At 58.4% G+C, this 230,686-nt stretch carries 201 protein-coding genes and 4 tRNA genes; 136 read left to right on the top strand and 69 right to left on the bottom strand.

The features are described 5' to 3' along the window. Window positions 1-57: 57 nt before the first annotated feature. The 3 genes from gltX to KSP9073_RS06890 all read left to right on the top strand — a co-directional run bounded on the left by gltX (window position 58) and on the right by KSP9073_RS06890 (window position 1,790). On the top strand, window positions 58-1,551 hold the full coding sequence (gltX, locus tag KSP9073_RS06900; protein ID WP_108842247.1) for a glutamate--tRNA ligase: 1,494 nt from the start codon (window positions 58-60) through the stop codon (window positions 1,549-1,551). A gap of 79 nt (window positions 1,552-1,630) precedes the next feature. Further along, window positions 1,631-1,706, top strand: a tRNA-Ala gene (locus KSP9073_RS06895). 8 nt (window positions 1,707-1,714) lie between these two features. Beyond that, window positions 1,715-1,790 (top strand) — tRNA-Glu (locus tag KSP9073_RS06890). A 463-nt stretch (window positions 1,791-2,253) separates the two neighbouring features. Here KSP9073_RS06890 and KSP9073_RS06880 read toward each other — a convergent pair. After that, entirely contained in the window at window positions 2,254-3,543 is a 1,290-nt protein-coding gene (locus KSP9073_RS06880) for a citrate synthase (RefSeq protein ID WP_108842245.1), read from the bottom strand. A 270-nt stretch (window positions 3,544-3,813) separates the two neighbouring features. Between KSP9073_RS06880 and sdhC the strand changes: the two genes are divergently transcribed. From sdhC to sucD, 9 genes are all read left to right on the top strand, one after another. Then, on the top strand, window positions 3,814-4,326 hold the full coding sequence (sdhC, locus tag KSP9073_RS06875; RefSeq protein WP_341476549.1) for a succinate dehydrogenase, cytochrome b556 subunit: 513 nt from the start codon (window positions 3,814-3,816) through the stop codon (window positions 4,324-4,326). Beyond that, window positions 4,320-4,667 (top strand): succinate dehydrogenase, hydrophobic membrane anchor protein, encoded by a 348-nt coding sequence (gene sdhD, locus KSP9073_RS06870; RefSeq protein WP_108842243.1) that lies wholly within the window; start codon window positions 4,320-4,322, stop codon window positions 4,665-4,667. The genes sdhC and sdhD overlap by 7 nt, the downstream gene beginning before the upstream one ends. A 1-nt stretch (window position 4,668) precedes the next feature. Continuing rightward, window positions 4,669-6,441: a succinate dehydrogenase flavoprotein subunit gene (gene sdhA, locus KSP9073_RS06865; RefSeq protein WP_108842242.1), complete on the top strand. Its 1,773-nt coding sequence runs from the start codon at window positions 4,669-4,671 to the stop codon at window positions 6,439-6,441. A 16-nt stretch (window positions 6,442-6,457) separates the two neighbouring features. Next, window positions 6,458-7,168: a succinate dehydrogenase iron-sulfur subunit gene (locus tag KSP9073_RS06860; protein ID WP_108842786.1), complete on the top strand. Its 711-nt coding sequence runs from the start codon at window positions 6,458-6,460 to the stop codon at window positions 7,166-7,168. 212 nt (window positions 7,169-7,380) lie between these two features. After that, window positions 7,381-10,224, top strand: coding sequence for a 2-oxoglutarate dehydrogenase E1 component (locus KSP9073_RS06855; protein WP_108842241.1), 2,844 nt, complete (start codon window positions 7,381-7,383; stop codon window positions 10,222-10,224). A 70-nt stretch (window positions 10,225-10,294) separates the two neighbouring features. Beyond that, on the top strand, window positions 10,295-11,923 hold the full coding sequence (gene odhB, locus KSP9073_RS06850) for a 2-oxoglutarate dehydrogenase complex dihydrolipoyllysine-residue succinyltransferase (RefSeq protein WP_108842240.1): 1,629 nt from the start codon (window positions 10,295-10,297) through the stop codon (window positions 11,921-11,923). 98 nt (window positions 11,924-12,021) lie between these two features. Continuing rightward, window positions 12,022-13,458 carry a dihydrolipoyl dehydrogenase gene (gene lpdA, locus KSP9073_RS06845; RefSeq protein WP_108842239.1) on the top strand — a complete coding sequence of 479 codons (1,437 nt, stop codon included), beginning with the start codon at window positions 12,022-12,024 and terminating at the stop codon, window positions 13,456-13,458. Window positions 13,459-13,577: 119 nt separating this feature from the next. Beyond that, a complete protein-coding gene (gene sucC / locus KSP9073_RS06840; protein ID WP_108842238.1) occupies window positions 13,578-14,744 on the top strand; it encodes an ADP-forming succinate--CoA ligase subunit beta in 1,167 nt (388 codons plus the stop codon). After that, a complete protein-coding gene (gene sucD, locus KSP9073_RS06835; RefSeq protein ID WP_108842237.1) occupies window positions 14,744-15,616 on the top strand; it encodes a succinate--CoA ligase subunit alpha in 873 nt (290 codons plus the stop codon). The genes sucC and sucD overlap by 1 nt, the downstream gene beginning before the upstream one ends. A 74-nt stretch (window positions 15,617-15,690) precedes the next feature. On the opposite strand, the gene gpgF is transcribed toward sucD, so the two are convergent. The 5 genes from gpgF to KSP9073_RS06810 all read right to left on the bottom strand — a co-directional run bounded on the left by gpgF (window position 15,691) and on the right by KSP9073_RS06810 (window position 21,548). After that, window positions 15,691-16,707 (bottom strand): glucosaminyl phosphatidylglycerol flippase, encoded by a 1,017-nt coding sequence (gene gpgF, locus KSP9073_RS06830; RefSeq protein WP_108842236.1) that lies wholly within the window; start codon window positions 16,705-16,707, stop codon window positions 15,691-15,693. 64 nt (window positions 16,708-16,771) lie between these two features. Continuing rightward, a complete protein-coding gene (gene gpgD, locus KSP9073_RS06825; protein ID WP_108842235.1) occupies window positions 16,772-17,551 on the bottom strand; it encodes an N-acetylglucosaminyl phosphatidylglycerol deacetylase in 780 nt (259 codons plus the stop codon). Beyond that, window positions 17,544-18,683 carry an N-acetylglucosaminyl phosphatidylglycerol synthase gene (gene gpgS, locus KSP9073_RS06820; RefSeq protein ID WP_108842234.1) on the bottom strand — a complete coding sequence of 380 codons (1,140 nt, stop codon included), beginning with the start codon at window positions 18,681-18,683 and terminating at the stop codon, window positions 17,544-17,546. Before gpgS ends, gpgD begins: the two co-directional genes overlap by 8 nt. A gap of 179 nt (window positions 18,684-18,862) precedes the next feature. After that, on the bottom strand, window positions 18,863-20,821 hold the full coding sequence (locus KSP9073_RS06815) for an exoribonuclease II (protein WP_108842233.1): 1,959 nt from the start codon (window positions 20,819-20,821) through the stop codon (window positions 18,863-18,865). A gap of 100 nt (window positions 20,822-20,921) precedes the next feature. Next, window positions 20,922-21,548, bottom strand: coding sequence for an SDR family oxidoreductase (locus tag KSP9073_RS06810; RefSeq protein ID WP_108842232.1), 627 nt, complete (start codon window positions 21,546-21,548; stop codon window positions 20,922-20,924). Window positions 21,549-21,732: 184 nt separating this feature from the next. Here KSP9073_RS06810 and nagA point away from each other — a divergent pair, with 184 nt between their 5' ends. The 6 genes from nagA (at window position 21,733) to KSP9073_RS06780 (ending at window position 30,024) form a co-directional block, all read left to right on the top strand. Further along, complete coding sequence (gene nagA, locus KSP9073_RS06805; RefSeq protein ID WP_108842231.1) at window positions 21,733-22,833, top strand: N-acetylglucosamine-6-phosphate deacetylase; 1,101 nt, start codon at window positions 21,733-21,735, stop codon at window positions 22,831-22,833. 49 nt (window positions 22,834-22,882) lie between these two features. Then, complete coding sequence (locus KSP9073_RS06800) at window positions 22,883-23,902, top strand: SIS domain-containing protein (protein ID WP_207771436.1); 1,020 nt, start codon at window positions 22,883-22,885, stop codon at window positions 23,900-23,902. 68 nt (window positions 23,903-23,970) lie between these two features. Beyond that, complete coding sequence (gene ptsP / locus KSP9073_RS06795) at window positions 23,971-26,589, top strand: phosphoenolpyruvate--protein phosphotransferase (RefSeq protein ID WP_108842230.1); 2,619 nt, start codon at window positions 23,971-23,973, stop codon at window positions 26,587-26,589. Beyond that, on the top strand, window positions 26,579-28,285 hold the full coding sequence (gene nagE, locus KSP9073_RS06790; protein WP_108842229.1) for an N-acetylglucosamine-specific PTS transporter subunit IIBC: 1,707 nt from the start codon (window positions 26,579-26,581) through the stop codon (window positions 28,283-28,285). The genes ptsP and nagE overlap by 11 nt, the downstream gene beginning before the upstream one ends. Then, window positions 28,275-29,186 carry a glucosamine kinase nucleotide-binding domain-containing protein gene (locus KSP9073_RS06785; RefSeq protein WP_108842228.1) on the top strand — a complete coding sequence of 304 codons (912 nt, stop codon included), beginning with the start codon at window positions 28,275-28,277 and terminating at the stop codon, window positions 29,184-29,186. The genes nagE and KSP9073_RS06785 overlap by 11 nt, the downstream gene beginning before the upstream one ends. Window positions 29,187-29,226: 40 nt before the next feature. Further along, on the top strand, window positions 29,227-30,024 hold the full coding sequence (locus KSP9073_RS06780; protein WP_108842227.1) for an HAD family hydrolase: 798 nt from the start codon (window positions 29,227-29,229) through the stop codon (window positions 30,022-30,024). A 92-nt stretch (window positions 30,025-30,116) separates the two neighbouring features. Here KSP9073_RS06780 and KSP9073_RS06775 read toward each other — a convergent pair whose 3' ends face one another. Next, window positions 30,117-31,214: a YcjF family protein gene (locus KSP9073_RS06775; protein WP_108842226.1), complete on the bottom strand. Its 1,098-nt coding sequence runs from the start codon at window positions 31,212-31,214 to the stop codon at window positions 30,117-30,119. Beyond that, window positions 31,211-32,611, bottom strand: coding sequence for a YcjX family GTP-binding protein (locus tag KSP9073_RS06770; RefSeq protein WP_108842225.1), 1,401 nt, complete (start codon window positions 32,609-32,611; stop codon window positions 31,211-31,213). Before KSP9073_RS06770 ends, KSP9073_RS06775 begins: the two co-directional genes overlap by 4 nt. Before the next feature lie 198 nt (window positions 32,612-32,809). Between KSP9073_RS06770 and KSP9073_RS06765 the strand changes: the two genes are divergently transcribed. From KSP9073_RS06765 to KSP9073_RS06730, 8 genes are all read left to right on the top strand, one after another. Beyond that, complete coding sequence (locus tag KSP9073_RS06765; RefSeq protein ID WP_090130525.1) at window positions 32,810-33,067, top strand: GlsB/YeaQ/YmgE family stress response membrane protein; 258 nt, start codon at window positions 32,810-32,812, stop codon at window positions 33,065-33,067. Window positions 33,068-33,259: 192 nt separating this feature from the next. Then, window positions 33,260-34,735: a catalase gene (locus KSP9073_RS06760; RefSeq protein ID WP_108842224.1), complete on the top strand. Its 1,476-nt coding sequence runs from the start codon at window positions 33,260-33,262 to the stop codon at window positions 34,733-34,735. A 357-nt stretch (window positions 34,736-35,092) separates the two neighbouring features. Continuing rightward, entirely contained in the window at window positions 35,093-37,237 is a 2,145-nt protein-coding gene (gene katE / locus KSP9073_RS06755; protein WP_108842223.1) for a catalase HPII, read from the top strand. Between the two features lie 210 nt (window positions 37,238-37,447). After that, a complete protein-coding gene (locus KSP9073_RS06750; RefSeq protein ID WP_108842222.1) occupies window positions 37,448-38,740 on the top strand; it encodes an acyltransferase family protein in 1,293 nt (430 codons plus the stop codon). 79 nt (window positions 38,741-38,819) lie between these two features. Continuing rightward, a complete protein-coding gene (locus KSP9073_RS06745) occupies window positions 38,820-41,090 on the top strand; it encodes a YbeU/YbeR family protein (RefSeq protein ID WP_165814187.1) in 2,271 nt (756 codons plus the stop codon). 396 nt (window positions 41,091-41,486) lie between these two features. Beyond that, a complete protein-coding gene (locus KSP9073_RS06740; RefSeq protein ID WP_243409150.1) occupies window positions 41,487-41,909 on the top strand; it encodes an NlpC/P60 family protein in 423 nt (140 codons plus the stop codon). A gap of 410 nt (window positions 41,910-42,319) precedes the next feature. Then, a complete protein-coding gene (locus tag KSP9073_RS06735; RefSeq protein ID WP_165814186.1) occupies window positions 42,320-42,889 on the top strand; it encodes a class I SAM-dependent methyltransferase in 570 nt (189 codons plus the stop codon). A gap of 85 nt (window positions 42,890-42,974) precedes the next feature. After that, the gene (locus KSP9073_RS06730; RefSeq protein ID WP_108842218.1) at window positions 42,975-43,667 is read left to right on the top strand and encodes a hypothetical protein; all 693 of its coding nucleotides are present in this window, start codon (window positions 42,975-42,977) and stop codon (window positions 43,665-43,667) included. 46 nt (window positions 43,668-43,713) lie between these two features. Here KSP9073_RS06730 and KSP9073_RS06725 read toward each other — a convergent pair whose 3' ends face one another. Continuing rightward, a complete protein-coding gene (locus KSP9073_RS06725) occupies window positions 43,714-44,196 on the bottom strand; it encodes an FKBP-type peptidyl-prolyl cis-trans isomerase (RefSeq protein WP_108842217.1) in 483 nt (160 codons plus the stop codon). 288 nt (window positions 44,197-44,484) lie between these two features. On the opposite strand from KSP9073_RS06725, the gene KSP9073_RS06720 reads away from it, so the two are divergent. Then, window positions 44,485-44,769 carry a hypothetical protein gene (locus tag KSP9073_RS06720; protein ID WP_108842216.1) on the top strand — a complete coding sequence of 95 codons (285 nt, stop codon included), beginning with the start codon at window positions 44,485-44,487 and terminating at the stop codon, window positions 44,767-44,769. 136 nt (window positions 44,770-44,905) lie between these two features. On the opposite strand, the gene putP is transcribed toward KSP9073_RS06720, so the two are convergent. The 5 genes from putP to KSP9073_RS06695 all read right to left on the bottom strand — a co-directional run bounded on the left by putP (window position 44,906) and on the right by KSP9073_RS06695 (window position 52,314). Continuing rightward, window positions 44,906-46,396, bottom strand: coding sequence for a sodium/proline symporter PutP (gene putP, locus KSP9073_RS06715; RefSeq protein ID WP_108842215.1), 1,491 nt, complete (start codon window positions 46,394-46,396; stop codon window positions 44,906-44,908). A 144-nt stretch (window positions 46,397-46,540) separates the two neighbouring features. Further along, window positions 46,541-49,732 (bottom strand): bifunctional proline dehydrogenase/L-glutamate gamma-semialdehyde dehydrogenase PutA, encoded by a 3,192-nt coding sequence (gene putA, locus KSP9073_RS06710; protein ID WP_108842214.1) that lies wholly within the window; start codon window positions 49,730-49,732, stop codon window positions 46,541-46,543. 282 nt (window positions 49,733-50,014) lie between these two features. Continuing rightward, a complete protein-coding gene (locus KSP9073_RS06705; RefSeq protein ID WP_108842213.1) occupies window positions 50,015-50,788 on the bottom strand; it encodes an AraC family transcriptional regulator in 774 nt (257 codons plus the stop codon). A 41-nt stretch (window positions 50,789-50,829) separates the two neighbouring features. After that, window positions 50,830-51,198: a hypothetical protein gene (locus tag KSP9073_RS06700; protein ID WP_108842784.1), complete on the bottom strand. Its 369-nt coding sequence runs from the start codon at window positions 51,196-51,198 to the stop codon at window positions 50,830-50,832. 63 nt (window positions 51,199-51,261) lie between these two features. Further along, complete coding sequence (locus KSP9073_RS06695) at window positions 51,262-52,314, bottom strand: CNNM domain-containing protein (RefSeq protein WP_108842212.1); 1,053 nt, start codon at window positions 52,312-52,314, stop codon at window positions 51,262-51,264. Window positions 52,315-52,649: 335 nt separating this feature from the next. Between KSP9073_RS06695 and KSP9073_RS06690 the strand changes: the two genes are divergently transcribed. Next, entirely contained in the window at window positions 52,650-52,925 is a 276-nt protein-coding gene (locus KSP9073_RS06690) for a hypothetical protein (protein ID WP_108842211.1), read from the top strand. A 364-nt stretch (window positions 52,926-53,289) separates the two neighbouring features. Beyond that, a tRNA-Gly gene (locus KSP9073_RS06685) sits at window positions 53,290-53,365 on the top strand. A gap of 153 nt (window positions 53,366-53,518) precedes the next feature. Here KSP9073_RS06685 and KSP9073_RS06680 read toward each other — a convergent pair. From KSP9073_RS06680 to KSP9073_RS06665, 4 genes are all read right to left on the bottom strand, one after another. Further along, entirely contained in the window at window positions 53,519-53,791 is a 273-nt protein-coding gene (locus KSP9073_RS06680) for a hypothetical protein (RefSeq protein ID WP_108842210.1), read from the bottom strand. 124 nt (window positions 53,792-53,915) lie between these two features. Further along, window positions 53,916-55,376 (bottom strand): dihydrolipoyl dehydrogenase, encoded by a 1,461-nt coding sequence (locus KSP9073_RS06675; protein WP_108842209.1) that lies wholly within the window; start codon window positions 55,374-55,376, stop codon window positions 53,916-53,918. Between the two features lie 96 nt (window positions 55,377-55,472). Continuing rightward, complete coding sequence (locus KSP9073_RS06670; protein WP_108842208.1) at window positions 55,473-56,219, bottom strand: glutathione peroxidase; 747 nt, start codon at window positions 56,217-56,219, stop codon at window positions 55,473-55,475. A gap of 212 nt (window positions 56,220-56,431) precedes the next feature. Continuing rightward, complete coding sequence (locus tag KSP9073_RS06665) at window positions 56,432-56,824, bottom strand: DUF6314 family protein (protein WP_133240996.1); 393 nt, start codon at window positions 56,822-56,824, stop codon at window positions 56,432-56,434. 87 nt (window positions 56,825-56,911) lie between these two features. On the opposite strand from KSP9073_RS06665, the gene KSP9073_RS06660 reads away from it, so the two are divergent. From KSP9073_RS06660 to KSP9073_RS06635, 6 genes are all read left to right on the top strand, one after another. Next, window positions 56,912-57,799, top strand: a complete 888-nt coding sequence (locus KSP9073_RS06660) for a carboxylate/amino acid/amine transporter (protein ID WP_108842206.1) — start codon at window positions 56,912-56,914, stop codon at window positions 57,797-57,799. 68 nt (window positions 57,800-57,867) lie between these two features. Beyond that, complete coding sequence (locus tag KSP9073_RS06655) at window positions 57,868-58,749, top strand: NAD(+) kinase (RefSeq protein WP_108842205.1); 882 nt, start codon at window positions 57,868-57,870, stop codon at window positions 58,747-58,749. Beyond that, the gene (locus KSP9073_RS06650) at window positions 58,739-59,713 is read left to right on the top strand and encodes a metallophosphoesterase (RefSeq protein ID WP_243409149.1); all 975 of its coding nucleotides are present in this window, start codon (window positions 58,739-58,741) and stop codon (window positions 59,711-59,713) included. Before KSP9073_RS06655 ends, KSP9073_RS06650 begins: the two co-directional genes overlap by 11 nt. 212 nt (window positions 59,714-59,925) lie before the next feature. Beyond that, window positions 59,926-60,810: a rhomboid family intramembrane serine protease gene (locus KSP9073_RS06645; protein ID WP_108842204.1), complete on the top strand. Its 885-nt coding sequence runs from the start codon at window positions 59,926-59,928 to the stop codon at window positions 60,808-60,810. 3 nt (window positions 60,811-60,813) lie between these two features. Next, complete coding sequence (locus KSP9073_RS06640; protein ID WP_108842203.1) at window positions 60,814-61,080, top strand: YeaC family protein; 267 nt, start codon at window positions 60,814-60,816, stop codon at window positions 61,078-61,080. 71 nt (window positions 61,081-61,151) lie between these two features. Beyond that, window positions 61,152-61,964, top strand: a complete 813-nt coding sequence (locus KSP9073_RS06635) for a DUF2797 domain-containing protein (RefSeq protein ID WP_108842202.1) — start codon at window positions 61,152-61,154, stop codon at window positions 61,962-61,964. Here KSP9073_RS06635 and KSP9073_RS06630 read toward each other — a convergent pair. Continuing rightward, a complete protein-coding gene (locus KSP9073_RS06630; protein WP_108842201.1) occupies window positions 61,959-63,470 on the bottom strand; it encodes a RimK family ATP-grasp domain-containing protein in 1,512 nt (503 codons plus the stop codon). The genes KSP9073_RS06635 and KSP9073_RS06630 overlap by 6 nt on opposite strands. Window positions 63,471-63,731: 261 nt before the next feature. On the opposite strand from KSP9073_RS06630, the gene KSP9073_RS06625 reads away from it, so the two are divergent. The 4 genes from KSP9073_RS06625 (at window position 63,732) to pepN (ending at window position 67,955) form a co-directional block, all read left to right on the top strand. Continuing rightward, the gene (locus KSP9073_RS06625; RefSeq protein ID WP_108842200.1) at window positions 63,732-64,211 is read left to right on the top strand and encodes a GNAT family N-acetyltransferase; all 480 of its coding nucleotides are present in this window, start codon (window positions 63,732-63,734) and stop codon (window positions 64,209-64,211) included. 92 nt (window positions 64,212-64,303) lie between these two features. After that, entirely contained in the window at window positions 64,304-64,738 is a 435-nt protein-coding gene (locus KSP9073_RS06620; protein ID WP_108842199.1) for a YbaN family protein, read from the top strand. A 126-nt stretch (window positions 64,739-64,864) separates the two neighbouring features. Beyond that, window positions 64,865-65,236 carry a YbaN family protein gene (locus tag KSP9073_RS06615; protein WP_108842198.1) on the top strand — a complete coding sequence of 124 codons (372 nt, stop codon included), beginning with the start codon at window positions 64,865-64,867 and terminating at the stop codon, window positions 65,234-65,236. Window positions 65,237-65,324: 88 nt separating this feature from the next. Next, the gene (gene pepN / locus KSP9073_RS06610) at window positions 65,325-67,955 is read left to right on the top strand and encodes an aminopeptidase N (RefSeq protein WP_108842197.1); all 2,631 of its coding nucleotides are present in this window, start codon (window positions 65,325-65,327) and stop codon (window positions 67,953-67,955) included. A 101-nt stretch (window positions 67,956-68,056) separates the two neighbouring features. Here pepN and KSP9073_RS06605 read toward each other — a convergent pair whose 3' ends face one another. Further along, complete coding sequence (locus KSP9073_RS06605) at window positions 68,057-68,587, bottom strand: invasion associated locus B family protein (RefSeq protein WP_108842196.1); 531 nt, start codon at window positions 68,585-68,587, stop codon at window positions 68,057-68,059. A gap of 162 nt (window positions 68,588-68,749) precedes the next feature. After that, window positions 68,750-69,247, bottom strand: coding sequence for an Lrp/AsnC family transcriptional regulator (locus tag KSP9073_RS06600; protein WP_108842195.1), 498 nt, complete (start codon window positions 69,245-69,247; stop codon window positions 68,750-68,752). Between the two features lie 227 nt (window positions 69,248-69,474). On the opposite strand from KSP9073_RS06600, the gene KSP9073_RS06595 reads away from it, so the two are divergent. Further along, on the top strand, window positions 69,475-71,172 hold the full coding sequence (locus tag KSP9073_RS06595; RefSeq protein WP_108842194.1) for a 2-isopropylmalate synthase: 1,698 nt from the start codon (window positions 69,475-69,477) through the stop codon (window positions 71,170-71,172). A gap of 122 nt (window positions 71,173-71,294) precedes the next feature. On the opposite strand, the gene KSP9073_RS06590 is transcribed toward KSP9073_RS06595, so the two are convergent. From KSP9073_RS06590 to KSP9073_RS06570, 5 genes are all read right to left on the bottom strand, one after another. Further along, on the bottom strand, window positions 71,295-71,849 hold the full coding sequence (locus tag KSP9073_RS06590; protein WP_108842193.1) for a FlgO family outer membrane protein: 555 nt from the start codon (window positions 71,847-71,849) through the stop codon (window positions 71,295-71,297). Then, complete coding sequence (locus KSP9073_RS06585; RefSeq protein WP_108842192.1) at window positions 71,843-72,499, bottom strand: hypothetical protein; 657 nt, start codon at window positions 72,497-72,499, stop codon at window positions 71,843-71,845. The genes KSP9073_RS06590 and KSP9073_RS06585 overlap by 7 nt, the downstream gene beginning before the upstream one ends. A 167-nt stretch (window positions 72,500-72,666) precedes the next feature. Further along, a complete protein-coding gene (locus KSP9073_RS06580; RefSeq protein ID WP_108842191.1) occupies window positions 72,667-72,960 on the bottom strand; it encodes a hypothetical protein in 294 nt (97 codons plus the stop codon). A 31-nt stretch (window positions 72,961-72,991) separates the two neighbouring features. After that, window positions 72,992-73,846 (bottom strand): deoxyribonuclease IV, encoded by an 855-nt coding sequence (gene nfo, locus KSP9073_RS06575; protein ID WP_108842190.1) that lies wholly within the window; start codon window positions 73,844-73,846, stop codon window positions 72,992-72,994. Between the two features lie 168 nt (window positions 73,847-74,014). After that, window positions 74,015-74,995: a formate/nitrite transporter family protein gene (locus KSP9073_RS06570; RefSeq protein ID WP_108842189.1), complete on the bottom strand. Its 981-nt coding sequence runs from the start codon at window positions 74,993-74,995 to the stop codon at window positions 74,015-74,017. 132 nt (window positions 74,996-75,127) lie between these two features. On the opposite strand from KSP9073_RS06570, the gene KSP9073_RS06565 reads away from it, so the two are divergent. The 3 genes from KSP9073_RS06565 to mdoH all read left to right on the top strand — a co-directional run bounded on the left by KSP9073_RS06565 (window position 75,128) and on the right by mdoH (window position 80,753). Continuing rightward, window positions 75,128-76,321, top strand: coding sequence for a multidrug effflux MFS transporter (locus KSP9073_RS06565; RefSeq protein WP_165814185.1), 1,194 nt, complete (start codon window positions 75,128-75,130; stop codon window positions 76,319-76,321). A 363-nt stretch (window positions 76,322-76,684) separates the two neighbouring features. After that, the gene (locus KSP9073_RS06560; protein WP_243409148.1) at window positions 76,685-78,265 is read left to right on the top strand and encodes a glucan biosynthesis protein G; all 1,581 of its coding nucleotides are present in this window, start codon (window positions 76,685-76,687) and stop codon (window positions 78,263-78,265) included. Then, window positions 78,258-80,753, top strand: a complete 2,496-nt coding sequence (gene mdoH / locus KSP9073_RS06555; RefSeq protein ID WP_108842186.1) for a glucans biosynthesis glucosyltransferase MdoH — start codon at window positions 78,258-78,260, stop codon at window positions 80,751-80,753. The genes KSP9073_RS06560 and mdoH overlap by 8 nt, the downstream gene beginning before the upstream one ends. Window positions 80,754-80,969: 216 nt before the next feature. On the opposite strand, the gene KSP9073_RS06550 is transcribed toward mdoH, so the two are convergent. Beyond that, window positions 80,970-82,712, bottom strand: a complete 1,743-nt coding sequence (locus KSP9073_RS06550; protein ID WP_108842185.1) for an NADPH-dependent assimilatory sulfite reductase hemoprotein subunit — start codon at window positions 82,710-82,712, stop codon at window positions 80,970-80,972. Window positions 82,713-82,714: 2 nt separating this feature from the next. Further along, window positions 82,715-84,523, bottom strand: a complete 1,809-nt coding sequence (locus tag KSP9073_RS06545) for an assimilatory sulfite reductase (NADPH) flavoprotein subunit (RefSeq protein WP_108842184.1) — start codon at window positions 84,521-84,523, stop codon at window positions 82,715-82,717. A 629-nt stretch (window positions 84,524-85,152) separates the two neighbouring features. On the opposite strand from KSP9073_RS06545, the gene yegS reads away from it, so the two are divergent. Next, window positions 85,153-86,082 carry a lipid kinase YegS gene (gene yegS, locus KSP9073_RS06540; RefSeq protein WP_165814184.1) on the top strand — a complete coding sequence of 310 codons (930 nt, stop codon included), beginning with the start codon at window positions 85,153-85,155 and terminating at the stop codon, window positions 86,080-86,082. Between the two features lie 276 nt (window positions 86,083-86,358). Further along, window positions 86,359-86,790, top strand: coding sequence for a hypothetical protein (locus KSP9073_RS06535; protein ID WP_108842182.1), 432 nt, complete (start codon window positions 86,359-86,361; stop codon window positions 86,788-86,790). Window positions 86,791-86,926: 136 nt separating this feature from the next. Here KSP9073_RS06535 and KSP9073_RS06530 read toward each other — a convergent pair whose 3' ends face one another. Further along, entirely contained in the window at window positions 86,927-87,133 is a 207-nt protein-coding gene (locus KSP9073_RS06530) for a cold-shock protein (protein WP_108842782.1), read from the bottom strand. Window positions 87,134-87,352: 219 nt separating this feature from the next. On the opposite strand from KSP9073_RS06530, the gene KSP9073_RS06525 reads away from it, so the two are divergent. From KSP9073_RS06525 to KSP9073_RS06500, 6 genes are all read left to right on the top strand, one after another. Continuing rightward, on the top strand, window positions 87,353-88,192 hold the full coding sequence (locus KSP9073_RS06525) for an isopenicillin N synthase family dioxygenase (protein WP_108842181.1): 840 nt from the start codon (window positions 87,353-87,355) through the stop codon (window positions 88,190-88,192). Beyond that, window positions 88,189-88,656 carry a GNAT family N-acetyltransferase gene (locus tag KSP9073_RS06520; RefSeq protein ID WP_108842180.1) on the top strand — a complete coding sequence of 156 codons (468 nt, stop codon included), beginning with the start codon at window positions 88,189-88,191 and terminating at the stop codon, window positions 88,654-88,656. Before KSP9073_RS06525 ends, KSP9073_RS06520 begins: the two co-directional genes overlap by 4 nt. 87 nt (window positions 88,657-88,743) lie before the next feature. Further along, on the top strand, window positions 88,744-89,175 hold the full coding sequence (locus KSP9073_RS06515) for an NINE protein (RefSeq protein ID WP_108842179.1): 432 nt from the start codon (window positions 88,744-88,746) through the stop codon (window positions 89,173-89,175). Window positions 89,176-89,198: 23 nt separating this feature from the next. Beyond that, window positions 89,199-90,137 (top strand): cation diffusion facilitator family transporter, encoded by a 939-nt coding sequence (locus KSP9073_RS06510; protein WP_108842178.1) that lies wholly within the window; start codon window positions 89,199-89,201, stop codon window positions 90,135-90,137. A gap of 38 nt (window positions 90,138-90,175) precedes the next feature. Then, window positions 90,176-90,745 carry an exopolysaccharide biosynthesis protein gene (locus KSP9073_RS06505; RefSeq protein WP_108842177.1) on the top strand — a complete coding sequence of 190 codons (570 nt, stop codon included), beginning with the start codon at window positions 90,176-90,178 and terminating at the stop codon, window positions 90,743-90,745. 101 nt (window positions 90,746-90,846) lie between these two features. Continuing rightward, complete coding sequence (locus KSP9073_RS06500) at window positions 90,847-91,416, top strand: exopolysaccharide biosynthesis protein (RefSeq protein ID WP_165814183.1); 570 nt, start codon at window positions 90,847-90,849, stop codon at window positions 91,414-91,416. 126 nt (window positions 91,417-91,542) lie between these two features. On the opposite strand, the gene KSP9073_RS06495 is transcribed toward KSP9073_RS06500, so the two are convergent. Continuing rightward, on the bottom strand, window positions 91,543-93,477 hold the full coding sequence (locus tag KSP9073_RS06495; RefSeq protein ID WP_243409147.1) for a transglycosylase SLT domain-containing protein: 1,935 nt from the start codon (window positions 93,475-93,477) through the stop codon (window positions 91,543-91,545). 191 nt (window positions 93,478-93,668) lie between these two features. Between KSP9073_RS06495 and KSP9073_RS06490 the strand changes: the two genes are divergently transcribed. The 3 genes from KSP9073_RS06490 to KSP9073_RS06480 all read left to right on the top strand — a co-directional run bounded on the left by KSP9073_RS06490 (window position 93,669) and on the right by KSP9073_RS06480 (window position 97,010). Further along, window positions 93,669-93,995, top strand: coding sequence for a YkvA family protein (locus KSP9073_RS06490; RefSeq protein WP_108842174.1), 327 nt, complete (start codon window positions 93,669-93,671; stop codon window positions 93,993-93,995). 174 nt (window positions 93,996-94,169) lie between these two features. Further along, entirely contained in the window at window positions 94,170-96,053 is a 1,884-nt protein-coding gene (gene htpG, locus KSP9073_RS06485) for a molecular chaperone HtpG (RefSeq protein WP_108842173.1), read from the top strand. Between the two features lie 189 nt (window positions 96,054-96,242). Then, window positions 96,243-97,010, top strand: coding sequence for a protein bax (locus KSP9073_RS06480; protein ID WP_108842172.1), 768 nt, complete (start codon window positions 96,243-96,245; stop codon window positions 97,008-97,010). A gap of 86 nt (window positions 97,011-97,096) precedes the next feature. Here the strand turns inward: KSP9073_RS06480 and KSP9073_RS06475 are convergent, their stop codons facing one another. Continuing rightward, window positions 97,097-98,524, bottom strand: coding sequence for a sensor histidine kinase (locus tag KSP9073_RS06475; RefSeq protein ID WP_108842171.1), 1,428 nt, complete (start codon window positions 98,522-98,524; stop codon window positions 97,097-97,099). After that, window positions 98,521-99,183, bottom strand: a complete 663-nt coding sequence (locus KSP9073_RS06470) for a response regulator transcription factor (RefSeq protein WP_108842170.1) — start codon at window positions 99,181-99,183, stop codon at window positions 98,521-98,523. Before KSP9073_RS06470 ends, KSP9073_RS06475 begins: the two co-directional genes overlap by 4 nt. A 315-nt stretch (window positions 99,184-99,498) precedes the next feature. Between KSP9073_RS06470 and KSP9073_RS06465 the strand changes: the two genes are divergently transcribed. Further along, a complete protein-coding gene (locus tag KSP9073_RS06465) occupies window positions 99,499-100,605 on the top strand; it encodes an NAD(P)H-dependent glycerol-3-phosphate dehydrogenase (protein ID WP_108842169.1) in 1,107 nt (368 codons plus the stop codon). Beyond that, on the top strand, window positions 100,602-101,099 hold the full coding sequence (gene sixA, locus KSP9073_RS06460; RefSeq protein WP_108842168.1) for a phosphohistidine phosphatase SixA: 498 nt from the start codon (window positions 100,602-100,604) through the stop codon (window positions 101,097-101,099). Before KSP9073_RS06465 ends, sixA begins: the two co-directional genes overlap by 4 nt. A gap of 28 nt (window positions 101,100-101,127) precedes the next feature. On the opposite strand, the gene KSP9073_RS06455 is transcribed toward sixA, so the two are convergent. After that, window positions 101,128-102,078, bottom strand: coding sequence for an AEC family transporter (locus KSP9073_RS06455; RefSeq protein ID WP_108842167.1), 951 nt, complete (start codon window positions 102,076-102,078; stop codon window positions 101,128-101,130). Window positions 102,079-102,522: 444 nt separating this feature from the next. Here KSP9073_RS06455 and KSP9073_RS06450 point away from each other — a divergent pair, with 444 nt between their 5' ends. Beyond that, the gene (locus KSP9073_RS06450; protein WP_108842166.1) at window positions 102,523-103,401 is read left to right on the top strand and encodes an alpha/beta hydrolase; all 879 of its coding nucleotides are present in this window, start codon (window positions 102,523-102,525) and stop codon (window positions 103,399-103,401) included. On the opposite strand, the gene KSP9073_RS06445 is transcribed toward KSP9073_RS06450, so the two are convergent. Beyond that, complete coding sequence (locus KSP9073_RS06445) at window positions 103,386-103,970, bottom strand: Smr/MutS family protein (RefSeq protein WP_108842165.1); 585 nt, start codon at window positions 103,968-103,970, stop codon at window positions 103,386-103,388. The genes KSP9073_RS06450 and KSP9073_RS06445 overlap by 16 nt on opposite strands. Before the next feature lie 185 nt (window positions 103,971-104,155). Between KSP9073_RS06445 and prmB the strand changes: the two genes are divergently transcribed. The 3 genes from prmB to cysE all read left to right on the top strand — a co-directional run bounded on the left by prmB (window position 104,156) and on the right by cysE (window position 107,389). Continuing rightward, window positions 104,156-105,124 carry a 50S ribosomal protein L3 N(5)-glutamine methyltransferase gene (gene prmB / locus KSP9073_RS06440; RefSeq protein ID WP_108842164.1) on the top strand — a complete coding sequence of 323 codons (969 nt, stop codon included), beginning with the start codon at window positions 104,156-104,158 and terminating at the stop codon, window positions 105,122-105,124. 88 nt (window positions 105,125-105,212) lie between these two features. Next, window positions 105,213-106,304 (top strand): chorismate synthase, encoded by a 1,092-nt coding sequence (aroC, locus tag KSP9073_RS06435; RefSeq protein ID WP_108842163.1) that lies wholly within the window; start codon window positions 105,213-105,215, stop codon window positions 106,302-106,304. Window positions 106,305-106,546: 242 nt separating this feature from the next. Further along, entirely contained in the window at window positions 106,547-107,389 is an 843-nt protein-coding gene (cysE, locus tag KSP9073_RS06430) for a serine O-acetyltransferase (protein WP_243409146.1), read from the top strand. A gap of 77 nt (window positions 107,390-107,466) precedes the next feature. Here cysE and KSP9073_RS06425 read toward each other — a convergent pair whose 3' ends face one another. Together KSP9073_RS06425 and KSP9073_RS06420 are read right to left on the bottom strand one after the other, a co-directional pair. Next, window positions 107,467-108,444, bottom strand: coding sequence for a nucleoside-specific channel-forming protein Tsx (locus KSP9073_RS06425; protein WP_207771435.1), 978 nt, complete (start codon window positions 108,442-108,444; stop codon window positions 107,467-107,469). A gap of 131 nt (window positions 108,445-108,575) precedes the next feature. After that, on the bottom strand, window positions 108,576-109,463 hold the full coding sequence (locus tag KSP9073_RS06420; protein WP_108842160.1) for a LysR family transcriptional regulator: 888 nt from the start codon (window positions 109,461-109,463) through the stop codon (window positions 108,576-108,578). 176 nt (window positions 109,464-109,639) lie between these two features. On the opposite strand from KSP9073_RS06420, the gene leuC reads away from it, so the two are divergent. The 15 genes from leuC (at window position 109,640) to KSP9073_RS06345 (ending at window position 125,577) form a co-directional block, all read left to right on the top strand. Next, window positions 109,640-111,097, top strand: coding sequence for a 3-isopropylmalate dehydratase large subunit (leuC, locus tag KSP9073_RS06415; protein WP_108842159.1), 1,458 nt, complete (start codon window positions 109,640-109,642; stop codon window positions 111,095-111,097). A gap of 33 nt (window positions 111,098-111,130) precedes the next feature. Next, entirely contained in the window at window positions 111,131-111,778 is a 648-nt protein-coding gene (gene leuD, locus KSP9073_RS06410) for a 3-isopropylmalate dehydratase small subunit (RefSeq protein WP_108842158.1), read from the top strand. Then, window positions 111,771-112,556 (top strand): class I SAM-dependent methyltransferase, encoded by a 786-nt coding sequence (locus tag KSP9073_RS06405; protein ID WP_108842157.1) that lies wholly within the window; start codon window positions 111,771-111,773, stop codon window positions 112,554-112,556. Before leuD ends, KSP9073_RS06405 begins: the two co-directional genes overlap by 8 nt. Before the next feature lie 9 nt (window positions 112,557-112,565). Further along, the gene (leuB, locus tag KSP9073_RS06400) at window positions 112,566-113,651 is read left to right on the top strand and encodes a 3-isopropylmalate dehydrogenase (protein ID WP_108842156.1); all 1,086 of its coding nucleotides are present in this window, start codon (window positions 112,566-112,568) and stop codon (window positions 113,649-113,651) included. A gap of 214 nt (window positions 113,652-113,865) precedes the next feature. Then, the gene (locus KSP9073_RS06395; protein WP_108842155.1) at window positions 113,866-114,474 is read left to right on the top strand and encodes a GNAT family N-acetyltransferase; all 609 of its coding nucleotides are present in this window, start codon (window positions 113,866-113,868) and stop codon (window positions 114,472-114,474) included. Then, entirely contained in the window at window positions 114,468-115,583 is a 1,116-nt protein-coding gene (asd, locus tag KSP9073_RS06390; protein ID WP_108842154.1) for an aspartate-semialdehyde dehydrogenase, read from the top strand. The genes KSP9073_RS06395 and asd overlap by 7 nt, the downstream gene beginning before the upstream one ends. 87 nt (window positions 115,584-115,670) lie before the next feature. Next, window positions 115,671-117,245, top strand: coding sequence for a type IV pilus assembly protein FimV (locus tag KSP9073_RS06385; protein WP_108842153.1), 1,575 nt, complete (start codon window positions 115,671-115,673; stop codon window positions 117,243-117,245). Between the two features lie 101 nt (window positions 117,246-117,346). Continuing rightward, a complete protein-coding gene (gene truA / locus KSP9073_RS06380; RefSeq protein WP_108842781.1) occupies window positions 117,347-118,276 on the top strand; it encodes a tRNA pseudouridine(38-40) synthase TruA in 930 nt (309 codons plus the stop codon). An 18-nt stretch (window positions 118,277-118,294) separates the two neighbouring features. Then, a complete protein-coding gene (locus KSP9073_RS06375; protein ID WP_108842152.1) occupies window positions 118,295-118,927 on the top strand; it encodes a phosphoribosylanthranilate isomerase in 633 nt (210 codons plus the stop codon). Window positions 118,928-119,083: 156 nt separating this feature from the next. Next, window positions 119,084-120,016 (top strand): acetyl-CoA carboxylase, carboxyltransferase subunit beta, encoded by a 933-nt coding sequence (accD, locus tag KSP9073_RS06370; RefSeq protein WP_243409145.1) that lies wholly within the window; start codon window positions 119,084-119,086, stop codon window positions 120,014-120,016. 5 nt (window positions 120,017-120,021) lie between these two features. After that, window positions 120,022-121,287 carry a bifunctional tetrahydrofolate synthase/dihydrofolate synthase gene (gene folC / locus KSP9073_RS06365; RefSeq protein ID WP_108842151.1) on the top strand — a complete coding sequence of 422 codons (1,266 nt, stop codon included), beginning with the start codon at window positions 120,022-120,024 and terminating at the stop codon, window positions 121,285-121,287. Between the two features lie 15 nt (window positions 121,288-121,302). Next, window positions 121,303-122,100 (top strand): SPOR domain-containing protein, encoded by a 798-nt coding sequence (locus tag KSP9073_RS06360; protein ID WP_108842150.1) that lies wholly within the window; start codon window positions 121,303-121,305, stop codon window positions 122,098-122,100. Further along, complete coding sequence (locus tag KSP9073_RS06355; RefSeq protein ID WP_108842149.1) at window positions 122,097-122,651, top strand: CvpA family protein; 555 nt, start codon at window positions 122,097-122,099, stop codon at window positions 122,649-122,651. Before KSP9073_RS06360 ends, KSP9073_RS06355 begins: the two co-directional genes overlap by 4 nt. 59 nt (window positions 122,652-122,710) lie before the next feature. After that, window positions 122,711-124,228: an amidophosphoribosyltransferase gene (gene purF, locus KSP9073_RS06350; protein ID WP_108842148.1), complete on the top strand. Its 1,518-nt coding sequence runs from the start codon at window positions 122,711-122,713 to the stop codon at window positions 124,226-124,228. A gap of 155 nt (window positions 124,229-124,383) precedes the next feature. Next, window positions 124,384-125,577 carry an O-succinylhomoserine sulfhydrylase gene (locus tag KSP9073_RS06345; protein WP_108842147.1) on the top strand — a complete coding sequence of 398 codons (1,194 nt, stop codon included), beginning with the start codon at window positions 124,384-124,386 and terminating at the stop codon, window positions 125,575-125,577. 61 nt (window positions 125,578-125,638) lie between these two features. Here the strand turns inward: KSP9073_RS06345 and KSP9073_RS06340 are convergent, their stop codons facing one another. Continuing rightward, entirely contained in the window at window positions 125,639-126,595 is a 957-nt protein-coding gene (locus tag KSP9073_RS06340) for a LysR family transcriptional regulator (RefSeq protein ID WP_108842146.1), read from the bottom strand. 159 nt (window positions 126,596-126,754) lie between these two features. Between KSP9073_RS06340 and KSP9073_RS06335 the strand changes: the two genes are divergently transcribed. The 3 genes from KSP9073_RS06335 to KSP9073_RS06325 all read left to right on the top strand — a co-directional run bounded on the left by KSP9073_RS06335 (window position 126,755) and on the right by KSP9073_RS06325 (window position 129,358). Further along, on the top strand, window positions 126,755-127,225 hold the full coding sequence (locus tag KSP9073_RS06335) for a hypothetical protein (protein WP_108842145.1): 471 nt from the start codon (window positions 126,755-126,757) through the stop codon (window positions 127,223-127,225). 158 nt (window positions 127,226-127,383) lie between these two features. After that, on the top strand, window positions 127,384-128,730 hold the full coding sequence (locus KSP9073_RS06330; RefSeq protein WP_108842144.1) for an MATE family efflux transporter: 1,347 nt from the start codon (window positions 127,384-127,386) through the stop codon (window positions 128,728-128,730). A 115-nt stretch (window positions 128,731-128,845) separates the two neighbouring features. Then, a complete protein-coding gene (locus KSP9073_RS06325; RefSeq protein WP_165814182.1) occupies window positions 128,846-129,358 on the top strand; it encodes an EF-hand domain-containing protein in 513 nt (170 codons plus the stop codon). Between the two features lie 59 nt (window positions 129,359-129,417). On the opposite strand, the gene KSP9073_RS06320 is transcribed toward KSP9073_RS06325, so the two are convergent. Then, window positions 129,418-130,608: an amino acid aminotransferase gene (locus KSP9073_RS06320; RefSeq protein ID WP_108842142.1), complete on the bottom strand. Its 1,191-nt coding sequence runs from the start codon at window positions 130,606-130,608 to the stop codon at window positions 129,418-129,420. A 423-nt stretch (window positions 130,609-131,031) separates the two neighbouring features. Here KSP9073_RS06320 and KSP9073_RS06315 point away from each other — a divergent pair, with 423 nt between their 5' ends. Beyond that, window positions 131,032-131,370, top strand: coding sequence for an MTH1187 family thiamine-binding protein (locus KSP9073_RS06315; RefSeq protein WP_108842141.1), 339 nt, complete (start codon window positions 131,032-131,034; stop codon window positions 131,368-131,370). Here the strand turns inward: KSP9073_RS06315 and KSP9073_RS06310 are convergent. The 3 genes from KSP9073_RS06310 to KSP9073_RS06300 all read right to left on the bottom strand — a co-directional run bounded on the left by KSP9073_RS06310 (window position 131,345) and on the right by KSP9073_RS06300 (window position 133,634). Further along, entirely contained in the window at window positions 131,345-131,704 is a 360-nt protein-coding gene (locus KSP9073_RS06310) for a hypothetical protein (RefSeq protein ID WP_108842140.1), read from the bottom strand. The genes KSP9073_RS06315 and KSP9073_RS06310 overlap by 26 nt on opposite strands. 2 nt (window positions 131,705-131,706) lie before the next feature. Then, window positions 131,707-132,621, bottom strand: coding sequence for a LysR family transcriptional regulator ArgP (locus tag KSP9073_RS06305; protein ID WP_108842139.1), 915 nt, complete (start codon window positions 132,619-132,621; stop codon window positions 131,707-131,709). Between the two features lie 242 nt (window positions 132,622-132,863). Further along, window positions 132,864-133,634 (bottom strand): SIMPL domain-containing protein, encoded by a 771-nt coding sequence (locus KSP9073_RS06300; protein WP_108842138.1) that lies wholly within the window; start codon window positions 133,632-133,634, stop codon window positions 132,864-132,866. A gap of 292 nt (window positions 133,635-133,926) precedes the next feature. Here KSP9073_RS06300 and KSP9073_RS06295 point away from each other — a divergent pair, with 292 nt between their 5' ends. Further along, the gene (locus KSP9073_RS06295) at window positions 133,927-135,027 is read left to right on the top strand and encodes an ABC transporter substrate-binding protein (RefSeq protein ID WP_165814181.1); all 1,101 of its coding nucleotides are present in this window, start codon (window positions 133,927-133,929) and stop codon (window positions 135,025-135,027) included. 27 nt (window positions 135,028-135,054) lie between these two features. On the opposite strand, the gene cobO is transcribed toward KSP9073_RS06295, so the two are convergent. After that, window positions 135,055-135,663, bottom strand: coding sequence for a cob(I)yrinic acid a,c-diamide adenosyltransferase (cobO, locus tag KSP9073_RS06290; protein ID WP_108842136.1), 609 nt, complete (start codon window positions 135,661-135,663; stop codon window positions 135,055-135,057). Between the two features lie 48 nt (window positions 135,664-135,711). Next, window positions 135,712-136,932 carry a NupC/NupG family nucleoside CNT transporter gene (locus KSP9073_RS06285; RefSeq protein ID WP_108842135.1) on the bottom strand — a complete coding sequence of 407 codons (1,221 nt, stop codon included), beginning with the start codon at window positions 136,930-136,932 and terminating at the stop codon, window positions 135,712-135,714. Between the two features lie 239 nt (window positions 136,933-137,171). On the opposite strand from KSP9073_RS06285, the gene KSP9073_RS06280 reads away from it, so the two are divergent. Further along, on the top strand, window positions 137,172-138,731 hold the full coding sequence (locus tag KSP9073_RS06280) for a BCCT family transporter (protein ID WP_108842134.1): 1,560 nt from the start codon (window positions 137,172-137,174) through the stop codon (window positions 138,729-138,731). Between the two features lie 123 nt (window positions 138,732-138,854). Here the strand turns inward: KSP9073_RS06280 and KSP9073_RS06275 are convergent, their stop codons facing one another. Both KSP9073_RS06275 and ydiJ read right to left on the bottom strand, forming a co-directional pair. Next, window positions 138,855-140,744: a cation:proton antiporter gene (locus tag KSP9073_RS06275; RefSeq protein ID WP_108842133.1), complete on the bottom strand. Its 1,890-nt coding sequence runs from the start codon at window positions 140,742-140,744 to the stop codon at window positions 138,855-138,857. Between the two features lie 109 nt (window positions 140,745-140,853). Then, entirely contained in the window at window positions 140,854-143,946 is a 3,093-nt protein-coding gene (gene ydiJ / locus KSP9073_RS06270; protein ID WP_108842132.1) for a D-2-hydroxyglutarate dehydrogenase YdiJ, read from the bottom strand. Between the two features lie 299 nt (window positions 143,947-144,245). On the opposite strand from ydiJ, the gene serS reads away from it, so the two are divergent. Both serS and cobA read left to right on the top strand, forming a co-directional pair. Beyond that, window positions 144,246-145,526 carry a serine--tRNA ligase gene (serS, locus tag KSP9073_RS06265; RefSeq protein ID WP_108842131.1) on the top strand — a complete coding sequence of 427 codons (1,281 nt, stop codon included), beginning with the start codon at window positions 144,246-144,248 and terminating at the stop codon, window positions 145,524-145,526. Between the two features lie 78 nt (window positions 145,527-145,604). Beyond that, window positions 145,605-146,780 (top strand): uroporphyrinogen-III C-methyltransferase, encoded by a 1,176-nt coding sequence (cobA, locus tag KSP9073_RS06260; RefSeq protein WP_108842130.1) that lies wholly within the window; start codon window positions 145,605-145,607, stop codon window positions 146,778-146,780. A gap of 37 nt (window positions 146,781-146,817) precedes the next feature. Here cobA and KSP9073_RS06255 read toward each other — a convergent pair whose 3' ends face one another. Genes KSP9073_RS06255 through KSP9073_RS06245 form a run of 3 tightly spaced genes read right to left on the bottom strand, consistent with a single transcriptional unit; the run spans window position 146,818 to window position 147,681 of the window. After that, window positions 146,818-147,069, bottom strand: a complete 252-nt coding sequence (locus tag KSP9073_RS06255; protein WP_133240995.1) for a hypothetical protein — start codon at window positions 147,067-147,069, stop codon at window positions 146,818-146,820. Next, a complete protein-coding gene (locus KSP9073_RS06250) occupies window positions 147,069-147,278 on the bottom strand; it encodes a hypothetical protein (RefSeq protein WP_133240994.1) in 210 nt (69 codons plus the stop codon). The genes KSP9073_RS06255 and KSP9073_RS06250 overlap by 1 nt, the downstream gene beginning before the upstream one ends. Window positions 147,279-147,321: 43 nt before the next feature. Continuing rightward, window positions 147,322-147,681: a hypothetical protein gene (locus tag KSP9073_RS06245; RefSeq protein WP_108842127.1), complete on the bottom strand. Its 360-nt coding sequence runs from the start codon at window positions 147,679-147,681 to the stop codon at window positions 147,322-147,324. 666 nt (window positions 147,682-148,347) lie between these two features. Between KSP9073_RS06245 and KSP9073_RS06240 the strand changes: the two genes are divergently transcribed. The 6 genes from KSP9073_RS06240 (at window position 148,348) to KSP9073_RS06215 (ending at window position 153,897) form a co-directional block, all read left to right on the top strand. Next, window positions 148,348-148,432: transfer RNA gene (locus tag KSP9073_RS06240), tRNA-Leu, on the top strand. 780 nt (window positions 148,433-149,212) lie between these two features. Continuing rightward, window positions 149,213-149,668 carry a hypothetical protein gene (locus KSP9073_RS06235; RefSeq protein ID WP_108842126.1) on the top strand — a complete coding sequence of 152 codons (456 nt, stop codon included), beginning with the start codon at window positions 149,213-149,215 and terminating at the stop codon, window positions 149,666-149,668. A 501-nt stretch (window positions 149,669-150,169) separates the two neighbouring features. Then, a complete protein-coding gene (locus tag KSP9073_RS06230) occupies window positions 150,170-150,655 on the top strand; it encodes a ComF family protein (protein WP_243409144.1) in 486 nt (161 codons plus the stop codon). Window positions 150,656-150,673: 18 nt separating this feature from the next. Next, window positions 150,674-151,666: a serine/threonine protein kinase gene (locus KSP9073_RS06225; protein WP_243409143.1), complete on the top strand. Its 993-nt coding sequence runs from the start codon at window positions 150,674-150,676 to the stop codon at window positions 151,664-151,666. Window positions 151,667-151,761: 95 nt separating this feature from the next. Beyond that, window positions 151,762-152,316: a GTP cyclohydrolase I FolE gene (gene folE, locus KSP9073_RS06220; RefSeq protein WP_207771434.1), complete on the top strand. Its 555-nt coding sequence runs from the start codon at window positions 151,762-151,764 to the stop codon at window positions 152,314-152,316. Window positions 152,317-152,439: 123 nt separating this feature from the next. Then, complete coding sequence (locus KSP9073_RS06215; RefSeq protein WP_108842124.1) at window positions 152,440-153,897, top strand: NAD-dependent succinate-semialdehyde dehydrogenase; 1,458 nt, start codon at window positions 152,440-152,442, stop codon at window positions 153,895-153,897. A 71-nt stretch (window positions 153,898-153,968) separates the two neighbouring features. Here KSP9073_RS06215 and KSP9073_RS17610 read toward each other — a convergent pair whose 3' ends face one another. From KSP9073_RS17610 to ppa, 9 genes are all read right to left on the bottom strand, one after another. After that, window positions 153,969-154,118 carry a hypothetical protein gene (locus KSP9073_RS17610; protein WP_165814180.1) on the bottom strand — a complete coding sequence of 50 codons (150 nt, stop codon included), beginning with the start codon at window positions 154,116-154,118 and terminating at the stop codon, window positions 153,969-153,971. 246 nt (window positions 154,119-154,364) lie between these two features. Next, window positions 154,365-155,978 (bottom strand): bifunctional phosphoribosylaminoimidazolecarboxamide formyltransferase/IMP cyclohydrolase, encoded by a 1,614-nt coding sequence (gene purH, locus KSP9073_RS06210; protein WP_439330943.1) that lies wholly within the window; start codon window positions 155,976-155,978, stop codon window positions 154,365-154,367. A gap of 53 nt (window positions 155,979-156,031) precedes the next feature. Beyond that, the gene (gene fis, locus KSP9073_RS06205; RefSeq protein WP_243409142.1) at window positions 156,032-156,328 is read right to left on the bottom strand and encodes a DNA-binding transcriptional regulator Fis; all 297 of its coding nucleotides are present in this window, start codon (window positions 156,326-156,328) and stop codon (window positions 156,032-156,034) included. After that, window positions 156,325-157,338, bottom strand: a complete 1,014-nt coding sequence (gene dusB / locus KSP9073_RS06200; RefSeq protein WP_108842122.1) for a tRNA dihydrouridine synthase DusB — start codon at window positions 157,336-157,338, stop codon at window positions 156,325-156,327. The genes fis and dusB overlap by 4 nt, the downstream gene beginning before the upstream one ends. Before the next feature lie 94 nt (window positions 157,339-157,432). Further along, the gene (gene prmA, locus KSP9073_RS06195) at window positions 157,433-158,353 is read right to left on the bottom strand and encodes a 50S ribosomal protein L11 methyltransferase (RefSeq protein WP_108842121.1); all 921 of its coding nucleotides are present in this window, start codon (window positions 158,351-158,353) and stop codon (window positions 157,433-157,435) included. 101 nt (window positions 158,354-158,454) lie between these two features. Next, window positions 158,455-159,798 carry an acetyl-CoA carboxylase biotin carboxylase subunit gene (gene accC / locus KSP9073_RS06190; protein WP_108842120.1) on the bottom strand — a complete coding sequence of 448 codons (1,344 nt, stop codon included), beginning with the start codon at window positions 159,796-159,798 and terminating at the stop codon, window positions 158,455-158,457. Between the two features lie 13 nt (window positions 159,799-159,811). Continuing rightward, a complete protein-coding gene (accB, locus tag KSP9073_RS06185) occupies window positions 159,812-160,279 on the bottom strand; it encodes an acetyl-CoA carboxylase biotin carboxyl carrier protein (protein ID WP_108842119.1) in 468 nt (155 codons plus the stop codon). 229 nt (window positions 160,280-160,508) lie between these two features. Then, window positions 160,509-162,440, bottom strand: a complete 1,932-nt coding sequence (dsbD, locus tag KSP9073_RS06180; RefSeq protein WP_108842118.1) for a protein-disulfide reductase DsbD — start codon at window positions 162,438-162,440, stop codon at window positions 160,509-160,511. A gap of 166 nt (window positions 162,441-162,606) precedes the next feature. Then, window positions 162,607-163,143, bottom strand: coding sequence for an inorganic diphosphatase (gene ppa / locus KSP9073_RS06175; protein ID WP_108842117.1), 537 nt, complete (start codon window positions 163,141-163,143; stop codon window positions 162,607-162,609). 228 nt (window positions 163,144-163,371) lie between these two features. Here ppa and KSP9073_RS06170 point away from each other — a divergent pair, with 228 nt between their 5' ends. Further along, window positions 163,372-165,057 (top strand): bifunctional protein-serine/threonine kinase/phosphatase, encoded by a 1,686-nt coding sequence (locus KSP9073_RS06170; RefSeq protein WP_108842116.1) that lies wholly within the window; start codon window positions 163,372-163,374, stop codon window positions 165,055-165,057. Window positions 165,058-165,158: 101 nt separating this feature from the next. Here the strand turns inward: KSP9073_RS06170 and KSP9073_RS06165 are convergent, their stop codons facing one another. Beyond that, on the bottom strand, window positions 165,159-166,418 hold the full coding sequence (locus tag KSP9073_RS06165; RefSeq protein ID WP_108842115.1) for a 6-phosphofructokinase: 1,260 nt from the start codon (window positions 166,416-166,418) through the stop codon (window positions 165,159-165,161). Window positions 166,419-166,694: 276 nt separating this feature from the next. Here KSP9073_RS06165 and mpl point away from each other — a divergent pair, with 276 nt between their 5' ends. Further along, window positions 166,695-168,080 carry a UDP-N-acetylmuramate:L-alanyl-gamma-D-glutamyl-meso-diaminopimelate ligase gene (mpl, locus tag KSP9073_RS06160; RefSeq protein WP_108842114.1) on the top strand — a complete coding sequence of 462 codons (1,386 nt, stop codon included), beginning with the start codon at window positions 166,695-166,697 and terminating at the stop codon, window positions 168,078-168,080. A 75-nt stretch (window positions 168,081-168,155) separates the two neighbouring features. Here the strand turns inward: mpl and KSP9073_RS06155 are convergent, their stop codons facing one another. Beyond that, on the bottom strand, window positions 168,156-169,574 hold the full coding sequence (locus KSP9073_RS06155) for a bifunctional DedA family/phosphatase PAP2 family protein (RefSeq protein WP_108842777.1): 1,419 nt from the start codon (window positions 169,572-169,574) through the stop codon (window positions 168,156-168,158). Between the two features lie 207 nt (window positions 169,575-169,781). Here KSP9073_RS06155 and KSP9073_RS06150 point away from each other — a divergent pair, with 207 nt between their 5' ends. The 14 genes from KSP9073_RS06150 (at window position 169,782) to msrQ (ending at window position 182,962) form a co-directional block, all read left to right on the top strand. Further along, window positions 169,782-171,062, top strand: a complete 1,281-nt coding sequence (locus tag KSP9073_RS06150; RefSeq protein WP_108842113.1) for a glutamate-5-semialdehyde dehydrogenase — start codon at window positions 169,782-169,784, stop codon at window positions 171,060-171,062. After that, complete coding sequence (gene nadD, locus KSP9073_RS06145) at window positions 171,049-171,711, top strand: nicotinate-nucleotide adenylyltransferase (RefSeq protein ID WP_341476548.1); 663 nt, start codon at window positions 171,049-171,051, stop codon at window positions 171,709-171,711. Before KSP9073_RS06150 ends, nadD begins: the two co-directional genes overlap by 14 nt. Before the next feature lie 90 nt (window positions 171,712-171,801). Beyond that, window positions 171,802-172,167 (top strand): ribosome silencing factor, encoded by a 366-nt coding sequence (rsfS, locus tag KSP9073_RS06140; protein WP_108842111.1) that lies wholly within the window; start codon window positions 171,802-171,804, stop codon window positions 172,165-172,167. Continuing rightward, a complete protein-coding gene (gene rlmH / locus KSP9073_RS06135) occupies window positions 172,164-172,631 on the top strand; it encodes a 23S rRNA (pseudouridine(1915)-N(3))-methyltransferase RlmH (RefSeq protein ID WP_108842110.1) in 468 nt (155 codons plus the stop codon). The genes rsfS and rlmH overlap by 4 nt, the downstream gene beginning before the upstream one ends. A 73-nt stretch (window positions 172,632-172,704) precedes the next feature. After that, window positions 172,705-174,621: a penicillin-binding protein 2 gene (gene mrdA, locus KSP9073_RS06130; protein ID WP_108842109.1), complete on the top strand. Its 1,917-nt coding sequence runs from the start codon at window positions 172,705-172,707 to the stop codon at window positions 174,619-174,621. 5 nt (window positions 174,622-174,626) lie between these two features. After that, window positions 174,627-175,763 carry a rod shape-determining protein RodA gene (gene rodA / locus KSP9073_RS06125; protein WP_108842776.1) on the top strand — a complete coding sequence of 379 codons (1,137 nt, stop codon included), beginning with the start codon at window positions 174,627-174,629 and terminating at the stop codon, window positions 175,761-175,763. A gap of 56 nt (window positions 175,764-175,819) precedes the next feature. Continuing rightward, complete coding sequence (mltB, locus tag KSP9073_RS06120) at window positions 175,820-176,800, top strand: lytic murein transglycosylase B (RefSeq protein ID WP_243409141.1); 981 nt, start codon at window positions 175,820-175,822, stop codon at window positions 176,798-176,800. A gap of 1 nt (window position 176,801) precedes the next feature. Beyond that, a complete protein-coding gene (locus tag KSP9073_RS06115) occupies window positions 176,802-177,746 on the top strand; it encodes a septal ring lytic transglycosylase RlpA family protein (RefSeq protein WP_243409140.1) in 945 nt (314 codons plus the stop codon). 25 nt (window positions 177,747-177,771) lie between these two features. Next, window positions 177,772-178,965: a D-alanyl-D-alanine carboxypeptidase family protein gene (locus tag KSP9073_RS06110; protein WP_108842106.1), complete on the top strand. Its 1,194-nt coding sequence runs from the start codon at window positions 177,772-177,774 to the stop codon at window positions 178,963-178,965. A gap of 122 nt (window positions 178,966-179,087) precedes the next feature. Beyond that, the gene (locus KSP9073_RS06105) at window positions 179,088-179,414 is read left to right on the top strand and encodes an HP0495 family protein (RefSeq protein ID WP_108842105.1); all 327 of its coding nucleotides are present in this window, start codon (window positions 179,088-179,090) and stop codon (window positions 179,412-179,414) included. 50 nt (window positions 179,415-179,464) lie between these two features. After that, on the top strand, window positions 179,465-180,169 hold the full coding sequence (gene lipB / locus KSP9073_RS06100) for a lipoyl(octanoyl) transferase LipB (RefSeq protein WP_108842104.1): 705 nt from the start codon (window positions 179,465-179,467) through the stop codon (window positions 180,167-180,169). Then, entirely contained in the window at window positions 180,169-181,143 is a 975-nt protein-coding gene (gene lipA / locus KSP9073_RS06095) for a lipoyl synthase (RefSeq protein ID WP_108842103.1), read from the top strand. The genes lipB and lipA overlap by 1 nt, the downstream gene beginning before the upstream one ends. A gap of 185 nt (window positions 181,144-181,328) precedes the next feature. Continuing rightward, window positions 181,329-182,339, top strand: a complete 1,011-nt coding sequence (gene msrP / locus KSP9073_RS06090; protein WP_108842102.1) for a protein-methionine-sulfoxide reductase catalytic subunit MsrP — start codon at window positions 181,329-181,331, stop codon at window positions 182,337-182,339. Continuing rightward, the gene (gene msrQ / locus KSP9073_RS06085; protein WP_108842101.1) at window positions 182,339-182,962 is read left to right on the top strand and encodes a protein-methionine-sulfoxide reductase heme-binding subunit MsrQ; all 624 of its coding nucleotides are present in this window, start codon (window positions 182,339-182,341) and stop codon (window positions 182,960-182,962) included. Before msrP ends, msrQ begins: the two co-directional genes overlap by 1 nt. 54 nt (window positions 182,963-183,016) lie before the next feature. Here msrQ and KSP9073_RS06080 read toward each other — a convergent pair whose 3' ends face one another. After that, on the bottom strand, window positions 183,017-184,033 hold the full coding sequence (locus KSP9073_RS06080; protein ID WP_108842100.1) for a zinc-binding alcohol dehydrogenase family protein: 1,017 nt from the start codon (window positions 184,031-184,033) through the stop codon (window positions 183,017-183,019). Between the two features lie 141 nt (window positions 184,034-184,174). Between KSP9073_RS06080 and KSP9073_RS06075 the strand changes: the two genes are divergently transcribed. Further along, window positions 184,175-184,798, top strand: coding sequence for an NUDIX hydrolase (locus KSP9073_RS06075; protein WP_108842099.1), 624 nt, complete (start codon window positions 184,175-184,177; stop codon window positions 184,796-184,798). Continuing rightward, a complete protein-coding gene (locus tag KSP9073_RS06070; protein WP_108842098.1) occupies window positions 184,798-185,721 on the top strand; it encodes a DUF429 domain-containing protein in 924 nt (307 codons plus the stop codon). The genes KSP9073_RS06075 and KSP9073_RS06070 overlap by 1 nt, the downstream gene beginning before the upstream one ends. A gap of 108 nt (window positions 185,722-185,829) precedes the next feature. Here the strand turns inward: KSP9073_RS06070 and pyk are convergent, their stop codons facing one another. Beyond that, on the bottom strand, window positions 185,830-187,299 hold the full coding sequence (gene pyk, locus KSP9073_RS06065) for a pyruvate kinase (protein WP_108842097.1): 1,470 nt from the start codon (window positions 187,297-187,299) through the stop codon (window positions 185,830-185,832). Between the two features lie 376 nt (window positions 187,300-187,675). Between pyk and topA the strand changes: the two genes are divergently transcribed. The 4 genes from topA (at window position 187,676) to KSP9073_RS06045 (ending at window position 191,931) form a co-directional block, all read left to right on the top strand. Then, on the top strand, window positions 187,676-190,345 hold the full coding sequence (topA, locus tag KSP9073_RS06060; RefSeq protein WP_108842096.1) for a type I DNA topoisomerase: 2,670 nt from the start codon (window positions 187,676-187,678) through the stop codon (window positions 190,343-190,345). Next, window positions 190,342-190,800: a DUF6586 family protein gene (locus KSP9073_RS06055; protein WP_108842095.1), complete on the top strand. Its 459-nt coding sequence runs from the start codon at window positions 190,342-190,344 to the stop codon at window positions 190,798-190,800. The genes topA and KSP9073_RS06055 overlap by 4 nt, the downstream gene beginning before the upstream one ends. Before the next feature lie 89 nt (window positions 190,801-190,889). Next, complete coding sequence (locus KSP9073_RS06050) at window positions 190,890-191,135, top strand: hypothetical protein (protein WP_108842094.1); 246 nt, start codon at window positions 190,890-190,892, stop codon at window positions 191,133-191,135. A 94-nt stretch (window positions 191,136-191,229) separates the two neighbouring features. Continuing rightward, the gene (locus tag KSP9073_RS06045) at window positions 191,230-191,931 is read left to right on the top strand and encodes a lipopolysaccharide kinase InaA family protein (protein ID WP_165814178.1); all 702 of its coding nucleotides are present in this window, start codon (window positions 191,230-191,232) and stop codon (window positions 191,929-191,931) included. Window positions 191,932-191,971: 40 nt separating this feature from the next. On the opposite strand, the gene lexA is transcribed toward KSP9073_RS06045, so the two are convergent. Next, window positions 191,972-192,616: a transcriptional repressor LexA gene (gene lexA, locus KSP9073_RS06040; RefSeq protein WP_108842092.1), complete on the bottom strand. Its 645-nt coding sequence runs from the start codon at window positions 192,614-192,616 to the stop codon at window positions 191,972-191,974. A 165-nt stretch (window positions 192,617-192,781) separates the two neighbouring features. On the opposite strand from lexA, the gene KSP9073_RS06035 reads away from it, so the two are divergent. From KSP9073_RS06035 to KSP9073_RS06020, 4 genes are read left to right on the top strand one after another with little or no spacing between them, the layout of a single operon-like run. Beyond that, window positions 192,782-193,510, top strand: coding sequence for a TetR/AcrR family transcriptional regulator (locus tag KSP9073_RS06035; protein ID WP_108842091.1), 729 nt, complete (start codon window positions 192,782-192,784; stop codon window positions 193,508-193,510). Continuing rightward, window positions 193,507-194,556, top strand: coding sequence for a beta-N-acetylhexosaminidase (gene nagZ / locus KSP9073_RS06030; RefSeq protein ID WP_108842090.1), 1,050 nt, complete (start codon window positions 193,507-193,509; stop codon window positions 194,554-194,556). Before KSP9073_RS06035 ends, nagZ begins: the two co-directional genes overlap by 4 nt. Before the next feature lie 37 nt (window positions 194,557-194,593). Further along, window positions 194,594-195,877, top strand: coding sequence for a mechanosensitive ion channel family protein (locus KSP9073_RS06025; RefSeq protein WP_108842089.1), 1,284 nt, complete (start codon window positions 194,594-194,596; stop codon window positions 195,875-195,877). Continuing rightward, complete coding sequence (locus KSP9073_RS06020) at window positions 195,870-196,457, top strand: hypoxanthine-guanine phosphoribosyltransferase (RefSeq protein ID WP_108842775.1); 588 nt, start codon at window positions 195,870-195,872, stop codon at window positions 196,455-196,457. Before KSP9073_RS06025 ends, KSP9073_RS06020 begins: the two co-directional genes overlap by 8 nt. A gap of 162 nt (window positions 196,458-196,619) precedes the next feature. Here KSP9073_RS06020 and mfd read toward each other — a convergent pair whose 3' ends face one another. Then, on the bottom strand, window positions 196,620-200,069 hold the full coding sequence (gene mfd, locus KSP9073_RS06015) for a transcription-repair coupling factor (protein WP_108842088.1): 3,450 nt from the start codon (window positions 200,067-200,069) through the stop codon (window positions 196,620-196,622). Between the two features lie 396 nt (window positions 200,070-200,465). Here mfd and KSP9073_RS06010 point away from each other — a divergent pair, with 396 nt between their 5' ends. From KSP9073_RS06010 to KSP9073_RS05965, 10 genes are all read left to right on the top strand, one after another. Then, the gene (locus tag KSP9073_RS06010) at window positions 200,466-201,914 is read left to right on the top strand and encodes a glyceraldehyde-3-phosphate dehydrogenase (protein ID WP_439330942.1); all 1,449 of its coding nucleotides are present in this window, start codon (window positions 200,466-200,468) and stop codon (window positions 201,912-201,914) included. Between the two features lie 278 nt (window positions 201,915-202,192). Continuing rightward, a complete protein-coding gene (locus KSP9073_RS06005) occupies window positions 202,193-203,548 on the top strand; it encodes a Na(+)-translocating NADH-quinone reductase subunit A (protein WP_108842086.1) in 1,356 nt (451 codons plus the stop codon). Continuing rightward, window positions 203,548-204,777, top strand: a complete 1,230-nt coding sequence (locus tag KSP9073_RS06000) for an NADH:ubiquinone reductase (Na(+)-transporting) subunit B (protein WP_108842085.1) — start codon at window positions 203,548-203,550, stop codon at window positions 204,775-204,777. Before KSP9073_RS06005 ends, KSP9073_RS06000 begins: the two co-directional genes overlap by 1 nt. Further along, window positions 204,777-205,562 (top strand): Na(+)-translocating NADH-quinone reductase subunit C, encoded by a 786-nt coding sequence (locus KSP9073_RS05995; RefSeq protein ID WP_439330941.1) that lies wholly within the window; start codon window positions 204,777-204,779, stop codon window positions 205,560-205,562. The genes KSP9073_RS06000 and KSP9073_RS05995 overlap by 1 nt, the downstream gene beginning before the upstream one ends. Window positions 205,563-205,564: 2 nt before the next feature. Further along, on the top strand, window positions 205,565-206,245 hold the full coding sequence (locus KSP9073_RS05990) for an NADH:ubiquinone reductase (Na(+)-transporting) subunit D (protein ID WP_108842083.1): 681 nt from the start codon (window positions 205,565-205,567) through the stop codon (window positions 206,243-206,245). Continuing rightward, complete coding sequence (nqrE, locus tag KSP9073_RS05985; RefSeq protein WP_108842082.1) at window positions 206,245-206,865, top strand: NADH:ubiquinone reductase (Na(+)-transporting) subunit E; 621 nt, start codon at window positions 206,245-206,247, stop codon at window positions 206,863-206,865. The genes KSP9073_RS05990 and nqrE overlap by 1 nt, the downstream gene beginning before the upstream one ends. A 34-nt stretch (window positions 206,866-206,899) precedes the next feature. Then, a complete protein-coding gene (nqrF, locus tag KSP9073_RS05980; protein ID WP_108842081.1) occupies window positions 206,900-208,132 on the top strand; it encodes an NADH:ubiquinone reductase (Na(+)-transporting) subunit F in 1,233 nt (410 codons plus the stop codon). 163 nt (window positions 208,133-208,295) lie between these two features. Further along, on the top strand, window positions 208,296-208,547 hold the full coding sequence (nqrM, locus tag KSP9073_RS05975) for a (Na+)-NQR maturation NqrM (RefSeq protein WP_108842774.1): 252 nt from the start codon (window positions 208,296-208,298) through the stop codon (window positions 208,545-208,547). 6 nt (window positions 208,548-208,553) lie between these two features. Further along, window positions 208,554-209,945: a Si-specific NAD(P)(+) transhydrogenase gene (gene sthA / locus KSP9073_RS05970; protein WP_108842080.1), complete on the top strand. Its 1,392-nt coding sequence runs from the start codon at window positions 208,554-208,556 to the stop codon at window positions 209,943-209,945. An 82-nt stretch (window positions 209,946-210,027) separates the two neighbouring features. Beyond that, a complete protein-coding gene (locus tag KSP9073_RS05965; protein ID WP_243409139.1) occupies window positions 210,028-210,312 on the top strand; it encodes a YrhK family protein in 285 nt (94 codons plus the stop codon). 6 nt (window positions 210,313-210,318) lie between these two features. Here KSP9073_RS05965 and KSP9073_RS05960 read toward each other — a convergent pair whose 3' ends face one another. The 3 genes from KSP9073_RS05960 to KSP9073_RS05950 all read right to left on the bottom strand — a co-directional run bounded on the left by KSP9073_RS05960 (window position 210,319) and on the right by KSP9073_RS05950 (window position 213,281). Next, window positions 210,319-211,179 carry a DNA replication terminus site-binding protein gene (locus tag KSP9073_RS05960; protein ID WP_108842079.1) on the bottom strand — a complete coding sequence of 287 codons (861 nt, stop codon included), beginning with the start codon at window positions 211,177-211,179 and terminating at the stop codon, window positions 210,319-210,321. Between the two features lie 121 nt (window positions 211,180-211,300). Continuing rightward, complete coding sequence (locus KSP9073_RS05955) at window positions 211,301-212,200, bottom strand: carbon-nitrogen hydrolase (protein ID WP_108842078.1); 900 nt, start codon at window positions 212,198-212,200, stop codon at window positions 211,301-211,303. 16 nt (window positions 212,201-212,216) lie between these two features. Further along, complete coding sequence (locus tag KSP9073_RS05950) at window positions 212,217-213,281, bottom strand: agmatine deiminase family protein (RefSeq protein WP_108842077.1); 1,065 nt, start codon at window positions 213,279-213,281, stop codon at window positions 212,217-212,219. A gap of 164 nt (window positions 213,282-213,445) precedes the next feature. Between KSP9073_RS05950 and KSP9073_RS05945 the strand changes: the two genes are divergently transcribed. Next, complete coding sequence (locus KSP9073_RS05945; RefSeq protein ID WP_108842076.1) at window positions 213,446-214,687, top strand: lipoprotein-releasing ABC transporter permease subunit; 1,242 nt, start codon at window positions 213,446-213,448, stop codon at window positions 214,685-214,687. Further along, on the top strand, window positions 214,680-215,399 hold the full coding sequence (locus KSP9073_RS05940) for an ABC transporter ATP-binding protein (RefSeq protein ID WP_165814177.1): 720 nt from the start codon (window positions 214,680-214,682) through the stop codon (window positions 215,397-215,399). Before KSP9073_RS05945 ends, KSP9073_RS05940 begins: the two co-directional genes overlap by 8 nt. 89 nt (window positions 215,400-215,488) lie before the next feature. On the opposite strand, the gene KSP9073_RS05935 is transcribed toward KSP9073_RS05940, so the two are convergent. Continuing rightward, window positions 215,489-216,286 (bottom strand): SDR family NAD(P)-dependent oxidoreductase, encoded by a 798-nt coding sequence (locus KSP9073_RS05935; protein ID WP_108842771.1) that lies wholly within the window; start codon window positions 216,284-216,286, stop codon window positions 215,489-215,491. A 152-nt stretch (window positions 216,287-216,438) separates the two neighbouring features. Beyond that, window positions 216,439-216,960 carry a DUF2062 domain-containing protein gene (locus KSP9073_RS05930; protein WP_108842770.1) on the bottom strand — a complete coding sequence of 174 codons (522 nt, stop codon included), beginning with the start codon at window positions 216,958-216,960 and terminating at the stop codon, window positions 216,439-216,441. Between the two features lie 46 nt (window positions 216,961-217,006). On the opposite strand from KSP9073_RS05930, the gene KSP9073_RS05925 reads away from it, so the two are divergent. The 7 genes from KSP9073_RS05925 (at window position 217,007) to murB (ending at window position 224,705) form a co-directional block, all read left to right on the top strand. Continuing rightward, on the top strand, window positions 217,007-219,340 hold the full coding sequence (locus KSP9073_RS05925; protein ID WP_108842075.1) for a DNA internalization-related competence protein ComEC/Rec2: 2,334 nt from the start codon (window positions 217,007-217,009) through the stop codon (window positions 219,338-219,340). 112 nt (window positions 219,341-219,452) lie between these two features. Beyond that, on the top strand, window positions 219,453-221,207 hold the full coding sequence (gene msbA / locus KSP9073_RS05920) for a lipid A export permease/ATP-binding protein MsbA (protein ID WP_243409138.1): 1,755 nt from the start codon (window positions 219,453-219,455) through the stop codon (window positions 221,205-221,207). A gap of 24 nt (window positions 221,208-221,231) precedes the next feature. Then, window positions 221,232-222,215 (top strand): tetraacyldisaccharide 4'-kinase, encoded by a 984-nt coding sequence (gene lpxK / locus KSP9073_RS05915; protein ID WP_108842074.1) that lies wholly within the window; start codon window positions 221,232-221,234, stop codon window positions 222,213-222,215. 15 nt (window positions 222,216-222,230) lie between these two features. Further along, complete coding sequence (locus KSP9073_RS05910; protein ID WP_108842073.1) at window positions 222,231-222,440, top strand: Trm112 family protein; 210 nt, start codon at window positions 222,231-222,233, stop codon at window positions 222,438-222,440. Beyond that, window positions 222,437-223,225, top strand: a complete 789-nt coding sequence (kdsB, locus tag KSP9073_RS05905) for a 3-deoxy-manno-octulosonate cytidylyltransferase (protein WP_108842072.1) — start codon at window positions 222,437-222,439, stop codon at window positions 223,223-223,225. The genes KSP9073_RS05910 and kdsB overlap by 4 nt, the downstream gene beginning before the upstream one ends. Next, window positions 223,222-223,701, top strand: coding sequence for a low molecular weight protein-tyrosine-phosphatase (locus KSP9073_RS05900; RefSeq protein WP_341476547.1), 480 nt, complete (start codon window positions 223,222-223,224; stop codon window positions 223,699-223,701). Before kdsB ends, KSP9073_RS05900 begins: the two co-directional genes overlap by 4 nt. Continuing rightward, window positions 223,698-224,705 (top strand): UDP-N-acetylmuramate dehydrogenase, encoded by a 1,008-nt coding sequence (gene murB, locus KSP9073_RS05895; RefSeq protein WP_108842071.1) that lies wholly within the window; start codon window positions 223,698-223,700, stop codon window positions 224,703-224,705. Before KSP9073_RS05900 ends, murB begins: the two co-directional genes overlap by 4 nt. Before the next feature lie 94 nt (window positions 224,706-224,799). Here the strand turns inward: murB and rne are convergent, their stop codons facing one another. Further along, a complete protein-coding gene (gene rne, locus KSP9073_RS05890; protein ID WP_165814176.1) occupies window positions 224,800-228,414 on the bottom strand; it encodes a ribonuclease E in 3,615 nt (1,204 codons plus the stop codon). 561 nt (window positions 228,415-228,975) lie between these two features. Between rne and KSP9073_RS05885 the strand changes: the two genes are divergently transcribed. Together KSP9073_RS05885 and KSP9073_RS05880 are read left to right on the top strand one after the other, a co-directional pair. Next, on the top strand, window positions 228,976-229,914 hold the full coding sequence (locus tag KSP9073_RS05885) for an RluA family pseudouridine synthase (RefSeq protein WP_108842070.1): 939 nt from the start codon (window positions 228,976-228,978) through the stop codon (window positions 229,912-229,914). Between the two features lie 50 nt (window positions 229,915-229,964). Next, a complete protein-coding gene (locus tag KSP9073_RS05880; protein ID WP_108842069.1) occupies window positions 229,965-230,654 on the top strand; it encodes an HAD family hydrolase in 690 nt (229 codons plus the stop codon). Window positions 230,655-230,686: the final 32 nt, after the last annotated feature.

Below are 230,686 nucleotides of genomic sequence, written 5' to 3'. Positions count from 1 at the left end.
GTGCGGGGCTCAGTTGGCGTATGATAGTGGCACGTTTTCCAGCCAATGGCCGTTTTCATGACTGTACGCACGCGTATTGCCCCTTCGCCGACTGGGGACCCCCATGTCGGTACTGCCTATGTGGCGCTTTTCAATCTTTGCTTTGCAAAACAGCACGGCGGCGAGTTCATCCTTCGTATCGAGGACACCGATCGGGTGCGGTCCACGTCCGAATCCGAACAGATGATTCTGGATTCGCTGCGCTGGCTGGGTATTGAGTGGTCCGAGGGACCTGACGTGGGTGGCCCGCATGGCCCCTATCGTCAGAGCGAGCGCGGGGACATTTACGCCCTGCATGCTCAAAAACTTCTGGACAGTGGTCATGCCTTCAAGTGCTATCGCACCAGTGAAGAGCTTGACGAGATGCGTGAGGCACGCAAGGCGCAGGGGCTGTTTGCCGCGCTCAAGCCCGAAGACCTTTACCTTGATGAGGCCGAGCACGCCAGGCGTGAGCAGGAAGGCTGGCCGCATGTCGTGCGCATGAAAGTGCCCGGAGAGGGCAGCTGTCGTTTCAACGATCTGTTACGCGGTGAGATCGAGGTGGAGTGGGCCCAGATAGATGCTCAGATCCTGATGAAGTCGGATGGCATGCCGACCTATCACCTGGCCAACGTGGTCGATGACCATCTGATGGGCATTACCCATGTGCTGCGTGGCGAGGAGTGGATCAATTCTGCGCCCAAGCACATCCTGCTGTATGAGTATTTTGGCTGGGAAATGCCGGTACTTTGTCACCTGCCACTGCTGCGTAATCCAGATAAGTCCAAGCTTTCCAAGCGCAAGAACCCAACGTCGATCAACTACTACAAGCGCATGGGCTATCTGCCTCAGGCCGTGACCAATTATCTGGGTCGCATGGGCTGGTCGATGCCCGATGAGCGCGAAAAGTTCACCCTCGATGAGATGATGGCAAGCTTTGACATTCAGCGCATCTCGCTGGGCGGGCCGGTGTTTGATCTCGAAAAGCTGACCTGGCTCAACGGGGTCTATATCCGTGAAGACCTCGATGATGAAGCCCTGATGCGCCAACTGATGCAGTGGGCCTTTAACGAAGAGTACGTCAGCCGGATTCTGCCCCAGGTCAGGCCTCGCGTGCAGACGCTTTCTGAGGTGATGCCGCTTGCCGGTCATTTCTTTGCAGGGCTGCCGAACCTGCAGGCTGCTCAATTTGATGATACCGGCATGGCGCGCGAGCAGATGGTTCGACTCCTGCAGTTTCTGGTCTGGAAACTGGAAGGCGTGACCAGCTGGGACAAGGAAGCGCTTCTTTCAGAGGTCAAACTGCTGTCAGGTTATCTTGAGCTCAAGATGAAGGCCTTTTTGGCTCCGGTATTCATTGCGGTCACTGGCAGCCAGACCTCAACCTCGGTCATGGACGCCATGGTGATTCTGGGCTCGGACATGACCCGAGCGCGACTTCGTCATGCCATTGCCATTCTCGGTGGCGTTTCCAAAAAACAGACCAAATCGCTGGAAAAAGAATATCGGGATTTACCTTCCACTGATGCATAAGGGGCTTGACGCTTTCCAGTACAATCAGTAAGATGCGCCCCGTTCCTGACCGCAGTCAACCTGCACAGGTCGGGGCAGTGGGGCCTTAGCTCAGCTGGGAGAGCGCGACACTGGCAGTGTCGAGGTCAGCGGTTCGATCCCGCTAGGCTCCACCACCTTTTACGTCCCATTCGTCTAGTGGTCCAGGACACCGCCCTTTCACGGCGGTAACAGGGGTTCGAACCCCCTATGGGACGCCACTTCCTGCCTGATCCATTTCAGTCATTGCACCGCGCAAGCACTGCGCTTGATCACTTCCCGAGGCGTCCAGAATTTTCTGCGTCAGGGTCTTGACACCTTCTCTAATTGTCCACCGATTCAGGCTTTCGCCAATCTGTCTTCAAGACAGGTTCAAATGCGATGGCTATCTCATTGTTTTTATAAAAAACTCTTTATATTCAGTTACTTGAAGATGATCAAAAAATATCCAATCTGTCTGAAGCGCCCTGAATATGGCGATTTTGAGACCTTCTTCATACGTTATAAACAGGCTTATCCACAGATTGTGTGGACAATAAAAATCCTGTCTCGAGATGGAGAGATGCCATCCATTGTCAAGCAATAAAAAGCATAATGGAGAGTAGGGCAAGAGTGTCGTAAAGGAGTTTTATGGATACAAAAAAAGGCCGTTGTTGACGGCCTTTTCGAGGTTTGTGCCATTGCTTATGACTGCTCGGGATAGTCCCTTTGTGTATATCCCTTGTAAAGCTGCCTTGGGCGTCCAATGCGACTGCCGTTGGTAATCATCTCGTTCCAGTGAGAAATCCAGCCTGTAGTACGTGCCACCGCAAAAATGACCGTAAACATGTTCTTCGGAATGCCCAGAGCGCGCAGGATGATGCCGGAGTAGAAGTCGACGTTGGGATACAGCTTGCGCTCGATGAAGTAGTCATCCTCGAGTGCGATCTGTTCAAGCCGCTTGGCGATCTTGAGCTGTGGGTCATCGCCCATGCCAAGCTCTTGAAGGACTTCGTCACAGGTTTCCTTCATGACCTTGGCGCGCGGGTCGAAGTTTCGATACACGCGGTGGCCAAAGCCCATGAGGCGGAAGGCATCCTGCTTGTCCTTGGCGCGATCGACAAAGCGCTGAATATTTTCCTCGGAGTCGTCGCCGATTTCGGCAAGCATGTTGAGGACTGCCTCATTGGCGCCGCCGTGGGCTGGTCCCCAGAGTGCGGCGATACCGGCACTGATACAGGCAAACGGATTGGCGCCCGTAGAGCCTGCCAGTCGTACCGTGGAGGTCGAAGCATTCTGCTCATGATCGGCATGGAGCATGAAGATTCGGTCCATCGCCTTGGCGGCCACCGGGTTGATCTCGTAAGGCTCACACGGATTGCTGAACATCATGTAGAGGAAGTTTTCAGCGTAATCGAGATCGTTGCGCGGGTAGACGAAGGGCTGTCCGATGTTGTACTTGTAGCACATGGCCGCAAGCGTCGGCATCTTGGCAATCAGGCGTATGGCAGAGACCTGCCGGTCATGTTCCTGAGTGATGTCCAGGTTATCGTGATAGAAGGCCGACAAGGCGCCTGCAACGCCGCACAGCACGGCCATGGGGTGGGCGTCGCGGCGAAACCCCTTGAAGAAATTGACAATCTGCTCGTGCACCATGGTATGGCGCGAGACACTTTCCTTGAATGCCTCGTAGGCATCCTTGTCGGGAATCTCGCCGTTGAGCAGCAGGTAGCTCATTTCCGTATGATTGGAGTGGGTGGCGAGCTGCTCGATGGGATAGCCGCGGTGCAGCAAAACGCTATTGGCGCCATCGATGTAGGTGATTTCGGATTCACATGATGCGGTAGAAACAAAGCCGGGATCATAGGTGAAATAACCGTGATCTATCAGGCCGCGGACATCAATCACATCGGGGCCAGTGGTGCCCGAATAGATAGGCAACTCGACGGGAGTATCCAGGCCGTCGATTGTCAGTTGTGCCTTTCTGTCAGCCATGAGGCCTCCTCGAATTATATAAAATACTGTTATATCAGGTATGTCCGCCAAATCGTTGGGGCCCACTATTGAGCGGGTGCGACAGTTTGTCAATTCCATGCATGCCCGGGCCCGGGCGCAATGCATTCATTTCATCAGCGCGTAACAAAAAGCTTTTTTTAATGTCTATAGGCCACGACTGTAGCCTGTTTTCCCTCGTTTTTTGAACTTTCCAAACGTTTACAAAAATGTGCGTCAATTTGTCATCCGAACGTCGGGGACATATAATCAATGGCCGCGCGACGGGCGATTCATCGCCTGTCCAGGCGACCTGACCTGATGATAATCGAATCCTACCAAAAACTGCCCGTGGTCTATTCATGCGGGCCGGGAGAGAAAAGCGCCGTGAAGAGTCAACGACCCTTGTCGACTGCCAAGCGTCCGGTGAATCTGGACCTTTCAAGTATCCAGTTTCCCTTGCCTGCTCTTGTATCCATCTCGCACAGAGTGTCAGGCATCATGCTGTTTATCGGTCTGATCTTTCTGATGTGGGCCTTTCAGGTTTCCCTGTCATCGCCCGCCGGGTTTAACACTGTCCGCGAGGCGATGGCCCACGGCTTTTTCGCTCGGCTGGTTCTGTGGGGGCTTTTGTCTGCTCTGGGCTTTCACTTCGTGGCAGGCGTGCGTCACCTCATTATGGACATGGGGCATGGCGAAACACTGGAAGGGGGTCAGCGCGGAGCACAGCTGACCATCATTATCAGTGCATTACTGGTTGTTATGGCAGGAGTCTGGGTATGGTAATCAATATTTTGAATCCGGGACGCAATGGGGTAGCCGACTGGATGATCCAGCGTGCTTCGGCCGTGATCCTGGGCCTTTATAGCATCTTTATGGTGGCGTATCTGTTGTTCAACCCCGACCTGGATTATGCCGCCTGGTCAGGGCTTTTCAGCCACATCTGGATGAAAGTGTTCACGCTGCTGGCGCTGCTTTCCGTGGCAGCCCACGCCTGGGTTGGTCTCTGGATCGTGGCCACCGACTACATCAAGCCCGCCGCCATTCGCTTTGGCGCGCTGCTATTCGTCATCCTGGCCCTGTTCGTGTTTGTGGTCTGGGGTGTGCAGGTTATCTGGGGAGTTTGACATGACACAGTTACGTACCCTGACCTTTGACGCCATCATCATTGGTGGTGGTGGTGCCGGTCTGCGCGCTGCGCTGCAGCTGGCGCAGTCCGGCAAGCAGACAGCGGTGCTGTCGAAGGTTTTTCCCACACGCTCCCACACCGTTTCCGCTCAGGGCGGTATCACCTGTGCCATCGGCAGTGCCGACCCGAACGACGACTGGCGCTGGCACATGTATGACACCGTCAAGGGTTCCGACTATATCGGTGATCAGGACGCGATCGAATACATGTGTAACGAAGGGCCCAAGGCTGTCTTCGAGCTTGAGCACATGGGCCTGCCGTTTTCGCGTTTTGATAATGGGCGCATCTATCAGCGTCCGTTCGGTGGTCAGTCCAAGGACTACGGCAAGGGCGGTCAGGCGGCCAGAACCTGTGCAGCTGCTGACCGTACAGGGCATGCGCTGCTGCATACCCTTTATCAGAACAACCTGAAAAACAATACGGTCTTTCTCAACGAGTGGTATGCCGTTGATCTGGTGCGTAACGCCAATAACGATGTGGTCGGCGTCATTGCCATCTGCATGGAAACCGGCGAGACGGTCATGATCAAGGCCAAGGCCACCGTACTGGCCACAGGCGGTGCCGGTCGTATCTATGCCTCCACGACCAATGCCCTGATCAATACAGGTGATGGTATTGGCATGGCGTTGCGCGCAGGCTTTCCGGTGCAGGACATCGAGATGTGGCAGTTCCATCCAACCGGCATCTATGGCGCCGGGACGCTGGTCACGGAAGGCTGTCGTGGTGAAGGCGGCTATCTGATCAACAAGGATGGCGAGCGTTTCATGGAGCGCTATGCGCCCAATGCCAAGGATTTGGCTGGCCGTGATGTGGTCGCCCGTTCAATGGTACTTGAAGTGCTGGAAGGCCGTGGCTGCGGTGAACATGGCGATCACGTCATGCTCAAGCTGGACCATCTGGGCGAAGACGTTCTCATGAAGCGTCTGCCCGGCATCGTTGAGCTCTCCCGCACCTTTGCACATGTGGATCCGGTCAAGGAACCGATCCCGGTCGTGCCGACCTGTCATTACATGATGGGCGGTATTCCAACCAATGTGAATGGACAGGCGCTGACAGTCGACGCCGATGGCAACGACCAGGTCATCAACGGTCTGTTTGCCTGCGGTGAAGTGGCCTGTGTGTCCGTACACGGCAGTAATCGTCTGGGCGGCAACTCGCTGCTGGATCTGGTGGTCTTCGGGCGTGCGGCAGGCATGCACATCGAAGAGACGCTCAACAAGGGCATCGAGTATCTGGAAGCCTCGCAGTCGGACATCGATGGCGCCATGGCTCGTCTGAATCGCTGGAACGAGTCGGGCAGTGGCGAGACGGTGCCCGAGCTCAAGCGGGACCTGCAGACCATCATGCAGAACAACTTTGGTGTTTTCCGCAAGGAAGACAACATGCAGGAAGGCGTGAAAAAGCTCGAAGAGCTGCGTGAGCGTATTGCCAATGCCTGGCTGCCTGACAAGTCAGACATGTTCAATACCGCCCGTATCGAGGCGCTCGAGCTGGATAACCTGATGGAAGTTGCCGAGGCGACCGCCATTGCGGCCCTTGAGCGACGCGAAAGTCGTGGTGCTCACTCGCGTGAGGACTACCCCGATCGTGACGATGAAAACTGGCTGAAGCATTCGATCTATCATCCGGCGGAAAAAACGCTGACCAAGCGTGATGTCAACTTCTCTCCGAAGACTGTCGATACGCTCCAGCCTAAAATTCGTACCTATTGATGAGGGGATGACCCATATGTCGACATTACAGGTCTCCGTTTACCGCTATAACCCTGAAAACGATGATGCGCCCTGGATGCAGGATTTCCAGATCGATACGCAGGGGCGCGATCTGATGGTGCTCAACGTCCTGCAGATGATCAAGGAGCAGGACAGCTCGCTGGTATATCGTGCCAGCTGTCGCGAGGGTGTCTGCGGTTCCGATGGCATGAACATGAATGGCAAGAACGGTCTGTCATGCGTGACGCCGCTGTCGGAAGTCGTCAAGAATAATCGGCTGGTACTGCGCCCCCTTCCGGGCCTGCCCGTCATTCGCGATCTGATCATCGACATGTCGCTCTTTTACAAGCAGTACGAGCGCATTCAGCCCTATCTGCAAAATGATGAGCGTCCGCCGTCCATCGAACGACTGCAATCGCCGGAAGATCGCGACAAGCTCGACGGTCTGTATGAGTGCATCCTGTGCGCCTGCTGCTCGACTTCCTGCCCATCATTCTGGTGGAACCCGGACAAGTTCGTGGGACCTGCCGGTCTGTTGCAGGCCTATCGCTTTCTGGCGGACTCGCGCGACACGCATACGCAGGAACGTTTGTCAGAACTTGATGATCCGTTCAGCGTGTTCAGGTGCCGCGGAATCATGAACTGTGTCAACGTTTGTCCGAAAGGGCTCAACCCGACTCGAGCCATTGGCAAGATCCGTGAGATGCTGGTGCGCAATACCGCCTGATGCACGGTTTTTGCTTAATATGACAGGCCTTGCTTGTTATCATTGACAGCCTGCCGTCACCTTGCGGGGCGGCGGCAGTCTTTCGAGTCCGAGCTTCGACAATGGCCCGGTAGATCGGGTCAATGGTGATACGGCGAGACTCGTGACTTACATCAAGGTGGTCGCACTGAATGCGATCACTGACCCCACCCCAGACCCAGGGTGATCGAGCGATGCAAGAAGGCATAATGGAGTTGATGTGGCGTACCTCGCACATGAGCGGGAGCAACGCCCATTACGTAGAAGAGCTTTACGAACAGTACCTTTCCGATCCTCAGTCTGTCCCCGATGAGTGGCGACAGTACTTCGACAGCCTCCCCGGCTATGATGGTGGCCCCTCCCGGGACGTTCCCCTTGCCCCGATTCGCGATCAGTTCTATCACCTCGCCCGTGATCGTCGTTCATTGGCGCCGGTGGCGTCAGGTACCGCTGAAAACGAAGAAACCAACCGTAAGCAGGTTCGCGTTCTTCAGTTGATCAACGCCTATAGGTTTAGAGGTCATCAGAAAGCCAACATTGATCCGTTGGGACTGCGGATTGCAGAAACTGTCCCCGACCTTGAACTCTCCTTTCATCAGCTCTCCGATGCCGACATGGATACCGAGTTTCAGACCGGTTCCCTGTTTATTGGCAAGGACAGCGCGCCGCTGAAGGAAATCATTCAGGCGCTCGAGCAGACCTATTGCCGCTCGATCGGCTGCGAGTTCATGCACATCGTCAATACTGAAGAAAAGCGCTGGCTCGAGCAGCGGTTTGAATCAGTGCGCTCCAGACCCGATTATTCGGCAGAGGTGCGCAAGCATGTACTGGAGCGTCTGACGGCTGCTGAAGGTCTGGAAAACTACCTGGCCAGCCGGTACCCGGGCACCAAGCGCTTTGGTCTGGAAGGCGGTGAAAGCTTTATTCCCATGGTGGATGAGCTGATTCAGCGCTCTGGCAATTACGGTGTGCGCGAAGTCGTTATCGGCATGGCTCACCGCGGTCGTCTTAATCTTCTGGTCAACATTCTGGGCAAGAGCCCGAGTGAGCTCATTGACGAGTTCGATGGCAAGAAGATGATCGAGCATGGTTCCGGTGACGTGAAATATCACCAGGGCTTCAGCTCGAATGTCATGACGCCGGGTGGCGAAGTGCATCTGGCGCTGGCCTTCAACCCGTCACATCTTGAAATCGTCATGCCGGTGGTTGAAGGCTCGGTACGGGCTCGTCAGGACCGTCGTGATGACAGCGAAGGCGATCAGGTATTACCGCTGGTGGTGCATGGTGATGCGGCAGTGGCCGGTCAGGGCGTCGTCATGGAAACCTTCCAGATGTCGCAGCTGCGTGGTTACAAGACAGGTGGCACGGTCCACATTGTCATCAATAACCAGGTCGGGTTTACGACATCCCGTCAGGATGATGCCCGCTCTACCGAGTACTGCACCGACATTGCCAAGATGGTTCAGTCGCCAATCTTCCATGTCAACGGTGATGATCCCGACGCCGTGCTGCATGCCACGCAGGTGGCCATCGACTATCGTCAGCAGTTCAAGAAGGATGTGGTCATCGACCTCATCTGCTACCGACGCCGTGGTCACAACGAAGCGGATGAGCCTTCCGGTACTCAGCCGCTCATGTATCAAAAGATCAAGAGCCACGACAGCTCGCGGACGATCTATGCCCGTCGTCTGGTCGAAGAAGGCGTGCTGGATGAGGACGAGGTAAAAGGCCTGATTGACGGTTATCGAGAAGATCTCGATAACGGCAATCATGTTGCCAATGCGCTGGTTCAGGAGCCCAACAGCAATCTCTTTGTTGACTGGACACCTTATCTGGGGCATCGCTGGACCGGTGAATCCGATACCTCCTTTGACCTCAAGCGCATGCAGGAGCTGGCGACCAAGATGTGTGACATCCCCGATGATGTCGACACACAGCGTCAGGTCGCCAAGGTGTATGAAGATCGTCGCAAGATGGTGGCCGGTAGCCTGGGCATCAACTGGGGCTTTGCCGAAACCCTGGCCTATGCAACCCTGATCGATCAGGGGCATCCCGTGCGTCTGACGGGGCAGGATACCGGGCGTGGCACCTTCTCTCACCGTCACGCGGTCGTGCATAACCAGAAAGACGGTTCGATCTGGACGCCGCTTTGTCATCTCAAGCCCAATCAGCCGGACTTCACGATCTATGACTCCTTCCTGTCCGAGGAAGGTGCGATGGCCTTTGAATACGGTTACGCCACGACCACGCCCAATGCCCTGATTGCCTGGGAAGCGCAGTTTGGTGATTTTGCCAACGGCGCTCAGGTGGTCATCGATCAGTTCATTTCCTCGGGTGAAACCAAGTGGGGTCGCCTCTGTGGCCTGACTCTGCTGTTGCCCCATGGTTATGAAGGTCAGGGCCCGGAGCACTCCTCGGCGCGTCTGGAGCGTTTCCTGCAGCTGTGTGCTGAAGAGAACATGCAGGTCTGTGTTCCGACCACGCCGGCGCAAATCTTCCATTTGCTGCGTCGTCAGGTCATTCGCGGGCTGCGCAAGCCTCTGATCATCCTGTCACCCAAGAGTCTTTTGCGTCACAAGGATGCGACCTCTTCGCTGGAAGACCTGTCTGATGGTCGCTTCCAGATGGTCATTCCCGACCAGGGCAAGCTTGAAGCCGAGCAGGTCAAGCGTGTGATCTTCTGCTCCGGCAAGGTTTACTATGATCTTGCCTCGTGGCGTGCAGAAAATGAGCGTTCCGATACGGCCATCATTCGTATCGAACAGCTCTATCCGTTCCCGGAAGAGTCACTTTTGGCTGCCATCGAAAGCTATACCAACCTCGAGCGTGTGGTCTGGTGTCAGGAAGAGCCCAAGAATCAGGGTGCCTGGTACCAAAGCCAGCATCACATGCGCAAGGTGGCTGATCAGGTGAATCCCGGACTGGGCGGTGAGCTCGGCTTTGCTGGTCGTGCCGAGTCAGCGGCGCCGGCGGCTGGATACATGGCAGTACATAGTGAGCAGCAGCGATCGCTGGTAGACAAGGCGTTCAACGGTTGAGCGCCTGAAAGCTCAGGAACATGAGTGCCGCGATTGCCGGCTACCGAGAAGAGGATATTAAGGAATAATCATGGCAACAGACATCAAGGCGCCAAGCTTTCCCGAATCCGTCGCAGAAGGGACCGTCGCGACCTGGCACAAGAAGCCGGGGGACAGTGTCTCGCGTGACGAACTGATCGTTGAAATCGAAACCGACAAGGTGGTGCTCGAGGTTGTGGCACCGGCCGATGGCACGGTAGAAGAAATTACCGTTCAGGAAGGTGAGACCTGTGAGTCCGAGCAGGTGCTGGGCCGTCTGGGCGAGGGTGGCCAGTCCGCGAAGCAGGAAGACAAAAAGGCCGATCAGGGCCAGCAGGAGAAGGCTGCTGAAAGCACCTCGTCTTCTGACAAGCCTGCCGAGGCTTGTGAAAGTGGCGGCCAAAAGCCCTCGGCGTCAGGCGCTTCTGTCGACGTCAAGGCGCCTTCCTTCCCCGAGTCTGTTCAGGAAGGCACCGTTGCCAGCTGGAACAAGAAGGTAGGCGATCCGGTCAAGCGTGACGAAGTGCTGGCCGAGATTGAAACCGACAAGGTGGTACTGGAAGTTGTGGCGCCTTCGGATGGTGCCCTGACCGAGATTCTTGCTGATGAAGGCAGTCAGGTTACCTCCGAGCAGGTACTGGCACGCTTTGGTGAAGGTAGTGGCGATGCGGCGGGGGCTTCTGCTGAATCCCGCGGTGATGACAGCCAGGCTGAATCGGGTGATGCCAACGCCGAGCAGGACGAGAAGGTCGGTGACAAGGTGCTGGCCCCGGCGGCCCGCAAGCTGGTGGCCGAGCATGATCTTGACGTCAACAGGATCGAGGGCACCGGCAAGGGTGGCCGCATTCTGAAGGAAGACGTACAAAAGGCCATCAACGCCGGCAGTGCCAAAAAGGGCGGTGGCGACAAGCAGAGCACGTCCAGCAGCAGCGGCGTCAGCCAGAAGGCCGCCGCGCCTGCCACCGCTGCGATTCAGGGCGAACGCCCCGAAAAGCGTGTGCCGATGAGCCGCCTGCGTCAGACCATTGCCAAGCGTCTGGTACAGGCTCAGCAGACTGCCGCGATGCTTACCACCTATAACGAGGTGGACATGAGCGCCGTGATGGCGCTGCGCAGCCAGTACAAGGATGACTTCCAGAAGGCACATGACGTGAAGCTCGGCTTCATGGGCTTTTTCGTCAAGGCAGCCACCGAGGCGCTCAAGCGCTTCCCGGACGTCAATGCCTCCATCGACGGTACTGATATTGTCTACCACGGATATCAGGACATCGGCGTTGCCGTTTCCACGCCGCGTGGTCTGGTTGTGCCGGTTCTGCGTGACACGGACTCGATGAAGCTGGCCGATGTCGAAAAGAATATCGGTGACTTCGGCAAGCGTGGCCGTGACGGCAAGCTTGGCATCGAAGACATGCAGGGCGGTACCTTTACCATCACTAATGGCGGTACCTTTGGCTCGCTGCTCTCGACGCCCATTATCAATCCGCCGCAAACGGCGATTCTGGGTATGCACAAGATCCAGGAACGTCCGATGGCGATCAACGGCAAGGTCGAGATTCGCCCGATGATGTATCTGGCGCTGTCCTACGATCACCGCATGATCGATGGCAAGGACGCCGTTCAGTTCCTCGTGGCCATCAAGAGCCTGCTTGAGGATCCTGCGCGCTTCCTGCTTGACGTTTGAGCTTGTTAACCCCGCCCGGTCTCGTACCGGGCGGGTTGTTTTATAACGATCACCGGCTGCGTGTCGGGTGATCGACAATGAACCGAACAGGGATACACATGGCTGACAAATTTGATGTCATCGTGATCGGCGCTGGCCCCGGAGGCTATGTTGCCGCAATTCGTGCTGCCCAGCTGGGCATGAAAGTGGCCTGCGTTGAAAAGTGGGTCAACAAGAGTGGCAAGACCGTACACGGTGGCACCTGTCTAAACGTGGGCTGCATTCCCTCCAAGGCGCTGCTGGAAACGTCCCACAAGTATGTTGAAGCTCGCGACGAGTACAGCGAACTGGGCATCGAGGTCAGTGACGTTCAGATGGACGTCAAGAAGATGATGGCCCGCAAGGAAAAGACCGTTGCCAATCTGACCGGCGGCATCAGTGCCCTGTTCAAGGCCAACGGGGTTACCGCGCTTGAAGGTACCGGCAAGCTGCTGCCTGGCAAGAAGGTCGAAGTGACTGACCATGAGGGCAACAGCGAGACGTATGAAGCCGCAAATGTGGTCATCGCCTCGGGTAGTGTCCCGGTCGAAATTCCGCCGGCGCCGCTGACCGAGGGTCTCATCGTTGACTCCTCCGGCGCGCTGGAATTTCAGGAAGTGCCCAAACGTCTTGGCGTGATTGGCGCCGGCGTGATCGGTCTTGAACTCGGCAGTGTATGGAAGCGTCTGGGCAGTGAAGTTACTGTTCTTGAAGCCATGGACAGCTTCCTGCCGGTGGTTGATGACCAGATCGCCAAGGAAACCAAAAAGATTCTGGGCAAGCAGGGCCTTGATATTCGCCTTGGCGCACGCGTCACCGGTACCGATATCAAGGACAACGAAGTTGTCGTGAAATATACCGACAGCAACGGCGAACAGGAACAGACGTTCGACAAGCTGATCGTCTGCGTCGGTCGTCGTCCCTATACCCAGAGCCTGCTGGCTGACGGTACCGGCGTTGAGCTGGACGAGCGTGGCTTTATTCAGGTCGATGACACTTGCCAGACCAACGCACCGGGTGTTTTTGCCATCGGTGACGTGGTTCGCGGCCCGATGCTGGCGCACAAGGGTTCGGAAGAGGGCATGATGGTCGCCGATATCATCCACGGCGAAAAGGCCCAGATGAATTACGACGCTATCCCCAGCGTCATCTATACCGCCCCCGAAGTGGCCTGGGTAGGTATGAGCGAGCAGCAGGCGAAGAAGGAAGGCTTTGAGGTCAAGTGCGGCGTCTTCCCGTTCTCGGCCAGCGGCCGCGCCATGGCCAACAATGCCACCGAAGGCATGGCCAAGGTCGTCACTGACGCCAGCACTGACCGCATTCTGGGTGTCCATATTATCGGCCAGCATGCCGGTGAGCTGATTGCACAGGGTGTGATTGCCATGGAATTTGGCTCAAGTGCCGAAGATCTGGCGCTGACCTGCTTTGCCCACCCGACACTGTCCGAAGCTGTTCACGAAGCAGCGCTGGCAGTGGATGGTCACGCCATTCATATGGCAAACCGCAAAAAGCGTTAATGCATCGACATTGACGTAGAACCTCACCTCGGCCGCGGCTGAGGTGAATCGGGATGGGGTGGCCTGCCAATGGCGGCCGCTCCATCGATCGAGTCCAATGCAACCAATGGCATGAGACGATGAATCTTCACGAGTATCAGTCAAAACAGTTATTTGCTGATTATGGCCTGCCGGTCTCCAAGGGGTACGCGGTAGATACCCCCGAAGAAGCAGCCAAGGCATGCCAGAAAATTGGCGGGGACCGCTGGGTCGTCAAGGCACAGGTGCATGCCGGTGGTCGCGGCAAGGCAGGCGGTGTCAAGCTGGTAGAAAGCCCGGAGGCCGCCAGTGCCTTCGCCGAGCAGTGGCTGGGCAAGAATCTGGTCACCTATCAGACAGATGAAAAGGGCCAGCCGGTCACGAAGATTCTGGTCGAAAACTGCACCGATATCGCCACCGAGCTGTATCTGGGCGCTGTTGTGGATCGTGGTTCACGTCGTATCGTGTTCATGGCCTCCACCGAAGGTGGCGTCGAGATCGAGAAGGTGGCTGAAGAGACACCGGAAAAGATTCTCAAGGCCGAAATCGATCCGCTGGTCGGCGCGCAGCCCTACCAGGCACGTGAGCTGGCGTTCAAGCTGGGCCTGAACAAGGACCAGATCAAGCAGTTCACCAAGATCTTTTTGGGTCTGGCCAAGATGTTTGCCGACAAGGATTTTGCGCTGCTGGAGATCAACCCGCTGGTTATCACTGAAAGCGGCGACCTGCACTGCCTGGATGCCAAGATCAACCTGGACAGCAACGCGCTGTATCGTCATCCCGATCTCGAAGAGATGCGCGATCCCAGCCAGGAAGATGAGCGTGAAGCCAATGCCCAGAAGTGGGAGCTCAACTATGTCGCGCTGGATGGCAACATCGGCTGCATGGTGAACGGCGCAGGCCTCGCCATGGGCACGATGGACATCATCAAGCTCTCTGGCGGTCAGCCGGCCAACTTCCTTGATGTCGGCGGCGGTGCCACCAAGGAGCGTGTGGCAGAAGCGTTCAAGATCATCCTGTCTGATACCTCGGTAAAGGCCGTTCTGGTCAATATCTTCGGTGGTATCGTGCGCTGCGACATGATCGCCGAGGGCATCATGGGCGCAGTAGAGCAGGTTGGCGTCAACGTGCCCGTGGTGGTTCGCCTTGAAGGCAACAATGCCGAGCTGGGCACGCAAAAGCTTGCCGAAAGCGGCCTCAACATCATTGCAGCAACCAGCCTGACCGATGCGGCGCAACAGGTGGTTAAAGCAGCGGAGGGCAAATAATGAGTATCCTGATTGACAAGAACACCAAGGTAATCTGCCAAGGATTTACCGGTGGTCAGGGCACGTTCCACTCGGAACAGGCCATGGAATACGGCACCAACATGGTCGGCGGTGTCACGCCGGGCAAGGGTGGCCAGACGCATCTTGGTCTGCCGGTATTCAACACGGTCAGTGAAGCGGTAGAGCAGACCGGTGCTGAAGCCACGGTCATCTATGTCCCGGCAGCCTTTTGCAAGGATTCCATCCTTGAAGCGGCCAATGCGGGCATCAAGCTGATCATCTGCATTACTGAAGGCATTCCGACGCTGGACATGCTGGATGTGAAGGTCAAGTGCGACCAGCTGGGTGTTCGTCTGATCGGCCCCAACTGCCCGGGCGTGATCACGCCCGGCCAGTCAAAGATCGGTATCATGCCCGGCCACATTCACCAGCCCGGCCGTGTGGGTATCGTCTCGCGCTCCGGTACGCTGACCTATGAAGCGGTCAAGCAGACCACCGATCACGGGTTTGGCCAGTCCACCTGTGTCGGCATCGGTGGCGATCCGATCCCGGGTTCCAACTTCATCGATATCCTTGAGATGTTCGAGAAGGACCCGTCGACTGAAGCCATCGTCATGATCGGTGAGATCGGCGGTACGGCTGAAGAGGAAGCGGCTGAGTACATCAAGGAGCACGTGACCAAGCCGGTGGTTGCCTACATTGCAGGCGTGACTGCACCTCCGGGCAAGCGCATGGGCCATGCCGGCGCCATCATTGCCGGCGGCAAGGGCACTGCGGACGACAAGTTCCAGGCCCTTGAAGCGGCAGGTGTTCGCACGGTGCGTTCGCTGGCAGAAATCGGTGACAAGCTCAAGGAAGCGACCGGCTGGTAAAACAGTGCTGGCGTGTGAGCAAAAAAGGGGGCCATATGGCCCCCTTTTTTTGTGCGCGGCTGAAACCTGAAAGATCAGATATTGGAGGGTTTTTCGGCCTTGCGTCCTTCAAATACTTTTTTCAGCAGAGGGCGGCCGGCCATCAGCATGAAAACCGGCGCGCCTGCGATCAGATAAAAATAGTAGGTGACCGCACGCCAGATCAGAATGGCCGCTGCCGCAGTGCTTTGTCCCACCATGGGGGCCAGTAGCGCTGATGAAGACAGCTCGGCACCGCCGGCGCCACCCGGCAGCAGCGTCAATTGACCGGCGGCCATGGACAGCATCTGCACCAGAAAGGTCCATGCCCAGTCCAGATGCTGATTCAGGCCATAAAGCGTGACGAACAGGATGCTGTAGCGCACGATCCAGTGCACGATCCCCAGCCCGAACGCCAGTGCCAGTGCCGAGCGAGGCAGTTGCACGGTTTCGGTAAAGGCCTTCTTGAAGATCAGGATGCGGCGAACCATGGTCTGTTGAAATCGCGGGCTGACCTTCATTTTGCTGAGCAGCCTGCCGGATACCACCAGAAAGCGCCGGTGATAGCGGCTCATCAACACCACCCCCAGTAGCGCCAGGCACAGCAGGGTCATCGGCAAAACCAGCATCCATCCCAGGCGGGCATCAATGGAGCGGGTGATGACATAGATCATCATCGCGATCATCGAGCACAAAAAAAACAGCAAATCGATGATCTGATCCACGGCAAAGATCGCCGTGGTCTGTGCCGGACGAACCCCGCGACGGGTCAGCAGGGCGATCAGCGTCAACGGACCACCGCTGCCACCCGGGGTAGCACAGATGGCAAATTCCGTGGCAACGACCGTGCCGGTGGCACGCATAAGGCCCATTTCACCGGCGCGTCCTGCCAGCAGGACCTTCAGCTTGGCGCCGTTGAGCAACCAGCACAGCAGCACCATGCCCAGCATCAGAGCAAAAATGCCGGGCGGAAAGCCGGGAAGCAGGTGCAGCAGATCGCGACCGCCGAGCATGACAGGAATGGCCATGACGGCAAAAAGGCCTGCGACCAGCAGCCAGAGTGTTCTTTTCATGACGTTAACTGATCAGGAGGTGATTCATGTCCGAACAGGGTTGTCGCGTAATGCGCCACGCCGTTCAGGATGATGACATCGCCAAGGTTTCTGGCGTCGAGTTGGATTGACGATGCAGCCAGCTGATCTTGGTGGTGGGCTGATACCCTTCTTCAAGCAGGCGGCGGATCGTATCAATCCAGTAGCGGCGTGAAATGTCATGGCGCATATCGACCGGATGCAGACCCAGTCGAATCAGCGGTTCACGACGATGGCGTCGCCGAGCGCGCTCATTGACCACCCACGACATGCCGCGTCGCCAGCGACTGCGGGCGCTCCAGACCAGCGAGGGCGCCTTGATGGCCGTATAGTCCGGTAGCCGGTAAAGATGCTCCGGGTCACTGGTATAGGTAAACCCTTGCGTTTTAAGCGCACGGCGCGCGCCATCGCCCAGAAGCCAGGCAGGTGCCACAAAACCGTCAAGCGGCCAGTCCTCGCGACGAAAGAGTTCGGCGCCGCGCTCCAGGCGTTCGAGTGCTTCATCGTACTCGATGGGGTAGAACTCACCTTCATAGGTATAGAGCCTGCGCATGAAATAGTCGCGCGGCGTGCGGGGTGGTGGCGCATCATCACAGTGATAGAAGCCGTGCAGCGCCAGCTCGTCGCCTCGTGCCATGCGCTGATGCAAAAGGCGCAGCATGCCGGCATCTTCGAAGGTGTTGCTGCGATGATGAAAGTCCGGCACGACCAGCCAGGTCATGGGAATCTGTCCCATGCCATCAATCTGCTCGACAAAGGAGCGATAATCGGGCCAGGTGGCCGGTGCAATGTCATGCAGTACCAGTGCAAATTCCCGGTCAGCCATGTTGTACGCTTACCTCTGCTGTCGTGCTGATTCCCAGCAGCTCCTGATAATGATGCGTGACGCCCTGCACCACGATGTTCCAGTCATGATGACGCTCGACATGTGCGCGCGCCTTCTGACCCATTGCTCTTGCGTCATTTTCAAACAGCGCAAGAATGCTTTGTACCATGTCATCGCTGTCCAGCGGCTGACACAGCATGCCACACCCCTCCGGTACGTTTTCCGCCAGCGCACCGGCGCGCGTCGCGACGACAGGTATACCGCACGCCATGGCTTCAAGTACGACCAGGCCGAAGGTTTCCTGCGTCCCGGCATGCAGCAGGGCATCGCTGCTGGCGAAATAGCGGGCGATTTCGGCGGTCGGACAGAAGTGATTGATCACCGTGACGTTGTCCGGCACCTGAGTGGGCATGGAGGAGCCGACCAGCAGCAGATGGAAGGGCTGAGTGCCCCGGTCGGCAAGCTTTTGCATCGTCTCCAGCAGGATGTGAAGGTTCTTTTCCTGTGAGCCACGTCCGGCAAACACCAGCAGGCGGGTATCCTCGGAAAGCCCCAGCTCGGTCTTGACGCTGTCATCGCGCAGTGAGGGGTGAAAGGTTGTCAGATCCACTCCCAGTGGCTGTACGCGAACGTGCTGAATGCCGAGACCTTCAAGGCGCTGCGCCATGACGTTACTGGGTGCCAGTACACGGTCATAGTGCGCGTAAAGCCTTTTGATATAGGTATTGATCAGCGGCCGGGACCAGTTGCCCAGTCGGTTGCTGATCATGGTGGGTAGATCCGAGTGATAAAAGGCCACCAGTGGAATATCAAGCTCGCGAGCACCGGCAATGGCCGCCCAGCCCACCGTATAGGGATCGCCGGCCTCGATCAGATCCGGCCTGGCATCGCGCAGGGCGCGACGCCACGGACCGCGGGTCAGGGGAAAGCGATAGCCATTGCTGAATGGCAGGGGCGCGGCAGGCACGTTGACACGGTGGTCATCTGCCTGATGCGTATAGGCCTCTCCCGGGACCAGCAACGTATGTCGAATATCGGCGGTAGCGTTCAAGCGACGGCGTTTGGCATCGAGATAGGTGCGCACACCCCCGCTGGATGGCGCATAAAACATGGTCATGTCGGCAATATGCACTACGCCGAACCCTCCTCGAACCGCACGTATTGAATCGGACAACTCATTGCAAGGCACAGGTCGCCGGCAAACGCCCCAGTATAATGTGTCAATCGGATGACTGCTGCTGTAACGGGTAACAGACTGTAGCCTGCATGCCCGCGAACAGCTCGCCCTGATGATCAGGGCGAGCATGCGGTTCAGGCAGGGCGTGCCACCAGCGAACGCGTCTCTTCTCGCGCCTCGATCAGCACGACGTTCAGGACGTCACCCAGTCGATAGCGCAGTTCGTCGCCAATGTTGATCAGCCCTTCCTTGTCATCAATGGCCACGGCGTCACGATCGGTATGCAGCATGGAGGCGGGCACGAAGGCCGAGGCGCCATTGGCGGGCAGACGAACGCGAAGGCCTCCCCGGCGGATATCGACGATTTCGCCTTCAAAGACGGTCTCGCTGGTGACGGCATCGGTCAGATAGCGAACGTAGAGCCAGTCCTTGACGTCGCGTTCTGCCATGCGGTTCAGGCGTCGACGATCGCTCAGATGATCGGTCACAGACACATCGGTCGCCTTGTCATGCTCGGCGTCGCCGCGCAGGACCTGCTTGATCAGGCGGTGGTTGATCATGTCGCCGTATTTACGGATCGGAGAGGTCCAGGTGGCATAGGCCGGCAGACCCATGCCGAAATGCGGCCCCGGTTCACTCTGCATCACGCTGTAGCCCTGAAAGCGGCGAAGGCGGGCATCAAGCCAGGCATCCTTGCGCTCGTCGAGCTGGTGACGCAGTGCGCGCCACTGCGCAATATTGTTGAACTGCTCTGGCGTGGCCTCGACCGACTGGCTGGCCAGAAAGGCCTGAGCCTGTTCGGCCTTTTCAGTGGCAATGCCCTGATGCACATTGAAGATGCCGTGGCCGACGTGCTCACCGAGCAGCTTGGCGCAGCAGACGTTGGCGGCAATCATGGCTTCTTCCACCATGCGATGACCGACGCGGCGCTCTTCGGTCACGATATCCAGCACGTTGCCGGTCTCATCAAGCTTGAAGACATAGTCGGGACGGTCGCCAAAGACCAGTGCGTGCTGTTGACGCCAGGTCTGGCGTGCTTTGGTCAATCCGGCCAAAGCCTTGATCTGCGCTTCGCCCTGTTCAAAGTCCGGCGTCCATGACGGCGTCGTACCGGCTTCGAGCGCCTCGATGTAATCAGAGACCTGCTCGTAGTTCAGACGGGCCTTTGAGCGCACGGTGGCGGCCTCAAAGTGGTACTCACCGATCACGCCGTCGGCACCAACTTCAAGCGTGCAGACCAGCGCAGGGCGGTCTTCATCCTGCTTGAGCGAGCACAGGTCATCGGCCAGCGGCTCGGGCAGCATGGTCACGTTCTGGCCCGGCAAATAGACGGTGAAGGCACGCTGGCGCGCTTCCTGGTCGACCCTGTCACCCTGCTCGACATAGGCCGTGGGGTCAGCAATGGCGACCTTCATGCGGAAGCGGCCGTCATCCAATGCCTCAACGCTGAGCGCGTCGTCCATGTCGGTGGTGGTGGCATTGTCGATGGTAAAGAAGGCCACATCGGTCAGGTCGGTGCGTTCAAGACCTTCTTCGTGCAGGGGCCAGTCATTACCGGCTTCCGGTGAGGCCTGCTCCAGCGCATGGCGCGCCAGGGTCACACGCCAAGGGACCGAAGGATGTGCGCCTTCCGCGATGACGTCATCGACCTGGACAAAAAAGCCGCGATCGTTTTCACGCAGCGGATGACGCAACAGGTGCGCCACCACCCAGTCGCCTTCATTGAGCGTATTCTCCTCGATATTGCGATGGGTGCGGGCACGCAGCGCGATATTGATGGAGGGATGATCAGGAACGACAGAAAGACGCCCGTCACGCTTTTTGACGCGACCGATAAAGCGGCCGAGGCCGGCTTCAATCAGGCTTTCCGGCTCGACACTCTTGCGTTCTTTCTCCTCGTTGAGCACGGCTTCGACACGATCGCCGTGTACAACCTGCTTCATGGCGGGGGGCGGCACGAAAAAGGACTGGCCGTCGTCGGTTTCCAAAAAACCGTAACCCTTGTCGGTGCCCTTGATCACACCGGTCACACGGGGCGTTTTTTCACGGATATTTTGCTTGAGCTGGGCGAGCTGGCTGTTGTTCGAGAGCATCTCGTTAATCGGTTGGGGAATCGGGGGCCCACTATAAGGCCTCATACGACCCGGTGAAAGAGGCACCCTGCCCACCGGAGGGTGGCAGGGCAGACGCTTGTTATCCCAGCATCTGCTCGATGGGCTTGTTGCCATCGAGCAAAACAATCTCGGTGGGGAGGGGCGCATGGCGCTCCAGCAGGGTCAAAAGCGCCGTGGCGACGTTGTCTCGCGACACGTCTGCGGTGGTGGCCTGCTCTGCATCGGTTTCGATGCGACCGCTGCCGGCGTCGTCGCTGAGTCGACCCGGACGCAAAATAACCTGCTCAAGTCCTGAAGACTGTAGATAGGCATCGGCGGCGCGTTTGGCGACCAGATAGGGCCTGAGCTTTTCCGGGCCTTCAAGCGGGTCGACATGCAGCGTACTGACCATGAAAAAGCGCCGGATACCGTGTGCCTTTGCAAGGTCGATGGCACGCATGGCGCCATTGAGATCCACCATCAGCGTATGGTCCAGCCCGGTCGAGGCGCCGGAGCCGGCCGTAAAGACCACCTGATCGCAGCCTTCAAGGGCATGCGCCATCTCACCGGTCAAATCGCCCATGATGGTGTCAATGCCGAGCGACTCAAAAAACGCCTTTTGCCGCTCATCGCGCACCATTGCGCGCACTGGATGGCCGCGGTGCGCGGCCTGCTCGCAAAGGCGGCGGCCAATCTTGCCGTTGGCGCCGATAATCAATGTCGTCATTACCGAGACCCCTTGTCTGAAGACCTTGAGTGAAGACCTTGAGTGATGACAGGACAGCGCCGCTTGATTGAAGACAATGCAGCGCTGAAGATATGACGGTATTGAATTGGGGTGTTGTGACGGGATATCAATCAGGGCACTTTCAATCGGGCGAACCACGCATGGGCAGACAGGGAAACGGGTGATGACACTGGAAGGCAACATACTGACGCCGGAAGGGTGGTTCAAGGGCGAGCTGACACTCCGACAGGGCCGAATCGCCGGAATCAGCGGGACGCCGGTGGATCCAGAAGACAATGATGCGCCAAGAATCATCCCCGGCTTTATTGATCTGCACGTTCATGGCGGCGGTGGGGCGGACCTCATGGAAGGTGGCGACGCGCTGGCCGTGCTGGCCCGCACGCATGCGCGTTTCGGCACCACCAGCCTTCTGGGGACCAGCATGACGGCCTCCCGTGAGGCACTGCTGAAGGCCTTTCGTGATGCCGGAAGTGTCATGGCCACGCCGCCTGATCGGGCAGCCGATATTCTGGGTATTCACCTTGAAGGGCCCTTTATCAACCCTGACATGCTGGGCGCCCAGCCGCCTTATGCCCGCCCGGGAACGCTTGAAGCCTTTGACGAGCTTGACGCGCTGGCACCCATTCGCGTGATTACCATGGCGCCGGAAATCGAGGGGCACATGGCCTTGATTGAGGCGCTGGCTGCCCGCGGCGTCAGGGTTCAGCTGGGGCACACGGCCGCCACGCATGATCAGTGTGTTGAAGCACTCCAGCTCGGGGCCAGGGGCTTTACCCATCTTTATAACGCCATGGGCGGGCTGCATCACCGCGCGCCCGGCGTCGTGGGCGCGGCACTGGCACACGCTGACTACGCCGAACTGATCGGGGATCTGATTCATGTTGAGCCGGGCGCCGTGCTGGCCGCGCGCCGTGCCATACCGCATCTTTATGTGGTCACCGATGCCACGGCAGCGGCAGGCATGCCCGATGGCGAATATCGCCTGGGCGAGCACCGGGTATTCAAACAGGGGAACAGCGTACGTCTGGCCGATGGCGGGCTGGCCGGCAGCGCACTGACCATGGATGTGGCACTGCGTAATATGACCGGGCTGGGGCTCACGCTTTCGGAAGCGTCCCGGCGCCTGTCGCTGTGGCCGGCGCGGTATCTGGGATTAAATGACCGCGGGGTACTTGCGCCGGGCTATCGCGCCGATATCGTGACGCTTTCCCCAAATCTTGATGTCGAACAGGTGTGGGTTGCCGGATGCCCGGTGATCGAATGACCTGCGCGGCGGTCTATCCTTTTTACGATGCTGACGCTGGAGAGTGATCATGTCCCTGATGCGCGACGAGGCGCTGAGTGCCCCACAACGCATTGCCGAGCAGTGGCGCGTCAATCGCGACACCATGACGCAGCTGGGCGAGGTGCTGCGTCATCGACCCCTGCATGATGCCATGACCGTGGCGCGCGGCAGCTCCGATCATGCCGCCGGTTATTTTGCCCGGCTGATGATGCAGATGACCGGTCGGCCCTGTGCGTCACTGCCGCTGTCGCTGTGCACGCTGGATGATACCGCCTGGCAGGTCGAACATACCCTGGCGCTGGCCGTGTCGCAGTCCGGGCGCAGCCCTGATCTTGTCGAGGCGCAAAAGGCCCTGAAAGGCGGCGGGGCGCTGAGCCTGGCCATGGTCAATGCCGTGGACTCGCCGCTGGCCCATGGCGCCGATCACGTCATCGACCTGCAGGCCGGGGAAGAAAAAAGTGTGGCCGCCACAAAAAGCTTTCTGGCCACGCTGTCAGCCAGTGCTTCTGTGATGGCGCACTGGCAGCAGGACCGCGCTTTGCTGGAAGGGCTGGCCGCGCTGCCCGAGTCACTGGCACAGGCCTGTCGCCATGAGTGGCACATCGGCGTAGACGCGTTGCGCGATGTGGACAAGCTTCTGGTCATCGGCCGCGGCGCCGGCTTGCCGATCGCTCAGGAGGCGGCGCTCAAGTTCAAGGAAACCTGCGTGATTCAGGCCGAAGCCTTCAGCGGCGCCGAGGTGCAGCATGGACCGATGGCGCTGGTGGGGCGCGACTATCCCGTGCTGATTCTGGCACCGAAAGGGAAGGCGCAGAAGGGACTTGTCGATCTGGCTGACACCTTTCGCGCGCGCGGGGCGCGGGTGCTGCTGGCGGCCGATGCCGCGGTGGCCTCGCGAGATCTCACCATTGCCGAGGCGCCACACGACGCCCTGGCGCCCCTTTGTGCCATTCAGAGCTTTTATTTGATGATTGAAGCACTTTCGCGCGTTACAGGGCATGATCCCGACCGCCCCGAATTTCTTAACAAGGTCACGCAGACGCGCTAAAGGCGTGTCGGTGTTAACCGACTGACAGAACGGCCATGACGCCATGACAATGACAACAGGACCCTCTCATGTCCGAGACTGCTGATTCGACGCCTGCGCAGACGCTGCTGCATGCCCCTCTTAAAGCGGTGCTGGTGCCGCTTGATCAGGTTCCCGACCCCGTTTTTGCCCAGCAGACCATGGGGCCGGGCATTGCACTGGAGCCGCTGGAGTCACAGCTGTTCGCCCCCTGTGACGGCGAGGTGGTGCATCTGGCACGCACGCGCCATGCCCTGACGATCAAGACCGATCAGGGCTGCGATATCCTGATTCACCTTGGGCTGGATACCGTGGATCTGGAAGGTGAGGGCATCATCGTTCATGTGGCGCCGGGCGATCGCGTCCAGCAGGGCGATCTATTGTGGGATTTCGATGCAGACCTTTTGGCCTGCCGGGCATTGAGCCTGATCACGCCACTGGTCGTGACCAGCAATGATCAATGGCGCTGTGAGTTTGAAAAGGTAACACCTGGTGGTGTGATCGAGCGCGGTGCGGCGCTGATGACACTTGTGGCGCTGTCTGCAGGTGCGTCTTCCGGTATGACAGAGGGCGCCAATAACGAATATCGCGAACAGGTCACGCTGGCACTGGCCGCCGGGCTGCACGCGCGTCCGGCCGCGCGTCTTCGCGGCATTGCCCGCCAGCATGAGTGCACCCTCGTGCTTGAGCGCGGCGAACATCAGGCCGACGCCGCCAGTCTGACCGCATTGATGGGGCTTTCCCTGCGCCATGGCGATACGCTGGCCATCATTGCGCGTGGCTCCAATGCTGCCGCCGCTCTGGGGGAGGCCGCCGCGCTTTTGACCACGCCGGAAGCCGCCGAGCATGATCCCATGCAGGGCGAGCAGACCGATGAGACGCCAGCATCGGTGCCCACTGGCAATGACACCACCGGCTACGGGCTAATGGCCAGTCCGGGCCTCGCCGTGGGTCCGCTGGTGCGCCTTGAACGTTCCCGTATTGAGATCAATGCTGACCGTGAAGAGAGTGCCGAGGTCGCCGAGCGGCAGCTGGCGGACGCCATCAGTACGCTCAACGACACGCTGATCACTGATATCGAGCAGGCGCGGGATCATGGGCGTCAGGAAGAAGCCGATATTCTGGAAGCGCATCAGGCCTGGCTGGATGACCCGGCCCTGCGAGAGGAGAGTCTTGCGCATATCCAGGCCGGGCGTAGTGCTGCCTTTGCCTGGCGAGAGGTGCTGGAAAGCCGCGTCAGGACACTTCGTCAGAGTGAAAGCCGCCTGCTGGCGGCGCGTGCCGATGACCTGCGTGATTTACAGGAGCGGCTGGTTGCGCTTCTGGTGCCACACGCCGCGGCAGACAGTCATGTCGAGATGACACCGGGGGCGATCGTGGTGGCCGAGGAGATCACGCCTTCGCAGTTGCTGGCGCTGGATCGCATGGCGCCTGTCGGCCTTTGCTTGGCCGGTGGTGGCACGACCTCGCACGTGGCACTGCTGGCCCGGGCCCGCGGCCTGCCCTGCCTGGCCGCCATGGGCGCCGGACTCATGGAGGCCGTGGGCCACCATGAAGGCGCCACTGCCATTCTGGATGCGCAAAAGGGGGCCTTGACCTTCAGGCCAACGCCGGGTCAGCTGGATGACGCGCGCCAGCAGATCGAGCAGGCGCGGGCGCGCGCCATGGCCGAGCGCGAGGTCGCCCATGAAGCGGCCCGTACGCAGGACGATGTGCTGATCGAGGTCTGTGCCAACGTTGCAGATCCGGAGGACGCCCGTCTGGCCCATGAGGCCGGTGCCGATGGGATCGGGCTGATGCGCAGCGAGTTCCTGTTCATGGCACGCCAGCAGGCGCCGGATCAGGAAACACAGCGTGAAATCTATCAGCAGGCGCTGGACAGTATGGGTGCCCATTCGGTCATTATCCGCACGCTGGATATCGGCGCCGACAAGCAGCTTGATTACCTCTCGCTGCCTCGTGTGCCCAATCCGGCGCTGGGCACGCGCGGCGTACGTTTGATGGCACGCCATCAGGCGCTGCTGGATGTTCAACTGCGCGCGCTGCTTTCCGTCAGACCGCTGGACCGCCTTCGTATCATGGTGCCCATGGTGACCGAGGCCGCTGAACTCGTGGCCGTCCGCGAACGCATCGAGGTTCTGGCCGGTGAAATGAATCTTGAGGGTCGGCCCGAGCTGGGGGCGATGATCGAGGTGCCTGCCGCCGCTCTGTGTGCCGACCGGATCGCGCGCGTGGCGGATTTTCTCTCCATTGGCACCAATGACCTCACCCAGTACACCCTGGCCATGGACCGCGAGGACCCTGACCTGGCCGGTCGCGCCGATGTGCTGCATCCCGCGGTCCTGCGATTGATCGACCTGACCGTGAAGGGCGCCTCCGGTCACCGTTGTCCGGTGGGGGTGTGCGGTGCCGCCGCGGGCGACCCGCAGGCCTGGGCGGCGCTGGTCGCGCTCGGGGTGGATGAGCTTTCAGTGGAGCCGGCGCGAGTCGCTGCCGTCAAGGCCGGTATTCGACAGCTGGACCGCGCGGCACTGGCCCGCCGGCTGCGCGAATGGCTCGATGAAGCCATCGACAGTGCCACCCTGCGACAGCGTCTGGAACAATGGTTGAACGATCAGGTGGCGACCTCTACAACCATTCATCAGGGAGCACCACGCAATGCGATTTGATTTCATGGGGGCGCTTCAGCAGCTCGGGCGTTCCCTGATGCTGCCGATTGCGGTACTGCCCATTGCCGGCCTTTTGCTGCGCATGGGCCAGCCCGATCTGCTGGACATTGCCTTCATTGCTCAGGCCGGCAATGCCATCTTTGAACATCTGCCGTTGATCTTTGCCATTGGTGTGGCGGTGGGCATTGCCGATGACAGCAATGGGGCTGCGGGCCTGGCGGGAGCGATCGGTTATCTGGTCATTACCGCGGTGCTTGAAGCGCTCAATCCCGACATCAACATGGGGGTTCTGGCAGGCATTATCGCGGGAGTGGTGGCCGGTCTTTGGTACAACCGCTGCAAGAACATTGCGCTGCCCGATTACCTGGCCTTTTTTGCCGGACGGCGCTTCATTCCGATCGTGACCGGACTGACCGCGCTGGCGCTGGGGTGGGGGCTTGGCTGGGTCTGGCCGCCGGTTCAACACGCCATCGATCAGAGCGGGCAGTGGATGATCGACTCCGGCGAGCTGGGGCTTTTTGTCTATGGCGCGCTCAATCGGCTTTTGATTATTACCGGGCTGCACCACGTGCTCAACTCGCTGGTGTGGTTCGTCTTTGGTAACTATGAAGGCGCCACCGGTGATCTTCACCGCTTCTTTGCCGGCGACCCGAATGCCGGCAGCTTCATGACCGGGTTTTTTCCGGTAATGATGTTCGGCCTGCCGGCGGCGGCACTCGCGATGTATCACACCGCTGCAAGGGATCAGCGCGCCCGGGTGGGGGGCATGCTCTTTTCGCTGGCCCTGACCGCCTTTCTGACCGGTATCACCGAGCCGCTGGAATTTACCTTTATCTTTTTGGCGCCGGCGCTGTATGCCGTGCATGCGGTGCTGACCGGCGTGTCGATGGCGTTGATGAGCTGGCTGGGAGTAAAACTCGGTTTCACTTTTTCCGCTGGCTTGTTTGACTATCTGCTCTCCTATGGCCTTTCCAGTCGCGGCTGGCTGCTGATCCCGGTCGGGCTTTTGTACGCGGTGCTCTATTACATGATCTTTCGCTGGGCCATCGTGCGCTTTGATCTCAAGACGCCGGGGCGTGAACCCGTCACCCGGACGGCCGCGCCTGAAGAAGGGGAAGTGCAGGCGCGCGGCCCGGCCTTTGTCACGGCACTGGGCGGCGGGGACAATCTGACCTCGGTCGGGGCCTGTACCACGCGACTGAGGCTGGTGGTTCAGGACGTTGAGCAGATTGATGAGGCCGCGCTCAAGGGGCTGGGTGCCAGAGGCGTGCTCAGGCTCAAGGGGGGCCACCTGCAGGTGGTCATGGGCCCGATTGCCGATGGCGTGGCCGAAGACATTCGTACGGCACTGAGGGCGCGCGGCAAGCCGGTGGAGGCGCCGGATATCGCCCGAACCATGGCGCCGTCGGCCGAGCAGGAGAGGTCCGGGCAGAGCGCGCTGAAGGATGCAGACCTGTCCCGCTGGCTCGAAGCGCTGGGGGGCGTTAATAATCTTCGCCGCAGCGAGCTGGTGGCGCTGTCGCGCGTGCGTCTTGAGATCAGTGAGCTGTCACGTCTTGATCACGACACCCTGTCATCGCTGGGCGCCGCGGGCGTGCAGCGCATCGGTGACCATTGCCTGCATTTGATTCTGGGCGAGCAGGCCTGGATTGTGGCGCAGCAGCTGCAGGCGGAGATTCAGCGCGATGGCCGCTGACAAGGCGCTGGTCGTGGGCGTGGACGGCGGCGGCAGCGGCACTCGACTGATGGCGCAGTGGCAGGGCCACTGCGTTGAGGTCTCGGGCAGCCCGTCAGGGCTGGCCCTGGGCGTCACGCAGGCCTGGCACACCATCCTTGCACTGCTGGATGAGGCTCGGCAGGCGCTGGGCGCCACGTTGCCCCTTGAGCAGTGCCATATGGCGCTGGGGCTGGCCGGTGCCAATCAGTGGTCGTGGCGCGACGCCTTTTGCCAGGCGGCGCCAGACCTTGCAGGTCTGAGACTTGAAAGCGATGCCTTCACCACGCTGGTGGGGGCGCATCAGGGGCAGCCCGGAGCGATCGTGGCGCTGGGGACCGGCAGTGTCGGTGAGGCGCTGCATGGCGATGGCCGGCGTGTCAGCGTGGGCGGCTACGGCTTTCCCTCGGGCGATGAGGCAAGCGGTGCCTGGCTGGGGCTTCGAGCCAGTCGCCATGCACAGCACGCGCTGGATGGGCGCGTCGCGCCGGATGACTTTTCCCGCGCGCTGTGCGAGACGATGTCAACGCTTTCAAACGCTCCTGTCACCTGTGTGGCCACGCTGACGCACTGGCTTTCCAGTGCCGATCAGACCCGGTTTGCCGCGCTTGCCCCGGTGGTTGTCCGATACGGCGATCATCCGGTCGCTCAGGCGCTGCTGCATCAGGCCGGTGAGGATATCGCGCTGATGTATCAGGCGCTCGACCCCACGGCACAGCTGCCGCTGGCTCTTTGTGGCGGGCTGGCCCCGACACTGGCCTCCCGAGTGCCGCAGACACTCGGCCACGTGCTGGTTCACCCTAGAGGCAGCAGCGTCGAAGGGGCGTTACAGCTGGCGGGTGAGCTGTGCACATCATTACAGGGCAGGCAGACGTTACAATGAAGGTCTGCCATGCCGGCTTTTACCATGTACAGGAGATTGCATGACGCCTCATCTGATCGTGACCGATCTGGATCGAACGCTGCTCAACGCCGACCATGGCCTTGATGACATTACCATTGAGACCTTTCAGACGCTCGAGCGACAGGGCCACTCGCTGGCCATCGCCTCGGGACGACATTATCAGGACATCCGCGAGGTCCGGCGCCAGCTCGGGGTCAATGCGCATATCATTTCGGCCAACGGGGCGCATCTTCACGGCCCTGACGATCAACTGATCCATGAAATTCTGGTGCCCCGCGACATCGTGCGTGCAGTGCTGGACATGGATGTGCCCAAAGAGGTGCGCATCAATCTCTACACCAGCGATCGCTGGCTGATCGATGCCCCCGAGCCGAAGCTGCTGGCCTTTCACGAAAGTACCGGGTTTACCTATGACGTGGTCGACATGGCCGGCGTTGACGGGCAGCAGGTGGGCAAGGTGCTCTTTATCGGCGATCCCGTGTTGCTCAAGGCAATCGAAACGCGCATTCGTGCTCATTTCGAGGCGCGTACCCACATCACCTATTCACTGGAGAATTCACTGGAAGTGATGGAGCGGGAGGCTTCCAAGGGAAAAATGCTTAACCGTCTGGCCGCCCAGCTTGATATTCCGGTATCGCGTACCGTCGCCTTCGGGGACAACCTCAATGATACCGACATGCTGCAAAATGCCGGCCGTGCCTTTGCGATGGGCAACGCCCATCCGGAGCTTTTGACCCGGGCGCCCGATGCCGAACTGATCAAGGCGCACACCGAAGCCGGTGTGGCCGTGAAGCTGCGCGAACTGTTTGCTCTCTAGACGCTGCGCCTCGTGTTTTAGTGCTGCTGTGTCAGGATCTGCTGTCCTGACGCTCTGGTCTTGCGAGCACCGGGGGCGCCGAAGGGGGCACATCAGATATCCTCGGCCTTTTTCCGATCGGCCTTGCCGTCATCGACACGCTTCATCTGCTGCCAGAGCTGGCGGCGCAGATCGGCAAGTTTCGGGGCGCGGTCATCCTCAAACGGCAGTGGACGCAGCATTTTCAGGGTGCGAATGCCCAGACGTGCGGTCAGAAGGCCGCTGGCCATGCCCTGACCGGCGCGACCGGACAGGCGGCTGGCCAGATTCATCGATAGAAGGTCCATGCTGACTTCGGTGGCCAGTTCACTGGCACCGGCAAAGGCCATGTTGGCCAGCACCGCCCGGAACAGGCGCAGACGACTGGCATAGCCCAGCTCCAGCCCATAGAGCGCCGCCAGACGATCGATCATGCGCAGATTGCGCCAGGCCATCAGGCCCATGTCGATCAGTGTGACCGGGCTGATGGCCACCAGCAGGGCCGTTTCGCTCGACATGCGGGTGATCAGTCTGCGCGCGCTGGCATCCCGTGGGGCCAACACGTAATGGCTGAAAAGGTCGCGGGTTTCGCGGGCATTGTGATGGGCCTGGCGGGCGCGCAGAAAGTCCTGCCAGTGCGGGTCACGGTGGCCCAGCCCCATCTGAAGGCGCAGGCGGTTGCACAAACTCTGCATCCGGTCGCCGTCCATCTGCGTGTCCGTGATGTGGGTATCGATGTCCTCGCGCAGGCGGGCATGTCGGCGCAGTCGCTTGAGACGCACCAGCTCACGCGCCAGCGAGGTGCCGGCCAGCGTGACGACGCCCAGACCCAGCACACTCCAGGCCCCATTGACCCAGTCACCGCCAAACCAGGCGTTCTGAAAGGTGTCGACGGCCTGAACGCCGCCCATGACAAGCGTGCCTGCCAGTACGCTCAAAAGCCCCCAGCGACGTTTTTTGGGCTTTGCCAGCGCGTGGTCCAGCGCACTGTCGATCTGCTCGGGCGGCGCTTCCTCTTCCAGCGCATGATGCACGCTGTCCAGCTGATAGCGCGCGCCGGGGGCCGGGTCCACCGGCACAAAGTGCTGTTCGAATGCCGGTGCTTCCGCGGCAGTGGCCGCCTTGGCGTCGTTTTGGACATCAAAGCGTCTGCCCGGACGTGGATCACTCATCGCAGTTTATCTCCCAGTAACCAGTCCAGCGCGCTGTCCATGCGGATGTGGGGCAGGGCTTCTCCCAGGCCTTGAGGCGCCGGCCTGAACGCCGTGAAATCAAACCCCTGGCGCTGCCAGAAGTCGGCGTCCGGCAGTTTTGAAGGTACCTCGCCCGGGAACATCAGCACTTCTTCACCTGATTCGGTGGTGCCCTTGAGGGCCGGATGACGCTTGCCGTCATGTTCGACCGTGCGGGCCTGAGTGGCACGAATGGCGGCCAGCGACAGCGACCTGACCGGGACATCGGCATAGCGCAGATCCCGCAGCGGTTCCGCCATCAGCGCCTGTACCAGGGACAGCAGATTGTCATGCTGCTCGGGGGTGACGTGATCGGCCTTGGTCGCCGCAATCGCCAGCCGATCAATGCGAGGATTGAATAGCCGCGATAACAGGCTGCGACTGCCGTAGTCAAAGCTTTGCATCAGCGTGGCGATGGCGTGGCGCAGGTCGTCAAAGACATCGGGGCCGGCATTGAGGGCCGACAGCACGTCCACCAGCACAATCTGGCGGTCAAAGCGGCGAAAGTGCTGGCGGTAAAAGGGGCCGATGACGGTGCGCTTGTAGTGTTCAAAGCGCCGTGCAAGCGTCTGATAATTGCTGTCGGCCGGTAGCTCTGCCAGGGCCGCCGGATCGCCAAGCTGTTCCATGGGTAGCGGGAAGAACTGTAACACCGGCGCGCCATCAAGCTCGCCAGGCAGTAGAAAACGTCCCGGTTGCACCCAGGTATAGCCGCCTTCATTTCGCGCGCTGTTAAGCGAACGAGCGTATTCGGCACTGATATCGGCCAGCTGTTGCTCGTCGGCCGTGGCCGCCGGATCAAAATGACGGACCCTGTCCAGAAAGCCTTCGGCAAAGCGGCGTCTGCGACCGGTAAGCTGGGCGCTCAGGGCTTCACACCACTGCTGATAGTTCTGGCGCAGCATGGGCAGATCCAGTAGCCACTCTCCGGGATAATCGATCAGATCCAGAGTAAGCGTGCGCTGCTCGCCCAGAAAATGGCGGCTGCTGGTACGGCTCTTGTAGCGGATGAGCAGTCGAAGTTCGCTGATGCCTCGGGTCGGTGAGGGCCAGTCAGGGGGCGCGGCCTCAAGGGCGGCCAGCGCCTGATCATAGGGAAAACGGGGGACGGAAAGGTCCGGCTGAGTCTGGCGCTGTGCTCCCAGTAGCCTGCCTTCACGGGCGCAGCTCATCATGTCCAGACGGGCATCAAGACCTGCATGGCGCAGCTGGTTGACCAGCGAGGTCAGAAAGGCGGTCTTGCCGGCGCGCGACAGCCCGGTAACCGCCAGGCGCACCTGCCGGTCAAGGCTTCGTTCAAGCCAGTCACCGGCATAACCGGGCAGCGATAGCGGCATGGTCGTCCTTGTTCACGGTCGTTGTCGAATGAGTGGTCTCGATTGTAGCGAATTGCATGTCACGCCGCCTGAAAGCAATGTGATTGGTAACCTGGCGCATAGCGTCTATAGTCTAGGCAGTACTGCAGGTTAACTGCAGGCTTCCCGGCCGGGGCAAGGGCAAAACATTCAAGCAGGGTGGTTATCAGGGAGAAGACCATGAGCATTATTCTTTGGCTGATCATTGGCGGTCTGGCTGGCTGGATTGCCGGCAAGATCATGCGTGGTGGCGGCTTCGGTATCCTTGGCAACATTGTCGTGGGTATCGTGGGGGCAGTACTGGGTGGTGCCATCTTCAGCATGCTGGGCATCGGCTCCAACAACATCATTGGATCACTGGTGGTCGCCATTATTGGCTCAGTGATTCTTTTGTGGCTGGTCTCTCTGATCAAGGGCAAGGGGAACGGCAAGGTCTGACCCTGCCGAACGCTTTCTCCCTTCGACGCCCGGCAATGCCGGGCGTCGTTGTGTCAGGCCCTGCTGTTCATCTTTTACAGCCAGTGTCCATACAGTATTGGCAATCGCTCAAATTGGGAAAGCCGATTAAAAACCCGTCGATTGATTGTGTAAATTTATCACCTGTTGAAGCCTCATACAGGAAAGCAATCAATGACCGACTCAGCCCCCATTCGCTACACCACGGCCAACGGTGCGCCCGTCCCCAATGATGATGCCAGCATCACCGCCGGCCGTAATGGGCCGCTGACCTTTGACAATTGGCGTCTGTTTGAAAAGCTGGCCCATTTCAATCGTGAACAGATCCCCGAGCGGGTTGTGCATGCGCGCGGCAGTGCTGCCTTTGGTACCTTTCGTCTTACCCGTGATCTGTCCGACCTGACCATTGCCGATTTTTTGCGTGGCATGGACACCGAAACCCCGGTCGCCCTGCGCTTTTCAACCGTGGCCGGCGGTCAGGACTCGGCGGATAACATTCGTGACGTACGCGGGTTTGCCGTCAAGTTCTATACCCGTGAAGGCAACTTTGATCTGGTCGGCAACAATACGCCGGTCTTTTTCATTCGTGAGCCGAGCAAGTTCCCCGATTTTATTCATACCCAGAAAAAGGATCCACGCACCAATCTGCCCAGCCAGCAGAACCAGTGGGAGTTCTGGGCCAACCATCCGCAGTCCTTCCATCAGGTGACAATCCTCAAGTCCGACCGGGGTATGCCTTACAGCTATCGCACCATGCACGGCTTCGGTTCGCATACGCTGAGCCTTTATAACGATGCGGGGCAGCGGGTCTGGGTCAAGTGGCACTTCAAGACCAATCAGGGCATTCGCAACATGACCCCTGAAGAGGCGCAGGCGCTGCCGGTCAATCATCATCAGGCTGATCTTTTCAGCCATATCGAGCAGGGCGACTTTCCGGCCTGGACAGTGAAGCTGCAGGTCATGACAGAAGAGCAGGCGCGCGGCTATCACATCAATCCGTTTGATCTGACCAAGGTCTGGCCGCATACCGATTTCCCGCTGATGGAGATCGGTCAGCTCGAACTCAATCGCAATCCGGACAACTACTTTGCCGAGGTCGAGCAGCTGGCGTTCAGCCCGTCGAACTTCGTGCCGGGGGTCAGTGCCTCACCGGACCGCGTGCTGCAGTCACGACTGTGGTCATATGCCGATGCGCATCGCTATCGCCTGACGGTCAATTATCAGCAGATTCCGGTCAACCAGCCGCGCTGCCCGGTCAACAATTACCAGCGCGATGGCTTCATGGCCGGCACCCTGCGGGACAACGGTCAGGGAGGGCAGTATTCCAGCACCAACTTCTATCCCAATGATCGCGTCATGCAGGGCGCTCCTGCACCAGATGCCCGAGTGAGCGAGCCGCCCATGCCACTGGAAGAAAACGCCTGGGTGGGTTATTACGATAATACCGAGGAAGACAATTTCTCCCAGCCCGGTCATCTTTATCGTCTTTTTGATGATGGTGAGCGCGACCGTCTGACCGGCACGATTGCCCAGGATCTGACCGAGGTCGATGAGAGCGTGCGGGCGCGCATCATTGCGCAGTGTCACTCTGCTGACCGCGATTACGGTGAGCGCGTCGAGCGACATCTCAAGGCGCTGCTCGATCGATAGTCGTTCTCCCGGAATCGTTGCCGTTCAATAAAAATCAAAGGCTGTCGGGCATTGCCCGGCAGCCTTTTTGCATGTGTACACCACGCCACCCTGTTAGAACGCCAGGGCATATGGGACACCAGCAACAGGTTCCGGGGCCAAAAACCGTCACAGGATAAGTTTTCACCACATACTCTGGGATCGGCTTTTTTTAAACCGAGAAATTTATCTACGCTTAAGGGCCGCAAGGCGCCATGAATTGATGGGTCAGTGCTTTTGTGCGCTGGCTAGATGGTTATCGAGCGCAGTTTTGATGCGCCGCCAATGGACAGGCAGACGGCAATGTTTCATTGCCGAATTCGATGAGGAGCATGGACCGTGGCAAATAATCCTTATAGCGCATCCAATACGGATGCCCCGCACGATACTGATTTTAAAACCAGCGACCAGAGCAAGAACGAGAGCCTCGAGCAGTTTCGCAACGACGCCGAAGGTCATGATCTGCGTACCAACAATGGCGTACGCATTGCTGATAACCACAACTCCCTGAAGGCCGGTGAGCGTGGGCCGACGCTGATGGAAGACTTTATCTTCCGCGAGAAGATGAATCACTTTGACCATGAGCGTATCCCCGAGCGCATCGTGCATGCTCGTGGGGCTGCTGCACACGGTGTTTTCGAGGCCTATCCGGAGGCCGAAAAATATTCAAAGGCGGCGGTTTTCAAGGCCGGCCAGCAAACCCCGACCTTTGTACGCTTCTCCACCGTTCAGGGTTCGCGCGGTTCCAACGACACCGTTCGTGACGTGCGCGGCTTTGCGACCAAGTTTTACACCGAAGAGGGCAACTGGGATCTGGTTGGCAATGACATGCCGATTTTCTTTATCCAGGATGCGATCAAGTTTCCCGACTTTGTGCACGCCGTTAAACCCGAGCCGCACAACGAGATTCCACAGGGCCAGTCGGCACACGATACCTTCTGGGATTTCGTGTCGTTGATGCCTGAATCTGCTGCCATGGTGCTGTGGACCATGTCGGATCGCGCCTTTCCACGCAGTTACCGCTCCATGGAAGGTTTCGGCATTCATACCTTCCGGCTGGTCGACAAGCAGGGCAAGTCGCGCTTTGTGAAGTTTCACTGGAAGCCGCTGGCGGGGACTTATTCTTTTATCTGGGATGAGGCTCAGCTGCTGTGGGGTCGTGACCCGGACTTCAACCGCCGCGAAATGGCCACTGATATCAGCAATGGCGACTATCTGGAATGGGAATTGGGGGTCCAGATCATCGAGGAAGAAGACGAGCACAAGTTCGATTTCGATCTTCTGGATGCCACCAAGCTGATTCCCGAAGAGCAGGTGCCGGTCACACCGCTGGGCAAGATGACGCTCAATCGCAACCCGGACAACTATTTCGCCGAAACCGAGCAGGTCGCCTTTAACCCGGGCCATATCGTACCGGGCATCGACTTCACCAACGACCCGCTGCTGCAGGGGCGTCTGTTCTCCTATTTGGACACCCAGATGCTGCGTCTGGGCGGGCCGAACTTCAAGGAAATCCCGATCAACCGTCCGGTGACGCCGGTGCACAACAACCAGCGTGACAGCTTCCACCGCATGACGATCAACAAGGGGCAGGCATCTTACGAGCCCAACTCGATCGATGACGGCTGGCCGCGTGAAACGCCGCCGGCAGCGGAAAATGGCGGGTTTGAATCGGTCAATGAGCGCGTCGATGCTCACAAGGTTCGCGGACGCAGTGCCTCCTTTGCCGATCATTATTCGCAGGCCACCCTGTTCTGGAACAGCCAGACAGATGTGGAAAAGGAACACATCGTTCAGGCCTACGGTTTTGAACTCTCCAAGGTCGAGCGTCCCTGGATCCGTGAGCGCGTGATCCAGCAGATTCTGCCCAACATCGATCTGGATCTGGCCCGTCGTGTTGGCGAGATTCATGGCATTGATGCGCCCACGGAGAAGCCGGCCTCGGCAGAAGAGCTGGGCAAGAGCACGCTGACCGAGTCGCCGGCACTGAGTCTGATGGCGCGTTTGCCCGGCAACATCAAATACCGCAAGGTGGCCATTCTGGTGGCGGACGGTGTTGATCTTGATCAGGTCACGGCGCTGCAGTCGAAGCTCAAGGCTGAAGGTGCAAAGGGCATGATCATTGCGCCCACCATGGCGCCGGTGAAGGCCAGCAATGGCAATACCCTTACGCCCGATGCCATGCTCAACGGTCTGCCGTCAGTCACCATGGATGCGGTACTGATCGCCGGTGGTGCCCAGAGCATTGAAACGCTCAAGTCCAGCGGTCAGGGTCGCTACTATCCGCAGGAAGCCTGGAAGCACCTGAAGGTGATCGCTGCGGTAGGTGAGGGCAAGGCGCTGCTGGAAGCGGCCAACATCAAGATGGATGAGGGTGTTCTGACCGGTGACAGCGTTGATGCCATCTTTGATGACTTCAAAAAGGCCCTTGGCCAGCACCGTGTCTGGAGCCGTAATCCGGAAGCCAATACTCAGCCGGCCTGAGGCCATTGACGGATCGCATTGGTTCCACAACGAAAAACCCCGGCTAGGCCGGGGTTTTTTATATGCCGGCGGATTAACATATTATGACCCTCTGGAGTGGACGTTGGCACGAGAGCTGCGTATGTTGCTTGCCAAACCGGCATCTGTCAGTCATCTGCCAAAAGGCATGGCGGATTTGCCCCGCTTACGTCAGTGCTTTGAGTAGATATCATGGCCTCTTCCAAAGAGCGTTTTATTGGACTTGAGTGGCTGAGATTCTTTCTCGGTCTCTACATCGTCATCTTTCATACCCTGCATAATTACCCGTCCATCAGAAACTGGTCGGGCTATGTCACGGACCTTGGGTTTTTCTCGACCAGTACCTTTTTCATCCTGTCAGGCTTTCTGCTGGCGCATGTGTATCTCAATGACAAACAAGAGATGCGCGAGCCGGCCAAAAGCTTCATGACCAAGCGATTTGCCAACCTCTATCCGATTCATATCGGTTCGTGCCTTCTGGCCATGGCGGTTTCAGCAGGCGTTGGCTATCTGGCCCTGACGGCGCAGGATGCCGGCACGTCACTGCGCTTTGTGCTCTATGACGTCAACAATGACACCGGTATCGTTAATCCCGAGGCCCTGCGTCACACCATGGGCGATGTTGAGCTGTGGTTTAACGTCGTGCTCAACGTGTTCATGCTGCACGCCTGGAACCCGTATTACCTGACGTTCAACCCGCCGTCCTGGTCCATCTCGGCGCTGTTTTTCTTTTATCTGACCTTTCCCTTTGTCGCCCCCAGACTCATGAAGGTCAAAAGAACGCGGCTGGCAATCCTGATCACCAACCTGATCTATCTGGTGCCACCCCTGGTCGTGATTGCCTTTACGCCGTTTGATATGCCGGAAACGGGGATTCTGCACCGTAACCCGATTATCCGGCTGCCCGAGTTTATTGCCGGCATTTTGCTGTGCGCCTTTTACGTGCAGCAGAGAAACGCCGGCAGATTGTTGCAGCTGCGCGGCAAGCTAATACTGATGCTGTATATCGTGGCGTGCTGTCTGGTCGCGATCTGGCTGCTGGAACATGGGCGCGCCTGGTATTATCTCCTGCACAACGGGCTCTTGCTTACGGCGGAAATGGCCCTGATCTATCTGTGCGTGCATATCCCAACGCCTGACAGCCAGCGGTTGACCAAATTTGCCGGACGGCTGGGTGGTGCATCGCTGCCCATGTTTGCCCTGCATGTGCCGCTTTATGTCATCTTCAGTCGAAGCGAACAGATCCTGAAGGGAGAGCCCTCCCTGTGCGCTGATAACCTGCGCCTGTGTCTGGCAGCGGCCGGCACCAGCTCCATCTGGCTTTATCCGGTCTACCTGCTGATCACCATCATCCTGTGCATTCTCTTTCAGGAGCAGTTTGTCGTGCGCATACGGCGCTGGATCCTGAGCTGGATGCTGCCCAAGGCCCCGGTGCGCACCAAAACACATGCCGAGCGAATGGCCGATCCGCAGGAACCTCGCTGAGGGAAAGGGGGCCGTCCAGGTTACAATGAGGGCTGCCCCCGCAACAGCGTGACCGCATATTTGTCTCATGAGGTATTTTTTGAAAGAGAGCCTGCAGATCTGGTGTGCCCAGCGTCTGGCCAGCCATGGCTGGCATCGTGAGGTGCCACCCGAGCGTGGCATCAGTGTACCCCGTGCCCTTGCTCGCCTGCGCAGCATGGAGATCGAGGAGCCCGGTGCACTGGGGTGGCAAATGATAGGGCGCCTTGATCAGGCGCAGCGTGATGAAGCTGTCACCATGCTGGTGCTGGCCTTCAACGCGCAGTGGCTGGATGAGCAGGCGCTCTCAAAGTGGCTGACCTGGCTCAAGGAAGGAGGAACACGGGCGCCATGGCCCGATGACGGCGACAGCGCCATATGGCGCGCCCGTGCGCCCTTTGCGCCCATCATGGTCGATAGCATGGCGACGGCTGGGCTGGAGCGCGAGCGTACCGGACATTTCCTGAGCCAGGTCTGGTCGATTCATGAGCGCGATGAGCTCATCCGCATGTTGCTGTGGCTGGCAGGACAGGGGCATCGCCATGGTTGGGAGCTGGATCATCAGCGCTTTGAAGCCATGAGCACGGCCGAGCGTCTGAAATGGCACGCGAGCATGGCCCCACAGGCGACCTATGCTGCCACACTGGAGGCCTTTGTCGTGCACGGGCAGCCACGTGATGTGGCCGCGTGGGACTGGTTGCGTCTGGTGGATCTGGCTTGGGCCGGGATGGCCATGGGGTGGCTGGATCAGGAGGAGGCCAGAAACTTTGCGGCACATGGGGTAGACCTGCTGACCCGTCGTTATGACAGCTGGCATGCTGTGGCAATGGCCTGGCAGCGCGGTCGCAGTCTGCATGAAGGGCTCGATTTGATGGAGAACTTCACTGATGACTGGCAATTGCTGCTGGGCGCGAGCGACAGCCCGTGGCAAAGGCCGCTGCATCAGCTGCTGGATGATGACCTGCGGGCTAGCTCGCGCGCCATGATCCGTGGGCTGCGCAGCAGCGCCCGCCACTGGGCACTGGCGGTAGCCTCGGTCAGGGAATCGGATCTGCTTTATCGTCAGTCAACGGCGCCGGCTGTCAGCGAAGAGCAACGTCGACAGAGCCGGGAGTATCTTTATGAGATATTGGACTGGCGCCCGGAAGAGGGCGTGGCAGGACTTTCGCGCTTCTGGATGCCGGGACAGGTGCATCATCTCAATCAACTGGCCTCCGATGCGCAGCATGACAGGCTGCCGGAGATCGACACCCCCTTTGGTATGCCATCCCCCGAGCTGCTGGCCTATCGCCAGGAACTGGCCGCCTGTGCTTCGGTGTCGGCCACCATCATCATGGCGGAGAAATATGCCTTTCATCTTCAGATGTTCGAAAGCGCCGACTATGGCGAAGACGAGCTGCTGACGCGTTATTACACCAGACTTGCCGCCACGCTTGATCGTCATTACCTCTGCGTGGATGCCATGCTGGAAGCCTGGGTACGGTGGGAGCAGACCCTGCCCGAGGACAGCACTCAGGAGTCTCTGGTCGAGGACATCGAATGGCATCGCCATGACCCCGGCAGCCCCTTTCACTGGCTGACGGCGCCGACCGGCTTTCAAAAGGAGCCGGGCAGGCGTCCGTCCCTGTCCAGATTTACCGCACTTTCGCTGTCAGGACCGCTCAATGCGGCGCTCTGGGGTGAACCCGACAGACAATACGGTGTTCAGGCCAGCGAAATCCGGGACTGGCTCGACAGTCATTATGGTCTCGGGGGCACTGCATCGTTGATTCGCTTTCTCGACTTTCTGGTCGAGGCAGGGGATCGTCAGGAATATCTGATCAATTACGGGCCGTACACGCTCAACCAGCGCCGCCTGCGCCAGGAAATTGCCGTATTGGAGTCTGCCGAGCGCAGCGAAGATGAAGGCGTGCATCTGGAGAGGCTGCGCCGGGTGTTGAAAAACGATCATCACTGCAACGATATCGATATGGCTGCGTGGGACATCGCGCAGCTGGTAGATCTTGCAGCGGCCGGGCGCCAGCTTGGCTGGCTGAGTGCGGAAAAGTTTCATCACTACCTGGATCAGGCGCTGCAGCTGGCATCGCGGCACTATAGCGACTGGTGGGCCTATGGAAAGGGAATGCTGGCAGGGTACAGCTTTTTCATGGTGGCCACGCCCGAACGCCATCATTTTCTGGCGGAGTTCAATCATGCCATGACCGCCTGGCAGACAGGGTTGCCACCGCTGGCAGGGTGTTGGGCAAGTCTTGATTTTCCGGGAACGCAGCCCCGACGCTGGCCGCCCTTGCACGCAGATACGCTGCCGGGCGATGCACGCATTCTCCATTAGGGCCACAAAAGGTAACTTTTTAGTGTTTTTTGGTTACTTTCGTATGGCTTTCGATTAATACTTTGGTCATAACAAGGGTGGTTTGATTAATTTTTAATACTCGCCAGGCAAGGCCAAATTCCTTAACATCCTGAAAGCGTCATTTTCGACGCCTTTTCTCTCATTTGTACGTGATGATTTCAGGATGCTTCCAGTGCTCGATCAACAAAAAGGGCCGTATACATGCGGCGAATAATCATGAGTGGTCTGGTTTGTCTTGCTTTAGGAGGGTGTGCGGCCTCGCAGCCCGGTTCACAGGATGGTGCAAAGGACACGGCAATGCTTTCGCTTTCGACGGTGAAAACGTCGAAAGCGAAAGCGGGAAGAAATGCCGGCCAGGCGCCTCGATATGATTACATGTCACCTGAAGATGCCTACCCGGTCGATGTAGAAGCGGCGCTGATGGCCGAGTACGACACCTGGGAAGGAACGCCCTACAGGTTCGGCGGCGAAAGCAGCAGTGGTATCGACTGTTCGGCACTGGTACAGCAAATCTTTCGTGACAGCTTCAATTTTGATCTTCCTCGAACCACGGCCGGGCAGGTGTTGACCGGTCGCCGTATCGAAAAAACAGCGCTCAAGGCGGGTGATCTGGTCTTTTTCAGGCCATGGCGAGGAGACCGTCACGTCGGGATCTACCTTGGTGACGGTCGCTTCATGCACGCTTCAAGCTCACGGGGCGTCAAGATTTCGCGGCTGGACAACCCCTATTGGAGTCGGCATTACTGGCAGTCGCGTCGGGCACTGGATGCCAACGCGCTGGCCATGCGCACCCCCTGATCGTATGAAAGGTTAAAGCGGGCCGATACTGACACAGTATCGGCCCGCTTTTTTATGGGCGGGCGTTGATGGCAGTGAGCCGATCTGTACAGGTTCTTTTCTATGTCTCTGGCCGTTGAACTCGTGCATCAGGCTGTCCACGGGCTTCCGAAGCCAATACGTTATCAACCGGCATTTCTTGTACAAGATGTATAAAAATATTGTACGATGCCGTCATTAAGTGGCTGGCAGGATGCCGGCCTGAATATTGATTTCAGGATTTATCAGGTATGGATACCCAGTGTTCAGGACTTTCAGCGCCCAGGGCTGAAGCAATGCCCACCTCTTTGACATCGTCTGGAACCGATGTGACGTTAGCGCCTCATGCGGCGAGCGTGTACGCGACCCCTCATTCAATATCTCTGCTGAACATGGCACCCCATCACCGTGTGCTGGACATGTATGGTGCCAGTCGACTGCGCATGCACCAGATGGCCGGGAAGCTCGATGAACGAGGGGAGCTGGTCGCCAATATTACGGGTGCTCTGTCGCTTGAAAGCACTGAGTTTTGTCATGTTCCAGACAATGTCATCATGACCCGCCTTGATGATGAGCGTCTGTCGCTGGAAGAAGTGGGCACCTTTGACCGTGTCCTGCTGGATATCCCGGCCCTGGTGGGTCGGCATCTATCTTCACGCCAGCGTTCAGAGCGTCTTGTGTCGTTGCTGTTGCGTGCCATTACCCTGTGTCGCGAGGGCGGGCGCGTCGTGTATGTCACGCACGGTCATCTGATGCAAAACAATGAGATGGTGGTCGATCAGGTGATCAATGATGCCCACAAGGGGGTTGCCCTGAACAACATTGCATTTTCCGGCAGCCCGGGCAGTACCTTCTGTAGTGGTCAGCAGCTTGATCCAAGGATTGCCAGAACCCTCTATGTGGACAGTGAAACAGGCCGCGATAATCGCTTTCTGGCCGTTCTGGAGTGCAGTCGCAGCTGAGTCAGGGCGTGTCTGACTCAACCGGCATCGACGTCGTTGCGCCCCATCACTACAATGACGCCTCTTTTGCCTGCTGGTACCGAGGATGTCTCAACTGATTTTTCGTTTGCGTCGTTTTTGTCACACCGTCATGGCATGGACGGCGCACCAGCTGATTGCCCTGCGTATTTTACCGGCAGGGCTTGCTCTTTCTGCTATCACGTTCGGCATGGCCACAATGCCCTTGCTGTATGGACATCAACCTTTTCTGGCCGCCCTGTTCGTTGTTATCTATCGTCTGTTGAGCATGCTGTCAGGCTGGGTCTCAAGCGCGCTTGGACACTTTGATGTCAGGCAGCGCTATCTACGGCCCTTCATGGAAATCATTCTGATCATGGCGGTCATGGGCGGGCTTTCGCTCTATCAGCCAGAGCGGCTGATATTGCCAGCGCTTGCACTGGTGATCGTAACGCTCGTGTTTGACCTTGAACGGCGACTGTTTGCGCTGCTTCGAGAAGCGCAAAAAATGACCGCCAATGCCGGCAGAATCGAGCGCCTGATCGATGTTGTGACAGGCAGTGCCGGGCGAACACTGCTTTTGATCGCGGCCTGTTACTGGCCGAACCCTTTTTTCTGGAGCGGCTTCGGGTTTGCCGGTTTCTGTCTGATGGTGCTGATCTGGCGACTGATCTTCAACTATCGAGCGCTTGACCGACCTTCCAACGGCGCCGGGTTTGCTTGTGATGACGTGCCGGGCGCTGCGGTCTCGCTAGATGCGAAACAACTGGAGCAGACATAAAAAAAGGCAGCCGTAGGCTGCCTTTTTAAACGCTGGGCGTTGGCAATCAGTGCTGATGGCCGCCTTCACCGTGTACATGGCCGTGCTCGAGCTCTTCGGCACTGGCTTCACGTACAGATTCAACGCTGACGTCAAAGTTCAGGGTTTCACCTGCCAGCGGATGGTTACCGTCAACCGTCACGGTGTCACCTTCAAGCTTGGTGACGGTGACCAGCAGCGGGCCGCCTTCGGTCTGAGCCTGAAACTGCATGCCCGGCTGAATGTCTTCAACACCCTGGAAAGCATCGCGCGGTACTTCCTGCACCAGAGAGGGCTGGACTTCGCCATAGCCTTCGCTGGGTTCAACGCGCGCCTGAAGGGTATCACCTGCTTCCTTGCCTGACAGCTCCTTCTCAAGGCCGGGAATAATGTTGCCCGAACCGTGCAGATAGGACAGCGGATCACGCCCTTCAGAGCTGTCGAGGACCTCTCCAGCGTCGTTTTTCAGGGTGTAATGAAACGCTACTACCTTGTTTTCTTCGATCGGCATGATAAGGGTCCTTTTGCGTCAGTACGTGTTGGTTGCTTTGAAACTGTCGGGGCATTGTCTCCATGGATGGCCTCCATGAATGCGTGCCGACGTGCTTACCCACCAAGATGGCGACGGCCATATGTTTTTCAACCCCGAGTGACTCATCAATCGCGCTTTTTTTACGATATCATGCCAGCATGGTGCTTACCTGTGTGCAGGCCGGCGTCATGAGGGCCCAGCGGGACAGGCATTTCGCTCGGGGTCACACTGAATTATAGACACTCAAACATTCGCGCAGGAGAGCTTATGACCATTGCTGTCATCTGGATCGTTATTTTTGCCATTGCTACCGCACTGGCCTGGAAAGGCTGGGAAAGTGGTTTTGGCAAAATGGTCAATCGGTGGGTGCCTGCCATTCTTCGTCTTGATGACGAGCAGGGCAACCGAATCACCTGGTCGGTCGTGGCAGGGGTACTGCTGGCCACGCTGATGACCAACCCCGCTTCAATGCTTTTGACCCTGCTGCTGATTGCCCTGATCGTTTTTGTTGTACGGGCCATCATCCGTTTTGCATTGAGCAAGGTGCATTAAGATCGCCCGGCAGGGCTGACAGTGGCCGGCGAGCGGTTGAATAGTCCAAAATCCTGACAACGTCCGTCATTGAACGCCATCAAAAAGGGCTCCCTCGGGAGCCCTTTTTAACGTTCGATGCGCTGCCAGGGCGCGATCAGCGAGAGATCTGTCTGTACTCGCCGGAATCATTGGTGGCTCTGCTGACGATCACGATAGCCAGCATGGAAGCGATGAAGCCCGGAATGATTTCATAAATGCCCGGGCCGCCCATGAACTCGGCGTTCCAGCCCAGCGCAATCCAGACCATGACCGTCACTGCGCCCACGACCATGCCCGCGATGGCACCGGCGCCATTGGTTCGTGACCACATCAGGGACAGCAGGATCAGCGGGCCGAATGCTGCGCCAAAGCCTGCCCAGGCGTTGCTCACCAGTCCCAGCACCTGTGAGTTCGGATCAGAGGCGATGACGGCGGCGATGATACCTACCAGCAACACGCTGATTCGACCGACGGTTACCGCTTCCTTCTCGGAGGCTTGCTTGCGCAAAAACAGGCGATAGAAGTCTTCGGTCAGGGAGGAAGAGGCCACCAGCAACTGGCTGGAAATGGTGCTCATGATCGCGGCCAGCAGCGCGGCATAAAGGAAGCCGGTCACCAGCGGATGAAACAGCAGGTTCGCAAGTATAATAAAGATTGTTTCAGGATCGTCGACCTGCATGCCATTGCGAACCGCATAGGCCCGGCCGAAGATCCCCAACGATACCGCACCAATCATGGAAATGAGCATCCAGCTCATGCCGATGTTTCGAGCCACAGGCACGTCCTTCAGAGACCGGATGGCCATGAAGCGCACAATGATATGAGGCTGTCCGAAATACCCCAGTCCCCAGGTCACAGCCGAGAGCCAGCCAATGAAGGTCAGGCCATCCGTCCAGGACAACAGCGTGGGGTCCACCTCGTTAAGGGTCTGTGAGGCCTGAGTGAAACCGCCACCACCTTCGCCGAAAAGCACCACAGCCGGCATGATCACCAGTGCCAGCATCATGATGCAGCCCTGAACAAAGTCCGTCAGGCTGACCGCCAGAAAGCCGCCGACGACCGTATAGACCAGCACCACGCCCAGCGTAATAACGATGCCCGTGCCGTAGTCGCCCAGACCGCCGATGTTGATCAGACCGGCGAAGGCGCTTTGAAACAGCTTGCCGCCAGCGACCAGGCCCGAGGCCGTATAAATGGCAAAAAAGATTACAATGACGATGGCAGAGACCACCCGCAAGGACATGGCCCGGGTCGGGAAGCGGTTGGCCAGAAAGGCCGGGATGGTAATGGCATTGCCATAGTGCACCGTCTGCTCACGAAGACGCGGTGCGACCAGCAGCCAATTGAAAAAGGCGCCCACCAGCAGGCCGATACCGATCCATGCCGAACCAAGGCCCGAGGCGAACATTGCGCCGGGAAGCCCCAGCAGCAGCCAGCCACTCATGTCCGAGGCGCCGGCCGACAGGGCCGCCACCTGTGGACTGAGGGTTCGACCGCCGAGCATATAGTCTTCGGAAGTAGAGGTAGACGTGCGCATGGCATAAATGCCAATGGCGATCATGAGCGCAAAATAAGCGAAAAGGCTGATCCAGACACCGATAGCCATAAATTTCTCCTGTGTTCTGATTATTAGGCCGGAAGATTTCCTGCAAGGGTCATGAGCAGGGCGCACGCGAATGAAAAACCGTTGTTGACGTTGTTTTCAACCACAAATGGCTTTTCATCGCGCGCATGCCTCATGAGTTCTGGATCAACCGTCACCCATGGCCAGAAGGGAAGCATTGCCCCCCAGGGCTGCCGTATTGATCGTACGCGTTTTTTCATTGGCAAAACGCAGTAGATAATGGGGGCCACCGGCCTTGGGACCGGTGCCGGAAAAGCCCTGCCCGCCAAAGGGCTGCACGCCCACCACGGCACCGATGATATTACGATTGACGTAGACATTGCCGACCCGGATACGACTGGCCACCCGATTGGCAAAGGTTTCGTTGCGGCTGTGCACGCCAAAGGTCAGGCCATAGCCAAGTTCATTGATGGTATCGATGACCTGATCGATCTCACTGCCCTTGAAGGTCGCCACATGCAGGATGGGGCCAAACTGCTCGGTCTCCAGCGCATCAATGCCGTCGATTTTAAAGGCCGTCGGGGCAACAAAGGTGCCGTTGGCGGCAATATCGGCATCAATGGCGGTCTCGGCAATCAAACGACCTTCGCCCTTGAGGCGGTCGATATGGGCCTGCAGGCCTTTTCGGGCGTCTTCATCAATGACCGGGCCAACATCGGTGGACAGATGCGTTGGATCGCCAATGCTGAGCTCGGCCATGGCCCCTTTGAGAGTATCGATGACGCGCTCGGCGATGTCTTCCTGAACATACAGCACACGCAGCGCCGAACAGCGCTGGCCAGCGCTTTGATAGCTCGAAGCCACCACATCCTTGACCACCTGCTCGGGCAGGGCAGTGGAATCCACGATCATGGCATTCAAACCGCCGGTTTCTGCTACCAGGGTTGGCAGCGGCGCGTTTTCCCGGGCGGCCAGGGAGCGATTGATCAGCTGCGCTGTCTGGGTGGAGCCGGTGAAGGCCACACCGGTAATGCGACGATCGCTCGAGAGTACGGCGCCTACCGTGGCGCCATCGCCCGGCAGCAGCTGCACAACCTCACGCGGCATGCCGGCTTCATATAAAAGCTCGATGACGCGATGGGCGATTAATGAGGTCTGTTCGGCGGGCTTTGCCAGCACCGTATTACCGGTCACGGCAGCGGCCACGGTCTGACCGCAGAAGATTGCGATCGGGAAGTTCCACGGGCTGATGGTGGCAAAGACTCCCTTGCCCTGCATGATGAGCTCGTTGGATTCCCCCGTCGGTCCCGGCAGGACCGTGGGCGCCTCAAAGATTTCCCGGGCGCGCGCGGCATAGTAGCGACAGAAATCCACCGCTTCGCGGACTTCGGCCACTCCATCGGGCAACAGCTTGCCGCCTTCCATGCAGCACATGGCCATCAGTTCTGGCATGTGCTTTTCCATCAGATCGGCAAAACGCTCCAGAATGGCGGCGCGTTTCTCGACCGGGGTGTCGTTCCAGTCCGGGAAGGCCTTCCATGCCACATCGATGGCACGCGAGGTTTCCTCGGCGCTGGTCCAGCGTACCCGGCCGATGGTGTGTCCATGGTTCCAGGGGCAGATGACGTCGTGGCGCTCACCGTTTTGGTCTTTCAGGTCAAACCCTACCAGCGGTCCCGCACTGTAGTCGCGCTTGAAAAAGGGCGCCATGTCCTCCATTAGCGGTTTGAACTGACTGCTGACGTTGAGATTGATGCCGCGGGCGTTGCGGCGGCCGTCGGGAAAAATTGCCTCCGGCATGGGGATATTGGCATTGAAGTACTGGCCAACGCCTGTCAGGTTTTCGACTGGATGAACGCACAGGGAATCTACCGGTACGCGCGGGTCGACAAGCTGGTGCACGAACGAGGAGTTAGCGCCGTTTTCCAGCAGGCGGCGTACCAGATAGGGGAGCAGGTCCTTGTGAGCACCCACCGGGGCATAGATGCGACACCAGGTGCCTTTGGGGGCCTGCTTGAGGGCGGCCTCGTAAAGTGCTTCGCCCATGCCGTGCAGGCGCTGGAATTCAAAGCCACGATCGCCCTGATGGGCCAGATCGATAATGGTCGAAATGGTATGCGCGTTGTGGGTGGCAAACTGCGGGAAAAGGCGGCCACGCGTATTGTCGGACAGCAGATAGGTGGCGCAGGCCAGGTAGGACACATCCGTACAGGCCTTGCGGGTAAAGACCGGATAGCCGTCGACGCCGAGCTGCTGGGATTCCTTGATTTCGCTGTCCCAGTAGGCGCCCTTGACCAGACGCACGGGCACTTCATCACCCTGATCGCCGGCCACACGCGTCAGCCATTGCAGTGCCGGCAGGGCGCGCTTGGAGTAGGCCTGAATGACCAGACCAAATTTGCCCCAGCCCTGGCAGGCGCTGGAGGTATAGACCGCCTTGAAAACGTCGAAGGACAGCTCGAGTCTATCCACTTCTTCGGCATCAATGGTCAGGGCCACATCCAGCCCGCGCGCCAGTTCGACCAGTTGTTGAACGGTGCCGACCAGTTCCTTGAGGACCTGCTCGCGCCGCCCGGACTCATAGCGGGGATGGAGCGCCGAGAGCTTGATGGAGATCGAAGGCGCCGGCGTGTTTGAAGAAAGCTTCTGGCTTGTCTTGCCAACAGCGCGGATGGCGCTGGCATAGTCGTCGAAATAGCGCTTGGCATCCTGACGGGTCAGCGCGGCTTCCCCCAGCATGTCATATGAATAGGTGTAGCCCTTGTCAAACTGCGGCTTTGAACGCTTGAGCGCTTCGTCAATATCGCGACCCAGTACGAACTGGCGGCCCATGACCTTCATCGCCTGGCGCATGGCCTGACGAATGACCGGCTCGCCCATGCGGTTGACCATGCGGTTAATGAACCCCGCCGGGCGCCCATCCTGAGGATGGTCCAGCTTGATCACACGACCGGTGGTCAAAAGCCCCCAGGTCGAGGCGTTGACGAACCAGGATTCGCTCTGGCCGGCGTACTTTTCCCAGTCACCGACACTGAGACGATCCTCGATCAGGGCATCGGTCGTGGCGGTATCGGGTACCCGAAGCAGAGCTTCTGCCAGACACATGAGCATCAGGCCTTCCTGCGTGCCCAGGCTGTACTGCTGCAAAAGCTCATCAATGGAATCCACCGCGGTATCCATGGCGCGAACTTCGCGTACCAGCGCTGCGGTGCGATCAGCAATTCGCTTGAAATCCTTTTCATCGGTCTGCAGAAGCTCGATGAACTCCCGCACCAGATCATTTTCATTAACGATGTAGTGATCGCTGATGCGATCAAAAAGGGCTTCAGGCGTCTGCTGCCAGGTGTTGGCATCCAGTATTTGTTGGCTTTTGAGCATAGTGAAGTTCCTTGCCGCGACGGGCAGCCAGCGCAGGTGATGGGAACGCACACGGGCAGCACACCGATGGCCGGCGGTTACAAGAGGATGGTGACTTTTTTGACTTTAGGCCGCCTCGAGCAGCGCCGTCTTGTCGATTTGCCGGGAAGGATTGTCAGATTGACGGGAGTTGTGCAGGCCGGCCGGTAAGGCAAAAAAGTGACTGTATCAGCAATTCATCTTTGGTCTTAAGCGTTGCTCTTGGACGACGGGAGCGTAATGGTTGATGCTGGATCGATTTGCCTATGAGCCAGTCGTCTGGCGCAGTGCGCCCGGGGAGTGACCGAAATGGCGTCTAAAGGCATGTGACAGGGCGCTTTGATTGGCAAAGCCCGAGCGCTCGGCAATATCAACCAGGGGTAAACGGGATTCCAGCAGTAGTTTGCGGGCGGCATTGAGGCGCTTGCGCAGAATGTATTGATAGGGGGGCAGGCCCGTACGTATCCGAAAAAGCTCGGTGAAGTGGGCACTGGAGAGGTGGGCCAGACCGGCGAGGTCTTCAACACGAATGCCGCGGGCCAGATGCTGTTCGATGTAATGGTCCAGCATGACAAGATCGAGTCGCGACTGTGGAGTTGCCTGCCGATCAAGCAGGCGATGGGAGAGGATCGACAGCAGGGTCGTGATCAATAGATCGCGATCGACGTCCGGCTGATGCGTGATTTCCTCCACCATGAAGGTGAGATAGGCACGGGCTGCGCTGTCGAGCTCGAAATGCAGAGGTTGAGAGAACAGCTGGAAGTGATGTCGATAGGCGCCTGACAAACCCGGCGCGTCATCAAAAAGATCCAGCAGCAGTTGTGAGTTGTTGCCAATACCGCGATAGCAGTGCTCCCGATCACCCGGGATGGTACAGCCATGAAACGGTGAAATATGCAGCGGGCGACCGTCAATGATGATTTCCGCTTCACCCTCCAGCCCGATCACGATCTGGTGAAAGGGGTGAGAATGCGCCTGGGAAATCTCCTCGAGCGGTGCACGGCGAATGACGTTGGTGCTGGTCAGCGCGATGGTCATGGCAGTTCAATATCCGGACAGAGGACGCTCATTGATCTGACTCAAAAGGTGCGTCGGTCGTTGAGCGACAGTCGCGCTGTCAGATGCTGACGCAGGGCACGAATCTCCTCAAGCCCGGTCCCTGAAAAGAGCGATCCCCCCTGCTCAAAGCGCCAGGGCTGACCATATTCATCCATGATGGCCTGACAGCGTCGGCGCACATTTTCAAGGTAGGGGTCGTGGCGAATCGGGTAGCCGACAATGGTGTGCCAGCGTGCCTCGGAGACACGGTTTTCCAGCGTCTCGTCAAGCAGGGTCAGCAGGTCGTCGGCACTGGTGCGATATCGCGGCGTTCGCGACAACAGCAATGCCGCGACCATGAAACCGCAGATCAGCAGACAGACGACAAAGGTCAGCAAAAAGGTAGCCATGGGGGTCATCGGTGGCCGAAGCGAAACGCCATTCTAGCATGCTCCGACCCTCAACCGAGAGGGTCAGCGTTTGGTCAGCATGTCGTTGGCGGTGCCTTCTCGACTGCGCCGAATACGCTTGAGCCAGAGCTGTCTGGCGTGATGTCGAAGATTGGAGACATCGTCGGTTTCATCCACGATATCCTGGCCCAGAATGGTTTCGAGAATATCTTCCATCGTCAAAACGCCCACCCAGTTGCCATGATCGTCATACACCACACACATGTGATGGTGATCATTGAGCATGCGGATGAACACCTGCTCGACGCTGTCCTTGCTGTCTACTGAATCGATGGGATGCATGATCGACTCAAGCGTCGCGTCGTCGCCGGCGTGGTAGGCGTCCATCTTGTGGATATAGCCCATGGTCTGTTCCGGCGGCGTCATGACGGGGTAGCGGGTAAAGGGCAGGTCGCTGTAGCCGGCATCAAATTCTTTGACGGTCATTGTGGGCGTCACGGTGGTGCATACCGTGCGCGGCGTCATGACTTCCCGAACGGGAATGTTGTGAAGGTTGAGAATGTTGACGATGGTCCTGCCTTCATCGGCATCCACTACCCCTCGTTCCTGGCCCAGCTTCGCCAGGGCCTTGATCTCTTCGCGAACATCGACGTCGTCTTCCTTGCCGCTGCCAATTCGGCTCGTGATCTGCTCCGATAGCCATATAAAGGGCAGCAGCACCCAGATCATGGCCTTGAGCGTAGGCGCCAGAATCGGCGCCAGCTGGCGCCAGTAACGGGCACCGATGGTCTTGGGCAGGATCTCCGACAAAACCAGGATCAACAACGTCATGATGGCAGAGGCCACCCCAATCCATGTTTCGCCGAAAACGACCGATACCTGTGCGCCCACACCTGTCGCTCCGACCGTATGCGCAATGGTATTGAGCGTGAGAATGGCGGCAAGGGGGCGGTCAACGTTGTCCTTGAGATGGCTCAAGGAGCGGTGCAGTGCCGGTTTTGATTCCTGCAGGCGTGCGATGTGGCTGGGGGTCAGGGAAAGCAGCGCTGCTTCAAGTACCGAACAGATAAAGGAGATGCCAATGGCAGCAAGGGCAAAAACGATCAGGAGGATCATGGAGGCTCTGTGTGAAGGTCAGGAGATCATTAATGACATTTCTGACAGGGCAATGAATTAACGCACGATTAAATCGGCAGGGTTTTGGTAACATTATGTAAATATTAAGGCTGGCTTTTGACTTGCACTGGGAGGCTTTAACGCCGATGTTCCCTGCAAAATGTCGCTATTTGGCGACATTGATAAAGTATAATTAATGCAGTGTTTTCAAAATTAAATAAATTGATCACAAAATTTGTTTCTTTTAATACTTTAGCCTTGGTAGCTGGTCGGTATAATCCCCGCAAGTAGCAAATTATTAACCCATGTAATGCTAAAAGGCTTACTCGTCCGGCATGCAATCCCTTGACTCACTTGAGCTGGCCATTTTGACTCGCCTGCTCAATACAGGCCGATACCAACGTGTGTATGTCAAGGCGATCGAATTTGGCGTCACGGATGTCGAGTTCGCCCGCGCCGTGCGCTATCTGTCCCGAAGAGGACTGATTGATGCGATATGGCAGGAGCATGACTCACGTCACAGGGTGTGTCGTCTGTTTGGAAGGCCCTGTTTTGATCAGTGCTGTGGTCGGATTACCGAGCACGGCCTCAATGAGGTCATGACAGGATAGCGCGTGTTCTGACCCTGCTGGCTGCTTTTAAAGACAATCCGGAAAGTAGAAGTGTGGTGGCAGGGGAGGAAAGAGACAGGGGCCTATCTAAAGAGGCCTTTTCCTGAAGAGACTTTTTCGTGAAAGCTTTGGACCGACATAAAAAAACCGCCACAACGAGGTGGCGGCCATGCAAGGAACAGTTAAACCAAAACGCATTCCTCAGCGACTGAAGAAGAACGTCTTGCATAATAGGACCGTGGTATTTCCGGTTTGATCCCCAAATTTGGAAATTTTTTTTGCGCGCTGTCTTTTTGCCATAAAAACAGCGCTTTGTAGCGCGCTGCTTGTGTTTGCCGACAGGTACTTTTATGATGAGCACCATGCGGGTATAGCTCAGTTGGTAGAGCGTCAGCTTCCCAAGCTGAATGTCGTGGGTTCGAGTCCCATTGCCCGCTCCATTTCTTCCTGCATTTCCTCTCTCGCTGTCCAAACTTCTGCAAACCGAACCAGCGGCGCTGCCTCCGTTTTTATGTGGCTCATCACCTGCTGAGCGCTTACGGCCAACGTGTTTTCAGACAGTCAGTAAACGCTGATGCATGGGTGTCTTGACCTCAGGCCCGGCTGAAAAAATCCAGCACCCGATTGACTCCCAGACTGTCCGACCAGGCCGCCGGGGTCTGAATGGCGGCAATGAACATCTGATCTTCAATGTCCACATATTGCTCAAGATCGGCCAGAACAAGATCGGGCGTGGCCATGGTTCTGACAAGCCAAGTTGTCTCGAGTATGTGCAAACTGTCCGGATAGCGTCCCAATGCCCTGATCAGGTAGTGATATTCCTGACCCGGACGTTTTAGATCACAGGTAATCATGTAGTCGGCCATGTCTGGCTCCTGAGGGCTGTCGAAGAATTGTGCCGGCAGCCACTGTGTCATGGACCCTGGATTCAATCGATGGGTCGGGTTGATTCGCGAATCCGGACAAAAGCATCCAGAGCTGTGAGAGCGTTTAGCTGCCGGGTCCGGTATCCATGCAGTGCTGTGCCATGGCCGGGCCCAGTCGGAGTCTGCCATTGAGATCACGCAGCGCGCTGCGCAGGCCTTCTTCAACGCAGGGGTGATAGAAGGGCATTTCGAGCATTTGCGCTACGGTCATGCGCTGCTGGTGACACCATGCCATTAAATGGGCAAGGTGTTCTGCATCCGGCCCCAGCATTTCAGCGCCAAGAAACAGTCCCGAGCCCTGTTCACCATAGACGCGCAGCAGGCCCTGATTCTGGCGCATGACCCGAGCGCGCCCCTGATGTTCAAAGTTGACCTCACCGATGGCGTAACTGTCGCGTGGGCGCTTCTCTATCTCGGTCCATGACAGTCCGACAATGGCAATCTGTGGGTCGGTGAAGACCACTGTCAGCATGGAGCGACGCTGGCCGGCGCGGATGTCCGGATAGCGACCGGCGTTGTCACCGGCAATACGGCCTTCATCAGAGGCTTCATGCAGCAGCGGCAGCTCGGCATTGGCGTCCCCTGCGATAAAGATGCAGGACGGCGTGCCATCCTGGCGCTGACACTGCAGCGTATAGCGATCAAATACCGGCAGTCCCTCATTCATGCGCAGATCCGCATGAGCGATCTTCAGGCCTTCAAGATTGGGCGGACGCCCTGTGGCCGCCAGCAGATAGTCAAACTGCTCGGTCACCTCGCGCTCGCTGCCGCGCTCGATAAAGGTGACTTCTACCCGCTCGTCGATGAGTGCCACATGGCGCGTCTCGGCTTCGGGGTCGAGATAGAACTCGGTATTGAACTGCCGATCAGCATACTCGCGAATGGCGGGGTCGCTGATCGGGCCGATGCCTCCGCTGACACCAAACATGCGTACTCGAACGCCTAGCCGTGACAGCGCCTGTCCCAGTTCCAGGCCCACCACGCCTGGGCCGAATACGGCCACTGATTCAGGCAGGTCGTCCAGATAAAAGAGGTCGTTGTTGGTAATCAGGCGGTCGCCGGCAGCCTTGAGAAAGTCTGGATAATCGGGACTGGAACCGGTGGCAATGACGATTCGCTTTGCATGAACGCGGGTATGATCGTCGATGATCAGCGTGTTGGTGCTTTCAAGGGTGGCATGGCCCCGAAGGCGCTGATCGGCGTCGATACTTTCCACCGAGTCGATGACGCCATCAACGAAATGGTCGCGTTCGCGCTGGACGCGCGCCATGACATCGCGGCCGTCGATGCGAAGGTGTCCATCAATGTGGATGCCAAAGGCGTCAGCGTCACGAGCGTGATGCGCGGCATCGGCAGCCGCAATCAAGAGCTTGCTGGGCATGCAGCCTACTCTGGCGCAGGTGGTGCCGTAGGGGCCTCCTTCGATCATGATGACGCTGTCAGTGTGGGCCCGGGCCGCATGATAGGCCCCCAGCCCGGCGCTTCCTGCGCCAATGATGGCAACGTCTACGCGTCTTTCCTGCATGCTGAGGCTCCATTGCCTGGATAAACAGTAGGGAACTGTACACATAAAAACGGCCACCCGAAGGTGGCCGTCATGATCAGGCAGGTGATCAGGTGATCAGGCAACGGCCTGGTCGAGATGCGCCTTCAGATCCTCGGCACCGCCGATGTGGCGGCCATCAATCCATACCTGCGGTACGGTGGCATGGCCGGTCATGGCGCGCAGTGAGCGGCTGGTGATGTCGCGATTGCCGATGGTGATGTCTTCATAGGCAATACGGCTATCGGCCAGCGCCTGCTTGGCGCGTGCACAGTGCGGACAGCCCGGCTTGCTGATAATGGTAGCAAAGCTGGGGCGATCTGCTTCGGGGTTGAGGTAATCGAGCATGGTGTCGGCGTCGGAAACCTCAAAGGGGTCGCCCGGTTTTTGCGGCTCGATGAACATCTTCTCGATCCTGCCGTCGCGAACGACCATCGAATAGCGCCAGCTGCGCTTGCCAAAGCCCAGATCGGTCTTGTCCACCAGCATGCCCATGCCTTCGGTGAAGTCGCCGTTGCCGTCAGCCAGCAGGGTCAGGTGCTCGGCTTCCTGATGCTCGCCCCAGGCTTCCATGACGAAAGCGTCATTGACGGACAGGCAGAGGATTTCATCAACGCCGCTGGCGAAAAGCTGTTCTGCCAGCTCGTTGTAGCGCGGCAGATGCGTGGAGGAACAGGTCGGGGTGTAAGCGCCCGGAAGGGAGAAAACGGCGACGGTGCGATTGGCAAAGATATCCTTGGTCTGGACATCGACCAGCTCGCCGCCCTTGCGCTGTTTGAGGGTCACTTCCGGAACATACTGTCCTTCACGATTTTGCAATTCCATCATTTGCTCCATGTATTATTGAAATACTGCGGTAAAAAAACCGCTGCCAGAAAACATCCTTCAGTGTATGGGACAGAGTCTCATCATGATATTTGAATAAGACAAAGGTCGTAATAGGAAGGGATAATTGGAAAGGGTTGGCTAATGTTATGGCGCAAGCCAGGTTCCCCCTGTTTCTGTCTACTCATTACCTACCCCTACATGATCCATTGCTATCGATAGATGTAGTGGATGTGCTCCTGTTTGCGTGGTCCTTCAACCGTCCAGGTCAGATCAAAACCGCCGTCTGTCATGATCAGTTCGCCGCTGTAGAGATCCCGCACGCACAGGTGCGGGGAGAGGCTCATCAATCGGTTTTCCTCTACCACGATCAGTGGAAACAGAAACACGGCCTCTTTTTGGCCGCGGCGTTCGTGATAAAGCTCTATGCGATCCTCGATAACCTCAAAGCGATAGACATTGCTGAAGGCCATCCTGCGGCCGTTTGCATGAGTGAAATGGCCCTGTTCATGAAAGCGAAAAGTGGCGTCGTCACCGCTGACCGTGACCTCTCCGATGCCTTGGCCTGACCAGTCGCTGGAGGATTGCGGGCCGGGTGAGGCCATAAAGGTGAGCTGCCGGGTTGCCTTGAGGCATTCGGTCAAGCGTATAATTGTTGTTAACCTTGAAAATCTATCTGGTTGACAAAGCATATGGGCTATCTACTCGGGGTCACACTGTTGTGGTCCTTCTCGTTCAGTCTGATCGGTGTGTATCTGGCCGGTCAGGTGGACAGCTATTTTGCCGTATTAACGCGTATCTCGCTTGCCTGTCTGGTATTTTTGCCCTGGCTTCGCCCGCGCCTGCTGGACCGGCGGCGAACACTGGGACTGATGGGCATAGGCGCCATACAGCTGGGATTGATGTATGTGTGCTATTACCAGTCCTTTGTGCTGCTCAGCGTGCCGGAAATCCTGTTGTTTACCATTTTTACGCCGATCTATATTGCGTTGCTGGACAATCTTATATGTCGTCGGCTGGATGTTTTCCAGCTGGCGATGGCGGTGCTTGCCGTGCTGGGTGCGGCGCTGATTCGCTACCAGGGTGTCAGTGAGGCGTTCTGGACCGGCTTTCTCATGGTGCAGGGGGCCAATCTGTGCTTTGCCATTGGTCAGGTCGGTTACCGACATCTCATGCGCGGTGTTGAAGGGTCGTTTCCGGCTCTGAATGTGTTTGGCTGGTTCTACATCGGGGCGCTGCTGGTCGCTGTACCGGCCTGGTGGTTGCTGGGGGATGCTTCCAATCTGCCAACGACATCGGTGCAGTGGGGCGTGCTGGCATGGCTGGGCATGGCGGCTTCGGGCGCGGGCTATTTTTTATGGAATCAGGGCGCTCGACGCGTCGATGCTGCAACGCTTGCCGTCATGAATAATCTGCTGATTCCTGCCGGGCTTCTGGTCAATCTGTTGATCTGGAATCGCGAGGCGGACCTTTCCCGCATCGCGCTGGGGGGCGCTGTCATGCTGTTGGCCCTGCTGGGCAGCGAATGGTGGCGCCGGCGTTCAGCCCTGTCACCTTCTGCATCGGCTGAATTTTCATGAGGGCGTGGTTTACCCCTCTGTCGAGCTGAACGCATAATGCCGGCTCGATGAAACAGTCTGGACGGGGCATGACACAGTTCAACCGGGTAGGGTTGGTGGGGCGGCCTGACAGTGACAAGGTCGTTGAAACACTTGAGCGTCTGACGGAGTTTCTGACATCTCGCGGGCTTGAGGTGTCTCTGGAAACGGAGACTGCGAGGACCTGCTCGCTGCAACAGGTCGCCAGTCTTTCGCTTGAAGAGATCGGTCGACAGTGTGATCTGGCCATTGTGGTCGGCGGTGACGGCAGTCTGCTGGGCGCCGGGCGCATGCTGTGTCGCTTCAATACTCCCATTCTAGGGGTCAATCGCGGTCGACTGGGGTTTTTGACCGACATCAATCCCGATGAGGTCGAGCATCGCGTTGATGAGGTGCTCAACGGCCAATACGAGGTGGAGCGGCGTTTTCTGCTGGATACCGAGGTCAGGCGTGATGGCGTTGTCATCGGGTCGGCCTGCAGCCTCAATGATGTCGTGCTCCATCCGGCCGCGGCCGTACGCATGATCGAGTTCGAGCTTTATATCGATCGCCAGTTTGTCTATCGCCAGCGCTCCGACGGTCTGATCGTGGCAACCCCGACGGGGTCCACGGCCTATGCGCTCTCCGGGGGCGGCCCCATTTTGCATCCCCGGCTCGAGGCGATCGTACTGGTGCCGATGTTCCCGCATACCCTGTCGAGTCGACCGATCGTGGTCGACGCTGCAAGTGACATCCTGCTGGAGGTCGTGGACAGCCACGATGCCGAGCTTCAGGTCAGCTGTGACGGGCAGATGAAGGTGGTGGTACAGCCCGGTGACATGATTTCCATTCGACGCAAGCCTGAATACCTGAAGCTGCTTCATCCGCCGGGATACAGCTATTTCGAAGCCTGTCGCAGCAAGCTGGGCTGGAGCAGTGGCCTTGTTGGTTGAGCCGGCCCAAAAAGTGTCTGCCTCGCAGGCCGATCAGGGGTTTGACCTGATCGGCGATGTTCATGGCTGCGGTGACCTGCTCGAATGTCTGCTGGAGCGGATGGGCTATCGGCGACAGGACGGGGTGTATACCCATGACTCGCGGCGCGCCATCTTTCTGGGCGATCTGATCGATCGCGGCCCTCATGTCCAGAAGGCGCTCGACATCGTGCGCCGTATGGTGGATGCGGGCACCGCGCTGGTGGTGATGGGCAATCATGAAGCTCATGCCCTGAAGCAATGCCTGAGAGAAGGGGGGCGCGATTTCACCCTGCCGCGTGTCGGGGGCCGCAGTGAACGGGTCATGCATGAAACGCTCAAGCAGTTTGAGCGGGCACCCGGGCTTTGGGCCTCATATCTCGAGTGGTTTTTGGAAATGCCACTGTGCCTTGAATTCGAGCATTTTCGTGTGGCGCATGCCTGCTGGGACGAGGCATTGCTGCGTCCCTTTCTGGCAGAACGCCCGGATGGTCGGATTGATCGACGGTTTCTACTGGCGGCAAGTGAGGCGGGCAGTCCTGAACATCGTGTGCTGGATCGCACGACCCGCGGGACACAGCTGCGTCTGCCCAACGGGCAGATGATTCGCTCGCTGGATGGCGCCCGGCGAGGCCTGTTTCGCACGCATTTCTGGGCACGCTCCCCGCAGACCTATGGTGATGTGGTCTTTCAGCCCGACCCGCTGCCACCGGAATTCGAGGATCGGCCGCTTCGCGACGACGAGCGGCGCAGGCTGGTACATTATGATTCTTCACAGCGCCCGCTTTTTGTCGGTCATTACTGGTGTGAAGGTATTCCAAGCCTGGCGACACCCAATATCGCCTGTCTGGATTACAGTGCCGTCAGGGGCGGTCGTCTGGTCGCCTACCGCTTCGATGGCGAGTCAGTGCTGGATGCCGGGCAGTTTTGCTGGGTCGATGCCTGAGATGTAAAGATGGTCATTAAATAAAACCCGGATTTTTTGAATGCGTTCGGAACTTTTGAGCCACACTGTCGTCAGAGTAAGTGTTCCCTTGAATGATCCCTTGCTCTTGTCCGGCGGACCCTCTCCGCCGGACTTCTTTTTGTGTTTGTCATTTAACGTCAGAATCCATAAGCATGACCGGCTGGCAGGTTCCAGTCTCAAATGGAGTCAGCATGCCTCAGGCGCTGCGTTTTCCTCTTGATGCCGATATTGACGGGTTGCGCCACGCACTCTGGAAGCATCGCATCGGCCATCACTACTCGCGTGACCAGAGCGGACAGGTGCTTTGGCTGATCGAGGATGTCCAGCTCGATCAGGCGCGCGAGCTGATCGACAAGTGGCATCAGGGTGTCGCCATGACGCTGGATGCGCATCATGAGCCGGTCGCTCGCGCAGGCTCGGTCATGGGGGCGTTGCGCTCTGCACCCGTGACCACCCTTGTGATTGTCATGTGTGTGGCCGTCTTTGCATGGCAGGGGATCGATAATATTCAGGCGCTGACGGCGCTGGCCATTGCTCCCATTGCCATCGAGGGGCAGCAGCTTTATGCCTCTACTCTGGGCTACGCCCTGTCACAGGCGGAGATCTGGCGGCTGTTTTCCCCGGCCTTTTTGCATTTCAGCCTGATGCATCTGGTCTTCAACCTGCTCTGGCTCTGGTATTTTGGCCGGCAGGTAGAGGTGCTGCAGGGGCGCTGGCGGCTGCTGGCCCTGTTGATTTCGGGCATGCTGGTGTCCAATCTTGCCCAGTACGCCACCGGTACGGTGCTCTTTGGCGGTATGTCCGGCGTGGTCTATGCACTGGTCGGCTTTGTCTGGCTCTATTCGCGTCTGGTGCCTGACAGTGGTTTCCAGTTTCCGGCCATGCTGATGGTGTTCATGGTGGGGTGGCTGGTGCTGTGCATGACGCCGGCGGCCGGCTGGCTCGGTTTTGGGAACGTGGCCAATGAGGCCCATCTGGGCGGGCTATTGCTGGGGCTGGCAGCCGGGCTTCTGGGCTCGCGCTTCCATCCGCATCAAACAGGGCCCAGACACAAACACAGGGATATTGACGGATAAACCATGAGCGACATGAATTTCGAGCGCATGATCGAGCAGCTGACGCCGCAGATGTATGAAGGGCTCAAGCGGGGCGTGGAGCTTGGCAAGTGGCCTGATGGTCGCGCCTTGAGCCGTGAGCAGCGCGAGCTGTGTCTCGAGGCGATTCTGCGTTTTGAGGCAAGACGCAACGTATCGCCCGAGCAGCGCACAGGACACATCGACCGTCATGGCTGCGGCAGTGACCAGCATGGCGAGGCCCAGGGCGACAGCATTAAATGGGTCAATTAGACCTCGAAACGCTCTGGTGTCTCCAGACGCCACCCGATGCCCGACGTGAATGCGCCGGGGGGCTGTCCCGAATGGCCATCACGGTGGACACCGCAGGCCGAGCGCACTATCAGCTGCGCGTCGGTGATCACAGTCAGCCGCTCAACGTCTGGCTGGGTCACAGCATTGCACTTCAGTCCACCGGCCGTATCATCTGCGTTCACTGCCAGCAGCCCACCCGCAAGAGTTTTGGTCAGGGCCATTGCTACCCCTGCTTTCGGCGTCTGGCGCGCTGCGATACCTGCATGATGGCCCCCGAGCGCTGCCACTATTTTCAGGGCACCTGTCGTGAGCCCGGATGGGGCGAGCGACACTGCTTTGCACCCCACGTTGTGTATCTGGCCAGCAGCTCGGGGGCCAAGGTCGGCATTACCAAACCCTCTCAAATGCCCACGCGCTGGCTCGACCAGGGGGCAGTTCAGGCCCTGCCCATTTTGTCAGTGGCGTCGCGTCGTCAGTCGGGTATGGTCGAAACGCTGTTTAAAAGCGAAATCAGTGATCGCACCCATTGGCAGCGCATGCTCAAGGGCGAAGTCGCCGATGTCGACCTCATCGCCTTGAGAGATGATCTGATGACCCGGCTGGCCCCGGGGATTGCCTCGCTCAGGACGCAGTTCGGTGAAGACAATATCCAGGCGCATGGCGAGCAGTCCGTGGCCCGATTTGATTATCCGGTGCTGGCCTGGCCCGAACGTGTCAGCGCCTTCAACCTGGACCGCACGCCGCAGGTTGAAGGGCGCCTGATGGGCATGAAAGGCCAGTATCTGATTCTGGACACCGGCGTCATCAATCTGCGCAAGTACACCGGCTATCAGGTCAATGTGACGCTCTCGGCACGTTCATGAGCTCGGTGGCTGGCGGCCCGTCACCTGCCTGGGCTGGCGCTTGCGCTCCATCTGATCCAGAAACCACGCCATGATGCGCCGGTAAAGCTCTGGCCCCAGCACGACATCTTCTACGCCAACATCCAGATTGGGGTTATCGTTGACCTCAATGACCACGACCCGATCACCGCTTTGCTTGAGATCGACCCCGTAAAGACCGTTGCTAATCAAACGCGTGGCCTTGAGCGCGGTTTTAATCACCTTCTCGGGTGCCTGGGCCGGGTCCATCGTTTCAAATCCACCGCTGCGTACTCTTCCGCCACTGTGGTCATAGATCTGCCAGTGGCCGCGGGCCATGTAGTAGCGGCTGGCAAACAGCACCTGTCCATCCAGAATGCCGATACGCCAGTCGTACTCGGTAGGCATCCACTCCTGCAGGAGCAGCAGGGCCGAATCCTCGAAAAGGCGTCGGGCTTCCTCGATCAACTGCGCTTTGGAGCTGATCTTGACCACACCGCGGGAAAAGGCCCCGTCCGGTATTTTCAGTACCTGTGGGAAGGCGAGGGTGTCGGCCAGCGTGTCCAGACGATCAAGGTCGCTGCGGTTGAGCAGGTGGCCCTCGGGGGCCGGAATACCCCTGGCGCGCAGCAGGGCATGCAAATAGACCTTGTTGGTACAGCGAAGGATCGACTGGGGGTCATCGATCACGACCAGTCCTTCGTGTTCGGCGCGCCGCGCCATGCGCCAGGTATGATGATCAAGCTGCGTGGTTTCCCGAATGAACAGGGCATCGAATTCGGCCAGCCTGCCTTCATCGCGACGGGTGATCAGGCTGACATCAATGCCCATCGAGCGCCCGGCGCGAATGAACTGCTTGATCGCACTCTTGTTGCTGGGCGGCATGGCCTCCTTCGGGTCAACCAGAATGGCCAGGTCATAGCGATAGCGTCGTTTGGCGGCAGGTGTGCGCCAGACCTGGCGCGAGTGGCCGTTAAGGGCCCGTGCAAAGCGGTCTTCCTCGTCCGGTGCAATGTCTCTCAGCGACAGCGCTTTCAACCGCGCCAGTCGCCAGTCACCGTGGCGCCGGGTAAACCGTGCCTCCATGATCGGACAGGGTAAATGTGAAAAGAGCCGGCGTCCGAGTCTTGCCAGCGCCTCATTGCCGGTATCGCCAAAGAAAAGTCGCAGATCCAGTCGATCTCCCTGCAGGGCGCCGCGGCGGTCCAGGTCGGCCATCATGTCGTTGAGGCCGTCCAGCTGCAGATCGATCAATACCTTGCGCTTGAGCTGATTGAGCGTTTCCACATCAGGCTGCACGCGCTGCCCGCGCGCCTGGGCCAGTAGCGAGACGTAGTAGCCGGTTTCCAGATAATCCAGCCCGCTGCACAGGTTGATGACGTGGGTGGAGCGATCCTGATCGGTGGTTTCTTCCAGCGCCAGAAAGTCATCGGCGCTGACCAGATCATCACTGGGATAGTAGGGACGCCAGTCGCTGGGGTGATCCACAACAATACGCAAACGTGACATGACGCACTCCGCAGCCCAATGGAAATATGCGCATCATAGGACGCCACCGGTCATCGTGGAATAGCCCCGAGGGCTCGGAAGAAAGGGTTTTGATCATGGCAGCGGCACGGACCAGCGATCAGGCGGTTCATGAACGGTCAAAAGGAGGTCACGAAAGGGAGAAGCGAGGGGTTACGATACAAATGCACCACATGGCAGGGTTCTTGCGCCGTGGAGATGATAGGATTGCCGCCTTTTGGATCCTGACCTGGAGAACAACGCATGGCTTTCACGCTGCGTGCAGCGGAGGGTAGGGATGCGACGGCACTCAATGCCCTGGAGCGCACCTGTTTTGGTGATGACGAAGACAGTTTCAGCCCCTCGCAGCTGAAATATCTGGTCACAAAGGCCAACGCACAAACGCGTCTGATCATCGATGATGACGGTACCCTGGTGGGATACGGCACGCTGCTGTTTCGACGTAACGAGAAAAAGGCCCGTCTTTACTCCTTTTGTCTGCATCCGGACGTTCGCGGCCAGGGGCTGGGGCAGCGTCTGCTGCTGGCGCTGGAGGCGGTGGCCCTGACGCGTGGCTGTGACAGCATCTATCTGGAAGTGCGTGCCGATAACCGTGCCGCCATTTCGTTGTATCGGCGCATGGGCTATGAGGTCCTGCACTGGATGGAAGATTATTATCACGATGGCTGCGCGGCCTGGAAAATGCTGCGCAGTCTGGGTGAGGGCGACGGCGCGGCCACCTAGCCGCCTGAAGCCTTGCAGGCAGTTGACGCAGGGTTGGTGACAGGCGTCTCGAACGCTATGATCGGCAGTTCACGTTTTCGCGGGAGTGTGGCATGTCAGGTCTTCCTCCGGATCCCGCCGCGGATCATCGCGCGCGCTCTCCGGTCAATCGTGCCCTCTGGATCGTGCTGGCGGCGCTTTGTTTCGGGATCGGGATACTGGGTATCTTTTTGCCGCTGCTGCCGGCCACTGATTTCATGCTGCTGGCGGTAATCTGTGCCTCAAAGGGCTCAAAACGTTTTGAACGCTGGATTCGGCGCAATCGTTTCGCAGGGCCATTGATCCGGGCATGGGAAGAGGAGCGCGCCATTCCCCTGCCGGCCAAGCTTGTGTCGATCGCCATGATGTTTTTCAGTGCCTGGGTCATCTGGATTCATACCGGTTTCAACTGGGTTTTCTGGCTGCTGTTGATGGTACTGACGGTCGTGGGAACGTTCGTGGCGACACGGCCGCTGCCTTCCGGAAAGCCCCGTGCGTCCCATGACTGATGCTTCAGATGGCCTGTGTGCCTTGGATGCCCTGTGTGCCTCCGTGGTTATCGGTTGCGTCACTGCCGGAATGGCACGCCTGAACGTGGTTGCCTCGCCGAGCAGGCCGTCTTGCAGGAAGGTGCCATGCGCTATTTCTGGATAGGTCTGGCGGGCATTTGCTTTGCGCTGGGTGCGGCGGGTGTCATCGTGCCGCTGCTGCCGACCACGCCCTTCATGCTGGCCGCCGTGGCGCTGGCATCAAAAGGCTCTCCGCGTTTCGCACGCTGGATTCGACAGCACCGGCTGGCCGGCCCTGCCATCAAAAACTGGGAGCATGAGCGCGCCATTTCGCCGCGGGCTAAGGGGCTGGCAGTGGTGACCCTGGTCTTCAGCGCCCTTGTGATCTGGATCACCATTCCTTCTCTGGTCGTACGTATCGGGGTGACCCTGCTGCTGGCCGGGATTGGCAGCTGGCTTGTCACGCGGGCCACCCCCTCGCAGCGTCGTAAACCCTGAGCCCGCTTTTCCGAGTGCTTGCGCTTTGAGCCGGTGAGGGCTTGCGGCGTACACTAGGCCCACGATCGACCCATTTCAGGAGCCTTTCATGGCCGAGCCGCAAGCCATCTATCTCAGCGATTACCGCCCCCCGGCCTACCGCATCGACAAAACAGAGCTGACCTTTGACCTTGACCCGCAGGCCACGCGGGTCAGGGCGCGTCTTCATGTGACGCGTCATCCCGAGTCCAAGGCGCAGGCAGCCTTGACGTTACACGGTCATGGGCTGACCACCGAGCGTATTGCCATTGATGGCCAGGCGCTGCTGGAAAGTGAATATCGCATTGAAGCGGATCAACTGATCATTGATCGGGTGCCGGAAACGTTCGTGCTGGAGACGGAAGTGATCATCGATCCGACCAGCAATACGGCGCTGGAAGGGCTGTATGTTTCCGGGCCGATGTTTTGCACCCAGTGCGAGCCCGAAGGCTTTCGTCGCATTACCTGGTACCCTGATCGACCTGACGTGATGGCCGTGTTTACCACCACGGTCATTGGGGACAGGCAGCGCCAGCCAGTGCTGCTGTCCAACGGCAACCCCATCGAGCGCGGCGAGCTGCCGGATGGCCGCCATTTCGTCACCTGGGAAGACCCGCACCCCAAGCCCGCCTATCTTTTTGCGCTAGTGGCCGGCTCGCTGGAATGCGTGCGCGACAGCTTTACCACCATGAGCGGGCGCGAAGTGGCACTCGAAATCTGGGTCGAAGCGCAGAATCTGGAAAAGACCGACTGGGCCATGGCCTCGCTCAAGCGTGCCATGACGTGGGACGAAGAGGCCTACGGGCGCGAGTACGATCTGGATCTTTTCATGATCGTCGCCGTGGACGACTTCAACATGGGCGCCATGGAGAACAAGGGACTCAATATCTTCAACAGTGCCGCGGTGCTGGCCAATCCGCAGACCACGACGGATGCCACCTTCCAGCGCATTGAAGGAATCGTGGCGCACGAGTACTTCCATAACTGGTCGGGTAACCGGGTCACCTGCCGCGACTGGTTCCAGCTGGCGCTCAAGGAAGGCTTTACCGTCTTTCGTGATCAGAGCTTTTCATCAAGCATCAATTCGGCACCGGTCAAGCGCATCGAGGACGTCGCGCTGATGCGCACGCTGCAGTTTGCAGAAGATGCCGGCCCCACCGCACATCCGGTGCGGCCCGATCACTTTATCGAGATCTCGAACTTCTACACCCTGACCATTTATGAAAAGGGTGCCGAGATCGTGCGCATGCTCAGCCACCTGCTGGGAGAAGAGACCTTCCGCCGCGGCAGCGATCTCTACTTTGAGCGCTTTGATGGTCAGGCCGTGCGGGTCGAGGATTTTGTCGAGACCATGGCCGAAGTGTCAGGCGAAGACCTGACCCAGTTCATGCGCTGGTACGCCCAGGCGGGGACCCCGCAGCTGACGGCGCGCAGCGATTACGATGCCGAAAAGCGCCGTTTCACCCTGACCATCGCTCAGCAGACGCCGCCCACGCCCGGGCAGGAGGACAAGCAGCCTCTGCATGTGCCGGTGCGCATGGGTCTGATGGCGGCTGATGGCCAACCCGTCGAGCTGATCATCAACGGTGAATCGCACGGTACCGATACCGTGCTGCATCTGCGTGAGGCCGAGCAGCAGTGGGTCTTTGAAAACGTCGATGAGGGCGCGGTGCCGTCGCTGCTACGCGGATTCTCGGCGCCGGTGCGTCTTGAGTACCCCTGGTCGCGCGATGAGCTTTCGCATTTGATGCGCTTTGACGAGGATGGCTTTAATCGCTGGGACGCCACCCAGAGACTGGCGCTGATCGCCATCGAAGAGATGATGGCGGCTCATCAGCGCAATGAACTCATGGCGCTGGATGCGCGGCTGATCGAGGCCTTTAGTTACCTGCTGCGTGAGCCCACCGATGACAGGGCGGTGCTGGCCGAAATGCTGCGCCTGCCCAGCGAGGCATGGATTGCCGAGCAGCAGCGTCGCGTGGATATCGATGCCATTCACGGTGCCCGTCGCGCAGCGATCGAACAGCTGGCGGATAATCTCTTCCCCGAGTTCGAAAGCGTCTATCACGCCAATCAGCAAAGCGAGGCGTACGCGCCCACACCCGAGCAGATGGCCTCGCGTAGCCTCAAAAACGTGGCGCTCTCCTATCTGGTTGCCAATGGTGAAGTTGAGGCGCTCAACATGGCCCGGGCCCAGTATGAGGCCGACGACAACATGACGGACGTGCGCGCGGCGCTGACGCTGCTGGCGCACTCGGATCGCGCCGATCTGGGGGATCCGGCCATTCGCGCCTTTGGCGAGCGCTGGGCTCATGATTCACTGGTGATGGATCAGTGGTTTGCCACTCAGGTGACACGTCCGCAGGCGGATGCGCTGGAGCGCGTACGCTTTCTGATGGACCATCCGGCCTTTTCCATCAAAAATCCCAACCGGGTACGGGCGTTGATTGGTGCCTTCACCCAGCAAAACCGGGTCAACTTTCATCGTCTCGATGGAGAGGGGTATCGGCTGCTGGCGGACGTGGTCATCGAGCTCAACCGGCTCAATCCTGAAATTGCCGCGCGCATGATCGTGCCGCTGACGCGCTACCATCGTCTGGATGAGAAGCGTCAGGCATTGATGCGTGGCGAGCTCGAACGCATTCGCGCTGAAAACCTCTCACGCAATGTATTTGAGGTAGTGGAGAAGGCACTGGCCTGAGATTGCCCTGATGACCATGCAAAACGGCGCCCGATGGGGCGCCGTTTTTTTTGATGACAGCGGCCGAGCCATGTCGGGCGCCGTCAGTGTCTGGCATCGATTCAGGGCGTGATGGCGCGAGTCGCGTCGGTAAAGCCCAGCAGCGAAATATTGGTGTCCAGACGTTTGCCGTTGGGATCAAACATGCTGACCGTTGCCTTCGTACCGCCACGCAGCTGGCTGAGCAGCTGACCCTGCAAGGGCAGGTCGGCGCGGCAGGCATCGTCCATGCAGACCTGGTAGGGGAAGGGGATTTCCTTGCCGTTGTCGACCTGAAGCTGCATGCCGGGTGCCAGGCGTACGCCCAGCGGCAGTAAAAAGACCATGACCGGATCGCTGCCTTCCGGCGGATAGGCCACCACCACCCGCATGACAGGCCGGTTGCTGCTGGGGCTGTTGACCAGCTGTGTCATGGTGCAGTGCGCATCATTGCCGCCGCCTTTCGGGCAGCGTACTTCCCAGTCCCTGAACTGCTTGATATCGGCATCCGGTGCGTTTTGTGGCTGCGCCTGGGCAGTGGGCACCATGTAAAGGGAAAATAGCGTCGCCATCAGGGCCAGAATCCCTGAAGCCGAAATGCGGCGTAACAGCATGTGCAGTCTCTCCTGTAAATGACGGGCACGGGTATGGCCTCGCATGGCGCCCAACCCGAAGCGCTACACACTAAGCCCTGACGAGCGTTTTATAAAGTCCTGCGCCGGCGAAGAAGCATTGATGCCTTGTTTGACGAGATGGTCAGGGGCCGCCGCATATTATCAGCGTGCCACCAGATCCGTGGAGATGGGGCGATTGCCAAAAACCGGACGCAGCACAAAATTGGAGTGGACGCCTGTGACGCCTTCGATTGGGGTGATGTGTTCCAGCAGCAGGCGCTGGTAGTCATCCATGTCCTCAACGCGAATCTTCAGCTGGTAGTCGACTTCCTGCCCGGTAATCATCAAACATTCGATGACCTCGGGCAGGGCTGCAACTCGCTGCTCAAAATTGGCAAAGCGCTCGGGCGTATGGCGATCCATGGAAATGTGGACGAGCGCCATCAGACGATAGCCCAGCCTTCGGGCGTCGACCTGGGCCTGATAGCCGGTAATCAATCCGCTCTCTTCAAGCGTGCGGACCCGTCTCAGGCAGGGCGACGGTGACAGGCCTACACGATCGGCCAGTGCCTGATTGCTGATTCGGCCCTCGGTTTGCAGTATTTCAAGGATATGCCGATCATAGCGATCAATCGCAATACCGGGTTGCCTTTCGGACATTTACTGGTGCCTTTTGCTAAAAAATTATTCAATGTTGGCATTATATTGCTTTGAAGGGGTGGTTTGCCACGATAATCGCAAGGACCTGTCAGAATGACGGCGCTATACTGTTCTCACTGCCACAAGCAGTGCCGATTCGGCGCATGGGATGGCTTCACAAGAGCAGATCCCGATGACGTCCCTGTTCAGGCATGAGACATCCCTTCAGCGCTTAATCAGAGGTAGACATGACTGCTTTCAATCATCGCAAGTACAGCCCCGCGCCGCGTGTGCCCGCCTTCAATCGCCAGTGGCCCGATCGTGATCTTGAATCCGCGCCAATCTGGGTCAGTGAAGATCTTCGCGATGGTAACCAGGCGCTACTGGAACCGATGAGCGTTGAGCAGAAAAAGCGCCTCTGGAAGCAGATCATTCGCGTTGGCATCAAGGAGGTCATGGTCGGTTTTCCCTCTGCCAGTCAGCCCGACTATGACTTTGTACGCTGGCTGATCGAGGAAGAGCAGATTCCCGAGGATGTCACCATTGCCGTATTGGTGCAGTGTCGTGAGCATCTGATCGAAAAGAGTTTTGAAGCACTGGTGGGCGTCAAGCGCGCCATTATCCACCTGTATAACTCAACCTCGACCACCCAGCGCGAGCGCGTTTTTGAAATGGACCGTGATGGCATTATCAACATCGCGGTCAGCGGTGCGCAGTGGGTCAAGGAGCATGCCGAGCGCTATCCTCGGGTCGACTGGCGTTTCGAGTACACGCCGGAAAGCTTTTCCAGCACCGAGATCGACTTTTCGCTGGCCATCTGCGAAGCCGTCATGGATGTCTGGCAGCCGACGCCGGACCACAAGTGCATCCTCAACCTGCCGACCACGGTCGAAGTGGCAGGTCCCCATCATCACGCCGATCAAATCGAATATTTCTGTCAGAACATCAGCCGTCGCGACAGCGTGATCATTTCGGTACATACCCATAATGATCGTGGTGGCGCGGTGGCAGCTGCTGAGCTGGCCATGCTGGCTGGTGCCGAACGCGTTGAGGGTACGCTTCTCGGTAACGGTGAACGTACCGGCAACATGGATATCGTCACGCTGGCGATGAATCTTTACAGTCAGGGTATCGACCCCGAACTGGATCTGTCACGTCCGGACGAAATCATTCAGGTGGTGACCGAGTGCACCGGCATTACCATGCATCCGCGCCACCCCTGGGTCGGCGAGATGGTCTACACCGCTTTTTCTGGCAGCCATCAGGACGCCATTCGCAAGTCGCTCAAAAAGCAGGGGGATGATGAGCCCTGGCAGGTGGCCTATCTGCCGATCGACCCGCGTGATATCGGTCGCGACTATCAGGCCGTCATTCGCGTCAACAGTCAGTCCGGCAAGGGCGGTATGGCCTTTTTGCTGGAGCGCGATTATGGCATTAATCTGCCACGCTGGATGATGCTGGCACTGGCTCCCCATGTGCAAAAGGAAAGCGAGAAGCTGAGCGGTGAGCTGTCCAGTGAATCCATCCGCCGACTGCTGTTTGCCACGTTCATGCGTGAGGGGCCGCTGTCACTGATTGACTACCGCCTGTCGCGTGCCAGTGAAGAGGGGCTGTCAATCACCCTTGAACAAAACGGCGAACGCCTGACGCTGGAAGGCAGCGGCAACGGTGCGATGTCGGCCTTCATGAATGCCTGGCAGCGCCACAGTGGCCAGCAGGTCGGCATCCTCGATTACAACGAGCATTCACTCGGCGAGGACAGTGACGCCAATGCCATTGCCTTTGTGCAGCTTAACGTGGATGGTCAGCGAATCTGCGCCGTGGCCGAAGACAGCGATACCGTCAGTGCCTCGCTCAAGGCCGTGATCTCTGGCATCAATTTGTGCAATGAAATGACCGGCGTCCGGGATGGTCTGACGGCCATCGCCGATAGCGCCAGCGCCTGACAGGTCTGAAGCATCAAGCGTTAAAAAAGGCCTGTTACCCCAGCGGCAACAGGCCTTTTTGCCTTTCAGTTCTTTCGTTTTTTGGGTCAATCTGTCTTTTGAGTTCATCGACGTCTTCTGACTCAATAGGGCGATGTCAGCAGCATCTGGACATCGGCGTCCATGGGAATCCGAAAGCTGCTGGCGCCAAGGACAAGCTGGTCGGCAAGGCGCACGAGCCGTGCATTGACGAAGACTTCGCCCCGGGCCACCGCATAGGTGCCCAGCAAAACAGCGCTGGCATTGTAGTTGTTGCCCAGGCGCTGCACATTGCGAGACAAGATGAGCTCGCCGGTATATTCCTCGATATAAAGACTGTCGCGCAGCTTGACCTCAATGACGTTAAGGCCCTGTTCGACCAGTTTGGAGGTCATGGCTTCGGTGAGCGTACGTCCCAGCGTGGAGGAGCGACCCAGTTGGTCCACGTCAACGAACGTGGTGGCAATGATGGTATCGCTGGGTGCCAGCCGGCCGTGGGTATTCTTCACCAGCCGCTCGGCAGCGGTATCAACCTGAGAAAGCAGGGTGGGTCGCTCTGGAGTTCGATTGTAGCCTGGCAGTTCAGCACAGCCGGTCAACAGTACTGATAAAAGCAGGGCTGCCATCAGGGAGAGTCGAGACAGTCGTTGGCTTACCATTGCGATGAGACCCTCAGCCCGTTCTGGCTTTCGTAATGCTCGCTGTCACCGGCATTGATGTAATAGATGTTGGAAGACGAATACAGCAGCGTATCGAATTCGCTTGCCCGAGTGGTAATGATGACTTCCGTATTGCCAACCTCGGTGATGTTGCCGCTGAAAGCGTCAAGCAGCGCCGCACCCGGAATCAGGGCCAGAGCAGGTTCCGACCAGTGCTTGAGCGGCTGGAAAACCCATGCGACACCTGCGGCGAGGAAGGTAAAGGTCCCCGGCGGGCGCCGGATGCTGCCGCGGTCGCTGTGGGTGACCACCTGGACTGCAGGAGTAATGATCACGGCGCCTTCGGGCTGGGTGCTGACCAGTGCGCCCTGCTGTACCAGCTGGCTTTCCAGCAGCGAATGATAGCCGCGTTCAAAAGGCGTGGCCGGTTGTGGCGAAAATACATATAGCGGCCGGGTGTGAAGGCGCTGGTTGGCCATAATGCCGCGCGCTTCATTGCGGGCCAGTACTTCCCAGTGATGGGCCGCCTGCATGCGCTGTTGATCGCTCATCTCCCAGGTGGTCGCCATTGGGACCTGGGACGTATTGACTTCAAAGCAGCCGCTTAATGTGGCTGCCAGGCAGATGGCCCCCCAGATCCGTAACGACATCAGTTCCCTTCCCCTGGTGGCGCAGGCCCGGCGGGCCTGCGTCATGGTTGATCAGGAAGGTCTTATCGGCCACCGGGCATCCGGCTTGAGGCTGGCCGCAAGGTTTGTCGATCTTCATGGCCCTGCCACTATCGACAGGTAGGGCCGCCACCGCGTTGCCGGTGGTGTCAGGGAATCAGCCAGGACAGCACCAGAAGCCCCAGTACCAGCCAGATCAAGCCGCCAATGATGCCGCCACGCAGCAGGGCACGTACGCCATTGATCAGCAGCAAAAGGCCAATGACCAGTATGGCGAGACTGAACATGGAAGAACTGATGCCCAGCGAGCTGGTGAGTCCATCGATGAAACCATCCATGGCGCCGAAAAGGTTGGCAAAAATTGAGGCCAGAAATTCAACGATGGCACGGATGATGTTGCCCAGCGTTTCGCCGACCCAGCTGAAAAAACCTTCTGACTGCATAGTGAAGTTTCCGCTAAAAAATGAGTGCGCGTCAGGCGCTGGTGATGCCTGCCTGCGCGCGTAGCCAGGCAATTTCCTGATCCCAGATGGCCGGTTCAACGGTTTCAAGAATCATGGGGATGCCGTCAATCCGGGCATCCTGCATGATGGCTCTGAAGGCATCACTGCCGATGTTGCCCTGACCCAGACTGTGGTGACGATCCACTCGACTGCCCAATGTGCTTTTGGCATCGTTGAGATGCATGCCGCGCAGATACTGAAAGCCGACCACGGCGCCCAGTTCATCCAGCACTGCACGCGTCGAGGCTTCGGTGCGCAGATCATAGCCGCCGGCGAAGGCGTGACAGGTGTCGATACATACGCCCACCCGTGACTTGTCATCCACCTGTTCGATGATTCCGGCCAGCTGCTCGAAACGATAGCCCAGATTGCTGCCCTGACCGGCGGTATTCTCGATCACGGCGGTAACGCCGCGGGTTTGCGCCAGGGCCTCGTTGATGGACTCGGCAATGATCTTCAGGCACTCGCTTTCGCTGATCTTGCGCAGGTGGCTTCCAGGATGGAAATTAAGCAGCGTCAGCCCGAGCTGTTCGCAGCGCTGCATTTCATCGAGAAAGGCGGCGCGTGATTTGGCCAGCGCTTCTGCTTCCGGATGCCCCAGATTGATCAGATAGCTGTCATGGGGAAGAATCTGCCCGGGGGTGAAACCCTGCTGACGGCACGCCGTTTTGAAAGCGTCGATGACGTGCTCATCCAGAGGTTTGGCCTTCCACTGGCGCTGATTTTTGGTAAACAGGGCAAAGGCATTGGCGCCAATGTCAACGGCCCGTTTAACGGCCTGATCTACGCCGCCGGCGGCGCTGACGTGTGCTCCGATATATTTCATGTGCTACCTGACACAACCTTGCTGCTTCTGGAAGGCGTCATGGTACGCAATCCTTTTAATGAGTGCTTGAATGATGCTGATAGCATGGGTCCAACGAATGGAAAAGGGGCGGGCTCAAGCCCGCCTTTTCAGTGTGATGAGCAATACGACCACTTTGTTGCTGCTGAATCAGTCCTGTACCTTCTTGTCAGCCTGCTTTTTTTTGTGGTGACGCTGAATCAGGCCCTGCTTGCGCTCCTTCTGCGCTTCCAGATCCCCTCGGATCTGGGCATGGCTGATCAGGGCAAAGATAAAGGTGCCACCTACCACATTGCCGACAAGGGTCGGCAGTCCGAAGCGAAAAAGGAAGTCACTCCAGTCGGCATTGCCTGAAAACACCATGTAAAACATTTCGCTGGCACCAACGACGATATGCGCAAAACCGCCAATGGCCATGACATAGGTAATGATCAGAATAATCCAGACCTTGGCCTGATCGGCCGCCGGGATCAGCCATACCAGTGTGGCAATCATCCAGCCGGCGAGAATGGCACTCGAGAACATCTCAAAGGGGGTCTTTTCCATGAGATGTTTGCCCAGCGTAATAAAAGCCTCGTGTGTGGACGGATCGAACATCGGCATTTTAAGGAAGGTGATGGCCGAAAGAGCCGCTCCTATCATATTGCCAATCAGAACCACCCCCCAAAGGCGCCCCAGTGCGCCGAAATTGGCAAACGTTGGATGACTCATGACCGGCAAAACGGCGGTGACGGTATTTTCGGTAAAGAGCTGCTGACGCGCCAGGATCACGACGATAAAGCCGACCGTGTAACCCAGACACTCGATCATGAAGCCGGCTCCAGTATCCGGCAGCTGCGCGTGCATGAGGCCGCGGGCCACCATGGAAAAGCTCATGGAGATGCCGGCGGCAACGGCTGACCACAAAAGCGCCATCGAGTCTCGTGCCAGTTCCTTTTGACCATCCTTGCGAAGACGCTGGTGAACCGCTGCCGCCTGGGAAGGCAGCTCGCGCGCTTCCTCCTCTTCACTTTCCTGACGATCATCAGCGTCGGTCTCTGACGTTGAATCCTGTTGTTCCTGTTCCGAGGCTTCGGTATCTACACCGCCTTCAAAGTCATCCTCGGCGTGCTGTTTGTCTTCTTGGCTCATGGACGTACCTTTTTGTTATCACAATGATCAATGAACTTAGCGTAGCTGTGCCCTTTTCAAACTGACAGGAGGTGTTGGCCGGCTCAGACGTAGTCTGTACAGTGCCGACTCGTCTTCTCAATGAGTCTGATAATGGGCACTCCCTTCGCCAGTCGCCGCCTGATTGCCATGATGATGGCGCTAATCGTGCTTACCCCCATGGGGGTCGATATCTTTTTGCCCTCGCTGCCTTTGGTGGCGCAGGACTTTGCCAAGGATACCGCCGGCATCAAATGGTCCATCACGTTGTATCTGATCAGCATGGGAGCAGGGCAGCTGGTGGCCGGCCCGCTGGTCGATGGTTTGGGGCGACGGCCCATGGCGATCACGGGAGCGATTGTTTATGGGCTGGCCGCGGCGCTGTGCCTGATGGCCGATCACATCACGCTTTTTTATGCCGGAAGGCTACTGCAGGGACTTGGTGCATCTCTAGCGACCGTGGTGGCCTTTTCCTGTGTTCGGGATCGTTTTGACGGTGACCGGCGCGCCGGCATCTACAGTTTCCTGAATGCTGCAGTATGTGTAGTGCCAGCTCTGGCGCCGCTATTGGGCAGCCTGTTGGCAGCCTTCTGGCACTGGCGGGCCAGTTTCCTGTTCATGGTGGTGTTTGCGCTGGGGGTTGCGCTGTTTTGTTTCTGGGGGCTGGAAGAGACCCGGCCTTCCGGCGAGCATAAAAGCCGTCTTTCCCACTACGGCCGTGATGTGCTCACCATCCTGCGAGACCGCCAGTTTGTCTTTCATGTCCTGATTGCCATGACCGGCATGACGGTCATCCTCATTTATGTCACGACGGCGCCGATATTGCTGATGGATCAGGCCGGCCTTGACGAGCTGGCCTTTGGGGGCTGGTTCGGCGCCGTGGCGGCCATCAATGTGGTAGCTTATTTTTTGGCGCCTCGTCTGATCGCGCGTCTGGGCCAGCACCGGGCCATCCACGCAGGGCTTGCCGTGATGGTGACTGGCGGTTTTTTGCATGCCTTTTTTTATAGTATTGCAGGTCCGGGTGTAGCCTCCTTCATGCTGCCCAACGCCATCATGGTGACCGGTTTTTCACTGACGCTCGGAGCGGCACTGAGTCTGGCTCTTGAGCCGTATGCGGACAGGGCGGGGCTTGCCTCATCGCTGGCGGGATGCTGCCAGATGGGCGGCGGAGCACTGCTGGCCTCGCTTTTGACGCTTTTGCCAATTTCTCCCCAATGGATACTGGCGCTGACCGGCATTGTTGGGGCAGGGGGCCTTTTAGTGACGTCATTGACGGCATTTCATCGGCGTCAGACGCTGGCATGACAGGTTAAGTCTATTGTCGGCATGTCACCGAGAGGTAAAAAAAGACAGCGTTTCATTATGACTACTGAGAAAAAGGGCCGCGGGCGCTAGAATGGCGTTTAAGTGTGCGCTCGCTCAGGCACATATTTTGGAGTGCTGCGGCATTCTGAGCCATATTGTGCGCTGGGAAGTGGCGTAAAATGCGGCACCTGAGCTGCTGGTATAAAGGTGCAGGGTCGTGGTAAACAGGCCTGCGAAATTCAATAAAGCATACGCTGTCATGCAGGGCTGCCCTGAGCTTTTTTCCTGCATGGCGGTGACCGTATAAACCAGACCTTTTTTAAATATCAGGGCACTTCAAGGATGCTTATGAGGAATGTTGCTGTGACGTCTTATCTGAAAACCTCCGGTAGTTTCGCGGCTTACGCTACCCTGAAAAAAAGTGCCATGCTGGCGTTCGGAGTAGCCTCGCTGTTCTCCGCTCAGGCCGTGCTCGCATTTGACTTCAACGATGTCAGTCAGGAGGCTCAGGAGCTTGCACAGCGTGGATACACTGCGCCTCAAAGCAATCTCCCGGGATCCCTTGCCGGTCTAAACTTTCAACAGTATCAGCAGATTCAGTACAAGCCTGCACAGTCGCACTGGCGTAGTGATAACCTGCGATTTGATCTGGGGTTCTTTCACGAAGGCATGCACTACAACACGCCCGTGACCATCAATGAAGTCAACGGCGATGATGTGCAGGAGCTGAAATTCTCTCCGGACAATTTCAACTACGGCAATCTTGATGTCGACAAGTCAAAGTTCAAGGATCTTGGCTTTGCCGGTTTCAAGATCAATTATGGGGATAACCCCGACAAGAAAAACGAGTCGATGGTGTTCCTCGGCGCCAGCTACTTCCGCGTGGCCGGCCAGAACCAGCGTTACGGGCTTTCAAGCCGCGGTCTTGCCGTGGACACCGGGCTCAACTCGGGCGAAGAATTCCCGCGCTTCAAGGAGTTCTGGGTCGTCAAACCGCAGGGCGATGATCGTTATCTGACCATTTACGCACTGCTGGATTCACCCAGTGCTACCGGCGCCTATCGTTTCATCCTGCGTCCGGGGCAGGACAGCGTGGTCGATGTGCAGTCACGTCTTTTCCTGCGTCGCCAGGTCACCAAGCTGGGCATTGCCCCCCTGACCAGCATGTACCTGTTCGGCCCCGAGCAGCCCTCTAACGACAGCAATTATCGTCCCGCCATTCATGACTCCAATGGCCTGCAGCTGGCGACCGGTGATGGGCAGTGGCTGTGGCGTCCGCTGGCCAATCCAAAGCGTCTTTCCGTGGATACCTTCCCGGCCAATAATCCGCGCGGGCTCGGGCTTTTGCAGCGTGATCATGACTTCGGCGACTATCAGGATGTTGAAAATCGCTACGAGCTGCGTCCCAGTGCCTGGATCGAGCCGCAAAACAGCTGGGGTGATGGTCAGGTAGAGCTGGTGCAGATTCCGACTCCGGATGAAACCAACGACAACATTGTCAGCTTCTGGCGTCCGACTCAGGAACTGCCGACCAATCAGCCGCTGGATTTCAACTACACCATCAACTGGACGCTCAACGAATCGCGCTATCACACGCCTGATCTGGGCTGGGTGGCTCAGACCCGCCGTGCCCGCGGTGAAACCGTCCAGGACAATCTGGTACGCAAAAGCGATGACAGTACGCTGTACGTGATCGATTTCGTGGGCCCGAACCTCAAGTCGCCGGGCAGCAATGACAACATTCAGGCGGACGTCAATGCCGGTGACAATGGCCAGATCGTACGCAGTGAAGTGACTCGCAACCCTGCCATGGGCGGCTACCGCCTGAAGCTGAGCGTCAAGGCCAATGACACCTCAAAGCCGGTCAACATGAAGGCTTTCCTGAAAAATGGTGACTCGCGCCTGACAGAAACCTGGAACTACGTGCTGCCTGCCAATGAGTGATGACGCCTACTCAAGCCCGGCCCGGGCATATCTCGAGCGCCTCGCGCTCGGGACCCGGGAACTGGGTAATCGACGAGAGCTGCTGGAGCTTGCATCTCAGGATACGCCGCTGTTCAGGGTGCATGACGAGATCGGCAAGCAAAGTCTCTTGCAGGATGATCCGTCCAGTGCCTCTGTGCTCCGGCGTCTGGAACTTGCCTATGGGACAGCACCTCTGGCCCCCCCTGAGGTGCTTGGGGCTGACAAGGTCGGCCGTGTCTGTCTCAAGACCATGCCGCCCATCGAGCGTACCTCGATTGCCCCCCATCCCTGGACCACCAGTCCGATCAAGCGCTTGAGAAAGGGGTATCACCTGCGTCGCGGCAATCTGAAGCCGCGGGTACGCAAGACCCAGGCGCCTGAAGCCCCTACGGCACCGCGCTGGAAGATGGTGGGCACCATGCGTCGCTGGACGCTGCTGCTGCTGGTCATGGTGCAAAGTGCCGTGGCGGTCTGGTACATGAGTACCGTTTTGCCCTATCAGGGCGCGCAGCTGCTGGAAGTGCTGGAGCTTGTGCTCTTTGCGCTGCTGTTCTGCTGGGTGTCGGCCGGTTTCTGGACGGCCCTGATGGGATTTTTTCAGCTTCTCAAGGGGCGGGATAAGTACAGTATCTCGGGGACCAGCACCGGTGACGAGCCGATCGACCCCTCGGCCAGAACGGCCATTGTCATGCCGATCTGTAACGAGGACGTCAATCGCGTTTTTGCCGGGCTCAAGGCGACCTATGAGTCCGTTCAGCGCAGTGGCAACATCGAGCACTTTGACTTTTACGTGCTCAGTGACAGCTATGATCCTGACACCTGCGTGGCAGAGAATCATGCCTGGCTGAGGCTGTGCCGAGAGGTCGGCGGTTTTGGTCGGATCTACTATCGTCGTCGTTCGCGCCGCGTGAAGAAAAAGAGCGGCAACATCGATGATTTCTGCCGTCGCTTTGGCGCCAAGTATCGCTACATGCTGGTCATGGATGCCGACAGTGTCATGAGTGGTCGCTGCCTGACCCGACTGGTACAGCTGATGGAGGCCAATCCGGACGCCGGTATTATTCAGTCAGCGCCGCTGGCCGCGGGCAGTAACAATCTTTATGCGCGTTTGCAGCAGTTTGCCACGAGAGTTTACGGGCCACTTTTCACGGCGGGCCTGCACTTCTGGCAGCTGGGGGAATCCCACTACTGGGGGCATAACGCGATTATTCGCGTTGAACCCTTCATGTATTACTGCTCGCTGGCGCCACTGCCGGGTAAGGGCGCGCTATCGGGCGAGATCCTGTCCCATGACTTTGTTGAAGCAGCGCTCATGCGTCGTGCCGGCTGGGGTGTCTGGATTGCCTATGATATGCCGGGCAGCTATGAAGAAATGCCACCCAACCTGATCGATGAGCTTCAGCGAGACCGTCGCTGGTGTCAGGGCAACATCATGAATTTCCGCCTGTTTCTGGTGCGCGGGATGCACCCGGTACACCGCGCGGTCTTTCTGACCGGTGTCATGTCCTATCTGTCAGCACCGCTCTGGTTTTTGTTTTTGATGCTGTCCACGGCGCTTCTGGCCGTGCATACCCTGACCACGCCGGAGTACTTCACCGAGCCCATGCAGCTGTTTCCGCGTTGGCCCGAATGGCATCCGGGCAGGGCAGTGGCGCTCTTTTCCACCACGCTGACCCTGCTGTTTTTGCCCAAGATCCTGAGTGTGATCGTGATCTGGGCCAAGGGGCCTCGCTACTACGGTGGGGCCGTGCGTCTGGGCCTTTCGATGGTGATTGAGTCATTGATTTCGATGCTGCTGGCACCGGTACGCATGCTCTTTCATACGCGCTTTGTGCTGGCGGCCCTGATGGGGATCGAGGTCAAGTGGAAATCGCCCCAGCGTGATTTCAGCGAGACGACCTGGAAGGATGCGTTCATGCGTCACGGCGGGCAGACCGTGTTTGGTATTGTCTGGACATTGTTCGTGCTGTGGCTGGACCCGCTGTTCCTGCTCTGGCTGTGGCCCATCGTTGGAGCACTGATGCTGTCAATTCCGGTATCGGTCATTACCAGCAGGGTCGATCTGGGTCGGGCGGCATTCAAAGGACGCATGTTCCTGATCCCTGAAGAGTCCAATCCGCCGCGAGAGCTGCGAGCGACCTGGCGATTTGTGCGTAATTCGCGCCATCAGCCGCCGGCGCCGACCTTTGTGCAGACCGTGGTCGATCCCATCGATAACGCCCTGGGCTGTGCCATGGGTGTGGCACGTCACAACAAGTCGGAGGCGATCGAGTCGCAGCGACAGACGATGGTGCGCCAAGCACTGGTGGGTGGGCCTGACAAGATGCCCAACAAGGAGAAGCTGCTGGTACTGGATGATCCGGTCATGCTGTCCAGACTGCACTATCAGGTCTGGGATCGCAGCCATCAGTATCCTGCCTGGATTGATGAGGCCTATGCGGATGATCCGCCACCGCGCTTTATCTAGCCACGCTTTATAGGTATGCGGTGTGACGTTTAACGTTTGAACCGTAAAGGCCCTGCCAACTGGCAGGGCCTTTTTATGGGTAACCCTTGATGATGAGCGTGCAGGCCGGTGAATGCAGCGTGTTGGTGGTCGTGCGAGCATGATGGCCATCAACAGAATGGCCATAAAAAAGGGGCCCGACATATGGTCGGGCCCCCTGACACAACAAGGCATGGGTCAGGCCGTGTGGAAATCCAGTCCGTTCTCGGTGGCCTTGATGATGCCGACACGAACGACAAAATCGCCGAAGGATTCACCTGACTCACGCTCTTTGGCATAGCGATGAATCATCGGTGTCAGCTCTTCGAGGATGGTCTTCTCATCTATGTTCTCGCGATACATCTTGTTGAGCCGTGTACCGGTGAAGTCGCCACCCAGATAAAGGTTGTAGCGGCCAAGTGCCTTGCCGACAAAACCGATCTCCGCCATAAAGGGGCGGCCACAGCCATTGGGGCAGCCGGTCATGCGTACAATGATGGGATCATTTTCAAGCCCCGCATCCTTCATGATGGCGTCGAACTTGTCGAGCAGTGTGGGCAGATAGCGTTCGCTTTCCGCCATCGCCAGACCGCAGGTCGGGAAGGCCACACAGGCGATCGAATGCTGACGCAGCGGTGTAACGTCCTTGAGCATGCGGTAGCGATCCATGATGGCATCGATCTGCTCACGACGTTCGGGCTTCACGTTGGTAATGATCAGATTCTGATTACAGCTCAGCACGATATCGCCATCATGAATTTTGGCGATTTCACGCATGCCAGTCATGATCTGCATGCCGGCATGGATGGGGTTGTCATCTTCGTAGTCGCGAATACGACCGTTCTCGACGAAAAGCCCGTAATGCCACTGGCCATCTTCACCCTGATACCAGCCGAGAATATCGCCGGTCGTGGTGAATTTGAAATCGCGCGCTTCTTCCAGCGCGTAGCCGAGATACTTCTCGAGCTCGGCTCTGAAGCCTTCCGCACCCATGGTGTCCACGGTGTACTTGAGGCGGGCATGTTTGCGGTTTTTACGGTCACCGTTGTCACGCTGAACCAGCATGACCTTTTCGGCCACATCAATGGTCTGATCAACGTTGCAGTAACCGATGACGGTACCACGGCGCGGATAGGTATCCGGCTCACCATGGGTGGAGCCCATGCCGCCGCCGACGGCCACGTTAAAGCCCTTGAGTTCATCGTTTTCAACGATGGCGATAAAGGCCAGATCGTTGGTCAGTACGTCGGTCTCGTTATCCGGCGGTACGGCCAGGCCAATCTTGAACTTGCGCGGCAGATAGTGCTGGGTATACAGCGGCTCGGTAACTTCATCGGGGCCGCCGGCGACACGTTCTTCGCCCAGAAAGATCTCGTGATAGGCACGTGTGCGCGGCAGCAGATGATTGCTGATGTCGGCTGCCAGGTCGTACACCTGCCGATGGATCGTGGAGCGGTGCGGGTTGGCCGTCGAGGTCACATTACGATTGACGTCGCCGCAGGCGGCGATGGTGTCGATCATGGCATCGTTGACGGTTTTCAAGTGCGCGCGCAGGTTACTCTTGAACACGCCATGGTACTGAAAGGTCTGGCGTGTGGTGATACGCAGCGTGCCGTTGGCATAGTGGCGTGCGACCTCATCCAGCGTCAGCCACTGCTGGCTGCTCATGCGCCCGCCTGCAATGCGCAGACGGACCATGAAGGAGTAGAGCGGTTCGAGCTTTTTCTTGCGGCGCTGATCGCGAACGTCGCGATCATCCTGCATATAGAAGCCGTGGAACTTGGTCAGCTGGGTATCGTCAGGACTGACGGCGCCGGTGGCGTTATCCGCCATGTCTTCCATCAACCGCCCGCGCAGAAAGTCACTGTTGACCTTGAGGCTTTCGTTGGCGGCATAGTCATCAAGCGACTCGTCACGGAGTTTGGCAATAATATCGGTCATTTTCAGTATACGTCCCGCTGGTAGCGTTTGGACTGCTGGAGGTCGCGGACATACTGGGCGGCGGCGTCCTCATCAAGACCACCGTGCTCCCTGGCAATATCCAGCAGCGCCTGATGGACGTCGGCTGCCATACGCTCGCCATCGCCACAGACATAAAAATGGGCGCCACGCTCAAGCCAAGCGTAGAGCTCTGCCCCTTTTTCCCGCATGCGATCCTGGACGTAAACCTTCTCGGCCTGATCGCGTGAAAAGGCAACGTCCAGACGTGTCAGCAGGCCTTTCTCTCGCCAGTTCAGCCATTCGGCCTGATAGAGAAAGTCGGTATGAAAATGCTGGTCGCCAAAGAAAAGCCAATTGTCGCCGTCGGCGCCCGCATCGTCACGCTCCTGCATGAAGGCGCGAAAGGGTGCCACACCCGTTCCCGGACCTACCATGATCATCGGCGTGCCGTGGTCGTGCGGCAGCTTGAAGTTCTTGTTGCGATCGACATAGATCGGGATCTTGTCACCGGGCTGTACGTGCTCGGAGAGATAGCCGGTCGTCACGCCATTGCGTGCCCGGCCGTGCGCTTCGTAGCGAACGACACCAACGGTCAGATGCACTTCATCGGGTTCGGCATTATAGCTTGAGGCGATCGAGTACAGCCGCGGCGGCAGCTTGCGCAGCGCCTTGGTAAAGGTGGCGGCATCCAGATTGTCGACCGGGAACTGCTCGATCACGTCGATGATATGACGACCATAGACCCAGTTTTTGAACTCATCACGCGCTTCATCGCTCAGAATACGACGCAGTTCAGCGTCATCGCTGAGTTCGGCCCATTTTTCCAGAAACGGTCGTGTCAGCGTGGTGACTTCAAACTCGGCCAGCAGCGCATCGCGTACCTTGCTGCCGGTGTCCAGCTCGGTGTCGTGACTGATTCTGAGTTTTTCCAGAAGCTCATCGACATAGTCTGGATCGTTTTGTGGTACGACCCCCAGCGCATCACCGGGCTCATAGACAAGGCCTGAATCCTCCAGCGACAGCTCGATATGACGGGTTTCCTTGCTGGAACCGTCGTCATTGAGCACCACCGTATCGAGAATCTCGGCATAGAAGGGGTTTTTCTTCGACCACTGGCTTTCACCGGCCGATGCCGCGGGCGAACCCTGATCGGCGGCTGCCGTCGTCGCACCGGAGAGTTCGGCGTAGCGAGCCAGCACGGTTTCAATCCAGGCTTCTGCCGGCTCTTCATAGTCAACGTCGCAATCAATGCGATCGCTGATCCGTTCAGCGCCGAGTTCGGCCAGGCGGGCATCGAATTCCTTGCCCATCTGACAGAACTGGTCATAGCTTGAGTCGCCCAGACCCAGAACGGCAAAGCGATGGCCGTCGAGTTTGGGGGCCTTGCGGCCATTGATCAGCTCGTAAAAGCCTATCGCCGTATCCGGCGGGTCGCCTTCACCCTGAGTACTGACCACGACCACCAGGTTGGTGGGATCCTTGAGATCCTTTTTGGTGGCGTCGGCCATGTCGAGCAGGCGAACATTGAAGCCATGAGCCTTGGCGCGATCGCGGGCCTGTTCGGCCACACCTTCAGCGTTGCCGGTCTGGCTGCCATACAATACGGTAATTTCGGGTAGTGCGGAGGCGGTCTGTGGTGCACCTGCAGGTGACGCAGCGCTCAGCTGGCCGCCGGACGCATTGAGTCCGGCGAGATACCCACTCAGCCAGGTCATCTGATCGCGATCCATGCCGCCCAGCACGTCATTGAGACGCTGGGCCTGATCGCCATTCAGAGGACTGTTGGTGTCGAGCAGGGGGCCTTGTGACATCGTGGATATCCTCATCTGTCCCCGTGGGAGGAAGGCGAATGCTAGCGACCTCCCCAATGAATTAAAAGGTATAAATTATAATGCTTTTATAATTTAAAGGAATTAAAAAGGCAGGTCAGGACTGCCGTCATTCTCGCTCGGGCTGCTCGGGCCATGACAGCATCATGACAACCCTGTTCATGCCAGTAGCACCCGATGGCAGGTATGCATGATTCGATGGCACATGATATGACCCTTGAACCGGCGTTTCTCGAGCAGGTGCCGGGAAAACGAGGAGAATGTAGCATGCCTTCGACCTTCGACATCAGGCCGTTGCGAGCGAAAATTGTGATCGTGCGCTCGGATGATAAAAGCGACGGAGTATACCTGCATCCAGGAGGCGGTACGAACCCTGTGCGCTGATGAGCGTCAAAAGTCATCGATGGCCGGTTAAGGTAATCTGTCGATGAGGAGAGCGTTCACTGTTTTGGCATGAGCAATAACGCCCTGGTGAATCACGGCATCTCTCATTCGGGCATGGCAATGTGGCCATGATGGGAGGGATGCATTATCTCGGTGAGCGCCTGCTAAAATAGAGTTCATCTACTGGTGTACCGATGTCTCTCAATGACATGAAAAGGAGTGCGAGATTGAATTTCTGGCTGATTGTGAATGGCAAGGGAGTCGGGAATCCTGAGCTGCGTGAGGCAGTAGATCGCATTCGAAATGAGGGCGTGAATCTTTCGGTTCGCGTCACCTGGGAAAGTGGTGATATTGCCCGCTTTCTTGAAGAGGCGGTGGATCAAGGCCTGGATCGCATAATCGTGGCGGGCGGCGACGGTACACTTCATGAGGCTACCAATGCGCTGATGGGCATCGAGTCATCGAAGCGGCCCGCACTTGGCATCATCCCCATGGGCACGGCAAACGACTTTGCCACTGCAACGGGTATCCCGGGCCCGCCCCTTGATGCCCTTTCTCTGGCAGTTCACGGCACACCGCGTGCCATCGATGTCGCTCGCATTAACGATCTCTATTTTCTGAATATGGCCTCCGGCGGGTTTGGCGCCAAGGTGACCAGCGACACACCCCCTGCTCTGAAAAAACTGCTGGGTGGTGGCGCGTATTCGCTGGTAGGTATCATGCAGGCATGGCGCTTTGAGCCCTTTCGCTGCCATTTACAGACCCGCGATGGCAATTACGAGCGTGATTTGATTGTGCTGGCGATCGGCAACGGCCGACAGGCAGGGGGCGGGCAGGAGCTGACGCCGCGCGCACTTCTCAATGATGGCCTGCTGGATGTGCTGACGGTGGAGTCCTTCTCTTTAAGCCGGGTTGGCAACGCCATCCATGAGCTGCGAGAACTGCCCATCGATGGAAAACTGGTGCGTTACCATCAGCTGACCTCGATGGATTTTCAGAGCGAAACGCCGCTGCCCATTAACCTGGATGGTGAATTTCACGAGTTTACTCAGGCAAGAATAGAGGTATGTCCGGGTGCTCTGACGATCATTCTTCCTGATGAGTGCCAGCTCATGTATGAAGGCAAGCCGGCAAACCGGCAGGGGCGAGGGCGCTGACCTGAAAACGGCGGTCTTTCATGATGGCTGGCATTAACCTGAACGTTACAAAATGACGACGGTACGCCGGTGAAGGCATGACTATAAGTAGTGTGCACCTTAATGCTGCACGGTGGTGGTACGGAGTCTGTGCTATAGGCATGATCGCCATAGCCGGTGCATGCAGGTAGGGTGCGGGCAATAGTGGCTTTTGGCCCGGAGCCCCTTTGTCAGCGCAATATCTGTTTGAAATCGTTGATTTAAAGTCGTCAATTTGAAGTGGTCAGGGAGATATTCATGAAAGGGAAAACAATTGCGGCAGCAAGCCTTGCCTTTGCCATGGCGCTCGGTCTGAGTGCCTGCGGTCAGGATGATCCGGCCGATGAGGCAAGCGAACAGGCTCAGGAAGCCAATCAGAACAGCCATTCCATGGACGGTGAAGGTGCCAACGCGACCTCTGAAGGTGCTGCTGATCAGGCCGGTAACGATATGAGCGATGACACCATGGGCTCCGATAGCGGCGACACCGGTACCATGTCTGAAGAGGGTGGCGATGAGGATGCCGGCACCATGCAGGGCATGAACGAGTCTCAGGACAGCACGGATGAGAGTACCGGGACTCGGGAGGGCGGCACAGGCCATACGGCCACCAATACCGGCTCATCGGCGGCCATGAGCCAAGCCGGAGAGGCTGATCAGTTCAACGACTCATCAAGCAACACGCAGTAAACTGGCAGGGCAGGCCGTGATGCGGTCTGCCGACTCGGTCGGTGAAAATGCCTTTCATTACCCGCCGACCACAGGACATAAAAAAGCCCGCGCCATGGCGCGGGCTTTTTGCAAGGCGGATATGCTGATGTGGTGATCAGTCAACGGCCTTGATGTTGGCGGCCTGAAGGCCTTTCTTGCCCTGAGTGACTTCAAAGGAGACCTTCTGGCCATCCTGAAGTGACTTGAAGCCTTCAGCCTGAATCTCGGAGAAGTGCGCGAAGAGATCGTCGCCACCGTCATCGGGAGAGATAAAGCCGAATCCCTTTGTGTCGTTAAACCATTTGACAGTACCGGTTGCCATCTTTGATGTCCTTGCCTTATTTGCAGTGATACCGAGCCGCAGCCCGTTTATGCCTTGGGCTTTAAGAAGGAACATGATCGATACCTCGATCAGGAAATTCTTCTCTAAAGCTACCTTCTGAAGCATGATTCAGGATCCTGAGAAAGGTCAAGGGCAATTTGCCAATCTTCAGGTGCATGCCATTATGCATGTGAACGATCAGCATTGGAGGCAGGGTTGATGAACGTCCAGAACGTCGATTATCAGGATGCACAGGCAGCACAACAGTTTACTCAATCATTGCGCGAGACCGGCTTTGGTGTGGTGCGCAACCACCCGGTGCCAGAGGCACTGGTTGAACGAATCTATGCCGGGTGGGCTGCCTTTTTTGAAGGTCAGGACAAGCAGCAGTGGCGCTTTGACCCTGAAACGCACGCCGGTTTTTTCCCGGCGAGCATCTCTGAAACGGCAAAGGGGCAAACGCAAAAGGACCTCAAGGAATACTTTCATATCTATCCCGGAACCCGCGTGCCCGACAGCCTGCAGGCCGATATCGATGAGTATTACCGGATCGCGCAGGACGTGGCGACAACGCTTCTGGGCTGGATTGAAGCCAATACGCCTGCAGAGGTCTCAAAGCGGTTTAGTGAAGCGCTCTCCAGCATGATTGCCGACAGCCAGCAGACCTTGCTGCGCGTGCTTTATTATCCGCCCTTTGAAGGCAATGAAGGGGAAGGGGCGGTGCGCGCAGGCGCTCATGAGGACATCAATCTGATTACTGTATTGCCGGCCTCCAATGAAGCCGGCCTCGAGGTCAGGGGACGTGACGGCCAGTGGCTGCCTGTGCCCTGTGATCCGGGACAGCTGATCATCAACGTGGGCGACATGCTGCAGGAAGCCTCCGACGGATATTTTCCGTCCACTACCCATCGGGTGGTCAATCCCGAAGGGGTATCGCGCCAGCGCGCGCGGCTTTCCCTGCCGCTTTTCTTGCATCCCCGTCCCGATGTGGTGCTTTCCGAGCGCTACAGCGCCGATGGCTATCTCAAGGAAAGGCTCAGGGAGCTGGGTGTGTCATGAGTGCTGTCACCTCACAGCCGCAGTGGCCGCTGGGCTGGCGACCCGGTAATCACACGGATGATCTGCGTTTTGCCCAGCAGCTGGTAGAGGAGACCATGTCTCCCTATTGGCAAAAACGACGCATGGTCTTTAGCCGTCAGCTTTTCAGGGAGCAGTGGGTGCGGCTTGAAACGGCCATCATCGTGCGCAATGAGCAAAGGGCCGGATTGATTGCCTGGGATGTAGAGAAGGGCATTCATCACCTTCGCGAACTGCACCTGACAGCGCCCTGGCGAGGTCAGGGCATTGGAGGGGAGGTGCTGACCCACTGGATTGAACGACAGGAGGCGCTGGGGGCCACACGGATGCGTCTCAAGGTCTTTGCCGAAAACCCTGCGCGTCGCCTCTATGAGCGCATGGGGTTTCAGGCCATGACAAATTCAAGTGACATATCGGGGCTTTTGCACATGGAGCGTCGCTCGTGATCCTGTGTCGTTGCCCTGTCCGGCATTGACTGTTTCAGTGCCTGCCACCATATCGGGTGCAGTCCTCATCATTTAAAAGGCAATGTCATGTCTGCACCCAACCACGTTACGCACGCCAACGCTGCCACACAGGGCACCCACAACATGCTGATGGGTTATCTGCTGTGGCTTTTCGGTTTTACCGGTGCGCACCGCTTCTATTACGGCAAGCCCATTACGGGAACGATCTGGTTTTTTACCTTTGGTCTTTTCCTGATTGGCTGGATTGTCGATCTCTTTCTTATCCCGCTCATGGATCGTCAGGCGGACCTTCGCTTTCAGCGCGGCAGCAGAAGCTACACCGTGACCTGGATACTGCTGACTTTCCTCGGGGTTCTGGGGCTTCATCGCATGTACATGGGTAAATGGATCACGGGGGTCATTTATCTGCTGACCGGCGGGCTTTTTCTGCTGGGCGTGCTCTATGATTTCTGGACGCTCAACGATCAGTTGTCGACCAAACACGAACGTGAGCGATAGTCTCCGGTAAAGGAATTTTTTGCATGGCTTCTGAATCAAAAGCCGTTATTTATGCGGCAATGGCCGGTAACCTGGCCGTTGCCATTACCAAGTTTGTGGCCGCTGCCATGACCGGCAGCTCGGCCATGCTCTCCGAAGGCATTCATTCGGTAGTGGATACCGGCAATCAGGTGCTGCTGCTATTTGGAATGCACCGTGCTCGCAGGCCTCCGGACCGTGACTTTCCCTTTGGCTATGGCAAGGAGGTGTACTTCTGGAGTTTCGTGGTCGCCATTCTGATTTTTGCCATCGGGGCAGGGGTGTCGTTTTACGAAGGCGTGGTGCATGTCATGTCGCCCGAGCCCATGTCATCGCCTTTGATCAACTACATTGTGCTGGGGCTGGCCATTCTTTTTGAAGGCGCCTCCTGGCTTTTTGCCCTGCACGGCTTTCGCAAGGCCAAGGGCAAATGGGGGTATGTCGAGGCCGTACAGCGCGGCAAGGACCCTTCGCTTTTTATGGTGCTGTTTGAGGATTCGGCGGCCATGCTGGGGCTGATGGTCGCGCTCGGCGGTGTCTGGTTGAGTCAGTTCACGGGTAATCCGGTTTTTGATGGCGTGGCTTCCATCGTCATCGGTCTGATACTGGCGGGCACGGCGGTATGGCTTGCCATTGAAACCAAGGGCCTGTTGATTGGTGAAAGCGCCAATCGCCGGGTCGTGGACGATATTCGTGACATTGTTGGCCGCCATCCCCAGGTCGAAGTGGTCAATGAAGTACTGACCATGCATATGGGGCCGGATTTCATTCTGGTCAATTTAAGCGTGCGTTTTAATCGCAGCATGCCGGCGGAAAGGCTCGAGCAGGTGATTGCCGAGCTGGATCAAAGCCTCAAGCAACAGCATGACGAGATCAAACGGATCTTTATCGAGGCCGAATCAAGCCTTGAAGGCAGCGCGTCAGCTCCAGAGGAGAAGGCCTGACGCCTGTTTTCTCATTCACGACGGCAATACGGATAGTCATGACAGAAACTACCAGACTCAGCGAGCTGATGACGTCGCTGGACGATGAGCACGAGGGCAACGATGTCAGTATTAATGACATTCTGAAAACCTTTGAGTCCCGTGGGTTCGGGCCGCTGCTGGTCATTCCCTCGCTTTTGGCACTGGTGTGCCCGGTGCCCGGCATTCCGACCGCCTGCGGATTGTTCATGGCACTGATCGCCATTCAGCAGGTCTTCGGGCGCACTCACCCCTGGCTCCCGTCGCGCCTGCGGGAGGTCTCCATCGGCGCCGATCGTTTCCATCGCATGGTGGTTCGCATCGGGCCCTGGGCCAAACGCTTTGAGTACCTGTTCAAGCCGCGGCTGGAATTCATGAATACCAATGCCGCTCGACGCGTTGTCGCCGTCTTGATCACACTGCTGAGCCTGTCGATGGCGCCGCTGGAGCTTTTGCCCTTTGCAGCCGCCTTGCCTGCCGGAATGCTGCTGCTGATCGCACTGGGCATGATCGCGCGGGATGGTCTGGTAGTACTGGCAGGACTGGCCGTGGCCATCGTTGGTGGTGGATGGCTTGCCATGCTGATTTAGGCGTAGTGTCCCGCGATCAGAATGACCACGAGGGCGCCCATGATGTCGCTGAGGGTAGCGCGCATCGGCACCGGATTCATGACAGGGCAGCACGGATATTCATGGCAGAAACCATCAGACTCAGCGAGCTGATGACATCGCTGGATAAACAGCACGAGGGCAGTGAGGTCAGTTTTGATGATCTCATGACGATCTTTCACTCGCGAAGCTTCGGCCCCTTGCTCGTCATACCGCCGGTAATTGCGCTGGCACTGCCCATTTTCGGGCTGCCGACCCTGTGCGGCGTGGTAACGGCGCTGGTGGCCATTCAGCAGGTCATGGGCCGCAGCAACCCCTGGTTGCCTCGACGTCTGCGTCAGCTTTCGATCAATGGCCAGCGCTTTCATCGAACCGTGGAGAAGGTCAATCCCTGGGTGATGCGGCTGGAGCGGCTTTTCAGACCTCGTCTGGCCTTCATGGACAATGAGGTCATTCATCGCGTCGTGGCGATGTTTATCGTGTTGATCAGCCTGTCCATTCCCTTCGTCGAGCCACTGCCGATGGGGCCTGCGTTGCCCTGCGCCATGCTGATGCTGGTGGCGCTGGGCATGCTGATGCGTGATGGTCTGGCCGTTTTGATTGGCCTGGTGGTTGCCGTGGGGGGAATGGCGTCACTGTTGCTGCTGCTATAAATCGGTGGCTGCTATAAACGTGACTGTGATCAGGGTGGCAGTTGTAAAAAAAGCGAGTGTTATAAAATGCGTGTTATAAAAAAAGGGGCCCTGCAACAGGGCCCCTTTTTGTTTGCAGTGCATCCTTCAGCGCTGAAGAGCACCGTTATATCGTGTCGTGCGCTCGTGTTCGCTCATCATGTGCACGCCCTGTGTCGTGCCTTTTGCCAGTCCTTCGAAGATGGCGCGATAGGTCAGGACTGCCTGCACGTATTCGCGCGTCTCGCGAAAGGGAATCTCCTCGACAAAAAGATCGAAGGGTTCATCGCTGTCGGCCAGCCAGCGATCCACGCGCCCCGGCCCCGCGTTGTAGGCTGCCGCAGCCGCAATGCGATTGCCACTGTAGCGTGCAGCCATGTCACGGATATAGGCACTGCCCAGCATGACATTGGTGTTGGGGTCTTCAAGGCTTGTCACGCCCTGCCAGGCCACGCCCAGCTGCTGGCTGACATGCTGTCCGGTCCCGGGCATCAACTGCATGAGACCGCGAGCGCCGACTGGTGACTGTGCCTGCGGGTTAAAGGAGCTCTCGCGCCTTGCCAGCGCCATCAGCAGCCATGGGTCGACGTTGCGTGCCTGTCCCCATTTCTGGAAAAGATCGACGTAGCCCTGCGGGAAGCGCCAGTCGAGGGCGTCCCAGTGATCGCCTCGAATGGCGGCGTAAATGGTCAGGTCATACCATCCCTGGCTGAGCGCGTATTGTGTCAGCGTCGGGTGCTGCGCTTTGGGCAGGTGGCGCATCAGGTAGTACCACTCGGCGCGAGCAAGGCCCGGCTCGTTGATGCGATACAACGCCGCAATTCGGCGCATCGAGGGCAGGCTGGCGGCGTCTTTTAGATCGTGCTCGGCAATCGTGACCCGCTCGTTTTCAAGTGCATAGGGTTGATGAAGACGATCGGCAGCAGCAAAACCGAAAAAGCTGCGCTGGCCGGCCGCAATCTGCCAGGCCTGACGGGCGCCGGTGTCATTGCCCAGCTGCTCGCGCGCGCGACCCAGCCAGTACTGCCAGTGGGCGTCGCGGCGGTCGTCTTCCTTCATGCGCTCGATCCATGCCGCTACCTCGTGCCACTGACGGTGCTCAAGCGCCTTGCGCGTACGAAGCTCCAGCAGATCCTGATCACCCAGCTGTGCCGCGGCGGCATCGGCCCATGAGGCGTTGGAGTCGATATCGCGTACCAGCGAATAGAAGGCCAGGTCGTGCTCGATGTCATGGCGCTGCTCGTCGGTCAACGGGGAACGGGATTTGACCTCACGCCAGGCCATCAGCGCCCGGGCAGTATCCTGGCGGACAAGGCGTGCCATGGCGGCGCTATAAAGCGAAGACACGCCCGGCATATCGTGGTGGACAAGATCGGGGAGTTCGGTAATGCGGCCAGGGTCGTTTTGCAGGCGCTCGAACAGGGCCCGCTGGGGTTGCCAGCTCAGGGGTAATTCGTCCGGCAGGTAGCGCGCCATGGTGTCTTCCCCGGCGCGCCAGGCAAGCATCAGCCGCGACCAGATATCGGCGCCGGTAATGGTGCCGTTGGCACGAAGCTGATCAAACAGCGGATCACAGGCCGAAGGCTGGGAGTGGCCGACCAGCCACAGCTCGCGGCCCCCAATGGCGGCGCGCTGAGGTTGCTGGCCCAGCAGCGCCCGATAGTACCAGCACTGACGTGTGGTGCCCTGCGGGACGCCATCACTGACGGCCAGAAAATCATCGAATTGCTGGCGCGCACCCCATGTATCCTGGGCCACACCGCGCATCCACTCGGACAGTACCGAGTTCTCATGGCGCTTTAGATAGTCATTGATGACGGCCGGCGATACCCCCGGCAGGCGTGCCTTGAGTTCGTGATACTCGACATAGCCTTCCAGCACATGACCTTCAATAGCATCATGATCAACCTGATCCCACTGGTGGGCACGAGCGGCCTCAAAGGCCTGAGTAAAGCCCTGGTCACTGGCCCACGCCGGTGCGGCAATGCCTGCAGCCAGCATGACGCCCAGCCAGCGCCTGGATAATCTGTACGTAACCCTCACCCGAAAACTCCTGTCAGCCATCGATATGAACCTGCACGGGACAGGCATACTGCGTCTTTGAGGCCTAGACTAATCCAGACGTTTAAAATTAACGATCCCGACAGGACGTTATCGAGTTCCTGCGGCGTTGAACAGATGCAGGCAGCAAACGGCCTTTTTGAAACAACATCCTTTATGCGGAGTATCCATCCATGGCAAAAGGTCGACTCAATCCCATCGGGCTGATTCGCGGCCGTGGTCGTGTCTACTGGCGAATTTTCAAGGCATTACGCACCTTCTTTCCCATGATGAACGACTGGCGCAAGGGCCGCTATCGGCCGCTGCCCAAAAAGGCGCTGGGACTGATGGCGCTGGCCATCGTCTATGTGGTCAGTCCCATCGATCTGATCCCGGATTTCATTCCCTTCTGGGGACTGCTTGATGATCTCGTCATCGGCGGCTGGCTTCTAGCCAAGCTCGACGAAGAGCTCGACGGTTATCGACGCTGGCGTGAAAGCGCCAACACACCCGCCGCGTAAGGGCCATTCCCTTCAAATGAGCAGCACGGCGTTGATGGATATGACGCCGTTTCTCTTGAAAAACCGGTAACTCCCCCCATAACGGGTAACACACAGCACGGCGTGGCCTGACCAGGTGTCAGGTGACGCGGTGTGTTTCACCCTGTTGATTATTGTCAGAAGAGAAATGTTGCCATGACGAGTGCGCAAGAGCAGACGCTCGGTTTCCAGACCGAAGTCAAACAGCTTCTTCACCTGATGATTAATTCCCTGTATTCCAACCGGGAAATCTTTTTGCGTGAGCTGATTTCCAACAGCGCCGACGCCTGCGACAAGCTGCGCTATCGTGCTCTGGAAAGCGACGCCCTGTATGAGGGCGATCCCGAGCTTCGCGTCGAGATCGAGTTTGATCGGGATGCCAAAACCGTCACCGTGCGTGACAACGGCATTGGCATGAATCGCGAAGACGTGATTGCCAACCTTGGCACGATTGCACGTTCCGGAACGGCCGAGTTTCTCAAGCAGATGTCCGGTGAGCAGCAAAAGGATGCCCGACTGATCGGACAGTTCGGTGTCGGCTTCTACTCGGGATTTATCGTCGCCGATGAAGTGGTGGTGCGCACGCGCTTGGCCGGTACGCCGCAGGAGCAGGGTGTGGAGTGGCGTTCGAAGGGCGAGGGTGAGTTCACCATTGTCGATATCGAGCGCGACACGCATGGCACTGAAATCGTTTTGCATCTCAAGGAGGATGCGCTCGAGTTTGCCGACGAACATCGCCTCAAGGGGCTGGTGCGCAAGTATTCCGATCATATCGAAGTGCCGGTGCGCATGCCCACCGTTCAGGAAGGCGAGGGCGAAAGCGAGGTCACCGTCACCTGGGAAACGGTCAACGAGGCTCAGGCGCTCTGGGTACGTCCGCGTACCGAGGTCAGCGACGACGAGTATAAGGCGTTTTACAAGCACGTGGCCCATGACTTCAGTGATCCACTGACCTGGAGCCACAACAAGGTCGAAGGCAAGCTCGAGTACACCAGCCTTCTCTATGTGCCGTCCCGTGCACCGTTTGATCTCTATCAGCGCGAGGGGGCTCGCGGGCTCAAGCTCTACGTCCAGCGGGTATTCATCATTGATGATGCCGAGCAGTTCCTGCCGCTGTACCTGCGCTTTGTGAAGGGTGTGGTCGACTCCAACGATCTGTCACTTAACGTCTCGCGTGAAATCCTGCAGCAGGATCCGCAGGTCGAGAAGATGAAAGGGGCGCTGACCAAGCGTGCGCTCGACATGCTGAGCAAGCTTTCAAAGGACAGTGACACCTATCAGAACTTCTGGAATCAGTTCGGTGGCGTGCTCAAGGAAGGTCCGGCAGAAGACCACAGCAATCGCGAAAAGATTGGCGGCCTGCTGCGTTTTGCCAGTACCCATACGGACAGCTCAGCCCAGAATCAGTCGCTGGCGGATTACATCTCCCGCATGAAGGAAGGTCAGCAGGGGATTTACTATATCATCGCTGACAGCTTCAATGCCGCGCGGCACAGCCCGCATCTCGAGATCTTCCGCAAGAAGGGCATCGAAGTCCTGTTGCTGTCCGACCGCATCGATGAATGGCTGATGACCCATTTCACCGAGTTTGACGGCAAGTCGCTGATCGACATCACTCGTGGTGATCTGGATTTGGGAGACATCGACAGCGAAGAGGAAAAGCAGGCGCAGCAGGAAAGCGCCAGGGCCAAGGAAGGATTGGCCGAGCGTTTCCGCGAAGCACTGGGCGATCAGGTTCAGGAAGTGCGGGTAACCCATCGCCTGACCGAGTCACCGGCCTGCGTGGTGCTGCCTGAAAACGAGATGGGCTATCAGATGCGTCGGCTGATGGAAGCTGCCGGCCAGCCGGTGCCGGAGGTCAAGCCGATTCTCGAGTTCAATCCCGATCATGCGCTGGTATCGCGACTGGAAAGCAGTGAGGGCGATGCCTTTACGGATCTGGCCCATGTGCTGTTTGATCAGGCCGTGATCGCCGAGGGCGGTCAGCTGGATGATCCGGCCGCCTATGTGCGTCGCCTCAATGCGATGCTGACCCACTAACGGGGTCCGGCCATCAGGGAATGACGGCCGCTGGTCGTCATTTCCTTCTTGTATATGGATTTTTCCCCGAACATGTCTTTTGCATAATTATGCAAGATGACGGATGTTAGCCTCAGGTCGTCGCTTATGACGACACGGCAGGCAAATCATGTTAGTCTGCCGCCTTGTCCTGATACCGAGCCCTGTAACATGACACGAACGCATCGCCCATTAACGACGTTGACGCTCGTGCTTGCACTCTCAGTTTTCAGCGTGTTCACACCCTCTCACGCCGATACCAGCAAGCCCAGTTTCAAGATGCCGGACCTGCGAGAACACGCAGCTGGCAGTGATCGCAAGATTGCCTTTTTCAACCTCATGATTCCGCTCATCGAAAAAGCCAACGATGAGATTCAAAACGATCGCGTATGGCTGACCCATATGCGTGATCAAAAGCGCTGGACCCCGGATTCGCGCAAACGCCTCGCCTCCATCTGCAAGGATTACGGGCTGAGCTGCCAAAGCGAGAAGGATGCTGACTGGTCCACCCTGTTGGCTCGTGTCGATACCGTGCCGATTCAGCTGGTACTGATTCAGGCCGTGGAGGAGTCCGGCTGGGGCACCTCACGCTTTGCCCGCGAAGGCAACAATCTCTTTGGCATGCGCTGCTTTGGCGATAGCTGTGGTCTGGAGCAGACCGGCACCGGCAGTGGCTATCAGAGTTTTGCCACGGTTTATGACGGCATCGAAGCCTATATGCGCAACCTGAATACCCATCGTGCCTATGGGCACCTGCGTGAGCGTCGTGCTGCGCTGCGTGACAAGGGTAAAAATGTTAACGCGCTGGCGCTGATTCCTTCGCTGCAAAACTACTCGATCCGCGGAGACGCTTATCTGGCCGCCCTGCAATCGCTTCTCGATACCAATGCACCGCTGATCGAAGAGATGCGCGTGCAGGACAGTGATGATCCCGCCTAGCCGTTGTTTCTGGTTTATCGCAGTCACCGTGCATGAAAAGTCGCCCCAGGAGGCGACTTTTTCATTTCCAGGCGATGGGCAACGGTTCAGGACGGTTGCAGCACCGGCCAGATCACCGTCACGATCAGCCCGTGTGGCTGGCGATTGTCGATGGCAAGCGTTGCCTTCTGACGCTGGGTCAGCTGCTTGACGATCGAAAGTCCCAGACCACTGCCGGTCATGCGCTGATTGGCACGATGAAAACGCTCGGTAATCTTTTCAAGCGATTCATCCGGGACGCCCGGGCCATCATCAATGACCTGAATCATCGGCTGTCCGTTGGCCCGATCCAGATGCAGCGTCACGGTGCCGCCATCGGGGGTGTAGCGCAGCGCGTTGTCCAGCAGATTGCGCAGCAGTACGCCCAGCTCCGTGGGGTCAGCCCGAAGCTCCAGCGAGGACAGTCCGCTCATCTCCAGTTGCTGGCGTCGACGACCCGCCAGTGGCCACATTTCGCCGGCCAGCTCTGAGGCAATGGGATACAAATCGACCACATCCAGCTGGCGATGCGGCGTTCGCTCCACGCGTGCCAGCGTCAACAGCTGATCCACTACGCGCTGCAGGCGTTCGATGCCCTGACGGGCCTTGTCCAGCGAGCTTTGATGGTCCTGCTCACTGGCGCGGGCGTTGTCCAGATGGATCTTGAGCGCCGCCAGGGGCGTGCGCAGCTCATGGGCCGCATCGGCCGTGAAGCGCCTTTCGCGATCCAGCGCCATGCGAAGTCTTTCAATGAACGCATTGAGTGAATCCCGAAGTCCGGTCAGTTCACGGGGCGGATCCTGTTCGATCGGCGTGAGATCCTGATGATAGCGCCGCGACACTTCTGCAGAGAGATTATCGATGGGGCGCAGGCCACGGCGAATGACCCACCAGAGCGCAATGCCCAGCAGCGGCAGAATCAGCAAAAAGGGAATGCTGTTGCCCAGCAGAATCTTGTTGACCAGTTCCTGCTGGAAGTCGTCACGTAGCCCCGTGGAGACCCAGACGCCATGCTCCTTGTCGTAGATGCTGAAAACGCGCCACTCTTCATTGTCATAGCTGACCCAGCGGTAGCCGGTTTTTTGAGGCGGCGGGAAGGGCCCCTTGTCATTCCATTCGGCACTGAGCATGCGGGGCGTCAGGTCACTGTTCCAAAAGCCCAGTGACAGAAGACGTTCTTCTTCCCGGAAGCGACGCGGCGTATTCACGGAGTGTGTGTCCATGACAAGCCCTGCATCATCGCTGTCTTCCATGCTGTAAAAGCGCGCGGCATGGCCAGGCTGTGTCAGGCGATCTGCCAGAGCCTGATAGTCCTGAGAGTCCATGTTGATGTCGATCATGCCGGTCACGATGCGCCCGAACTGGGACAGCTGCGCGTCAAACATCTCCTCGAGCTCATGTTTGGTAATCAGCCATGCCGCCAGGCCCGAGAGCAGGGCACCCAGCAGTACCAGGCCCATGACAGCCTGGGTCAGGTAGCGACGAATCGAGATCATTCGATCGTATCGTCCAGGCGGTAGCCGATGCCGCGAAGGGTCACGATCAGATTACTGTCGAGTTTTTTGCGCAGGTGGTGAATGTGCACCTCCAGGGCATTGGACTCGATCTCGTCGCTACAGCCATAAAGCAGCTTTTCCAGATGGGGGCGGGTAAAGACCTGGCCAGGATGCTGGGCCAGTTCATGCAGCAGGGTATATTCGCGCCGGCTAAGCTTGACCAGTCGATCCTTCCAGCTGACTTCATGGCGGGCATGGTCAATATGCAACGGCCCGACCCGAATGCTTGGCTGTGTTCGCCCGCCCTGACGGCGGCTGATGGCGCGCAGCCTGGCCTGAAGTTCGTCGACATCGAAGGGTTTCAACACATAGTCATCGGCGCCGGCATCGAGCCCCTGAATACGGTCTTCCAGACTGTCACGCGCCGTCAAAATCAACACCGGAATATCGTGGGCGGCGCGAATGCGGCGCAGCACTTCCATGCCATCAATGCCGGGCAGCCCAAGGTCAAGGATGACGGCCTCGGCCTGACCCTGCTCGACATGCTCGAGCACGCTCTCGCCCTCGGTCAGCCAAGTGACCTGATGGCCTTCACGGCGCAGGGCGGTTTCAACGCCATCGCCCAGCAACAGATCATCTTCGACAAACAATACCTTCATGTGATTGAGTTCCTGGTCAAAACGTTGCACGGACAGCCTGGCGCCCTCCGAATGCACTGATGAATGTTGGTTCAATGCTCTCATGATCCCTGCCCCATGTATTGGTGCAAGTCATTGATTCGACCTTCAGACTCTGAAAGCCACCATTGGTGCCCATGACGACATCGTTAAGTTTTTTCCGTGGCAGGTAGCCAAGGTGGCACGGCCTGACAGATCCCTGTCATTCTACGCAGGCAGACAGGGAGATGCGTTACCTGCGTGCCACGTCAAGCGTTACACTAAACCCTGTCCATCGCCGATCAACAAGGATTATCCATGGCAGTTGAGCCTGCGTCTCAGGTCAGTACAGATGATATTCATGTGCCTCCGGTGGCCGTGCTGGGCGGCGGGAGTTTTGGTACCGCACTGGCCAGCATTGCCTCCAGCGGCGGGGCCAGAGTGCGCCAGTGGATGCGCGATGCAACGCTTGTTGATCATGTCAATACTCATCGTATCAACCATCGCTATCTGCCCGAGTTCAGGATTCATCCCGATGTCGTGGCATCCAGCGACCTGGCCTGGGTGCTTGATCAGGCGCAGCTGGTGCTGATCGCCATCCCCTCGGGTGGCTTTCGTCAGGTGGTACGCCAGGCCGCCCCCCATTTTTCTGACGATGCCATCCTGGTCAGCACGACCAAGGGCATTGAAACCGACAGTTTTCTGCTGATGAGCCAGATCCTTGAGCAGGAAACCGGAAGTGCGCATATCGGGGTGCTTTCAGGCCCCAATCTGGCTGCTGAAATCGCTCAGGGGCACTTGAGTGCCAGCGTGATTGCCAGCGACGACGAACAGACCCGCTCACGGGTTCAGGCAGCGCTGTCATGCGATCATTTTCGTGTCTATGCCAGCAATGACCGCTATGGTGTTGAGATGGGCGGTGCGCTCAAGAACATTTACGCCATTGCCGTGGGCATGGCCGCAGCGCTTGGCATGGGCGAAAACACCCGCAGCATGCTGATGACGCGGGCACTGGCCGAAATGAGCCGCTTTGCGGTGGCCCAGGGCGCAAGTCCGATGACCTTTCTGGGGCTGGCAGGCGTTGGCGATTTGATCGTCACCTGCTCCTCTAACCTGTCACGCAATTATCGGGTCGGTTATGCGATGGGGGAAGGGCGCACGCTTGAGGGAGCCATTGACGCGCTGGGACAGGTGGCTGAAGGGGTCAATACGGTGTCTCTGATCGTCAAACGGGCCAGCGAGGAGAACATCTACATGCCGCTGGCCACCGGACTATATCGGGTCATGTTTGAAGGCGTGGCGCCCAGAGACATGGCCACGGCGCTCATGCGCAGTGAACAAAGCAGTGACGTTGAATTCACGCTGCCGCGAGAGGACACGCGGCGTGCTCAGCAGCAAACCGCAGCCAGGGATATCCCGTCATGAAAATCTATGTAATGCGCCATGGTGAAGCCGCTTCCGGAACACCCGATGCTCACCGCCCGCTCGACATCACCGGACAGCAGGAGGTCGCGCGTATCGCCGACTGGTTTGTCTCGGTTCTGGGCGACAGGGGGCATCAGTTAAGGGTAGTGGCCAGTCCCTATGACCGTGCTCAGCAAAGTGCGCGTATCATCGGTCAGGCGCTGCAGGTGGATGACATCATGACGCTGCCCATCATGACGCCCGATGCTCCGCCGGCCACGCTGATCGAATGGCTGACGCATAATGTCGACCCCCGTGAAGATGATGCGCCCTGGCTGTTTGTCAGTCATATGCCGCTGGTCGCCGAGCTGGTCGGCCAGCTGGTGGATGGCAGTCCCAATGCTCGACTCCCCATGGGCACTGCCGACGTGGTCGAACTGGACGCTCAGGTCTGGGCGGCCGGGTGTGCAACGCTGGTGCGTCATGTCACCCCCGCAAACGCCGCGATTGCCTAAAGGGTCATGCCGGCATGATGGCGGGCGCTCAGCCCGCCATCCCGGTGATCTGCAGGATAAAGATGCCCAGCGTAATCGTGACGCTGCTGGCCAGTGTCGTCATGGCAACCGTATTGGCGGCAAGCCTTGCATTACCGCCCATGGCTCTGGCCATGACAAAGCTGGCAGCCGCTGACGGACTGCCCATGAACAAAAAGAGCAGTACCAGCTCCCGCCCCTCAAAGCCTGTAAGCCAGGCGATAAAAACCGCCATGCCCGGCATGGAAACCATCTTGATCACACTGGCACCCAGCGCTGCGCCGCTCGCCTCACGAATGGCAGCCATCGACATGGTGCCGCCAATGCTGATGAGCGCCAGTGGCAGCGTCATGTTGGCGAAGTACTCTCCTGACGTGTGCAGCCAGTCCGGCAGGTCGAGGCCGCTGGCGGCAAAGCAAAGGCCCGCCACGACCGAAAGAATCAGCGGATTTTTCAGAATCTTGAGCGCAATGCTGCGCCAGCTGACGCTTGTCTGAGGCTGATACCAGGCCAGCACAATGACGGCAAGCACGTTGTAGAGCGGGATGATGGTGGCCACCAGTACGCTGCCGGCAGACAGGCCAAACGAGCCATACATGCTGCCGGCCAGTGCCAGTCCGATAATGCCGCCATTGCCGCGAAAGGCTGCCTGTACATAGACGCCGCGATCCTCACGGGCGACGCGCCGTATTGCCCACCACCAGATCAGCAAAAAGCTGGTTACTGTCGCCAGCGCCAGATAGATCATAAGGCCTGGCATCAGCGCCTGGGACATGTCGGCATCTACCAGAGACAAAAAGAGCAGGGTGGGCATGGCGCCACGAAATACCAGCGCCGAGCTGGTATTGATAAACGCAGTGTCGATCCATTTGAGACGCTTGAGCACAATCCCTAAAAGCACCATGGCAAAAACGGGAAACGTCACGCCGAGCGTTTCAGCGAAAAGGTCTGAGGGGTTCATGCGGGCATACCGTATGGCGACAGGCGCCATGACATTATGATGTCTTTCACACGTCAGGCCCGTCTGGGCACGTTCATGAGAAGAGCAGTGAAGGATGTCGTATCGACATGGTGTCGAAAAAGTGAGGTTGGTCGGGATTTAGAGCATGACAAATCCGGTCACCAGACCGGCCAGCACGACGATGAAAAAGAGGCGGTTTCGCAGGCGACGGGAAGAGGCAGACATTCACGGCTCCGGGGTAATGGCGTAATAAGGATCGCGACATCATACGCTTTGAGGACGTCAGCGGCGAGCCGGCCCCCTGTGACGCTCGGTCGCGAGGTGTTGGCATGACAGGTCCTGGAAAATCCTCGGCCCCGTTTAAAGGGTTCAATGCCTGCAGGGAGTGCATCGCGGCGGCGGTCGTCGTATTGTCTTCAGTTTGACGACAATGGAGCGAGCAGGATGAGCGCAAGACCGCGAGAGTGCCATTTGGCCGATAATCGTCTGGCCGGTCTGGTATGGGAGCGGGAAGGACTGCCGAGAGAGGCGCCGACCTGGGTGGCGCTGCATGGCTGGCTGGATAACGCTGCCACCTTCACAAGGCTCGCGCCACTATTGGTGGAAAGGCTCGACATTCGCATCGTGGCCATCGACTTTGCCGGCCATGGCAAATCACAGTGGCAGGGCAGGGGGACGGATTATGCCCTGTGGGATTATCTGCACGACGTGCTGGATGCCCTCGATGACCTTGATATCAGGCGCGCGACGCTGCTGGCTCATTCGCTTGGCGCCTGTGTGTCCTGTCTGCTGGCAGCCGCACTGCCCGAGCGCATTGAGCGGCTGTGGCTGATCGATGGCATCGGTGCGCTGACGACCCCGGTTGATCAATCGACCCGGCAACTGCGCAATGGCGTGCTTGGCGTGCGCCGGCCGCTCTCGCCGCCGCCGTCCTATGCAAGTCTTGAGGCAGCGCTCAACGCGCGCGTGGCAGGCGCCATCACCCCGCTGGATCACGACACCGCCGAGCCTTTAATGGCGCGCAGCCTGGTGCAGGATGATACGCGGGTGCGCTACCGCACCGACCCGCGGCTGCTGCGTCCCTCACAGGTCAAGCTGACCCCCGAGCAGTCACGCGACATGCTGCTGGCCATCAGGGCGCCGGTAGATCTGATCGAGGCCGAGAACGGTATTGTCGGTGATCATCTGGATCGTGAGGGCGTGCGCCATGAAATGACCACCCTGACGACCCATCGAGTGCCCGGCGGGCATCATCTTCACCTTGAGCCGCATAGCGTGGCCGGAGTGGCCCAAGCCATCCTCAAGGCCTACGGCGTGGCGTAGTCCTCGCGCGTACGGCGCAGCAGTACATAAACGGCGCCCGTGCCGCCATCCCGGTCCTGCGCCGAGCAAAAGGCCAGGACTTCGGGGAGTTCTCGCAGCCAGGCATTGATGTGACTTTTGATGACCGGATAGCGGGCCGCGCCCGACCACGCCTTGCCATGAACGACCAGCACGCAGCGTGCCCGGTTGGCCCGGGCTTCATGCAAAAAGCCCTCGAGCTCGCCTCGAGCCTGCTCCAGATCATGACCGTGAAGATCCAGACCCGCCTGCCAGGCGATCGCGCCGCGCTTGAGCTGGGCAATCGTTCGATGGGGCAGGTCGCTCAGGGCAAACATCAGGGCTTCCGAGGGCCGTACCGGATCAACGCGGCCATCGGAGGTGCGAGAAGAGGTGGCCGTGACCGCATTGCCATTGCTGGCTGCTGCTTCACGGCGATGGCGCAGCTCGCTGCGTGGGGCCGGTCGGCCGGGGTCGGCGCGGTCATGATGAATGGGGCGAATATCGCTGCCCCGCATGGCCTCGCGAAAGGCTGTCCGGTCGTCATCGTCAGGCAGGCGGTTACCGGTCATGCCTTTTCTCCGCTGGGTAGTGGTGACCGTCACACTGACGGTGGCGCTGGCGCCATGAGTTCAGCCGGTAATTATAGGGAATAGAGTGGCGATGTGCAGGCCTGTACCGATGCGCCGGTACGGGATAACGGGTACACTTTCGACCTTTCTTTATTTTACCCAAACTCGACAAGGCCGCCGCATTCATGAGCGACGTTTCTGCCCGCATGCCTGTACCCGCCGCCGCGCCCCTCTCTCTGGATGATGACACCCTGATCGATGAGCTGGTCACCGTGCGTGACTATCTGCGTCTGGCGGTCAGTGTCTTCAATGCCCATGATCTGTATTACGGCCATGGCACCGATAGCGCCTGGGATGAGGCCGTGGCCCTGGTGCTGGGCGCACTGCGCCTGCCGCATGATGTCGACCCGGCCATTATCGATGCCCGGGTGTTACGTATTGAGCGTGCACGCATTATCACGCTGTTGCGCGCCCGCACCGTCGAGCGACGTCCGCTGCCTTATCTGCTCGGGGAGTCGTTCTATGCCGGTTTTGCGTTCAATGTGGATGAGCGCGTCCTGATTCCGCGCTCACCCATCGCCGAGCTGATCGAGTCCGGCTTTGAGTTGTGGTTTGAAGAGCGTGACCCCGCACATATGCTGGATCTGTGCGCCGGATCAGGCTGTATCGGCATTGCTGCAGCGCTGATGATGCCCACAACCCATGTCATGCTCGCCGATATCAGCGAAGATGCCCTTGATGTGGCCCGGGCCAACATTACCCGTCACGACGTTGGTGCGCGCGTCAGGGCGGTGGCCGGGGATCTTTTTGAGCCGGTGGACGGGCAGCGCTTTGATTTGATCGTCAGCAATCCGCCCTATGTGGACACCAGCGATCTGGGCAGCATGCCTGCCGAGTTCGGCCATGAACCGGCACTGGCGCTGGGGGCCGGCCCCGATGGTCTGGATCTTGTCAGGCGCATGCTGCGCGAGGCCCGGGATTATTTGACCGATGAGGGGGTGCTGCTGGTCGAGGTCGGCAACTCCGAACGTCACGTGATCGAGACCTGGCCGGAAGTGCCCTTTTTGTGGCTCGAGTTCGCCCGCGGCGGGCATGGCGTGTTCGCATTGACGGCGTCGCAGCTGGAGCAATGGGCACCGTCATTTGCACACTGATTGGTGGCATTGACAGGCCCCTGTTTGAATTTTGATCTGTCGTGCGGCCCGGGAAGCCGGCTGTGCGACACAATGTCAGGAATACAACATGTCTGGTAACACCTTCGGCAAACTTTTCACGCTGACCACCTTCGGGGAAAGCCATGGCCCGGCACTGGGCGCCATTGTTGATGGCTGCCCGCCGGGCCTGCCGCTTTGCGAGGCGGACCTGCAGGGAGATCTGGATCGCCGCCGTCCCGGCAGTTCGCGCCATACCACGCAGCGTCGGGAAGCCGATGAAGTACGCATCCTGTCAGGGGTGTTCGAGGGGATCACTACCGGCACGCCGATCGGCCTGATGATTGAAAATACCGATCAGCGCTCGAAGGATTACTCGAAGATCAAGGATCAGTTCCGTCCGGCGCATGCGGACTACACCTATCATCACAAGTACGGCGTTCGCGATTATCGTGGCGGCGGACGCTCCAGCGCGCGCGAGACCGCCATGCGCGTGGCGGCCGGGGCCATTGCCAAGAAGTATCTGGCAGGGCTGGGGATCAGCGTGCGCGGCTACATGAGCCAGCTTGGCCCGATCAGCATTGAGTTCAAAAGCTGGGAGGGCGTCGACGACAACCCGTTTTTCTGCCCTGACCCGGATTGTGTGCCGGAGCTTGAAACCTACATGGATCAGCTCAGGCGCGATCAGGACAGTGTCGGAGCGCGCATTACCGTGGTGGCCGACGGTGTACCGGTCGGGCTCGGAGAGCCGGTGTTCGATCGCCTGGATGCCGAGCTTGCCCATGGCCTGATGAGCATCAATGCCGTCAAGGGTGTTGAAATTGGCGCAGGCTTTGACTGTATTGCCCAGCGCGGCAGCGAGCACCGTGACGAGATGACGCCCGAGGGCTTTCTTTCCAACCACGCCGGTGGCGTGCTGGGCGGCATTTCGACCGGCCAGCCGATCGTTGCCCATCTGGCGCTCAAGCCAACCTCCAGCATCACCACCCCCGGTCGTTCGATCGATGTCCATGGCAACCCGGTCGAGGTCATCACCAAAGGGCGTCATGACCCTTGCGTGGGCATTCGAGCCACACCGATTGCGGAAGCCATGATGGCACTGACCCTGATGGATCATCTGCTGCGCCAGCGCGGACAAAACGGTGACGTCAGCGTCGACACACCGCACCTCAAGCAGCGCTAGTGTGAGCCGGCAGTCGCCACGGCTGTCGCATCGCGCTTTCGCCCTTGCAGACCGCCCCTGGGCCCGCTTCTGGCGGGCCTTTCCTCGATAGGGAGGCGGCGTTTATCACACAACTGTGTTGGAACGCGCGCCGCCATAAACGATGAAGGCACAAAAAGTTACGCTGCGTTACTCTGGGTGCTGTCAACAGGGTTCAGGATGGGGACACGGCGGGTATGTCTCCGGCGAATACGATATTTTCGATGAGACGCAATATGCTGCATGAGATCAATGCACAGGCCAGTGTTTTCAGCCTGCTGCATCAGGAAGCACTCGTGACCGCGCAGGCTGAACCCCTGCTGGCGGACATGCTCGATACCTATATAGTGTCAAGGGCCCATCTTGAAGAGGCCCTGACGGCCGTCATGGCGTCGGCCCTGACGGATAAAACGCTCTCGTTTGATGCTATGTCAGAGTGTTTTCAGGGGCTTTATCAGGCGAATCCGTCGCTGGTCGAGAGTGCCGCCTGTGACATGACGGCGGTTTTCGAGCGCGACGCCGCCAGCAGCGAGTACCTGCCCATTTTGCTGTATCTCAAGGGGTTTCAGGCGCTGCAGGCCCATCGCCTGGCGCATGCCCTGTGGTGTGACGGTCGGCGCATGCTGGCTCGCGCGCTGCATCATCGCACCACGCAGGCCTTTGGTATCGATATCCATCCGGCCTGTCAGGTGGGCCGAGGGGTCATGCTGGACCATGGTACCGGCATCGTGATTGGTGAGACCGCCGAGATCGGCGATAACGTCTCGATCATGCAGGGCGTCACGCTGGGGGGGACCGGTAAGGAAAGCGGTGATCGTCATCCCAAGGTGCGCAGCGGCGTATTGATCGGTGCCGGTGCGACCGTGCTGGGCAATATCGAAATCGGCCATGGGGCTCAGATTGGGGCCGGTAGCGTCGTGCTGGCCGGTGTGGAGGCGCACACTACCGTGGTGGGTATTCCTGCCCGCCAGGCCGGAAGGCCACGCTGCCCGAGTCCGTCGGTCACCATGGAACATGGCAGCTTTCAGCATGTCCCCAGAGTTCAGCGGTATCAGCAGGGCTCGTAATTGAATCGAAGGCGACATTGCTGCAAAAAGGGCCGGTCATGTGACCGGCCCTTTTGCTGTGTGCGTTCTGCAAAAAATTAAAACTGCCAGCCAACGCCGAGGTAGTATCCCCAGCCGGTGCTGCGCACGCGGAAATCACCATCCCCGAAATTCAGCTCGCTGCCGTCGTTCCACTGCCCACCGTTGTGGAAGTAGCGGGCCACGGCCAGAAAGCGCAGGTGCGTGAAGGAGTAGACAAAGGCATTGGTCGCCACCACCGCTTCGTTGGTACGCGTTGAATCACCATCGCCCAGATCGGAGCCGAAGTCATAGTTGGTAAAACCGGCATAAAAGAGGCTGGCCCCGTTATCAAAGCTTGCCAGCGGGTAGTTGTACTCAAGCTGCGCACGATAGCCATCCCAGCTGTTTTCATTCTCCGCGCCGTAGTTCTCCCACTGATATTTACCGTAGAAGTTAAAGGACATCCCCAGCGGGGACCCGGTATCGATGTCCGTGCCCAGGCCGGTGTACAGCGTGTTCTGGCGATTGTCGCTGTTGTGTCCCCAGTCATAGATCCAGTTGGCCGCCAGATACCATTCGCTAATGGGCCCAAGACTCAGATCCCGGCCGCTGAGCTCGTTAAGGGACAGCCGTGGCTTGATTTCGGCAAAGATCGGCGAGCCGCCATCGAAGGCGCCACTGTCGGCGGCGTTGCCGATGCCAAAGAATTTGGGCATGTCGATATAGCCGTAAAGATCCAGCGGTCCCTTGCGACCGAAAAACTCATATTCCAGATAGATATCATCGATTTTTTGCGGGCCGAAACGAATATCCTTGCTGCCGATGACGGTAACGTTCTGGTTGTACCAGTCTGACAGGTAGGCGCTGCGCGGTGACTCATCGGTGGTGTCATAGCTGGCGGTTTCACCGGAGGCGGCCGGTGTCTCGCTACTCTGCTGGTCGGCATGGGCCGTCAGCGGTAACAGCAGAGCGGTCGCGACCAGGGCGCCGGACATGGCAAAAGACGTGCGCAGGCTCGCCCGGCATGAGGCAGGCATGCTCAAAGAGTGGGACATGATGATTCCTTGCAAGATGTTGTGTTGTTATTGGTCGGATTATCGTTGTGTAGGCAGGGACGCCCTGCAGACCGGGATGGCACCACGCCGGGCCTTTTGATGCAACTCCTGCGTGGTTTTCAGGTCACGCTTCAGTCGCCGGAAGGTGGCTGGCGAGAGGCTTCGAGCAGATCGATCATGGCGCGCGCCGCATTGGAAAGCGTGCGGTTCTCGTGAAAGAGATAACCCAGCGGGCGTTCGATCGGCGGATGGTCGATATCGAGTCTGTGAACACTGTCATCGAGCAGGGTTTCAGGCAGCACGCTCCAGCCAAGCCCGATGCTGACCATCATCTTGAGTGTTTCCATGTAATTGGTGGACATGGACACGCTGACCTCCAGTCCCGCCCGGTTAAAGGCGCTCATCACCATGGCCCGAGTAAAGGTCTGCTCGCCAGGCAGCACCGCATCGACCTGACTCAGGGCATCAAGGGTGAGCGAACGCTGCCGCGTGAGCGGATGATCCGGTGCGCAGACAAAATGAAGCTGATCCATCCATAAGGGCGTGGCCACAAGGGGCTTGGCCGTGTGCGGTGCCAGGGTGGCCAGTGCCAGCTCGAGTGAGCCATCCATCACGCCCTGATAAGCCTGTTCCGAGTCCAGAAAGCGCATGTCCAGAGTGACCTGTGGCCAGCGCTGCGTATAGCGACGCAAAACAGCGGGCAGACGATGCAGGCCGATATGGTGACTGGTGGCCAGACTCAGTCGGCCACGCACCATACCGCTCAAGCTGGTCAGTGCGCGCTGGGTGTCCTCGAAAAGTCCCAGAATCTCGCGGGCACGAGGCAGCAGCAGATGACCCGCTTCGGTCAGGGCAATGCGTCGGCCGATGCGATCAAACAGGCGTGCATCCGTTTGATGTTCAAGCGTGGCGATGCGTTTGCTGACGGCAGACTGGGTCAGGTGGATCTGTTCGGCGGCCAGCGAAAACGAGCCGCATTCGGCCACGGCCACAAAGGCGCGCAGGCTTTCGGTTTCCATAGATTCCTCATGGGAATGCATGCCATGAATAGGATGAATTGCTTTCATGGTATATCGCGGCGTAGTGTAGATGCCAGACAGGGGTTGATGAGCCGTCATGACAATGACACACCACAAGAGCTCCAGTGCACCCCCGGACCGTGAACGCGCCTCGTGCGCAAGGAAGGAGAGACGATATGGCAGGACAGACGCTTTATGACAAGCTCTGGGCATCGCATCTGGTGTCCAGCCGCGATGACGGCACGTCACTGATTTATATCGACCGTCATCTGCTGCATGAGGTGACCTCACCGCAGGCCTTTGAAGGACTGCGTCTGGCTGACCGTCGTCCCTGGCGTATCGATGCCAACATCGCCACGGCCGATCACAACGTGCCGACTTCCCTGAAGGAGCGCAGCGCCGGGATTGCCGGGATCGAGGACAATGTCTCGCGCATTCAGGTGCAGACGCTCGATGACAACACCACAAGCTTTGGCATTGAAACCTTTGGCATCAACGATGTGCGCCAGGGCATCGTGCATATCATTGGCCCCGAGCAGGGCGCGACACTGCCGGGCATGACCGTGGTGTGCGGTGATTCCCATACCGCCACCCATGGCGCCTTTGGGGCGTTGGCCCACGGTATCGGTACTTCTGAAGTCGAGCATGTGCTGGCGACCCAGTGTCTGATCCAGCGCAAGATGAAGAACATGCAGGTGCGCGTGGAGGGTCAGCTGGGCCCTCACGTCACCGCCAAGGACATCGTGCTGGCCATTATCGGCAAGATCGGCACGGCGGGTGGTACTGGCTGTGCCATCGAATTTGCCGGCAGTGCGATTCGCGATCTCTCCATGGAAGGTCGCATGACGATCTGCAACATGGCCATCGAAGCGGGCGCGCGTGTCGGGCTGGTAGCGGTCGATGACACCACCATCGACTACGTCAAGGGCCGACCGTTTGCGCCGATCCCGGCGCAGTGGGACGCCGCAGTAGAGAACTGGCGCTCGCTGGTGTCTGACGATGACGCTGTCTTTGACAAGGTAGTGACACTGGACGCTGCGGCTATCGAGCCGCAGGTCAGCTGGGGCACTAGCCCCGAGATGGTCGTGGGCATTCATGACCGCGTACCTGATCCGGCTGCGGCCACGGATGACACCACGCGGCGTGGCATTACCCGTGCGCTTGAATACATGGGGCTGCACGCCGGTCAGAAGATGACCGACATTCAGCTGGATCGCGTATTCATTGGCTCATGCACCAACGCGCGTATCGAGGATCTGCGTGCCGCGGCGGCCGTGGTGGAAGGTCGTCAGGTCGCCGGTACGATCAAGCAGGCGATGGTGGTGCCGGGGTCCGGACTGGTGAAGCGTCAGGCCGAACAGGAAGGGCTGGATCAGGTGTTTCGTGACGCCGGTTTTGAATGGCGTGAGGCGGGCTGCTCGATGTGTCTGGCCATGAACGCCGATAAGCTGGGCGCCGGTGAACACTGCGCCTCGACTTCGAATCGCAATTTCGAGGGGCGTCAAGGATATGGCGGGCGTACGCATCTGGTCAGCCCGGCGATGGCCGCGGCGGCCGCGATTGCCGGCCATTTTGTCGATGTTCGCGAGTTTGTCGACACGCCTGCGCCGGCTCGGCGCGCTGCCGGGCTTTAAACGCTCGTCCACGCCATTTTCAAGGAAACCATCATGAAAGCCTTTATTCGTCAAAAGGGTCTGGTCGCGCCGCTGGATCGTGCCAATGTCGATACCGACCTGATCATTCCCAAGCAGTTTCTCAAGTCGATCAAGCGCACCGGCTTCGGCCCCAATCTCTTTGATGAGCTGCGCTATCTCGATGAAGGTTATCCGGGACAGGACTGCTCGAACCGACCGATCAATCCGGATTTCGTGCTCAATCAGCCGCGCTATGAAGGCGCAAGCGTTCTGCTGGCGCGCAAGAATTTTGGCTGCGGCAGCTCACGTGAGCACGCCCCCTGGGCGCTGGAAGACTTCGGCTTTCGCGTCATCATCGCGCCAAGCTTTGCCGATATCTTCTTCAACAATGCGTTCAAGAACGGTCTGTTGCTGATCCAGCTTGATGAGGCCACGGTGGATCGGCTGTTTGATGCCGTCGAGCACACGCCGGGCTACCGTCTGGATGTGGATCTGGTCGAGCAGAAGATCCTGATGCCGGAAGGAGAGGCGATCGATTTTGAAGTGGATGCGTTTCGCAAGTACTGCCTCGAAAACGGGCTGGACGATATCGGCCTGACGCTGACCGATAACAGTCACGCCATTCGCGAGTTCGAAACGCGTCACCGCGCCTCGCAGCCGTGGTTGTTCCGGGATGCCTGAGCCGACGGTAAACAACAGCCACGACGCCGTCGTTGAGCGTCAGTTTGGCGGTCAGGCGGCCGCCTATCTGAGCAGCAGCGTGCACGCTGACGGACAGGAATTTGCTCAGCTGCGTGAACGTGTCGAGGGGATTGCCGCTGCGCGCGTGCTGGATCTCGGCTGTGGCGCCGGTCACGTCAGCTTCAGGGTGGCGGATCTGGCCGACGAGGTTGTCGCCTATGACCTGTCGCCGCGGATGCTCGAGGTCGTGGCGGCTTCGGCATCCGAGCGTGGGCTGGACAACATTCGCACGGTGCAGGGCGTTGCCGAGTCATTGCCGTTCGCCGACAACAGTTTTGATGTGGTATGCAGTCGCTTTTCTGCCCACCACTGGCGTGATGTCGGGCTGGCACTGCGCGAAGCGCGACGTGTCCTGAAACCCGGAGGGCTGGCGGCGTTTATCGATGTCGCCTCATCCGAGCAGCCGCTTTTCGACAGTTTTCTGCAAACCATCGAGATGTTGCGCGACACCAGTCATGTTCGCGACTACACCCCGAGCGAATGGGCGCAAATGGTCGGCGAAGCAGGGCTTGTGGTGACCTCCAGCTCGCGTCAGCGCCTGCGACTGGATTTCGAGACATGGATTGCGCGCATGCGCACGCCTGATGTGATGCGCGACGCCATTCGCCATCTCCAGAGTCAGGTGGGTCAGGAAGTGCGCGACACCTTTGAGGTCGCCTCCGATGGCTCGTTCACGACCGATATGCTGGTGCTGTGGGCGACCAGAGAATCGTTTTAAGGAAAAGACATGAGCAAGAAGATTCTGGTACTGCCAGGCGATGGTATCGGGCCGGAAATTACCCGCCAGGCGCGCCGTGTGCTCGAGGCCTGCCACGCAGCAGGTCTTGATATCGAGATTGATGAAGCCCCGGTCGGTGGTGCCGAGATCGACCGTTCCGGTGTGCCGCTGGCCCCTGAAACGCTTGAAAATGCGAGAGCGTCTGATGCCATTTTGCTGGGCGCCGTTGGCGGGCCGAAGTGGGACACCATGCCCGATATCGCCAACCGTCCGGAGAAGGGGCTTCTGGCCCTGCGCAAGGAGCTGAATCTTTTTGGCAACCTGCGACCGGCGCTGCTCTATCCGCAACTGGTCGAGGCCTCAAGTCTCAAGCCGGAAGTGGTGTCAGGCCTTGATATCATGATCGTGCGCGAGCTGACCGGCGGTATCTACTTCGGTCAGCCGCGTGGGCGTGAGACCCGCGAAGATGGCACACGCTACGGCTACAACACCTATATCTATGACGAACACGAGATTCGTCGTATCGGTCGGGTGGCGTTCGAGATGGCGCAAAAGCGCGGTAAAAAGCTCTGCAGCGTCGACAAGGCCAACGTGCTGGAAGTCACCATCCTGTGGCGCGACATCATGAACGAGCTGGCGCCTGAGTATCCGGATGTCGAACTGTCGCACATGTATGTGGATAACGCCGCGATGCAGCTGGTGCGCGCGCCCAGGCAATTTGACGTGATCGTCACCGGCAATATGTTCGGCGATATTCTCTCTGACGCTGCCGCCATGCTGACCGGGTCGATCGGCATGCTGCCGTCGGCCTCGCTGAATGAAAGCGGTCAGGGCATGTTCGAGCCCTGTCATGGCAGCGCGCCGGATATCGCAGGTCAGGGGCTGGCCAATCCGTTGGCCACCATCCTGTCGGTCGCCATGATGCTGCGCTACTCCCTCAACGAGCCTGATATGGCCGAGCGTATCGAACGCGCCGTAGGCACCGTGCTGGATCAGAGCCTGCGTACCGCTGATATCGCCTATGAGGGCACACGCCAGGTGACCACTGAAGAGATGGGGGACGCCGTGGTGGCTGCGTTCGAATCGAACGCCTGAAGAGGCAGGGTTGTCGCGCCCATTGAATGACGGGTGAGACATGACCCCGGCCATGGCCCAGGCTATGACTCCGACTAGGGCAGCGAACGTGACGGTTCGCTGCCGTTTTGCTGTCTGGCGTCTGTCATGACACTCGCTGAAAGCTGACGTGGCTGGTCATGCGCATCGCGGATGGTAGACTAAAATCTGGTGATGCGCGTGTAGAGGAGGCGGAATGTCGTTGAAACAGGAAGGGCAGCGCTGGTTGATTCGTCAGGCGCGCATGGAGGATGCCGAGGCCGTCTGTCGCATTTTCAATCATGAAGAGGTTTTTCCCAACACGATGCAGCTGCCGTTCAGTTCGCCGTCTTACTGGCAGCAACGCCTTGAATGCATGGACCGCGGTCATCACATGCTCGCCGCCTGTCATCCGCAAGCGCCGGAGACACTGCTTGGGCTGATCGGGTTGCATCCTGTCGCCGCCTCGGCGCGCGTGGCGCATGTCCGAACAATTGGTCTTTCCGTGGATCCCGACTACGCCGGTCAGGGCATCGGCAGTCAGCTTTTAAGGGCGGCCATCGATCTTGCAGACAACTGGTTGAACGTGACCCGGTTAAGCCTTGGGGTCTATAGCCACAATCACCGGGCGATCGAACTCTACGAGCGTCATGGCTTTGTCAAAGAGGGCCTGAGTCGCGGGATATCCTTTGGTCACGGCCGCTATCTGGACAGTCTGGAAATGGCACGCCTGCACCCTCGTTTTGAGCAGGCACTTGAGGCGCAGGGCAGGCCGGATGAAACTCAGGCCCATGATTTATCACAACAGGGGAGCACAAGATGTTGAGAACCGGATTTGTTGGCTGGCGCGGTATGGTGGGTTCCGTACTGCTGCAGCGGATGCTGGAAGAGGACGGCTTCAAAAACATCGAGCCGGTCTTTTTTACCACCTCTCAGACAGGCCGGCCCGGCCCGGATGTGGGCGTTGACGTACCGCCTCTCAAGGATGCCTTTGATGTTCAGGCGCTGGCCGAGCTGGACGTGATCGTGACCTGTCAGGGCGGCGACTACACCAGTGACGTGTATCCGAAGCTGCGCGAATCCGGCTGGAAGGGCTACTGGATCGACGCGGCCAGCACCCTGCGCATGAACGACGACACGGTCATCGTGCTGGATCCGGTCAATCGTCAGGTTATCGATCAGCGCCTGGACGATGGCTTTAAAACCTTTGCCGGCGGTAACTGTACGGTCAGTCTGATGCTGATGGGGCTTGGCGGGCTGTATGAGGCCGGGCTCATCGAGTGGATGACGTCGATGAGTTATCAGGCGGCTTCCGGGGCCGGCGCGCAAAACATGCGCGAGCTGCTCAACCAGATGTCGCTGGTCGGTAATGCAGCCCGCGCCGAGCTGGATGATCCGGCATCGGCCATTCTTGACATCGATCGCAAGGTCATCGAAGCCATGCGTGGCAGTGACTTCCCCACGGAGCATTTTGGTGCGCCACTGGGTGGCAGTCTGCTGCCGTGGATCGACAAGAAGCTGGATAATGGCCAGAGCAAGGAAGAGTGGAAGGGCGGCGTCGAAAGCAACAAGATCCTTGGCATGGCGCCCAATACGGTGCCGGTCGATGGCCTCTGCGTTCGTATCGGCTCCATGCGCTCTCATGCGCAGGCCTTCACAATCAAGTTGACGCGCGATGTGCCGATAGACGAGATCGAGGATCGAATTGCACGTCATAACGATTGGGTCAGCGTCGTGCCCAACGACAAGGACGCGACACTTGCGCGCCTGACGCCGGCCGCCGTAACCGGCACTCTGGATGTGCCGGTGGGTCGTCTGCGCAAGATGGCCATGGGTGGAGAGTATCTCTCGGCCTTTACGGTCGGCGATCAGCTGCTGTGGGGGGCGGCTGAGCCACTGCGCCGCATGCTGGCACTGCTGGTCGAGCGCCACTGACGCATCCGCCATCGTTATGCACGCCGGGGCGCCTCATTGAGGCGCCCTTTTTGTTGGCTGCCCTGACAAGTATGACTGGAGAGCATGATGGCCGAACGGCCCTGTCGTTTGCGTTTACGAAACTGCCTGCTGGGCGCGCTGCTGATGTCGGGTTCAATGATGGCCCATGCCGTGGGCATCGCCGCGCCGCAGGTCATGTCCGGCTTCAATGAACCATTGAAGGCACGCGTGGCGCTGCTGGATACCGGCACCCTGCGCGCTGATGATCTTCGGGTCGGGCTGGCAGACAGTGCCCGCTGGCAGGCCATGAATATTGAGCGAAGTGCTGATACCGATACCCTGCAACTGGCGGTCAACGGTACGCCCGGTCACCTCTATCTGGACATTCTGGGGAGTCGCGCACTGGAGGCGCCCTGGCTGGACGTGGTGCTCACCCTGAGCTGGCCGAAGGGAGAGCTGACGCCTCAGCTAACACTTTTGCCCTCGGAAAATGCCGCCACCGATGAAAAAGCGACGTTGGCTGCCGCCACGCCCGCCTTCGCACAGACAGCACGCAGCAGGATACCTGTGCCCAGCGATGCAGGCCGTGATCAGCGCGTTGAGCGCCAGACACGTGCGCCGGAGACAGCGGCACAGGACAGCCGACGCGTGGCCGCGCTTGAAGACAGACTTGATCGACTGGAGCAGCAGCTGCGTACCAGTCAAGAAATGCAGGCGACACTGACGGCAGATCTCGAATCCGTCAGGACGCAGTCGCTTGTCAGCCAGACACCCAACGACAACGCTGAAGTGCAAGCGCTGGCCCAGCGTCAGCAGGCTCTGGAAGGCCGTCTGGACCAGCTGAATCAGCAGGCGGTGACGGTCGCCAGTGCTGTAATGTCTTCTGACGTCTCCCAGCCTGACGCGCCGCTGCAGCAGGTTTCGTCTCCATCGCCGGCACCTGCCCTCGACAATGGTGCCGGGCGTCAGGGTGATTTCATCTGGACCTGGGCGCTGGCCGCGCTCTTGTTGATGCTGGCGGGCACATGGGCAGGAGTACGCCGCTGGCGGCAGCGCCGCTATCGTCTGGTCAGCGCCGAAGAACTTTCGCCGCGGGCAGGGCCGGCTTCTTCCCTTGTGGGGGTGGCCTCTGCCGGTGAAGAAGGGCGCAGCGCTCATGAGACGGGCATTGTCAGCGCCGAGCAAAACGAGGTGTGGGCCGCCCATCGTGCTCAGATCGAGGCGATCTGCGCGGAAGCCGAGGTGTTTCATCGCCATGGCCGGCGCGAGCATGCCATCACCATGTTGAAGGAAGGGCTGGCGCATTATCCGAGCGATTTTCAGCTGATACAGGCGCTGGCCGCACTGGAGGCCGCCTCTGACAACGTTGAGGCGCATGATGGCCATGACGATCGGCATCCGTCGATGGCCTCGGTTTCCGCGCTTGAGGCATCGCCGGCGCTGGCACCGGTCTGGTCATTGTCCTCTTCCCGGGCACGGGATGACGCTGTCGACGCCGCCCAGTGGCCTGTCTCCGAGGATATGGCCGATCATCGCGTGGATTTTCCCACCACACCGTCGGCCAGTTTCCCTCGCGACTGGGCACTCGAAGAGGTGGCATTTAAGGGCGCCGATACGGATAATGAGCGCCCCGATGCAGATCGACTTTCTCGCCGTGCCTGAAAGGGCATGAGGCAGGGTTGATCTGCCCGTCTCTTACATGAAGACGACCGGCCTGGGCGTTCATGCCTTCGCTGCCGGCCGTCCCTGCATTACCGAGTCACATGTCCTTTTTTACACGACTGGATGAAAACGAGCGCGTCAGCGGCCGTATTGCACTGGGCCTTGAGTACCGTGGTACGGCCTATCAGGGCTGGCAGCGTTTGAACCATGGTCCCTCTCTTCAGGCCTCTCTCGAGGCTGCGCTTTCCCGCATTGCGCAGGCTCCCATTGAAGTCATGTGTAGCGGACGTACTGACAGCGGCGTGCATGCCACCCGGCAGATCGTGCATTTCGATACGACCAGCGCGCGTACGCTCAAGGCCTGGGTCATGGGCACCAATGTCAACCTGCCGCGCGACATGTCCGTGCGTTGGGCACGTGTCATGCCCCATGACTTTCATGCCCGCTTCTCAAGTCTTGCCCGTCGCTATCGCTATGTGATTGTCAACCAGCCCATGCCCCCGGCGCTTGATGCCGAGCACATGACCTGGCACCGACACCCGCTGGATGAAAAACGCATGCACGAGGCCGCGCAGTCGCTGATCGGCGAGCATGATTTTTCCGGCTACCGTGCAGCCGGCTGTCAATCCAGTACGCCCTGGCGTCATGTACACTTTGTCGAGGTGACGCGTGTAGGGCCTCTGGTGGTCATCGATATTCAGGCCAACGCCTTTTTGCATCACATGGTGCGCAATATCGCCGGCGTTTTGATCGCCGTGGGGGATGGGCGGCGCGAGGTGTCCCGCGCGAGTGACCTTCTGGAAGGCCGGGATCGCACGCTTTCCGAGGCGACCGCGCCGGCGCATGGGCTGCACTTCGTCGATGTGTACTATGATCCACGATTTGAACTGCCGGCCGAGCCACTGGGTCCGGCCGGACTTTATTTCAGCGGCGAATGGACCGGTCAGCGCACATTGCCGGCCTCGAACTATCAGCGCCCTGTCTATCGCGGTGAACCGGCCGGGCACCTGTCATCGCCAGGACGTGTGTAATTACCAGGACCTTTGCCAATGCGAACCCGAATCAAGATATGTGGACTGACGCGCGAAGCGGACGTCGATGCCGCTGTCGCGGCGGGTGCCGATGCACTGGGGTTTGTCATGTGGCCCGGCAGCAAGCGGGCGCTGACGCCCGAGCGGCTTGCGCAGCTCAGCGCTCGGGTACCGCCTTTTGTGACCCGGGTAGGGCTGTTTGTTGATCAGACGCCGGATCTCATTGCCGGCTGCGCGCCCTGGCTTGACATGCTTCAGTTTCATGGCGAAGAACCGCCCGAAGCCTGCGAGATTTACGGCATGAGCTGGCTCAAGGCCCTGCGCATGCGCGATGATATTGATCTTTATGAGCAGGCCAGGCGCTATTATCAGGCGCGTGGCCTGCTGCTGGATGCCTACCGCCCCGGCGTGCCGGGAGGAACCGGCGAGACCTTTGACTGGTCGCGGGTGCCAAAAGATCTGGCGCTGCCGATCATACTGGCCGGGGGCCTGACGCCGGATAACATCGTGCGGGCCGTCGATCAGGTCTCGCCTCATGGGGTGGACGTCTCCGGTGGGGTAGAGGCCGCTGCCGGGGGCAAGGATCATGACCTGATCAAGGCCTTTATTGACGGGGTACAAACAGCCGATGTGGCCTCGGCCCTGCGCTGATGCTGGCAGACGGTAGACAGGGTTATGCCGGTGTACATGCACGCCGGGCTGGCCCTCACTGCCGTCGATGATTGATAATGGGGCCATGCGCCATGTGCTGTTTTCGGCGCGCCCATTTTAAAGACTGACCATCAACGATATGGAAGCCCTTTCTCGATGAGCTGGCTCGACAAGATTGTTCCTTCAATGGGGCGTACTGCCCGTACCGATCGTCGCAATAACATTCCCGACGGCCTGTGGCGCAAATGTCCCAATTGTGAGGCTGTCCTTTATCGGCCCGAGCTTGAGCGGCATCACAATGTCTGCCCCAAGTGTGATCACCACCTGCGTTTGAACGCACGTCGCCGCCTTTCCTGGTTTCTCGACAGTGAGGGGCGCGAAGAGATCGCCGCTCAGCTCGAGCCGGTAGATCGCCTCAAGTTTCGTGACTCCAAGAAGTACAAGGACCGTCTGGCCGGGGCACAAAAGGCCACTGAAGAAAAGGATGCCCTGATCGTCATGAAGGGGACCCTGGATGGTCTGCCGGTCGTGGCGGTGGCGTTCGAGTTCGAATTCATGGGCGGCTCCATGGGCAGCGTCGTGGGCGAAAAATTCGTGCGCGCTGCAACGATTGCCCGGGAAGAGAAGCGTCCGCTGGTCTGCTTTGCGGCCTCCGGTGGTGCGCGCATGCAGGAAGCGCTGTTCTCGCTGATGCAGATGGCCAAGACCTCGGCAGCGCTGGAGCGCCTGCGTGAAGCCGGTACCCCCTATATCTCGGTGCTGACAGATCCGGTCTTTGGCGGCGTGTCGGCCTCGCTGGCCATGCTGGGAGACCTGAACGTGGCTGAGCCCAATGCCCTGATCGGTTTTGCCGGGCCGCGCGTTATCGAGCAGACCGTGCGTGAAAAGCTTCCCGAAGGCTTTCAGCGCAGCGAGTTTCTGCTGGAACACGGCACGGTTGACATGATCATTCACCGCAGCGAGATGCGCACGCGTCTGGGTCGTATTCTGCGCACGCTGACCGATCGTCCTTCCGAGCCTGCCGTGACCATGCTGGAAAACGTGGAAGGGGATGATGGGACACCGTACAGCGCCGAGGCTGCGCGCTGATCATCATGTCTTGCACATTGACACAGTGGCTGGCCCACCTGGAAAAGCTTCATCCGGTCGCCATTGACCTTGGGCTTGATCGCATTCGCGTCGTGGCCGAACGTCTGGGGCTGCTGTCCGGCCTCATTGCACGCCAGGTGGTCACCGTGGCCGGCACCAACGGCAAGGGGTCGACCGTGGCCATGCTGGAGGCCGTGGCGCGTGCCCACGGACTGAGCACGGCCTGCTATACCTCGCCCCATCTGCTGCGCTATAACGAACGCCTTCTTTTTGACGGTGATGAGGTCAGCGATGACGCCCTGATTGACGCCTTTGAGCGCATCGAGGCTGTACGTGGTGATACCGGGCTGACCTATTTTGAAATGGGGACGCTGGCGGCACTGGTCATTATTCGTGACCGTGCCCCGGACATGGCCATTCTTGAGGTCGGGCTGGGTGGTCAGCTGGATGCGACCAATATCATTGATGCCGACATCGGCATCGTGACCAGCGTAGCGCTTGATCATGCCGATTTTCTCGGCACCGATATTGAAAAAATCGGCGCCGAGAAGGCCGGCATTTTGCGCGCCGGTCGGCCGGCCATCCTGGGCAGTCGGCACATGGTTAAAAGCGTTGCGGCACATGCTGCAGCGCTACCGGTGTCTCACTGTCTGGTGCTGGGGCAGGATTTTGACTGGCAGCGTGAAGAGAGGGGTCGCTGGCTATGGCAGTGTCCGACCGGGGCATTGGCTTCTACATTGACGGCGCTTCCCGACCCCGGCCTGCCGCTGGACAATGCTGCCAGTGCGCTGACGGCGCTTGAAGCGCTGGGCATACCGCTTGAGGCCGAAAGGCTTGAGCAGGCCTTTTCCGGCATCCGACTGGCAGGGCGTATGCAGCGCATCGGGCGTTACTGCCTCGATGTGGCACATAATCCGCACGCCGCCGGCTATGTGGCCGATCAGTTGGCGCAAAGGCCTGTCACACGCCGGGTGGCACTGCTGGGCATGCTGGGGGACAAGGATGCCGAAGGGGTGATCGACGCACTCTGGCCGGTGGTTGATGACTGGCTGGTGGTGACGCTTTCGGGTGCGCGCGCGCGCCCGGGCGATGCTCTGGCAGAGATCATCCGAGCCCGTGGTGGGCAGGTCATGGCCATGGCTGATGGTCCGGCAGCAGGGATCGACTGGCTTGAACAACATTCACAACATGATGACGTACTGGTTTGTGGCTCCTTTTTTACCGTGGCAGAAGTACTGGCTCGGCTCGAAAGGGGCGAGGGAACCGCGTAACAGGGAGAGAGTCGCATGAAATACGGCATGCGTGAGCGCATCAGCGGTATCGTCATTATCGTGGCACTGGCATTGATCCTGCTGCCCATTTTGTTTGGTGGATCAGGCAAAGACAAGGACAAGGAAAAGGCCGGCGATGACTCGTCAGTGGTCATCGAGCAGCCAATCGAGATGTCACAACCAGATGTCTCCGAGCCGCAGTCACCGCTGCCCAGCGACAACGTCAGCACTGACGAGGCCTCCAGCGATCGATCCGGTCAGGCCAGTCAAAGCAATCAGCTCTTCCCGGACCGCGAGCGTGAACCGGCATCGACACGGACGCCGACCTCCAGCGAGCCTTCCTCTTCGCAGACCGGGTCGCGCGACAGCGCGTCGTCACGCGCAGACACTGCCTCTTCAACCAGTACCGGCTCGAGCAGCAATCGTTCAGCCAGTACCAGCAAGCCGACCACGCCTTCACGAGGCAGCAGTAGCGCCAGCACAACGCGTCAGACCCCGGCCCGCAGTGATGATTCCTCGGGAGATCCGATCATGGCCGCTGCCAACCGTAACAGCCACAGTGCCCCACAGTCTTCCGCCAGCGGTGGCTGGGCCGTTCAGGCCGGCAGTTTCGGTCAGCCCGGTAACGCAGATCGCCTGATCGAGCAGCTCAAGGCTCTGGGCTTTTCGGCCTATAAGCAGCCGCGTGGCGAGCTCAATACGGTCTACGTCGGCCCTTTTGGCTCGACCGAAGAGAGTGAGCAGGCACGTAGCGCGCTACAGGAAAAGGCCAATATCAAGGGGCTGATTGTTCGCCGCGAAGGTGGTCAGTGAGCTGGACCTGGATTGACTGGGCGTTTGTCATCATTCTGGGATTTTCTGTCCTGTCAGGTTTTGCGCGTGGCTTCATTCGCGAAGGGCTGGGGCTGGCCGCGTGGATTGCCGCGCTGCTGACGGCGCGGGCCCTGGCAGAACCTGCCGCCGGTCTTTTTGCCGACTATATCGACAGTCAGCAAATTCGATTGGTGGTCGGGTTTGTGCTGGTGGTATTTGTCGTGCTGCTGCTGGCCAACATGGTGATCAGACTGCTGCACGCCATGATTGAATGGGTAGGCATGGGGTTTTTCAATCGTTTGATGGGCGCCGGATTCGGCCTGCTGCGAGGTGGCTTTGTCCTTGTGGTGATCGTGGCCGTGGTCGGATTGACCCCATTGAGCCAGACCGACGACTGGCAGCAGTCGACCTTTTTACCCTGGGTCGAGCAGGGGCGTGATCTGGCCATTCGCCAGTATCAGCAGCTCGACAGGGATCAGTCCCTCATGGATGAAGCATCGCAGCGCGCTCGTGAACTGCAAGGGCGTCTGCCACGGCAGATGTCGCAATGATCAAGCGATCAGTACGGCCGGCAATACACCGGCAATCACCGACAGCGAGGATGTAACGCATGTGCGGTATCGTGGGCCTGATGGCCAACTCGATGGTAAACCAGGCAGTTTATGATGCGCTGACGGTGCAACAGCACCGGGGCCAGGACGCTGCCGGCATGATGACCTGGGACAACGGGCGCTTTTTGCTGCGCAAGAGCAATGGTCTGGTGCGCGACGTCTTTCATACGCGTCATATGCAAAGACTCAAGGGCAATATCGGCATCGGTCATGTGCGCTATCCGACCGCCGGCTCTGCCAGCGAGTCGGAGTCCCAGCCCTTTTATGTCAACTCACCCTATGGGATCGCGCTGGTCCACAACGGCAATCTGACCAATTCCGAGCAGCTCGTGGCCGAACTGTTCAATGCCGACCTGCGCCACATCAATACCAGTTCGGATTCCGAGGTCCTGCTCAATGTCTTTGCCCACGAGCTTGGCAAGCAGGGACATCAGCTGGAAGCCGAGGACATTTTTGATGCCATTCGCCGGGTGCATCGTCGCTGCAAGGGCGGCTATGCAGCAGTGTCGATCATTAACGGCAAGGGGCTGGTCGCCTTTCGTGATCCCCATGGCATTCGTCCGGTAGTCTTTGGTCGGCGTGATACGCCGGAAGGGCCGGAGTACATGATTGCCTCTGAATCCGTGGCGCTGGATGTGGCAGGCTTTGAGCTGATCCGCGATCTGGCACCTGGTGAGGCGCTCTACATCGATATGGCGCGCAACCTGCATACACAGCAATGCGTTGAAAAAGCGCGGCTCACGCCCTGCATTTTCGAGTATGTCTATCTGTCCCGCCCGGATTCGATTATTGATGGGGCCAATGTCTACGCCACGCGCATGCGCATGGGGCAAAAGCTTGCCGAGAAGATCAAGCGTGACTGGCCCGAGCAGGATATCGATGTCGTGATCCCCATTCCCGATACCAGTCGCACGGCGGCCCTGGAGCTGGCGCTGCATCTGAACGTGGCGTATCGCGAAGGCTTCATGAAAAACCGCTATATCGGGCGCACCTTCATCATGCCTGGGCAAACCCAGCGTCAGAAGTCGGTGCGTCAAAAGCTCAATGCCATCGATATCGAGTTTTCCGGCAAGAATGTTCTGCTGGTGGACGACTCCATCGTCCGCGGTACCACCTGTAATGAAATCATTCAGATGGCTCGCGAAGCCGGCGCCAAAAACGTCTACTTTGCTTCCGCTGCACCTGCAGTGCGCTATCCTAATGTCTACGGCATCGATATGCCCGTGGCCATGGAGCTGATTGCCTTTGACCGCACGAGCGATGATGTGGCCGAGATGATCGGCGCCGATCGGTTGATCTATCAGGACCTGGACGATCTCAAGGAAGCGGTCAGAGAGATCAATCCGGACCTTGAGGAGTTTGACTGTTCGGTCTTTGATGGCTGCTATGTGACCGGTGATATCGATCCGGATTATCTGGCCCGGCTTGAAATCTCTCGTAGTGACGCTGCCAAGCAGCAGTCCAGCGGTGGCCATGCGCAGGTGGATCTGCACAACGATGTCGAGGAAGTTGACTGATCCCCACGGTCGCGGCAGGGTAAGGTGTCGCTAAAGGGTATTCATTGAATGACCGGGCCATGCGCCCGGTCATTTTGTTCATGACGATGACGGGCGAAGCTGCCCCGGGCATTTTTAAATGATGTCACGGTCTTCGACCATTCAAGGAAGCCACCATGTTTGAAAAAGACGCTCAGAGCGACCATCTGCATCCAGATACGCTGGCCATTCGTGCCGGCCATCAGCGCACCCATGAGCAGGAACACAGTGAGCCGATCTTTCCCACTTCAAGCTTTGTCTATGAAAGCGCCGCTGAAGCCGCGCGCAAGTTCTCGGGCGAGGAGCCGGGCAATGTCTATTCGCGCTTTACCAACCCCAGCGTGCAGACCTTTGAAGCCCGGCTTGCAGCAATGGAAGGGGCCGAGGCCTGTGTGGCCACGTCATCGGGCATGGCCGCTATCATGTCGACCGTGCTCGGACTGCTGGAAGCCGGTGACGAGATCGTCGCCTCGCGAGCGCTTTTTGGCTCCACGGTCAGCCTGTTTGCCAAATATTTTGGCAAGTTTGGAGTGGTGACCCATTTCGTGGAGCTTTCCGACCTGGAGAGCTGGAAGGCGGCCATGACGCCGCGTACGAAACTGCTGTTTGCCGAGACGCCTTCCAACCCCTTGTCCGAGATTGCCGATATTCGCGCGCTGGCCGATATTGCCCATGACCACGGCGCCTGGCTTGCCATCGATAACTGCTTTTGCACGCCGGCGCTTTTGCGCCCGATCGAGCATGGGGCCGATCTGATCATTCATTCGGCGACCAAGTATCTCGATGGGCAGGGTCGTGCCATCGGCGGCGCCGTGGCCGGTCGCGCCGATCTGGTCAAGGAAGTGCACGGGGTGGTACGTACCTGTGGCCCGAGCATGAGCCCCTTCAATGCCTGGATTTTTACCAAGGGCCTGGAAACGCTGGGACTGCGCATGCGCGCGCACTGTGACAATGCGCTGGCACTGGCGAAATGGCTCGAGGCGCATCCCGGTGTGGAACGGGTGCACTACAGTGGCCTGACGTCCCATCCCCAGCATGCGCTGGCCGCACGTCAGCAAAGCGGCTTCGGCGCCGTGCTGGGCGTGGAGGTGAAAGGCGGACGTGAAAGCGCCTGGTCGGTGATTGACGCCACAAGGCTCTTGTCGATTACCGGCAATCTGGGCGATCTCAAGACCACCATCACCCATCCCGCCACCACGACGCACGGGCGCCTCAGCGATGAACAGCGGGCCACGGCGGGCATTACGGAAGGCTTGATCCGGATTGCAGTGGGCCTTGAACATCTCGAGGACATCAAAAAGGATCTGGCCCGCGGACTCGACGCCCTTTAATTCAGGGCTTGTTCACCCATCAGGGCCTCAGGCGCTTGCCGAGGCGCTGATGGATCTGTTCTCAGGCCATCGGGTCATAGCCCTGCAGCATGCCGATGCGTGGCATGTTGCGCTCCCATATCGGCGGCTCTCCCACGACTTCCTGCAGGCACTCGATAAAGCGTCGGGTCTTGAGCGAGAGAAATTCGCGATGGGGATAAACCATATAAATATCGGGGCTCGGTGCCAGTCGTAGCTCAGGCAGAATGGGAAACAGTTTGCCATCGCGAAAGGCGTCTTCCAGCATGAAGGCCGACATCACTCCATAACACAGCCCCACCAGCATGGCTCTGACCATGACCTCAGGCTCATTGGTTCGAAAGTGTGAGTTGAATGCGCCGCGAACGATCGTGTTGTGCTCGTTGTAGTAATGGAGATAGTCCAGCGTCAGATCGTCGCGTGAGTAGGTGACGGCCGGTAATCGCAGCAACTCCTCGACACTTTCCGGCAGGCCGTGTCGTTGAATGAACTCGGGGCTGGCGCAGATGACCCGATGATTGTTGGCCAGCGGGCGGGCAATGAGCGATGAGTCCTGCGGCTCGCTGATGCGAATGACCAGATCATAACCGCCGGCGATCACATCGACGTAGGCGTTATCGAGCTGTAGCTCAACGTGCATATCGTTAAAGCGTCTCATGAAAAGGCCGAGCGCCGGGCCAACATACCGCCGACCAAAATCCGTTGGCGCATTGATGCGTAAAACGCCTCGCGGTTCGCTTTGATAGGCCTCCGCCACGTGCCGGGCATCTTCAAGGGCGGTGCGCAGGCGCAGGGCGCGGTGATAGATTTCCCGCCCGACATCCGTGAGATGCACCACACGGGTCGAGCGGTTGAAAAGTCGCACCTCCAGTTCCTTTTCCAGCTGTCGGATCTGGCGTGAAATCACCGAACGGTCAACGTGGCGCAGGTCAGCGGCACGCGTAAAGCTTCCGGCCTCAACCACTTCGGCAAGGAGTAAAAGACGGCTGGACAGATCCATGACTGCTTACGCTCTCCCGGCTCGAATGTTGCATTTTTGGCAACATGAAGTTGTTATAGGGTGCATCGATCAGAAGTGCTTTCAGGCGGAAAATATATCTATCGGCACGGGCGCTGACAAAACAAGTCCGAGATATACCACACTGAAAAGGGACATGACATGACACGCACACTTCTGATCGCTGCGCTTTCACTGACCACGCTGATGGCACAGCAATCCATGGCCTCCACTGTTGAAAGCCAGTTCATGAAGGCCAACAATGGTGAGACGCTCAACACCAGCAGCAGTACGCTGTCGCGTTCCGCGGTCGCCACTGCCGAGGGACTGACCGGCACCTATTATACGGCTCAGGGGGCCCCGCATCGTTTCCAGTTCAATGTCGAGAATGGCGGTCAGGTTCAGCTGGTCAGCCGTCATCCGGCAGGGGCGCACAATACGGCCTATCGTCTGAATGCCATGGTGCTTGATCAGCAGGGTCAGGTCGTGGCCAGCAGCGCCAGCGATGCACAGGGCAACTTCAACATCGACAGCAACCTGACGGCCGGGCAGTACACGCTGGTAGTGGATGGTCACACCACCCAGAGCCCCTCAAGCTCGGACAGCAGCTACGAGATCCTTACCTCGATGTAAACCGAAGGCCTCTGCCGGCCCGTACGCCGCCAGAAAACGACGGTCCGGGAAAGCAGGCATTGCCTGCTTTTTTTTGTGCATAAGGTTAGACTGCGCGCCGCATTCCCTTTCATCCCATCAACTCTGGAGGTGCTGTGGCATCGCCTCAAACCCGAGAAATGGGTAAAACCCTGTGGCACCAGACACTGCCGATGGCTGTGGGCGTGATGGCGCTTCTGGGCTTCAATCTGATTGATAGTATTTTTATTGCGCGCCTGGGCACCCAGCCACTGGCGGCACAGTCGTTCACGTTTCCGGTAGCGACGGTCATCATTGGGGTACAGGTTGGCTTTGGCATTGCCATTGCAGCCTTGATCTCCCGCGCGCTGGGGGCGGATGAGCCGGCCCGCGCTCGGCGGCTGGGCAGTCTTGTACTGCTGGGCGGCAGTGCTGCCATGTTGTTGCTGCTGGTGGTGCTCTGGCTTTTGGAGCCGATCATTTTCCGCCTGCTGGGGGCCAATGAAGCCACCATGGTGCTGATCCATCAGTACTGGGGGCCATGGCTGCTGGCCAGCTGGATCGGGGCGCTGCTGTATCTGGGTTATAGCCTCTTTCGCGCTCACGGGGAAACGCGTCTCCCCGGTCGCATGATGGTGCTGACCAGTCTGATCAACCTTGTGCTGGACCCTGTACTGATCTTCGGCGTGGGGCCTTTCAAGGGCTGGGGTCTGGCGGGTGCGGCATGGGCAACCCTGATTGCCTTTGTCATTGGTCTTCTGGTGCTGGCAAAAAGCCTTTCCCGGCGTGACTGGCTCAGCGCTTCCGGCCTTCGTCAGGAAGCCGGTGTCTCGCTTACGCGTTTTATGAGCATTGCGTTACCGGCCATGGCGTCGCAGCTGCTGCCGGCGGTGTCGGCGCTGGCAGCGACCGGTATCGTGGCAAGGCTTGGCGAGGCGGCTGTCGCGGCCTGGGGGCTGGCTGCGCGTCTGGAAACCTTTGTCATTCTGGTGGTTCTGGGGTTGACCATGTCTCTGCCCCCCTGGCTTGGCCGCAGTTTTGGGGCAGGGCACTGGCAGGAAATTCGCGCACTGATGAATCTGGCCGCACGAGTGGTGCTGGTCTGGCAGCTGGTGCTTGGCATTGTGCTCAGTGCCGCAGCTATGCCGTTGGCAGGACTGCTGGCGGGCAATGAGGAAGTGAGAAGTATGCTGGCCATGCTTTTGCATTTCATGCTGCCAAGCTACGCCTTTTTAGGGATATGCATGCTGGTGGTATCGGCGTGCAATGCGCTTGGCTGGCCACGCCGTGCCGTCACGGTTTCCTTCATGCGGCTTTTTGTCTGCTATTTGCCCTGCCTGAGTCTCGGCGCCTGGCTCGGGGGATTCATGGGGTTGGGTATTGGTGCAGCCATTGGCAACGTGCTGGCCGGCGTACTGGCCTGGTGGAGCTATCGTCGCATACTGGGTGACAAGGGCCGCGAGTCGGGTGACATGATCTCCAGCCAGCAGCATGAACGTCTTTCGTGAAGAGTGGCAGTGTTGCGTTTATAGTATTAGTACTCTTTCATGACTGATGGTTCGGAGACGTTTTATGCGCAGTGGGCCAACAAGATATCGTGACAGGCTGTCAGGGCTTGTTATCGTGGCAACGCTGGCCGGGTGCGCGCAGCACTCGACACAGCACAGCGATGCTGCACAGGCAGGCACGTCATCCGATGATGGTTTAAATGTCGATGCGCTCTTTGATCAGGCCAATACCGATGCGCGTAGTGGTCTCAGCGCGCTTGATCTGGAGCGTCTGGGGCTGGGAGATCACTGGAACACGCTGGATAAAAACGGTGACGGCCAGATTTCACGTCAGGAATTTCGCCGGCGTCTTGATGATCCTGCCATTTCGCAGCGGCTTCATGCCCTGGCGCAGGGTTCGGAAGGAAAGACTTCGGAGCAGGCCGTGTCTTCGGCCTGGCATTTGCCGCCAGAGTCGCCTTCCCAGACGTGGCAGCGTTCAAACACGTCTTCGACTCCTGCTACATTGAGTGCACCTTCGAGTGCGCCTTCGGCAGCGGCATGGGGGGTGTCGGGGGCTTCCGAGGAGCAGGCGCCGGTTGAGCCTGCTGCACCGGCAGACAATTCCGGGGATTCAGCCTCTCCCTGAGGTATGCAGATAAAAAAAGCGAGCCTTCAGGCTCGCTTTTTTGTGCTGACACCGAATCGTTATTTGACGACCGTGGCGATGGCACGAGCCACATAGTCCAGTGACTCTTCGGAAAGTCCCGCGATGTTGGCACGCCCGGAACCGACCATATAGATACTGAACTCATCGCGCAGTCGCTTGACCTGTTCCTGACTCAGGCCGGTGTAGGAGAACATGCCACGCTGCTCGGCAATGAAGGCAAAGCGCTCTTCAAGGCCGTGCGGGCGAAAGGCTGCCACAAAGTCACTGCGCAGGCCGTTGATGCGCCCGCGCATGTCGGCAAGTTCCTGCTTCCACTGCTCGGTCAGTGTCTGCGAGCTCAGGATTTCAGCCACTACGGCGGCGCCGTGAGAGGGTGGCGTGGAGTAGTTCTCGCGTGCAGCAATGGCGACCTGGGTGCGCACGTTCTGCATCTGCTCTGAATCGGCGGCCAGCACCATCAGCGACCCTGTACGCTCACGATAGAGACCGAAGTTTTTTGAGCACGAGGTGGTGATCAGCATTTCGTCGAGGGCTTCGACAAACAGGCGTACGCCGAAGGCGTCCTGATCGAGCCCGTCACCAAAGCCCTGGTAGGCAAAGTCGATCAGCGGCAGCAGCCCGCGTGATTTAACCACTTCAAGGATCTCATGCCACTGATCCTCGGACAGGTCAAAGCCGGTCGGGTTATGACAGCAGGCATGCAGCAACACGATGTCGCCTTCGGGGACTTCCTTCAGGGCGGCCAGCATGGCCTCGAAGTCCAGACGATTATCGGCGTTGACGTAGGGGTAGCGTTTGACCTCGATGCCCGCGGCGTCAAAGATGGCCGGATGATTGGGCCAGGTCGGGTCACTCAGCCAGATGGCGCGGTTTGGCAGATGCGCCTTCAAAAAGTCGGCGGCCAGACGCAGGGCACCGGTGCCTCCCGGTGTCTGGGTCGTGCTGATGCGCCCGGCTTTCAATGTGGCAGAGTCTTCACCCACCACCATCCTGGTGACCGCCTCGGTATAGCGTGAATCGCCATGAGAGCCAATGTAGCTTTTGGTGGCCTCGTTTTGACAAAGCTGCTCTTCTGCCTTCTTGACCGTCGCAAGTACCGGCGTGCGGCCCTGGTCATCACGATAGACACCAACTCCAAGATCAACCTTTTGGGGATTGGAATCCTGCTGATAGGCTTCGATCAGGCCGAGGATGGCGTCCCCGGGAACTCGCTCGATACGCTCGAACATCTTCAATGACTACCTCGTCGGGTTGACGGTCCACAATGGATGGGCATACGGATCACACTCGGGAAATAATGCCATCGCGGCGCCGCTACGGCTACCGCAGATACGCAGCGCTCACGGATGAGGCTGGAAAACGCCTGACGCGTGGCATCGAAACGACCGTTCGAGCGTTTGCGAAAGAGGGGCTGGCAGGGCGGAAAAATTATTGAAGAGGTTACCGGGGATGCCATTCCCCTCTGGTCATGGTGCGGTGCATTATTCCCACGAGGCTTCCCGCTACCGTGGGCGGGTCATACACCAGAGACCAGGGCCGCCTCGAGATGCTTTTCTGGTCCGGAGCTTTAAAATCCAGGCCGTCATTCACGATTTTTTAGTCGGTTTTATACGCAAAATCCATATTGCCAAGCCTTGTCAGGAGAGAGCGTCATGAAGGTCATGGTTGATCTATGTGTGGTGCCATTGGGCGTGGGGGTGTCGGTCGGTGCTTATGTCTCGGCTTGTCAGGAGGTCATTGAGCAGGCAGGGCTGTCGCATCAGATGCATGCCTATGGCACCAACATCGAAGGGGAGTGGGCGGCGGTATTTGAGGTGGTCAGGCGCTGTCACGAGGTCGTGCATGAGATGGGGGCGCCCCGAATCACGACCTCCATGCGGATTGGTACGCGAACGGATCGTGAACAGAGCCTGTCAGACAAGATCGAGAGCGTGCAGGCGCGTCGTCAAGGCGAACGGGCAGGTATCAGCGACAGCGAAGGGTCAGTTTAGCGCGCCAGATATCACCTTCCGAGGTGGCCGCTTCAAGGGCATCCGTGGTGGAACTGGCCTTTGAGTCATCATCCATGGTGGTCATGGCCGGCGGCGTTGTCTGCATATCCACCATGCTGGCCTGTCGGCCGCCGCGCGACAGGCACAGGTGCTGGCCGGTCTCCATGGCGTGGGCTCTGGCAGTCGGTTCATCCGTGGCGCCGGCGGTGACGACCAGAGTGTCCCCTCCCTGGCTGTTGTCCTGTTCGGCTGTACTGCAGGACGACAGCAGGCCGGGCAGCAGCAGTATACAGGCACAGACCACTGTAGATTTCGCCACAGGAGGGATACGCATGATCAGAGCACTCCTGATGGGTTGTCAAAACCGTCAAGGTCGGTCAGCCAGCGCCGCGCATGCTGGGTCAAATGCTGGGTCAACGCTTCCAGAATATTCCCACCCTGGCGCCAGTAATGCCAGTACAACGGCACGATAACGTCAGAACTGGTTTCAAGGTCGACCAGCTCGCCTTTATCGATGGCGGCCTGGGCCTGAATTTCGGGTACCAGACCATAGCCAATGCCGGATCGAATCATCTGATAAAACCCTTCTGAAGACGGGCACAGATGATGCGGAAAAGGCGCTGTTACGCCATGGTTGGCAATATAGCGCTGCTGCAGTCGATCATCGGGACCAAAGACCACGGCAGGCGCCTCGGCCAAGGCGATTCGGTCCAGCCCGTTGGGAAAATAGCGGGCCATGAACTCGGGTGTGGCCAGTGGCCTATAGCGCATGCCACCCAGCGGACGGGCGCGGGCGCCCTGAATCGAGCGGGGCGTCATGCACAGACAGGCCGCCACTTCACCGTCGCGCATACGCTTGAGGGCGGTTTCCTGATCCTCAACGACCAGATCGAACATGACCCGATGGTCACGAAAGAAATCTTCGACAGCTTCGGCCCACCAGGTGGCGAGGCTGTCGGCATTGAGTGCAATACGAAGACGCTGTTCGCGATCGCCAAGTGAGGGCACATAATCGAGCAGATCATGCTCCAGCAGTCGAACCTGCTGAATATGATTGAGAAGGCGCTTGCCCAGATCGGTAGGCGCAATACGCGGGGCGCGAATGAGTACCGGCTGGCCCAGACGCGCCTCCAGCAGCTTGATTCTCTGTGATACGGCGGACTGGGTCAGCCCCAATACCTGAGCGCCGCGCTCAAATCCTGCCTGGTCTACAACGGCGCCCAGCGCCTCAAGAAGTTTATAGTCGAGCATACCTGCCAAGCCGCATTATCCAGTGGTTCCATCCAACAGCTCTACAGGGTAGAGCATGCAATACGGGGCTGCTCATGAGCACGGTGCCTCAGTGCTGCCCACAGGCGTTGTGAACAACGACGCGGGAAGCAACAGGGACGTGCCTTGAGTACACCACATATTTCCATGGGCCCGTCCGTCGACAGGACAGGCCTTTGGCCCCAGCAGGTCGGGGGCATCAGGGGCAATAGCTGCCCGAGGTGTCAGTTCGTGTTTTTTGTCGGTGACGCGTCAAGCGACCAGTTCACCAGCACACCGGCATCCACGATGATGGTGCCCGGGGTATAAGTGGCACTGTCGGCCTGCTCGGTACGTGCTGTCGCCATCATCATCGGGCGCAGAACGGGTGAGCGGGTTTCCTGAATGCGCTCGACATCGCCCAGTGTCACAGACAGGGCATTGGCCATCAGCTCTGCCTTCTGATGGGCCCGTGCCAGCGCCTGTTTCAGGGCCTTGTCCTCAACGCCTTCCCGGTCACTGACGTCGTAGCGAATGCCTTCCAGGCGATCAATCCCATTGGTGAACAGCGCATCAATGATACCGGGCAACGCTGTCAGGTCGTTGACATCGATATCAAGCTTGCGCTCGATAACCACGCGCTCTTTCAGGGGCGCTGCCTGATCATCGCCCTGCAGTTGCTGTTCGTTGTAGACGCTCAGATTGCCGGCATGAAGGTGGTCATTATCAATGCCCATTTTGCGCAATGCCTTGATCAGGGCAGTGCTGCGTTTTTCCAGCTTCTCACGAGCGCTGGTCGTGGCATCATTATCGTGTTGGCCGCCCATCTCGACCAGAGGGGTTGCTTCCACAAGGACCGCATTCAGGGTGGCGCGGTCTGGCAGTACATCGATACTGGCGCTGGCCTGTACCTCAATCTGTCTGGAAGCGGGAGCTTCTGCTGCCGTGACAGGGAGTACGGGAAGGCTCATGGCGAGCAGGGCCAGAAGCGTCGGGAGGCGCAGTGAAACAGACATTGGGTTAAGACTCCATAAAAGGCGCCATCAGCACGCAAAAAAGGCGGTGACGGTGTCAAAAGGGATCCGAAATGACCCTGGAGGACAATACTTCGTGAGATAGTAAAGAGGCTGTCGCATGAAGTACAACGCTCTTTATGCAAGATTTCTCAATGTACTTAAGAAAAGTGCCTGTCAAGTCGACGTGAGATTTGCCTCATCAAGGAGGCAGGATCATGATGAATACGGCGGCCACCGCCCCTATAACACGCTCCCTTTTTTTGATCAGTCAGGACAAACCATCAGGATGCACTTGAGTAAACAATGGCTTGCAGGTCTCGCGCTGGGCGTCTTTTCATTGTCGGCGCAGGCAGACATCACGGTGCACGATATTGAGGGCCGGGATGTCACCCTTGAAAAACCAGCAGAACACATCGTGCTGGCCGAAGGGCGTCAGCTGATCGCATTGTCGCTGCTTGACAAGAACCCGGCGCACTGGCTGCTGGGATGGGGCAGTGACATGAAACGCTCGCCCGAACTCTATGAGATCTATCACAAGCGTGCGCCACAGCTTGATGACCTGCCCATTGTCGGAGATGGGCCCGGGCCGGGCAGCATTTCGGTTGAAAAGATCATCTCGATGAACCCCGACGCTGTCGTGCTGAGCCGTTCACAGATACCGGTCTCTCAGGGGCAGGAGCTCATGCATCAGCTGGATGCGGCAGGCATCCCGGTCGTATTCATCGATTTTGCCACCGATCCGCTGGACGACACCGTTCCCAGCCTGCGGGCACTGGGCACGCTGCTTGGACGTGAGGATCAGGCAGAGCGCTATATCAGCTTCTATGAGAAAAAACGTCAGGCCGTACTGGATCGGGTCAAGGTGGTGCCGGAAGCCGACAGGCCAACGGTCATGATCGAGGCCCATGCCGGCATGAACGAGTGCTGCAACTCCCCCGGACAGGGCAGCTTTGATTACTTCGCCAAACGTCTGAACGTGGACAATATCGGTGCTGACGTGCTCAAGGGCAAAAGCGGACGTATTGACCCCGAGTATGTTCTGACGCGCGACCCCGATGTCTATATTGCCACCGGTGGGGGCTATCTGCGTCGCGTCAACGGTCTGGTGCTGGGGCCGGATGTCAGTGACAGGGAGGCCATGCAATCCTTGAAGCACATCCTTGAGCGACCCCTCATTGGCCATTTAAGCGCTGTTGAAAACGGCAGGGTGCATGGTCTGTATCACCACCTCATCAATACACCGCTCAATATTCTGGTGCTCGAAGAGATGGCCAAATGGAGTTATCCCGACCGCTTTCAGGATATCGATGCTCACAGGACACTGGAGGAGATCAACGAGCACTACATCAGTGACCCGTTCACGGGCTCGCTCTGGATCGACCTCAAAGGCTAGAGCGGCCCGCCGCATGGGGTTCTGAGGTCAGTAGTCGAGGCCGCGTCGTGCCTTTAGACCGTTATTGAAGGCATGGCGGGTTTCCTGCATTTCGGTGATGGTGTCGGCCATGGCCATCAGCTCGCGATGGGCATTGCGACCGGTGACGATGACACTCTGCTCGGTCGGGCGATGTTGCAGGGCAGTCTTCACCGCCTCGATATCGAGATAGCCGAATTTCAGCATATAGGTGATCTCGTCGAGCACGACCAGATAGATCATCGGGTCGCTCAGCATTCTGCTGGCATCCTGCCAGACTTTTTCGCAGGCTTGGCGGTCGGTCTCCCGATTCTGGGTGTCCCATGTAAAGCCGGTACCCATGGTGGCCACCTGAAGGTTCGGATCTTCCTGCAGGCGTTCACGCTCGCCGCACTCCCACTCGCCCTTGATGAACTGAATGACCCCCACGCCATAGCCGTAGCCCAGTGCCCGGGTCACCGTGCCCCAGGCGGCTGTGGTCTTGCCCTTGCCGTTACCGGTAAAGACCAGCAGCTGCCCGCGCTCTTCACTGGCGTTGGCCACCCGTTCATCCACGTGGCTTTTCAGTTTTTCCATGGCGCGCTGATGGCGCGCCTGACGCTGTTCGTCGTTACTCATGTCATGGCGTCCTGTTGGCTGAGCGCATGTTGTCGTGGTGTCGCAGTCTTAAAGCGATAGAAACAGGCCTGCAAGCGAGGCACTCATCAGGTTGGAGAGCGTGCCGGCCAGAATCGCCTTTGGCCCCAGTCGTGCCACATCACCACGGCGCGAAGGGGCCATGACGGCCAGTCCGCCCATCAAAATGGCGATGGAGGAAATGTTGGCAAAGCCGCACAGGGCAAAGGTGATAATGGCGCGGGTGTGTTCGCTGAGATTGCCTTCAAACCCTGTAAAGGAGGCAAAGGCCACGAACTCGTTAAGAATCGTTTTCTGACCGATAAAGTTGCCGGCCGCCACCGCTTCCGACCAGGGAACCCCGATCAGCCATGCCACCGGCGAGAAGATGTAACCCAGAATCAGCTGCAGGGTAAGGTCTTCAAAGCCGAACAGCCCGCCGATGCCCGTGAGAATGGCGTTGGCAAGGGCAATCAGACTGACAAAGGCCAGCAGCATGCCGCCGACGTTGAGTGCCAGCTGTACCCCGGTGCTGGCGCCGGTGGCAGCCGCATCAATGACGTTGGCCAGCTTCTCATCGTTTTCAGCAGTCGATACATTGGTGTCATGCTGGGGCGTTTCGGTTTCCGGCAGCATCATTTTGGCCATCAAAAGCCCACCGGGCGCCGACATGAAAGAGGCGGCAATCAGATACTGAAGATTGACCCCCATGGCAGCATAACCGGCCAGCACGCCGCCGGCGACGCTTGCAAGACCGCCGACCATGACGGCGAAAAGCTCCGAGCGGGTCATATTGGCAATAAAGGGGCGAATGACCAGCGGGGCCTCCGTCTGACCGACAAAGATGTTGGCCGCCGCGGACAGGGATTCCGGTCGACTGGTACCCATCAGCTTCTGGATGCCACCCCCCAGAATATTGACGACCCAGCGCATGATGCCCACGTAATAGAGTACGGAGACCAGCGAGGAGAAAAAGACAATGACCGAGAGCACCTGGATGGCAAAGATGAAGCCATTGTTGCCGCCGGCCAGCGACCCGAACAGAAAGGCGATGCCATCGCCGGCGCTGTCGATGACGGCCTGAACGCCACCTGACATGCCCATCAGAATGTGTTGACCCACCGGCACATAAAGGACAAACAGGGCAAACCCCGCCTGCAGGACAAAAGCCCAGAAAACGGTGCGAAAACGAATGGCGCGGCGATTTTCGGAAAAGATAAAGGCGACGGCCAGCACGAACACGATGCCGACCAGTCCCATCAGAATTTGCATGTTCAGCAACTCCCGGTATGTATTGTTGATTGTTCCAGGGAACAGCGCTCTGTCGCGTTGCCCGGGCGATATGGCGCACACCTTACCAGATTGAACCACGGGCGCACGGGCCATTGGTCGGCAGTGCGGGCCGATTGCCTGCCGATCGGGCAATTATGTATGGATTTGAAATTTGAATATACCTGAAGGGAATGGATTGGTAGGGTGAGCACCTTTGATTCCAATGGTGACCCTCCTTCATGTCCTCCTCCGACTCTGCTCGAGTGCGCGGTCAACGTATCGTATTTGCACTCAGTGGCGGCCTGCTTGTGCTGTTTGTGGTCGCAGCACTCATCGATATCAACAAGGTCAGTAGCTGGATTGATACCGCCTTCGGCTGGTCTACCCACTGGTTTGGGGCCTACTGGCAGCTCTGGATGTTGCTCAATCTCGTCATTGCCCTGGCACTGGCGTTAACCCGTTACGGCGATGTGCGTCTGGGCGGCAATGAAAGTGAGGTCGCCATGTCGACCTTCAACTGGCACGCCGTCATTCTCTGCGCCCTGCTGGGCGGGGGTGGCGTGTTCTGGTCGACCGCCGAGCCGATCTATCATTTCATGTCGACGCCGCCGGCCTTTGACGGTGTGGAAGGCAGTACGCCTGCCGCCGTTGGCCCGGCGCTGGCACAGGCCTTTTTCCACTGGGGCTTCAGCGCCTGGGCCTGTCTGGGCACGCTGTCAGCGCTGGTCATGATTCACGCCCACTATCACGGCGGTATTCGGCTGCGTCCGCGGGCGCTGCTATATCCCTTTCTGGGCCAGAAGGTCGAAACGCACTGGCTGGGCATCGTGGCGGATGTGATCTGCATCCTGGGTGTGGCAGCCGGCACCATCGGCCCCATCGGGTTTCTGGCCACCCAGCTTGCCTATTCCTTTAATACGCTGTTTGGCTGGGCCGACAGCTATATGCTGCAGCTGGCCATTCTTGGCGGGCTGGTCATCATCTATACCCTGTCTGCTGCAACCGGGCTGTCCCGCGGTATTCAGTGGTTGTCTAACTGCAATGTCTGGATCGTACTGGCGCTGTTTGTCCTGATCATGGTGGTAGGGCCTGGCACCTTCATCATCCACTCCATGATGGAAGGCTTTGCCAGCTATCTTGATCATTTCATCGACATGTCACTATTGCGAGGCAGTGAAAACGAGACCTGGCTGGGGCAGTGGACGCTCTTTTTCTGGGGCTGGTTTATCAGTTTTGTGCCCTCCATGGCGATGTTTGTGGCGCGTATCTCGAAGGGCCGTACCCTGAGAGAACTGGTTATCGCACTGGCCATCACAGCGCCGATCGCCACCAATATCTGGTTTGCAACGCTGGGCGGCTCGGGCATCTTCTATGAGCTGCAATCGCCCGGCAGTGTGTCGGATTCGCTGACCGCCGGTGGTCTGCCTGCTGCACTGCTGGCGGTGACCAGTCAGTTGCCACTGGCGTTCATTATCGTTCCGGCCTTTCTGGTCCTGACAACCATCTTCGTGGCCACGACCGGTGACTCGATGGCCTACGCCATCGCGATGTCGGTCACAGGCGATGCCAGACCTTCGGCGTTTGTTCGTATTTTCTGGGCCATCTCCTTTGGCGTGGTTGCGGCACTGCTTCTGATGATGGGAGAGGGCGGGATCAATGCGCTGCAATCCGTGATCGTAATTGCCGCTGTACCGGTATCGCTATTGCTGCTGCCACTGCTGTGGACCGGGCCAAGGGCGGCCTATGCCATGGCACGCGAGCAGGGAATTGCGACCGAGAAACGTCCCTCCAAAACCTGATGGCACCGGCGTTGATGTCTTGACGCACACATGAAAAAGCCTCGCAACTGCGAGGCTTTTTTTTGTGTCAAAACAGGGTCATGACCGAGTGCGGGTGCTGTCGTCCACGGCCGTTTTTAATGCTCAGGAGGGCAGTCGACCCGGGTTGCTGCTGTCACTGCGCGTCGGGGCCACACGCTGCTCCTCGCGCGCGCGCTCTTCGCGTTCGCCTGGCTGCATCTCGGGAGAGTTTGCATAGATCAGGCTGACCACGCGCTCTCCCGGTTTCGGGGCCAGGGCAGCATCGGTATGGGCCACGCGCAGTCGACCGTTGGCCGCAATACAAAACAGCGGCATCAAACGGGCATCATGAATACTGCGATACTCTTCAAGCCCGAAGTTGTCAGTCATTTTGGCCACCCGAATCTCGGCACCGTTGGCGACAAGGCTGGCAAGCTTTGCAAAGGTGGCATCGTCACTGAAAAGCCGCGGCAGATGACCCAGCGCACGATCCTGCTGGCGCTTGGCGTGCTTGCCCGACTCTTCAGCCAGGCGGAAAACGTTGCCGTGGCCGAGAACATGCTCAAAGTGCAGGGCGGCCAGATTGTTGAGCTCGCGATAAGGCGACAGCGGCAGCAGTCGGCCAATACCGGTCAGCTCCAGATGCTGGGTGGCATGCTCCGAGAGCGGGTTACCGTAATACACCGGCAGGCCGGCCATACGAGCTTCCTGCACGGCGTCCCAGCTGGTGTCGGTCAGCCGGACGGTCCACCCCATGGTCATCAGTTCGCTGGCAATGGCGCGGGCGACCGGGTTGGCACCAAGAATGAGAAAGCCTGTAGGGTCTGGCTCATTGACTTTCAATGCCTTGACGATCGGTTTTGAAAGTAGGCTCTGGATGACCACGGTGCCGATAATGACCAGAAACGTAATGGGGACGAGCATCTCGGCGCCTTCAACGCCGGCCTTCTCCAGCTTGATGGCAAACAGCGAGGCCACTGCAGCGGCGACAATACCGCGTGGCGACAGCCAGGCCAGCAGCGCCTTTTCCCGCCAGTGAAGTTCGGTGCCGATGGTGCAGATCCAGACGGTAATGGGGCGAGCCACAAACATGAGCACGCCCAGAAAAATCCAGGCCGGCGCGTTCAGGGTCATCAGCTGCTCGGTCGAAATACGCGCGGCCAGCAGGATAAAAAGCCCCGAGACCAGCAAAACGGTCAGCGTTTCCTTGAATTCGATGATCGGACGCACCGGAATCCCGCGCATGTTGGCAAGCCAGATCCCCATGACGGTCACGGTTAAAAGGCCAGATTCTTCAAACAATGCGTTGGAGCCGGCAAACAGGGTCAGCATGATCATCAGGGTGCCGAAGTTATGCAGCCGCTGCGGCAACCAGTGATGGCGCAGAATAAGGCCCCAGAGCCAGCCGCCCAGCGCACCGAGTCCGAACCCGAGACCAACGGTCTGGCCAAACAGCAAAACAGTGTGTGACGCCGCGCCGTTTTCCTGACCCAGCGCCACGAATTCGTAGATCAAAACGGCCAGCAGTGCCCCGACCGGATCCACGAGGATGCCTTCCCAGCGCAGAATCTGGGAAAGATTGGCCTTGGCTCGCAGCGTCTGCAAAAGCGGAATGACGACGGTGGGTCCGGTCACTACCAGTAGTCCACCCAGAACGGCGGCAATTTCGAGCGGCATGTTCAAAAGCCACCAGGCTGCCACCGTGCCAATGACGCCGGTAATGATGACCCCCCAGGTAATCAGACGAATGACGGTTCGGCCGTGGCCGCGCAGGTCTTCGTAATTGAGGGTGAGACTGCCTTCAAACAGAATCACCGCCACCGATAGCGACACCAGTGGAAATAGCAGTTCTCCCAGAATGGCATCGGGATTCAGCCAGCCGGTCACGGGCCCGGCAATCAGGCCGACAATCAACAATGGCAAAATGGCAGGCAGGTGAACCCGCCACGCTGCCCATTGACACATCAGCGACAGCAGGCCGATCAGGGCCAGATAAAGCGCAGCGTTTTCCATGCAGGAAGATTCCGATAGGGGGCAATAATGAGGGCGCAGCCTAGACGTAGGCGATAGTCGTTGCAACGGACAGTGAAAGAGGCCGCCTCTGTGTGGCGGCCTTTGATCATTAATATGACGCTTTCTGATGGCGAAGATGGGTCAACAGGGCCTGAATCGGATGCTCAAGCGTGATGCTCGAAAAGCGTTTGACCTGGCTTCGACAGGAGTAGCCCGTGGCCAGCAGGTGGGTATTGTCGTCAGCGGTGTCCACCAGCGGCTGCCATGATTGACTGTAGATGATGTGAGAGGTCTCAAGGTTGCGCGCCTCATGTCCGTAGGTACCGGACATTCCGCAGCAGCCCGTGGGCACCAGTTCAAGCTCCAGACCAAAAGCATGGAAGACCTGCTGCCACGCCTTGGCGCTGCCGGGTGCGTTGGTCTTCTCGGTGCAGTGACTCAAAAGCCGGTAGCGCACTCTTGAAGGCTCTGATGTGCCTGATGATGACGGCGCGAGCGCCGCGGCCATCGAAAGGAGCCATTCCTGGGGCAGCAATACCTCGGGGACATTTTCCTTTCCCAGTGCGTCGACATACTCCTGACGGTAGGTCAGGGTCATGGCCGGGTCGAGCCCCATCAACGGTACCCCAAGACGCGCCAGCGCTCGAAGCTGCCTGGCCTGCCTTGTGGCGGCCCGGGTGAAATGGCCCATAAAGCCCTGTACGTGCATGGGTTTGCCGTTGGGCAGGTAAGGTGCGACGAACACGCGAAGGCCCAAAAGACTCAGACACTCGACCACTTCGCGGGCAACGCCGGCATCAAACCACGAAGTAAAGGCGTCCTGTACCAGCACAACGCTGCGCGCCTTTTGTTGCTCGCTTAAAAGTCCCAGCGCCACCGGCGTCGCCTCGGCGATGCCCCAGGCACGGAGCTGCCTGTGGAAGTCGCTGGGTGAAAAGCTCGGTGCATCCACCATGCCGATCCAGCGCGCCATGATGTGGCGTACCACTTTCTGGCGCAGCAGAGTGTTGTACAGCGGGGCTACGGGTTTGAGGCGGGGCATCAGGGTTTCCATGCGGGCGATAAGATGGTCGCGCAGGGGCCTGATACGCCTGCCATGGTAAAGCTCCAGAAAACGGCTGCGAAAATCCGGCACATTGACCCGCACCGGACACTGCCCGGCGCAGGATTTGCAGGCCAGACAGCCGGCCATGGCCTCATGAACCTCGTCCGAGAAGCGATCATCGCCGCTGAACGTGCGCCGTAGCCTGGACGGCAGCGTTTTAAGCCGCTGGAAACTTCCGGTCTGGCGCAGCTCACGGGCCTCGGCCAGCACATCGTTGCCGGCATCCTGTTCGCGGCGTAGCCATTCACGCATCAGGCTGGCGCGCCCCTTGGGCGAGTGAACGCGCTCACGGGTGGCCTTCCATGATGGACACATGGCATCGTTGGGGTCGTAGTTGTAGCAGGCGCCGTTGCCATTGCAGTAGACCGCACTTTGATAGCTTTGCCACACGCGCTCATCAATGGTCCGATCCAGCTCGCCGCGGGTCGTGACGCCATCCACGCTCAGCAGCGTGGCATCCGTTTGTGGCGGGGTGGCAATCTTGCCGGGGTTGAGCTGATTGTGCGGATCAAAGGCGCCCTTGAGCTGTTGGAGCGCCGGGTAAAGGTCGCCAAAGAAGGTCGGTGTGTATTCCGAACGAATGCCCTTGCCATGTTCGCCCCATAAAAGGCCGCCGTAGCGCTGGGTGAGGGCGACCACTTCATCGGATAACGGACGAATCAGGGCGGCCTGCCTGGGGTCCTTCATATCGATGGCCGGCCGGACGTGCAGCACGCCGGCATCCACATGGCCGAACATGCCATATTCGAGACCGTAATCGTCGAGCAGGGCGCGGAATTCACCGATGTAATCGGCAAGCTGCTCGGGCGGGACGGCCGTATCCTCGATAAACGGGATCGGACGCTTCTCGCCCTGCACATTTCCCAAAAGCCCGACCGCGCGCTTTCGCATGCCGTAGACCGTGGTAATGCGCTCGCGGCCCCAGGCGATGGTATGGCCCAGACGCTCGACGTCGCTGTTGTCTGCCAGCGCTTTGGTAAACCGCTCGACGCGACGCTTGAGAGACGCCTCGTCGTTGTCGTTGAATTCCACCAGATTGATGCCCCGCACTGGCGCGCTGCCTTCCTCACCGGCAGGAAAATATTCGGCCACGCCATCCCAGATGATGTCTTCCATGGCGAGCATTAAAACGCGGTCGTCGATGGTTTCGATCGAGGTGGGGGCATCGCTGCTGTCATCACTGCCCATTAGAGCGCGCGCGTCGCGCAGGGCATCCATGAAGCCCGGATAGCGGACGTTGATCAGGGCCGAATATTTCGGCAGCGGCAGGACATTGAGCGTGGCTTCAATCAGAAAGCCCAGGGATCCTTCGCTGCCGCACAAGACGCTATTGAGATCAAAAAGGCCCTGTTCGGTGCGCAGGTGCGCCAGATCATAGCCGGTCAGGCTGCGGTTGAGCGGCGGAAAAACACGCTTGATCTGTTCCTGACGGGTTTCGATGATCTCGCGGGCGCAGCGATGCACCTCACCGACCTTGTCCGTACGAGCGCATTGGACGTCAAGCTCGGTGTCATCAAGCGTTCGACTGTTAAAGCGCTCACCGCCCAGCAGGGCCACATCAAGTTCAAGCACGTGATGGCGTGTCTTGCCATAGGCGCGCGAACCCTGGCCGCAGGCGTCGGTGCTGATCATGCCGCCAATGGTGGCACGGTTGGAGGTTGACAGCTCGGGGGCAAAAAATAGCCCGTAGGGCTTGAGCGCGGCATTGAGCTGATCCTTGACCACGCCCGCCTGAACCCGCACTCGCCGGTTGTCCACATCGATGTCGATGATGTGATGCATATGGCGGGTCACATCCACCACCAGCCCATCGGTCAGGGATTGTCCGTTGGTCCCGGTGCCGCCGCCGCGCGGGGCCAGTACTACCTCGGCGAAGACTGACTCGCCAGCAAGCGTGGCCAGAAGGGTAATGTCATCGCCATCACGTGGATAGATGACGGCGCGGGGCAGGCGCTGATAGATCGAATTGTCGGTGGCCAGAACCACGCGGTTGGCATCATCTGCCGCGATGTCGCCCTTGAATCCGCGGGCATCAAGGGCGTCAAGAAACTGCTGATAGCACTGCTCGAGCGCTGGGGTCTTAAGCTGTTCGGTCATGATCACGTCTTGCGGGTATGGTCTGTCAGAAGCATGCGGGATGGGCTGCGCGCTCGGTTAGATCAACAGACAGTGTACATGGACTGTCGAGTGATCGCGGGCAGGCGGCGGTCGCCATTGTGGTTCGGTATGCGCATAATGCACTGGCAGTCATGTCGCTGCGGCAGATAAAGTGTCGTTGTCGGCTGTCGGCCAATAGTGTCCGGCAGCGTTATTTTTTACAATGTGTTCCTTATCTTGATTCCGCCTCGTGTGCTCGCGATTGGCGGACATTATTGTCACGAACCGACAGGATAGTCATGCTCGATCCCAAACTGCTGCGCAGCGATCCCGACAGCGTTGCCGCCAGCCTCGCACGTCGCGGCTATGCCCTTGATGTTGATCAGGTCCGCACGCTCGAGGCACGTCGCCGTGAACTTCAGACGCGTACCGAAGAGCTTCAAAACGAGCGCAACACCCGCTCAAAAGAGATCGGGCAGGCCAAGTCCCGCGGCGAGGATATTGAGCCGCTGCTGGCAAAGGTTGGCAATCTGGGCGATGAACTCGACAGCGCCAGTCGTGAACTGGCTCAGGTGCAGGCTGAATTTGAAGCCATCGCTACTGCCATCCCCAACCTGCCGCATGACAGTGTGCCCAACGGGCGCGATGAGGAAGACAACGTCGAGCTGCATCGCTGGGGCACGCCGCGTGAGTTCGATTTCACCGTGCGTGATCACACCGATTTGGGCGGCATGCATGGCTACCTGGATTTCGAACTGGCCACCAAGATTACCGGTTCACGCTTTGCCGTGATGCGCGGGCCGATTGCGCGGCTGCACCGGGCGCTGGCACAGTTCATGCTCGACAAGCAGACGCTTGAGCACGGTTACGAGGAAGTGGCCGTTCCCTATATCGTCAACCGCGACTCGCTGTTTGGTACCGGCCAGCTTCCCAAGTTTGGCGATGACCTTTTTCGGCTGGAAGGCGATCAGGAGTACTACCTGATCCCGACCGCCGAGGTGCCACTGACCAACATCGTGCGTGACGAGATTGTTGATGGCGCCCAGCTGCCGCTTCGCATGACCGCGCATACGCCCTGTTATCGCAGCGAGGCCGGGGCCTACGGCCGCGACACCCGCGGCATGATTCGTCAGCATCAGTTCGATAAGGTGGAGATGGTTCAGGTCGTCGACCCCGAGCATTCCTATGACGCGCTTGAGGAAATGCGAGGTCACGCCGAGGCTATCCTCCAGGCGCTGGAGCTGCCATACCGGGTGGTGACCCTGTGCACCGGCGACATGGGCTTTGGCGCTGCCAAGACCTACGACCTTGAGGTGTGGCTGCCAAGCCAGAACACCTTCCGTGAAATTTCCTCGGTGTCGAACATGGAAGATTTTCAGGCACGGCGCATGCATGCCCGCTTTCGTGCTCAGGGGCAGAAAAAGCCGTCACTGGTCCATACGCTCAACGGCTCGGGGCTTGCCGTCGGTCGATGTCTGCTGGCACTGATGGAGAATCATCAGCAGGCCGATGGCTCGATCATCGTTCCCGAAGCTCTTCGTCCCTGGATGGGGGGCGTCGAGCGCATTAATCAGAAGTGAGGGTGTGTGCGTCGGTATTCGGGAGTGGATCCCGGCGCACGTCATCACGAAGCGATAACGACAACTCTCAGAGCGCTTATGGAACTGCTTTCTCTTCAGTTTGATCCTCGCCATCTGGATGCGCACCTGATCGGTGCCGGTCAGGCCGCCCTGATGATGGCCCGCCAGTTCCAGGGGCTTGACCTGGCCCTGACCCTGCACGGTGAGATGATGCCGGCGCTGGCGACGCTTGCGCGTGAAGAGGGCTGGCGCTGTGTTGATGACATGCCACGGACCGGTCAGCTCTGGGTCGTGGCTACCGGTAGTGCTGCCGAAGATGCGCGCTGGGCAGAGACCGCACGTCAAAGCCACATTGGTGTGCATGTGCCGGGCTGTCCTGAATTATCGACCGTGCGACTGCCCGTTCGAACCCGGGCGCTGGCGCCCGAGACACCCAGGGCCCTGCGGCGCGGCCATGTCTCGCTGGTCGGTGCCGGGCCGGGAGACCCGGGACTTTTAACCCTGCGGGCGCTGGAGCGACTACGTGAGGCAGACGTGGTCATTCATGATCGGCTGGTCAGCCCGGAAATTCTGGCGCTTGCCAACCCGCAGGCGCGCCGTCTTTACGTTGGCAAGGCGCGCTCGGCGCACAGCGTGCCTCAGGAAGGCATCAACCAGTCACTGGTGGATTGGGCACGCGGTGGGTATCAGGTCGTTCGACTGAAAGGCGGCGACCCTTTCATCTTTGGTCGGGGCGGAGAGGAGCTGCAGGCGCTGGCCGCCGCAAAGCTTTCCTTTGAAGTCGTGCCGGGCATTACGGCGGCCACGGGGATTTCGGCTTATACCGGTATTCCGTTGACGCATCGGGATCATGCCCAGTCGGTACGGTTCGTGACCGGCCATCTTCGCAACGGCACCTGCGATCTTGACTGGCAGACACTGGCGGCGCCCGGCCAGACACTGGTGTTTTATATGGGACTGGGGACGCTGGACACGCTGTGCGAACAGCTGATTCAGCATGGTCTATCCGGCTCAACGCCCATTGCGCTGGTAGAGCAGGGCACGACCGCCCGGCAGCGCCTGCATACCGGCACACTCGAAAATCTACCGGGCCGGCTGGCGGATCTAAAGGCAGCACCGCCCACCCTGATCATCGTGGGTGAGGTCGTGAACCTGCATGAGACGCTGGGCTGGTTTGCTACGCAAACGGCAAAAAGTCTGGGCTGGGCCACCGGCAAGCATCCTTCGCCGCTCCCGCTGGCCGATAGTCGCTGATCAGTGACCAGGCGTCTGCAAGGCTTTGGAGACGTGCTCAGTGCAAAAAGGGAAGGGCAAGATTTGAAAAGGGCATGGGGATGTGTTGCACATGGCCGATCACCAGGGCCAGCACGATTGGGCTGAACAGGGCAAACAGGGTCAATATCAGCCAATTGAACCGTTCATACCACAGCACATTGCGATAACGCCGATTGGAAGGCAGCGGGTTGCGCAGGGAACGATACCCCATTGGCATCGTGTCTTCTGATGGGTCGTCTGTCGGCACACCGCTTTTCTGCTGGGACATTACGATACCATCTGTGCCTGAATCAGTGAGTCGATCAATATCTCTGCGCCCATTTCCGGGCGGGTGACTCGCAAAATGATAAAGGCTGTCCGATGTGCAGATTCAAACGTGTTCCACGCCTCGTCAGGACACTCCAGAAAGGATTCCACCCAGCGCGATGCCCATGCCTGACAGGGCGTGTGATGTTCCGGATAGCAGGGACGGGTCATCGTGAGCAACTCCATCGAGAACAGATTGGTTCATGATAGTGTATCAGCGAACACCGCCATCACGGTCATTGTCTGTTGTGCTGGAAGCGCCAGTGGCGGAAGTAGTGCTGCGCTGCTGATAACGACGCTTGTCTACCTGCAGTTCACGCTGTGATTGCCGCAGTTGCTGCTGTTGCAGGGGACGCTCATTGCCAGACATGGTCTGCTGGTTGCGCAGACTGGATTTTTGACGATTGACGCGAGCTTTACCGGACTGGATGCGGGAATGTTGCTGAGCGCGCTCAAAGCGTTGCTGCGCCTCGCTTCCGGCGCGCTCCTGTGAAGCTGCCATGCCCTGTGTCGTGATCATGGCCAGTAACAGACCGGCAGACAATGAAAGAAGACCAGCGCGATAATGTCGCATGATGATGCTCCTGTTGTCGGACATGCCCTGGTCGATGGCGCTAACCTGCCTTGCGCGCCATGCCGGTACGGTGAAGCTGATACTCCTCGGCCATGGCAAGATCAAAGGCGGCCTGACGAAATTCCTGCATGGTGCAGATGTAATGCCCATTAGGGCATCGTAGTTCATGGTGGTCCGGCGTGCGCCCGGGCCAGGAAAGCGTGATATTACATTCTGGGCAACGCGGACCACTGCGAGAGCCGGTCGGATTCATGACATTTCCCTTGTCGGTATGGATGGCAATACGTGATGTCTGCGCTCGAAGGCATTCCTTGTCTTCAATGCGGCGCAGACTCTAGCACAATGTAGTGGCCTGTACAGGCCTGCCTGTATTGGCAAATAGGCGAGTAGAGCCTTAAATTAAGGCTGGTCTAATGTTTTGAATATCCGGCTATGGCGGTGGTTACGATCAGTGCCGTGATACTGCGGACACGATTTTCGTGATTAATTCAGAAAGTGTGGAACCAATTCCGACTACCGTAGTCAGAGATAGTGCAAGACATCCTTCTGGGTTTCTTTGCCCCTCCTTGTAGAGGGGCTTTTCTTTGTCCGCAATTCACGAAACGGACATGCGTATGCTTCTGCTGATTGACTGCCACGGTGCAATGCGTACAATACGCCGCACTCGCGGGAGTGGTGGAATTGGTAGACACGCTGGATTTAGGTTCCAGTGCCGTAAGGCGTGAGAGTTCGAGTCTCTCCTTCCGCACCATTGAATGATCAGTAATCGACAGCTATTTCTGCCTCACTCAGTGCGGCGCCAGATACATGTACCGCTTCGTCATCCTGATCGACGGGCACCTCCCGGTAGTTTCTCTACGACTTCTAGTTGTTCCTCCACGATCTGCAAATATGCCCTCTTCGCTTATCATCCTTGATGCTGGCGTATCCTTGCGTTCGTGAATGCACGCATTCACTCTTCCTGCCCCCGTGATACCTGATAACGAATGTCGTTTTGATACCCGTTGCTTAAACCATGTCACTATCGCCAGTAATTGGCAGTAAATGGGGCAGCGATGTCCAGTAAAGGATTTTCATCATCAGGTGCTGCGCGCCTTGCCCTTCAGATAACGCTCCCAGCCTTATAAATACCCGTCAAAGCACTCAGGCATTGCTCATGCGCACCTGGGTATATTGTTGTGAGTCAATGACATGACGATGATGGAATTTCAGCGTGACATGGAAGGCAGGTATTTCAGCAAAAGAAGGTGAATGGACGGAGAGGTTAGGCGAAGAGGAAACACAGCCAGTGGGGTGATGAATTTATTTCAGTTCATTCATGTGATTAGCTGCTTTTTTATAATCTCTGCAACAGGGATTACCATGTGATTGGTGCATATTTGACAACAAGCTTGTGTCGTTTCGTGCATTTATGGTTTTCGACCTAAGTCGCATAATGCTTCCCACACAGAGAGAAAAACGAAATGTTTCGCTTTATACACAGCGAGAAGCTCCGTTTTTCTTTCATCAGGAAGATATAAAGGAGTTTATTATGCGTACTTCACTGGTTTCCATCATTTCAGCGTTAGTGATTGCCACCACGACCGGCACGGCCATGGCTTCATCTCAGGTTACCCCCATGACAAACGGTCAGAGCACCGCCATGGCGCAAACCGATGCCAATACCAGTCAGTCTCTCGATACTTCTGGTGTCCCGCATCGCACAGAGTTGAAAGGCCTGCCTTCTGCATCCAATGGTCATAGCGTGGCCATGGCCGAGACATACGAGAACATCCATCAGCCGCTGAATCGCCAGGCTCATTCAAGCGTTACCAGTGCTGACGTCAATCACGCATCTCCTTATGGCTATCATAGCCACAGCCCGGCCATGACAGATGCGCTTGCCAGCACTTCTCAATCGATGAATGCTGCATCAGCCGTTCAGGTTGAGTTCGAGCAGGATAACGATCAGATGGTAATGAGCCAAGCGTTATCAGCGTCACTCTGATAGCGATTGATGATTTTCCTTGCCCGGCCATGGTGCCGGGTTTTTTATTGCCTAAAGGAAAGCATGGCAACTGATGAAGGCGATCTCTGCGGCACCCTCAACATCTGGGCCAATGGGCTTTTACCGGGTGTTAACGGCGCTTGAAACTTGCTGAAGATGTCATTGGTCAATGCGTTCAGGACGCTTCCTGTCTGCCGATAGCCTTCTAATACGATCAAAAGGCATGGCATCAGGATGAGGACAGTCAATTCATTACCAATAATGGGGCGTCGGCTGGTTGAGTGGCTGAATCGCACCCTGGCCTGGGCAATGCCTGGTCACTGCTGTTTCTGTCTGGGCGGTACGCTAGGTGACAAACCCTGGTGTGAGCGCTGCTTCATCGAATTGCCATGGCATACCAGCGCCTGTCCCTTGTGCAGCGAGCCACGACCCTCATCGGTGTTGGCTGACATGCCATGCGGGCACTGTCTGAAACAGCGGCCTGACTTTGACCGGAGCTGGGTGCCCTTTCTTTATGAAGACAACATCGCAAGCCTGATCCAGCGCTTCAAATTCAATGCTGACCGGCGGGCCGGTCAGATTCTTCTGCAACTCATGGTGCAAGCATTCAGGTCGCATCAGGGTCCTTGCCACGTGCAGGCCATCGTGACGGCGGATCTTCACCCCGGGCGTGCACGCAAGCGCGGGTTTGATCAAACCCTGTGGCTGGGCAAACGAATGGCCCGCGCACTGGATCTGCCCCTGTACCAGGCGACGCGACGTCGCCTGACGCCAACCCAAAGAGGGCTATCGCGACCGGCGCGTAAGCGTAACGTGCGCCGCGTTTATCAGGTGACCTCACCACTGCCGGCACAGGTATTGCTGCTTGATGACGTCATGACCACAGGTGCCACGCTCGAGGCGCTTTCCAGTGCCTGTCGAGAACAGGGGGCTGCCCATGTGACCGCCGCCGCGCTTGCCCGTACCCCGGCCGGACACGCAATCTGATAGCATGGCGCCTTCTGTATGTGGAGGTGGTTAATGGTGGCGCATCCCTTTGAACAGCTCGACCCGGCGCGCATTGTTGCCGCCATAGAGGCGCAGGGCTTTTGTACCGAAGGCGAGCCCTTTGCCCTCAACAGCTACGAGAATCGGGTCTTTTTATGGCGCGATGATCAAAATCAGCGCTTTATCGTCAAGTTCTACCGCCCCGATCGTCTTGAGGATGCCGCCATTCTGGAGGAGCATGCCTTTGTCGATGAGCTGCATGCGGCGGGGTGTCCGGTCAATCGGCTCTGGCGCAATGACCTGGGCGATACACTGCATCATCATGACGGCTTTCGCCTTGCCATCTTTTATTTTGTGCCGGGGCAGGCGCCCGAGCTGGATAACCCCGAGCATCTTTTTGCCCTGGGCGGCATGATCGGGCAAATGCACGCCGTTGCGCGGCGCAAGCCCTTTATTCATCGATCTATCCTGCGGCCGCACACCATTGCGCAGGAAAGTTTTGAAAGCATTCGGGCCAGCCAGTGGCTTACGGCGCGTCAGCGTCGTGCCCATGAGCGGATCAGTCAGGCGCTGCTGGACATGCTGCCTGAAAAGGCCTGGCCGGATAATGCCTTTCAGCGCGTTCAAGGCGATTGCCATCTGGGCAATATGCTGGGACGGGAGAGTCATTTCACGCTGGTGGATTTCGACGACTGTGTCATGGCCCCTGCGGTTCAGGATCTCTGGATGCTGTTGACCGGAGAGGATGAGCCGTCATGGAAGTCGCAGCTGGCAGAACTGATAGAAGGGTATGAAGAACACTGCCCGCTGGACAGGCGTCAGCTTGAATGGATTGAACAGCTACGAACACTTCGCCTGGTGCGATATAGTGCCTGGCTGGTGGAGCGCTGGAGCGACCCGGCCTTTCCCCGGGCCTTTCCGTGGCTTGCCAGTGAGCATTACTGGGATCAGCATATCAGAACCCTCGAACAGCAACGTGTCGCGCTGTCATCACCCCGCTGGCTGGCGTGATGCATTGCCGGCTCGACTTCCGGCCTGACCGGAATTGAACCATGCCACGGTGCCCTTATCAGGCGCTGGATATACCCGAAACGCAGGAAAGAAACATGAGTCAGGAGATGGAAAACCACTATCGCGAGATCCTTTCGGCGCTGGGTGAAGACCCGGAGCGCGAAGGACTTCAGGACACGCCGGCACGGGCTGCCAAGGCGATGCAGTACCTGACGCATGGCTATCAGCAAAGTCTTGGCGATATTGTCAACGACGCCGTGTTTTCATCGGATACCGATGAGATGGTCATCGTGAAGGACATCGAACTCTATTCGATGTGCGAACATCACATGCTGCCCTTTATCGGCAAGTGTCATATCGGCTATCTCCCGCGCGGCAAGGTGCTGGGGCTTTCCAAGTTTGCACGAATCGTGGACATGTATGCCCGCCGCCTGCAGATTCAGGAAGAGCTGACGCGCCAGATTGCCAATGCCGTACTGGATGCTACTGATGCGCGCGGCGTTGGGGTCATTGTCGAGGCGCGTCACATGTGCATGATGATGCGCGGTGTCCAGAAACAGAATTCCAGCATGAAGACTTCGGTCATGCTGGGGGATTTTCGTGAAAACCTGTCGACACGTCAGGAGTTTCTGACTCTCGTCCACAACTGATCTTCATGATGCTGCCACCATCGGTCTTCTGACCCGGGGTAACGGTTCTCCTGTTCAGTGGCATGTCCTATGCTTGGGCCTATCCCGAATGCTTCAGGGACTTCAAGCTGACAGGAGAACGACATGGATACGTTGAACGACAAAAGCCTTTTCAGACCCTTTGCCTACATTGACGGCAACTGGGTAGCGGCCGATAGCGGCGAACAGATCGAGGTCGACAATCCTGCTACGGGCGAAATCATCGCCCGAGTACCCCGGCTGGGCGCCGTTGAGGCGCAGCGCGCCATCAAGGCAGCTCATGCTGCACTTCCGGACTGGCGCCGCCGAACGGCCATTGAGCGGGCTGATATTCTCTATCGCTGGTATGAGCTGATGATCGAGCACAAGCGCGATCTCGGCCGCATCATGACGCTCGAACAGGGCAAGCCCGTGGCCGAGGCCGAAGGGGAAATCGTCTACGCGGCCAGCTTCATGCGCTGGTTTGCCGAAGAGGCACGGCGTGTCTATGGCGATACCATTCCAGGGGCAAAGCCCAACCAGCGCATCATGGTGCTCAAGCAGCCGGTGGGTGTGGTCGGTGCCATTACGCCCTGGAACTTTCCTTCCTCCATGATTACTCGCAAGGCGGCGGCCGCGCTGGCGGCGGGCTGTCCGATCGTGATCAAGCCGGCCGGACAGACGCCGCTGTCGGCAACTGCGCTGGCGGTACTGGCCGAGCGTGCCGGTGTGCCGCGTGGGGTGTTCAACGTGTTGCCGGGCAGCGCCAGCGACATTGGCAAGGCCATGACCGAATCAACGCTGGTACGCAAGATTACCTTTACCGGCTCCACGGAAGTTGGCCGTCAGCTGATGTCCCAAGCCTCGACCCACATTCAGAAGGTGTCGCTGGAACTGGGTGGCAATGCCCCCTTTATTGTGTTTGATGACGCCGACCTTGATGCGGCAGTGGCCGGTGCGATGGCGTCGAAGTTTCGTAATGCAGGGCAGACCTGCATCTGTACCAATCGCTTTCTGGTGCAGTCGGGCGTCATCAATGCTTTCTGCGAAAAGCTGGCAGCCGCGATGAACGGCGATCTGGTCGTGGGTAACGGCATGGAAGAGGGCGTCAACATTGGCCCCATGATTGATGAAAGCGCCGTTAACAAGGTGCATGAGCATGTTCAGGATGCCATCGAAAAGGGCGGAGAGCTCATGATCGGCGGCCATCAGCATACGCTGGGCGGGCGTTTCTATCAGCCTACGCTCATTAATGGCGCTGATGCCTCGATGAAAGTGGCCTTTGAAGAAACCTTTGGGCCCCTGGCAGCCGTTTTTCCCTTTGATGACGAGGCGCAGGCGATCAGCATGGCCAACGATACCGAGTTTGGTCTGGCCGCTTATTTCTATACGCGTGATGCCGGGCGTATCTGGCGCGTGGGCGAAGCGCTGGAATACGGCATCGTGGGCGTCAACGAAGGGTTGGTGTCCAACGCAGCGGCGCCATTTGGCGGCATGAAGGAATCCGGGCTCGGTCGTGAAGGATCACGCTATGGCCTGGAGGAGTACATGGAAACGAAGTATCTGTGCATGACCATCGAATGATCCGGTTGGTCCCAGCGATGATCCAAGCCATTAAAAAACCCCGCCATGGCGGGGTTTTCGGTATTCGAGGCTCAGGAGCACATGCTGCCCTGTGCGGGTGTGAACCACCAGCTCTGCTCGCTGGCGTATCCGTAGGTGCCGGCGGTGGTCACAATAGTAATTGCGACGGCGAGGGTTATCTTCTTGATGGTCAATCCCTTGAGAGACAGTACCTTCCACATGCGGGTTTACTCCGGACAATTTTTTTAATTTTTTTGCCATCGCAGGTCATTGCTGCCGACACTGCCCGGGCTACGCATTATTACTCGCAAGAACGCAATAACACTGTGCCATTCGGATTAAGTTCAATGTCGTCAGAAGATTTTTTTTAAGCAGGTTTAACGCTCGGATCGTCACAACAGGATATAAAAAAGGGGCCGCCATCTCATGATGGCGGCCCCTTTTAAACGTCGGCTGAAGCGGGGTATTTAATGCCGGAAATGGCGCATACCGGTAAAGACCATCGCCATGCCGGCCTCATCGGCGGCCTTGATGACTTCCTCATCGCGCATGGACCCCCCCGGCTGAATTACCGCCGTAATGCCGGCTGCCGCGGCGTTATCTATGCCGTCACGAAACGGGAAGAAGGCATCCGATGCCATGACGCTGCCCTTGACCTCAAGACCCGCGTGCTCTGCCTTGATGCCGGCTATGCGTGCAGAGTTGACCCGGCTCATCTGCCCGGCACCCACACCCACGGTCTGGCCGTTGCGGGCATAGACAATGGCGTTGGACTTGACGAACTTGGCAACCTTCCAGGCAAACAGCAGATCTTCAAGCTCTTCAGACGACGGTGCGCGCTGCGTCACCGCGCGAAGTTCCTGTTCAGTGACCATGCCATCATCACGTGACTGCACAAGCAGGCCACCGGTGACGCGCTTGTAGTCAAAGCTTTCGCCAGCGTTGTCAGGCCATGCGCCGCACTCCAGCAGACGCACGTTTTTCTTGTCGGCCACCGTCTGGCGTGCAGCGTCGCTGATGGAGGGGGCAATGATGACTTCAACAAATTGACGCTCGACGATGGCGGCAGCCGTCTCACCATCGAGTTCGCGGTTAAAGGCAATGATGCCGCCAAAGGCGGATTCGCCATCGGTAGCGAAAGCCAGTTCATAGGCGCTTTTCAACTGACCGTCACGACTGATGCCGACGCCACAGGGATTGGCATGCTTGACGATGACACAGGCGGGCGCGTCAAAATTCTTGACGCATTCCAGTGCGGCGTCGGTGTCCGCCACGTTGTTATAGGACAGTTCCTTGCCTTGGAGCTGAACGGCGCTGGCAATACTGCCCGGGGCCGGCTCGCGTTCGGTATAAAAGGCCGCCTGCTGGTGCGGATTTTCGCCGTAGCGCATCTGTTGACGCTTGTGGAACTGGGTCGACCAGGTACGAGGCAGAGCAGGGGTTCCGGCATCACCGGTTTCAACGATGCCCCCCAGATAGCTTGCGATGGCGGCATCGTACCCGGCGGTATGTTCAAAGGCCTTGACGGCCAGATCAAAGCGCAGGGCGCCATCGGTGCCGCCTTCTGAGCCTTCCAGGGATTGCAGCACGCGAGTGTAGTCGGCCGGGTCGACCACGATGGTGGTATAGGCGTGGTTCTTGGCGCAGGCACGCACCATGGTGGGACCGCCGATATCGATATTTTCGATGGCGCGTTCCAGCGTGCACGCAGGGTCAGCCACGGTCTCCTCGAAGGGGTAGAGGTTGACCACCACCATGTCGATCGGGGCAATGTCATGCTCTGCCATGACGGCATCATCCTGACCGCGACGGCCCAGAATGCCACCGTGGATGCGTGGGTGAAGGGTCTTGACCCGACCATCCATGATTTCGGGGAACCCGGTATGTTCGGACACCTCGGTGACAGCAACGCCCTGCTCATTGAGAAGGCGCCATGTACCGCCGGTAGACAGGATCTCGACGCCAAGTGCTGCAAGGCGTCGGGCGAAGTCCACAATGCCTTCCTTGTTGGAGACACTGATCAATACACGGCGGATCGGCAGGCAGGCGTTGGACATTGCAGTCTCGTCTTGATGAGTCATGAGGTTTCCGTGGCGGGCAGTTAAGCGTGTCATGCGCAAACAGCGCATCAGGCTCAGATCAAATCGTACTGTTTGAGCTTCTTGCGCAGCGTTCCGCGATTGAGTCCCAGCATCTGTGAGGCCTGGGTCTGGTTGCCGCGGGTATGGCTCATGACTGAGCGCAGAAGCGGGGCTTCGACTTCGGCCATGACCATGTTGTAAAGGTCGGTTACGTTTTCACCATCAAGATGGGAAAAATAAAGCGACATGGCCTGGTCAACCGCCTCGCGCAGCGTCCGTGACTGTGACGGATGCTGGTGAAGCTGAATGGGGGTTTCACCCGGGTGATCAGACAGTGGATGACTAGTCATGCGGCACGCGTTCCATCTATATGGGCGAACGGAGAATTTTCGGCGAAAAGCGCTTTCAGGTAGCGCTGCTGTTCATCGCAGTCTTCAAGGGTATTGAACTCGCGACGCCAGTGTTCGCCATGCTCTGCGCAGGCGAGGTACCACCCGATATGCTTGCGCGCGATGCGCACGCCCATGTGCTCGCCATAAAACGCATAAAGGGCTTCCAGATGGCCGGTCATGACGTCGGCGCGCTCAACGGCAGTCGGTGGTGGCAGAAGATTGCCGCTTTCAAGATAGTGCTCGATCTCGCGAAAGATCCAGGGATTGCCCTGTGCCGCACGGCCGACCATGACGGCATCGGCACCGGTATAGTCCAGCACCTGACGGGCCTTTTCGGGCCCGTCGATATCGCCATTGGCAAACACCGGTATGGAAAGCTCGGATTTGATCCGGGCGATGGTGTCGTACTCGGCCTGCCCCTGGTAGCGCTGCTCGCGGGTACGGCCATGAACGCTCAGTGCTGCAATGCCGGCGTTCTCGGCCATGCGCGCGATTGCCAGGGCATTACGGGTCTGATCGCACCAGCCGGTACGAATCTTGAGCGTGACGGGAATGTCCACGGCGCTGACCACGCGCTCAAGAATATCGCCGACCAGGGCTTCATCGCGCATCAGGGCAGAACCCGCTGCCTTGTTGCAGACCTTCTTGGCCGGGCAGCCCATGTTGATGTCGATGATTTCAGCACCGTTATCGGCATTGACGCGGGCGGCGTCTGCCAGCATGTCGGCATCGCCGCCGGCAATCTGGACCGAACGCGGGCCGGGCTCGCCGCTGTGGTCCAGTCGCAGGCGTGACTTGGGCGTGTGCCACAGTCGCTTGTCGGCCGTCACCATCTCGGAAACCACCAGTCCTGCGCCCAGCGTCCTGCACAGCTGGCGAAAGGGGCGATCGGTGATTCCCGCCATGGGCGCAAGAATAACGCGCCCGGCCAGCCGGTGAGGGCCGATACAGGGCAGTCCGCTAACCATTGAAAGCTTTATCCGAAAAAGGGAGAGACATGATAGCGACCTGAGCGCCGATCTTGAAGGGCCAGGTCGCGTTGCTTCGCCGAAAGAACGGGCTTTAGCCGGCCTCACGCGGGCGATAGCCTTCCACACAAACCCAGCCCTCGCGCTCGCGGGGCTCGTTGATGTGAAGCCCCTGGTCGCGATAGGCCTCAACAATATCGTTGGCCTGGTGCGACAGAATGCCCGAGAGCGCCAGGCGTCCGCCTGCCACGACATATCCGGCAATCATGGGGGCAAGTTCTACCAGCGGCCCGGCCAGAATGTTGGCGACCACAACTTCAAAGCGGTCGTCCGGGGCCTGTTCGGGCAGGTAGAGATCAAAATCCTGTTCAGCGATCTCATTGCGCCCGGCATTGTCCCGGCTGGCCAGCAGGGCCTGCGGGTCAATATCGGTGCCTACGGCGTGGGCTGCGCCGAGCTTGAGTGCTGCGATGGCCAGGATGCCCGAGCCACAGCCGATGTCGATCAGGCGCTTTTGTTCAAGCTCACCGGCCACGGCCAGCTCGTCCAGCCACTGCAGGCACAGCGCCGTGGTCGGGTGAGTGCCAGTGCCAAAGGCCAGGCCCGGGTCGAGCATCAGATTGACCGCGTCGCTCTCCGGCGGATCAAACCAGCTGGGTACGATCCACAGGCGCTGGCCCATTTTCATGGGTTCAAAGCCGTCCATCCATTCACGACTCCAGTCGCGATCTTCAAGCACTTCGTACTCGATCTCGGGGCAGGGCTCATCACTGGCAACGCTTGCCCAGTGCTCGCGCACCCTTGCGATCATGTCGCTGACGCCTTCGAGGTCGTCATAAAGCCCGGTCAAAACGGTCTGATTCCACAGCGGGGTGGTGCCGCGTTCGGGCTCAAATACCGGGTCGTCGACGGCGTCTTCAAGCGTAATGGCCTGAGCACCCTCGTCGGTCAGAAGCTCTTCGAGCAGTTCGGCGTGTTCCGGCGCGATGTGCGCCTTGAGTTGAAGCCAGGCCATAATGCTTCCTGTAGGATGGGTGAGAGACAGTCATGACTGTCTAAAAGCATCAGGGGGCGATGCAATCGCCCCCTGATGGGTATCGTCGCTATCCGTAGGCTTTAGTGCAGGCCCAGTTTCTTTTCCAGATAGTGGATATTGACCCCGCCGCGCTGGAATTCGCTATCGCGGACCAGATCCTTTTGCAGATCGGTATTGGTCTTGATGCCTTCTACCAACAGCTCGTCCAGCGCATTTTGCATGCGTGTCAGTGCGCTTTCACGGTTTTCACCCCAGGTGATCAGCTTGCCGATCAGGGAGTCGTAATTGGGAGGCACTGTATAGCCGGTATAAAGGTGCGAATCCATGCGCACACCCAGACCGCCCGGGGCATGATAGAACGTGATCTTGCCGGGCGAGGGCATGAAGGTGCGCGAATCCTCGGCATTGATGCGACACTCAAAGGCGTGCCCGTTGATGACCACGTCTTCCTGTCGAATCGACAGGGGAATGCCGGAGGCAATCTTGAGCTGTTCCTTGACGATGTCGACGCCGGTGACCATCTCGGTGACCGGGTGCTCCACCTGAACACGGGTGTTCATCTCGATGAAGAAAAACTCGCCGTTTTCGTACAGGAACTCGAAGGTGCCGGCGCCGCGATAGCCGATCTCGATGCATGCATCAACACAGGCCTTGAGCACTTTGGCACGCGCTGTTTCATCGATATGCGGTGCGGGAGCCTCTTCAAGCACCTTCTGATGGCGACGCTGCAGCGAACAGTCGCGGTCATAGAGGTGAATGGCATTGCCCTGACCATCGGCGAGTACCTGAACTTCGACATGTCGAGGACGCTCGAGATATTTCTCCATGTAGACGACATCACTGCCGAAGGCGGCATTGGCCTCCGATTTCGTCACCGCTACGGCCGAGACCAGCTGGGACTCTTCTCGAACCACGCGCATGCCGCGACCGCCGCCGCCGGCTGCGGCCTTGATCATGACCGGGAAGCCGATGCGACGTCCGATTTCAAGAATTTCGGCATCGTCATCGGGCAGCGGGCCATCGGAACCCGGAACCGTGGGTACGCCAGCCTTTTTCATGGACTCGATGGCCGAGACCTTGTCCCCCATCAGGCGAATGACATCCGCTGTGGGGCCGACAAAGACAAACCCCGAGCGTTCGACCTGTTCGGCGAAATTGGCGTTCTCGGACAAAAAGCCATAACCCGGATGAATCGCCGTCGCATCAGTCACCTCGGCAGCTGAAATCAGCGCCGGGATGTTGAGATAGGACGCCGGGGAGGGGGCAGGGCCAATGCACACGGCTTCATCGGCAAGGCGCACATGAATCAGATCACGGTCAGCCTTTGAATGCACCGCCACCGTCTTGATACCGAGTTCCTTGCAGGCGCGCAGTATACGTAGTGCGATTTCGCCGCGATTGGCGATCAGTACCTTTTCCAGCATGCTGAAAATCCTGTCAGGCAATGATGATCATGGGCTGGTCAAATTCGACCGGCTCACCATCTTCAACAAGCACGGCATTGATCACGCCGTCCTTGTCCGCTTCGATCTGGTTCATCATCTTCATGGCTTCAACGATGCAGATGGTGTCACCCTTTTTGACGCTCTGGCCGATCTCGACGAACGACTTGGCACCGGGTGCCGGTGAGCGATAGAAAGTGCCCACCATGGGCGAGAGTACTTGGTGACCGCTGGGTGCGGCAGGAGCGACCTCTTCGGTGGCAACCGGTGTGCTGCCGGGAGCAGCCTGCTGCGGCTGCTGGGGGTAATAGCCCATCGGTGCCTGAGGCATCATCATCTGGCCCTGCTGGCCGGGCAGATTGCGACTGATGCGGACGGACTCCTCGCCTTCCTGAATCTCGATTTCGCTGATGTTGGATTCTTCCAGCAGCTCGATGAGCTTCTTGACCTTGCGAATGTCCATGGCAATACCTGTTGATCGATCGGGTCTCGTCTGGCACAGGACCCGGAAAGTAAACTCTGTTGTCAGGCAGCGAATGTGCCTTCGAACACCTCATGGTTAACCTGAAGGTCAACCGGCAAGATAGCGACATGATCTCAGACGATCACGTCGCCGCAAATGTATTGGAGAAGTTTGCCGAAAAAAGCTAACGGTGTCCAGAAAGTCGCCCGATGATACGGGCGAAATCCGGTCAGCCGTTTTCTGCGACCTGCTTGAGCAGATGGCGCATTTGCTGGTGGCTGATTTCACCCTGCGTGCGCTGGGCGCGCATTTCCTGCCCCTTGCTGAAAAACAGCAGCGCCGGCGGACCAAAAAGGTGATAGCGCTTGAGCAGCGCGCGCGCTTCCGGACCGTTATCCGTGACGTCCAGACGGATCAGGGTAAATGCCTGCAGCTGCCGGCGTATCTCCGGGTCCCACAGCACGTCGCGTTCAAAATGCCGACAGCTGATACACCAGTCAGCATAGACGTCAATCATGACCGGTTTATCAGCATCACTGATGACACGGTCGAACGCCTGACGGGTCGTCACGGTGGTCATGTCAGGGGCGGCTGCGTCACTGCTGTCTGATGTGGCACGCTGACCTGCCAGTGGCATCCACGGATCATCATGGCCCATGGAAGCCCCGATCAGACACAGCCCACCCCAGAGTAGAACCATCAGGGCCAGTGCCTGGCGAAGACGCGGCCATAGCGCTGATTTAGTGCGTGACAGTCCTCCCATTCCCGCACCTGTCAGTACGGCCAGACTGCCCCACAGCGCAAGCGACAGCGTTGAAGGCACCAGACGGTCAAGCAGCCACAGGGCAACGCCTGCCAGCGCTACGGCAAACAGCCGTCGAATGCTCTCCATCCAGGGGCCGCTGCGCGGCAGCCATCCGGCGCCGAGCGTGGCGACCAGCATCAGGGGAATGCCCATGCCAATGCCAAGGGCCAATAGGGCCAGCATGCCGGCCAGTGGGTCTGCTCCCGCCGAGAGATAGACCAGAACGCCGGCCAGGGGCGCAGAAATGCATGGAGAGACGATCAGGGTCGAGAGCGCGCCTGCCAGCGCAGCCCCCGGCAGACCGGCCTGGCGGAGCCGGTCCTGCCAGGCGCTGATGCGCTGTTGAAGACGGCCACCGGTGGGAAGTTGCCAGACATCCAGCAGCCACAGGGCGAACAGGATGAACAGGGCGGCAAAGGGGATCAGCACCCATGGTGACTGCAGCCGTGCCTGCAGATTGAGGCTGGCGCCGAAAACTCCCATCAATGTGCCCAGCGCAGCATAGGTCAGCGACATGCCCGCCACGTAGGCCGCTGACAGCATCAGAGCGCGGCTCTTGTTGGCGTTCTGGCCAACCACCAAGGTCGTCACGATGGGGAGCATCGGCAGGACGCAGGGGGTAAAGGAAAGCCCCAGCCCTGCGAGCAGGAAAACGCCCATCATGATCACAAGGCTGGACTGGCCGGGCAGCGTTGACACCTCTGTCCTGCGACCTTGATCAGAGTTGGGCTTTTGATCAGAGGGCGCCGTGTCGGTGACAGGGGGTGGATCGTTGGGCATCCGCGCGCCGATAAAGCGCTCGGGCGTGGTGCCGGGCGCTGCCTCAAGATGACGTGTCTCGGGGGAGTAGCAAAGTCCGGCCTCGGCGCAGCCCTGAAAACTGATGCGAATCGGCACCGACGCATTGTCAGGCAGCGGGTCTTTCAGCGTCGCCGTGATCACCAGTGGGTGATGAAAGACCTCAACATCTCCCAGAAACTCATCATGAATGGGCTCGCCGTGTGGAATGTCGGGTGCGCTCAGCGCAATGTCTGCCTGCTCACTCTGCAGATCAAAACGGTGGCGATAGAGATAGTAGGTCTCGGCACTATCAAATCCCACCTTGATCGTATTGCCTTCACGCCATGCTCTGTAGGTAAATGCCTGATCGACCGGCAGGAAGTCGCCGTTGCCGGAAGCATCATCGGATGATGCCTTCCAGGGCGGTGCAGAGGTCGTGGCGCTGTCCACATGACTGGCGCCTTCGACGGCAGCATCATCATTGGATGAGGAAAAGAAATTACTGGCCGGCGCTGTGCCTGACAGCATGGCCCCCAGCAGGGTAACAATTAAAAAAAACAGGGCGCGCGACATCATGAACTCCGCAGCGCTGGCATATCAAAATGCCGAGAGTGAAAGAAAGCAGTGCCTGAATAAAACATGTCGCGGCGCAACGGCGCCGCGACATGCAGGTATGAAGACATTTTTTCAGCGAAGGGGTTCGCCAATCAGTCTTTCAGAAGCCAACCGATCGTGCTGGTGATCAGTGGTTGTCCTTCTGATAGGCATCGATGGATTTTTCGATGGCCTTGATGGCAGCTGCCTTGTCGCCCCAGGTGTCGATCTTGACCCACTTGCCCTTTTCGAGATCCTTGTAGTTCTCGAAGAAGTGCGCAATCTGCTGGCGCAGCAGCTCGGGCAGGTCAGTAACTTCCTCGACATCGTCGTAGGCTGCAGAAAGCTTCTGGTGCGGTACGCAGATGAGCTTGGCATCCTCGCCGGCTTCATCGGTCATGTGCAGGATGCCCACCGGGCGTGCACGAATGACACAGCCAGGCTGTACCGGGTAGGGCGTGACCACCAGGGCGTCCAGCGGGTCCCCGTCATCGGCCAGCGTGTTGGGGATGAAGCCGTAGTTGGCCGGGTAGAACATCGGAGTCGGCATGAAGCGATCGACCAGCAGCGCGTCGAGATCCTTGTCGATTTCATACTTGATCGGCGTATGGTTGGCAGGAATTTCAATCGCCACGAACAGATCGTGGGGAACATCCTTGCCGGCGGGGATCTTGTCGAAACTCATCGATCGAGTCCTTGCGTTTGCGGGTTGAAAATTCGAGAGTGAAAATCGTGGAAAATTATACGAACCAGGCAGGACGATTACCAATCCGGTTGATCGGCAGCTCCCGATCCGCACAATACGACAAATCCGTTGCCTCGTAAAAAGGATGCCAGTGACGTGCAAAATGGCCTGTCTTTAAGTTTCGGACATGCGTTCGTGGCGCCTGATCAACGTCGTCATCGTTCATCGATGTCGGTCCAGATCCCCGGTAACCCTCGTCAGCTCGAGATCAAGGGGGCCTGTGCGATCATCGCGGATTCTACCTGGCGTAACGCCATCGCCCGCCAGGCCGGCGATATTTCGGTACGTGGCTTTCTGGCCGATTACTATTCCACACCTGATCACTGGGACATCAAGACGTCGGCAACACGAGTGCTGCGGGCACTCAACGGCTGGTGTTACAGCCAGAGCCGCTACGTCCAGGGCGGCAGTTATATCAGCTCACTGTCCGCCATTGTCTTCCGTGGCCGGGAAAGTTTTCTGTTTCATATGGGCGATACCCTCGTTTTTCGCCTGCGTGGTGCCGAGTTCGAACAGCTTTCACGCGATCATGTCACGGATCTGGGCGGGTATCGCTATCCCTCCCGGGCGCTGGGCATGGACAATAACATTGATATCGATCACATGAGCCTGCCGCTCAAGATCGGAGATGTGTTTCTTTTTACCTCTCAGGCCGTACGCGGCACGCTTACGCCCACGGACTACGTGCACGCCATTCGCCAGCAGGATAACGATCTTGATGCAGCCTGCGAACGCCTGGCCGGCATGGCGCGCGAGCGTGCCGGGGCCCGCGGCTATGGTGCCGATGCTTTCTGCTTTCAGCTGGTCCGGGTGGAAGGACTGCCCAGTGAAGACGCAGGCCTGCCCGAGCAGCTTCCCGGACAGCTGCCGATTCCGGCCGAGCTTGAGGCAGGAGATCGTATTGATGGATTTCTGATCGAATCGATTATCTCGAAAACGTCGCGCGCGCACGTTTATGCGGTCAGGGATGAGGCTTCGCTGCGACGAATGGTGATGAAGGTCCCCAGCCCCGAGATGTCATCGAGAAATCCGTACCTGGAGCATTTTCTGCTCCAGCAGTGGATTGGCGAACGGGTGCGCTCTCCCTTTGTGGTGCGCATCGTCACGCCTCCGCGCCCTCGACGTCATCTCTACTATTTGATGCGACCCGTCGAGGGGCAGCCGCTGGATCACTGGCTTGAACAGCATCCCGAAGCCGGTATCGAGCAGCGTCTTGATATTGCACGTCAGCTTGCTCGCGCCGTACATGCCCTGCATCGGCGTGACATTCTTCATCAGGCCATTCGTCCTGAAAACATCATGATCGATGAGCATGATCAGGTGGTACTGATTGATTTTGGCGCCTGCGCGCGCCGACTTGATGACGACAACAATGCTGCCCTGGCGCTGGCGCGCGATGGCCGCCTTGGCATGCACAGCGCCCCGGAATATGCCCTGGGGCTGGGCGTCAGTCGCCGCAGCGACCAGTACTCGCTCGCCTCGACCATCTATTGGCTGCTGACCAGCGCCATGCCTTATGCCGTGGCCCCCAATACGTTGAAAAATGAACAGGCGCTGTCGACGCTCACCTATCGCCGCGCTCGTGATATCAATCCTCAGGTGCCGGCGGCGCTGGATGACGCCCTGCAGCGCGCATTGTCTGCGCGTCGAGCACTGCGCTTCAGACGCCTGTCCGAGCTGATTCAGGCATTGCGCTATGCCACAACGTTTACCGACGATGAGGACGATGACGTATCTTCCCTCTCGCCTGATAAAACGTCGGAGACGCCGTCGCGGCAGAAGTCACTGCGCCTGTGGCAGGGCATTGCCGCGGCTCTGATGGTGGTGCTGCTGGTGGTCGTGGTGATCAAATAGGGCATTTTCTTGCACGTGTGCATTAAAAACCCCCGGCCACATCAAGTGACCGGGGGTTTTTGTTGCCATCGGTGTTAACACCGTAGCGTCAGGCGCTGGCCTTAAAGGTGATATTCAGGCAGCTTTTTGGCGATACGCTCCAGCCGCAGGCTGGCCACCTTCGGCAGACCGTTTTCAAACGGCGGGAAATCTTCACCCTGAATCAAAGGGCGAAGATAACGTCGGCCGGCATCATTGATGCCAAAGCCATCTTCACGGATGTATTCCGCCGGCATGAATTTTTCCTGGTTGGCGACCTGCTCCAGCGGCGCATCAATGATCGACCAGCTGTACGGATCTTCACTGTCACGCTGAATGGCGGGCATCACGGCATTTTTGCCTTCAAGGGCGCATTCAACGGCGCGCTGGCCCACGGCGTAGGCCTGCTCGACATCGACGGCGGAAGCCAGATGACGCGCGGCGCGCTGCAGGTAGTCGGCCACGGCCCAGTGATACTTGTAGCCCAGGTCCTGCTTGACCATGCCGGCCAGTGTCGGTGCAACACCGCCGAGCTGGCGGTGGCCAAAGGCGTCGGTGTTGCCGGCATCGGCCAAAAAGGTGCCGTCTTCATAGCGGGCGCCTTCAGAGACAACAACCACGCAGTAGCCATGCTTTTTGACCGCCGCGTCGATATGGTTCATCACGCGCTGGCGGTCAAAGGGCACTTCCGGCAGCAGGATCATGTGCGGCGGGCCATCGTTGGTTTCACTGGCCAGTGCGCCGGCGGCGGCGATCCAGCCGGCGTGACGTCCCATGGATTCCAGAATGAACACCTTGGTGGACGTTGAGCACATCGAGGCAATGTCCAGCGCCGCTTCACGCGTCGAGGTGGCAATGTACTTGGCGACCGAGCCAAAACCGGGAGAGTTATCGGTAATCGGCAGATCGTTATCAACGGTCTTGGCCACATGAATGGCCTGCAGGGGATACCCCATCTGTTCGGAAAGACGCGAGATCTTCAGGCAGGTGTCGGCACTGTCACCGCCACCGTTGTAGAAGAAATAACGAATATCATGTGCCTTGAAGACTTCAATGAGACGCTCGTACTGACTGCGATGGGTCTCGATATCCTTGAGCTTGTAACGACAGGAGCCGAAGGCGCCGCCCGGAGTATGTCTCAGTGCTGCGATGGCCTCGTCACTTTCCAGGCTGGTATCAATCAGGTCCTCGGTCAATGCGCCGATGATGCCATTGTGTCCGGCATAGAGGGTGCCAATGCGGTCGCTGTACTTGCGGCATGTCTGAATGACGCCGCAGGCACTGGCATTGATCACGGCCGTCACACCACCTGATTGTGCGTAAAAGGCGTTACTGGAGGTCATGAGCTTCCTGCTTCTTATGAATGAAGGTCGGCCAACGCCGTGAGTGCTGACCGAGCTGTCTCTCGGCAACGTGGCGCGCCTCTTGTGGGCAGCGCTGCTGTTGGTCGATCAGCGGATCGATGGCCGGCATCGGGCATCGCCCGTGGGGCGATCATATCCATTACCTGCAGGCCTGATCCAGTCAGAGATGCATCAATTGCAGGTGAACCGGAGCCTGACGTCGATTCACGGGCCATGCTAGGCTGATCCGGCTTTTGACGGAGAGCCCTATTTTTCATGCATATTCATATTCTCGGCATCTGTGGCACTTTCATGGGCAGCCTGGCGCTGCTGGCACGTGAACTCGGGCATCGGGTGACCGGGTCGGACAAGGGGGTCTATCCCCCGATGAGCACACAGCTTGCGGCGCACGGTATCGATGCCGGGCACGGTTTTGATGAGGCCAATCTCGATCCCCGCCCCGATCTGGTGATCATCGGCAACGCGATGTCTCGCGGTAACGTCGAGGTCGAGGCCGTTCTCAATCAGCGCATCCCTTACACCTCAGGGCCTCAGTGGCTGGCCGATAACGTGCTGCGCGAGCGCCGCGTACTGGCAGTGGCCGGGACGCACGGCAAGACCACCACGGCCAGCATGCTGGCGTGGATCCTTGAGCAGGCCGGGCTGGCACCGGGTTTTCTGATTGGTGGCATCCCGCGTAATCTGGGCGTTTCAGCGCGTGCCGGCTCGTCCGGCGATGTCTTCGTGATCGAGGCCGATGAGTACGATACGGCCTTTTTCGACAAGCGCTCCAAGTTCGTTCACTACCTGCCGGAAGTGGCCGTGCTCAATAATCTGGAGTTCGATCACGCCGATATCTTCACTGACCTGGCGGCCATCGAGCGACAGTTTCATCATCTGGTGCGGCTGGTGCCAGGCAATGGACAGCTGGTGGTGGCGGACAATGAGCCGGCACTGTCTCGGGTGCTCGACATGGGGGCATGGTCACCGATCGCCCGCTTTGGGCGCACGGATCAGGCGCAGTGGCAGCTTGGAGATGGCGTTGATGATCAGCAGTTTGTCGTCAGGGCGCCAGAGGGTGAAGTAGTGGTGCGCTGGGCCATGAGCGGTGAACACAACCGGCGCAATGCACTGGCAGCAATGGCTGCCGCCAGTGCTGTTGGTGTCACGCTTGAGCAGTCCGCTGCGGCACTGGCCACGTTTGCGTCTCCGCGCCGGCGTCAGGAGCTGCGCGGCAGCGTCAATGACATTCAGGTGATCGACGATTTTGCCCACCACCCGACAGCGATTGCCATGACGCTGGAAGGACTCAGGGCAGTGACGCCCCGCGGGCGACTGATTGCCGTCATTGAGCCACGCTCCAATACCATGAAGCTTGGCACCATGAAGGCCCGCCTGCCGGACAGCGTTGCCAGCGCCGATGAGGTCTACTGGTATCAACCGGCGGCCCTGGGATGGTCCGTGCTAGAGGTGGCGCAGGCCTGCCCGGTGCCGGCCCATGTCATGACCACCACCGAGCAGCTGATTGAGGCACTGGTGGAACAGGCGCGTCCGGAAGATCGAATTGTCATCATGAGCAACGGCGGCTTTGATAACGTCCATGAGCGCTTGTTGAATGCCCTTGAGCAGCGTTACGGGCAAACGGCCGACATCGATGGCTGAGAGGTTGGCGGAACCATCTTCCGGTGGAAGATGGTCCCGTTGGTGTTGATGCAGCAGCAGGGGCGGGAAGACCAATCAGAAGGCGGGCAGCCACACGATGCGCGCGATCACCAGCACGACGGAAGCCAGCGTCAGCAGTACCAGCTGGCGGCGATGGACGGCGCCTGCCAGATAGCGATGGGCAAAAAAGTGGTAGCTGATGCGGGTAGCCCCACAGACGATCAGCCCCAATAGCGCACCGCCAATGAGATCACTGAGCCAGTGCACACCAAAGGTCAGGCGTGACAGGGCCACGACGCTTGCCGCCACGATGGCGACCCAGTACGGCCATCGTCGCGCGCGACTTGAAAGCCCTTCGGCAATAAACGCAGCACTCAATCCCCAGAAGACAACCGCTGTCGAGGCGTGGGCACTCGGGTAGGAAAACGAGCCGATCAAATGTTCTGGAGTGTCCGGTCTGGCACGTCCAATCCATTGTTTGAGGGCCGTGTTGCTGAACGCCAGCAGGGCCAGTGCCCCGCCCCAGTGAATCAGGGCCGCCAGACGTTTTCGCCATAAAAGCCATACAAGCCAGGGCAGCAGCATGGCACTGATGCCTATGGCATCACCGATACGATCCAGCAGCGTTGAGGCTCGCATCAATGCCATGTTATCAGGCCGTGAAAAGAAACTTCGCGCCGCGACATCCATTGCAAGCGGCTGCTGAAGGCCGGCAACCAGCCACGTCCAGCCAATAAAGGCAACAATGCCTGCCAGCAGCAGCACGATAGAGGCCAGTGGAATTTCACCGCCGATTTTTCGCTGACGAAGGCTCAGCCACAGTCGTCGCGTCGCGCTGTGACGCCGTGCTCGCATCAACAGGCCGCGATAGAACCGGCTGTCACGATCCATGCGACGACGCAGCCATGACAGGGCAAAACCGAGCACGACGAACATGAGCATCAAGACCGATAGCCACTGTTCTGTCCCGGCCGGCAGATGTACCAGCCGCTGCCAGCTGCGCCCCAGGTAGTAACCGGGCAATAGATACGCTGGCGCCCAGAGCAACGCCGAGATCACATTGACGGTCAAAAAACGTGCTGGAGACATGTACATCATGCCGGCCACCATGGGAATGATGGGGCGCACCGGCCCGACAAAGCGTCCAAACGCCACCGAAAGAGCGCCATGGCGAGTGAAAAAGCGCTCTCCCTGGTCGACCCACTGCGGGTAGCGGTTGAACGGCCACCAGCCACGAAGGCGATCACGCTGAGTGCGACCGAGCCAGTAGCTGGCGCCATCGCCCAGCACGGCACCAATAAAGGCACTCACCATTAAAATAATGATGGAGACCTGATCGTGGCCTGCCAGTGATGCAGCGGCTGTCAGCATGACAACGCCTGGCATGACCAGACCGATCAGTGCCAGCGATTCAAGCAGGGCGACAATACCCACGATCAAAATCAAAACCGTCGGGTTATGGGCCCACTGATCAATCAGGGCAACGGGGTGCATCAAAAGCGACTCCACACAGTGGCTTGCCTTGCCCGGCGCGGTTTTTACTGCTGCCGGCAACTGGCTTATAGTAGTGATTCATAAGTATCGGATAGGCAAACGTAAAATCGTCGGCCAGTATAGTCAGCCGCTGTGCACTCCGATAGCGACAGGAGTTGACGATAGACACGCGCGGCCGCGCATTTGGGACACAGGAGAACAGCGCAGATGACGTCTGAGGTGCAAACAAGGGATATCGATATCGCCGCGCACGTGGCACTGCTGGGCCAGCAGGCGCGTCAGGCGTCCGGGCTGCTGCGCCGCAGTACTACCGGCCAGCGAAATGCCGCGCTGGCCGCCATGGCTCTGGAGCTTTCGCATCACCGCGACACGCTTTTGGACGCCAACGCTCGCGATATGGCACGGGGCAGGGCAGAAGGTCTGTCAGAGGCGCTGATGGATCGCCTGCTTCTCACCCCTTCACGCATCGATGCCATGATCTCCGGGCTTGAAACCGTCGCCTCGCTGCCGGACCCGGTGGGCGGCATCGATGATCTACGTACCCAGGACAATGGGCTGCGCATCGGCCGCATGCGCACGCCGCTCGGTGTGATCGGGATCATCTATGAGTCTCGCCCCAATGTGACGGTCGATGCCGCCGCACTGTGTCTCAAGGCCGGTAACGCCGCCATCCTGCGCGGCGGATCGGAGGCCTTTGAATCCAACTGTGCCATTGCTCGCTGTATTGCGTCAGGCCTTGAAAGTGCCGGATTGCCGGGCCACGCCGTGCAGCTGATCGAGACCACCGATCGCAATGCGGTGGGCGCGTTGATCACGGCACGCGAGTATGTGGACGTGATCATTCCGCGCGGCGGAAAGTCACTGATCAAGCGTATCTCCGAGGAAGCCAGTATTCCGGTCATCAAGCATCTGGAAGGCCTTTGTCATGTCTTTGTGGACCGCCATGCCTCGCTCGATATGGCCTTTGATATCGCCTTCAATGCCAAGTGCTTTCGCTATGGCATCTGCGGTGCCATGGAGACGCTGCTGGTGGATCAGGAGATCGCACAGGCCTTTGTGCCGGCCATGATCGCGAAGTTTCAGGACGCCGGCGTTACGGTGCGTGGCTGTGACAGGGTGCAGGCACTGGCCGAGGTTGAACCTGCCACCGAAGAAGACTGGTGGACCGAATACCTGGGGCCGGAGTTGTCTGTTCGGATCGTGGAAGACATGGATGCTGCCATTGAGCACATCAATCACTACGGCTCTCATCACACCGATGCCATTGTCAGTGACCACTTTGGACATACTCAGCGTTTCATGCTGGAAGTGGACTCAAGCTCTGTCATGGTCAATGCGCCGACCTGTTTTGCCGATGGCGCGCAGTATGGCCTGGGGGCCGAAATCGGTATTTCTACCGACAAGCTGCACGTCAGAGGTCCGGTCGGGCTCGAGGGACTGACCACGCGTAAATATATCGTGCTGGGCGATGGTCATGTCAGAACGTAATGCCCGTGTCGCCATGTTTGGTGGCACCTTCAATCCGGTTCATATCGCGCATCTGCGCGCGGCCGTTGAGCTTCGGGAAGCACTGTCGCTGGATATCGTCCATATGGTGCCGGCGCATCTGCCGCCGCATCGCAGTGCGCCGGGGGTCAGCTCCGAGGATCGCCTGAGCATGCTGAAGCTGGCGCTGGCGGATACTCCGGGGCTGGTGGCGGATGATCGCGAGATTCACCGCGATGGACCGTCCTGGTCACTGGATACGCTCCGGTCGCTGCGCGAGCAGTACGGTGATCAGGCGTGCCTTCTCATGGTGCTGGGGCGTGATGCCTTTTTGAAGCTGCATGAATGGCACGAGCCCGAGGCGCTTTTTGATCATGCCCACATCCTGGTCATCGGACGCCCGGAAAGTGATGAAGTGCAGTGCCCGGCGCTTGAGGCGCTGGTCGAGGCACGCCGTGTCGACAGCATTGATGCTCTCATGGCTGAGCCCTGTGGCCGGGTGCTGGATTACAATCAGACGACGGCCATGGCCATTTCCGCGACGGCCATTCGACAGGCGCTGGCCGCAGGGCGCAGCGTGCGATATCTGATGCCACCGGCTGTTGAGGCCTTTATCGCTCGCCACGAACTTTATCTCGAAACGTCAGAGTGAGGTTTGTAAAGGCCAAAAGCGTCAAATGTCTATGGTGCCTGCGCCTGACAGCGGTACAATGCGCTCTGAACCATTTATCTCCGAGGAGCTATGCAGACAGTACTTTCATCTCTGGTGGTTGACGCCCTGGAAGAGCTCAAGGGGCGTGATATCGCCGAGCTCGATGTTTCCAGACTGACCAGCGTGACCGATGTCATGGTGGTGGCCAGCGGTACTTCCAGCCGACACGTCAAGGCACTGGCCAACAATGTTGTAGAGCGCGCCAAGAATGAAGGCGTTCGCCCGCTGGGCATCGAAGGTGAGGCCGGCAGCGACTGGGTGCTGGTAGACCTGGGCGATGTGGTGGTCCATGTCATGATGCCCGAGGCCCGCAGACTCTATGATCTGGAAAGACTCTGGAGCGAGCTGCCCAATGATCTGGGGCGCCATGAAGCCGTCGGTGAGCACCACTCTTGAAGTTGAGAATGCTTGCTGTCGGCACGCGAATGCCGGGCTGGGTCACGCAGGGCGTTGAGGAGTACCGCAAACGCCTGCCACGGGAAATGGCGCTTGAAATTGTGGAGCTGTCACCCGGCCCGCGTCAGAAAAGCGCTGATCCTGCCAGGGCAATACGCGTTGAAGGGGATCGCCTGCTGTCAAAAATCAGGGACAGTGAACTCGTCGTAGCGCTCGATGTCGAAGGCAAGCCATGGTCGACGCCGGCGCTCTCCGAGCGCATGGGCGAGTGGCAGATGTCCGGTAGTGATGTGTCACTGCTGATTGGCGGGCCGGACGGCCTTGATCAACGCTGCCTGGCACGTGCCGACCTTCGCTGGTCCCTGTCGCCGTTGACGCTGCCTCATCCGCTGGTACGCGTATTGCTGGCCGAGCAGCTTTATCGTGGCTGGACCCTGATGACAGGGCATCCCTATCATCGCTAGCGGAGTCTGAGCGTGTATCGTTTTGCGCCCGTTGGGCGACTTATCCGTTTATCGTTTTTGGGCAATCTTCTCAATGCGCCCACGTCGCGCCACGCTTAAGGATTCCGAACAACAGGCACGCATCTTTCGACGCCGCAGCATTCTGGCGGCGTTGCTGGTGCTTATCATGTTTTCCGGCCTGATCGGGCGCATGGTATGGCTGCAGGTTGTTCAACACGACATCTTCATTACGCGCTCGGATAAAAACCGCATGCGCGTTGAACCGCTGCCGCCCAACCGCGGCCTGATCTTTGATCGCAACCACAAGGTGCTGGCCGAAAACCGGCCCACCTATAACCTCACTCTGGTGCGCGAGCAGGCCGGCGATGTCGGCCAGACCATAGACCGCCTGATCACTATTCTGGGTCTTCCCGAGGATCAGCATGATGTGCTGACGCAGCGCTCGCGTGAGCGACTTCGTTCCTACGAGCCGGCGCTGCTGCTCAGCGATCTCAATGAAGATCAGATTGCCAAAATCGCGGTCAATCGGTATCGCCTTCCCGGGGTAGAGGTTGAGGCTCAGCTCATCCGCTACTATCCGGACGGGGAGTGGATGTCGCATGTGCTGGGCTATGTCGGGCGCATCAGTCAGGAAGATCAGCAGCGCATCGATACCAGCAATTACGCCGGAACGCATTTTATTGGCAAGACCGGTATCGAACGGTTTTATGAAGACGAGCTCCATGGTCATGCCGGGGTGAAGCGGGTCGAAACCAATGCCCGTGGCCGCGCGCTGCGCGAGATCGATCGAACGCCCCCGCAGCCGGGCAAGAACCTGACGCTGACGCTGGATTCCAGGCTGCAAAAGCTGGGGCATGATCTTTTGAAGGGCAAGCGTGGGGCCATTGTTGCCATTGAGCCTGCCACCGGCGCTATCCTTGCCATGGTGTCAGAGCCCGGGTTTGACAATAACAAGTTCGTGACCGGCATCGACACGAAATCCTACGCCGCACTTCGTGATGATGTAGATATGCCGCTGTATAACCGGGCCTCTCGCGGGCAGTATCCGCCGGCCTCGACGGTCAAGCCCTATATGGCCTCAGCTGGCCTTGAATATGGCCTGATTCAGCCTTCCGATACGGTTTATGACCCGGGCTATTACCAGCTGCCCAACGACTCCAGACGCTATCGCAACTGGTTGCGCTGGGGCCATGGGCGGGTTGACATGAAACGCGCCATTACGGTTTCCAATGACACCTATTTCTTCACACTTGCCCACCGCATGGGCATCGACCGGCTCTCCGATTTCATGCACAAGTATGGATTTGGTGAAGATCACAGTCTGGATGTCTGGGGGGCGGGCAGTGGCCTGATGCCCAGTCGCGACTGGAAGCGTGGTCGTTACAACCAGGTCTGGTATCCGGGTGAAACCCTGTCGGTGGGTATCGGGCAGGGCTACTGGCTGGCCACGCCCCTGCAGATGGCCACTGCAGTGGCCGTCATGGCCAACAATGGCAAATGGGTGCGTCCTCATCTGGCCATGCAGGTCGGCGACCAAAAGATCGCACCGCCTTTCAAGGATACCCCTGATGACATCAAGCTGGATAACCCGCACTGGTGGGATCTGATCCATGACGCCATGGAAAATGTCATGAGTGGCAGTGAAGGCTCGGGTCGCGCATCAGGGCGTAATCTTCAATATCGCATGGCCGGCAAGTCAGGCACAGCGCAGGTCTTTACGCTGGGTCAAAAGGAAAAGTACAACGCCTCCGAACTTGAAGAACGTTTGCATGACCATGCCCTGTTTACGGCGTTTGCGCCGGTAGATGACCCCAAAATCGCGGTGGCGGTCATCATTGAAAACGGCGGCGGTGGCAGCAGGGTGGCTGCCCCCATTGCGCGCGAAATGCTCGATGCCTGGATACTGCCGAGCATGAAGCCCAGCGAGGAAGCGCAGCGTCATGTCCGGCAAAATGAAAGTACCGCTCAGCATATCGCGACGGGAGACTGACGATGATGATCGACTACTGGCAGCGGGTTTACCGCCGCAGCCGTCGGCAGTACCAGCGTCTGAGCTGGCGCACCCTGCATCTTGATCCCTGGCTTTTGCTGGCGCTGCTCACCATCGTTACCGGCGGTTTGATCGTGCTCTACAGTGCTGGCGGGGAATCCACCTATCTGGTGGAAGCTCAGGCGCTGCGGTTCGGCGCCGCCTTTTTGATCATGCTGCTGATCGCGCAGTTCTCACCACGCACCATGCAGCGCTTTGCCTGGTTTTTCTACGTTGTGGTCACCCTGATGCTGGTGGCCGTGGATGTGATCGGCACCCATGCCATGGGCGCTCAGCGCTGGCTCACCATCCCCGGCCTCATCCGCTTTCAGCCCTCCGAGCTCATGAAGCTTGCCATGCCGATGACCATTGCTGCCTATCTGTCGCGGCGAGTGCTACCGCCCGGGTGGCTGGATCTGCTGGTCTGTTTGTTATTAATGGGCGTTCCGGTGGCGCTGATTGCCAGTCAGCCCGACCTGGGCACTTCCATGCTGGTGACGGCCTCTGCCGTTTTCGTGATTCTGCTGGCGGGGCTTTCCTGGCGCTTTATTGCCGTGTGTGGTGGGCTGGGCATCGCTGCCATGCCACTTTTGTGGTTCAACATGCATCAATACCAGCGACAGCGGGTACTGACCTTTTTGAATCCGGAAAGCGATCCGTTGGGTGCCGGCTGGAACATTATTCAGTCCAAGACGGCCATCGGCTCGGGAGGTATCCATGGCAAGGGCTGGATGCAGGGCACGCAGTCGCAGCTCGAATTTCTGCCCGAGCGTCATACCGATTTTATCGTGGCGGTGCTGGGTGAAGAGTTCGGGCTGATTGGCATGGCCGTATTGATGAGCTGCTATCTGCTGTTGATATGGCGTGGTCTTTACATGGCCAATCAGGCACATGACACCTTTGGCCGATTGCTGGGCGGCAGCCTGATCCTGACCTTTTTTGTCTATGTGTTTGTCAACGTCGGTATGGTCAGCGGTGTGCTGCCGGTTGTGGGCGTGCCCTTGCCGCTGATCAGCTATGGCGGAACGGCCAGCGTGACCCTGATGGCCGGCTTCGGTATGCTGATGGCCGTTTTTACCCATCACAAGACCACGCCACGCTAGAGAGAGACAGGATGAAGTCGGATCGATGTCATTCAGGCAGGAGATGGCGCTGGGCCATGGCAATGTTGCTGGCGGTTTCGCCGCTGGTCAATGCAGCCGGTGAGTATGACCCGAGCACCAATGACCAGGCGCGCGCCATGGTCGACAGGCTGGCGCAGTCCGGGCTTGATCGGCGGGAACTGACCACAACGCTTGCAGCGGCCAGTCGTCAGCAAAAGATCATCGATGCGATTTCAAAACCCGCCGAGCACCATCTGCGCTGGGATCAGTATCGCAACATCTTCATCAAGCCCGAGCGCGTGGCCGGCGGGGTCGAATTTATCCGTGCCCATCGTGACGCCATGGCCCGTGCCGAGCAGGAATATGGCGTGCCGCGAGAGATCATCGCCGCCATTATCGGTGTGGAAACCTGGTACGGCCGCCATACCGGCAGCTATCGTGTGATTGATGCCCTGACCACGCTGGCCTTTGATTACCCGCCGCGCAGTGATTTCTTCGGTCGTGAGCTGGAAGCCTTCCTGACCCTGACCAGTGAGCAGGGGCTCGACCCGATGGAGCTCAAGGGCTCCTATGCCGGAGCCATGGGGTTGCCACAGTTCATGCCCAGCAGCTACCAGGCCTATGCGGTCGATTTCGACAATGATGGCATCAAGGACCTGTGGAAGGAGCCGGTGGATGCCATCGGCAGCGTAGCCAATTATTTCGCCGAGCATGGCTGGCGCTCGGGGCAGCCGCTGACGGTGGCGGCACATCTGAAAGGGGCGGAAAAACCCGCAGACGTCGACTTCAATCAGGCAAAGCCGCCCTATATGCGCGTGGCCGACCTCGAAGCACAGGGGATTACGCCAGACATTGCCATTTCCGGTGACCAGGACGTGATTCCATTGGCGCTGGATTATGCCGATGGCCACAACGACTACCTGTTGGGGCTGCATAATTTCTACGTCATTACGCGCTACAACCATAGCCATCTTTATGCCATGGCCGTCACGACACTGGCCGAGCAGATTCAGGCGGCGCTTCAGCAGGAGAGTTAGCGTGTCGTCCTTGAAAGCCTTGTTGCCCGAAAGTGCCGGACGTCTGGCCGTGCTGATTGTCATGGCCACGCTTTTGGGAGGCTGTGCCAGCGGCAGTGGCGGGGCGGGCGGGCGATATGCCCTGTCCCGGGATGCCTATCCTGACCGTCACACCGATGTCTCCAAAGTGCCCGATGCCGTGCCGCAGGTAGAGCCGCTGTCCCGCAGCGGCAATCAGTCCACCTATCAGGTGCTGGGCAAGCGCTACCACGTGCTCTCTTCGAGCGAGGGATATAGTCAGACGGGGCGCGCGTCCTTCTATGGGCAAAAATTTCAGGGCTACGATACGGCCAATGGCGAGCAATATGACATGTACACCATGTCGGCGGCGCACCGCACTCTGCCGTTGCCCACCTTTGCGCGTGTGACCAACCTGGCCAATGACCGCTCTGTCATTGTTCGAGTCAACGATCGCGGGCCGTTTCATGACGATCGTTTGATTGATCTCTCCTATGCAGCGGCGTCTCGACTGGATATGCTCGGCGATGGCACGGCCAGAGTGCGGGTGACCGCCATCGATCCGCGTCAATGGCAGGCCCGACATAACAATAATCAACAGGTTGCAGCGCGCAGCGAGGCTTCTCCGGGAGCGTCAAGAGCGCAGACACCTGCCCGCAGGGAAGCTGATCTTTCTTCAGGGGAGACCTCCACGCCTGTGCCCGGCAGCAGCGATCAGGGGAGCGCCGTGTATCTGCAGGTCGCTGCCCTGGGATCGGATGCGAGCGCTCAGGCGCTCAGGGACAAGCTCGAAACGCGTCTTTCAAGACCGGTTCGGGTAACACGACATGCCGCCATGCATCGGGTACAGGTGGGCCCGCTCGATGATCCGATCATGGTGGAATCAGTCAGGTCCGAACTGCATGAAGCAGGCTATGACCAGCTACATCGGGTAACTGGCTCGGACTGAATACAAGCAAACAGAGAAAGGCAATATGACCCTTTTTGCAGTAAACGTATGCCGCTGGCGCCACCTTGTCGCGTTTTCCTCACTGGCACTGACGCTGACGGCGGCGCCCGCGATGGCATCCGATGGTCCGTCACCTTCCAGCTTTATTCCTTCGCCGCCCGCGCTTGCCGCAAAATCGTGGGTGTTGATGGACGCCAAATCCGGCCGTGTACTGGTCGATCATGATGCCGACGAGCGTGTTCCGCCGGCCAGTCTGACCAAGATGATGACCGCCTACATCGCCGAAAGCGAAATCGAAAGCGGCAACATGTTGCCGACCGATGAAGTTCGCATCAGCAAGGAGGCCTGGCAGACCGGCGGCTCGCGCATGTTCGTCAAGGTGAACAGCAATGTGCCGGTCAAGGACCTGATGCAGGGCATCGTGGTGCAGTCGGGCAACGATGCCACGGTGGCCATGGCAGAGCATATCGCCGGGAGCCAGTCCTCGTTTGCCGACCTGATGAACGAGCATGTCCGCCAGATGGGCCTGCAGAACACGCATTTCATGAACCCGACCGGTCTGCCGGACCCCGAGCACTACTCGTCGGCGCATGACATGGCCATCATTGCTCGCCATATCATCAATGATTTTCCCGATCACTATTCACTGTATGCCGAAAAGTATTTCACCTGGAACGGCATCAAGCAGCCCAATCGCAATCTGCTGCTGTGGCGTGACAAGACAGTGGATGGTCTGAAAACCGGCCATACCGATGAGGCAGGCTACTGCCTGGTGGCCTCCGCGCAGCAAAGCGATACCCGCCTGATTGCCGCGGTCATGGGAACCAACTCGGAAGAGGCCCGCTCGCAGGAAACCCAGAAGCTTCTGAGCTATGGCTTTCGATACTTCCAGACCCAGAAGGTCTATGACGCCGGGCAGGAGCTCACACGTGCGCGCGTCTGGGGGGGCACGCAGGATGAAGGCGCCTTCGGTGTGGCCAACGATGTCTATCTGACGGCTTCCAAGCAGGATGAAGGCGGGCTGTCCAATCGCATCAATATCAACGGCGACCTGCAGGCGCCCATCGAGGCTGGCCAGCAGTACGGTACCGTTCAGATCGTGCAAAACGATGAGGTCATCGACGAGCAGCCGCTGGTCGCGCTGGAAAGCATCGAGCAGGGTGGCTTGTTCAAGCGTCTCTGGGATGGTCTTCTGAAGTTTGTTCAGGGTCTGTTCTAAAGGCTGAAAATTGGACTGAGTCATGACCATGAGGGGGGATTCGGCTGACGAATCCCCCCTTTTTAAGTAAAATGTCAGGTAATCGGGCGAACGTTCAGCCTGCAATGATCAAGAGGTTTATCATGTCCAGGCCTTCATCCCAAAAGCCTGCCGCTATTCTGTCGTCTCCTGGTGATGCCAACAAGACGCAGGAGGCGCCCAAAATCGAGTTTCCCTGTGATTACGCCATCAAGATCGTGGGAAACAACGATGTCGAATTTGATCGTGACATGCTCGATATCGTGGAGCGCTTTTCGCCGGCGTTTGACCGTTCGAAAGTGACGCATCGCGATAGCCGCAACGGCAAGTACCGTTCTCTGCATGTCACCATCTACGCCACCGGCGAAGAACAGCTCAACGACCTGTTCGTGGCGCTCAAGGCGACCGGCCGTGTTCAGATGGTGCTTTGATCTCCAGCAACTGACAGGCGTTGTTGCCGGCGCTCCCAGAGGTAGGATTGATGAGTGATACAAGCCTGGATGATCAGCCCATTGGCGTATATCGTCTGGGCGTATGTGAATACACCACCATCTGGGAGGCGATGCGTCGCTTTACCGATGAGCGGGATTCAACGACCCGGGATCAGATCTGGCTGGTAGAGCATTTCCCCGTTTTTACTCAGGGACGTGCCGGCAAGCCTGAACATTTGCTGAGTTCCAGCGATATTCCGCTGGTACAAAGTGACCGCGGTGGACAGGTCACCTATCATGGGCCCGGTCAGCTGATCATGTACCCGCTGATCGATGTCAAAAGGCGACGCATCGGGGTGCGTGCCATGGTCAATGCCCTCGAAAATGCCGTCATTCGTGTGCTAGGCGAACACGGTATCCACGCCGGTTCGAAACCGGATGCGCCGGGTGTCTATGTCGACGGGGCCAAGATTGCCTCACTCGGGCTGCGTATTCGTCGAGGCAGCAGCTTTCACGGCATTGCCTTCAATATCGATATGGACCTTGCTCCCTTTGACCATATCAACCCCTGCGGTTACGCAGGGCTCAGAATGACACAGCTTCGCGATCTTTTGTCGCAACCACCGGACATGGCGCGTGAAGCACAAGGATTGCTCGGAGCCTTTGCCGCTGAACTCGGCAACCCCGAGCTTCAGGAGATGGTGAGCGCACCCGGGGTGCTGACCCACATTTCTCGAGTAACAGGATCAAACTGATGACCGAGACGACTGCTACCACCCCTAAACAACGGGCCGAAAAAGGCGTCAAGCTGCGCGGCGCCGACAAGGTTTCCCGTATTCCGGTCAAGGTCATTCCGACCGAGACCCTGCCGACCAAGCCGAGCTGGCTCAAGGTGCGCATGCCCATCTCGAAAGAGGTGACCCGCATCAAGGAAACCCTGCGCCGTCACAAGCTGGTCACGGTCTGCGAAGAGGCGTCCTGCCCCAATCTTGGCGAGTGCTTCAATGGCGGTACGGCAACGTTCATGATCATGGGCGATATCTGCACGCGCCGCTGTCCCTTCTGTGACGTGGCACACGGCCGCCCCAACGCGCTCAATGAAGACGAGCCGCGCGAACTGGCAGAAGCCATCGCAGAGATGCGTCTGAAGTATGTCGTGATCACCTCCGTGGATCGTGATGATCTGCGTGACGGGGGCGCCCAGCACTTTAATAACTGCATTGAAGAGATCAGAAAGCGCAGTCCCGATCTTGAAATCGAGGTGCTGGTCCCTGACTTCCGTGGGCGCATGGACAAGGCGATCGATATCATGCGCCAGGAGCCGCCGGATGTGTTCAATCACAACCTTGAAACGGTGCCATCAATGTATCGTCGCGTCCGCCCGGGTGCCGACTACCAGTGGTCGCTCGATCTTCTCAAGCGCTACAAGGAAGTCCGCCCGGAAGTGATGACCAAGTCAGGTCTGATGCTGGGTGTCGGCGAAACCGACGAAGAAGTGGTTGAGGTCATGCGTGATCTTCGTGCCCACAATGTCGACATGCTGACCCTGGGTCAGTACATGCAGCCGTCGCGCAATCACCTGCCGGTCGACCGCTGGGTGCACCCCGACACCTTCGCATGGTTTGCCGAAAAGGGCCGAGAGCTGGGCTTCAAGCATGTCGCGTCAGGTCCTCTGGTGCGTTCAAGCTATCATGCCGACAAGCAGGCACATGGTGAAAGGGTGTCCTGAGTTATCAAGGTCAAACACCTGTCACGAATCACCTGTTACGCCCGGCACTGCCGGGCGTTGTTGTATACGGAAAAGGTTGTATACGGGAAGGGTGTATCCGGTAGTGGCATATCCTGTCTGGATGCCTGAAACTATTCCCTGATGTAACGGTCAGTAACCATAACGATCGTCAAGTAGAGGATGCCATGCTGATCAAGACACGAAAGCCTCACTACATTGGTGAAAACGAGGTCACATCAGAATCGGTCTATCATGCGCGCCGCCATTTCATGGCCGGGGTGGCAGGCCTTGGCATGGCAGCAGCGCTGCCGCGCAGCGCCTGGGCGGCCTCTCAATATGACGAGGTCGAGCAGGGCACTCGTCCCGAATGGTTTGCCTCGCGTCTTGATAAGACGAAATGGAAGGCAGTGACGGCAGGGGAAAACGACAAGCTCACCCCCTTCAATGATGCCACGCACTACAATAATTTCTTCGAATTTGGCACCGGCAAGGATGATCCCTACAAGCACGCGAGCGAGATGACCACCGAGCCCTGGACCATCGAGATTGATGGGGAAGTGGCCAAACCCGGTACGCTGGACGTCAACCAGCTGCTGGGTGAACAACAGCTTGAAGAACGTATCTATCGTCTGCGCTGTGTCGAGGCCTGGTCGATGGTCATTCCATGGATGGGCGTGCCGCTGTCTGCCCTTCTCAAGCGTGTCGAGCCCACCAGCGATGCGAAATATGTGCGCTTTCAGACGTTGATGCGACCGGAGGAGATGCCGGGGCAACGCTCACGCTTCGGGCTCATCAACTGGCCCTATCAGGAAGGGCTGCGCATGGATGAAGCCATGCACCCGCTGACGCTTTTGAGCGTGGGCATGTACGGGCGTGTGTTGCCCAATCAAAATGGTGCACCCGTGCGCCTGGTGGTGCCTTGGAAATATGGTTTCAAAAGCATCAAGTCAATCGTGCGCATCTCGCTGGTCAAGGAGCAACCGCCCACGGCCTGGCCGACCATCAATGCCAATGAATACGGCTTTTACTCCAACGTGAATCCGGATGTGAATCATCCTCGCTGGAGTCAGGCGCGCGAGCGTCGTCTGCCCAATAGCCTGTTCAGTACCAACATGATCGATACGCAAATGTTCAACGGCTATGGAGACGAGGTGGCGTCGCTCTATAAAGGCATGGACCTGCGGAAGTACTTTTAATGCGACTCTGGCGATGTGCGGTATTTGTGGCAGCGCTGCTGCCTTTTCTCTGGTGGGCCGGACAGGTAGCGATGGGGCAGGCGGGCCCGGAACCCGGTCAATATCTGCTGCTCAATTTCGGTCAGTGTGCGCTGATACTGCTGCTGTTGACGCTGAGTCTGACACCGCTGATGAAGCTGACCCGCTGGAAGGGATTTGCGCTTATTCGTCGGCAAATGGGGCTATGGACCTTCAGCTACGGCGTTTTGCATCTGACCAGCTATCTGCTGTTCATTCTCGGCCTTGATTTCTCGGCACTGGGTGAGGATCTACAGCGCAGGCCCTATATTATTGTCGGATTTGCCGCGCTTTTAATGCTGCTGGCGTTGGCGGTGACCTCCAACCAATATTCGATGAAGCGCCTCGGCAAACGCTGGAAGTTTTTGCATCGACTGGTTTATATCGCGCTGATACTGGTGCTTTTGCACTTTTTCTGGGTGGTGCGCGCCGACATGACCCAGTGGAGTGGCTATGCGCTGGCCGGTATTGTCTTGATGCTGTTGCGCATCCCCGCGATCTCTCGCGCGCTTGGCAGGGTGCGACCCCGCAAGGGCCACGCGAAGGTCAGTGCGTCCAGAGTGTGATGCACCTTTTGAAAACGCCGGCCTCGGGCCGGCGTTTTCATACATGGCCTTGCGTTAGTCCATGGCGGTCAGGACCAGCTTGCCGATGGTGTGGCCTTCTTCCAGCATCTGATGGGCGCGGGTCAGATTTTCGACACTGAGCGGGCCCACGATTTCCCCCAGCGTGCTGCGCAGCCTGCCTTCATCGAGCAGGCGCGCCAGAGTGGCCAGCGCAGCACCCTGTTGTTCGCGCTGTACATCATGCAGGGGGCGAGCAAACATGAACTCCCAGTGGAAACTGGCGGCCTTACCCTGCAGGGCATTGAGATCCACCTGCTGTTTCGTCTCGGCAATGGCCACGATCTCGCCCAGTGGCTTGATCAGGGACACCATGTTGTCCCAGTGCACGCCAATATCATGGCAGTTGAAGATGTAGTCGACCTCTTCAAGATCGAGCCGCTTGAGCTCGTTGACCAGATCATGATGATCGATCACGTCATGCGCGCCCATTTCACGACACCACTGCACTGACTGTTCGCGCGAGGCCGTGGCTATCACGCGGATACCGGTCAGCTGACGGGCCAGCTGAATGGCGATCGACCCCACGCCACCGGCGCCATTGATGATCAAAAGCGTCTGATCGCCATGGTCACCGCTGTCCTGTGCCAGGCGCAGCTTGTCAAAAAGGGCCTCCCAGGCGGTGAGTGCCGTCAGCGGCATGGCGGCAATTTCCTCGATATCCAGCGATTGAGGCGCGCGGGCCACCAGACGAGAATCGATCAACTGGTACTGGGCGTTGCAGCCTGGTCGGTTAACCTCTCCCGAGTAATAGATGCGCTCGCCGACGGAAAGCTCGCTGACGCGCTCGCCAATCGCTTCAACGATGCCCGTGGCATCCCAGCCCAGGATGGTGGGCTGGCCAAGCTCGCCCAGGGCTCCGGCACGAACCTTGGTATCCACCGGATTGACCGAAATGGCCTCGATGCGAACCAGAACGTCCTCACCTTCGGGCGCGGGCCGCTCGATCTCGATTTCTTCGAAGGCACCGGGTGCATTAATGTCGCTGGCACCGCGTGTGGCAATGGCTTTCATGGTTTCTCCCTTGATTAACGAACGCACACTGATGCGTCATCCACTAGAATATCAGCCATCAATCTGGACCATGATGACAGCCGATGCCAGTCGCTGTGCTTGTGGTGATACGGGCATGATGGAAAGCAAGAGAGATATGGCATGACACATGACTGGTTAGCCTTTGCAAAGGCCCTCAGATCCATTGCCCAGACCGGGCAGACCTATACCGACAACAAGTATGAGCTGGAGCGTTATCATCAGTTGGAGGCGTTGACCAACCAGATGTTTGCCGTGCTCGGCGATGTGCCCATCGAAAAAATCGAAAACCTGATCATTCCTGACCAGGGGTATGCCACGCCCAAGGTGGATGTCCGCGGGGCCGTCTTTGACGACAGCGGTCGCGTCCTGCTGGTCCGGGAAATGAAGGACGGGCTCTGGACGCTGCCTGGCGGCTGGGCCGACATCAACGAAGGTCCCAGTGCCAACGTGTTAAAAGAGATTTTCGAGGAGTCCGGGCACCGGGCAAGTCAGCCGCGTCTGGTCATGCTCAAGGATCGCAGCCTACATCCTTATGCCTACTATTCGCCGGATCATATCTACAAGCTCTTTTATGTCTGTACCCATGAGGGCGGCGAGTTCGTGCCCAACAACGAGACAGATGCCGCGGCCTTTTTTGATCTTGACGATCTGCCGCCGCTGTCCGAGGGGCGCACACTGCCCGTGGACATCCACGAGTGCTGGGCCTTTGCCTCGTCCGGTGCGCCGGGAATCTACAGCGACTGATGATGGCCAAAATCGATCGGCTGCTTCATGCCGACTGGAGTCTGTCTCCTTCAAAGCGTTGGTACGCCGAGGCCCGGCGCATGGATGGCCTGTGGCAGATCCATGATCCGGTTCGTATCGACAATATTCACGCCTGGCGTGATGAGGTTCTGCTGTCGCCTTCATGGGCAACAACGCTTGCCGGGTTTGATTTCCCCATTGGTGTTCCGGGGCAGTGGGCCAGACAGGTGGAGGTGACCGATTTCAGGTCATGGCTCGATGCACTTGAGTCGTCGCGATGGCGGGATTTTTTTGATACGGCGGGCGCCTGTGACGACATCTCGCTGACACGACCCTTTTATCCCCGTCATGCCCGAAAGGGGGTCAGGCAGTCGGATCTGACGCAGGCGCTCAATGTTGAGAGTTTTGATGCCCTGCGTCGAGAGTGCGAACGGGAGATGCCGGGTCGCAAGCCCTGTCCACTGTTCTGGACACTGGGGGCCAATCAGGTCGGCAAGGCCGCACAGACCGGCTGGCAGGACGTTATTAGACCGGCCGTGGCGCAGGGGGCCGCGCTCTGGCCCTTTGATGGCGATCTGACGACGCTGGGACAGACACGTCACTGCATTTTATGTGAAACCTGGCCCACGCTGGCGGCCCGTTTGGTAGGCGCCGAGCTGTCGGCGCGCCAGAGCAAACGACGGCAAGCCGATCGACTCGAGGCCTGTCGACGACTCCTGAACAGCCAGCTGCCGGTTCAATGGCAGGCGCAGGCGAAAGCATCGCTACTGTCAGGGTTTGGCGAGCGGGCCGACGGTGAGGATGCATTTGATGCCGTGCTGGGCATCCTGATGATGGTGGCCGTGGTAGAGGGGCAGTTGCCGGTGTCATCGCCCCTGTCGAGCGAGGCGCGTCATATCGAAGGGTGGATACTGGGCCTTTAGCACAACAGGCTTCAGGGTCATTCTGCGTAGTTAAAGTGCCGGAAAATACGAAAGGCCTTCAAATGAAGGCCTTTTTTTAAGGCTGGAAAGCCATTCTACAAATGCCGATCAGCCGATGTGTTCGCCAACCTGAACAATCTTCATGGCATTGGTGCCGCCCTGAGCACTGACGTGATCGCCGCGGGTCAGGATGACATAGTCTCCCGGATTGGCCAGTGCACGCTTTTGAAGTTCGGACACGGCGCGCTGGTTGACCTCGGCATTGGGCATGTCATCGGTATTGAACTCGATGGCAAACACACCGCGATAAAGCGCCATGCGACGCAGCGTGCGCGGATGCGATGACAGCGCAACGATCGGCAGGCCTGAGCGAATACGCGAGGCAATTAGAGGCGTATAGCCGGTTTCAGTCAGACAGGCGATCGCGGCCACGCCTTCCAGATGGTTGGCAGCATACATGGCCGACAGGGCCACGGTTTCATCGATGCGATGAAACTCATCGGCCATGCGGTGCTTGGATTCCTGAGCGGCACGTTCGCGCTCGGCACCCATGCAGCAGCGGTTCATCGCTTCAATGGTTTCGACCGGGAAGCTGCCGGCGGCCGTTTCGGCAGACAACATGACAGCGTCGGTGCCATCAAGGACCGCATTGGCCACGTCGAAGACTTCGGCGCGTGTCGGCAGCGGCGACTCGATCATCGATTCCATCATCTGTGTGGCCGTGATGACCGCGCGATTGAGAGTACGAGCGCGGGCAATCATGCGCTTTTGAACGCCGATCAGCTGTGCATCGCCGATCTCTACGCCCAGATCGCCACGGGCGACCATGACGGCATCAGAGGCCATGATGATTTCATCGAGCGTGGCTTCGTTGGCCACGGCTTCAGCGCGTTCGACCTTGGCCACCAGCGCGATGTTCCTGCCGGCGTCGCCGAGCAGGTCACGTGCCAGCTGCATATCGGCGCCGGAACGGGGGAAGGAAACCGCCAGGAAATCGACTTCCAGATCGATCGCGGTTTTCATGTCCTCGCGATCCTTGTCGGTCAATGCTGCTGCCGACAGGCCGCCGCCCTGCTTGTTGATGCCCTTGTTATTGGAGAGCTTGCCCCCCACCTTGACGGTGCATTCAATGCGCCCGCTGTCGACACGCGTGACTTCAAGTACAACGCGACCGTCGTCCAGCAGCAGAACATCGCCGCCTTTAACGTCGTCGGCCAGTTCCCGGTAGTCACAGCCGACCTGGTGCTGATTGCCTTCATCGCGGCCCAGGTTGATATCGAGGACAAAGTCCTGACCGTTTTCAAGCTCGACCGAGCCGTTGGCGAAACGGGCAATACGGATTTTCGGACCCTGCAGGTCGCCCAGAATGGCCACGTTGCGCTTTTGATTTTTGGCGGCTTCGCGTACGGCGACGACACGGCGACGGTGGTCTTCGGCGCTGCCATGGGAGAAGTTGATTCGAACGACATCAACGCCTGCGTGCACCATGGCGTCGAGAACGCCTTCCTTGTCACTGGCGGGGCCAAGGGTGGCGACAATCTTGGTGCGGCGAATCGGACCGGCAGTCGCTTTCGTCATGAAGCATTCTCCTGATGCGGTGGCTGAATGTATTCACTATACCTTCTTCACCCCTTTGGGTGCGACGGCTGTGCGTTAAAGTCCTTCAGACTCTGGCCCAGAGACCATGGCCAGGTGTTGACTGAACCCGGGGTAAAGTCTTGACGACGCCCTGAAAAATGTCGAGGTATTCGGTGGGACCTGGAAAGCTCACCTGATGTCGGCGATCAAGGGTCGTTGTCGTGCACCGTTTTTAACCGGTGGCGCCATGGGTAAGGCCAGGGTAGGGTAGTCGCATTTTCAGGGTGTCTGAATTGGTCCGGATCAACGGGCGCTCACACACGCTGCTTTTCTGACATGACAGTGTCGGCAGGGCCGGCAAAAGAGACGGAGATCTATGGGCAAGTCACTGGTGATCGTCGAGTCGCCGGCCAAGGCCAAGACCATCAACAAGTACCTCGGCAACGATTTCATCGTGAAATCGAGTGTGGGTCATATTCGTGACCTGCCGACCAGTGGTAGTGGCAAAAATGCCACTGACCCCTCCGAGCGTGCGCGACAGGCGGCTGCCACGCGCAAGATGTCTGCCGAAGAAAAGGCGGTCTATAAAAAGCGCAAGAGTCATGATCAGCTGATTCGCCGCATGGGGGTTGACCCTGAAAATGACTGGCAGGCGAACTACGAAATCCTGCCGGGCAAGGAAAAGGTCGTTGACGAGCTCAAAAAGCTCGCAGAGAAGGCAGATGCCGTCTATCTCGCGACCGACCTTGACCGCGAAGGGGAGGCCATCGCTTGGCATTTGCGGGAAACCATCGGCGGCGATGAGTCACGCTATCGTCGTGTGGTGTTTAATGAAATCACCAAAAATGCTATTGCTCAGGCGTTTGAGACACCCGGTGAACTCAAGCTTGATCGTGTGCATGCCCAGCAGGCCCGACGGTTTCTGGACCGGGTCGTGGGGTTCATGGTCTCGCCACTGTTGTGGAACAAGGTTGCCCGGGGGCTGTCCGCTGGCCGCGTTCAGTCCGTTGCGGTGCGTCTGATCGTTGAGCGAGAGCGCGAAATTCGCGCCTTTACGCCCGAAGAGTTCTGGGACGTTCACGCCGATCTTGAAGCCGGCAGCGGCGACACCGTGCGCTTTGAAGTGGCACGCCATGGCGGTGAGAACTTCCGTCCGGTCAGTGAATCGCAGACCACCTCGCTGATTGCACCGCTCAAAACGGCCGAGTACACCATTACCGGACGGGAGGAACGCCCGACTTCCAGCAAGCCCGGTGCGCCCTTTATAACGTCTACCCTGCAGCAGGCTGCCAGTGGCCGCCTCGGGTTTTCGGTCAAAAAGACCATGACCCTGGCGCAACGCCTGTATGAAGCAGGCTTTATTACCTACATGCGTACCGATTCGACCAACCTGTCGGCCGATGCCATTACCATGGCGCGTGACTACGTCGAAGCGGAAATGGGGAGCAACTATCTTCCCGAATCGCCCAACGTCTATTCCAGCAAGGCGGGTGCTCAGGAAGCCCACGAGGCGATCAGGCCGACCGATGTCAGCCGACGAGCGGATGACCTGGGCAGCATGGAACGTGATGCCGAGCGTCTTTATGAGCTGATCTGGCGCCAGTTCCTGGCCTGCCAGATGGTGCCTGCCCAGTATCTGTCGACCACGTTGAGCATCGAAGTCGAGAATTTCGAGCTGCGTGCCAAAGGGCGCGTGCTGCGCTTTGATGGCTATACCCGGGTGCTCAAGCCTTCTTCCAGAAAGGAAGAGGATCAGCAGCTGCCGGATCTGGGCAAGGGAGAGCGTCTTGAACTCAAAACGCTCGAACCAAAGCAGCATTTTACCAAGCCGACGGCGCGCTATACCGAAGCCAGCCTCGTCAAGGAGCTGGAAAAACGCGGCATTGGCCGACCTTCGACCTATGCCGCGATCATCTCCACGATTCAGGAGCGTGGCTACGCCAAGCTGGACAGCCGCCGCTTCTACGCCGAGAAGCTCGGTGAGATCGTCACTGACCGACTGACGGAGTCCTTCCAGGACCTGCTGGACTATGGCTTTACGGCCCGCATGGAAGATGAGCTTGACCACGTCGCCGACGGCGAACGTGACTGGCGCGAGCTGCTGAACAGCTTCTACGGTGATTTTCGTGCCCGTCTCGAGCATGCCGAGGGTGAGGAGGGCATGCGCCCCAATCAGCCGGTCGAGACCGATATCCAGTGTCCGACCTGCGGGAGGCCAATGCAGATTCGGATTGCCTCGACCGGTGTCTTTCTGGGCTGTTCGGGCTACAACCTGCCGCCCAAGGAGCGCTGCAAGACCACCATCGATCTGCTGCCCGGTGATGAAGCCGTGCCCGCAGACGCTGATGACAATGCCGAAACCGATGCCCTGCGCGCCAAGCGCCGCAACCCGAAGACGGGTACGGCGATGGACAGCTATCTCATCGATGAAACGCGCAAGATTCACATCAGCAATGATGATGACGGCTATTACGAAATCGAAGAGGGCCACTTTCGCATCAAGGGTTATGAAGGCCCGACCATCGAGTGCGACAAGTGCGGTTCGGAAATGCAGCTGCGTACCGGGCGTTTCGGTAAATACTTCGCCTGTACCAATGACGATTGTAAAAATACTCGCAAGCTTTTGAAAAGTGGCGAACCGGCTCCGCCCAAGATGGATCCGATTCCAATGCCGGAACTGACCTGTCAGAAGGTGGATGACCACTATGTACTGCGTGATGGCGCCAGCGGCCTTTTCCTGGCGGCCAGCCAGTTCCCGAAAAATCGTGAAACGCGCCCGCCGCTGGTCAGCGAAATAAGGCCTCATGCCGAAGCGCTGCCGGAGAAGTACCACTTTCTTTTGAAGGCACCGGACCATGATCCGGACGGTCATCCGGCGCAGATTCGGTTCTCGCGCAAGACCAAGAGTCAGTACGTGCTGACAGAAGCGGATGGCAAGGCCACCGGCTGGAAGGCGCTGTGGGAAGGGGATCGCTGGCAGGTCGAAGACAACCGGAAGAGTCCGGGCGCCAAAAAGGGCAGCAAGGGTGGGAAGCAGGCCTCATGAGCCATCAGGGTCGTACCAATCAGCTGCTGTATCAGGCCCTACTGCTGCTGGAGCAGCCGCCGGGCAATGACGAGCATGCCGACGCCAGGCGTCGGGCCCTCGAAGAGGGAGCGCTTTCAATGATTGAAATGGCACTTGAAAGCGTGATCAAGGAGATTGCCCATACCTGTCGCTGGCCCTCAATGCACTGGCGCACGGTGCTGGATCAGCCTCCGGCGCCGGTCGCTGAAATCGAGTTGCTGCGAGCGCTTGTGGCCCAGCCCGAAAGTTGGCTGGCCCGTCTGATGCAGCTATTGGACCGTCTCCATGATGAAGGCGGCGCAGCGCAGCTTCGTCGCCATGACAACATGATTGCTTCCAGCCAGAGCGAGCCTCTTCAACGGGAGCTGGCAAAGTGTCTTGATGATTTTCGAACACTGCTCCCAAGACTTCGTGAAACCAGTTATGAATGGTAATGCCTTGTATTTGATAAACGTGACATTGTCGTCAGGTGCCCTTAATATTGCTTTAATGTTGTTCGCTGATCGGATCAGTGAGGTGGCACATGACTGAAGCGGCCGTATTTGAAATTGTTGAGCTGGAAGACGGGCAGTTTGTGCTGCGGGCCGCCGACAGCGACGAGAAGATCGAGCCTCTGGCCAGCATTCGGTTTTCATCCCAGACTCTGGAGCTTTTACGCCATCATCGATTTGATGTTGCCCGTGAGATGCTGGATCACCTGATTTCGCGCTCTGTACTGGCCGATGAAGATGATGCTATCGATGCGCCCGAGCCTGCTGCCATTCACTGATCCGGTGTCGTTGTATTGATCCGCTCGATACCCGTCCATGTGCGGGTATCGGCGTTTCAGATCCTTGTATCTGAAAAACCGGAATGAATTTGTTATGTCACAGAGCCTGCAGGGCGATTTTGACTTCTGGTGGCAGGCACCGGGAGAATGGGTAGAGCCTCCCAATCAGCGAAAGGGCGGCCTCAGCGGTGTTCGGTTTGTAAGTCCTGACCCGCAGGGGCCGTCGTTTTACGTCAAGATTCAGCATGGTCATCTCTTTCACAGCCTGCGCTATCCGCTGGGTCGGCCCACGACAGTACGTGAATGGCAGGGGCTCAATCGATGTCGAAAGCTTGGCGTCAATGCGCCGGTTCCCGTTTTTTTCAGGGCCCGCAAAGGCAGCCAGGGCTGGCAGGCCGTGCTGGTGACCGAAGCGCTACTTGGTTATGAGAGTCTGCAGGCCATGCTGTTGGCCGACCGATATACACTGGAACAGCGCGCTGTCATTTTTCAGGCACTGGCGGAAAATCTGATCAGACTGCACCAAAGTGGCCACAAGCATGGCCATCTCTATCCCAAGGAGGTGTTGGTGCGCCTGGATGATGATGGCAGGGCTCATACGGCCCTTGTAGATCTGGAAAAGTGTCAGCGCCGACCGTCGGCTCGCCTGGCAGCCATGCGTGATCTGACGCGTCTTTTTGGGGACGCTCGCCCGATGGGGATGCGCGACGATGAATGCCATCTGATGATGGATATCTATCAGCGTGCCGGAATGGCGCTGGACGGGGACCGGCTCATGTTACCGCGCGTACGGTGACGCACCTCTGGTGCATCACCGCACGGGACAGGAGGAAGGTTTAAAGGCTGTTACCGTCACCACCCCGAATGACACCTACGCCAACGCCTTCAATGTCCAGGCTCTGGCGCGTCAGATCAATCGTGATGGGTTCAAAGTCAGGGTTTTCAGCAATCAGGCTGACAATGCTGCCCTGTCGCTTGAAACGCTTGACCGTCACGTCGTCACCCAGTCGCGCCACCACAACCTGTCCGTCGCGGGCGTCATGAGTGCGATGGACGGCCAGAAGATCACCATCCAGAATGCCCGCATCACGCATGGAAAGACCGCGGACCCGAAGCAGGTAGTCAGCCCCCGGATTGAAAAAATCGGCAGGCATTGGGCAGTAACGTGAAATGTGCTCGGCAGCAAGAATCGGGCTCCCGGCGGCCACTTCGCCAATGACGGGTAGTCCTGCAGTGATGCTTTCCTGTTCCTGAGCAATCTGCACCTGAGCAGAAATACGAATGCCACGCGATGTTCCAGGGATCATCTCGATAACCCCTTTCTTGCGTAGAGCGCGCAGATGCTCTTCAGCAGCATTGGGCGAGCGAAATCCCAGTGCGCCGGCAATTTCGGCACGCGTAGGCGGGTAGCCGAGTTCACTGATGGTCCTGGCAATGAAATCGAATACGGCCTGTTGGCGTGCGGTCAACGGTCGTGTCATGTGCAGTGGCCATTGTTGATGTATACAGTATGTGATTGTATCCAGTCATCAGATCAATGCAAGCGCTTCGATACTGTCTCCCGTGCAGGTGCCAGCCGGCAATGGTGCTACCATCATGAGCTGGTCTGCACGTTTTCATTTCATGACAGAGAACTGATATTTTCCATGGTGCCATCCGATACCGTGACCCGAATCCTTGATGCGGCGGAAGTACTGTTTGCCGAACATGGCTTTTCCGAAACTTCCCTGCGTCGGATCACGGGTCGTGCTGAAGTCAATCTGGCCGCTGTCAATTATCACTTCGGCTCCAAGCAGGCCCTAATACAGGCAGTGTTTTTCCGATATCTGGACCCTTTCAGTGCAGATCTCCATCAGAGGCTGGATAGGCTGGATAGGCTGGATAGGCTGGAGGCAGACGAGGCGAGATCATCAGATCTTGACCGGCTTCTCGATACGCTTTTTATCAGCGTGCTGGAAATGCCCTCTGAAAGTCATGATCTCAGAACCTTCATGAAGCTTCTGGGGCTCGCCTATTCGCAGGCTCAGCGCCATCTTCGTGAAGAGCTTCGCAGCCGTTACGGTGATATCTTTTCGCGCTTTTTGAAGCTTCTTAGGCAGGCGACCCCGGAGCTGGCCGACGACGAACGTTTCTGGCGGCTGCATTTCATGCTGGGGTCGGTCATCTTTACCCTGTCCGGTCTCAATACGCTGCGCGACATCGCAGAGCATGACTATCATCAGCGCATCACCATCCGAGAGCTGGCTCAGCGGTTAAAACCGGTCGCTCTGCATGCCTTGCGCGCCCCGGTGACCGAGGTTGATACCAGTGGCATGTCGACGTCCTGTGCGGACCGCGAGACGATTTCCCATCCCAGAACAGGAACGCATTCATGATCGATTCCGGGGCTGAAACCTTTGGTGGCCCTCTCATGTGCGACATTGAGGGCACGCGTCTGAATGACGTGGAGCGAGGCTGGCTTTCCGACCCTTGCGTGGGGGGGATCATTCTCTTTGCGCGCAATGTCGAGTCCCCCGAGCAGATGCGAAAGCTGTGTGATGACATTCGCCGCTGCCGTTCGAACATCGTGATTGCCATTGATCAGGAAGGCGGGCGTGTTCAGCGTCTTCGCAATGGCGTCACTACGCTGCCGCCGATGGCGCATCTGGGGCAGTACTATCGTCGCCTGCCCGATGAGGCGCTGTTGCTTGCCCGGGATACCGGATGGCTGCTGGCCATGGAAATGGCGGCCTGCGGCGCTGATTTTTCCTTTGCGCCGGTACTGGATCTGGACGACGCCCGTTGCCCGGCCATCGGCAATCGTGCCTTCTCTGATGATCCGCAGCATGTCACCGCGCTGGCCGGTGCCTTTATTGAAGGGTTTGAAGAGGCCGGGATGGCCAGTGTCGGCAAGCACTTTCCGGGTCATGGCGGGGTCACGCTCGATTCACATCTTGTGATGCCGGAAGATACCCGAACGCTTGAAGCGCTCGAGTCACACGACCTGATTCCCTTTCGTTCGCTGTCTGATCGCCTGACCGGCATCATGCCGGCGCACGTGCGTTTTACCCAGGTCGATGATCGCCCCGCCGGTTTCTCAAAGCGCTGGCTGGAATATCTTCGTCACGACATCGGTTTTGAGGGCGTGATTGTTTCCGACGATCTTTCCATGGAAGGCGCAGCGATGGCCGGGGGCCCCGGCGAGCGCGTCATGGCGGCGCTTGCGGCCGGCTGTGACCTGACCCTTTTATGCAACGACCCCGAAGCCGCTGCCCGTGCTCGCGACAGGCTGGCCCGGCATGAGATGGCGCCGGAAGCCCGTCAGCGTCTGGGCAGGCTTCATTTCAGCGGTGAGCGCTTGACGCTTGAAGCGCTCAGGGCGCTGCCGCGCTGGCAGTGCACATATGACAGCCTTCAGCAGATCGACACACGGTCTGACTAACGACCAAACGCACCCATGACCTGAAAGGTCCCTCTTTATGGAAGCCACTGCACTCTGGCAGGACCTGCTCACCGATATGCGCGACCGCATGGATCAGCTGTTCGGCCTGCCTGGCTGGGCCGCCATGCTGATCGGTCTGGCGTTTTTGACCGTAGTGGTCGATATCGTGTCGGCAATACTGCTGCGTCGGCTGGAGCGCCGTCTGCGTGATAGTCCAAGGCGCTGGGATGATGCCCTGGTGCATGGCTTTCGGATGCCCTTTCGGGTGTGGCTCTGGAGCGGTGCGTTATGCATGATCCTGACCCTGGTGGCTCGGGAAATCGAGTTCGAAGGGGTCAGTCGCTATATGGCCCTGGCGTTTGGCATGATCACCCTGGTATTGGTGTTCTGGGGCGAAACCCGGCTGATGCAGCGTCTCGAGCAGCGACTGGTCTTTCCGCCCGGCAGCTCGAAGTCGACCCCGGTGGATCAGACCACGGCCTCGGCGGTGACCAAGATTGTCGGAGCGGTCACGCTGATCGTCGTCCTGCTGCTGGCCATGCAGCTGCTGGGAGTCAACATGTCCAGCATTCTGGCAGTCGGCGGTGCAGGTGGTTTGCTGGTGGGCTTTGCCGCGCGAGATGTCATGGCCAATTTCTTCGGGGGAATGGTCATTCACCTGGACAAGCCTTTTCAGGTAGGGCACTGGATTCGCTCACCCGATCGTGAAATAGAGGGCGTGGTTGAAGATATCGGCTGGCGTCTGACCCGTATTCGTACCTTTGCCGGGCCGCCCATCTATGTGCCCAATGCAGCGTTCAGTCGGATTACCATCGAGACACCTTCCCGTATGCAGGCACGCCTTCTCTGGGAGAACGTTGGCATCCGCTATCAGGATGCCGGTGCCATTGAAGCGATCACCAGCGACATACGTGAGATGCTCGACCAGGATGACGAGATCAACAGCGATGAGCTGATCACGGTGACGTTCAATCAGTATGGTGACTATTCACTTAATCTGATGATCTACGCATTGAGCAGTGTCACTGACTGGCAGCGTTATAACGAGACTCGCCAGCGCATACTGCTCGCCGTACGCGACATCATCTATCGGCATGGCACAGAGCTGGCCCTGCCTGCTTCAAGAATTTATGTTCCCGATGAGGTGCGCCTTGGTCAGAGGGCGCAGCAGGAAGACCTTGAGTCTGAAGGGGATTCCCGGCAGGATAGCGCCCCTCAAAATTCCCGGTCGACCTCCAGAAGCCGTTCGGGGAAGCAAAACAAGGGGCAGCCTGCCCCATTTGATACCGAACACAACAGTGAGTCAGATGGCGATGCCTGAACAGCATGATGGTCACCTCGAGATAGCCCAGTATCACAACGATATGAAGGTTTTGATGGATGAGGCAGATTGCCTGATCGATCTTCCTGCGGTTGAAAGGGCGCTGGATGACATGGCCGAGCGACTGACGCAGTCTCTCTCTGACAGCATGCCGGTGTTCTATTGCGTGATGAATGGCGGTCTGATCACGACCGGCCATCTGCTGACCCGTCTGGGCTTTCCGCTGGAAGTGGATTATCTCCACGCCACGCGCTATCGCGGCGGTCTGCGCGGTGGTGAGCTGTTCTGGCGTGTGTCTCCTGAAGTGCCCATGGCAGGGCGTCACGTGGTGATCGTGGATGACATTCTGGATGAGGGGGCAACCCTTGCCTCCATTCTCGAATATTGCCACCAAGCAGGGGCGGCCAGTGTGTCATCGGCCGTGCTGGTCGAGAAGATGCACGATCGCAAGGCGGTTCCTGACCTCAAGGCGGACTATTGTGGCCTGGAAGTCGAGGACCGTTATGTCTTCGGTTTCGGTATGGATTACAAGGGCTACTGGCGTAACGCCCCGGGCATCTTTGCCCCGCGCGGTCTCTAACTTCGGCGGACAAGTCTCTCAAGTGTCAGAGCATTAGAGCACTCGATTCCAGCATGCGAAGTAACGCGCTGCAGACATGAAGCCCAAAGGGCCGGCCATCTAGGGCCGGCCCTTTTTCGTATGCGTTAGTCCCGCATGTACCCGACTAGCGCCGTAAGAGCGTCATGACTTCTGGTTGAAATGCTCCAGCAGGGATTCGACAGCGGCAAAGCGGGTCTCGGCCTTCTCCATGGGTTTTTCAAAGCGCAGGGTGTCAGCACCATCAAGGCGGTACTGGTCGGGTGCTTTCTGCATCATCTTGACCAGCGTCATCGGGTCAACCGAAGTATCGGCACCGAACTGTATACGGCCACGCTTGTCGCCTGCCTCCAGTCGTGTAATCCCCAGACGCTCGGCCTTGAAGCGAAGGGTAGCCTGGCGGAAGAGATGCTTGACCGGCTCCGGCAGCATCCCGAAGCGGTCGATCATTTCGACCTGCAGTTCACGTAGCTCGCCATCATTTTTGGCATTGCTGATCCGCTTGTACATGACCAGACGCTGCTGAACGTCATGCATGTACTCTTCGGGGATCAGTGCCGGCAGTCCCAGACTGATGTCCACGCCTTCCGACATGGGTGCTTCGATGTTGGGCGTCTTGCCGCTTCGAATGGCATTGACGGCGCGGTCGAGCATTTCCATGTAAAGGCTGTAGCCGATGGTCTCGATTTGACCGCTTTGCTCTTCGCCCAGTAGTTCCCCGGCACCGCGAATTTCCAGATCGTGGCTGGCAAGCGTAAAGCCTGCGCCCAGATCTTCTGCCTGAGTAATGGCCTCCAGGCGCTTGGTCGCATCGGTGGTGATCTGTTTGGGCGGCGGGGTGAGCAGGTAGGCGTAGGCCTGATGGTGTGAACGACCCACACGACCGCGCAACTGGTGGAGCTGGGCCAGGCCGAACTTGTCGGCACGCTCGATGATGATGGTGTTGGCGCTGGGCACATCGATGCCGGTTTCAATGATGGTGGAGCACACCAGCACGTTGAAACGCTTGTGATAGAAGTCCGACATCGCACGCTCCAGGGCGCGCTCGGCCATCTGGCCATGGGCGACGCCCACGCGGGCATCTGGCACCAGTTCGCGCACCTTTTCAGCCGTGGCTTCGATCGATTTGACCTCATTGTGCAGGTAGTAGACCTGACCCCCTCGAAGCAGTTCGCGCAGCACGGCCTCCTTGAGAACGGCCTGATTGCGCTGCTGCACGAAGGTCTTGACCGACAGCCGGCGCGCCGGGGGTGTGGCAATGATGGACAGGTCTCGCATGCCACTCATGGCCATCGACAGCGTTCGCGGGATGGGTGTGGCGGTCAGGGTCAGAATGTCGACTTCGGCACGAAGCGTCTTGAGCTTTTCCTTTTGATGCACACCGAAGCGGTGTTCTTCATCAATGATGACCAGCCCCAGATTGGCAAACTCAAGTTCCTTGCCCAGCAACTTGTGCGTACCAATGACGATATCGATGCGGCCATCATTGAGACGTTCCAGCGTCTGTGACTGCAGCTTGCCGCCCTGAAAGCGTGACAGGATATCGATATTGATGGCCGAATCGGCGAAGCGGTCACGGAAGTTGTCAAAATGCTGCTGGGCCAGCAGCGTTGTCGGCACCAGCACGGCCACCTGGCGGCCGGACTGGACGGCCAGAAAGGCCGCTCGCATCGCCACTTCCGTCTTGCCAAAGCCGACATCACCGCAGACCACGCGGTCCATCGGTTGTGACGAGGTCATGTCATGGATGACAGCGTCAATGGCCATGCGCTGATCTGGCGTTTCCTCAAACGGGAAGGTGGCCGCAAAGCGCGCGTATTCCTGCCCGGGCGGTTCGCAGGCAAAACCTTCACGCGCCTCGCGTCGGGCATAGACATCCAGCAGCTCGGCCGCTGTATCGCGAACCTTCTCGGCTGCCTTGCGGCGCGCCTTTTCCCACTGATCGCTACCCAGCTTGTGCAGGGGGGCGCTTTCATCACTGGCGCCGGCGTAGCGCGAAATCAGATGAAGGCTGTCGACCGGCACGTAAAGGCGTGCGCCGCTGGCGTATTCCAGCGTCAGAAATTCAGCCGGCATGCCGCCGGCGTGTAGGGTTTCAAGGCCCAGATAGCGGCCGACCCCGTGTGCCTTGTGAACGACCGGTGCACCTTCCCTGAGTTCGGAAAGGTGGCGTATGGCCAGCTCGTTGTCGTCCGTGGCACGACTTCGACGCCGACTCTGACGCACGACCTCGCCATACAGTTCGGTTTCAGTCAGTACCAGCAGCTTTTCGCTTTCCAGCCAGAGTCCACGCTCAAGGCCGCCCTCAACGAGCGCATGAGGCTGGCTGGCCTCGAGAAAGCTTTGCCAGCTGTCCGTATCCCCCAGGGAAAGGTTCAAGGGCGCCAGAGCCTCGTGCAGGGCTTCCTGCCGGCCCCTCGATTCCGCCACGAACAGCACGCGAAGATCATCATGGCTTTTGAGAAACTGTTCCAGCGACGCCAGCGGTTTGGCAGCACGGGCGTCGATGGCAATGTCGGGCAGTACAGCGCCTTCGACGGGGGCGCCTTCTTCATCGGTGCGCCACTGAAGTCGCGGGTAGCGGTTGATCTGTCCGAAGAGCTCGGCCACCGGTACAAAGGCCTTTACCGGGGGCAGTAGCGGTCGAGTGGGATCCACCCCAAGATTTTCAAACCGTCCGGTGATGGACTGCCAGTGGCTTTCGGCCGCTTCAAAGCTGCCCGGCATCAAGGCGCAGCGCAGTTGATCGCCAATATGGTCAAAAAGCGTTGCCGTGTGTTCGAAAAACAGCGGCAGATACTGCTCAAGCCCCGGAGAGGGGATGCCCTGCAGCGCATCCAGATAGAGCGGACAATGACGCGGATCAACATCAAAAAGTGTCTCAAAGCCTTCGCGAAAACGGGCAATGGCGTCCTGCGTCAGGGGGTATTCGTGTGCCGGCAGCAGCTCAATGCGCTCGGTACGCTCGCTGGAGCGCTGTGTGTCCGGGTCGAAATGACGCAGGGTGTCGATCTCGTCATCAAACAGGTCAATGCGAAGCGGCTGCTCGCTGCCGACCGGGTAAAGATCGATCAAGGCGCCACGAAAGGCGTATTCCCCGGGTTCATAGACGGTTTCAACGGCGCGATATCCGGCCCGATGAAGCTGGCCGCGAAAATGCTCACGGTTCAGCGACATGCCCTTTTCCAGATGCAGGGCCTGGACGGCGACATAATCGGTTGGCGGCAGGCGCTGCATAAGGGTGTTGATGGGCGCCAGAATGACCGCCTGGTACTGATGGTGAAGCTGTCTCAGGGTGCGAAGCCGTTCAGAGACGATGTCCTGATGCGGTGAGAAGCTGTCATAGGGCAGTGTTTCCCAGTCGGGAAAGACCAGTACTTCCTGATCGCTGAAAAAGCGCAGCGCCAGTGCCATGCGCTGAGCGCTGGCCGAATCCGGTGTGATGACGAGCAGCGGCGTCTTTTCGGCGCTGGCCAGATGAGCCATGGCAAGCGCATCAGCGCTGCCCTCGGGCAGTCGCCAGCGTGTGTTTTCCCGGGCAGAGGCAAGTGCTGGGGGCGAAAGAGGGCTGATGGTGTGGCTATGCGATGGCATGGTTCACTTCAGATCGATGGGCACAATGACAAAATGCGGACAGTATCGTCGATATGAAAGAGGTTTGCCTTGAAGTCTGTCATTCCCGGGACATTTGAGTTGGCTATCGTGCCGTATCACGTCCTGTCGTGACGGCGCTCATGATGTGGTTTCGGGTATCGATAAAACGCTTGTGACCCGTCATGGCGCCGCACGGAAAGCTTGTCAACCGATCCTTTGGTGTAGTCGGGCTACATGTTTGCGACTACACAACCATTGTGACAAGGCGGTGCTCTTTTGATAATGCCGCCACTTTAAGATTGCAGCTGCCGAGAGAGTGCCCACGATACCGCAATGGATATCACCTAAAAAAAGGGCAGGCGCTGCAGGTTTTCGATCACTGCAAGGAAACCTGACGTGAGTATGGAAAAAGAAGAAATGTGTCTGCAGCAGTGGCAGGCGCAGGAAGCACTGGCCGAAGAGATGATCCCGTTGCTGGGGCGTCTCTATCGGACCTGTCAGGTGGTGCCGCTGATGTATGGCCGTTCCATGGTGAATCAGTCGGTCATCCAGTTATTAAAGCATCATCGCTACGCTCGTCATGCTGAAAACGTCGAGCTGGAGGTTGGCGATACCTTTGCGCTGCTCAAACGACTGATCGAGCTTGAGCCCGGTCCTGCCCATATCGATATCGGCAAGCTGGCCGTGGCTTACAAGCGTAGCGGCGAACACGATGTGATGGGGTTTTTAAGAAAAACGCTTGATCCCATCGTGGGCCAGCAGGGCAAGGGTGCGCCAGCGCAACCGCGCGATGTGGTGCTTTATGGCTTTGGCCGTATCGGCCGGTTGCTCGCCAGACTGCTGATCGAGCGCATTGGTGGCGGGCGAACGCTGCGATTGCGTGCGGTGGTCGTGCGCGGAGACAGCTCCGATCTGGAGAAGCGGGCCAGCCTGCTGCGTCGTGACTCCATTCACGGGCCTTTTCCGGGAACGCTGACGCTGGATCACGATAACGATGCCATTATCGCCAACGGCAACTATATCCAGTTTATTCGCGCGGAATCTCCTGACAGCATCGATTACACGGCCTACGGCATCGATAACGCTATTGTGGTGGATAACACCGGCAACTGGCGCGACCGGAAAGGGCTTGAAAGGCATCTCTCCTCGAAGGGTGTGGCGCGCGTACTGCTGACGGCGCCGGGCAAGGGCGATATCAAGAATATCGTCTACGGCATCAATGAACAGGACACCGATGAGGATGAGCGGATCCTGTCGGCGGCGTCATGTACTACCAATGCCATTGTGCCGGTACTGAAATGCCTGTCGGATCGTTATGGCATTGAGCGTGGTCATGTTGAAACGGTTCATGCCTATACCAACGATCAGAACCTGACCGACAATTACCACAAGGCCGAGCGTCGTGGACGCAGTGCGCCAATGAACATGGTGTTGACCGAAACCGGGGCTGCAAAAGCAGTGACCAGAGCACTGCCGGAACTTGCCGGCAAGCTGACCGGCAATGCCATTCGAGTGCCCATTCCGAACGTCTCCATGGCCATTTTGAATCTCACGCTTGAAACGGCGTGTGATCGGGAAGCCCTGAACGGCTATCTGCGCGAAATGTCGATCGACTCAAAACTGCGTCGTCAGATCGATTTTGTTGACTCGCCTGAAGTGGTGTCGTCGGATTTCGTGGGTAACCGTCACGGTGGCATCGTGGATGGCAAGGCCACCATTGTTGACGGCAAAAATATTGTGCTGTATGTATGGTACGACAATGAGTTTGGCTATAGCGCTCAGGTGATTCGACTGGTGCAGCATATGGCACATGCGCGGCTCCCTTCCTTTCCTTCGCCAAACTGAAATGATCGCATTTCCTCCTGGACTTTGGTCCAGGAGTCCCTCGAGTCCAACGTGAATCCCTTGTAACTCATGTGGTTTTTCACGTGCTGGCTCCTTATAATACGGCTGGTTTTTAAACCGTGTTAAATCATGTCCGCTCCTGCGGATCACCGAAACATCTCATCTGATTGATCATCACCCAAGGGGATCACCGGTAATAACGGTTGCTATCAATAGCTTGCGTCAAACGGTTATCAAACCCTGCATGACTGCATCAGATTCGACTACTGGGCGAGACTATGATCGAAGTCAAACGAGGCCTGGATCTCCCCATCGCGGGTTCACCTTCCCAGACCATCGATAATGGTCAGCCGGTGAAGCATGTGGCTGTTCTTGGCCCTGATTACATCGGCATGCGGCCAACCATGGAAGTCCGCGAGGGAGACCGGGTATCGCTTGGTCAGTTACTTTTTACTGACAAGAAAACCGAAGGCGTTCGCTATGTAGCGCCGGCTGCTGGTGAGGTGGTCGCCATTAACCGTGGCGAGAAGCGCCGTCTTTTGTCGGTGGTCATTCGGGTGGATGACAGCAGCGATACCGATGAGACAGCCTTTGAACGTCATGCGCCTGATCGTCTCGACACTCTGGAACGCCAGAGCGTTGTTGATCAGCTGGTCGCTGCCGGCCTGTGGACCAGCTTTCGAAAGCGCCCCTTTTCGCGTGTGCCGTCGGTGTCCGAGCATCCGCTCAATATTTTCGTAACCGCCATTGATACGCACCCTCTGAGTGCTGATCCAGCGCCCATTATTGCTGAGCGCAAGGAGGATTTCGTCAATGGCCTCAGGGTTATACGGCACCTGACCAAAGGGCAGGTGTATCTGTGTACCGCTCCCGAGGCGCAGATTGAAGGTGGTGAGCTTGACGGGGTGACGCATGAGCGCTTTGCCGGTCCTCATCCGGCAGGCCTGGCCGGTACTCACATCCATTATCTGTCACCGGTAGGGATTAGCCGTCAGGTGTGGCATCTGAACTATCAGGATGTCATGGCCATTGGTACGCTGTTCACTGAAGGTCGTCTGGATACGCGCCGTGTGATTGCCCTGGGTGGCCCGGCGGCCACGAAGCCGCGTCTGGTGCGCACGCGTCTGGGCGCAAGCCTCGACGAGCTGCTTGCCGGTGAAGTCGAGCGTGATCAGGATGTCCGCGTGATTTCGGGGTCGGTGTTTGGCGGTAATACAGCTCGGGATCATACGGCCTATCTTGGTCGTTACCACCTTCAGGTGTCCCTGATCGAGGAAGGCCACAAGCGGGCTCTGCTTGGCTGGCTGTCACTGGGTCTTGATCGGCATTCCGCGACCGGCATTTATCTTTCACGCCTGACGCGACCGGCTTCCTTTCGGCCCAATACCAATACCAACGGTTCCGAGCGTGCCATGGTGCCGATCGGCTCCTACGAACAGATCATGCCTCTGGATATCCTGCCGACCCAGCTTTTACGCTCGCTGATCGTTGGGGATATAGAAGTGGCCATGCAGCTGGGTTGTCTGGAACTTGACGAGGAAGATCTGGCGCTTTGCACCTACGTCTGTCCCGGCAAGTACGAGTATGGCCCGATCCTGCGCGACAATCTGACAACGATCGAGAAAGAGGTCTGATGATGGGGATTCGTCGTTTACTGGATAATATCGAGCCCCATTTTCATGAGGGCGGTAAATACCAGCGTTTCTATGCACTGTATGAAGCAGTAGATACCATTTTTTATGCGCCGGGTCATGTGACCGGCTCGACCTCTCATGTGCGTGACGGCATCGACCTCAAGCGCATCATGATCACGGTCTGGATGTGTACCTTTCCGGCCATGTTTTTCGGGATGTATAACGTCGGGCTTCAGGCCAACGTGGCCATTGCCGACAACTATGGCGCGCTGGCCGGCTGGCGTGAAGCGGTCGTTATGGCACTGGCCGGCGGGCATGACCCCGGAAGTATCTGGGGCAATTTCGTGCTCGGGGCAACATGGTTTGTTCCCATCTATGCCGTTACCTTTATCGTGGGCGGTTTCTGGGAAGTCCTGTTTGCCATTCGTCGTGGCCATGAAGTCAACGAAGGCTTTTTTGTCACCTCCGTGCTGTTTGCCCTGATTCTGCCGGCCACCGTGCCGCTGTGGCAGGTTGCACTGGGCATCACCTTTGGGGTGGTCATTGGCAAGGAAGTGTTTGGCGGCACCGGCAAGAACTTCCTGAATCCGGCCCTGACCGGTCGCGCCTTTCTCTACTTTGCCTATCCGGCACAGATGTCGGGCGACTCCGTATGGGTTCCCGCAGATGGCTATACGGGGGCCACGGCACTTTCCACGGCAGCGCAGGGCGGCGTCGATCAGCTGGTCGCACAAACGCCATGGATCAATGCGTTTCTGGGCTTTATCCAGGGCAGTATCGGTGAAACCTCTACACTGATGATTCTGCTGGGTGGCCTGATCATGATCTGGACCCGAGTGGCCTCCTGGCGCATCATTCTGGGTGTCTTTCTGGGCATGGTGGCCACGGCAACGCTCTTTAATCTCATCGGTTCCGATACCAACCCGATGTTTGCCTTGCCCTGGTACTGGCATCTGGTCATCGGTGGTTTTGCCTTTGGCATGATCTTCATGGCCACCGATCCCGTCTCGGCTTCAATGACCAATACCGGCAAGCTGGTCTTTGGCGCATTGATTGGTTTCATGACGGTACTGATCAGGGTCGCCAATCCGGCGTTTCCTGAAGGCATCATGCTGGCCATCCTGTTTGCCAACCTGTTCGCACCGCTGATCGACCACTTTATCGTTCAGGCCAATATCAAACGTCGGCAGAAGCGTCTGATGCCGTCAAAGGATAAGGAGGTTGCCTGATGGCCAATAATGATTCGATCAAGAAGACGCTGACGGTGGCGCTGTCGCTGTGCGTGGTCTGCTCCGTGGTAGTGTCCACGGCGGCCGTAGCGCTCAGGCCGACCCAGCAGCAGAATCAGGAGCTTGACCGCAAGACCAATATTTTGCAGGTCGCCAACCTGATGGAGCCGGGCAAAAGCGTTGAACAGCAGTTTGGTGAGATCACCCAGCGGGTAGTGGATCTTCGCAGCGGCAAGTATGCCGATGACATTGATCCTGACCGCTTCGATCAGATTGCCTCCACTCAGGATCCGGCCATGTCGAGGACGCTGAGCGGTCCTCAGGACAGGGCCGGACTGGGTGGCCGCGTTGAAAATTACGCGACGGTATATCTGGTGGGCGACCCCGACAAGCCTGACGAGATCATCCTGCCGGTACGCGGACAGGGGCTTTGGTCGCTTATGCTGGGATATTTGGCGCTTGAAGGCGATGGCAATACGGTCGTGGGTCTGTCGTTTTATGATCAGGGCGAAACGCCGGGGCTGGGAGGCGAGGTCGATAATCCCCGCTGGAAATCGCTCTGGCCGGGCAAGGAAATTTACCCTGAAGACAGTACCGAACCCGCTATCCGACTCGTCAAGGGCGGTGTTGGCAGCAATACGCCTGATGCCGAACACAAGGTGGATGCGCTTTCCGGTGCTACCCTGACCAGCACAGGTGTCACCAACCTGCTGCAGTTCTGGATGGGCGACGAAGGTTTTGCCAACTATCTGGCACGCTTTCGTGACACTTCACAAGGAGCTTGATCATGGCAAAAACTGATACGGCCAGAGGTCTGCTGATAACTCCCATTTTTCAGAATAACCCCATTGCGCTGCAGATCTTAGGGATCTGTAGTGCGCTGGCGGTCACCAACTCCATGAGCACCTCTCTGGTCATGGGGCTGGCGGTTATCGCGGTGACGGCATTTTCGAACATGTTCGTTTCGTTGATTCGCAATCATATGCCGTCATCGATTCGTATCATCATTCAGATGACCATCATCGCATCGCTGGTCATCGTGGTCGATCAGCTGTTGAGAGCGTTCGCCTACGATCTTTCCAAGCAGCTGTCGGTATTTGTCGGCCTGATCATTACCAACTGTATCGTGATGGGTCGTGCTGAAGCCTATGCCATGCAAAATGGCCCTGTCCTCAGCTTTCTGGATGGCGTCGGCAACGGTCTTGGGTACACCTTTATCCTGCTGGCCGTCGGATTTTTCCGTGAGCTGCTGGGCTCGGGTTCGGTGTTTGGCATGACCATCATGCCGACCATCAATAATGGTGGCTGGTATGTGCCCAACGGTCTCATGTTGCTGCCGCCCTCGGCCTTTTTCGTGATTGGTCTGCTGATCTGGGCGATCAGAAGCCTTAGCCCTCAGCAGGTCGAGACCAGCGAATTCAGGATCACGACCAATACCAAACCGCACACTGCACAGGGGAGCGTGTAATGTTTGAACATTACCTGAGCCTTTTCATCAAGGCTGTATTTGTTGAAAACATGGCGCTGGCGTTCTTTCTGGGCATGTGTACGTTTCTGGCCGTGTCCAAAAAGGTGTCCTCGGCCATCGGCCTCGGTGTGGCGGTCATCGTTGTTCTGACCATCACCGTACCGGCCAATAACCTGATCCTTAATTACCTGCTCAAGGCGGGCGCACTGTCATGGACAGGCGTTGAGGGTGCGGAAAACATTGATCTGTCGTTTCTGGGTCTTCTGAGCTACATCGGCGTCATTGCCGCCATCGTTCAGATCCTTGAGATGTTTCTCGACAAGTTTGTGCCGGCTCTTTACAACACGCTGGGCATCTATCTGCCGCTGATTACGGTGAACTGCGCCATCATGGGTGCCGCTCTTTTCATGGTGCAGCGTGATTACGCCTTTGGCGAGTCGGTCGTCTATGGGCTGGGCGCTGGCGTTGGCTGGGCACTGGCCATCGCGGCTCTGGCGGGCATTCGGGAAAAACTCAAGTACAGCGATGTACCGGCCGGGCTTCAGGGACTGGGCATTACCTTCCTGACGGTTGGCCTGATGTCACTGGGCTTCATGTCGTTTTCCGGCGTTCAGCTGTAAGCGGCGGATCATCGACTGAGCAAGGAAACGAGTCATGGTAGATACTTCTGTCATCATCGTTGGCGTGGTCATGTTCACGCTGATTATTCTGGGCCTTGTGGCCATTATCCTTACCGCCCGCAGCCGATTGGTCAGCAGCGGTGAGGTGACCATTGAAATCAATGGTGATCCTGAAAGCACCATCAAGACCCAGGCCGGGGGCAAGCTTTTGCAGACCCTCGCCGGGCAGGGCATTTTCCTGTCCTCTGCCTGCGGCGGCGGCGGGTCCTGCGCTCAGTGCAAGTGTCGCGTTCAGGAAGGTGGCGGGTCGATCCTCGCAACCGAAGAGAGCCATTTCACCATGGGTGAAAAGAAGGAAGGGTGGCGTCTCTCCTGTCAGGTACCGGTCAAGCAGGACATGAAAATCGAGGTGCCCGAAGACGTCTTCGGCGTCAAGAAGTGGGAGTGTACCGTTGTTGATAATGACAACGTGGCCACCTTCATCAAGGAGCTGACGCTGCGCCTGCCGGAAGGCGAGAATGTCGCCTTTCGCGCCGGTGGCTACATGCAGCTCGAAGCGCCGCCGTATGAAGTGGACTTCAGCAAATTCGATATTGCCGAAGAGTACCGGGGTGACTGGGACCGTTTTGGCTTTTTCAATCTGAAAACCAAAACGACCGAGCCGGTGATCCGTGCCTACTCGATGGCCAACTATCCGGAAGAGAAGGGTACGCTCAAGTTCAATATTCGTATTGCAACGCCGCCGCCCAACTCGAGTCATCAACCGGGTCTCATGTCGAGCTGGGTCTTCAGTCTCAAGCCGGGTGACAAGGTCACGGTTTATGGCCCCTTCGGCGAGTTTTTTGCCAAGGATACTGATGCCGAGATGATCTTCATCGGTGGCGGTGCGGGCATGGCGCCCATGCGCAGCCATATTTTCGATCAGCTCAAGCGTTTGGGGACCGATCGCAAGATCTCTTTCTGGTATGGCGCTCGTTCGGTTCGCGAGTCGTTTTATAACGATGAATATGACCGTCTACAGGAAGAAAACCCCAACTTTGAGTGGCATCTGGCTCTGTCGGATCCGCAGCCCGAAGATAACTGGACCGGCAAGACAGGCTTTATCCATAATGTCCTGTATGAAAACTATCTGAAGGACCATCCGGCGCCTGAAGACTGTGAGTACTACATGTGTGGGCCGCCGATGATGAACGCCTCGGTCGTCAAGATGCTCCTGGATATGGGCGTCGAGCCGGAAAACATCCTGCTGGATGATTTCGGCGGTTGATCTGGCGCTTTTTTTGACGGCACCGGTAACCCCGGTGCCGTTTTTGGTTCAGGGCTATCCCATCGATTGTTTTACCGGCATTGGTACTTGTACACCCATGGCGGTTAAAATGGGGGCAACGGTCACTCTCGGGTCGATGACTGATAACGAACAGGAGCAATCCATGCTGTTATGGTTAATGGTTCTGGCGGTCATGCTGGTTGTCGTGGGCGTCATGTCGGTAGGCGTACTGTTGGGGCGCAAGCCCATCAGCGGTTCATGCGGTGGTCTTAATAACCTGGGGCTCAAGCAGGGATGTGACATCTGTGGCGGCAAGGATGAGGTCTGTGAAGAGCAGCAGCGCAAGGAAAAGCTGCGGCGCGTCACTTACCGACCCGAGCTGGCGCTTGATGCAAGTCGCAAGCCTGGAGCATAGCGAATAATGCCCACCTATCAGTATGACGTTGTGGTTCTGGGAGCAGGTCCTGCCGGTGAAAGCGCTGCAGTCAACGCTGCCAAGCATGACAAGCGCGTAGCCATTGTCGAGCTGCAGTCCTCCGTAGGAGGGAACTGTACTCACAAGGGGACAATTCCTTCCAAGACCCTGCGACACGCGGTCAAGCAGGTCGTTCAGTTCAATAACAATCCCATGTTCAGGGATCTGGGCGAGCCTCGCTGGGTCTCCTTTCCTCGCATGCTTGAGCGCTCTCGGCGCGTCATCGAGGATCAGGTGGCCATGCGTACGCGTTTTTATGCCCGCAACCGCATTGATGTCTTCTTTGGTACCGCTTCCTTTGCCGATCCTCACACCATTCATGTGTCTGATGGGCATGGGTCCAGAGAATCACTGGTAGCCGACAATATTGTCATCGCCACCGGTTCACGTCCTTATCGACCCGCGGATATCAATTTCAGACATCCCCGCATTTATTGCTCTGACACCATTCTTGGCCTGTCGCATACGCCCCGGCGCATCATGATCTATGGGGCCGGCGTTATCGGCTGCGAGTATGCCTCGATCTTTTCCAACCTTGGCGTCAAGGTGGACCTTATCGACACTCGTGATCGCCTGCTGTCGTTTCTGGATGATGAAATCAGTGACGCGCTGTCCTATCACCTGCGCCACAGCGGCGTGCAGATTCGCCATAACGAGGAGTACTCCCGCGTCGAAGGGGATGAAACGGGCGTGACCCTGCACCTCAAGTCAGGCAAGAAGATGCGCGCTGATGCCTTCATGTGGGCCAATGGCCGCACGGGAAATACCGATACGCTCAAGCTTGAAAACGCAGGTCTTGAATCCAACTCCCGCGGACAGCTTCAGGTGGATACGAGTTATCGCACCCGGGTTGAGCATATCTACGGCGCCGGTGATGTCATTGGCTGGCCAAGCCTTGCCAGTGCTGCCTATGACCAGGGGCGTTCGGCCTCCGGTGATGCGCTGAGCAAGAACTCGCGTTTTGTGGACGATATCCCCACGGGGATTTACACCATTCCCGAGATCAGCTCGCTGGGCAAGACCGAGCGGGAACTGACAGATGCGCGAACGCCCTATGAAGTGGGGCAGGCCTTTTTCAAGGACACCGCGCGCGCGCAGATTACCGGCGACACGGTCGGCGTGCTCAAGATCCTGTTTAATCCGAAAACGCTCGAGATCTATGGCATTCATTGCTTTGGTGATCAGGCGTCCGAGATCCTTCATATCGGGCAGGCGATCATGAACCAGCCGGGTGAGTCGAATACGCTGGCCTATTTCGTGAACACCACCTTCAACTATCCGACCATGGCGGAAGCCTACCGTATCGCCGCACATAACGGACTTAACCGTCTACACTAGCGGCATACGAAATTTTGTAAAAAGCGCCGACCTTTGAGTCGGCGTTTTTATAGGCCCTAAGTTCATACAGGAGACGACAGCCTTGTCTCGAAAGAAAAGTAACGCTGATACAAGAGATCTGACGCTGCATTTCAACCACGACATGCTGGTGGTGCATCGTCGCTATGAAGTCGTCAGCATCATCAATGACATCTTGATCGGTCTATGGTTTCTGGCCGGTAGCATCTGCTTTTTTTATTCGTCACTAATGATGATTGGCACCTGGCTGTTTGTGATTGGCAGTGCGCAAATGCTGATCAGGCCCGTTATCCGGCTGAGCCGACACTTCCATTTGCAGCGACTGCCACAGTCCAGCGGCGATTTTTAAATGTTATCAAAAGCGATAACGATAAATGCGCAGGCTGGGAATGAACGGCTCGCTTTCAAGTTTTGAGTCCCCCCGCAGAGCGCGCGTTCGCTTTTCGGGCGGATTGGGTGCCGGCTGATTGATCTGAGGGAGCCGGTTATCCGGGGCTGGCACAAAAAGCGGCAGAGCCACATTCATGGCGCGTCGGGTATGTCCATCTTCCAGCGGTTCACGAAAAAACAGGTTGGCGCGCATCAGCGGTGCCTGAGTCTGCACCTGTGCCAGCATTTCCCCGTCGGGAAGCGAGGCCAGCAGTCGATACTGGATCTGGACATGCGCCGCTTCGTTATTGAGCCTGGCAAGCTTGGCCTCTACGTCGGCGACACTCATGCGCTTGATTGAGCGTCCGCTGGAGTACCAGGCGAGCCGAATGCGGGAGACCGGGGCATCGGCGATGGGAAGGCGTCGCCAGCACTGCTTGAGGTGCAGACGGGCCATGCCGCTGCCCTTGAGATGATCATGCAAGACGGGGTGGCGAAAGGGCAGTGTGGCCTTGAGTTCGGCAATCATGGCAGGGTGCTGTTTTCGGGCCACGCCAAGTTGCCGTGCGAAGGCATCCTTGCATTGATTCACGTTTAGCGCGTGTTCCAGCAGTTCGTCATTGGCGACTACAACGCCGACATGATCACGCGTTGCGCGCCCATCCTGGCCATCCTGATACCAATAGTCTGTCAGGGCTCGCATCAACCAGTCGATATCGGCTTCACCGTCAAAACGCCACATGGCGGGAGGATGCTGTCTGGCCGATGCCACGAGGGCTTCTGTGGCTTCCACCAGGTCATCAAAGGCCTTTTCAAGCTCTGCCATCAGTTGATATTGCAGTGACATGGCCGTCTCCATTCCTGCCTTTTGAATATACCGTTATCTTTTAGCACGAACCTGCGCCGGCAACAATACAAGTGGATCATCAGCAGTGGGGGCACGAACTGCTAATGATCCGATCACCCGGCTAGCGGTCCAGGTAGCGCTCGGTAATCTCTGCGTAGGCATCGATTCGGCGGTCGCGTAGATAGGGCCAGATGCGGCGCACCTGTTCACTACGTGTGGGAGACAGCGTGACCAGAAGCTCCTCGGTCTCTTCGCCGGCCAGCGCCAGAATTTCTCCCTGGGCGCCGGCAATGAAGCTCCCACCCCAGAAATCGATACCGCTGCCCACCTGGCTGGGGTCTTCCTCGTGGCCCACCCGATTGGCCGCCAGTACCGGAATGCCGTTGGCCACGGCATGGGAGCGCTGTATCAGCGTCCAGGCATCCTTCTGACGCTGCTTTTCATCCTGCTCGTCACGCGGGTCCCAGCCAATGGCCGTGGGATAAAGCAGCATGTCGGCACCTGCCAAAGCCATCAGGCGAGCGGCTTCGGGATACCACTGGTCCCAGCAGACCAGTACCCCCAGACGCCCCACGGACGTGTCGATGGGGGTGAAACCCTTTCCGCGACCAGCATCACCAGGGGTGAAGTAGAACTTCTCGTAAAATCCCGGATCATCCGGAATATGCATCTTGCGGTAGGTGCCCACCAGTCCGAAGCTAGTATCCAGCACCACGGCGGTATTGTGATAAAGCCCCGGTGCACGGCGCTCGAAAATGGAGCCCACGATGACAATATCGAGCTCTTTGGCCAGCTCACTCAGAAACTGTGTGGTCGGGCCTTCCAGCGGTTCTGCCAGATCAAAGACATCGGTGTCCTCGCACTGACAGAAGTAACGCGTGGCATGCAGCTCCTGCAACAGCACAAGACGCGCGCCTCGCGCGGCCAGTGCACGAATGCCTCGCTCGCTTTCCGCCAGGCTTCTGGGCTTGTCGTTCCAGGCTTTTTGCTGAACGATGCCGACTTCAATGCTTTCCTTCATTCCATCTCTCCGCACATCAGGGGTTGATCGCGTTTAGCGATCCGGCAGGCAGTTGCATGGTCAAACAGTGCAGGCTGCCGTGCTGTCGAATCACCTGCCTGCAGTCTATCGGGATGATATCGCGCGTCGGGAAGGCCTCTGACAATGCCTTGAGTGCTGCATGATCGGCCGGGTCGGCATAGGAGGGCATCAGGACCGCCCCATTGATGATCAAAAAGTTGGCATAGGTCGCCGGCAGACGGTGACCGTCTTCCGGGTCAAGGCAGGCCCGCGGCCACGGCAGCGCAATCAGTCGGTAGGGCTCCCCATCAGCGCGTTGAAATGATTTGAGCTCACACTCCATGGCCTTCAGGGCTTCAAAATGCGAGTCGCTTTTATCATCGCAGCGGACGTAGGCAATGGTGTGCTCATCACAAAAGCGTGCCAGCGTATCAATATGGCTGTCGGTATCATCGCCTTCGAGATAACCATTTTCGAGCCATAGAACGCGGTGGATGCCCAACTGCTCTTCCAGAAATTTCCCGACATCCGCCTGATCAAGATGCGGATTGCGATTGGGGTTCAAAAGACAGCTGCGAGTGGTCAGAAGAGTCCCACAGCCGTCGGTCTCGACGGCGCCGCCTTCAAGGACCACCTGCTGCAGATTGTGTAGCCCGGGTTTGAAAATACCCTGATCTGCGAGGGCTTTATTCAGCGCATTGTCTCGTGCGGCCGGGAATTTACCCCCCCAGCCCGTAAATCGGTAATCCAGCAGCAGGGGCGTGTCATGCTCGATGACACTCAAGGGGCCATGGTCTCGCGCCCAGGTATCGTCACTGGGAGCGATGACCAGCGACAGCCGGTTGTCGGGCACACCAAGATTGGTCAGTGTCATGGCCAGGCGTCGACGTGTGCTGTCATCCGGCAGCGTCACCAGTACATGCTGATAGCGCGTGATCACCTCGATCAGGGTGATAAACGTGGTTTCAATGGCATCCAGCAGCGATGCCCAGTCGCTGTCACGACCGGGCCAGCTGAGCATGATGGCCTGCTGGGGGGCCCATTCGGGTAGAAACTGACGGGGTGAAGAACCCTGATTCATGGCAACAGTGTTATCCGCTCGATCGGTGGGGCAGGAATCTGCAGGTGTTGGCGCATGGCCTGAGACGATATTTTACCACCGACAGGGATTAAGGCGACGCCTGATGCAGGGTGACTTAAAAGTCCGTACCATATCCGCTCCTGTCACTGGATCCCAGGCCAATAATGCTTGATCGAATTCCTTTCCTGATCGGGCTTCGCTATACGCGAGCCAAGCGGCGTAACCACTTCATCTCCTTTATCTCGCTGACCTCCATGCTCGGCCTGACGCTGGGTGTGGCAGTACTGATTCTGGTGCTCTCGGTCATGAATGGCTTTGATCATGAACTGAGAACACGCGTGCTGGGCATGGTCCCGCACACTCGTATTGAGGCGCAAAACGGTGTCAATGATTGGCGTGCGCTGGCAGAGCAGCTGCAGCAACACAATCATGTCGTGGGGGCGGCGCCCTATATTGAGCAGCAGGGCATGTTCTCCTCCAGCGGCCAGACGCAGGGAGCAATGATTGAAGGCATCCTGCCCGAGGCGGAAGAGAAGGTCTCCATCATTGGTGATCACATGGTGGGAGGCGAGCTGGCTTCTCTTCAAAAGGGCAGCTGGAACGTCGTTCTCGGCAGTCTTCTGGCCAGAAATCTGGGTGTTGGCGTCGGCGACAGCGTGACTCTTCTGGTGCCCGAGGCGTCGATCACGCCCGGTGGTGTGTTCCCGCGTTTGAAGCGCTTTACCGTTTCCGGCATCTTTCAGGTGGGCGCGCAGCTCGATGGTAGCCTGGCCTATACCAGCCTGGGGGACATGAAAACTCTGGCGCGGCAGCAGGGTGAGGCGCAGGGCATCCGCTTGAAGCTTGATGATCTGTTCAAGGCGCACAGCGTGACCCGCGACATCATCAATGGCATGCCGCCCGGCTATCGTGGGATCGACTGGACCTACACGCAGGGCAACCTGTTCCAAGCCATCCAGATGGAAAAGCGCATGATTGGTCTGCTGTTGATGGTCATCGTGGCCGTGGCAGCGTTCAATATTGTCTCGACTCTGGTCATGGTCGTGACCGACAAGCATGCCGACATCGCGATCCTGCGCACGCTGGGGGCCACACCACGCTCCATCATGGGCATTTTCATGGTGCAGGGCATTACCATCGGCATCATCGGCATTGTCTTGGGCGTCATTGCCGGTATTGCGCTGGCGCTATCGATTGCCGACATCATCAGCTGGGTTGAATCCGTCTTTGGCATTCAGTTTCTGGATCCGAGCGTTTATTTCATCAGCTATCTGCCTTCACGCCTTGAGTTCTCAGATGTCATGGTCGTGACCGGTGTGGCCCTGCTATTGAGTTTTCTGTCGACCCTTTATCCGGCGTGGCGAGCTGCGCGGGTACAACCGGCCGAGGTGCTGCGCTATGAGTAGTCAACACGATGCGACAATGACAGAGCGCGACAACATGCTGGTCTGCCGAGGACTGAGTCGCGTTTATCAGGAGGGTCCGCAGGACCTGACCGTGCTGGATAATCTGGAGTTGACGGTGGCTGCCGGGGAGCGCATTGCAGTGGTAGGCAGCTCGGGCAGTGGCAAGACCACGCTGCTTAACCTGTTGGGAGGGCTGGATCACCCAACGCAGGGGGAAATCCTGATTGGCGGTCGCCCCATCAAGGGGCTTTCCGAGACGGCCATTGGTCGGTTTCGTAATCAGCACATTGGCTTTGTGTATCAGTTTCACCATCTGCTCGCAGAGTTCACGGCGCTTGAAAATGTCTCCATGCCGTTGATTATCCGCGGTCAGAGCCGTAATGAGGCGGCCAAAAAAGCCAATGCACTGCTGGAAAGAGTTGGCATGGCGCCACGAGGCGCGCACAAGCCCGGTGAGCTTTCCGGCGGTGAGCGCCAGCGTGTGGCCATCGCCCGCGCGCTGGTTACAGACCCCAGTCTGGTGTTGATGGATGAACCGACCGGTAATCTGGATCAGGTAACGGCGCGCCAGATTCTGGATCTGATGGATGAGGTGGCCGAGCGCTCTCGCAGTGCCTTTGTGGTCGTGACCCATGACATGGCGATTGCCCGGCATCAGGATCGGGTGTTGCGTCTGGACAAGGGCCGCCTGGCCCCTGATGTCATGACCTGATATCGGTTTGAGGCCCATTAAAAAGGCCCGCCAGCAATGCTGGCGGGCCTTTTATCGTCTGGACGATTTACTGTGTGTAAAGACGTGGGTCAGTTTTGAACCGACATGACCGCGCCGCCATCCACACGGATGTTGGCGCCGCTGATGAACGAGCCACGTTCGGAGACGGCCAGAGCAATGGCTGCAGAGACTTCTTCCGGTTGCCCGCGGCGCTTGAGCTTGATGCCGGGTCGCTCTTCTGCGAGAAAGCTTTCCACTGCCTCGTCAAGGGAGCAGCTGTTCTCTTTTGAACGCTTCTCCATCATGCCATCGGTCATGGGAGATTCAATAAAGGCAGGAGACACCGTATTGCAGAGAATGCCGTTTTCCGCCTCACCATAGGCCAGATTCTTGACAAATGTCGCCAGCGCTGCCTTGGAGACGTTATAGACGGCTTCATCCCAGTAGGGCTGCACGGCGTTTTCCGAGGTAATACAGACAAAGCGGCCCCAGCCCTTTGCGCGCATGGTGGGGAAGGTGGCACGCGCCATGCGCACGGCGGACATGAAGTTGATCTGCCAGGTGTCCGCGAAGTCTTCATCCTTCATGTCGAGTGGATGGCCCTTGGCACCGGTAATGCCTGCTGTATGTACAACAATATCGATGGTGCCAAAACTTTCGATGGCGGCCTGAGCCAGTGCATCGACATCTTCCTGACGGGTGATGTCGGCCTTGTAGCAGATAACATCACCGTCGATCAGGGCAGCGTCCTTCTCAAGCTGCTCTATATCCATGTCAGATAGCACAAGCTTTACGCCTTCATTGGCCAGCTCACGTGCAGCAGCGAGTCCCAGACCACCCTTGGCACCGGTAATAATGGCAACGCGATTGGTAATTCCCAGATCCATGATGTCGGCTTCCCTGTCGATAATGGATGAATGTGCCTGCAGGGCAGGCAGCATTAACATAGTTTAAAAAACGCTACAGAGACATGTTCATGTCTCTTGTCCGGTGTCGACAGGGCACCTGCTTCAAGAACAGGACCCTTCAATGGCGGGTGTCATCGCTGGCGGCGGCGCTGACGACGCTTGCGCAAAACGCGCAGGATATGCCATCGCCAGCAAAGGCGCGTCAAGATGTTGGCCGCAATGCCGATAACCAGCGCACAGACCAGTGACCCGATAATCAGGGCCGGCATCATGTCGACCACCTGATTGGCAAACCAGCTGACACTGACCTCATCAGGCAGGGCGCGCGGTGGGGTATGCAGTATCCAGGCACCGGCGCGATAGGTGACATAGAAGACCACCGGCATGGTCAGCGGGTTGGTCAGCCATACCAGGGCGAGTGCCAGGGGCAAGTGGCCACGCAGCCACCAGGCGCCGAGCGCTGCCACCAGCATCTGCCCGGGAATCGGCAGCAGGGCGCAAAAAAGCCCCACGGACATGCCATTGGCAATGCTTCGCCGCGTGACCAGCCAGAGGGCAGGGTTGCCAAGCAATGGATGAATCAGTCGGAGCGATTTTCGGCGCCGAATGGTCTCCGGGTCCGGCAGATAGCGTTGAATAAATCGGCGCAGCATCAGGCAGCGTCCAGACAGAACGAGGTCACCATTATCCCTGAACCCCATGGGTGAGGAAAATCTTTCTGAAAATCATGAGCGCTTTGTGCCCATTCGTCGTGAACTGATTGACTGTGTAGAAGGTATACGCCTCCCGCTGCTGTGTCTTGGTGCCATGATCGGTGCCCTGCTGGTACGTGTGCCGCAGGAAATATGGCTATGGGCGCTTGCCCTGATCTGGCTGCTGGCGGCGGCGCTGTATCACCGGTTGATGCTGCTCATGGCGGCGGTTCTGTCCGTGGTGCTGTATCACGGCCTCGTTCAGTGGCCCGAACCTCTGGCGGATGGTCTGGCCAAACAGGACGTCACGCTGAGTGGACGTATCGTCTCGCTTGAAAGACTTGATGGTCGAATACGGCTGAACCTTGTGGTCGCGCACTGTCAGGGTGCGCCTGAGCTGCCACGCTGTGATCATCTTGAACACGTCCGCCTCGACTGGTATCGCCCCCCGGTGCTGGAAAAGGGAGATCGATGGCGTTTGACGGCGCGCTTGAAGCCCCCGCACGGCTTTCTCAATCCCGGTCGATTTGATTATGGCAACTGGCTCATGGAGAAGGGCTTTGGGGCCACCGGCTATGTGCGTGACGCAGACAATGCGGTGCGCCTTCAAAAAGGAAACGGACCTGCGTTGACCGAGCGTTGGCTGGCTTCACGGGTACACGATGATTTTACCCGGCGCTGGCTTCAGGCGTTAACACTGGGAGACGGCAAGGCGCTTGAGGCATCTCAGTGGAAGCTGCTCAGAGAGACGGGCACCACGCATCTGGCGGTGATTTCGGGTCTTCATATTGGGCTGGTATCGGGTTGGGTGCTGCTGCTTGGCCGTCTTCTGGCTCGTTTTTGTCAGCCGTATCGCTGGCGCATGGTGATCTGGCCCTGGTGTCTGGCGGGTCTGGCTGCCGTGGCTTATGCCGGTCTTTCCGGGTTTGCGCCGCCGGCCGTCCGCGCGGCCATCATGACGCTTATTGCCCTTTGGACTGCCAGTGGTCGTCATGCACCCGGCGTATGGCAGGCCTGGTGGCTGGCGTTTCTGGTGGTGGTCATGAGTGCGCCATTGTCCTTGATGAATGCCGGGTTCTGGCTTTCCTTTGGTGCGGTGGCCGTTTTGATCGTGGCATGGCGCTGGCGGGAAAAACGTGTCTGGTGGTACACCATCCTTCGAAGTCAGGCCCTTTTGAGTCTGGCCACCGGCGGCGCTACGCTGATTTTGTTCGGACAGCTGGCGAGCTTTTCGCTGCTGACCAACCTCATTGCCATTCCCTGGGTCTCCATGGTGATGGTTCCTCTGGCCCTGCTGGGCTGGTTGCTGTCTCCCGTCCCGGGCGTTGGTCAGCTGCTCTGGTGGCTCTTTGGGCAAGCTGCCCATCTTTTTGAAAGCGCTCTTGAGCAGGTACGGCAGTGGCAGCCCCACTGGCAGCCTGACTCTGATCAGGTATGGCCGCTTGCCATCATGGCGCTGTTGATTTGTCTGGTATGGCTGGTGCCGGGTCTTGCGCGTTCGTGGCGATGGGGGGCCAGCGTCATGACGATTTCCTTGTGTCTTGGCGCAAGTAACACCCTGGCACTTCGTAGCGGCGAATTGTCGCTGGTAATCCATGATGTCGGTCAGGGGCAGCTGATCGATATTCGCACAGCCAATGGGCGCTGGCTTTACGACAGCGGCCCGCGATCACGGTCAGGGTTCATGCCGGTGACCACGCTCTGGGATCAGGCACAGCATTTCGACGGCGTGATCATCTCGCACGGGGATACGGATCATGCCGGCGGGGTGCCGGTACTCAAGGCCCTGCACAAGGTGAGCCGCTGGTGGTCACCGTTGTCGGATACCATTGACGTCGATGAAATCACCCCCTGTCGCGCCGGCGCTTCATGGCGGGTCGATGGCGTGAATTTTACTTTCCTCTGGCCGCGCAGCAGGGCCACCATGCCGGCGGCCGAAAACGATCGTTCCTGCGTACTGCTGATCGAAACGCCCCACCATCGCATTCTGATCACCGGTGATGCGGGCCAGGACGTTGAGTCCCGGATCGTTGCCCACTATCAAAAGCCGGTTGATATCCTCGTGGCAGGCCATCACGGCAGTCATGGCAGTTCTTCCCGGCGCCTGATCAACATGCTTGAGCCTGCGCGGGTGATCTATAGCGCCGGTTACCTAAATGCCTACGGGCATCCCGCTGACAGCGTGGTCAGACGATTCCACCATGCCGGAAGCTGTCAGTGGAATACCGCCTTTGATGGTGCCATTGCCGTGACGAGTCGCGCTTCTGGAATTCGGGTTGTTTCCTCGCATCCGGTCAGCGGTGTCGAAGCGTGTCGACCTGGGGTAGAATCCGGCCGGTGATTGCCATGGGGCAGTCTTGGATCATGATCGGTCACGGCTCATCATGGAGCCAGGCGCCGTTCGCGCTGTGACATGTTTATCCGCTATCGCCATCAGCCAGGTAGGAGAGCCCGTGAAATCAAACGCCAGCCTGACGCTGTACGCCCGTCTGCTGACCTATGTGAAGCCTTTCTGGAAGGCTTTTGCGATCGCATTGATTGGCAACGCCATCTATGCCGGGTCCAGTACTCTCATGGCGCGCATCATGGAGTTTCTGACAGACGGTATACAAAACCCCGATGCCGATTTCCGTCAGGCCTTGCCACTGATGATGATCGGCATTTTTGTGGCCCGTGGCTTTGGTACCTTTCTGGGGACCTATGGCATGGAGTATGTGGCGCGCAATGTGGTTCATCGTCTGCGCGTTTCGGTCTTCGACCAGATGCTGCATCTACCGGGTCGCTTTTATGATGAAAACAGTGGCGGCCATTTGATTTCTCGTGTGACCTATCACGTTGAGCAGGTCACAGGTGCGGCAACCAAGGCCCTGAATGTCGTGCTTCAGGAAGGCATGCTGGTGGTGGGGCTCACGTTTTATCTGTTCTGGGTCAACTGGAAGCTGATGCTGATTTTTGTCGCGATCACGCCGCTGATCGGTCTGGTGGTGGCCTGGTGCAGCAAGCGCTTTCGCAAGCTCTCAAGGCGCATTCAGAAGTCGGTGGGAGAGGTGACGCATGTGGCCTCCGAAACCATCACGGGGTATCGTGTGGTGCGCACACACGGGGCGGAGCAGCACGAATACGAGCGCTTTAACCGTGCGAGTCAGTACAACCGTGATCAGAGCCTCAAGGAGGCCCTGACCAAGGCCATTAGCGCACCGGTCATTCAGACGCTGGTGGCCGTATCGCTGGCACTGCTGGTGTGGCTGGCGCTGGACCCTAAACTGTTGGGCAACATGAGCGCGGGGCAGTTTATCGGGTTCATCACTGCGGCCAGCATGATCATCAAGCCCATCAAGTCGCTGACGGAAATCAACGGCGTCATTCAAAAGGGGCTGGCCGCTGCTCAGGAGCTTTTTGAACTGATGGACAGACCGCGTGAGCCGGACAATGGCACGCACGATCCGGGCCGTGTTCAGGGGCAGGTCAGCTTTGAAGATGTCCGTTTTCGCTACGGCAGTGACCTGCCGGATGTACTCAAGGGCATCAATCATGAGGTTCATGCCGGCGAAATGATTGCCCTGGTTGGGCGGTCCGGCAGCGGCAAAAGCACCATGATGAATATGCTGCCGCGGTTTTATGATGCGACAGACGGTCGTATCTGCATTGATGGCGTAGATGTCCGCGATTATTCCATGCAGGCCCTGCGCCGTCAGATCGCGCTGGTGACCCAGAATGTGACGCTTTTCAACGCTACCATTGCCGATAATATCGCCTACGGCATTGATCATGCGTCACGTGAAGCGGTCGTGGCTGCCGCACAGGCGGCGTATGCCGATGAGTTCATTGAGCGTCTGCCAAAGGGCTATGACACTCTGGTCGGTGACAATGGGGTCATGCTCTCCGGTGGACAGCGCCAGCGTATCGCCATTGCGCGTGCCATTTTCAAGAATGCCCCGATCCTGATCCTGGATGAGGCTACTTCGGCGCTGGATACCGAATCCGAACGCTACATTCAGCGCGCCCTCGAAAAGGTCTGCGAGGGACGTACCACCTTTGTGATTGCCCATAGGCTGTCAACCATCGAGCAGGCCGATCGCATTCTGGTCATGGATAACGGTGAAGTTATCGAATCCGGGAGTCATGCCGCGCTACTGGAACAGGACGGTGCCTATGCTGCATTGCATCGCATCCAGTTCAGTGAGGAGCGCAGCAATGTCCCGGTGTGAGAACACTACTGGACTGATGGCCCCATGAAGCGTCTTGAACGGGCGTGGTACAGCGGCGCTCGATGGCCGGGTCTGCTGACACCACTGGAAGTCCTGTACAAAAACGTCACGGCTCGCCGGCGTCAGGCCTACCAGAGCGGCCGACGTGAAATATGGACATCGCCGGTACCGGTGATTGTGGTGGGCAATATTACTGTCGGAGGCACCGGCAAATCCCCGCTGACCGCATGGCTGGGGCGCTGGCTGAAGGACCAGGGCTGGCAGCCCGGGATCATCTCGCGCGGGTATGGCGGTCATGCGCCGCGCTATCCCTTCTATGTCAGCGACACCAGTGATGTGACCCATGCCGGTGATGAACCCGTCATGCTGGCGCAGCAGACCCGGCTGCCTGTCGTGGTAGACCCGGACCGCCCTCGCGCAGCACGTAAATTGATTGCGGCCGGCTGCAATATTTTGCTGTCTGACGATGGGCTGCAGCACCATGCGCTGGGGCGCGATATCGAGCTGGTCGTGGTCGATGGTATGCGTGGGTTCGGCAATGGTCGCTGCCTGCCGGTCGGCCCACTGCGCGAGCCACTTTCCCGACTGGAAGAGGTAGATGCCATTATCTCCAACGGCGATCTACAGTCTCCCGATACGGTCGCGCAATATTCCATGTCACTGGTGCCCAGTGCATGGCGCCACCTCAACGATGGGGTTTGCTATAGTATCGACGCTCGTCCTTTCGATGGGCGAGTCCATGCCATTGCCGGCATTGGCAATCCCCAGCGTTTTTTTAAAACACTCGAGACACTGGGCGTGGTGTTTGATCAACATCCGCTGCCGGACCATCATCGTTTTTCGGCGCAGGATGTGCGCTTTGCCGATAATCGCCCGGTGGTCATGACGGCCAAGGATGCTGTCAAGTGTCGCGCCTTTGCCAATGAGCGTTGCTGGTCGCTGGATATTGAAGCGTGCCCGGAGCCTGCCCTGATCAAGTGGCTGGCCTCGCGTCTTGAAAAACTCTGATGCAGGAGAAAGAGAATGGATCAGGAACTGCTTGCCATGCTGGTATGCCCTGAAAGTGGCGGAAAGCTTGAATACAACCGCGAGACCAACGAGCTGCTGTGTCGCGAAAGCGGGATGGCCTATCCGGTGACCGATGGTATCCCGGTCATGCTTGTCAGCCGGGCACGGCGCTTGAGTGTTGAAGAATCGCTGGGCAAACCGTCCGGAACACCGGCTGCATTATGAGTCAGGCCTTTACCGTCATCATCCCGGCCAGATTCGCCTCGCAGCGTCTGCCCGGCAAGCCGCTGCTTGAGATTGCCGGCAGGCCCATGATCGAGTATGTCTGGCAGCGTGCCATGGCATCAGGAGCCTCTCGGGTGCTGATTGCCACTGATAACGAGCAGATTGCTGGCGTTGCGCGTGGCTTTGGAGCGGATGTTGTCATGACCCGAGAGGATCATGTCAACGGTACGTCGCGGCTGACAGAGGTCATCGACAGGCTTGATCTTCATGATGACGATTGCATCGTCAACGTGCAGGGTGACGAGCCACTTCTGCCCAGCGGCCTGATCGATCGCGTCGCCGAATCGCTCAAGGCAGACGATGGGGCGGCGATGGCAACGCTTGCAGAACCCATTGCCGATCGAGCTACCCTGATGCGCACAAGCGTGGTCAAGGTGGTCTGCAGCCAGCAGGGGCGGGCCCTTTATTTTTCACGTGCGCCCATTCCCTGGGACCGTGATCGCTTTGATCTGTCGGATTCTGCTCACCCATCGGGAGAGCACGACCTGGGGCAGGGCTGGCTTCGACACATCGGTATTTACGCCTATCGCGCCTCGTTTTTGCGCGATTATCAAAATCTTCCAGTCGCGCCCATTGAAGCCTGCGAGCAGCTCGAACAGCTTCGAGCGCTCTATCATGGCTACGCCATTTCGGTGGCCGTGGCTACCGAGCAATATCCTGCCGGCGTTGATACGCCAGAGGATCTGGCACGTGTGCGTGAGCTGCTGACAAGGAGCTCAGATTGATTCGAGTCCTGTTTGTCTGCCTGGGCAACATCTGTCGTTCTCCCATGGCAGAAGGTCTTTTCCTCCAGGGGGTACAGCGCAAGGCCCTTGAGGATCGTATAGAGATCGACTCTTGCGGTGTCGGCGACTATCACGTGGGGGAGCCGCCCGACCCCCGGGCCCAGCGCGAAGCCCATCAGCGTGACGCCGATATCTCGGATCTGCGTGGCCGCGTCATTCGCCCGGATGACTTCGAGCGCTTTGACTACATCCTCTGCATGGATGCGGACAACCTGTCTGCCCTGAGAAGGATGGCACCAAGGGATCGACGCGCCCATGTGGGATTGCTGATGGATTTTTCACACGAGGGAACAGGTGTGGAAATCGGTGATCCTTATTTTGGCAATACCGATAATTTCGAGCAGGTCGCCGATCAGATCGCTGCCGGCTGTCAGGGGCTGCTTGAGCATATTGAACGTCGGGAAGCCCTGGGTTGAGGATTCAGTATGGCGTTTCCCTGAAGTCCCGCAACACGCTGGGTTTTGAATCCCGGGCGCAGGCACTTGCCGAAGCCGACTCGTTGCTTTCCCTTCGCCGCATTCTTTCTGCCGGCCGTCACCGATTCAGTCGCATTATCCCTCTGGGGGGCGGCAGCAATGTCGTCATGAACCCCTGTGTCGATGGGATGGTGGTGCGCTATACGGGGCAGCGCATCTGGCAGGAGCCTGTCAGCGCGAATGAAGCGCTCTGGCATATAGAAGCGGGCGTTGACTGGCATGCGCTGGTTGAGAAAACCACCTCGGCTGGCTGGTGGGGCATCGAAAACCTGGCGCTGATTCCGGGATCGGTGGGCGCGGCGCCCATACAGAATATCGGCGCCTATGGCAGCGAAATCGGTGATGTCATCGATAGCGTGCATGTCATGCACCTTGATGATGGCCGCTACGAGATGCTGGACCGGGCGAAGTGCGACTTCGGTTATCGACACAGCGTGTTCAAGGCGACGCTGGCTGGAAGGGTCATGGTCGTCAGGGTTGTCCTTAGACTTCATCTCGACGGCAAACCGCGTGTCGGCTATGGCGATCTTGCTCGCCGTCTGCCGGAAAATCCCGGTCCGAGTGATGTGGCCACGGCCGTGGCGGCCATTCGCCAGGAAAAGCTGCCTGACCCCCGCAGGCTGGGCAATGCCGGGAGCTTTTTTAAAAACCCCGTGGTACCCGTCGAACAGGCTGAAGCCTTGATGACGCAGTGGCCTGCCATGCCGGTCTGGTCGACCGATCAGGGCACCAAGCTGGCCGCCGGCTGGTTGATCGATCAATGCGGCTGGAAGGGCTATCGCAGCAATGGGGTTGGGGTTCATCAACAGCAGGCGCTGGTACTGGTGCATTACGGTGACGGCAGCGTGAGCGATCTACTGGATATGGCAAAACGTATCCGTGCGTCTGTTGAAGCACGCTTTGGCGTTATGCTCGAGATGGAGCCCGGTATTATCGGACAGTAAGATGCAAACCCGGGGGTCGCAGAAAAGGCCCGGATTCTGCAAACAAAAAAAGGCCCACTCCAATGGAGTGGGCCTTTTTGATGCGGGTTAGACGTTATTCACCAGAAGTCTGGTTATCACGCTGCTCGCGCTGCTGCTGACGACGACGTTCACGCGGATCATTATGTGCGCGGCGACGCTGACGCTGCTGAGAAGCGGATTCCCTGGCAGTGGCTTCGTCTTTCACTGACGTGGTGTCAGAGCCTGTCGCCTTGTCAGCGTTTTTTTCAGCACTGGGTGCCGCTTTGTCACTGGCGCCGGTAGTGGTCTCGCGCTTGCTGCTGGACGAGGCCGTGGAGGCTTCAGCGCTTGCAGGCCTGGTGGCATCGATCGACGACGGTTTTTCAGCGTCTTTGGCAGTGGCAGTACTGGACTTCTGTTCTGCTACCTGTCCGGCTTCAGGTGCTGTCGGGCCTTTCGGTGCGGATGTTTCCGCGGCCTTTTCGCGCGAGGTCACACTCTGCTTGTTGATGTCACGCGTCGGCGCCTCGCTTGAAGCCTTGGCCGTAACGGACGCTTTGGCTTCCTGCGATACCAGATGAGGCTGCTCACGCGGAGTGGCTTCATTGGCAGCAGCCGGCTTGCCTGCGTCGGTCGCTTCCTTTTTGGCGTTGGAAGCCGGTTTGGCAGATGATGCTTCCTTGACGCTATCACCAGGCTTTTGAGTGGTGCTGTCTGCAGCCGTTGCGGTTGTATCTACAGGAGACTGTTGACCACTTTCCCTGACGGCTTTCGTGTCGGTCATGGCCGCAGGCTTGTCCGACTTTGCAGAGGCCGCTTCGCCGGAGGGGCTGTCACCGGTCACATCAGAGCCCTTTGGCGACGTTTTGGCAGCGAACTTGTCCTGATGCTCCGTATCAGCCTTTTGGACCGTATTGGCGGCAGACCCTGTGGTCTCGGCAGCCTTGCTCGTCTTGACACCTTTCTGATCAGAGGTGGTTTCGGCGGGCAGCGGTTCACGACCAAAAGTGGCGCTGACGGATTTGCGACCATTTCCTGAGGTAGACGGTGTCTTGTCTTCAGTGGCGGGCGCCTTGTCGTCAGAGCCTGAGGCTGTTTTCTCCGGCGCAGGCATTGGCGCTTTAGAAGTGGCACCGTTCGTGGTGGAAGCGTCACTGGTTTGAGCCGCCACTTTCGAATCGGTGCTGGCGGGCTCACTGGACGTCGCAGCGCTCGAATTTGCCGGACTGGCAGTTTCTTTCGTGGCCACCTCTTTCGCAGCGTTTTCAGGAGCAGCAGAGGCTGCCGACTGGTCGGCTTCAGACTGCAGGCGTTCCTGCTCAGCGACCGCTTCCGGGTTCAACGCCTGCTTGCGGCTGCGCTGACGCGGGTTGTTGCGGGTACGACGCGGCTTGCCGTCATCGCTGTCCTGAGATGCAGCGGGCGAGGGCTGAGCACGTTCATCCTGAGCACTTTCCGTTTTGGCAGGGGCCTCGGAAACAGGCTTTTTGCGCTCGCTGTCTTCACTCGCCTTGTCGGTGCTCTTTTCTGTCGCGGCACCCTGCGGACGCTTGTCGCTACGCTCGGGAGCGGTGTTGTCGCTTTTGGGGGTTGAGGCGCTTTGCTGACGCTTGTCATTGCGCTCGGCACCGACGTTATCTGACTTGTCCGGGGCATTGTTTTGCTGGCGCTTGTCATTACGACCGCTCGCGTTATCGCCCTTGTCGGACTCGCGTGACGGTCGGTCGCGACGGCTCTTGTCATCACGGCTTTTGTCATCACGACCCTTGTCAGAAGCGGTGCGTTTTTCGTTACGACCGTTTCTGCTTCCGGCGCTGTCGTCACGCTTTGTGCTGTCACGACGGTTATTGCGCTGTTCGCCATTGCTGGATGAAGATTTCTGCTCATCGCGGGCGATATTGTCCTGCGGGGCCGGCTGTGGCTTTTCTTCTCGCGCGTTTGGTGCCTGCCGGGTGCTTTCCTTCTGGGGCTCGGCGCTGGTCGTTTCCTGCTTGCTGCTGCTTTCATCGCTGCCCATCAGGCGATTGAAGCCTTTCATCAGACGGCTCAAAAAGCCTGAAGGTTCTTCTTCAACCTGGGCTGCCACGGGCTCGGGGGCCGGTGTTCGGTGGGCCACCGACCGAACCGCGGCTTCAGTGCGCTTAACGGGTTTGCGATAGGTTTCGCTTTCGTCTTCAGGGGCTTCGAAGTCGTCCGACATTTCAAAGCTCGAGCGCGCGGCCTCTTCAGGGTCGACCTGATCATCACGGTAGCGCTGCACGTCGTAATGCGGTGTTTCAAGTTCGGGCTGGGGCAGCAGCATGACGCGTACCCCCTGACGGCGCTCGATGTCGGCCAGAACGTTGCGCTTTTCGTTGAGCAGATAGGTCGCAACCGGTACTGGCAGCATGGCGCGGATCTGTGAGCTGCGATCCTTCATTGCCTCTTCCTCGATCAGTCGCATGATCGAGAGTGACAGTGAGCGGACGTCACGAATGGTGCCCTGACCGTTACAGCGCGGGCATACCACACCGCTGGTTTCGCCCAGCGATGGACGCAGGCGCTGACGTGACATTTCCATGAGACCGAAACGCGAGATGCGACCAATCTGAACGCGAGCGCGATCAAGCTTTAGGGCGTCCCGGACGCGGTTTTCGACTTCGCGCTGATTGCGGGCCGGGGTCATGTCGATAAAGTCGATCACGACCAGGCCGCCAATATCACGAAGACGCAGCTGACGGGCAATTTCGTCGGCAGCCTCGAGATTGGTCTGCAGTGCCGTTTCCTCGATGTCACCACCCTTGGTGGCGCGTGAGGAGTTGATGTCGATGGAGACCAGTGCTTCGGTGTGGTCGATGACCACCGAGCCGCCTGAGGGCAGTTTCACTTCACGCTCGTAGGCCGTCTCGATCTGGGATTCGATCTGAAAACGAGAGAACAGCGGCACATCATCGTTGTACAGCTTGATCTTCTGCTGATACGACGGCATGACCTGCTTGACGAAGTTAATGGCTTCTTCGTGTACGTCGGTATGGTCAATCAGTACCTCGCCGATGTCCTGGCGCAGGTAATCGCGCATGGCACGAATGATGACGTTGGATTCCCGATAAATCAGGAAGGGGGCCGAACGCTTGCCGGCTTCTTCGGTAATGGTTTCCCAGACCTGCACCAGGTAGTCCAGATCCCACTGCAGCTCCTCGGAGGAGCGGCCAATGCCGGCCGTACGAACAATCACGCCCATTTTTTCGGGCATGTTGAGCTGGCTCATGGCCTCCTTGAGTTCGGTACGTTCATCGCCTTCAATGCGACGAGAGATACCGCCGGCTCGCGGATTGTTGGGCATCAGGACCAGAAAGCGACCGGCCAGACTGACAAAGGAGGTCAGCGCCGCGCCCTTGTTGCCGCGCTCTTCCTTGTCGACCTGGACAATGACTTCCTGGCCTTCCTTGATCACTTCACGAATATTGGGACGACCGTTGCCGGAAGGCTCTTTCGAGAAATATTCGCGCGAGATTTCCTTGAGCGGCAGGAAGCCGTGGCGGTCAGCGCCAAAGTCGACAAAGGCAGCTTCAAGGCTGGGTTCAACACGGGTAATGCGTCCGCGATAGATGTTGGCCTTTTTTTGTTCGCGGGCACCGGATTCGATATCGAGGTCATAAAGTCTTTGACCGTCGACCAGCGCGACTCTCAGCTCTTCGGGCTGCGTCGCGTTGATAAGCATGCGTTTCATATTGTCTCACTGACTGAGCGTACCGTCAGACAAATGCCGTGCCACAGGGGTTGTTAAACCTTGTCATTGAGTGCCTGTGGCGCCGGGCATCGGTGACGCCGAATCGCGGGCCAGAGTGTTTGTGCTCAGCGCATGTCTACAAGTATGTTTCAATTCCACGGGCGTCATACAGACAGGCCCTGGAAAGGCTTCATGATCATGTTGAGTACGTGACCGCCTGAAGACATGTCGCGGCAGCATGGTTGCTTAACCGGTCTTCCAATAGGGCGGTCACACCTGGTAACCATCAATTCAACAGCACCGGCTTTCGGTACGGAAATGGTTTATCCCGTGATGCAAAATCCGGGTGCTTCAATACTGCCAGGTGTCAGGCATTGATAACCCGACGACTGTTCTGTTGCTTCGGCCTGCGTGTCATCTATTGCAGGCGCGATCAGGTCTTTTAAACCTTAAGGAAGCCCCCGGAATATAACAGTAAACCCTGGTGCCCACAATCGGGGTCATCACGGCGTTATTTCGCTACAATGCCGCCCCTTACAGCCGGTAAAAGAGGAAGCAGACATGGCCGAGGGGCGTGAAGTTCAGTGGCTTGAAATTGACGAGCATCATGATGGACAGCGGCTGGACAATTTTCTTCTTACCCATCTCAAGGGCGCGCCTCGTACCCTGATTTATCGCATCATTCGTCGTGGTGAAGTGCGCGTCAATGGGGGGCGTTGCAAGGCCAGTCGACGCCTGGTTATCGGGGATCGTATAAGAGTGCCGCCACTTCGGCTGACGCCTCAGGAGGCTGTGCAGGACGTCAGTGACAATTTGCGTCATGTCATCGAGCGTAGTCTTTTAAAGGAGACGCCGGACTGGATGGTGTTCAACAAGCCCTCGGGCCTTGCGGTGCACGGTGGCAGCGGCGTCAAGATCGGGTTGATAGAAGCGCTGCGCCAGATACGTGATGACCTGTCTTACCTGGAGCTGGTGCATCGGCTGGACCGCGATACCTCGGGCTGTCTTCTGGTGGCCAAATCTCGCGATGCCCTCAATTTCCTCAGCGATGAGCTGCGCGGCCATCGAATGCAAAAGCATTATCTCGCTCTGGTCGAGGGAGCGTGGTCCGTTAAACAGAATGAAGTGGATGCGCCGCTGCTGCGCTTTGAGCTGCCCAATGGGGAGCGTCGCGTGCGCGTAGATGTGACCGGCAAGGCTTCCAAAACGCGTTTTACACTGATCGAGTCGTTAAAGGGTGCCTCGCTGATAGAAGCGGAGCCCGTGACCGGGCGCACCCATCAGATCAGGGTGCACTCTGACCATGCCGGGCATCCGCTGCTCGGTGATACCAAATACGGCAGTGTGTCCGGCGAGCGTCTGGCCAAGCGCTGTGAGCTGTCCCGTCTTTTTCTGCATGCCAGAATGCTGGGGTTTACCGACCCCGCCTCAAAACAGCTCGTCCAGATGCAGGCGCCCTTGAGCGACGACCTGCAAGGCGTACTGGCACGCCTGCGCTAGCAGAGTGATCAGGCGGATTTCCCCGAGAGTACAAATGGAGCACGACAGTGATGCGTTATCGTCTGATCATCTTTGACTGGGATGGCACGCTCATGGATTCGGCGGATCGAATCGTGGACTGCATGCAGCGGGCCGCTCTGGATGTTGACTGGCCTGCGCTGAGCCGTGAGGCCGTACTCGATATCATTGGTCTCGGGTTGCCTGAGGCCATTGCCCGATTGTGTCCGGGCATTGATGACGAAAGGGCCGAGCATCTTCGCCAGTGTTATGCCCATCACTTTGTGACCGCCGAGCGGGAAGGGCCTGTTCTGCCTTTTTTTGATGGCGTGGAGGCAGGGCTCGCTCGGCTGAAAGCCGCCCCCGGCGTCAAGCTGGCCGTGGCCACCGGCAAGAGTCGGCGAGGGCTGGATCGCATTTTTAACGAGCGGGACTGCGGTCACTGGTTTGATGACAGCCGCACGGCCGACCTGACCCGATCGAAACCTGATCCCCTTATGCTGGTTGAGCTGCTGGAGACGCTCGATGTGGCGCTTGAGGATGCCGTCATGATTGGCGACAGCGTTCACGACATGGGCATGGCGCAGGCGCTGGGCATGGACCGGGTTGCTGTGACCTGGGGGGTTCACGATGCCAGACAGTTGAATGCGTTCTCGCCCATATGCGTGGTGCAGGATTTTCATGAGCTGATGGACTGGCTGGAGACAGCAGACTGCGAGCGCACAGGGGTAGAAAAGGCATGAGTGATCAAAAGGATCAATGGACGGGTCGTGGG

Source organism: Kushneria phyllosphaerae (assembly GCF_900312995.1).
GTDB lineage: Bacteria > Pseudomonadota > Gammaproteobacteria > Pseudomonadales > Halomonadaceae > Kushneria > Kushneria phyllosphaerae.
This window is presented reverse-complemented; position numbering and strand designations above follow the sequence as displayed.

Coding starts and splice junctions, on each gene's coding strand:
- gltX (WP_108842247.1), top strand. CDS start 58: ATGACTGTACGCACGCGTATTGCCCCTTCGCCGACTGGGGACCCCCAT.
- KSP9073_RS06880 (WP_108842245.1), bottom strand. CDS start 3,543: ATGGCTGACAGAAAGGCACAACTGACAATCGACGGCCTGGATACTCCC.
- sdhC (WP_341476549.1), top strand. CDS start 3,814: ATGGCCGCGCGACGGGCGATTCATCGCCTGTCCAGGCGACCTGACCTG.
- sdhD (WP_108842243.1), top strand. CDS start 4,320: ATGGTAATCAATATTTTGAATCCGGGACGCAATGGGGTAGCCGACTGG.
- sdhA (WP_108842242.1), top strand. CDS start 4,669: ATGACACAGTTACGTACCCTGACCTTTGACGCCATCATCATTGGTGGT.
- KSP9073_RS06860 (WP_108842786.1), top strand. CDS start 6,458: ATGTCGACATTACAGGTCTCCGTTTACCGCTATAACCCTGAAAACGAT.
- KSP9073_RS06855 (WP_108842241.1), top strand. CDS start 7,381: ATGCAAGAAGGCATAATGGAGTTGATGTGGCGTACCTCGCACATGAGC.
- odhB (WP_108842240.1), top strand. CDS start 10,295: ATGGCAACAGACATCAAGGCGCCAAGCTTTCCCGAATCCGTCGCAGAA.
- lpdA (WP_108842239.1), top strand. CDS start 12,022: ATGGCTGACAAATTTGATGTCATCGTGATCGGCGCTGGCCCCGGAGGC.
- sucC (WP_108842238.1), top strand. CDS start 13,578: ATGAATCTTCACGAGTATCAGTCAAAACAGTTATTTGCTGATTATGGC.
- sucD (WP_108842237.1), top strand. CDS start 14,744: ATGAGTATCCTGATTGACAAGAACACCAAGGTAATCTGCCAAGGATTT.
- gpgF (WP_108842236.1), bottom strand. CDS start 16,707: ATGAAAAGAACACTCTGGCTGCTGGTCGCAGGCCTTTTTGCCGTCATG.
- gpgD (WP_108842235.1), bottom strand. CDS start 17,551: ATGGCTGACCGGGAATTTGCACTGGTACTGCATGACATTGCACCGGCC.
- KSP9073_RS06815 (WP_108842233.1), bottom strand. CDS start 20,821: ATGCTCTCGAACAACAGCCAGCTCGCCCAGCTCAAGCAAAATATCCGT.
- KSP9073_RS06810 (WP_108842232.1), bottom strand. CDS start 21,548: ATGACGACATTGATTATCGGCGCCAACGGCAAGATTGGCCGCCGCCTT.
- nagA (WP_108842231.1), top strand. CDS start 21,733: ATGACACTGGAAGGCAACATACTGACGCCGGAAGGGTGGTTCAAGGGC.
- KSP9073_RS06800 (WP_207771436.1), top strand. CDS start 22,883: ATGTCCCTGATGCGCGACGAGGCGCTGAGTGCCCCACAACGCATTGCC.
- ptsP (WP_108842230.1), top strand. CDS start 23,971: ATGTCCGAGACTGCTGATTCGACGCCTGCGCAGACGCTGCTGCATGCC.
- nagE (WP_108842229.1), top strand. CDS start 26,579: ATGCGATTTGATTTCATGGGGGCGCTTCAGCAGCTCGGGCGTTCCCTG.
- KSP9073_RS06785 (WP_108842228.1), top strand. CDS start 28,275: ATGGCCGCTGACAAGGCGCTGGTCGTGGGCGTGGACGGCGGCGGCAGC.
- KSP9073_RS06780 (WP_108842227.1), top strand. CDS start 29,227: ATGACGCCTCATCTGATCGTGACCGATCTGGATCGAACGCTGCTCAAC.
- KSP9073_RS06775 (WP_108842226.1), bottom strand. CDS start 31,214: ATGAGTGATCCACGTCCGGGCAGACGCTTTGATGTCCAAAACGACGCC.
- KSP9073_RS06770 (WP_108842225.1), bottom strand. CDS start 32,611: ATGCCGCTATCGCTGCCCGGTTATGCCGGTGACTGGCTTGAACGAAGC.
- KSP9073_RS06765 (WP_090130525.1), top strand. CDS start 32,810: ATGAGCATTATTCTTTGGCTGATCATTGGCGGTCTGGCTGGCTGGATT.
- KSP9073_RS06760 (WP_108842224.1), top strand. CDS start 33,260: ATGACCGACTCAGCCCCCATTCGCTACACCACGGCCAACGGTGCGCCC.
- KSP9073_RS06750 (WP_108842222.1), top strand. CDS start 37,448: ATGGCCTCTTCCAAAGAGCGTTTTATTGGACTTGAGTGGCTGAGATTC.
- KSP9073_RS06740 (WP_243409150.1), top strand. CDS start 41,487: ATGTCACCTGAAGATGCCTACCCGGTCGATGTAGAAGCGGCGCTGATG.
- KSP9073_RS06735 (WP_165814186.1), top strand. CDS start 42,320: ATGGCACCCCATCACCGTGTGCTGGACATGTATGGTGCCAGTCGACTG.
- KSP9073_RS06730 (WP_108842218.1), top strand. CDS start 42,975: ATGTCTCAACTGATTTTTCGTTTGCGTCGTTTTTGTCACACCGTCATG.
- KSP9073_RS06725 (WP_108842217.1), bottom strand. CDS start 44,196: ATGCCGATCGAAGAAAACAAGGTAGTAGCGTTTCATTACACCCTGAAA.
- KSP9073_RS06720 (WP_108842216.1), top strand. CDS start 44,485: ATGACCATTGCTGTCATCTGGATCGTTATTTTTGCCATTGCTACCGCA.
- putP (WP_108842215.1), bottom strand. CDS start 46,396: ATGGCTATCGGTGTCTGGATCAGCCTTTTCGCTTATTTTGCGCTCATG.
- putA (WP_108842214.1), bottom strand. CDS start 49,732: ATGCTCAAAAGCCAACAAATACTGGATGCCAACACCTGGCAGCAGACG.
- KSP9073_RS06705 (WP_108842213.1), bottom strand. CDS start 50,788: ATGACCATCGCGCTGACCAGCACCAACGTCATTCGCCGTGCACCGCTC.
- KSP9073_RS06700 (WP_108842784.1), bottom strand. CDS start 51,198: ATGGCTACCTTTTTGCTGACCTTTGTCGTCTGTCTGCTGATCTGCGGT.
- KSP9073_RS06695 (WP_108842212.1), bottom strand. CDS start 52,314: ATGATCCTCCTGATCGTTTTTGCCCTTGCTGCCATTGGCATCTCCTTT.
- KSP9073_RS06690 (WP_108842211.1), top strand. CDS start 52,650: ATGCAATCCCTTGACTCACTTGAGCTGGCCATTTTGACTCGCCTGCTC.
- KSP9073_RS06680 (WP_108842210.1), bottom strand. CDS start 53,791: ATGGCCGACTACATGATTACCTGTGATCTAAAACGTCCGGGTCAGGAA.
- KSP9073_RS06675 (WP_108842209.1), bottom strand. CDS start 55,376: ATGCAGGAAAGACGCGTAGACGTTGCCATCATTGGCGCAGGAAGCGCC.
- KSP9073_RS06670 (WP_108842208.1), bottom strand. CDS start 56,219: ATGGAATTGCAAAATCGTGAAGGACAGTATGTTCCGGAAGTGACCCTC.
- KSP9073_RS06665 (WP_133240996.1), bottom strand. CDS start 56,824: ATGGCCTCACCCGGCCCGCAATCCTCCAGCGACTGGTCAGGCCAAGGC.
- KSP9073_RS06660 (WP_108842206.1), top strand. CDS start 56,912: ATGGGCTATCTACTCGGGGTCACACTGTTGTGGTCCTTCTCGTTCAGT.
- KSP9073_RS06655 (WP_108842205.1), top strand. CDS start 57,868: ATGACACAGTTCAACCGGGTAGGGTTGGTGGGGCGGCCTGACAGTGAC.
- KSP9073_RS06645 (WP_108842204.1), top strand. CDS start 59,926: ATGCCTCAGGCGCTGCGTTTTCCTCTTGATGCCGATATTGACGGGTTG.
- KSP9073_RS06640 (WP_108842203.1), top strand. CDS start 60,814: ATGAGCGACATGAATTTCGAGCGCATGATCGAGCAGCTGACGCCGCAG.
- KSP9073_RS06635 (WP_108842202.1), top strand. CDS start 61,152: ATGGCCATCACGGTGGACACCGCAGGCCGAGCGCACTATCAGCTGCGC.
- KSP9073_RS06630 (WP_108842201.1), bottom strand. CDS start 63,470: ATGTCACGTTTGCGTATTGTTGTGGATCACCCCAGCGACTGGCGTCCC.
- KSP9073_RS06625 (WP_108842200.1), top strand. CDS start 63,732: ATGGCTTTCACGCTGCGTGCAGCGGAGGGTAGGGATGCGACGGCACTC.
- KSP9073_RS06620 (WP_108842199.1), top strand. CDS start 64,304: ATGTCAGGTCTTCCTCCGGATCCCGCCGCGGATCATCGCGCGCGCTCT.
- KSP9073_RS06615 (WP_108842198.1), top strand. CDS start 64,865: ATGCGCTATTTCTGGATAGGTCTGGCGGGCATTTGCTTTGCGCTGGGT.
- pepN (WP_108842197.1), top strand. CDS start 65,325: ATGGCCGAGCCGCAAGCCATCTATCTCAGCGATTACCGCCCCCCGGCC.
- KSP9073_RS06605 (WP_108842196.1), bottom strand. CDS start 68,587: ATGCTGTTACGCCGCATTTCGGCTTCAGGGATTCTGGCCCTGATGGCG.
- KSP9073_RS06600 (WP_108842195.1), bottom strand. CDS start 69,247: ATGTCCGAAAGGCAACCCGGTATTGCGATTGATCGCTATGATCGGCAT.
- KSP9073_RS06595 (WP_108842194.1), top strand. CDS start 69,475: ATGACTGCTTTCAATCATCGCAAGTACAGCCCCGCGCCGCGTGTGCCC.
- KSP9073_RS06590 (WP_108842193.1), bottom strand. CDS start 71,849: ATGGTAAGCCAACGACTGTCTCGACTCTCCCTGATGGCAGCCCTGCTT.
- KSP9073_RS06585 (WP_108842192.1), bottom strand. CDS start 72,499: ATGTCGTTACGGATCTGGGGGGCCATCTGCCTGGCAGCCACATTAAGC.
- KSP9073_RS06580 (WP_108842191.1), bottom strand. CDS start 72,960: ATGCAGTCAGAAGGTTTTTTCAGCTGGGTCGGCGAAACGCTGGGCAAC.
- nfo (WP_108842190.1), bottom strand. CDS start 73,846: ATGAAATATATCGGAGCACACGTCAGCGCCGCCGGCGGCGTAGATCAG.
- KSP9073_RS06570 (WP_108842189.1), bottom strand. CDS start 74,995: ATGAGCCAAGAAGACAAACAGCACGCCGAGGATGACTTTGAAGGCGGT.
- KSP9073_RS06565 (WP_165814185.1), top strand. CDS start 75,128: ATGGGCACTCCCTTCGCCAGTCGCCGCCTGATTGCCATGATGATGGCG.
- mdoH (WP_108842186.1), top strand. CDS start 78,258: ATGAGTGATGACGCCTACTCAAGCCCGGCCCGGGCATATCTCGAGCGC.
- KSP9073_RS06550 (WP_108842185.1), bottom strand. CDS start 82,712: ATGACCGATATTATTGCCAAACTCCGTGACGAGTCGCTTGATGACTAT.
- KSP9073_RS06545 (WP_108842184.1), bottom strand. CDS start 84,523: ATGTCACAAGGCCCCCTGCTCGACACCAACAGTCCTCTGAATGGCGAT.
- KSP9073_RS06535 (WP_108842182.1), top strand. CDS start 86,359: ATGAAAGGGAAAACAATTGCGGCAGCAAGCCTTGCCTTTGCCATGGCG.
- KSP9073_RS06530 (WP_108842782.1), bottom strand. CDS start 87,133: ATGGCAACCGGTACTGTCAAATGGTTTAACGACACAAAGGGATTCGGC.
- KSP9073_RS06525 (WP_108842181.1), top strand. CDS start 87,353: ATGAACGTCCAGAACGTCGATTATCAGGATGCACAGGCAGCACAACAG.
- KSP9073_RS06520 (WP_108842180.1), top strand. CDS start 88,189: ATGAGTGCTGTCACCTCACAGCCGCAGTGGCCGCTGGGCTGGCGACCC.
- KSP9073_RS06515 (WP_108842179.1), top strand. CDS start 88,744: ATGTCTGCACCCAACCACGTTACGCACGCCAACGCTGCCACACAGGGC.
- KSP9073_RS06510 (WP_108842178.1), top strand. CDS start 89,199: ATGGCTTCTGAATCAAAAGCCGTTATTTATGCGGCAATGGCCGGTAAC.
- KSP9073_RS06505 (WP_108842177.1), top strand. CDS start 90,176: ATGACAGAAACTACCAGACTCAGCGAGCTGATGACGTCGCTGGACGAT.
- KSP9073_RS06500 (WP_165814183.1), top strand. CDS start 90,847: ATGGCAGAAACCATCAGACTCAGCGAGCTGATGACATCGCTGGATAAA.
- KSP9073_RS06490 (WP_108842174.1), top strand. CDS start 93,669: ATGGCAAAAGGTCGACTCAATCCCATCGGGCTGATTCGCGGCCGTGGT.
- htpG (WP_108842173.1), top strand. CDS start 94,170: ATGACGAGTGCGCAAGAGCAGACGCTCGGTTTCCAGACCGAAGTCAAA.
- KSP9073_RS06480 (WP_108842172.1), top strand. CDS start 96,243: ATGACACGAACGCATCGCCCATTAACGACGTTGACGCTCGTGCTTGCA.
- KSP9073_RS06475 (WP_108842171.1), bottom strand. CDS start 98,524: ATGATCTCGATTCGTCGCTACCTGACCCAGGCTGTCATGGGCCTGGTA.
- KSP9073_RS06470 (WP_108842170.1), bottom strand. CDS start 99,183: ATGAAGGTATTGTTTGTCGAAGATGATCTGTTGCTGGGCGATGGCGTT.
- KSP9073_RS06465 (WP_108842169.1), top strand. CDS start 99,499: ATGGCAGTTGAGCCTGCGTCTCAGGTCAGTACAGATGATATTCATGTG.
- sixA (WP_108842168.1), top strand. CDS start 100,602: ATGAAAATCTATGTAATGCGCCATGGTGAAGCCGCTTCCGGAACACCC.
- KSP9073_RS06455 (WP_108842167.1), bottom strand. CDS start 102,078: ATGAACCCCTCAGACCTTTTCGCTGAAACGCTCGGCGTGACGTTTCCC.
- KSP9073_RS06450 (WP_108842166.1), top strand. CDS start 102,523: ATGAGCGCAAGACCGCGAGAGTGCCATTTGGCCGATAATCGTCTGGCC.
- KSP9073_RS06445 (WP_108842165.1), bottom strand. CDS start 103,970: ATGACCGGTAACCGCCTGCCTGACGATGACGACCGGACAGCCTTTCGC.
- prmB (WP_108842164.1), top strand. CDS start 104,156: ATGAGCGACGTTTCTGCCCGCATGCCTGTACCCGCCGCCGCGCCCCTC.
- aroC (WP_108842163.1), top strand. CDS start 105,213: ATGTCTGGTAACACCTTCGGCAAACTTTTCACGCTGACCACCTTCGGG.
- cysE (WP_243409146.1), top strand. CDS start 106,547: ATGAGACGCAATATGCTGCATGAGATCAATGCACAGGCCAGTGTTTTC.
- KSP9073_RS06425 (WP_207771435.1), bottom strand. CDS start 108,444: ATGTCCCACTCTTTGAGCATGCCTGCCTCATGCCGGGCGAGCCTGCGC.
- KSP9073_RS06420 (WP_108842160.1), bottom strand. CDS start 109,463: ATGGAAACCGAAAGCCTGCGCGCCTTTGTGGCCGTGGCCGAATGCGGC.
- leuC (WP_108842159.1), top strand. CDS start 109,640: ATGGCAGGACAGACGCTTTATGACAAGCTCTGGGCATCGCATCTGGTG.
- leuD (WP_108842158.1), top strand. CDS start 111,131: ATGAAAGCCTTTATTCGTCAAAAGGGTCTGGTCGCGCCGCTGGATCGT.
- KSP9073_RS06405 (WP_108842157.1), top strand. CDS start 111,771: ATGCCTGAGCCGACGGTAAACAACAGCCACGACGCCGTCGTTGAGCGT.
- leuB (WP_108842156.1), top strand. CDS start 112,566: ATGAGCAAGAAGATTCTGGTACTGCCAGGCGATGGTATCGGGCCGGAA.
- KSP9073_RS06395 (WP_108842155.1), top strand. CDS start 113,866: ATGTCGTTGAAACAGGAAGGGCAGCGCTGGTTGATTCGTCAGGCGCGC.
- asd (WP_108842154.1), top strand. CDS start 114,468: ATGTTGAGAACCGGATTTGTTGGCTGGCGCGGTATGGTGGGTTCCGTA.
- KSP9073_RS06385 (WP_108842153.1), top strand. CDS start 115,671: ATGGCCGAACGGCCCTGTCGTTTGCGTTTACGAAACTGCCTGCTGGGC.
- truA (WP_108842781.1), top strand. CDS start 117,347: ATGTCCTTTTTTACACGACTGGATGAAAACGAGCGCGTCAGCGGCCGT.
- KSP9073_RS06375 (WP_108842152.1), top strand. CDS start 118,295: ATGCGAACCCGAATCAAGATATGTGGACTGACGCGCGAAGCGGACGTC.
- accD (WP_243409145.1), top strand. CDS start 119,084: ATGAGCTGGCTCGACAAGATTGTTCCTTCAATGGGGCGTACTGCCCGT.
- folC (WP_108842151.1), top strand. CDS start 120,022: ATGTCTTGCACATTGACACAGTGGCTGGCCCACCTGGAAAAGCTTCAT.
- KSP9073_RS06360 (WP_108842150.1), top strand. CDS start 121,303: ATGAAATACGGCATGCGTGAGCGCATCAGCGGTATCGTCATTATCGTG.
- purF (WP_108842148.1), top strand. CDS start 122,711: ATGTGCGGTATCGTGGGCCTGATGGCCAACTCGATGGTAAACCAGGCA.
- KSP9073_RS06345 (WP_108842147.1), top strand. CDS start 124,384: ATGTTTGAAAAAGACGCTCAGAGCGACCATCTGCATCCAGATACGCTG.
- KSP9073_RS06340 (WP_108842146.1), bottom strand. CDS start 126,595: ATGGATCTGTCCAGCCGTCTTTTACTCCTTGCCGAAGTGGTTGAGGCC.
- KSP9073_RS06335 (WP_108842145.1), top strand. CDS start 126,755: ATGACACGCACACTTCTGATCGCTGCGCTTTCACTGACCACGCTGATG.
- KSP9073_RS06330 (WP_108842144.1), top strand. CDS start 127,384: ATGGGTAAAACCCTGTGGCACCAGACACTGCCGATGGCTGTGGGCGTG.
- KSP9073_RS06320 (WP_108842142.1), bottom strand. CDS start 130,608: ATGTTCGAGCGTATCGAGCGAGTTCCCGGGGACGCCATCCTCGGCCTG.
- KSP9073_RS06315 (WP_108842141.1), top strand. CDS start 131,032: ATGAAGGTCATGGTTGATCTATGTGTGGTGCCATTGGGCGTGGGGGTG.
- KSP9073_RS06310 (WP_108842140.1), bottom strand. CDS start 131,704: ATGCGTATCCCTCCTGTGGCGAAATCTACAGTGGTCTGTGCCTGTATA.
- KSP9073_RS06305 (WP_108842139.1), bottom strand. CDS start 132,621: ATGCTCGACTATAAACTTCTTGAGGCGCTGGGCGCCGTTGTAGACCAG.
- KSP9073_RS06300 (WP_108842138.1), bottom strand. CDS start 133,634: ATGTCTGTTTCACTGCGCCTCCCGACGCTTCTGGCCCTGCTCGCCATG.
- cobO (WP_108842136.1), bottom strand. CDS start 135,663: ATGAGTAACGACGAACAGCGTCAGGCGCGCCATCAGCGCGCCATGGAA.
- KSP9073_RS06285 (WP_108842135.1), bottom strand. CDS start 136,932: ATGCAAATTCTGATGGGACTGGTCGGCATCGTGTTCGTGCTGGCCGTC.
- KSP9073_RS06280 (WP_108842134.1), top strand. CDS start 137,172: ATGTCCTCCTCCGACTCTGCTCGAGTGCGCGGTCAACGTATCGTATTT.
- KSP9073_RS06275 (WP_108842133.1), bottom strand. CDS start 140,744: ATGGAAAACGCTGCGCTTTATCTGGCCCTGATCGGCCTGCTGTCGCTG.
- ydiJ (WP_108842132.1), bottom strand. CDS start 143,946: ATGACCGAACAGCTTAAGACCCCAGCGCTCGAGCAGTGCTATCAGCAG.
- serS (WP_108842131.1), top strand. CDS start 144,246: ATGCTCGATCCCAAACTGCTGCGCAGCGATCCCGACAGCGTTGCCGCC.
- cobA (WP_108842130.1), top strand. CDS start 145,605: ATGGAACTGCTTTCTCTTCAGTTTGATCCTCGCCATCTGGATGCGCAC.
- KSP9073_RS06255 (WP_133240995.1), bottom strand. CDS start 147,069: ATGTCCCAGCAGAAAAGCGGTGTGCCGACAGACGACCCATCAGAAGAC.
- KSP9073_RS06250 (WP_133240994.1), bottom strand. CDS start 147,278: ATGACCCGTCCCTGCTATCCGGAACATCACACGCCCTGTCAGGCATGG.
- KSP9073_RS06245 (WP_108842127.1), bottom strand. CDS start 147,681: ATGCGACATTATCGCGCTGGTCTTCTTTCATTGTCTGCCGGTCTGTTA.
- KSP9073_RS06235 (WP_108842126.1), top strand. CDS start 149,213: ATGCGTACTTCACTGGTTTCCATCATTTCAGCGTTAGTGATTGCCACC.
- KSP9073_RS06225 (WP_243409143.1), top strand. CDS start 150,674: ATGTGGAGGTGGTTAATGGTGGCGCATCCCTTTGAACAGCTCGACCCG.
- folE (WP_207771434.1), top strand. CDS start 151,762: ATGAGTCAGGAGATGGAAAACCACTATCGCGAGATCCTTTCGGCGCTG.
- KSP9073_RS06215 (WP_108842124.1), top strand. CDS start 152,440: ATGGATACGTTGAACGACAAAAGCCTTTTCAGACCCTTTGCCTACATT.
- KSP9073_RS17610 (WP_165814180.1), bottom strand. CDS start 154,118: ATGTGGAAGGTACTGTCTCTCAAGGGATTGACCATCAAGAAGATAACC.
- purH (WP_439330943.1), bottom strand. CDS start 155,978: ATGACTCATCAAGACGAGACTGCAATGTCCAACGCCTGCCTGCCGATC.
- fis (WP_243409142.1), bottom strand. CDS start 156,328: ATGACTAGTCATCCACTGTCTGATCACCCGGGTGAAACCCCCATTCAG.
- dusB (WP_108842122.1), bottom strand. CDS start 157,338: ATGGTTAGCGGACTGCCCTGTATCGGCCCTCACCGGCTGGCCGGGCGC.
- prmA (WP_108842121.1), bottom strand. CDS start 158,353: ATGGCCTGGCTTCAACTCAAGGCGCACATCGCGCCGGAACACGCCGAA.
- accC (WP_108842120.1), bottom strand. CDS start 159,798: ATGCTGGAAAAGGTACTGATCGCCAATCGCGGCGAAATCGCACTACGT.
- accB (WP_108842119.1), bottom strand. CDS start 160,279: ATGGACATTCGCAAGGTCAAGAAGCTCATCGAGCTGCTGGAAGAATCC.
- dsbD (WP_108842118.1), bottom strand. CDS start 162,440: ATGATGTCGCGCGCCCTGTTTTTTTTAATTGTTACCCTGCTGGGGGCC.
- ppa (WP_108842117.1), bottom strand. CDS start 163,143: ATGAGTTTCGACAAGATCCCCGCCGGCAAGGATGTTCCCCACGATCTG.
- KSP9073_RS06170 (WP_108842116.1), top strand. CDS start 163,372: ATGTCGGTCCAGATCCCCGGTAACCCTCGTCAGCTCGAGATCAAGGGG.
- KSP9073_RS06165 (WP_108842115.1), bottom strand. CDS start 166,418: ATGACCTCCAGTAACGCCTTTTACGCACAATCAGGTGGTGTGACGGCC.
- mpl (WP_108842114.1), top strand. CDS start 166,695: ATGCATATTCATATTCTCGGCATCTGTGGCACTTTCATGGGCAGCCTG.
- KSP9073_RS06155 (WP_108842777.1), bottom strand. CDS start 169,574: ATGCACCCCGTTGCCCTGATTGATCAGTGGGCCCATAACCCGACGGTT.
- KSP9073_RS06150 (WP_108842113.1), top strand. CDS start 169,782: ATGACGTCTGAGGTGCAAACAAGGGATATCGATATCGCCGCGCACGTG.
- nadD (WP_341476548.1), top strand. CDS start 171,049: ATGTCAGAACGTAATGCCCGTGTCGCCATGTTTGGTGGCACCTTCAAT.
- rsfS (WP_108842111.1), top strand. CDS start 171,802: ATGCAGACAGTACTTTCATCTCTGGTGGTTGACGCCCTGGAAGAGCTC.
- mrdA (WP_108842109.1), top strand. CDS start 172,705: ATGCGCCCACGTCGCGCCACGCTTAAGGATTCCGAACAACAGGCACGC.
- rodA (WP_108842776.1), top strand. CDS start 174,627: ATGATCGACTACTGGCAGCGGGTTTACCGCCGCAGCCGTCGGCAGTAC.
- mltB (WP_243409141.1), top strand. CDS start 175,820: ATGGCAATGTTGCTGGCGGTTTCGCCGCTGGTCAATGCAGCCGGTGAG.
- KSP9073_RS06110 (WP_108842106.1), top strand. CDS start 177,772: ATGACCCTTTTTGCAGTAAACGTATGCCGCTGGCGCCACCTTGTCGCG.
- KSP9073_RS06105 (WP_108842105.1), top strand. CDS start 179,088: ATGTCCAGGCCTTCATCCCAAAAGCCTGCCGCTATTCTGTCGTCTCCT.
- lipB (WP_108842104.1), top strand. CDS start 179,465: ATGAGTGATACAAGCCTGGATGATCAGCCCATTGGCGTATATCGTCTG.
- lipA (WP_108842103.1), top strand. CDS start 180,169: ATGACCGAGACGACTGCTACCACCCCTAAACAACGGGCCGAAAAAGGC.
- msrP (WP_108842102.1), top strand. CDS start 181,329: ATGCTGATCAAGACACGAAAGCCTCACTACATTGGTGAAAACGAGGTC.
- msrQ (WP_108842101.1), top strand. CDS start 182,339: ATGCGACTCTGGCGATGTGCGGTATTTGTGGCAGCGCTGCTGCCTTTT.
- KSP9073_RS06080 (WP_108842100.1), bottom strand. CDS start 184,033: ATGAAAGCCATTGCCACACGCGGTGCCAGCGACATTAATGCACCCGGT.
- KSP9073_RS06075 (WP_108842099.1), top strand. CDS start 184,175: ATGACACATGACTGGTTAGCCTTTGCAAAGGCCCTCAGATCCATTGCC.
- KSP9073_RS06070 (WP_108842098.1), top strand. CDS start 184,798: ATGATGGCCAAAATCGATCGGCTGCTTCATGCCGACTGGAGTCTGTCT.
- pyk (WP_108842097.1), bottom strand. CDS start 187,299: ATGACGAAAGCGACTGCCGGTCCGATTCGCCGCACCAAGATTGTCGCC.
- topA (WP_108842096.1), top strand. CDS start 187,676: ATGGGCAAGTCACTGGTGATCGTCGAGTCGCCGGCCAAGGCCAAGACC.
- KSP9073_RS06055 (WP_108842095.1), top strand. CDS start 190,342: ATGAGCCATCAGGGTCGTACCAATCAGCTGCTGTATCAGGCCCTACTG.
- KSP9073_RS06050 (WP_108842094.1), top strand. CDS start 190,890: ATGACTGAAGCGGCCGTATTTGAAATTGTTGAGCTGGAAGACGGGCAG.
- KSP9073_RS06045 (WP_165814178.1), top strand. CDS start 191,230: ATGTCACAGAGCCTGCAGGGCGATTTTGACTTCTGGTGGCAGGCACCG.
- lexA (WP_108842092.1), bottom strand. CDS start 192,616: ATGACACGACCGTTGACCGCACGCCAACAGGCCGTATTCGATTTCATT.
- KSP9073_RS06035 (WP_108842091.1), top strand. CDS start 192,782: ATGGTGCCATCCGATACCGTGACCCGAATCCTTGATGCGGCGGAAGTA.
- nagZ (WP_108842090.1), top strand. CDS start 193,507: ATGATCGATTCCGGGGCTGAAACCTTTGGTGGCCCTCTCATGTGCGAC.
- KSP9073_RS06025 (WP_108842089.1), top strand. CDS start 194,594: ATGGAAGCCACTGCACTCTGGCAGGACCTGCTCACCGATATGCGCGAC.
- KSP9073_RS06020 (WP_108842775.1), top strand. CDS start 195,870: ATGCCTGAACAGCATGATGGTCACCTCGAGATAGCCCAGTATCACAAC.
- mfd (WP_108842088.1), bottom strand. CDS start 200,069: ATGCCATCGCATAGCCACACCATCAGCCCTCTTTCGCCCCCAGCACTT.
- KSP9073_RS06005 (WP_108842086.1), top strand. CDS start 202,193: ATGATCGAAGTCAAACGAGGCCTGGATCTCCCCATCGCGGGTTCACCT.
- KSP9073_RS06000 (WP_108842085.1), top strand. CDS start 203,548: ATGATGGGGATTCGTCGTTTACTGGATAATATCGAGCCCCATTTTCAT.
- KSP9073_RS05995 (WP_439330941.1), top strand. CDS start 204,777: ATGGCCAATAATGATTCGATCAAGAAGACGCTGACGGTGGCGCTGTCG.
- KSP9073_RS05990 (WP_108842083.1), top strand. CDS start 205,565: ATGGCAAAAACTGATACGGCCAGAGGTCTGCTGATAACTCCCATTTTT.
- nqrE (WP_108842082.1), top strand. CDS start 206,245: ATGTTTGAACATTACCTGAGCCTTTTCATCAAGGCTGTATTTGTTGAA.
- nqrF (WP_108842081.1), top strand. CDS start 206,900: ATGGTAGATACTTCTGTCATCATCGTTGGCGTGGTCATGTTCACGCTG.
- nqrM (WP_108842774.1), top strand. CDS start 208,296: ATGCTGTTATGGTTAATGGTTCTGGCGGTCATGCTGGTTGTCGTGGGC.
- sthA (WP_108842080.1), top strand. CDS start 208,554: ATGCCCACCTATCAGTATGACGTTGTGGTTCTGGGAGCAGGTCCTGCC.
- KSP9073_RS05960 (WP_108842079.1), bottom strand. CDS start 211,179: ATGTCACTGCAATATCAACTGATGGCAGAGCTTGAAAAGGCCTTTGAT.
- KSP9073_RS05955 (WP_108842078.1), bottom strand. CDS start 212,200: ATGAAGGAAAGCATTGAAGTCGGCATCGTTCAGCAAAAAGCCTGGAAC.
- KSP9073_RS05950 (WP_108842077.1), bottom strand. CDS start 213,281: ATGAATCAGGGTTCTTCACCCCGTCAGTTTCTACCCGAATGGGCCCCC.
- KSP9073_RS05945 (WP_108842076.1), top strand. CDS start 213,446: ATGCTTGATCGAATTCCTTTCCTGATCGGGCTTCGCTATACGCGAGCC.
- KSP9073_RS05940 (WP_165814177.1), top strand. CDS start 214,680: ATGAGTAGTCAACACGATGCGACAATGACAGAGCGCGACAACATGCTG.
- KSP9073_RS05935 (WP_108842771.1), bottom strand. CDS start 216,286: ATGGATCTGGGAATTACCAATCGCGTTGCCATTATTACCGGTGCCAAG.
- KSP9073_RS05930 (WP_108842770.1), bottom strand. CDS start 216,960: ATGCTGCGCCGATTTATTCAACGCTATCTGCCGGACCCGGAGACCATT.
- KSP9073_RS05925 (WP_108842075.1), top strand. CDS start 217,007: ATGGGTGAGGAAAATCTTTCTGAAAATCATGAGCGCTTTGTGCCCATT.
- lpxK (WP_108842074.1), top strand. CDS start 221,232: ATGAAGCGTCTTGAACGGGCGTGGTACAGCGGCGCTCGATGGCCGGGT.
- KSP9073_RS05910 (WP_108842073.1), top strand. CDS start 222,231: ATGGATCAGGAACTGCTTGCCATGCTGGTATGCCCTGAAAGTGGCGGA.
- kdsB (WP_108842072.1), top strand. CDS start 222,437: ATGAGTCAGGCCTTTACCGTCATCATCCCGGCCAGATTCGCCTCGCAG.
- rne (WP_165814176.1), bottom strand. CDS start 228,414: ATGAAACGCATGCTTATCAACGCGACGCAGCCCGAAGAGCTGAGAGTC.
- KSP9073_RS05885 (WP_108842070.1), top strand. CDS start 228,976: ATGGCCGAGGGGCGTGAAGTTCAGTGGCTTGAAATTGACGAGCATCAT.
- KSP9073_RS05880 (WP_108842069.1), top strand. CDS start 229,965: ATGCGTTATCGTCTGATCATCTTTGACTGGGATGGCACGCTCATGGAT.